The organism is Collinsella sp. CLA-AA-H167, from assembly GCF_040095305.1.
Lineage (GTDB): Bacteria > Actinomycetota > Coriobacteriia > Coriobacteriales > Coriobacteriaceae > Collinsella.
On sequence record NZ_JBBNGA010000001.1, the window covers coordinates 286419 to 469366 of the forward strand.

Here is a 182948-nt window from a genome sequence, read left to right on the forward strand (position 1 = left end):
TCCAGAAGATCTCGCAGGAGCCCGTGTCGCTCGAGACCCCCATCGGCGAGGAAGAGGATTCCCAGCTGGGCGACTTTATCGAGGACTCCCAGGCTATCGTTCCGCCCGATGCCGCCAGCTTCTCCATGCTGCAGGAGCAGCTCACTCAGGTGCTCGACTCGCTTGCCGATCGTGAGCGCAAGGTTATCGAGCTGCGCTTTGGCCTTGTCGACGGGCATCCCCGCACGCTCGAGGAAGTCGGCCGCGAGTTTGGCGTCACGCGCGAGCGTATCCGCCAGATCGAGTCCAAGACCTTGGCCAAGCTCCGCCACCCGAGCCGCAGCAGCAAGCTGAAGGACTACATCGAGTCATAACCTCGCAATCAAGAAGCGCCCTCAAGCACATCCGCTTGGGGGCGCTTTCATGTGGTCATTGGGGACGTCCCCAATGACTAGGTCGGAAAAATTCTTAAAAAAGTTCTTGCCCTGAGCTGATTCGTCCGTATAATAAACTTCGTTGCTTGAGAGCACGCACCTATTCCTCGGTAGCTCAATGGTAGAGCACGCGGCTGTTAACCGCGCTGTTGTAGGTTCGAGTCCTACCCGGGGAGCCAGAATTTCTCAGCCCATTCCGCTGGGCTTTTAAATTCCTCGGTAGCTCAATGGTAGAGCACGCGGCTGTTAACCGCGCTGTTGTAGGTTCGAGTCCTACCCGGGGAGCCAGGTTGTAAAACCCGTCGCTTATGCGGCGGGTTTTTTTATGCCGCGACCACTTGACTCGAACGTTGCCATATCAACATTTCGTGTCGAGGATGTAATCCCGCGACCCACCACCTCAACATGGCGCGGTCGTTGTAGAATATTGCAATGATTGCTCCCACGACATGGTGCCGCGAGCACCAGATAAGGAGATTCTTGTGTCTGAGACCATTAACGGCAGCCTGAGCGTCTCGAACGACGTTATTGCCGATATTGCCGGTTATGCCGCGATGACGTGCTATGGCGTCGTCGGTATGGCTGAGCAGCTCCAAGGCGCCGAGAGCGTGCGCCTGCTTGCCGGTCAGCGCCTCCGCAAGGGCGTGCTTGTCTCCGCCGACGAGAACGGCCTTACGGTCGATCTTCACGTCGTGCTCGAGAACGGCGTCAACATGAAGTCCGTCTGCCACAACCTTTCGAGCTCCGTTGCCTTTACCCTGCAGGAGATTGCCCAAATCGATCCCGCCAGCCTTAAGATCGGCATCCATATCGACGCGCTCAAGAGCCGTCTGAACTAGCATCCGAAAACGGAGATTCAAATACCCATGATTGCAAAGACCATTCGCACCTGTTTTCCGATCGCTGCGGCTGCCGTTTCTGACAAGGCCGAGGAGATCAATAAGCTCAACGTCTTCCCCGTACCCGACGGCGACACCGGCACCAACATGTCGCTCACGCTCGCCTCGGTGACCAAGGAGCTCTCCGCCCTTCCCGCCGATGCCGACATGGAGGCCATTGCCGGCGCCATCACCCACGGCTCCCTGATGGGCGCCCGCGGTAACTCCGGCGTCATTACCTCGCAGATCCTGCGCGGTGTGGCCGAGGGCCTTGTCTCCGCCGACGAGCCCATTACGTCCGCCAACATCGCCTTCGCCTTCCGCCGCGCCGTCAAGGTCGCCTTCCAGGCCGTCCGTAAGCCCATCGAGGGCACGATTCTCACGGTGCTGCGCGATGTCTCGACCAAGGCCGACGAGTGCGAAAAGAAGAAGTTCTCGGCCGAGGACGCGCTCGATGCCATCGTCGTCGAGGCCTACCAGTCCGTCGCTCGCACGCCCGACCTGCTGCCCGTCCTCAAAGAGAACGGCGTGGTCGACTCCGGCGCCTTCGGCTTTGCCATCTTCTTGGAGAACTTTGTGGCTGCAGCACTTGGTCGCAGCACCGTTGTCGAGGATTTCTCCGCTACGTTCGATTCCGCTGGCTCTGCACGCGATGCCGCTCTTGGCCGCGTTGAGATCGAGGCCAACGACGATTGGGAGGGCTCGGAGTTCCGCTACTGCAACGAGTTCCTCTTTAAGGCCGACGCCCCGTTTGACGAGGACGAGTGCCTTAAGTTCCTGGGTTCCATGGGCGACTGTGAGCTGCTCGTGGGCGCATATCCCGACTACAAGATCCACGTGCACTCCAACACCCCGAACCTGGTGCTCGAGCACATGCTGCAGCTTGGCCAGATCTACGAGGTCTTTATCCACAACATGGAGATGGAGGCCCACGACCGTACCGCCAAGATCCACGAGGACCAGGAGAAGGCCGCCGAGCCCGCGAAGGCCCTGGGCTTTGTCGCCGTTGCCGCCGGTTCCGGCGAGGCAGACATCCTCAAGTCCCTCGGCGTTGACGTGATCGTGTCCGGTGGCCAGACCATGAATCCCTCGACTGCAGACCTGCTGGGCGCCGTCGACCAGGTCAACGCGACCTCGGTCATCATTCTGCCCAACAACGGCAACATCCGCATGGCCGCCGAGGCCGCTGCCTCTGCCTGCACCGACAAGAAGGTCGCCGTCGTTCCCACCAAGACCGTTCCGCAGGCCTTCTCCGCGCTGTTCGCGGTCCTGCCCGATTCCGAGCTCGAGGATGCCGTCGCCGCTATGGTCGACGCCATCAGCGAGGTCCGCGATGGCGAGGTCACCCGCGCCGTGCGCGACTCCAGTGCCTCCGACGGTTCGCCAATTCACTCCGGTGACGTCATGGGCATCATTGCCGGCTCCATCGACGTGGTCGGCTCCGACGTGAAGCAGGTCACGCTCGATTGCATCAACCGTATGCAGGAGGAAGAGGAGGGCGACGCGCTGACGATTCTGGCCGGCGAGGAACTGTCCGATGAGGCCTTCCAGGAGATCGTCGACGCTATCGAGGAGGCTCAGCCCGATCTGGAGATCGACGCCCATCGTGGCGAGCAGCCGCTCTATCCCGTGATCTTCTCGATCGAGTAGGCAACTGCCCATGTCCGAACTGTGCTCCGTGCCGCGCGTCTCGGAGCGCTTTGCCCAGAGCAATGCGCTCGACGAGGATATCGCGCGACTCAAATATGTTTCGGGTAAACGTGAGGAGGCCCTTCGCCGTCTGGGAATTCGGACGGTGGGGGACCTCCTTCTCCATATCCCTCATCGATACCTGGACTTTACGCGCTCCTGGTCCATCGAGATGGCGCCCATCGGTACCGTGTGTACCATCATCGCCACGGTCGATCGTATCGTCCAAAAGCAGCCGCGTCCGCGCATGCAGGTGACCGAGGTCTCACTCGTTGACGAGACGGGCGTGCTGCAGGTCGCCTTTTTCCGCCAGCCCTGGATTGCCCAGCAGCTTAAGCAGGGCGACCGCCTAGCCGTAATGGGTAAGGTCGAGTTTGCCTACGGCTTTAAGCAGATGGCCTCGCCGCACTTTGAAAAGCTTGAGGAAGGGCGCGCCGCGGGCACTATCCTGCCGGTCCATTACGTGAGTGACGGCGTGAGTCAGGCATGGATGCGCCGTATCGTAAGTGGCGCGCTCGAGGCCGTCGGCAATCCCTTTGATCCCATTCCGGCACGCTTACGCGTTAAACGTCGCCTGATGAGCCATGCCCGTGCCCTTCGATCGATCCACTTTCCCTCGAGCATGGCTGAGCGCGAAATCGCGCGCGCACGGCTTGCCTACGAGGAGTGCCTCTACCTGCAGCTGGCGCTGCGCCTGCGCAACGACGGTGTCTTGGTCGAAGTCGCTCCCTACGCCCACGCCGCGGGCGAGCACCTGGCCGCGCTCAAGCAGGCCCTGCCGTTTTCGCTGAGCGACGAGCAGGAGGCCGCGTTCCAAGACATCCTGCGCGATATGTGCGATGGCGGGCGCGTGATGAACCGCCTGCTGCTGGGCGATGTCGGTACCGGTAAGACCGCCGTTGCCGCCTGCGCGCTGGCTGTGGCTGCCGATAGCGGCACACAGGCCTGCGTTATGGCGCCCACGGGCGTGCTGGCGCGTCAATATGCCGATAAGACCGGCCCTCTGCTCTCGCAGGCCGGCATGTCTTGGGCGCTTCTGACGGGTGCCACGCCGGCCGCAGAGCGCGAGCGCATCCATGCACAGCTGGAATCGGGAGAGCTCGACGTCCTCTTTGGAACCCACGCGGTCCTTTCGGATAACGTGGCGTTTAAGTATTTGTCGCTCGTAGTCATCGATGAGCAGCACCGGTTTGGCGTCGGCCAACGCAATGCCTTGCGCGCGAAGGGCCCCGGTGCCGATCTGCTCGTTATGACGGCAACGCCCATCCCGCGTACGCTGGCGCTTTCGGTCTACGGCGATCTGGACACGAGTATCATCCGCCATCGGCCCGTCCCTGGCGCTGGCGTGACGACACGCGTGCTTACCGAGTCGAGTCGCGACCTTGCCTATGGCGCCATCCGCGAGGCGCATGAAAAGGGTCAGCAGGCCTACGTGATTTGCCCGCTCGTGGAGCCGAGTGACTCGGCCGATGATCTGGAGGACGTGCCCGGTATCGCCCGCGACGACGAGGGCCGCGTGACGGTCCCCGTGCCGCTGCACGATACGGCGACCGAGCTCGATCGCCTGCGTCTGGCGTTGCCGGGTCTTGCCATCGAGCGCCTTCACGGCCGCATGCCAGCGGGGGAGAAGGACCAGGTTATCGATGCCTTTAAGCGTGGCGAGATTGACGTGCTCGTCTCGACTACGGTGGTCGAGGTGGGCGTCGACGTGCCTAACGCCACCGTCATGGTCATCGAGAACGGGGAGCGCTTTGGTTTGGCTGCTCTGCACCAGCTGCGCGGTCGCGTGGGCCGTGGCAGCGTGTCGGGCACGTGTCTGGTCATGACGCACTCCAAGGGCAACGGCGGCGCTTCGGCAGCACAAGATCGCCTGCAATCGCTCGAGAAGACCTCGGATGGCTTTACGCTCGCCCAGATGGACCTGCGTCTGCGCCACGAGGGCGAAATCCTGGGGTACCGCCAGCATGGCGGAGTGACCCTGCGCTTTGTCGACCTGGATGCCGACGAGGAGCTGATCGAGTGGGCCCATTTGGACGCGGTCGAGCTCTTGCGGTATGCTTGCAACCTTGACTCCGTGGCGACGCGCCCCCTGCGCGATGCGGTCGCCATGCGATATCGACACATTTTTAAGGAGGTCAGCGGAGGATGAGAATCATCGGCGGCGAATGGCGCGGTCGTAAGATCGAGGAGCCCCGTGGTCGCGATGTCACCCGCCCCACGACCGATCGCGTGCGCGAGGCATGCGCATCTATGGTCATGTCGGCATTCGACTTCGATCTGGATGAGGTCCGCGTGCTGGACGCCTTTGGCGGCTCCGGTGCCTTAGGGTTAGAGATGCTCTCACGTGGTGCCCGCTCACTCACGACGTTCGAGATCGATCGGAATGCCGCGCGGCTCATTACCAAGAATATCGAGTCGCTCTGCCGTGACCGTGCGCGTTGGCGCGTGGTAACGGGCGACATGCTGGCGAGCGCCTCGCGCGGTCGTGTGCCGGGCGGCCCGTTTGATCTGGTCCTGCTCGACCCGCCCTATGCTTTTGGTGCCGAGCCGGTCGAGGAACTGCTGCCGAACCTGGCTCAGCAGGGTCTGCTTGCATCTGGCGCTTATGCCCTGTTTGAGCATGCCGCCGCCGATGCGGGCGCGCATCCGGCAGGCTTTGAGATTGTGCGCGAGAAGCACTACGGCATTACCTCGGTCGACCTGCTTCGTTGGGTCGGCGATGACGATGGTGAGGGCGATAACGCCGGCACCGATGCTAACAACAACGATGCCACGACGTTTCAGGAGGACGCCCATGAATGACACCATCAACCGCGTGATCGTCCCGGGCACCTTCGATCCCATCACGTTTGGCCATATCGACGTCATCCGCCGCGCCCGCCGCATCTTTCCCAGCGTGATCGTCGCTGTTGCCGAGTCGCAGGGTAAAAACGGTGTGGGTACCACGTTTATGCTCGATGAGCGCGTGGCGCTGGCCCGCGAGGCGCTCGGTGATATCGACGGCGTCGAGGTCCTGCCCTTTACCGGCCTCTTGGTCGACTTCGCTCGCGAGCAGGGGGCGGGGGCCGTGGTCAAGGGCCTGCGCGCCATGACCGACTTTGAGTACGAGCTGCAGCAGGCAGATCTCAACTATCGCTTGGATAACGAGCTGGAGTCCATCTTTGTCATGAGTGCGCCGCAGTACGGCTATATCTCGAGCTCGGTCGTTCGTCAGATCGCCTCACTCGGCAGCGATGTATCGACGTTTGTCCCGCCCAACGTGGTCGAAGCGCTCAGACATCGCTTTTCGTGACGTTTTTTATTGCCTGGTGGCATGTGGTAAACTAGCACGATGATATGTTACCTATGAAAGGAGACCGGATGCCGGGCGAGAATTTTCCTGGCGATAGGATCGTCAGCTTGGTCGATGAGCTCGAAGGGCTGATCGAGGAAGCCAAGCCGCCTTTCGGCAAGAACGCTCAGTTCAAGGTCATCGACGCCGACGTGTTCTTCAACATCCTCGACGAGATCCGCATGAGCTATCCCGAGGAGTGGCAGAAGTCCCGCCGTATCCTTAAGGAGCGCGAGGAGCTTATGGCTTCCGCCGCCGCTCAGGCCGATTCCATCATCGCCGACGCTCAGCAGCAGGCCCTCACCATTGCCGGTGAGCAGGAGATCGTCCGCTTGGCACAGCAGCAGGCCGACGACATCCGCGATCGTGCCCAGCAGTACGAGCGCGAGACGCGTTATGCTGCCGAGGACTACGCAGAGCAGGTCTTTACGCACCTGGAGGAGAATCTCAAGAGCCTGACCGGCACCGTTACCCGTTGCCGTCAGCAGCTCAACGAGGGTGCCGCCCAACAGAATGGTCAGTGGTAATGGCTGAGTTCCCGAGCGTTACCGTCGATCTTTCCGAACAGCTCGAGTTTCCCGGAGATTCGTATCCGCTGACCGGCAAGGTCGATGTCGCCACCTATACGGTGGGCGAGAAGGAGTACCAGCTACAGGACGGCATCGACTACGACGTTGTCTTTACCAATGCCGGTACCGGTGTCTTGCTCACGGGCATGGTCCGCGCGCACGCCACCGGCGAGTGCGACCGTTGCCTGGAGCCCGCTTCGTTTGATATCGCCGGCGAGATCGAGGAGTTCTACCTCTTTGAGGAGCCCGAGGATCCCGAGGCCTACGAGGACGGCTACGAGCTCCTGGGTGAGGACCGCATCGTCGATCTGGGTGAGCCCATCAACGATGCCGTTGTCATGGACACGCCGTTTGTGGTGCTCTGCAAGCCCGATTGCCGCGGTCTGTGTCCCACTTGCGGTTGCAATCTCAACGTCGAGCAATGCGATTGCGCCACCCAGGCAGAGGCAGAATGGTCCGCTGCCACGGAAAATCCATTTGCAGCATTGAAGAATCTCAAGCTCGATGAGTAAAACTGTGGTAGTATCGCTACTTGCGCGTAATCGCCACACTGGATAGTTCATAAGGAAGGTCACTATGCCCGTACCTAAACAAAAGCAGGGTCGTATCCGCACTCACACCCGTCGTTCCGCCAACATGAAGATCTCGGCTGCGGCTCAGTCCACGTGCCCCCGTTGCGGCGCTGTCAAGCTTCCGCATCACGTGTGCCCCAGCTGCGGTTTCTACAAGGACCGCGAGGTTATCGTTACCGAGTAACGGTATACTTTGGATGCGATGCCGTTCCAAATGGAACCACAATGGCCGGCTCAATGAGTCGGCCATTTTTGTATAAGGAGCATGTATATGAGTAACGTTCGCGTTTGTGTAGACATTGTGGGCGGAGACGAGAAACCTCAGGTTGTTCTCGATGGTATCGAGGCTGCGCTTGCCGCCGATCCCGATATCGAGGTCTTGGCAGCTGGCCCCGCTGAAATCGTCAATCCCTTTGCTGCTTCCCATGCACGTGTTGAGGCTCTTGAGGCACCCGACGTTATCGCCATGGATGACGATCCCATTCGCGCCGTGATGACCAAGCGTAAATCGTCGATCGTGCTTGCCTGCCGCGCCATCAAAAAGGGCAACGCGGACGCGTTCTTCTCCGCCGGCTCGACCGGTGCCATGACCGCTGCCGCCACCGCCTATGTGACGCCGTTTAGATATATGGCCGAAGGCAAGAAGCAGCCGGTGCGTCCCTGTCTGACCAATGCGCTGCCCAATCGCGCCGGCGGTCTGACGGTGCTGTGCGATATGGGCGCCAACCCCGATGTCGAGGTCGATGACATGGTGCGTTTTGCCCAGATGGGTAGCGCCTATGCCCGCGTCGTCCTGGGCATCGAGCATCCCCGCGTGGGCCTGCTTGCCAATGGCACCGAGGACGAGAAGGGTTCCAACTTTACCAAGGCCTGCTTCCCGGCCATGAAAGCCGCCGTTCCCGGCTTTGTGGGCAACTGCGAAGGCACCGACCTCACCTCGGGCAATTTCGATGTCGTCGTTGCCGATGGCATGTCGGGCAATATTGCGCTCAAGGCCACCGAGGGCGCTGCCAAGTTTTTGCTGCAGGAACTCAAGGGTGCCTTTATGGCCTCGCTCGGCACCAAGATCGCCGCGCTGCTCATCAAAAAGCAGATGCGCGAGATTAAGGCCAAGCTCTCTGGTGATGCCAAGGGCGGTGCGATTCTTTTGGGCCTGCGTGGCGTGGTCCTAATCGGCCATGGCGCCACCTCGGTCGAGGCTGTTAAAAACGGTACGCTCGCGGCGGCCGAAGCCGTGCGCGCGGGGCTGGTCGAGAACGTCGCCAACTCCATGGACGGCATCGTTTTGTAAGAGCGAGTTAGAGCGCTGTTATGTGCCTCGCGGCCTGCTTCGTGGGGTAGAATCAGAACCGTGTCTTGGTACCGCCCGGGCGGTACCATTCTTTTGGTATTCATTCACTATGAGAGGAAGCGCTATGGACCGCTCCGAAATCTTCGACAAGATCGCCGAGGTCGCTGCTGACGTTCTGGGCGTCGATGTTGCCGAAATTAGCGATGAGACCACCTTTGACGATCTCGATGCCAACTCGCTCGAGCGCCTGCAGCTGGTTACGGCTATCGAGGACGAGTTCAACCTCGAGATCGATGACGAGACTCTGCTCTCGCTCAACTCTGTCGCCGACGCCGTCGACGCGATCGAAAACGCCAGGGAGGCCTAGGTCTTGGCTTTGTCTGAACGACTTACGCGTGCCCAGGAAATCCTGGGCCACGAGTTCAATAATAAGGTGCTGCTGCGCGCGGCGCTTACGCATCCCTCGGCAGTCGAGGGCCAGCCGGTTTCTGCCAGCTATGAGCGCCTTGAATTCTTGGGCGATTCCATTTTGGGCGCTGTGGTCGCACGCTCCCTGTTTGAGTCCTATCCGGAGTTTGACGAGGGCAAGCTCACGCGCCTGAAGGTGTCGCTTGTCTCGGGCGCTACGCTGTCCGAGGTGTCGCACGAGCTGGGTATCGACGACATCATCATCTTTGGTGCCTCCGAGACCGGTACCGGCGCGCGTGGCCTGCACTCGGCGCTCGAGAACGTCTATGAGTCGCTCGTGGGCGCGCTGTATCTGGATGCTGGCTGGGATGCGGCGGCGGAGTTTATCCACCGTACGCTTAAGCCCCATTTGGCCTCTGAGCGTGCCGAGCATCCTGCGAACCCCAAGTCGTTCTTGCAGGAGTGCGTGCAGGCAGACGGCCATGAGCCTCCCGCGTATAAGCTTGTTGGCTCCGAGGGCCCGGCGCATGCGCCCACCTTTACCGCCGTGGTGTTGATCGATGGTATTCGCCAGGGTCGCGGCTCCGGCTCCTCAAAGAAGGAAGCCGAGGGAGCCGCTGCACTCGAGGCACTTGACCGCATGGGCTACACCACCAACGGCGTGATTCTCAACAAGAAGCCTGTTTAAGCGAGGAACCGTGTATCTCAAGTCCCTCACGCTCAAAGGGTTCAAGTCGTTTGCCGACCGCGCCCATATGACGTTTGAGCCGGGCCTGACCGTCATCGTCGGTCCCAACGGCTCGGGAAAATCGAACATCTCTGACTCGATTCTGTGGGTCCTGGGCGAGCAGAGCGCCAAGCAGCTGCGCGGCCAGGCCATGGAGGATGTCATCTTCTCGGGCTCGTCAGCGCGCAAGCCGGTGGGTGTCGCCGAGGTCACGCTGGTGCTCGATAACTCGGACCATATGCTGCCCGTCGACTTTGACGAGGTCGCCATCACCCGTCGTATGTATCGCTCGGGCGAAAGCGAGTACCTCATCAACTCGAGTCCGTGCCGCCTGATGGACATTCAGGACATCCTGCACGATTCGGGCTTGGGCAAGGATACGCATTCCATCATCAGCCAGGGCAAGCTCGACGCCATTTTGCAGAGCCGCCCCGAGGAGCGCCGTGCCCTCATCGAGGAGGCCGCCGGCATCTCCAAGCACAAGCGCCGCAAGGAGCGTGCGCTCAAAAAGATTAATTCGATGGACGAGCACTTGACCCGTGCCCGCGACATCAATAAGGAGATCGCCCGTCAGCTGCGGCCGCTGGAGCGTCAGGTCGATCGCGCGCGCAAGTACAAAGAGCTGTCCTCGCGCGCGAACGAGCTTACGCAGATGCTGGCCGTCGACGAGCTTCGTTCGCTGCAGTCGCAGTGGAACGACTTGGAGAGCCGCTCCAAGGAGGGTGCTGCCGAGCTTGAGCTTGCGCAGTACCGCTTGGGCGAAAAGGAACGCGAGCTCGAGAAGTTCCAGGTCATGCTCGAGGAAAAGGGCCTGTTTGTGGGCGATCTGGGCGAGCAGCGCCGCCATATGCAAGACGTGGTCGGTCGCATTAACTCCGATATGCGCCTGCTCGAGGAAAAGGGCCACAATATGGTGTCGCGCCTGTCCGACATGCGCGGCCAGATCTCGAGCTCCGAGCATCAGCGTCGTCGCGTGGTCGAGGAGCTCGAGGATGCACGTGCGCAGCTTGAGGAAGTGACCGGCGCGCACATGCAGGCCCAGGAGGACGTTGACGCCGCTGGTCCTGCCGCCGCTGAGCTCCACGAGCGGCGCGTGGCGCTCGACAATCAGATTTCGCAGCTTACGCGTGAGCAACGCGATGTGCAGCGTGTGGCCGATAACGCGGCGCTCGAACTCGCCAAGGTGAAGGACTCGCTGAGCAACGCCGAGGTCGAGGACAACATGTACGCCTCGCGCCTGGAGCAGATTGATGAACAGCTCGAGGAGGTTACAGCATCGCTTGATAGCCGTCGCGACCGTGCTGAGGAGCTTGAGAGTGCCCTTGAGGCGGCTCGTCAGGCCCAGAACGATGCGCGCGAGGCCACCGAGGTCGCCCGTGCAGCCCTGAAGGACTTGCGTAATCGTGAGAGCGAGGCGCGCAACAAGCTGTCCGAGGTGCGCTCGGAGCTTGCCAGCCAAAAGAAGCTCGATGCCCGCATGGCAGACAGCTCGCCGCTGGTGAGCCGTCTGGTGGGCGCGCTGGGCGACGATGTCTCAGGCCGTCTGGGCGACGTGCTCGACGCCCCTCGTGAGCTTGAGGGCCTGGTTGAGCAACTACTTGCCGGCGATATCGATGCTCTTTTGTTTGATGATGCCGCTACGCTTGAGCGCGCCGGTCGTGCGGCTTTGGACCAAAAGAAGGCTTCGGGCGAGGCGCTGCTGATGGCGCGCGGCGTGAGTGGCTCTGCTGCCGCCGAGGGCGCTGCCGGTACGCGTCTGGTCGATCGTCTGTCCGTGCGCTCCGGTTATGGCCCGGTTGTCGAGGCCCTTCTCGGCGGCTATTACGTGGTCGATGACTTGGCTGCCGCGTTGGCTGCCCCTGTCGTTGACGGTGTGACCTACGTGACTCCCGATGGCGCCCGCGTGAGCTGTGGTGGTCTGGTGCGCGTGGGGCTCGATGCCGGCGAGGCTTCGGGTGCCTTGGAGCGCAAGCGCCGCATCCGTGAGCTCGAGGGCCTGGAACCCGATCTGGCTGCCATCTTTGAGCATGCTTCGGACCAAGTCGTTGAGGCCAACGCCGCCGTCGAGGAGGCACGTGCCGCCGAGGGCGATGCCGCCGGTGAGATCGCCCGTCTTGAGGGCGAGCGCCGCTCGCTGCTCTCCGAGATCGGCCGCTTGGAGCAAAGCGTCAACAATGCCGAGGTCGAGCGCGTGCGCATCTCCAAGCGCCGCGAGCAGGCCTCCGAGGCCGTTCGCGCTGCGCGCCCGCGCGTTGACGAGCTCACCCGTTCGCGTGACGAGGCGCGTGCACAGGCAAGCGACCTGGGTCTCCAGATTGCCGAGGCCAACGATGAGCTCGATCGCGTTCGCCGTGACGATTCCGAGGCCGCCGGTAAGCTCGCCGATGCCAAGGTGCGCCTGGCCCAGACGAGCGAGCGCCTGCGTTCGCTGAAGGGCCGCGTGCCCGACCTTGAGCATCGTCTTGAGGGCATCGACCGTCGTATCCGCGGAACACGCCAGGCTTCGCGCTCGCTCGAGCTGCTGCGCCTGCGCGTCGACCCCATGCACGAACGCTATTCTGCCCTGTTGGAACGCGCATCGGATTGGGCAGCGCGCCTGCGTGACCAGGCCTCTCTGGAAGAGGCGGACTCCGCTTCGCTCAAGAAGACCATCGAGGATGCCAAGGCCGGGGTCTCCCGTGCCAAGGAGCGGGTTGATGCCGCCACGGCGATGCAAAATGAGTTCAAGGTTGCGCGCGGCAAGCTCGAGGTGCAGGTAGAGGCGGCCATCAAGGCCATTACCGCCGACGGTACCACGGTGCTCGAGGAAGCGCTCATGCTGCCGGCGCCCACCGATCGCGATGCCGCCGAGCGCGAGCTCAACCAGCTTGTGCGCCAGATCAACAATCTGGGCCCCGTGAACCAGGTTGCCATGGAGGAGTACGAGCAGCTCAAGCGCCGCGCCGACTACATCGAGGAGCAGCTGGCTGATCTGGAGAGCGCGCGCAAGGCGCTCACCAAGATCACGGTGGCCATTGATCGCAAGATGCGCAAGGCGTTTCTGGTGACGTTTGAGAAGGTCGACGCGAACTTCCGCGAGATCTTCGCCATGCTGTTCCCGGGTGGCCAGGCTCATCTTGAGATGACCGATCCCGAGCATCCTGCCGAGACGGGCATTGAGGTTGTGGCGCAGCCGCGCGGCAAGCGCATTACCAAGATGATGCTCATGTCGGGTGGCGAGAAGAGTCTGACGGCGCTCGCCCTGCTCTTTGCCGTGTACCGCACGCGCACGGTGCCGTTCTATGTGCTGGACGAGGTCGAGGCGGCGCTTGATGACGCCAACCTGTCCAAGCTCATCGGAGCCCTCGATGTGCTGCGTTCCGATACACAGCTCTTGGTCATTTCGCATCAGCGCCGTACTATGGAGGACGCTGACGTTCTCTATGGCGTCTCGATGCAAGCCGACGGCGTCAGCCGCGTCGTCTCGCAAAAACTCGATCGCGAAACCGGAAAGGTCGTGAATGCATAATGGGATTCTTTGACGCTCTCTCGCGCGGACTTGAGCGCAGCCGCGAGGCCCTCAACGAGGTCTTCTACTTTGGCGGCGAGGTCGACGAGGACTTTTGGGAGGACCTTGAGGACACCCTCGTTATGGGTGACATGGGTGCCGAGGTCGCTATTCAGGTCTCCGATGACCTGCGCGATGCCGCAGCCAAGAAGAACCTCAAGACCGCACCGCAGCTTCGTCGCGCTCTGGCCGAGCAGCTTGAGCAGCACTTTGTGCCCATCGAGCGCGATCCGTTCTCCGATACGCCGAGCTGCGTGCTGTTTGTGGGCATCAACGGTGCCGGCAAGACCACGACGGTCGGCAAGATTGCGAGCGCCATGGCTTCCCGCGGCAAGAATGTCGTGATCGGTTCGGCCGATACCTTCCGCGCCGCCGCCATCGAGCAGCTCGATGTGTGGGGTCAGCGCGCCGGTGTTCCCGTCATCAAGCGCGACCGCGGCTCCGACCCGGCGAGCGTTTGTTACGACGTGCTCGACGAGGCCGACAGGCGCGGCAGCGACCTGGTGCTTATCGACACCGCCGGTCGTCTGCATACGAGCCCCGAGCTCATGCGCGAGCTCGCCAAGGTGGTCAACGTGACGCGTAAGCGCGCCGCCAATATGGCCGCCGGCCCCATGCCGGTTTCGGTCGTGCTTGTGATCGATGCCGCCACTGGTCAGAACGGTCTGAACCAGGCGCTCGAGTTTAACGAGGCGCTGGGCCTGGACGGTATTATCATGACCAAGCTCGACGGCACGGCTAAGGGCGGTATCGCCATGGCCGTGGCCGAGAAGCTCAAGCTCCCGATCCTGCGCATCGGCGTGGGCGAGCAGGTCGATGACCTGCAGGAGTTTAACGCCAAAGATTTCTGCCGCGCCCTGGTGGGCGAGTCCAACTAAGGAGTAACCAGTGTTTGATTCCCTGAGCGATCGCCTCAACGACACATTTGACCGCCTGCGCGGCAAGGGTAAGCTGACCGAGGCCGATATCACCTCGGCCATGCGCGACATTCGCATGGCGCTGCTCGAGGCCGACGTTAACTTTAAGGTCGTCAAGGAGTTCGTTGCTAAGACTAAGGAGCGCTGCATGACCGCCGAGGTCATGGAGTCGCTGTCGCCGGCGCAAAACGTCGTCAAGATCGTGCTCGACGAGCTCACCGAGATGCTCGGCTCCACCGAGAGCAAGCTCGTTTTTAGTAACCGCATTCCTAATGTCATCATGCTCGTGGGCCTGCAGGGCTCCGGTAAGACCACGGCTGCCGTAAAGCTTGCCCACCTGCTCAAGAAGCAGGGCCGCTCGCCGCTGCTCGCCGCGTGCGACGTCTACCGTCCCGCTGCTGCCGACCAGCTTGCCACGCTCGGCGGCGAGATCGGCGTGCCGGTCTTCCGCGGTGACGGCGAGCACCCGGTCGACATCGCCAAGGGCGCCATCCAGGAGGCCGTCGACCACCTGCGTGACGTGGTCATCGTCGATACCGCCGGACGTCTTCAGATCGACGAGCAGATGATGCAGGAGGCCGTCGACATCAAGAAGGCCGTCAAGCCCGACCAGGTGCTGATGGTCGTCGACGCCATGACCGGCCAGGATATCGTCAACGTGGTCTCGACGTTTGCCGAGCGCACCGACTTTGATGGTGTGATTATCTCCAAGCTCGACGGTGACGCCCGTGGCGGTGGCGCGCTTTCGGTGCGTCAGGTGACCGGCAAGCCCATCAAGTTTGTGAGCATGGGCGAGAAACCCGATTCGCTTGAGCCGTTCTATCCCGATCGCATGGCCAAGCGAATCTTGGGCATGGGCGACGTTGTCGGCATCATCGAGAAGGCCCAGGAGGCCGCCGATGCCGAACAGCTCGAGGCTGCCGAGCGCATGCTGCGCGAGGGCTTTACCATGAACGACATGCTCGACCAGATGAAAGCCGTCAAAAAGATGGGCGGCATGAAGGGTATCCTGGGCATGCTCCCCGGTGGCCAGCGCGCGCTCAACCAGATGGGCGGTAACCTGGACGAGGGCATCTTCGACAAGAACGAGGCCATCATCATGTCGATGACCAAGGAGGAGCGTCTGCGTCCCTCCATCATCAACGGCCAGCGTCGCGCGCGTATCGCCAAGGGCGCCGGTGTGACCCCCACCGAGGTCAATAGCCTTATGAAGCAGTGGGGCGAGATGAACAAGATGATGGGCCGCATGCGCACGATGGCCAATCAGGCACAGGCCGGCGGCAAGAAGGGCAAAAAGGGCAAGAAGGGCAAGAAGATGCGCATGCCCAATATTCCCGGTCTGGATGCCATGGGCTTGGGCGGCATGGGCGGCCTGGGAACGGGTGGTCCTAAGTCCGATATGGACCTGCTGCGCCAGATGGAAGCGCAGATGCGCAATAAGAAATAGGGCTGTAATTCCAGCTTGATATGGCAAAGGCCACTCGGAAGCTACCGGGTGGCCTCTGTTGTTGGCTTTGATAGTTGGGCTGCGTTCAGCGTCGCGCCCCGAGCTCGCGGTGCCGTGCCGTTAGTGGCAGCCGCAGCCCTCGTGGCCCTCGTGCTCGTGATGGCCGTGGCAGCTGCAGGACTCGCCATGTTCGTGGGCGTGGTCATGGCCGTGGCAGCCGCACGTGGCCTCGCCGTTCTGTGCGAGCGTTCCGGCGATAAGGGCCTCGACACAAGCGTCGCAGCTGCCCTGAGCTCCTGCGTACACCGTGATGCCGGCTTGGGCAAGCGCGTTGATGGCGCCACCGCCGATGCCGCCGCAGATGAGCGTGTCCACGCCACCGTTGGCGAGCAGGCCCGCAAGGGCACCGTGGCCGGTGCCGTCGGTGCCCACGACCTGCTCGTTGAGTACCTTGCCATCCTGAATGTCGTAGATCTTGAACTGCTCGCTGCGGCCAAAGTGCATAAAGATGTTGCCGTTGTCGTACGTGGTTGCCACCCTCATGGTGTAGACCTCCTTTGCTGGCCATGCGGCCGTCGTTGCGGTGATGGGGGAGTACGCGATATTGCCGCCCTCGATGACGAGCGCCCGCCCGTTGACCAGAGCGTTTGCCACCTTGCGATGTGCGCGGCTGCAGATGGCCGCCACGGTGGCGCGGGCGATGCCCATTTGCTGGGCGACGGCCTCCTGATTGAGGCCTTCCAGGTCGCACAGGCGCAGTACTTCGAGCTCATCGACCGTCATCTCGATGGCGTCTCCGCTGGCAAGGCCGTCGGGGGTAAAGCCGCGATATTCGGGGATGATCCCAACACGGCGTAATTTTTCGCGTCTTCCTGCCATACGTGCTCCAAATCTGACATATGTCAACAATAGAATAGCGAACGTGCGGATTTGTGCAAGGAATTTCTGGCATATGTCAGAAAATGAGGGCTTATGTTTGGGCTGTGGGGCCGCGTGCGCCTGGGCTACAATAAAAATTGCTTATAGGCGACTGACAGGAGGGTCAATGAGCAAGGCTGATCAACAGTTTGTAACCATGTGCCGCGATATTCTGGACCATGGCACCACCACCGAGGGCCAAAAGGTCCGTCCGGTGTGGGAGGATGGCACCCCTGCCTATACCATTAAAAACTTTGGCGTTACGGCGCGCTACGACCTGCGCGAGGAGTTTCCCGCGCTTACCTTGCGTCGTACGGCCCTCAAATCTGCCATGGATGAGATCCTATGGATCTATCAAAAGAAGTCCAATAACGTGCATGACCTCAACAGCCATATTTGGGACGAGTGGGCCGACGAGACCGGCTCCATCGGCAAGGCCTACGGGTATCAGATTGGCCAGAAGAGCCATTATACCGAGGGCGACTTTGACCAGATGGACCGTGTGTTGTACGACCTTGAGCATACGCCGTACAGTCGCCGCATCATGACCAACACGTACGTGTTTAGCGACCTTTCCGAGATGCACTTGTATCCGTGCGCCTACAGCGTGACGTATAACGTGACACAGCGACCGCAGGATGACAAACCGACGCTCAACTTGATTCTCAACCAGCGCAGCCAGGACATTTTGGCCGCGAATAACTGGAACGTGTGCCAGTACGCCATCTTGCTGATGATGGTCGCGCAGTCGGTCGATATGATTCCCGGCGAGCTGCTGCATGTGATTGCCGATGCCCACATTTACGACCGCCATGTCGACATCGTCCGCGAACTTATCGAGCGTCCGCAGTTTGCGGCGCCCAAGGTAACGCTTAACCCTGATGTGCACGATTTCTACGCGTTTACGACCGACGACCTGATCGTCGAGGGCTACGAGCACGGCCCGCAGGTCAAGAGCATCCCCATTGCGGTATAGGTGGCAGGTATGACGTGTAAGCTTTCTGCCATCGTCGCCGTGTGTGACGACTGGGGCATTGGCTGCGAGGGCGATATGGTCGTGTCCAATCGCGCCGACATGCGCCATTTTGTGGCGTGTACCAAGGGCTGTCCGGTCATCATGGGACGCAAGACGCTGCTGAGTTTTCCCGGTGGACGTCCGCTCAAGAATCGTCGCAATATCGTGCTCACGCGCGACGAGGATTTTACGCCCGAGGGAGTCGACGTGGTGCATAGTATCGGCGAGGCGCTCGCCGCGGTTGCCGATGAGCCCGTTGCCTGGGTGATCGGCGGCGGCGATGTCTATCGGCAGTTTTTGCCGTACTGCGTGGAGGCCGAGGTCACGCATGACCACTGCGTCCATCCCGTGGACACGTACTTTCCCGACTTGGACGCCGATCCCGCGTGGGAAGTTGCGCGGCGCGAAGGGGTTGCCACGATTGCCGCGGGCGAGGGTGACGAAGGCCTCGATTATGAGTTCGTGACGTATCGTCGCGTTAGTGCTTAAATCACCTTTTGCCACGGTATTATCGGGTTGGAATGATTGAGGGGCGACGCCTGGCGTCGCCTCGTTGTGTATAGATGCTGCTATTGGAAGGGTTCGGGCTGCTATGACTGATGCCGTTGAGGTGCTGCGAATCGATTCGCTCGAGGACGAGCGGCTCGATGCCTACGTGCGACTGACCGAGCGCGAGCTGCGCTGCGTGCTGGAGCCGCAAAAGGGCATCTTTATCGCCGAGAGCGCTAAGGTTATCGAGCGCGCGGTTCGCGCCGGATACGGGCCGGTGAGTTTTCTGTTGGGTGAGCGCTGGCTCGACCAGATGATGCCGCTGTTTGAGCGCCTGGTTGTGCGCGAGGGCGCGGGTCCGGTTCCTGTGTTCGTTGCCTCCATGGAGCTCATGGAGCAGCTGACGGGCTTCAATGTGACGCGCGGTGCGCTCGCGGCATTTCGTCGCCCGCGACAGATTCCGGTTGATGAGTTCTTGGGCGGCGTCGTCGAGGCGGCGGGGGAGCGCCCGGTGCGCGTGTGCGTGCTCGAGGGCATTGTCGACCATACCAATGTGGGCGCAATATTCCGCTCGGCGGCCGCGCTCAACGTCGACGGCATTTTGGTCAGTCCTACGTGTTGTGATCCGCTGTATCGTCGTTCGGCCCGCGTGAGCATGGGCACGGTGTTCCAGGTGCCCTGGACACGCATTGGCAGCGAAGCGCGCGTATGGCCGCATGATGGGCTGGCGGCGCTACACGATGCCGGCTTTTCGTGTGCCGCTATGGCGTTGACGGATGATTCGGTGTCGCTGGACGATCCCGCGCTCCAGGAGATTGACCGCCTGGCAATCTTTATGGGCACCGAGGGTGCTGGCTTGGGCGCCAAGACCATTGCAGGCTGCGACCGCGCCGTGCGTATTCCGATGGCGCATGGGGTCGATTCACTCAACGTGGCCGCGGCAAGCGCTGTTGCCTTTTGGCAGCTGTGCCCGCATGTGAGCAACGAGTACCACTACCAGCCGGGGCTGTATCACTAGGCAGATAGTTAGCACCGGGCTCTGGTTCGGGGCGTTTCGGCCGACGTCGGTCGGTGCTAAGCTGGTATTGGCTTTGGTCTTAAATTGCCGTTTTGTTGTTTGACGTACGCTGGTGGGGAGGGCGTGTGGCTAAGAAATCTACGGCTATCGATGTAACGCAGGGTGTCATTTGGCAACAGCTGCTGTCGCTGTGCGTCCCTATCTTCTTTAGCTCGTTTTTTCAGCAGGCTTACACGCTTATTGGTACGTATATCGTCGGCCAGTTTGGCGGCAAGCTCGCGCTGGGTGGCATTCAAGCCACGATGGTGCTCACCGAGCTCTGCATTGGCTTTTGCGTTGGCGTTGGCGCTGGCTGCGCGGTCATTACCGGTCAGTTTTTTGGTCAGCACGATGATGAGCGATTGAGTCGTTCGGTCCATACGGCCATGACGCTCGCGCTGGTGGGCGGTATCGTTTTCTCGATTCTTGGCATAGTGTTCGTTGAGCCCATGCTGGTACTTATGAACACGCCGCATGAACTATTGGCCGAGGGCGTGGCCTATGCTCGTTGCTATTTTGCCGCCATGGTTGCGGCGCTGCTGCTCAATATGGGAACGGCGCTGCTGCGCGCCGTGGGCGACACACGCGGTCCTGCTGTGATCATTGCTTCCGGCTGCCTTGTTAATGCGGTGCTGGATGTCATCTTCGTTGCCGTGCTTCATATGGAGGCTCTGGGCTGCGGCATCGCGGTGGCGCTGACCATTTGCTCCAACGCCACGATGATCGTGATTCGTATGATGCACGCTCCGGGTGCGTGGCGGCTTTCACTGTCCAAACTCTGCATTGATCCTGGCATTTGTAAGAGCATGATCTCGTGTGGTCTGCCGCTTGGCTTTCAGTCTGCTGCCTATTCGATTTCCAACGTTTTGATTCAGGTGTCGGTCAACTCGTTTGGTGCCGATGTCACCACGGCGTGGGGTCTTTCGGGCCGTTTGGATGGCATTGTCTGGATGGTTACCGAGGCGCTTGGCGTTTCGATCACCACGTTCTCGGCACAGAACTTTGGCGCGCGCAACTACGAGCGCATGCGCAAGGGCTACCATACGTCGCTTGTGCTGTCGTTTATGCTCATTGGTGGCCTGTCTGCCGTGCTACTGGTGTTCTCGGGTCCGTTGTCGCGTCTGTTTGTCGACGATGCTTCGATTTCGGCCTACACCACGACGATTCTTCATTTCATCGCGCCGTTCTACGCGATCTTCTCGATTATCGAAAACGCGTCCGGCTCCATCCGCGGCGCTGGCGTGAGCTTCCAGCCTATGATGCTCACGATTTTTGGCACCGTCGTGCTCAGGGTGATCTGGGTGTTTGCGATTATGCCGTTCGATCCGTCGCTTGAGCACCTGCTGCTGGTTTACCCCGTAACTTGGCTAATCACGGCCACGATGTTTACCATCTACCACCACAGCGGCAACTGGCTCGGCCGCGCCACCGCCTAATGATCCGAAGGGGACGGAGGAAAACGGATCATTGACCTGGCGATAAGGCAAAATGATCCGTTTTCCTCCGTCCCCTTCGGATCATTTAGTATTCGATGCCTTGGCGGGCTAGGAGGCCTTCGTCGAAGTAGTGTTTGACGGGGCGCATTTCGGTTACTAGGTCCGCGAGATCGGCCAGTGGCAGCAAGCCGCGGCCGGTGAGCACGAGCTCTGTGGTGGTCGGTTTCATTGCGATCAACGCTTCGACATCTTCGCGCGTCACAAAGCCTCGGCGCATGGCTTCTCCCAGCTCATCCAAGATCAGCACGTCGACCTGGCTAATCTGCTCGCGCGCCAGCTCCATGATCTGTGCGGCACAGGCTTCGGGCGTGTCGCGGTCGGCTTGTACGATGCGCAGACCTAAACGGGGCGCCGCATCATGCTCGGCGCAGTGCAGCTTCTTGGCAAACTGAAGCATGAGTACGTTAAGTCCATAGCCCGTGGCGCGCAGCGCAAGCCCCAGCGCAGCCGTCGTCTTGCCCTTGCCGTCGCCCGTATAGATTTGAACCTTGCCGACTCCCAGTGATGCCTTCTCTGTCCTTTCGTGCCCGGCGTCGGTTTATCGCCGTCCGGGTTGGGTATTCTAGAAAAAATTATCAACCCCAGTAGATGGAGTTCAAGCAGATGGAGATGGATGACAATAAACGTAGACGGAATATGATCCTCTACGTGCTCATCGCCTTCGTCGTCTACCTCGTGCTCTCGACCGTTCTGTTCCCCAACATCGGTCACACGCAGCAGATTACGAAGACCGATTACTCGACGTTTGTCAAAGCGCTCGATAAGAAGAGCGTCGACAAGGTCGAGTACAACACGGACGATTACACGATTTATTACACCAAGAAGGGCGAGGACGAGAATATCGCCTACAAGACGACCGGTGTGCCGAATGACGCGGGCTTTACCGATCGCGTGCTTGAGTCCGGTGCTTCGCTTGAGTCGGTCGTTCCCGATAAGAACTCGGGCCTGATGACCTACTACCTGCTCACCCTCATTCTTCCCATGGTGATTTTCTTCCTGATTGGCTGGTGGCTCAACCGCCGCATGAAGAAGGCCATGGGTGATGACGGTCCGTCGATGAACTTTGGCGGCGGTGGTTTTGGCGGCGGCGGACTGGGCAAGTCCGGCGCGCGCGTGATCGCCTCCAAGGACGTGGGCGTGACCTTTAAGGATGTCGCCGGCCAGGAAGAGGCTAAGGAGTCCCTCAAGGAGGTCGTCGACTTTCTGGAGAAGCCGCAGCGCTACGAGGAGATCGGCGCCAAACTGCCACGCGGCGCTCTCCTTGTCGGCCCTCCGGGTACCGGTAAAACCCTGCTCGCCAAGGCTGTGGCCGGCGAGGCGGGCGTGCCGTTCTTTAGTATTTCTGGTTCTGAGTTTGTTGAGATGTTTGTCGGCCGCGGCGCCGCTAAGGTTCGCGACCTGTTTAAGCAGGCCAAGGAAAAGGCCCCGTGCATCGTCTTTATCGACGAGATCGATACCATCGGCAAGAAGCGCGATGGCGGCGGCTTTAGTGGCAACGACGAGCGCGAGCAGACGCTCAATCAGCTGCTGACCGAGATGGATGGATTCGATAACCACAAGGGTATCGTCGTCCTCGCTGCGACCAACCGTCCCGACAGCCTTGATCCGGCCCTGCTGCGCCCCGGCCGCTTCGACCGCCGCATCCCCGTTGAGCTGCCCGACCTGACCGGTCGCAAGAATATCCTTGAACTGCACGCCAAGAGCGTGAAGACGCAGCCGCCGATCGACCTGACCGCGATCGCCCGCGCCACGCCTGGCGCCTCGGGTGCCGACCTGGCCAACATCATCAACGAGGGCGCCCTGCGCGCTGTCCGCGAGGGTCGCAAGCGCGCCACGCAGGATGACTTTGAGGAGTCGGTGGAGGTCGTCATCGCCGGCCAGCAGCGTAAGTCCACGGTGCTGTCCGATCACGAGAAACAGGTCGTGTCCTATCACGAGATCGGCCATGCCATCGTTGCCGCCCGCCAGAAGGGTTCTGCGCCGGTTACGAAGATCACCATCGTGCCGCGTACGAGCGGTGCTCTGGGCTACACCATGCAGGTCGAGGAGGACGAGCGCTTCTTGACCACGCGCCAGGAGGTGCTCGACAAGCTCGCTGTCTACTGCGGCGGACGTGCTGCCGAGGAGCTCATCTTTGGTGAGATGACGACTGGCGCGGCCAATGATATCGAGCAGGCCACCAAGCTCGCCCGCAACATGGTGACGCGCTTTGGTATGTCGGAAGAGTTTGGCATGATGGCGCTCGGTACCGTTCAGAATGCCTACCTCAACCAGGACACGTCGCTCACCTGTGCCCCCGGTACGGCCGAGCGCGTCGACGCGATCGTCGCCAAGCTGATCGAGGACGCACATGACCGCGCCCTGCAGATCCTCAAGGAGAACAAGTTTAAGCTCCATGAGCTGGCTCGTTATCTGTACAAGAAGGAGACGATCACGGGCGAGGAGTTCATGAATCTCCTCACGCGCGAGAATCCGCTGATGCCAAAGCAGCAGTAAGGCTGGTTGCACAACGTCGAACGCCCCATTTGAGTTTCTATCTCAAATGGGGCGTTTTGTTTGGGAGGGATATGTATGAAGATCGTGGTGAGTGCCTGCTTGATGGGAGAGAGCTGCAAATATAACGGGCTCGACAATTACCATCGCGCGTTGGTCGAGGCCTGCGAACGCACAGGGACCGAGGTCCTGTTGGTGTGCCCCGAGGTTTTTGGCGGCTTGCCCACACCGCGCAAGCCGTCCGAGATTGTGAATGGCGAGGTTTGTACCTGCGAGGGCATCTCGGTCGATCGCGAGTTTCGCCAGGGTGCTCAGCGCGCGCTCGATATGTGCGAGCAGGCGGGCGGCCCGTCCGAGATCGTTGCGTGCATTTTGCAGGACCGCAGCCCCTCGTGCGGTACGGGTCACGTCTACGATGGCACCTTTAGCGGTACGCTCACCGCGGGCAATGGTGTTTTTGTCGATCTGCTGCTGCGTCACGGGTACCGTGTGATTCCGGCTAGCGAGTTCGATCCCAGCATGCTGGAACATTGTCCACAGCACTCGAACCCAACACTTCCTCACGGGTGACCGTTTTGGCATCATCCGTGAAGTTGATATTGAGTACGACCCGGTCATCAAAGACGTAGACCGAGTTGACAGGCGCCGTACCCAGGCAGCCCCTCCCCACGGCCCTCGCGCAGGAACGCGCACACGGCCTTCCCGTCTCTTGCGCCTCTCCCGGAACTGTCCACATCAGCGTAGCCAATCCAGTCCGCCAAGGGCTGCAGCCCGGACAACGCGGCGATGGAGGGCTTCTTCGGCCTGCTCAAGAAGGAGTTCTGGCACGGCAGGGACTGGTCGGACTGGACCCCCGCCCGCTTCATCGAGGAACTCGGGGGGCTGGATCGGCCGATACAATACGGAGAGGCGCAGCGATGCGCTCGGCGGCCGCACGCCGGCCGAGTTCCGCTCCGCGCTGGGAAGGGCCGCGTAACGGTCCAAGAAATCGTCCGCAGTCCCCATTCTTGCCCCTTTGGGACGGCTTCTTGTTGGGGCGTGCCTGCCTCAAACCCTGCTAGGAACGAGTGCAGCAAACTGGAATTTTAAATTACTCTTTGCAAATAACCTTTGAACCTTCACCATCAATTACAATTCCCTGACGATTGTTAATTGGGCATAGATTCAAATCCGAAAACTCAGTTATTTTTTTCTCGGTAACTTTCTTAAATGGTGCTGTAAGAAAATGCGGAAGAACATAGAAATCAATCAAATTAAGCCCTGCATCATCTTCTTGTGAGTAGTCCTCCGGCTTTTCATCCATTTGCTCGATATATTGGATGCTTGGAGCGCATACAATCGCACCTGCCGATTCACCAATCATCAGTTTTCCTTTTGCCAATTCTTTCTTCAACAGCTCATCCGTTCCCGTTTTACGGAGCTGGTCTATAAGGAAAAAAGAATTTCCGCCGGTAAAATAGATCACATCCGCATCTTCAAAAAGAGACTGTATCGTTGAATAAGCCTCCGTTGAAATATCAATTTCAGTTACGATTGCTCCCAACTTTTTGAATAATTTTCGAGCCGAGCCGACATAACCGGTGTAGCCTTCACGCAGCGAAGCTGTTGGAATAAATGCGACTTTTTTACTTTCAACTTCTTCCTTAATCAGACTTCCTACACTTGAAAAGTGAGAACATAAAAACAGTTTCATCAGTATTCTCCTTTATATATAAATTCTTATTTGTTGAACTAAGCCGTGTATACCATACTCTCCAATGAAAGAACGCCCTGATATAGCGAAATTTTGCCGTTTTCCTGCGTACGTGCGTACACACTCCACAGGAATTCTAAGGGGCCTGCCCCCTTAGCGCACGGACTTTGGAACAAAGTCTAGTGTGCTACGCCTTGCCAGAGGTGTACAGGCTCCCGGTATGCACGTACGAAGCAATTGCCATCAATGCGCCATATAAGTGGCGATCAAGTTCGCATAAAGCGACCTTGATCCTGCAAAACAAAAGGCAGGATACCATCACCACGATGATACCCTGCCTCTGTTCGTTTCTGTTTACCGTTCCGAGTAGTCCTTCCGCAGAATTTCCGATAAACAAAAAACGTACCCGAACCCTTTCTCGTAAAGAATCGGGTTCGAGTACGAACTGAATGCTGGAGCAATAAAAAACCACCAGAAAGGTGCCCGTCCCCTTTGTGGTGGTTTTGGGTCAGTCCTAGAGCGTGTGGCCGTAAGCGTTGGCGGCCTTGATGGCGGCGGCGAATTTCTCGTCGGTGAAGGGCTCCGGGTTGCCTTGCTTCCATTCGTTGGTGGCGTGCGCGTACTCGCACAGGGCAGGGATATCAGCCTCGGAAAGCCCGACCTGCTCAAGCGTCACGGGCAGGCCCATCTGATTGTTAAAGGCGGCGTAGCGCTCAAGGTTCTCGGTATCGCCCGTATAGGCGAACAGTACCAGCACACCCAGGCTCACGACCTCGCCGTGCAGGTAGGAGCCCTCGCGCGGAATGCTGCAGGAAGCGTTGTAGAACGCGTGCGCCACGCTCGAGTTGTAGTAGTAATCGTTTTGGTTGGTCAGGTTGGAGACGTAGCCCGTGTTGACCACGATATCGAGCGCGATCTGCTTGACGGCTTCGGTCGACAGGTTCTGGCGAACGTCCTCAAGACCCTGCACGCCATAGGTAAACAGCGGCTCGGAGCAGGTGTGTGCGAGCGCCAGGCCAAGACCTGCGGTGTGCTCCAGGTTGCCGGCGCTCGTGGCGTACTCGACCTCGGGCTGCTTGGACAGGGCATCGCCCACGCCCGCCCAGAAGTACTCCGCCGGAGCCTCGGCGATGATCTTGGGGTTGATGAAGATGTGCGCGGGGCGGTTGGGGTACGAATAGCCCTCGAGCGAGCCGTCGTCGTTGTAGACGACGGCAATGGCGGTCGCGGCCGAGCAGTTGGAGCAGATCGTCGGCACCGTAAAGACGATCTTCTTGAGCTCGATGGCCGCCGTCTTCATGGTGTCGAGCGCCTTGCCGCCGCCGCATGCGATAAGCACGTCGGCTTCCTGGCAGGCGGGGGAGTTTACGACCTTGGCGATATTGGCGCGTGTACTGTTGGTACCGTAGACGCGCGTCTCTAGAATCTCGACGTCGGTACCTTCCAGCACAGCTTCGATACCGGGAAGTGCTGCGGCCAGTGCCCGCTTGCCACCGATGATTGCGACCTTGGTCGCTCCGTATTCGGCCAGCGCTCCGGGCAGCTCGTCAAAGCAGTCTTCGCCGACGGTATAATCGCTCATCCCAATCGTGCGCATAGCAACCTTCTTTCGTTCGATAAAGTGCTTACAGGCATTTTGCTCCAAGTGAGTGCTTGCGACCGTGAGAAATTACTAAAGTATGAAACCGATGTTGAGGGTTTTTCGCTGGCGCGGAACGTGCTAGCATACTCCGCATAAGCGTTGATGGGGACGAGTAGTCGGCCATCCGCATGCTACAGAGAGCGGGGAGTGCTGAGAACCCGCGCATGCGACCGATGAAAATCACCCCGGAGCTGCGGTCCCAACGGACGCGTCGTGCAGACACGTCTTAGTAGACATCGCCGAGATGGTCGTCGATACAGACCAGCCGAGTAACGGATGCGAGCGCGCGAATACGCGGGCGAGGGCATCTAAGCTGGGTGGTTAAGCGAAGAGCTTTTGCGGGCACACGGCCCGTTTTGTGGCGCTTCGTCCCAGCTTGTAGGGACGGGCGCTTTTTTGGTGCCCAGAGGGCGTGCGCGCCCACGACATGAAAGGGGTACCGTGGCAAACGAGTACAAGCAGACGATGAATCTGCCCAAGACCGGTTTTCCCATGCGTGCCGGTCTTTCCAAGTCCGAGCCCAAGCGACTCAAGGACTGGCAGGACAACAAGGTCTACGAGCAGGTTCTGAAGAAGAACGAGGGTCACAAGAAGTTCGTGCTGCACGACGGCCCTCCGTACGCCAACGGCCCGATCCACATCGGCCACGCCATGAACAAGATCTCCAAGGACATGATCAACCGTTACTGGATGATGCAGGGCTATGAGGTTCCCTATGTCCCCGGTTGGGACTGCCACGGTCAGCCGATTGAGCACAAGGTCGAGGAGAAGCTCGGCACCGAGAAGTTCAACCAGACTTCCACGGCCAAGATCCGTGAGCTCTGCAACAAGTTCGCTGTCGAGAACATCGAGCTGCAGAAGGCCGGCTTCCGTCGCCTGGGCGTGCTCGGCGACTGGGACAACCCATATCTGACGCTCTATCACCAGCATGACGCCGCCGACATCGAGGTCTTCAAGGCCATGTTCGATAAGGGCATGATCTATCGCGGCCACAAGCCGGTTCACTGGTGCAAGCACTGTCACACCGCGCTCGCCGAGGCCGAGATCGAGTACTCCGACGAGACGAGCCCTTCCATCTTCGTTCGCTTTGAGATGACCTCCAAGCCCGCCGGCCTCGAGAACTTCGACGGCCCGGTCGACTTTATCATCTGGACGACTACGCCGTGGACCATCCCGTCCGACCAGGCAGTTTCCCTCAAGCCCGGCGCCGCCTACGTCGCCGTTGAGCACGATGGCCGTGCCGAGGTCATGCTCGAGGACCTGGCTCCCAAGTGCTGCGATGAGTTTGGCTGGGAGTACACCCCGGTCATGGTCGACGGCAAGCCCTACGTGGTGCCCGCCGAGACCTTCCACCACATCCACTACAAGCAGCCGATCTTTGACGGCGTTGAGGGCGTGGCGCTGCTGGCCGATTACGTCGGTGTCGATGACGGTACCGGTATCGTCCACAATTCGCCCGGCCACGGCGTCGACGACTACTTCGCCTGCCTCAAGGAGGGCATCACCGACATTTGCATGCCGGTCGATGACGACGGCAAGTTCTACACCGGCGAGGAGTTTGGTACCGGTGGCCCCTTCAGCGGTATGGACACCGACGAGGCCAACCCACACATCATCGAGTTCCTGCGCGAGCGCGGTACCCTGGTCCTCGAGAAGAAGATCACGCACAGCTATCCGCACTGCTGGCGCTGCAAGCATCCGGTGCTCTTCCGTGCTACCGACCAGTGGTTTGTCTCGATGGACAAGACCGGTCTGCGCGAGCAGGCTGGCAAGGAGGTCCGCGAGAACGTCAAATGGTATCCGGCCCACGCGGCCAACCGCATTGGCGCCATGGTCGAGCAGCGTCCCGACTGGTGCATCAGCCGTCAGCGCAACTGGGGCGTGCCTATCCCCAGCTACACCTGCGCCGACTGCGGTGAGAAGGTCATGAACGACGCTACGCTCGACGCCGTCATCAAGCTCTTCCACGAGAAGGGCTCCGACGCCTGGTTCACCGACGCTCCCGAGAGCTACCTGGGCGAGGCCTGCGTCTGCCCCAAGTGCGGTGGCCATCACCTCAAGGCCGATAAGGACATTCTTGACGTGTGGTGGGACTCCGGCGTCTCCTGGAAGGCCGTCTGCGAGTACCGTCCCGAGCTGGAGTACCCGGCGGACGTCTACCTCGAGGGCTCCGACCAGCACCGTGGTTGGTTCCAGAGCTCGCTGCTCACCTCGGTGGGCGCCAACGGCCATGCTCCGTACAAGGCGGTCGTCTCGCAGGGCTTCACGCTCGACGGCCAGGGCCGTAAGATGTCGAAGTCGCTCGGCAACGTCATCGACCCCATCAAGGTCTGCGACGAGATGGGCGCCGACATCATCCGCCTGTGGGTTGCCTCCGTCGATACCAGCTCCGACGTGTCCATCGACCACGAGATCCTTGCTCGTACCTCCGATGCCTACCGTCGTTTCCGCAACACGCTGCGCTTCCTGCTCTCCGAGCTCGAGGGTCAGTTTGAGCCCGAGACCGACGGCGTCGCCTTTGCCGACCTGCTGCCGCTCGACAAGCTCATGGTTGCCCGCCTGACTCAGGTCCAGGCCGAGGTTGACGACGCCTACTCTTGCTACGAGTTCCCGCGCGCCTACCGTGCGCTCTACGACTTCGTGGTTACCGAGCTCTCTAACGTGTACCTCGACGCCCTGAAGGACCGTCTGTACTGCGATAAGCCCGGCTCGCTCGAGCGTCGCAGCGCCCAGACCGTGCTTGCCGAGCTCTTCTCGATGCTCATGCGCGACCTGCAGCCGATCCTGTCCTACACGGTCGACGAGGCCATGGCCTATGCGCCTGCCGGCTGCGTCGATCACCAGAAGTACGCTGCGCTGCTCGATTGGTATAAGTCGCCCATTACGGTCGACGAGGCCAATGAGTTCGAGGGCGTGCTCGAGGCTTCACTCGAGCTCCGTAGCGCCGTGACCAAGGCCCTTGAGGACGCCCGCTCCGCCGGTACCTTCACCAAGAGCCAGCAGGTCCGCGTCAAGGCGGTCGTTCCCGCCGAGATGTACGCGCTGCTGACCGGCGACAAGGCCGTCGACCTGGCCGAGTTCTACATCGTCTCCGATGTTGAGTTGACCCAGGGCGAGGAGCTCTCCGTTGCCATCGAGGCTGCTGAGGGCGAGTGCTGCGACCGTTGCTGGAACTACCGCACCACCGTCGGCGAGTACAACGGCCACGCTCACATCTGCGAGAGGTGTGCGAACGCTTTGTAGTTACGCGGTTTTACCAAACCGCGTAACAGGTTGACGCTGCAAACCCGCCAGAGCGGCAATCTGCCTTTCAGCTTCGGCGGCATGACCAGAAGGTCTATGCCGCCTTGCTTCAAGGCACCTTGCTCGCTCTGGCGGGTTTTCGCTGTTGGTAACGAATCATCGGCTATTTCGTTGCTGGTCAATATAAGATATTGATTTGCGTTAAACGTAATTCGATGTTCTTGAGGGTAGGGGATTGATTTGGGTCGTACTGGGGATATGACGCCGCCTTTGCGTTGGCGGTTGGGTGTTGCTGGTGGGATGGCGCTGGTTGTGCTGCTTCTTGACCAGCTGACCAAGTTTGCGGTTCGTGCCGTGGGCGACGCTTTGCATGTGACCGTCATCCCTGGTGTCATCGACTTTATGTTTGTCCGCAATATCGGTGCCGCCTTTAGCATGGGCGAGGGGCATGGCATCGCGTTTGCCGTGCTGGCGTTGGCGGTCATTATCGCTATTTTTGTGTACCTCGTTCGTGCACCCCAGCTTGCCCATCTTGAGGTTGTGGGCATGGCGATGGTTGCGGGCGGTGCTATCGGTAACGCAATCGATCGTTTGGCCTTTGGCTTCGTGACCGATTTTATTGCCACCACCTTCATCGACTTCCCCGTCTTCAATGTGGCCGATATCGGCATTACGGTCGGTGTAGTGCTCGCCCTCTTCGGTTACATGTTCTTGAGCCCCGCGGCCCGTGAGGTCGATGCGACCGCCGAGCTTAACGCCCGTGATGAGGCCCGCGCCAAGCGCAAGGCTAAACAACGTGGGGAGCGTGCCCGCAAGATTCGTGAAAGGAATGAGCGCTAATGGCCGACATCCATATCCTTGTTGCCGACGATGCCGCTGGTCAGCGTCTTGACGCCTATCTGGGCGCCAATGACGGCTGCCCTACGCGCTCTGCCTGCGCGCATCTGATTGAGGGTGGGGCCGTAGTGGTCAATGGCGAGACCTGCCTGTCCAAAAAGTACGCCGTGCGAGCCGGTGACCGTATTTCGGTTGATTTGCCCGAGCCGCACGATCCCACCGATGTGATTCCCGAGGCCATCCCGCTCGACATTCGCTACGAGGACGACTATCTCATCGTGCTCTCCAAGCAGCGCGGCCTGGTGTGCCATCCTGCGCATGGTCATGAGAGCGGTACGCTCGCGAATGCCCTGGTCTATCACTGTGGTATCGACCATCTGGGCACCGTGCAGGGCGAGGACCGCCCCGGTATCGTGCATCGTTTGGATCGCGATACCTCAGGTCTTATGCTTGCGGCAAAGGACGACGACACCCAGCGCGCGCTCCAAAATCTTATCCGTACGCGCACGCTCGACCGCCGCTACATTACGCTCGTTCACGGGCACATCGCCATGGACGAGGGCACCATCAACACCGGTATTGCCCGATCGACGCGCGACCGCGTGAAGATGGCGGTTTCGGACGATCCCTTTGCGCGCCAAGCCATCACGACCTTCAAGGTCCTTGAGCGTTTTGATTCCACGCGCTTTGATGACGGCTACACACTCGTTGAGTGTCACCTGTTTACCGGTCGCACGCATCAGATTCGCGTGCACATGCGCCATATCAACCACGCCTGCGTGGGCGATCCGCTCTACGGCAAGTGCGATGCACGCGCCGATCAGGGTCTGACCAGGCAATTCCTCCATTCCTGGCGCGTAGCGTTCGATCATCCCGTGACGGGGGAGCGCATTGAGCGCCGCGACGAGCTGCCGTGGGATCTCGCTGCGGTTCTTGACGACCTGGCCCCGCGTTCGCTTGGTCGCACTGCTGCCGGCGACGAAATCGTACCGCAGCTCGGCCTGCTCGAAGCCTAGCCAGTATTAGGTGGTTTCTTGAACGCCCCTAGCCTGCGGTAAGATATACGGTTGTTTACGTAACGCGTTCCTGGGAGCCTGCATGCTCGCCTTTTTACAAACCAACACACCCATCGTGATCTTCAACCAGATTGTCGTCACGCTGCTCACGGTCTGCTTCTTGTACCAGGTGGTCTTCTTTGTCATCGGTGCTCTCCGCGGCGAGGTCGCGCCTCCCAAGGCCAAAAAACTCCACCGGTATGCCTTCTTTATTGCAGCACACAACGAGGAGGCCGTTATCGCCAACCTCGTTCGCTCCATCAAAGACCAGGATTATCCGTCCGAGCTCATCGAGGTCTTTGTCGTCGCCGATGCCTGCACCGATAACACCGCGCAGCTCGCGCGCGAGGCGGGCGCTGTCGTGTACGAGCGAAACGACCTGGCCCGTAAAGGCAAGAGCTGGGTCATGGACTTTGGTTTTGACCGCATTCTTAACGAGTATCCCGATACCTTTGAGGGCTACTTTATCTTCGATGCCGACAACGTTATCTCCCGCGATTACGTCTCCAAGATGAATGACGCCTTTGACCAGGGATTCCATGTGGTCACAAGCTACCGCAACTCCAAGAACTTTGGCAGCTCGTGGATCTCGGCTGCCAACGCCACTTGGTACCTGCGCGAGGCGCGTTTCCTTAACAACGCGCGTAATATCTGCAAGACGTCCTGTGCCGTCTCGGGTTCGGGCTACCTCATCTCCGCCAGTGTTATCGAGGGTATGCACGGCTGGCAGTTCCACACGCTGACCGAGGATATTCAGTTCACCACGTTCTGCGCCATTCACGGCATTCGCATTGGCTATGCGCCGGCGGAGTTTTTTGACGAGCAACCCGTGACGTTTAAAGCGTCTTGGAAGCAGCGTATGCGCTGGACCAAGGGCTTCTACCAGGTGTTCTTTACCTACGGTAAGCATCTGGTCAAATCGACGTTTTGCTATCATCGCTTTGCCGCATATGACATGTTTATGACCATCGCTCCGGGCATGTTGCTGTCCCTGATCTCCATGCTCGCCAACGCTACCTTTCTCATCGTGGGCGGGCTTTCGCATGGCTTCTTGGCCACCGAGGTCGAGATGCAGGCTTGTGCCGCCTCGCTCATTATGACCTTCGCGATGATGTACCAGACCTTCTTTATCCTGGCGCTACTTACGACCATCTTTGAGTACAAGCACATTCATTGTGCGCAAAAGTGGCGCCTGGTGACCAACCTGTTTACCTTCCCGATCTTTATGTTCAGCTATATCCCCATCACGGTGGCAGCGCTGTTCCTAAAGGTCGACTGGGTCCCGACGCAGCACGCCGTCAACGTTACCCTCGACGAGGTCATGCAAGGCGCCAAATAACCACCATCAAAACCACCACAAAGGTGCCTGTACCTTTGTGGTGGTTTTTGCTTTTGAGCAGCTGTTCATGGAGGTGCACGATGGTCTATATCCCGTTTTGGATTTGTTTCTTTGCCGGCGCGGTGATTGATGCCCGTGAGCGGCGGTTTCCCAATCAGCTTGCCGGCGCGTGTGCGGTGGCGGCACTTGCAGGCGTTTGGCTCGACAAGGGTGTTAACACGGCGTTTGACCACGCCGGTCTTGCGGTCATCGTCTACCTTGCCCTTGTGCTTACTGAGTCACTCTGGCGTCGTGTTCGCCACGTCCCTGGCATTGGCATGGGGGACGCCAAGGCGCTCTTCGCGCTTTGCACGCTCGACCCTATGGGCGGCATCGTGGCATTTGCCGTTGCGCTCCTGGCCCTTGCCCTCTCCTGCCTCTTCACAAAATCGCGCTCCCTGCCTTTGCTGCCGTTTTTGGTGCCGATTTTTGCCATAATCGAGGTCGTGGGCTGCACATTGTAACCGATTGCGCATCCTTCTTAAGGAGCATGCCATGGCATCTAATCAAGAAACGGCCGTCATTAAGGCGCGCATGGACCGTATTCCCTCGGCGTTATCGCCCGAACTTGTCGAGCGCATTGCCGCAGATCGTGCTTCGGGCTATGTCAACCCGTACCGTTGCGACGATGACCAGGTCATCCGTCGCGTTGATCGAGCCGCAGACGAGGGCACGCTCATGCGTCCGGCCTTTATGCGCGATACCGAAAAGATTCTTCATCTGCCTGCGTATGCCCGATACGCCGGCAAAACTCAGGTCTTCAGTTTTCGCAGTAACGATGACCTGTCGCGCCGAGGCCTGCACGTGCAGCTTGTCTCGCGCATCGCGCGTGATATCGGACGTGCTCTGGGGCTCAACTGCGATCTGATCGAGGCGATTGGCTTAGGCCACGACTTGGGTCACACGCCCTTTGGCCATGCCGGCGAGCGATTCCTCAACGATATCTATCACGAGCGTACGGGTCGCTTCTTTTTCCATAACGTGCAGTCGGTCCGCGTCCTCGATGCGCTGTACGGTCGCAACGTGTCGCTTCAAACGCTCGATGGCGTGCTATGCCATAACGGCGAGTACGAGCAGCGTGTTTTTGAGCTTTCGGACATGGGTTCCTTTGACCAGTTCGACCGAACCGTCGAGGAATGCATTGCCACAGGCTATAGCGCGATTGAGCACCTGCGTCCCATGACGCTCGAGGGCTGCGTCGTTCGCATCTCGGATATCCTTGCCTACGTTGGGCGCGATCGCCAGGACGCCATTGCGGCTGGCCTGCTGTCGCCCGACGCTTTTGACGACGGTCGGGGCGGCGCCTATAACAGCTGGATTCTCACGCACGCATCCATCGATATCGTTGAGCATAGCTACGGCAAACCGCGTATCGAGATGAGCGGGGACCTGTTTGAGGAGATCCGCCGGGCTAAGCGCGAGAACTACGAGAAGATCTATAGCAAGGGCGGTATCGAAGGCGACTCTGAAGCGGAACTGCGCGAGGCCTTCGAAAAGCTCTACGACCGTTGCCTGCAGGATATAAACGAGGGTGACGAGTCCTCCTACATCTTTAAGCACCACATTTCGCGTATTGAGCAGCAGCTTTCCTATTATGGCCGCACCTATGCTTGGCAGGACGACAAGGATCAGGCCGTCGTCGATTACATCGCAAGCATGACGGATGGTTATTTCTGCGAGCTGACGAGCAAATTGTTCCCAGGTCTAAAGTTTCCGCACCGCACCTATATTAACGAACGGTAGTTCGTATCCTTTCGGTATACTGTTGGTCAACAACGATTTTGATTAATGCACGGGATGGCTATGGACGACCTTTTTTCTGCTTCGACGCGCGAGCGCTCCTTTAAAAATGCGCCGCTTGCGGTGCGTATGCGCCCCAATTCGCTCGACGAGTATGTGGGCCAGCAAAAGGCCGTCGGTAAGGGCTCGTGGCTGCGCGCCGCGATTGAGCATGACGTGCTGTCGAGCGTGATTCTGTACGGCCCGGCTGGCACGGGCAAGACGACGCTGGCCCACATTATCGCCAACCATACCAAGAGCGAGTTTGTCGAGGTCAGCGCCGTGACGGGCACTGTGAAGGACCTGCGCCGCGTAATCGATGAGGCTAAGACCCGTCTGAACACCTACGACCGCCGCACCATTCTGTTTATCGATGAGATCCATCGCTTTTCGAAATCGCAGCAAGATGCCCTGCTGCATGCGGTCGAGAACCGCACCGTCATTATGATTGGCGCCACGACGGAAAACCCGTACTTTGAGGTCAACTCGGCATTGCTCTCGCGTGGGCGTGTGGTAGAGCTTGAGCACCTGAAGGACGAGGATATCGCCACGCTCATTGAGCGTGCGCTCGAGGCGCCGCAGGGTTTAAACGGTAAGTTCTCGGCCGATGAGGATACAGTCAAGACCATTTGCACGCTGGCCGCGGGTGATGCGCGCTCGGCGCTCACGACGCTCGAGCTTGCGAGTGAGATTGCCGTTACGCGTCCCGATACCGAGGGAACGCCAGCGCCGGCGGCGGGGGAACGCTATCCCATTACCGTGGATGACGTGAAGATCGCCAATCCGCGTCGTGGGTTTTCGTATGACAAAAACGGTGATATGCACTACGACATTATTAGCGCGTTCATCAAGTCCATGCGAGGCAGCGATCCCGATGCCACCATTTATTGGCTTGCGCGCATGATCGATGCGGGGGAGGATCCCAAGTTTATCGCTCGCCGCATTATGATTCAGGCTTCCGAGGATGTTGGCAACGCCGACCCGCAGGCGCTTTTGGTGGCACATGCCGCATTTAAATCTGCCGAGGTCATTGGCTATCCCGAGTGTCGCATCAACCTGGCTCAGGCTGCGCTCTATGTGTGCCTGGCGCCTAAGTCCAACGCGTGTGAGGCCTCGATCGATGCGGCGCTGGCCGATATCCACAGCAGTGGTCTTCGCGAGGTGCCCAGCTACCTGCGCGATCGTCACCGTCCCGGCAGCGACGAGTACGGTGTATACAAGTACCCGCACGATTATCCCGAAGGCTGGGTCGATCAGCGCTATTTGCCCGAGGGGTTGGAGCGCGGTGCGTTCTGGCAGCCTGCCGGCCGCGGTTGGGAAGAGTGGCGTGTGGAGCAAAGCGAGCGCGACCGTAGCGGCAACGCTCCCAAGTAGGCCATTGGCGCCTCGCGCATTCCCTTTGGGTATCTTTGCACTTCTTTGGGGTACCATGAAAAACGTCTGTATTTCGATTCCTTCGGGAGGCTTGTATGAGTCCCATTCAAATCGCCCTGCTGGTGCTCGCCGTTGCCGGCGTGTGGGCTGTTGTCGAGCTCGCGCTCACGCTGCGCAAGACCCGCACCGTCGTCGACTCGCTCGACAAGACGGTGAGTGACCTTAACAATACGCTCGCCGAGGCACAGCCCGTGGTGGCAAAGCTCGATGGCGCCGTTGACGAGCTTACGCCGGCACTTGCCCAGGTTGAGCCGCTCCTCAAGTCGAGCAAGACTGCCGTTGATGCTCTGACGTCTAACCTCGTTGAGGTTGAGGCGGTCGTTCGCGACATCTCCGAGGTCACGGGCAGCGTGGCCGAGGCTAGCAATGCCGTATCGAGCGTGACTGATTCTGCTGCTGGCGCCGTGCAGAAGCTCTTCAATAAGGTGAAGGCTCCTGCAGCCGACGCCGATCGCAAGCTCGCCGCTGCCGCCGCCGAGGCCGAGCAGCCTACTGAGCGCGTTCTGATTGACGATGACGATGCCGCTGCTGACGACGATGATGTTCAGAAGCCCGCTGCTAAGCCTGCTCAGTATTACACCTATACGCCTGCCGAGACCTCCGAGGAGTCCTGCGATGAGTAGTGAAGCAACCTGCCCCATTACGCTGAGCGTTGCCGGTGATCCGCGTCTCGCGCGCTTGGTGCGCATGACGGCCGCCAACGTCGGCGCCCTGTGCTCTATGTCCGTCGATCGCATCGAGGATATCCGCATGGCTGCCGAGGAAGCCTTCATCTTTGGGTGCACCGCGGTCGACTGCGACGACATCACGATCAATTTCGATGTGGACGAATCTCACGTCGGCATGACCTTTACCTTTGGGGAACAGGCCACCGTCGACGAGGATGACCAGGCTGCTGTGTATGCCGAGCTCATTCTTGCAAGCGTGTGCGATTCCTACGAAAAGACTGCGGCGCCTCTAACGCTTTCCCTCGACCTCAAGGCGGATATCTAATATGACCGAACGTTCCCGGAGCGGCAAGACCGCTTGGGACAAGGAGAAAACCCGCGAGCTGTTTCGTCGTTATAAGGAGACCGGTGATCCGGATGCTCGCGAGCAGCTCGTCATGTCCCATATGAACCTGGTAAGGTTTCTTGCCAACAAATTTAAGAACCGCGGCGAGCCGCTCGATGACCTTTTGCAGGTCGGCTATTTGGGCCTGCTCAAGGCTATCGACCGCTTTGACCCTGAGCGCGGGCTCGAGTTCACGACGTTTGCCACACCTACTATTATGGGTGAGATTAAGCGTCATTTCCGCGACAAGGGCTGGAGCGTGCGCGTGCCCCGTCGTTTGCAGGAGCTCTCGGCCAAGGTCAACCAGGCTACCGATAAGCTCACCAACGAGCTGCAGCGTTCGCCCAAGGTTGAGGAAATCGCCGAATACCTGGACGTGACCGTCGACGAGGTGCTCGAAGCCATGGAATCTTCCTCGGCTTACACCTCGGTGCCCATCGAGGCCCCCGGTGCGTCCGATTCCGATGATGCGCCTTCGATTCTCGATCGCTATGCCGACGACGACAACGAGCTCGACTTTACCGATGACCGCCTGGTAATCGAGGAAGCCATCCGCGATTTCTCGCCGCGCGAGCGCGAGGTTATCGAGCTGCGCTTCGTTAAGGGCATGACCCAGATCGAGATTGCCAAGAAGCTTGGCATCTCGCAGGTGCAGGTCTCGCGCCTGCTGCGCCGTACCCTTAAGAAGATTCAAGATAAGATTGACCCCGACGGAGTGATGATTCGTTCATGAGTGAGCACCCCCAACAAATCGACCGCACGCTTCGCGATACCCGCATTCTGACGCTGCGCATTTGGGGCGTCGTCGGCTGCATTGTCATCGCTGCCGTCATCTTTAACCTTATGGGCATCCTGGCACCGGTCATCGAGTTTCTCGCTGTCGGTTCCATCATCGCTTTTGTGATGTCTCCGATCACCAACTGGCTCGAGCATCACGGTGTCGGACGTGGCCTCGGTTCGCTCATCGCACTCATTGTGGTTGTTGCCGTGCTCGTCGGCGTCGTCTGCATCCTATCGCCTATTTTGCTCGGTCAAATCATGGAAGTCCTGAGCCGCCTGCCCGAGCAGCTTCGTGTTGCGGGTGGCGATCTCAACGAGATGCTCTCGCACGCTAAGACGCTCAACAACACGCCGCTCAAGGAGTATCTGGACGACAATCTTTCTTCGTTGGTTACCGTAGCGTCCAAGTACGTCTCGCAAATCGCTGCTGAGCTCGGCCGCGGTGTGTTTCCGCTCATTACCAACACGGCCTCGCAGCTGTTCGTCATCTTCCTGGGTCTGGTGCTTGCCTACTGGCTTGCCTGCGATTATCCCCGCATGCACCACGAGGTCTGCACCATCATCGGGCAGGAAAAGGAGACCTCGTACCGCTTTATGGTGGCCATCCTTTCGCGTTCGGTCGGCGGCTACATGCGTGGCATGGTCATCACATCGATCTGTGGCGGTTTTCTTGCCTTTATTGGTTTTACGATCATCGGCCATCCGTATGCAGCACTCATGGCTATCTTTACCGGCATTATGCACCTGGTTCCGGTTGTCGGTCCCTGGGTGAGTGCGGCGATCGCCACGGTGCTCGGCTTTATGTTCAGCCCCATGCTGGCGTTGTGGACGCTTGTCGTGACCATGGTGGCTCAAAACGTCACCGATAATGTCATTTCGCCTAAGGTCATGCAGAGCTCGGTGCAGGTGCATCCCGTTATGAGCCTGACGGCTCTCGTTATCGGTTCGGCACTCATGGGTCCCATCGGCATGGTTATCGCCATTCCGCTGTGCGCGGCCCTCAAGGGCATTTTCGTCTACTACTTTGAGAACGAGACCGGGCGTCAGCTCGTGGCATACGATGGCGCCGTGTTTAAGGGCACTCCGTATCGCGATACCGAGGGTAACCCAGTTGCCGTCTACGACGCGCTTGGCGACGATACGTTCATCTATGAGTCCGAGCTCATCGGCAACGAGACCGCGCCCGAGGCCAAGGCCATGCCCAAGCCCGAGCTCGATAATCCCTGGATTAAGCTCTCAGGCCTGCAGCCCGACGCGACGGGTTTCTTTAAGAACCCCTTTGCCAAGGACGACGACACAAGCTCTGACGACGACACCAAAACCGGCATCGACGGCTCCATGGACGATTCGGATTCCAAATAGGCCCTGTTAGCGTTTCTTGATGTTGTAAATAACAATAAACGCGATCAAAGTGATTGATAAGGGGCCAGCCACATAGAAAAAGATGGCGTCAATTGCGCTTAGGGTGTAATACGCTTTATCGCCAGATGTTACTGCGTACAATGCGTAGCCAAATCTCGGCTGGTTCACATACCAGCTCGAGTAAGCGAAGATTGCTAAAAGGGCTACCGAGGTTAGTGCATTCACGACAAACCGTTTGCTATTCATCGATCGCTCCTTCCGGACGATTCTTATATGCAATTATACCGAAATCATTTTTTTTCAAAGTATTTGACAGACCTAAATAACGTGCACTTTCGCTGGAGGGTCGCTGTTTGGCGGCCCTCTTTTTTGCACAGGCGCGGTGGGATGGTAATATCGTTACGTTTGAACTGTTTCGATGTGAAACCGAGGAGATTCCCTCTATGAGTGCTGACTACCCGTCAATGACTACGGCCGAGATTCGCTCTAAGTTCCTCAACTTCTTTGAGGAGCGCGGTCTTAAGCTCTATCCTTCTTCGTCCCTCGTCCCCGACGATCCTTCGCTGTTGCTTGCCAACGCCGGCATGAATCAGTTTAAGGAGTACTACCAGGGCAAGAAGACCATGAAGGAGATCGGCGCGATCTCCTGCCAGAAGTGCGTCCGCACCAACGACATCGATTGCATCGGCGAGGACGGCCGTCACCTGTCCTTCTTTGAGATGCTCGGCGACTTCTCCTTTGGCGGCGTCTCCAAGCAGCAGGCCTGCGCTTGGGCCTTTGAGCTCATCACCAAGGAGTTCAAGCTGCCGCTCGATCGCCTGTACTTCACCGTCTTTACCGAGGACGACGAGACCCATGACGTATGGCGCTCCCTGGGCGTTGCCGAGGACCACATCTCCCGCTTGGGCGAGGACGACAACTTCTGGGCCGCTGGCCCCACCGGTCCCTGCGGTCCGTGCTCTGAGATCTACTTTGACATGGGCGAGGAGGTCGGTTGCGGCAGCCCCGACTGCAAGCCTGGCTGCGACTGCGATCGCTTCCTTGAGTTCTGGAACCTCGTGTTTACCCAGTACGACCGCCAGGAGGATGGCTCCATGCCGGAGCTGCCGCACCGCAACCTCGATACGGGCATGGGTCTGGAGCGCATGGCCGCCATCATGCAGCACAAGACCGCTAATTACGACGGCGATCTGATGCAGCACCTCATCAAGCTGGGCGAGAAGATCAGCGGCAAGACCTATGACGCCGACGATTACTCCGGTGCCAGCCGCTCCCTGCGCATCATCGCGGATCACTCTCGTGCCGTCGACTTTATGATCTCGGACGGCATTCTCCCCGGTAACGAGGGTCGCGAGTACGTCCTTCGCCGCCTGCTCCGCCGTGCCGTGTTCCACGGTCGCCTGCTGGGCATCGAGGGCGCCTTCCTGACCAAGTTCATTGATGAGGTCAACGCCCAGATGGGCGAGGCCTATCCCGAGCTGCTCAAGAACGTCGCGCTCGTCAAGGGTATCGTCGCTTCCGAGGAGGAGCGTTTCTCCACGACGCTCGACAACGGTCGCGTCTACCTGGACGAGGCCCTGGCCGCGCTTGCCGAGGGTGCTGTCCTTCCGGGCGACGTTGCCTTTAAGCTGCACGACACCTTTGGTTTCCCCATCGACCTGACCGTCGAGATCGCCGGCACCGCTGGCCACGACGTCGACATGGACGGCTTCACCGCCTGCATGGAGGACCAGAAGGCCCGCGCCCGCGCCAATGCCAAGGGCGACGCCTGGGGCAGCTTCAACGACGTGTGGGTCGAACTTTCCGACAAGGTCGCCGCGACTGAGTTCGACGGCTATGACAACGATGCGATCGTAGGCGCCAAGGTTGTTGCCATCGTGCGCAACGTCGAGTCCGTCGAGTCCGCTGCCGCCGGCGAGGACGTCGAGGTCGTGCTCGACCGCACCCCGTTCTACGCCGAGATGGGTGGCCAGCAGGGCGATGCCGGCGAGCTTTTCGCCGAGGGCGTTGCGCTGACCGTTTCCGATACCAAGAACCACAATGGCCTGTATGCTCACGTCGCCCACGTTGCCGAGGGCACATTGACCGTCGGTGCTACCGTGACCGCCGCGCTCGACGCCGAGCGCCGTGGTTTCCTGCGCCGCAACCACACCGCCACCCACCTGCTCGACGCTGCGCTTAAGCAGGTCCTGGGCGAGCATGTCTCCCAGGCTGGCTCGCTGGTGACGCCCGAGCACCTGCGCTTTGACTTCACGCACTTCGAGGCCCTGTCCTCCGAGCAGCTCAAGGCTGTCGAGGACCTGGTTAACCAGCAGATCTTCGCCTCCAAGCCGGTCGTGACCCGCGTCATGGGCATCGACGAGGCCAAGGCCGCCGGTGCTGTCGCCCTGTTTGGCGAGAAGTATGGCGACGTCGTCCGCGTTGTCTCCGTGGGCGCCGAGGACCAGCCGTTCTCCCGTGAGCTCTGCGGTGGCACCCATGCCGCCAACACCGCCGAGATCGGCCTGTTCAAGATCATTTCCGAGTCCTCTACGGGCTCCAACGTCCGCCGTATTGAGGCCGTGACCTCTAAGGGTGCTCTCGACTACATGGCCGACCGTCTGGCGCTCGTCGACGCCGCCGCTGCTGCGCTCAAGTGCCGCGTGGATGAGGTTCCCGCCCGCGTGGAGAACCTGCAGGCCGAGCTGCGCGAGACTTCCAACAAGCTCAAGAAGGCACTGACCGGTGGCTCCTCCGACGCTATCTCCAGCGCCATCGAGGGCGCCGTCGAGCTCGACGGCTACAAGCTCGTCGTCGCTGAGCTCCAGGGCCTTGAGGCTGCCGACCTGCGCAACGTCTGGGATACCGTGCACCAGAAGGTCGCCGGTCCTGTCGCCTGCGTCGTCGCCAGCGTGACCGAGAAGGGCACCCCGGCCCTGCTCGCCGCCGGCTCCGATGACGCCGTCAAGGCCGGTTTCCACGCCGGTAACGTGATCAAGCAGATCGCGGGCCTGGTCGACGGTCGCGGTGGCGGCCGTCCCAACATGGCCCAGGCCGGTGGCAAGAACGCCGCCGGCATCGCCGATGCCCTCGCGGCCGCTAAGACCGCGCTCGGCGCCTAAGAATCTAGGTAGTCGCTGTGGTCGCGCTTGCGCTGGACATAGGGGAGACCAGGATCGGCATCGCCGTCTCGAGCCGTGATGGCAAGATGGCGATGCCTGTCAAGGTGCTCCCGGCTGCAGAGGTCACCGGTATGGCCAAGACGTTCCGCTACCTGGTTGAGGACTATGAGCCCGATATCCTGGTAAGTGGGCGTCCCCTGACCATGGCCGGTGAGCCCGGTCCCCAGGCCGAGCGCGTTGCCGCTGTTGCGCAAAAGATTGCCGACGAGCTCGATCTTCCGTTGGAGTTTGAGGACGAGCGCCTGTCCTCGCAAGAGGCAAAGCGTATCCTGCGCGAGCAGGGCCTCAACGAAAAGCAGATGAGGGGCAAGATTGACATGATTGCCGCCAGCCTGTTTTTGCAGACGTGGCTTGATCGTAAAAACGAGGAGGTTTCGCATGCCTAGCGCTTCCGATCCGCGCCAGCCGAATTGTACACGTCAGTCGGCGTCGCGCCCTGCCCAGCCTGGCCAGCGTCCGGCACAGCCGACCCAGCGCGCAGCTCAGTCTGCCGCGCGCCCGGTGCAGTCCTCCTCTCGTTCGGCCCAACCTGTTCAACGGACGGGTCAGCAGCCTTCTGCTCGTTCGGTTCAGTATCCGGCTTCTCACGCGGCTCAGCAGCCCACTGCTCGTTCGGCTCAGCCTGCAGGGGGTACCCGCTTTAAGCATCAGGCACCTACCCAGCGAACGCAGGCTCCCCAATCGCATTCGCATCACGCTCGCGGCTCGCATGGCGTTGCTCCGGCGACTCGCTCGAGCTACAACACGCATGCTCGTCGCGGTGTCCAAAAGAAAAGCTCCCCGGTGCCCATGATTGTCGGCGTCGTGGTGGCCTTAATCGCGCTTGCTGCTATCGCTTTCTTTGTCGTGCCTGCCGTCAAGGGCTTCTTTACCGGTGAGGATGCGAAGGTCACGGCTGGTCAGCAGGTTACGGTGACCATTCCCGACGGTGCTTCGGGCGATACGATCGCCTCGATTCTCTCCGAGAACCATATCGTCGAAAATCCTAAGGATTACTACGCGGCGGTGAAAAAGCTCAACGCCGATATGTCGCTTAAGCCCGGCATCTACTCGTTCACCACACTCATGGATGCGACCAAGGTTGTTCAGCAGCTCATGGAAGGCCCCAACGCGGGCTCCAATGCGCTGACTATCCCTGAGGGTCTGACAGTCGATCAAGTCGCCGACCGCGTGGCCCAGGCCTACGACAGCATCTCTAAGGAAGACTTCCTCAACCAGGCTAAGGCCTCCAATTACGTGGATGACTATAGCTTCCTTAAGGGCGCCGCCAACGACTCGCTCGAGGGTTTCTTGTTCCCCAAGACCTATTCGTTGGGTGATTCGCCGACGGCCGATGACGTGATTCGCGCCATGCTCGATCAGTTTAAGACCGAGTACAAGTCGCTTGACTTTGCGAGCTGCGAAGCCAAGATCAAGGAGCGCTACGGTGTGGAGATGTCCGACTACGACATCGTCAACTTGGCCTCTATCGTTGAGCGCGAGGGCCTCAACGCCGATCAACGTGCGCACGTGGCCTCGGTCTTCTACAACCGCCTTGCCGGCAAGCTCGACGGTCTGCGTTATCTCAACAGCGATGCGACCATGATGTATGTCACCGGTGGCGAGGTTACCGCCGACGACCTGCAGAGTGATAGCCCCTATAACACCTATAAGCACGAGGGTCTGCCGCCCACGCCCATCTGCTCTCCGTCGCTCGAGGCACTCAAGGCCACGCTTGAGCCGACCGACTCCGATGACCTGTATTTCTACATTACGCAGGACGAGGAGTACTTCTCGCAAACCTACGAAGAGCATCAACAGTCTTGGAATTAGCATGAGGATATTTAGCCCCAAACGATACGTTGCCTCGGTCGATCGCATCGACCTTGATACCCTGTGGGCCGACGGCAAACGCGCCATTCTGCTCGATCGCGATAACACTCTGGTTCCGCGCGACACCGAGCAGGTTCCCGCCGCGGTTTCCGCTTGGCTCGATACCGCCCGCGCCAAAGGCTTTAAGCTGTGCATGGTGTCCAACAACTGGCATCGCGATCAGGTCATGAGCTCTGCACGCGAGCTGGGACTCGAGGCCATCAGCCACGCCATGAAGCCCGCCCCGTTTGCCTTGAAGGCGGGTCTTAAGCGCCTCGGCGCCACGGCAGACGAGGCGGTGCTGATCGGCGATCAGCTGTACACGGACGTGTGGAGCGGTAACTTTGCCGGCGTTGACACTATTCTGGTCAAGCCGCAGGCAACCCAGGACCTGTGGTACACGCAGATCTTCCGTATCTTTGAGCGCCGGGCCCTGCGCGACCTTCCCTGCGAGGAATAGGTTTCGCCATGTCCCAGCACATCAAACACGGCTGCGACCATATCTTCTTTATCGGCTTTTTGGGCGCGGGCAAGTCGACGCTTGCGCGCAATGTGGGCACTATGTTCAAGCGTCGATTCATCGATACCGATCGCTTGGTTGTGCGTCGATGCGGCAAGTCGGTGACCGAGATATTTGAGACCGAGGGCGAGGATCGTTTTCGCGAGCTCGAGACCTCGGCACTCCGTTCGCTTCAAAGCGAGCGCAGCCTGCTGGTATCGTGCGGGGGCGGCATCGTCGAGACGCCGGTGAACATTGAGCTGATGCACGAGATGGGTACATGCGTGTACCTCGAAGGCGACTTTGAGGACTCGTTGCGCCAGATTCGTCGCTCCGATACCCGGCCCGATTTCCGCTCGCCCGAGCACGCTGCGCGCTTGTTTGAGCATCGCCGTCCGCTGTATCGCCAGGCGGCCGATATTACCCTTGATATTCGCAACAAGTCCTTCGAGGACGTTTCCTACCTTTGTGCCGAGATGCTTTTGGAGCGTGGACTGCTATGATTCGCCGTCAACTTATCAATTTCCAAAACCGCAGTGTCGATGTCCGCGTCGGATTGGGGGCGTTCGAGGAGCTGTCGCGCATGTTTGCCTCGGCTGTGGGCAAGCCTAAGCGTGCGATGGTGGTTTGGAACGACGCCACATCCGAGCGTTTTGGCGAGGTTGTCGAGCATGCACTTGTTGACGCCGGTTTTGCCGTGTCGCCGCTCGTCCTCGAGGTTTCGCCTGCCGGTGCTACGCTGGTCGATGCCGATACCGTCTTTGGCGCGCTGTCGGCTAACGGCATTACCTGCGATGATCTCGTTGTCGCTGTCGGCGACACGGCGACCTGCTCGGTTGTTTGCTGGTGCGCCAATCAGTGGTGCGGTCGCACCGAGTGCGCCTTGCTGCCGACGACGTTCGACGCCATGCTCACGGTCGCGACGACCATGAAGCCGCTTGTCGCCTCGTCGGCGCATGCGCTTCCCGCTATCGCGTTCCGTCCCGAGCCGGGCTTGGTCGTGTGTGACCTCGACCTTGTACGCGAGGCGGACCCCGAGGACCTCAAGCTCGGCTATGCGGTACTTGTTGGCACCATGCTTTCGAGCAGCAAGTCCCGCTGGAATCAGTTTACCGAGACCATTCCCGAGATTCTCGCGGGCGAGGAGGTCGCGCTCGTCAATGCCGTTCAGTGGTCTCAGACTGCCCGTAAGGACGTACTGATGGCCACGAACCCGAGTGCCCGCCATGCGCTCGATTTTGGCAAGACAGGGGAGCGTACTCTGCACGTCTGCCTGGGCAAAGCCGCGGCGCAGGTTCCTGCCTACCAGCTGCTGTCCGAGGGCATGCGCTTTGAGGCGCGCCTAGCACATGATGCCTGCGACTTTGATATCGATTACGTCTTTGAGGTCGATGACTGCCTGGAGGACTTTGGTATCGAGGAGCTTGCCTTCGATCTGGAGCCTGCCGCATATATCGAGGAGTTCCGCAGGCAGCAGTTTGTCCGCTCGAACCGCAGCATGTTGCCGCTGCCCGCGGCGCTCGGCGCCATTCGTCTAACGAGCGTTGAGGACGAGGTTCTCGACCGCCATGCTCACGCATACTTGGCTTCTCGCAAAGAACTTCTCTAGGATTTATTGACATACATCGTCTTTCGTATCATGTTGAGGGGCGGGTTTCCAATCGGTTGCGAATCGCGCGCGATTCCGTACGCTGATTGAGCCCGTCCCGTCTTTATGAAGACAACAAGAAAGGAATCTGCATGTCTGAGTTTGCTGCCGGTCCTGCCGGTCGTATCGAGCGTGTCCGTGCCCTGATGGCTGAGCGCGGCTACGACGCTATCGTGGTGCGCGACGAGGCCAACCTTCGTTGGCTTACGGGCGTGAAGGGCGTCTTCGATTACACCTTCGAGTTCCCGCACGCTGCATTTATTACGGCCGGCCAGTGCCTGTTCCATACCGACTCGCGCTATCTCAACAGTTTTGAGGAGAACACGCCCGCCGGCAGCCCCTGGGTTTACGACATGGACGAGGGCACCATCCCCGGTTGGGTCGCCGGCAAGATCGCGGCCAACAAGTGCCGCGTCTGCGCTGTCGAGGACGATATGCAGATCAATTTCTACCAAGGTATCCAGCGTGGTTTGGAGGATCGTTCCGTCGCCTGCATGTTGCCGCTGATGCATGACGACATTCGCAAGATGCGCGCCATCAAGGACGCCGAGGAGATCGAGCTCATGCGCCATGCGCAGTCGATTACCGACGCCGCCTTCCAGCACATGCTCGGCTATATTAAGCCCGGTATGACCGAGAAGCAGGTCCGCAACGAGCTCGAGAACTTTATGTTCGCCAACGGTGCCGACAGCCTGGCCTTTGGCTCCATCGTCGCGAGCGGTCCCAACACCGCCAATCCGCATGCCGTCCCGAGCGACCGTGTGGTCGAGAAGGGCGACTTCGTTCTCATGGATTATGGCGCGGGCTACTGCGACTATCGCTCTGATATGACGCGTACCGTCGTGATGGGCGAGCCCACGCAAGAACAGCTCGACCTGTACGCGCTCGTGCGCCGTACGCACGAGGAGTGCGTCGCCGCCATCCATCCGGGCGTCGAGGGCAATGACATTTTCAAGCTTTCCAAGAAGATCATTGACGATGCCGGCTATGGCGATTACTACAACCATGGTCTGGGCCACGGCGTGGGCATTGACATCCACGAGCTGCCCAACTTCAACCGCAGCAAGAATATCATCGAGGTCGGCTCGGTTATCACCATGGAGCCCGGCGTCTACCTGCCCGGCGTGGGCGGCGTGCGTCTGGAGGACTACGGCGTGGTCACCGAGAACGGCTACGAGCCCTTCACCAAGACGCCGCATGACCTTCACGTCATCGATTGCTAGCTCATTTCGATAGATTTTTGGGGCGGGACGTCCGGATCGATTCGGACGCCCCGCGTTCTCTTTTTATGCGCTCGCTGCAGGCGCCGCCTGCAAGTGTATAATTTCGGTTGTATGTAATTTGGACGCCTGTGCGTTCTGCCCATAAGAAGAAAGGTCGCTATGCCTACCATTTCTACCGCCGACTTCAAGAACGGCCTCGGTCTCCGTATTAAGGACAAGGTTTATACCATCGTCGAGTTCCAGCACGTCAAGCCGGGCAAGGGTGGTGCTTTTGTGCGCTACAAGACTCGCGATATCAAGAGCGGCCGCGTCGTCGAGAACACCTGCAACGCCGGCACCAAGTTCGAGAGCGTCATGCTCACCACCCGTGAGTTCCAGTACCTCTACAACGACGGCACCGACTACATCTTCATGGACAACGAGTCCTACGAGCAGGTTCCCGTTCCCGAGGACATGGTGGGCGAGAACTCCAAGTGGCTGCGTGAGAACGACATCTGCCAGCTGCTCTTCGCCGACGACGAGCTCATGGGCGTGACCCCGCCGATGTTCATCGAGACCACCATCGTCCAGACCGACCCTGGCTTTAAGGGCGACACCGTCCAGGGTTCCACCAAGCCGGCCACGATCGACACCGGCGCTGTCATCCAGGTCCCCATGTACCTCAACGAGGGCGAGGTCATTAAGGTTGACACCCGCGACGGCAAGTTCGTCTCCCGCGTCTAGCAACCAACTCTTCTAGGAGGACTCATGCCCCAGGAAATCAAGATTGGCGGCATCGGCATTTCGCCCGATGTTCTGACCGCCATCGTCTCGCGCGCCGTGTCCGATGTCGAGGGCATCGCCTCCGTTGGCGTCAAGGACCTTGCCACCAACCTTGTCTCCATGATGCTCTCGTCCAAGGCCCCGGCTTCCGAACCGGCGGTCGAGGCCGAGGTCGTCGGCGACAAGCTCGCGCTCACCGTGCGCGTCGTGGTGTTCTTTGGCTATCCGTTCAAGAAACTCGCCGAGGCCGTTCGCGCTGCCGTGGTCGCTGCCATCGATGCCCAGGTGGGCGTTGAGGTCGAGCGCGTTGACGTTTGCATCGACGGCCTCGTTTTCCCCAAGGAGTAACCTTTGAGCCTTAAGGTTTATCGCGGGCGTACGCTTGCCCGCAGTCAGGCGCTGCAGCTGCTGTTTCAGGCCGAGGCCACGGACAGCCCGCTCGAGCGCGTCCTCGAGGGCGATTTCCTGATCTCGAAGGGCCCCCTCGACCCCTATGCGCTGGAGCTGTGCCGCGGTGCCTACGAGCATATCGATCGCATCGACTGTGCCCTGCGCGCCGTCGCCAAGAACTGGGATCTTATGCGCATGCCCGGCGCCGACCGTAATCTGCTGCGTATCGCCGTCTACGAGATGCGCTTCCTTACCGACGAAGAGGTCTCGGACGCTATCGTGATCAACGAGGCCGTCGAACTTGCCAAGGCCTATGGCACCGACCAGTCCGCGTCGTTTGTCAACGGCGTGCTGGGCAAGATCGCGCGCAGCGAGGAGTTGCCGGGCGAGGACCTGTACCAGGAACTGCTGGCCGAGGATCGCGCTCGCGAGGAGGCCCAGGCTGCCGAGGCTGCCGCTAAGGTTGCGGTTGCTCAGGCTGAGGCTGGCGTGCTGGCCGAGGATGCGGACGCCGCCGAGGCTGTCGTCGACTCCTTCGAGGAGTAGTCATGCCAGAGGGTTCTGTCCGCAACTTTGACGAGATCTCGGACCGTCTGGATCAGATCATCGCTACCGTTCGCTCCAAGGATACGTCCCTGGAGCGTTCGCTCGATCTGTTTGACGAAGCGATTGAACTGGGTTCCCGCGCGGTCGATATGGTCGACAAGTTTGAGCTGACGCCGCGTGAGGTCGACAAGCTCGAGCAGGAATACGATGAGGATGCGGCAAACGAATCCTAGGATAGCTAGGCCGCATCTCCGGATACGAATGGTTGATGGCATTCATGAAACGCGTGCGTCTTGATGACGAACTGATTTCACAGGGCATCTGCGCCGATCGCGCGGATGCCCTTCGCACTCTTATGGCCGGCTTGGTCTCGAGTGGCGGTGAGCGTTTGATTTCGCCGGGCCTTAAGGTGACCCCGGGCTTGCCTCTGCACGTGAAGGGGCGCATTCCGTACGTTGGGCGCGGCGGCCTTAAGCTCGAGGGTGCGCTCGATGCGTTTTGTATCGACCCGACGGGCCTTGTCTGCCTGGACGTAGGCTGCTCTACCGGCGGCTTTACCGATTGTCTGCTCAAGCGCGGAGCTGCGACCGTTGTTTCGGTGGACGTGGGTCGCGCCCAGTTTGATTGGTCGTTGCGTCAGGACGATCGCGTGACGCTGCATGAGCGCACAAACGTGACGCAGCTGCCTGAGCTTGGCTATGCCGGTGCCATCGACCTGGCTGTATGTGATGTCTCGTTTACCAGCATCGCGAATATCATCGACGCCGTGCTGGCGTGCCTGAAGCCTTCGGGTTCGTTCTGCACGCTCGTAAAGCCCCAGTTTGAGGCGCCGGCTGCGCTGGTGGGCGACGGCGGTATCGTGACCGACTCCGCCGTCCGCCGCGATACGCTCGTGGCGGCGATTGAGCTTTTTGACGCCAAGGGCCTGTTCCCGGTCGATGTGTGCGTGTCACCCATTCATGGTGCCAAGGGCAACGTTGAGTTTTTCCTGTACGGCACAAGGTTTGTCCCCGGGGAGCGCGCCGACGATGAGCTTCAATCCCAGGTATCGGCTTTGAGCGAGAAAGCTGCAACGCTATGAAGGTCTTTCTGGTCCCCAATTACTACAAGCAAGAGGCGGTCGAGAGCGGCCTGATGCTCGAGCTTTGGCTTTCGCGCCAGGGTTATGAGGTGGCATGGGCTGCCGATCAGCGCTCCAAGATCCAAAGCGCGCCCGATGTTGACGATGCCGACCTGGTCATTACGCTCGGCGGCGACGGAACGCTGCTGCGCGCTGCCCGCATCCTCAACTATCGCGAGATTCCCATTTTGGGTCTTTCCTATGGTCATTTGGGCTTTTTGACGGCCGCGAGTCCCGAGGAGCGCGACATTTTGCAGGTTGTGAGCGATGCCCTGTCCGGCGAGCTCCACGTGAGCCGCCGCGCCACCATCGCCGCGGATATCGTGTCCGTGCGCGACGATGGCACGAAGGATGTCGTGCGCACGTTTGCCCTCAACGATATGGCACTTACGCGCGGCCCCCTGTCCGATATGGTTGAGTTTGACATCACGGTGTCCGGCCATCATATCGATCGCCTGCGCGGCGACGGTGTCGTCGTTTCGACGGCGACCGGCTCCACCGGCTATGCGCTTTCCGCCGGCGGTCCCATTGTCAGCCCCGATTACACGGGTATGGTCTGTGTGCCCATCGCCCCGCATACCATTCAGGCTCGCGCTTTTTTGACCTCGCCGAGTGATGTCGTCGAGATCTTTATGTCCGATGATCGCCCGAGCGTGCCGGCGATTGCCATCGACGGACAGTTTATTACCTGCGATGGCACGGTCGAGAGCGTGGCCGTGCGCCGTGGTCCCGGCGACGTGCTGCTGCTCGATTACGGTCCCGAGAGCTTCTATAACTCGGTGAGCCGCGTGTTCTATGGAGTGCGCCATGATCGATGAGCTGCAGGTTTCCAACATCGCGCTCATTCGCGAGGCGACGTTGGTTCCGAGTGCGGGCCTAACGGTTTTGACTGGCGAGACCGGCGCCGGCAAGACCGCGCTGCTCTCGGCCCTCAAGCTTATTTTGGGCGAGCGCGCTGATTCGTCGACGGTGCGCGAGGGCGAGGCGCTGGCGAGCGTCGAGGCGCGCCTGTTCGACGGTCCACACGACACGGAGGGGTTCACCGTACAGCGTAGCCTTTCTGCCGAGGGCCGCAGCCGCGTAAAAATTGACGGTCGCATCGCCAGCGTGCGTGAGCTTTCGGAGCGCGTCGGCGTGATGATGGATCTTTGCGGTCAGCACGAGCACCAGCGCCTCCTCGATCCGGCGCATCACGTTGCCATGGTCGATGCCTGGGCTGGTCGCTCTGCGCTCGAGGCGCTCGACCGTTACCGTGCCTGCTTCAAGGCGTCGCGTGCGGCTGCCAAGGAGGTCCGTCGCGTAGAGGAGGCGTCGCGTGCGCAGGGGAGTCGCGTCGAGGAGGCGCGCTTTGCCCTCGAGCGCATTGGCGAGGTCGACCCCAAGCCGGGCGAGTATGAGGAACTCGAGGAACTGCTGCCGCGCTCCGAACATGCCGAGGTACTGGTTGCCACGGCTAACGATGCCCATGCATCACTTGCCGCCGAAGGGGGAGCGCTCGATGCCGTGAACAGCGCCGTGGCAGAGCTTTCCCGTATGGCTACCGTCGATCGCAAACTGGGCGACATTGCCGATGCGCTTTCGGATGCCTGTATCTCCCTTGAGGATAGCGCGAACGAGCTTCGTGCCTATCGCGATGGCGTCGCCTTCGACCCGCGCGAGCTCGCTCGCATGCGTGAGCGGTATTCCGACCTCAAGGGCCTGTTGCGTCAGTGGGGTCCCACCATGGACGATGTTTTTGCCATGCGCGATCGCTCGCAAGAGCTGCTGTCCCTGGTCGATGATGGCGATGAACAGATCAAAAAGGCGCGTGAGGCACTCGGGAGCGCCGAGCGCGAGCTGTTCGCTGCCGCCAAGGCACTCAAGCGTGCGCGTAATACCGCTGCTCCGCGTTTTTGTCACGAGGTTGGCCGCCAAATGGCGCGCCTGGAGATGGGCGGCGCCGAGCTCGTTTGGGAGTCGCGTGATCTTCCGCGCGCCGAGTGGACGCCGGCGGGTCCTTCAAGCTACGAGCTTTTGTATCGCAGCGGTGTCGGCTTGACGCCGCGTCCCCTGCGCCGCATTGCCTCGGGCGGCGAGCTCAGCCGCGTCATGCTGGCGAGCAAGGTGGTCTTGGGTAATGCTGACGGCGTCGACACACTGGTATTTGACGAGGTCGATGCCGGTGTCGGCGGCTCCACGGCTCGTGCTCTTGCTGGTGTGCTGGCCGATCTTGCCGCTACGCATCAAGTGATTGTCGTAACCCACTTGGCGCAAGTCGCCGTCATGGCCGACAAGCATTATGTTGTCAGCAAGGAGCCGGGCGATGTTCCCCAGACGCATTTGGACGAGGTAACCGGCGAAGCGCGTACCGCCGAGATCGCCCGCATGCTCAGCGGCGATCAGTCCGAGGCAAGCTTGGCCCACGCAAAGCAGATGCTCGAAGAAGTTCGAGGCTAGGTCGTATCAGCGGTGTTGGTGGGACAAAATAGACTGAAATTTTTGTCCCACTACGCGTTTTACTCAACGACCTTGTCCGGCTGGATGAGCTCCTCGTAGTAGCTGATATGTTCGCGAGCGTCTTCAATCTCGGGCAGCAGGAAGTTGTAGATAACTTCGATGATCATCGTGGCGCTGATCTTGGAGAACGCAAAGTCACCCGTCGTCAGCAGAGCTTCGTGGTTGACGGTATTAAAAGTGTAGTCTGCCAGGCGCGCGAGTGGAGACTTGCTGTCGCTGCTGATGACGACTACGGTGGCACCGCAGTCGCGAGCCGCTTTTGCCATGCGATTCAGTCGGCGCGACTTGCCGGAGTTTGAGATGAGCACGATGACGTCACCCGGGCGCAACGTGAGCGCAAAGCCGATTGATGTCTCGCTAATGGTGCTCGCCATGCAGCGCAGGCCCAGCTGCGAAAACTTAAACGTCGCATCGAGCGCGACCGCGTTCGTATTGCCCACAGCCGCAAACTCAATAACGCCCGCATTCTTTAACGCGTGCACAACGGCCGTTAGCGTTTCGTGGTCAATCCCGTCGATGGTCGCGTTAAGCTCGCTAACCTTGGCAGCCAAGATATTCTTAAGGCTCTGCTCCATGTTGTCGAGCGAGACCTCGTCGGTCAGGCCCTCGTTGCGCTGACTCTCTAAGTCGCGTGCCAGCGAAAACTGAAAGCTGCGGAAGCTGCCAAAGCCCAGCTTGCGGCAAAAGCGCGAAACCGTCGCCTCGGACGTGGCGGCGGCTCGCGAGAGCTGTGCGGCCGTCAGACGCGGCGCCTCGGACTGGTGCTCTAGAATATAGTCGACAATGCGCTGCTCGGACTCGCTGTATCCCTTGTGCGTGCTTATAAGGGAGAGTGCGCTCTTGCTGCTATCGGACATGGATGACTCCTGGTTGGCATGAACAACTGGCTTGTTGTGCATCGATATAGTATACGGACATTTTCAATTAGAAGATACACCTTGCCGTTTCAATAGGTGATGGTAAACTTTCATCTACCGTTTACGGTAATGAAAGAATCTTTCACCGGAGAAATGGGCTGTATTGCTTCTCATTTAAGTGGTGGCTTGGTATCTTTCAGGTGTGGAAAAGCGCGCAAGGACGCGCGTGTAGGGGAGCGCCTGCGGGCGCAGTACTCAAGAAGGAGGGACACATGGCTAAGTTTGACATCATCGCCGCTACCGGTTGCCCGACCGGCATCGCGCACACCTTCATGGCGAAGGAGGCGCTGGAGAAGGCAGCTGCCGAGCGAGGTCTGACCATTAAGGTTGAGACCCATGGCCAGGTCGGTGTCGAGAACGAGCTCACCAAGAGCGAGATCGCCGGTGCCAAGGCCGTCGTCGTTGCAGCCGATAAGGATGTCCAGGCTGAGCGTTTCGCCGGCAAGCCCATGGTTTCCGTTGGTGTTTCCAAGGCCCTGTCCGTTGAGGCCGCCGGTACGTTGATTGACCGCGCGCTTGCCGCCAAGGGCGACAGCACGGTTGCAGCCGCTGCCGATGTCGAGGACGAGGTCGAGGAGAAGGAGTCCATCGGCCACGTCATCTACAAGCACCTTATGAACGGCGTCAGCCATATGCTGGTCTTTGTCGTTGCCGGTGGTGTCCTGACCGCTGTTTCGTTCCTGTGGGGCATCACGTCCTTCGATTCGACGGCGTCTGACTACAACAGCTTTGCTGCGATGCTCAAGATCATCGGCGGTATCGCCATGAACCTCATGGTTCCGGTGCTTTCCGCCTACATCGCCGAATCCATCGGCAAGCGCCCGGCGCTCGTCCCCGGTTTTGTTGCCGGTATGATCGCCATCCAGGGCCTGCCTGTTAACGCCGAGACCGGCATGATCGACGCCGGTGGCGCCGGCGTGGGCTTCGGCTTCCTGGGCGGCATCGTCGGCGGCTTCCTCGCCGGCTATGTCATCCTGCTGCTCGAGAAGGTCTTTGCCGGTCTGCCCAAGAACCTAGACGGCCTCAAGGCCATCTTCCTGTACCCGCTGTTCTCGACGGCTATCGTCGGCCTGGTCATGCTCGGCATTTCGGGCCCCATGGCTGCCATCAACACCGCCATGATGGACTTCCTCAAGGGCCTGTCCGCCTCTGGCGCCGTTGTCCTGGGTCTTGCCATCGGCTGCATGTGTGCCTTTGACATGGGTGGCCCGGTCAACAAGGCTGCTTACGTCACCGGTACCGCTATGCTCACCGAGGCACTGGCTGCTGGCGTTGGCACCGATACCTACAACTTCGGCACCAACTTCATGGCTGCCGTCTCCGCCGCCTGCATCGTTCCGCCGCTGATCACCACCTTTGCCGTCGTTGTCGGCAAGAAGTACTTCAGCCAGGAGGATCACGACGCCGGTGTCGTCAACCTCATCCTTGGTTGCACCCACATCACCGAGGGCGCCATTCCGTTCATGACCAAGAACATCTGGCCCGTCATGCCCATCATGATGCTCGGTTCCTCTATCGCTTCGATCCTGACCATTATGTTCAACGTTCACGATCCGGCGCCTCACGGTGGCTTCCTGGTCCTGCCCGTTGTCGAGAACGGTCCGCTTTGGGTCCTCGCTATCCTCATCGGCGCTGTTGTCGGTGGCATCCTGTTCGTGGCCTTCAAGAAGTACGACTTCGAGAAGAACCAGAAGGCCGCTCCTGCAGCCAAGCCCGTTGAGGCCCCCAAGGCCGCTGCCGTCGAGGCCCCCAAGGCCGAGGCTGCCGACTTCGTGAAGGTTGAGAATGTCTTTGTCGCCGAGGACTTCGCTTCTCGTGACGAGGCTCTGAGCTTCGTTTCCAACCAGGCTGTCAAGGCCGGTATCGCCAGCGACGCCGACGCCGTGATGAACGCCTTCCTGGCCCGCGAGGCCGAGGGCACCACGGGCATGATGGAGGGCTTCGCCATTCCGCATGCCAAGTCCGACGCCATTACCGAGGCTGCCGTCATCGTCGTCAAGGACGAATCCGGCGTGACCGGTTGGGACACCATGGACGGCGCTCCCGTCAACGTGGCTATCGCCCTGCTCATCCCTGGTGCCCAGGCCGGCACTACGCACCTCAAGATCCTGTCCAAGGTCGCCGAGGCGCTCATGGACGAGGACTTCCGTGCCACCGTCAAGGGTTCCACCGACGCCGCCGAGATCGCCAAGACGATCAACGCCCGCCTGGTCTAATTCCGCAGTACGCGAATAACATCGCCCCCTGTAACAAAGGCGAGGACTCCCTACGGGTCCTCGTCTTTTTTCATACCACCCGGCACTCAGGGACGTTCCTTTTCTGCCGGCACCCCGGGACACTCCTTAGTTCCCAACAGGGCATAAATAGCCCTCATCGACTGAATCACCCACGCGAACAATAATTCAGCCAGAATTCCTTTTGCACGATATTTCTTGGACGGAAGCATGTTCCCGCAGCTCGCCTGCCGGGCGGGGCGGTTAAGTTTGTCGCGAGTTCCGCACGCAAAGGAAAGCACTTAATGTGCTTTCCGTCTTGCGCAGGACTGTAGAGCAGCAAACTTAACCGCCCCGCCCGGCAGGCGAGCGGACAGCGAACGACATCTGTCCAACAATTCGTGCGAAACACAATGAAAAACCGTTTGATGTGAGTTAATATAAACAACGTCGTGAATCTGACTCCTGCCACATGCATGACAGGGGTTAAACACAAAAAAGGAGTCAACTATGGTTTCTGAGAAGGCTACCCTCGTTAATCCTCAGGGTCTGCACATGCGTCCGGCTGGTCTGTTCGCCTCCACTATGGGCAAGTACGCCTGTGACGTGACGGTCGTCACCCCCGAGAAGGAGGTCAACGGCAAGTCCCCGATGGCCCTCATGGCTGCTGGTATCCCTTGCGGTACCGAGGTCGAGGTCAAGTGCGACGGTGCCGACGAGGCCGAGGCTCTGGCTGCTGCCATCGAGCTCATTAAGAGCGGTCTTGGCGAGTAGAACTCAAACGGGTCGCATGTTGAACAATTAAGTTCATACTTGGGGGCGCAGTGACCTGTATCAAGGTAGCTGCGCTCTTTTGTCATGGATATGGCAAAACGCTTTATCACATGGCACGGAGAGAGGAATGGGAATGTATCAGGGAGTCAACGCATCCGAGGGCATCGGAATCGGCACCGTTATGGTCGCCGTCGATCCCGACTTGACGTTTGAGCCGCACGAGGTTGCTGATTCGGCAGCAGAGAAGGAGCGCTATCAGACCGCTCTTTCGGTCTTCTGCGAGAAGACCCAGGCTCAGGCCGACCACATGAAGGAGACGGTGGGCGAGGCCGAGGCCGAGATCATGAGCGGACACATTGTCCTAGCTCAGGATCCGGGCATGACCGACGCCATCAACGCCGCCATTGACGGCGGCACCTGCGCCGAGCAGGCGCTCATGGACACCTCGACCATGTTTGAGAACATGTTCCTGTCCATGGACGACGAGATGTTCCGTCTGCGCGCGGCCGACATCGCCGACATCCGCACCGGTATTCTGGCCGAGCTGCTGGGCAAGGAGGTCGTCGACCTCTCCGTCCTGCCCGAGAACACCGTCGTTGTCGTGCACGACCTCACGCCGTCCATGACCGCCACGATCGATAAGGCCCACGTTGCCGGTATCGTCACCGAGACTGGTGGCCGCACGTCGCACTCCGCAATCATTGCGCGCGCCCTCGAGATCCCGGCTGTCCTTTCGGTTTCCAACAGCTGCACCGCACTGCGCAACGGCATGACCGTTGTCGTCGACGGTGGCAAGGGTATCGTCGAGGCCGATCCCGATGAGGAGACGCTCGCCGCTTACACTGCCAAGGCCGAGGCTTTCGCTGCCGAGAAGGCGGCTCTCGAGGCCTTCCGCGGCAAGCCGTCCGTGACTGCCGACGGCATCAAGAAGATCATTGCCTGCAACATCGGCAACCCCGATGACGTGCCCAACGCGCTCGATCACGATGCCGAGGCTATCGGCCTGTTCCGTTCCGAGTTCCTGTTCATGGACTCTGCTGAGCTTCCTTCCGAGGAGGAGCAGTTCAACGCCTACCGTAAGGTCGCCAGCGCGCTCAAGGGCGCTCCGGTCATCATCCGCACGCTCGATGTGGGTGGCGACAAGGAGATTCCGTACCTGCACATGGTCAAGGAAGAGAACCCCTTCATGGGCTTCCGCGCCGTGCGTTACTGTCTGGCCAACCCCGACCAGTACAAGGTCCAGCTCCGCGCCCTGCTGCGCGCCAGCGCCTTCGGTGACGTCAAGATTATGATCCCGCTCGTCACCTGCGTCGAGGAAGTCTTGGCTGTCAAGGAGCTCGTCGAGCAGTGCAAGACCGAGCTGACCGAAGAGGGCCGCAAGTTCAACGAGAACATCGAGGTCGGCATCATGGTCGAGACGCCTGCAGCCTCGCTGCTCGCTGACCGCCTGGCCGAGGTCGCCGACTTCTTCTCCATCGGCACCAACGACCTGATCGGCTACACCATGTGCGCCGACCGTGGCAACGACACCATCTCCAACCTGTACCAGGTTTACTATCCCGCCGTGCTCCGCTCGCTCAAGAACATCATCGAGAGCGGCGTGAAGGCCGGCATCATGGTCGGTATGTGCGGCGAGGCCGCTGCCGATCCGTTGCTCGAGCCGCTGCTGATCAGCTGGGGCCTGGAGGAGTTCTCGATGAGCGCTCCGTCCATCCTGCGCGCCCGCAAGACCATCAGCCAGTGGACCAAGGCCGAGTGCGACGAGCTCGCCGAGAAGGCGCTCGCCTGCAACACCGCTGCCGAGGTCAAGGCACTGCTCGAGTCCGCAGCTCGCTAATTTGGTATCAGAGGTAACCGCGTGGTTGGAATGGGCCGGCCACGCGGCCCTCACATATACAGGGGGTACTGTAAATGTTCTACACGCTAACCGCTAACCCGGCTGTCGACATGACGGTTTCGAGCTCTCCGCTCGAGCCCGACGAGAACGTCCGCACCGGCTCGGCCAGCTACACGGCTAACGGCAAGGGCCTCGACGTGTCCTTCGCCTTTAAGAAGATGGGCGTCGACACCGTCGCGCTCGGTTTCTTCGCCGGCTTCACGGGCAAGTTCATCGTCGAGGAGGTCATGAACCTGGGTTGCCTCTGCCGCCCGGTCTGGACCGACGGTATCACGCGCATCAACACCTACGTCAACGATGGCCAGCACGAGTACGGCATCCTGAACCCCGGTGCTCCGATCACGCCGCAGCACCAGGAGGAGCTCTACAACATCCTGGACACCGCGGGCGACCTTGAGTGCCTGATCGTCTCCGGCTCCGTACCTCCCAAAGCTACGCCCGACTTCCTGGCTCAGGTCATGGAGCACGCTCAGGCCCGTGGCGCCGACGTCGTCCTGGACCTGTCCTCCGACAAGCTCAAGGAGCTCGCTCACAAGAAGCCGCTGCTCATTAAGCCGAACCATCACGAGATGAAGGCTATCTTCGGCGTGCCGGTCGACACCGACGACGAGGTCCGCGTTGCCATGAAGCTGGCTCACGAGGCCGGCGTCCAGAACGTGCTGCTCACCCGTGGTAGCCGCGGTGACGCTTACTTCTCCAACGGCGAGGACATCTGGTATGCCAAGCGTGAGTTCAACATCAAGCTTGTCTCTTCCGTCTGCGCCGGCGACTGCACCCTCGCTGCGTTCCTGCACAAGTGGTACAGGGATCGCGACAACGTCGAGGAGGCCATGAAGCTCGCTATGGCCACCGGCGCCAACGTTGCTGAGTCCGTCGGCATCGGCGACTTTGGTCACGTCGACGAGTACAGCAAGCGCGTTGCTGTCCGCAAGCTCGATCGCAAGTAAGCGAAACGCGACATATTCGTGCGCATGCGGCGCTCCGGTTTCGGCCGGGGCGCCTTTTTTGTTCCGCCATGGTGGAGAGGTGCCCTGCCGTACTTCATCGCTTCCACACCGTTCACCGAGTTGTTGTAGCCTTTTACCGAAGCGTGGAATATACTTTCATTAACACGTTGCTTCGTGAAAGGAACATTCATGATTTACACGCTTACTGCAAATCCCGCCATTGACTACAACATCTCCTGCGACGGTCTTGCTGCCAACACCGTCACGCGTACCTGCAACGCCGTCTACACGCCCAACGGTAAGGGCCTCAACGTCTCGTTTACGCTCGACCACTACGGCGTCGACACCACGATCCTGGGCTTCTTCGCCGGCTTCTCGGGAGAGTTTATCGTTAAGGGCGCCGAGGCCCTTGGCGTGCCCGTCAAGCCCGTGTGGACTGACGGCATCACGCGTGTCAACGTGTTCCTCAACGCCGGTCCCGACACTGAGTACAACATGGTCAATGCCGGTGCCGCCATCAACGCTGCCAACGAGCAGGAGATGTTTGAGCTCATCGATTCACTTGACGACATGACCTGCCTGGTCATTAGCGGCTCGCTGCCCCCCAACACCTCTGAGGGCTTCCTGGCCGAGGTGCTTCGCCGCGTTAAGGCAAAGGGCGCCGAGTTCGTGCTCGATATTTCGAGCCATCAGTTGGCCGACCTCATTGCTATGGAGCCGCTCCTCATTAAGCCTAACGACGACGAGCTGCTCGACATCTTTGGCATTAAGGTGAGCGGTGGCGACGACGAGTCTGTCAAGGGCGCGATGGCCGAACTGCATGCCAAGGGCGCCAAGAACGTGCTGTTGACCCTGGGTGGCGCCGGCGCGTACTTCTCCAACGGCGAGCACATCTGGTTTGCCAACCGTACCTTTGAGGTCAAGCTGCTGTCGACCGTTTGCGCCGGTGACTCTTCGCTGGCCGCCTTCCTGTCCGTGTGGCACGACGCTCCCGAGCGCTTCGAGGACGCCCTGCGCCTCTCGATGGCCACCGGCGCCAACGTGGTCGAGTGCCCGGGTCTGGGCGATTTTGCTAAGGTCGATGAGTATCAGAAGGGCATCGCCATCCGTCAGGTCTGCTAACGCAGCGCACGGACCTTGCATCTTTGCTTTGTAGAGCACCCGTCTCGGATTGCCGAGGCGGGTGCTTTTTCATGTTTGTAGTCGATGCCTTGGGATCCAATCGTGCTTGAAGCGCGTTCGCGTGTGCGCCCGCTCTCATTTCTTGCTAGACTTCATGGAAACCATCAATCGATATGCCCGCAATTGCAGGAGGCCACAGGAATGTGCAATGTTTCGCTCAACGCTACGCAGCCGTCAGCCGCCTCTCTGTGCGTGTTGCGAGCCCTCGAGGATGCCGGTCTTGAGGCCTGGTACGTGGGCGGTTGGGTACGTGACGCCCTGATGGGACGTCCCAGCCACGATGTCGACATGTGCTGTAGCGGCCTGTGGCAGGAGTCCAAGGCGGCACTCGAGGCCGCCGGTATTGCCGTAGTTGAGTCGGGCATTAAATTTGGCGGCATTACGGCTATTTGCGATGGCGAGCGCATTGAGGTCACCACCTATCGCCTGGACGGCTTCTATACCGACGGTCGTCATCCTCAGAGTGTGGAGCGCGCCGCTTCGCTTGAGGACGATCTGGCGCGCCGCGACTTTACCGTCAATGCCATGGCGTGGCATCCCGAGCGCGGCCTTGTCGACCGCTACGATGGCCAGGGCGACCTAGACCGCAAGCTGATTCGCGCCGTCGGTGATCCTAAGCGCCGCTTTAACGAGGATGCCCTGCGCATGTTGCGCGCGGTGCGCTTTGCCTGCCGCCTAGACTTTGTGATTGAGCCCGAGACCAAGTGTGCCCTTGCCGAGTGCGCGCCGCTGCTCGATGCCGTGGCGCGCGAGCGCGTGGGCATTGAGCTCGAGGGTATCCTTTCGACCGGCCATGGGGGAGACGCGATGCTGCGCTACCCCGAGCTTGTTTGCGCCGCCGTGCCCGAGCTCGCGTCCGCTCGCGGGTTTGATCAACGCAGCGTCTATCATGCGTTTAACGTCTACGAGCATATCGCCCGCGTGCTGACGGTGGCAGGGGAGCTGGCGCTGTGCGACGGCGTCGCGCCCTCGTCGAGCCTTATGTGGGCGGCGTTTTTGCACGACGTTTCCAAACCCGAGTGCTTTACGGTCGATCACGACGGCAGCGGCCACTTCTACGGTCATCCCGAGCTCGGCGTCAAGAAGGCGCGTGTCATCATGGATCGCCTGGCGCTCTCGCACGATTTGGTGCGCGATGTGTGCCTGCTGATCAAATACCATGACAAGCCGCTGCGCCCCGAGCGCTCCTGCCTGCTCAATATGATGCGCGCGCTTTCGGGCGAGGGTGTCGATACGCCGCGTCTGATGGACGAGCTCATGGACCTTAAGCGTGCCGACACGCTCGGCAAGGCGCCCTCGTGCTTCTATTACGTCGAGACGATCGAGGAGATGCGTACGCTCGCCCACGATCTGCTGCAGGCGGGGGAGCCCTATACACTCAAGATGCTTGCCATCAATGGTGGCGACCTGATCCGCGCCGGCGTCAAGCCGGGGCCGGAGCTGGGACAGCTTCTCAACGCCGCCCTCGACGCCGTGATCGAGGACAACATCCCCAACAACCGCGAAGCCCTCCTGACTCATCTCCACCTAGGGTAGCTAAAATAGCCCCGTCCCAAATTAGCTACCTTGTTGACCTGCGCGTTCCATAACCTCGCGACAAAATTTCGGCAATTTGGAATTTCTTCTTGCGCTTGCGTTTTTTGTCCCGTAATATATTTCCTTGCAGCACGGCAGTGCAGATGTCATGTGGCCCGTTCGTCTAGCGGTTTAGGACGCCGCCCTCTCAAGGCGGAGATCACCAGTTCGAATCTGGTACGGGCTACCACTTCTTTTCTGCTGAGGCTTATGGCCCGTTCGTCTAGCGGTTTAGGACGCCGCCCTCTCAAGGCGGAGATCACCAGTTCGAATCTGGTACGGGCTACCACGCATCTGATACCCGGTCTTTCCACGGAAGACCGGGTTTTTTATTATCAAACAACTGTCTGTCATTCCCGTTTGAACAAGAGCTTTGCGTTCTGCTTATGGCCCTTACGGGTACAATAACCAAGATATTTTGACTGTTAGAAGGAGTCTCATGACGGAGTCCTCTCAGCATACGTCCAAGCCCCAGGTCGAGGTTGAGGCCTCGGGCGGCGATGACAATAAGAGCGCACGCCGCGGCGCAATCTTTATCGGCGTTGTGCTGGTGGGTTATATCGTCTATCTGGTGGTAACCGGGCAGATGGGGCAGTTCTGGGCTGCTATGTCGAGCGTCCAGGCGCCCTGGCTCGTTGTCGCGTGTCTTTGCATGTTCATGTATCTGTTCTTTGGCATTGTGGCCTATGCGATCGCCGTCTGGCTCGACCCCAATTCACCCGTCGGCATTCGCGACCTGATCTCGGTCGAGGCGAGTGGCATCTTCTTTGGCAACCTGACGCCCATGATGATGGGCTCTACGCCTGCCCAGATCTACCGCCTGACCAAAGCGGGCCAAAACGTGGGCGAAGCGGGTGCCACGCAGTTCACCCGATTTATTGTGTATCAGTTTGGCCTAGTTGCCTGGGGCGCTATCCTATTGCTTGCTCGCATGCCGTTTTTTGCCGAGCGCTATGGCGACATGACGCTGCTGTGCGTCTTTAGTTTTGGCGGTCACTGCTGCATCCTGCTCGGCATCTTCGCCGTCGCGCTCATGCCTAAGACCGTCACGCGCGTCGCCCATTGCATCATCAATTGGCTCGAGCGCATAGGTGTCTCGGCCACTAAGATCGATGGATGGCGCTCGTTTGTCGATGGCGAGATCTACTCCTTCTCCGAGAAGTTCAAGCTTTCGGCCGGACATTTTTCTTCCATGCTGCTCACCGTGTTTATCACCATGCTGCAGCTCGCGTTTTTCTATCTGGTGCCGTATTTTCTGATGCTCGCCTTTGGCCACCACGAGGTCGACTTTTTCTCGGTCATGGCCGCGAGCGCCTTTGTCCAGCTGCTGAGCTCTGCGGTTCCCTTGCCCGGTGGAACTGGTGGCGCTGAGGGCGGCTTTGCTTTGTTCTTGGGTCATTTCTTTGGGTCGGCTTCGACCGCCGGCTATCTGCTGTGGCGTCTCATTACGTTTATCGCGCCGACCATTTTGGCTGCGCCCCTGCTGGGCCTTAAGAGCGCCCACAACGAGAGTATCCATGCGCGCTGGGATCGCGTGATGCGCAAGCTCGGCCGCGCGCCTCAGACGCCCTCTGCGCCCACTAAGCCGCACCCCACGAATGCTGACCGTTGATCCCAGGAAGCACGCTCAGAAGGCTTCTGGGACCGCTAAGCCGGCTCATAAAGCCTATGTGCGACAGACGGGCGACGGTATCCGCGTATCTCCGTCGGCACTCAATAAGAAGAAGCACCCTAAGTCGCAGTAGGACAGTCGTGCGTTCTTCATGATGCGGGGCATATTTGTGCTGTATGGGGGATAATCCTCTTACGTAGATTATCTCTCATCTGTTGATGAATGCCCGCATATCGAAGGGACACGTCTATGGACACCAGCAAACCGCGTCTTGATCGCCGCATCGTTCGCAGCCGCAATGCCATCCTTTCCGCTTTCGAGCGCCTGCTCATGGAAAAGCCGCTGGCAGACATTACGGTGAGTGCCATCGCGCGCGAGGCCAATGTCGACCGCAAGACCTTTTACGTTCACTTTGGTACGGTTGATGGCTTGCTCGATGCCATTGCCGTCGATGTGGTGGAGATGATTGTCGACTCGGTTGAGAAAACGCTTGCCTCCATGGACGGCGACACCAACGAGCGCGCCCTGGGCGCGGCGGCGACCTTCTTTAAAACCGTTAACGAGGCACTATGCAACAACTTGGTGCTCAATCGTCAGCTGATCGAGAACATTCCGCTCGATGATTTTATGGCTCGTCTTCGTGCGCCGCTCGAACACGAGATTGCCGAGCGCGATCTGCTGCCCCAAGGTCTCAAGGACGAGATGTTCGACTACTATCTGGCGTTCTTGCTGTCGGGTATTATCGGTATCTATCGCACGTGGGCCCTGTCTGATGGCTCGGTTCCTATCGAGCGCGTCTCGGAGGTCGCCAACGACCTGACTCTCAATGGCCTATCGAGTCTGGAATCTCGCTTGGATTAGGCGCAGGCTCGAGTTCGTGAGGCGCTTGTCGGGGTGCAGCCCGATCGACCAGGCGACGAGCATCCCGCCGAAGCAGTCGATGACCGGGCTCAGGTAGACCTTCTCGCCGCCCGGGAGTCTGAACTCGGTGATGTCGGTGAGCCACAGCAGGTTGGGCTCGTCGGCGTGGAAATTCCTGTTTACGAGGTTCTCCGGCGCCTTGTAGACCTCGCCGGCGTAGGAGCTGTAGCCTGAGGATCATTAAAAGAAAGTCCAGTTTATCCTTCCCACTCCAATTGGGAATCCTCCGATGCGCCTTCGCACGCTCACATGACCTCGATACCATGCGAGCGTGCGAACTCGACGAGCTCTGCGTTGCGGGCGTTTATGGTGCCGAAGGCGGCGGGGCACACAATAAGGCGCGCGCAGTGGACGAGGAGCTCTTTGGCGCGGGCTATGGTTTTATCCCCGATCGGCTCGAAGGCGCGCTCGGCCACGCATTCCGCTGCCAGGTCGCGCGCGAGCTCGCAGTCGATGTCCCCTTCGTGCAGAACGCCCGCGTAGAACGCCTTGCCCTGCCGGACGAGCTGGCGAAACACAGCCGACCCCGTACCTGCGCCGGCGATGACGAACGTGTTCGCATCGCCGTGCGGGCGCCCAATTTCCACGCTGCCGAAGCGCTCGTTGAAGGTGCCATGCTGAAGGCCGTAGAGCTCGCCAATCGTCTCGCGCGTGAATATGTCCTCGGGTGCGCCGGCGCGGAAGACCCGGCCGTCCTTCACGCAAATCACCTTGTCGGCGCTTTTCTGCGCGAGCTCGAGTTCGTGGATGGACATGATGACAGCCACATTCCGCGATTTCGCAAGGTGGCGAAGTATTCGCAGCAGGTCGATCTGGTAGCGGATATCGAGATACGACGTGGGCTCGTCGAGCACGAGCACACGCGGATCCTGCGCGATGGCGCGTGCGAGCATGACGCGCTGGCGTTGCCCGTCGCTTATCTGCATAAAGTCGCGCTCGGCGAGCTCTTCCACATGTGCGGTTTTCATGGCCTCGTCGACCCGACTATGGTCGTCGGGCGAGAGTGTGCCCATTCGCCCGGTGTAGGGGTGCCTTCCTGCCTCTACGACATCGCGGCAGGTGAGGAGCTCGGTCCGGGGGCGATCTGTCAGCATAACGGCAAGGTTCCTTGCAAACTCCGCCGTCTTCCATCGGGAAATCTCCCGCCCGTCGAGCTCGACCGCGCCGGCAAGCGGTGCCAGATGGCGTGTGATGGTTTTCAAGATGGTCGACTTGCCCGAGCCGTTCGGCCCGATGAGCGCCACGACGTCGCCCGCGCGAACCTCCAGATCGACGCCTTCGACTACGACCTTCTTGTCGTAGCCCGCCGACAGGTCGCTTATGTGGAAAAGCGGCGCTCCGTCAGCCTGCGTTTCGACCGTAGTTTCGAGGTTCGGCTCCGCTCGGAGGAGGCGTTCCGCGCGCAGTTCCGCACGAGCCGAAAGTGCCTTCTGGCGCTTTCGTGCGAGCTCAGGACTGTCTAAGCATGGAATGTCCCCTCCGAGCGTTTTGGGCCGCGGCACGAATTCCCCCATCTACCTCACCCGCTTCTTCAACATGAGCGCGATAACCACCGGAGCGCCGAAGATGGCGGTGACGGCGCTGATGGAAAGCTCGACGGGAGAGAACAGCGTGCGCGCGATCAAATCGCAGCCCGCGCAGAAGATGGCGCCTCCCAAGAAGCACGCAGGAATCACGCGGATGGGCTTCGACGACTTTAGCGCCGACTTCACGAGATGCGGAACCGCGATGCCTACGAACGACACCGGACCAGCGAACGCGGTCACGCAGGCGGAGAGCATGCTCGCTAGAAGGACGAGCACCACGCGGAAGCGTGCGACGTTCACGCCGACGCTTTTCGCGTAGGCTTCTCCCAGCTGGAAGGCGGAAAGGGGCTTCGATATCGCGAATACGCATGCGCTCACGGTGATCACCACGACCGCGATGATCGCGATGTCGTCCCAGCTCGAACCCGAGAAGCTACCCAAAGACCAGTTGTGCAGGTTCACGATGGACTGGTCGTCGGCGAAGGCGATGAGGAAGTTCGTCGCCGCCGAGCAGATGTATCCCACCATGACGCCCGCCACGATGAGCATGGCCATGGAACTTATGCGCCGTGCGATGAGGAGCACGAAGCCGATGGTGATAAGCGAGCCCAGAAACGCTGCGGCCACCATGGCCGGCGAGGACATGGCCTGGTTCGCGCCTAGAAGTACGATCATCGTAAGCGCGACGACGAACTTTGCGCCCGAGGAGACGCCCAAGATGAACGGGTCGGCGATGGGGTTGTTGAAAAACGTCTGCAGCAGGAACCCGGAAAGCGAAAGTGCCCCGCCGAGAAGCACGGCTGAAAGCACGCGCGGCAGGCGAATCTCCCAGATGACCTGGCTTTCCATGGAATTGGCCGCGCCGCCCGAAAGGATGCCGGGGATGTGGTCTGCGGGCACGAGCGCGCTCCCGATGCACAGGTTGGCCCCGACGAGCACGATGAGGGCAACAGCGAGCAGCGCCGTCACGACGCGACACCGCGCGGCGCGCCCCGATTCGTCGTATGCCATGGAAAGCCGGCTTCTCATGGCGCTAACCGAGCTTCCTCAGATAATGGAAGTCGCTCGCGTCATCGCCGGTGAACGCCCCGTGCAGCTCGTCGATAATGTCGGCGGTAGAAGTCATCTGCTGGTACATGTCGGCGCTTGTGACCCAGACGTTGCCGTTCTTCACGGCTTTGAACTGCGACAATAGCGCGTTTTTGCCTACGAAGTCGTTCAAGGTGGCAACCGATTCGTCGATGGTGCCGTTGTAGACGATGATGTCGGCATCCTTCGCCGTCGCGTAGAAGCGCTCCATTTCGAGCGTTACTGACGAACCTGACGTCGACGCCGTCTGCGCGTCATCGAGCGCATAGCTGCCGCCTGCAAGCTCGATCATCTGCGCCACGTAGTCGCCCGCCCGCCGCGTGACGGCGGCCCCGTTCGAGTTAATGTAGAAATACGCCACGGTTTTACCTGACGACGCGAGCCCCGACGTTTGCTCGACGCGGGCCTTCTGCTCGTTGAACAGGTGCGCGGCCTCGTCTTCCTTGTCGAACAGAACGCCGAAAAGCTTAATCCACTCGACGCGCCCGAGTGCTTCGGGCTCGCTCGACGACTGTTCGGTGAGCACGACGAGCCCGAGCTTCTGCAGCTTTTCCTTCACATCGGGCGTGTGGTTGATCATGGTGTTCTCGATGGCGAGTGTGCAGCCCGAGGCCGATATTCGCTCGTAGTCGGGCGCGCTGTACTTGCCGCCGTAGGCGATCGCCCCACTTTCGAACGCGCTTTTGAAGCCCACGACCGAGCAATCGTCGGCCTTCGTGCCCGACATGATGATATTGTCGTTCGCATCGAGCGCGTCGACCAGGCACATCGTCGCCGACGACACGAGGTACACCTTGTCGGCGGGGCGCCTTATGACCGCGATGTCGGAGCTCAACCCATCAGGTACCTTCGCATCTTGCGGCACCACGAGGAAACGTTCCCCATTCGAAACGCAGATAAGCCGCAGACCGCCTTTGAACTCGTCGACAGTGAAGTGCTCGGCGTATTCAAGCTGAAGCGCCCCCGTCGGCTCCCAGCCACAGCCCAAATCGGCGTTGTGGAAGTCGGCCGCGGCGCTTGAAGCCGTTCCCACAGGGGAGCCGCCGCTTGCTTCGTCGCCCGATTTCTCCTTCATGGTGGATGAGTCGAAGTGGATCGTGTAGTCGATGGTGTGCGGCGTCGACATGGCGACGGTCTCGGCCGACACGGCGATGTCCTCGTCGAGCGTGACGGGTATCTCGAACGTGGAGTTGCCGCCGTCGTTTACGGGCGCGTAGTCCACGCCGTCGACGGTCATCTTGTCGTAGTTCGAACTCGACCAGGTGATGGTCGCGGTGTAGGTGTCGCCATCCTTCACAATTGTGGTGGGTGAGGCGATGCTTGCGCGCCCTGACCCGCCGGAAAGCGAGACATTCACAGTGTATTCCTGAGAGCCCGCCGTGCCACCGGTCGCGTTCGGGCTCGCACTGCACCCCGCGAAGGGAAGCGCGAGCAGGGCGACGAGAACGCAGGCGATCGCGCGCGCCGCGATGCTTCGGCGCTTCCTGTTTTCCCCCTTGGGAAGAATCGATCGCATGGCGTTACTTCAGTGCGTCGGCGCGTAGATCGACGCCGGCGGATTCGAACACGAGCGTGCGGTCGTACCACTGCTCTTTTCTAATACTCCACGCGGCACAGGCGGTGTCCTCGTCGAGCGCATCAACGGGCACGTCGTAGGTGTACTTGCCTTCCGCGTTTTCCACATAGGTGATGAAGTCGGCCTCGCTCGCGGCGGCAGCCTCGTCGCCCGTGCCCATGAAGAGCTTGCCGTAGCCCGTGCCGGAAAGCGTCATCACGCAGTGCATGGAGCCGTTTTCCACGATGAGCTGGGCGTCCACAATCCTGAACATGTTCGAGCTGGAATCTACGGTGATCGGATAGGTGCCGTCGGCCACCTTGTCGGCGGTGATGGGGGCAGCGCTTGCGCCCTCGGTCGCATCGGCCGCCTGCTCGGTCTTTTCCTGGGAATCGGTATTGCTTGCCTTTGCGCTGTCGCTTGAATTTCCGGCGCAGCCGGCGAGCGAGAACGCGAGAAGCGCCGCCGACAGGGCGAAGACGAGGGTTTTCTTCAACATGGAGGGGTTCCTTTCAATCGCTTCTACCGCCCGCGCCGTGCGGTGGGCGGGCGGGATGCGAATGCAACGGGCATGCGCCGTCGGTCGGGGAAGGCGCATGCCCGTTGCACGGGGACGCGACCGGCGCCCCCGTGCGCGGCGAGTTTACAGCTTGGCGATGGCGTCGTCCACGTGCGAGACGTAGATGTCGTCGACCGCGGCGTTCTGTCCCAGACCCTGGAGCAGGCACGTCACTTCGAAGCCGGCGGCCACGAACTTCGCAGCCCAGCTGTCGGGGTCGGTCTCGTCTGCCATGTCGTTGTTCGCGTGGTCGCCCGCGACCACCATGAACGGCGCGAGCACGGCCTTCTTGTACCCTGCGGCGCTCGCAGCGGCGATAACATCCTCGCAGGTCGGTTCAGCCTCGACGGTGCCGACGAAGAACTGCGTCAAGCCCTCGTTCTTGAACACTTCCTGCATCTTGGCATAGTCGGCGTTGGAATCGGCTTCGGTGCCGTGGCCCATGAGGCACAGCGCCGTCTTGCCGTCGTCGAAGGACGCCATGTTCTCCTTAATGGCTGCGGCCACCTTCTTGTAGTCGTCGTCGGAGGTGAGCAGCGGGTCGCCGAGCGAGATCTTGTCGAACTTGTCGGCGTACTTGTCAAGCTCGTCTTTCACGTCGGCGTATTCCAGGCCAGCCATGAGATGCGTCGGCTGCACGACGATTTCCTTCACGCCGTCTTCCACGCAACGGTCGAGCGCCTCGGTCATGTTGTCGATCGTGATGCCGTCGCGCTTCTTCAGCTTGTCGATGATGATCTGCGCGGTGAAGGCGCGGCGGATGTCGTAGTCCTGCCAGTACTTCTCGCGGATAGCGTCTTCGATGGCGCCGATGGTGATGTGGCGCGAGTCGTTGTAGCTCGTGCCGAAGCTCGTGACGAGAATGACCGGCTTCACGGCCTTCTCCTTTTCGCTCGATTTCTCGGAACTCGCGGAGGTGCTGGAGCAGCCCGCGAGCGCGACTCCGGCGAGCGCGACGGCTCCGGTTGCTGCGGCGCCCATGAAGCCGCGGCGTGACATCTGGTCGGACATGGTTTTCCCTTTCCTCGGTTTGCCGGTCCCCCGGCGACAGTTGCTTATCGGCACAAGCGAAAGAAAAGCGCGCTCGTCCGCAAAGGGATAGCGCGCCTGTTTCTTGCATTCGAAAGGGAAGCGCACTCCTCGGGGTTCACAAGGAGCTAACGCCACGGCGATGCCGTGAGGAAAAGGCGAAGCAGTCTGGCTTGGGGCGCGAGGCGGTTCGCCCGCGCGTCCTACACAGTAATGTCCCTTGCCCAGGATTCCCACCTGGTTCCCTCCGCAAGCCAGCGCGGACTGTGTGGGCGCCGCGCCGGTCGTTTCCTTTTATTCGATTGTCATATGCTCGTTGCCGAAACTACCACTATGATAGTGGGCGTTTGTGGGCGTGTCAAAGCCAGGGCGGGCGGCATTGCGCCTCCTGCCTACGTATTTGCGCCGATTGCCGCTGCGGGCGCCGTGTCTTGCCCGCTGTGCGAAGGGCGGCGTAAACGGTTGCGATGAGAAACGGGAAGGGAAGGCTCGGATGATTCATATCGTTGGCGCAGGTTCGGGCGCCGCCGACCTTGTCACGCTGCGCGGGGCGCGTCTTCTGCGCGCGGCCGACGTGGTCGTTTGGGCGGGGAGCCTTGTGAACCCCGAGCTGCTCGCCGAGTGCAAGGAATCCTGCGTCGTCTACGACAGCGCGCACATGACCTTGGAGGAAGTGCTCGACGTGATGTGCGCGGCGGATGCGCGGGGCGAGGAAGTGGTGCGCCTGCACACGGGCGACCCGTGCCTGTACGGCGCCATCCAGGAGCAGATGGACGCGCTCGACGCGCGCGGCGTGGACTACGAGGTGGTGCCCGGCGTGTCGAGCTTTTGCGGTGCCGCGGCGGCGCTTCGCCAGGAATACACGCTGCCGGGAATCAGCCAGTCGGTCGTGATCACGCGGCTTTCCGGGCGCACCACCATGCCCGCGGGCGAGGGCATGCGCACCATGGCGGAAAGCGGCTCGACTATGGTCATCTTCCTGAGCTCGGGTATGCTCGCCGAGCTTTCCGCCGAGCTTTTGGCCGCGGGCCGCAGCTCCGACGAGCCGGCGGCGCTCGTGTACAAGGCGACCTGGCCTGAGGAGCGCGTGGTGCGATGCACAGTGGGCACGCTCGCCGATGCGGGCGCGCGAGAGGGCATCGACCGCACGGCGCTCGTGGTGGTGGGCCGCGTGCTCGGAGCTCGCGGCGGGCTTGCGCACAACGGCGGGCAAGCGGAGTCGTACGAGCGCAGCAAGCTTTACGACCCTTCGTTTGCCACAGGGTATCGGAAGGCGAGCAGCTAGCGTGGCCTTCGAGCACTACATATATACCGGGACGACCCGCCTGCGCTGCGGCTACACCACGGGGAGCTGCGCCGCGCTCGCGGCGAAGGCGGCCTGCGAGATGCTCTTGTCACGAAAGCCCGTCGGCCGCGTGTCGATCGTCACCCCCGGCGGGCTGCCCGTCGAGGCGAACGTGGTCGACGCATGTATCGGCGAGGGGTGCGCCCAGTGCGCCGTGCGAAAGGACGCAGGCGACGATGCCGATGTGACCGACGGCGTGCTCGTGTACGCGCGCGTGGAACATGCGGGGTCGGGCACGGGCGCTGCGGGCAGCAAGGGCGTGCCCGCGCGCGAATCGGAAGTTTCCGTCGATGGCGGCGTGGGCGTGGGGCGCGTGACGTTGCCCGGGCTCGAGCAGCCGGTGGGGGCGGCCGCCATCAACGCGACGCCGCGCGCGATGATCACTTCGGCGGTGCGCGAGGTGTGCGCCGCGCACGGCTTTTCTGGAAATATCGCTGTGACGATTTCGGTACCCGAGGGTGTTGCCCTTGCCGAAAAGACCTTCAACCCGCACCTGGGGATAGGGGACGGCATTTCCATCCTGGGCACGACGGGCATCGTCGAGCCGCGCAGCCTTGCTGCCTTGCGCGACAGCATCGAGCTCGAGATCCGGCAGCATGCGGCTATGGGGTGGCGCGGAGTCGTGCTCACGCCCGGCAACTACGGCGGGCAGTTCATCTCGGGGCATTTCCACCTTAACGGTGCACCGGTGGTCTTCATCTCCAACTTCGTGGGCGATGCGATTGATTGCTGCGTTCGCGAGGGATTTACCAATGTTCTTCTTGTGGGACACATCGGCAAGCTGGTGAAGGTTGCGGGCGGCATCATGGACACCCATTCGCGTACCGCCGACTGCCGCGCGGAGATTCTGGCCGCCCACGCGGCCTTGGCCGGCGCTGGCGCGAAGACCGTGCGCGAGATCATGTCGTCGGTCACGACCACGGCGGCGCTCGAGGTAATCGAGGCCGCCGGCGTGGGGGACGCTGCGCGCGCCTCGCTCGCTGCGGCAATCGATGACAGGTTGCGCCGCCGCGCGGCGGGCGCATGCGACATCGCCGCGGTCGTGTTCGACGCCGAGCGCCGAGAGCTTTTCCGCACGTCGGGCGCCGATGCAGTTATCGGGGAATTGGGGGCTACGTATGAGTAAAGGCGTGCTGTACGGGGTGGGCACGGGGCCTGGCGACCCCGAGCTGCTCACGATCAAGGCCGTCCGCACAATCGAATCGTGTCCGGTCATCGCCGCACCGCAGACGGCGGACGGGGCCATGGTCGCGCTCGACATCGTGCGCGGCGCCGTCGACCTTACAAGCAAGACGGTGATCCCCGTGCGATTCTCGATGACGCGCGACGCCGAGCGCCGCACGGCCGAGCATGCCTCGCTTGTTCGCGAGCTTGTCGCGCACCTGGATGCGGTCCGCGACGTCGCGCTGCTGAACCTGGGGGACCCGAGCATCTACGCCACCTTCCAGCGCATAGCGCCCGACGTGCGCGCCTGCGGGTTCGAGGCGCGCGCCATTCCCGGCGTGCCGAGCTTCTGCGCGGTCGCCGCAGCGCTCGAGCGCGACCTCACGCCCGAGATGTCGTCGCCTCTGCACATCGTGCCCGGCGGCTACGACGACGTGCGCCGCGCAATCGGCTGGCCGGGGACGAAGGTGGTCATGAAGGCGCGTCGCTCGCTTGCGGACACGAAGCGCATCCTTCGCGAGGAGGGCGCCTTCGACGGTGCCGAGCTCGTAGAGGACTGTGGGCTTCCGGGCGAGCGCGTGTATCGCTCGCTCGACGATGTGCCCGATCGGGGCAGCTACTTCTCGACGATGGTGGTGCGCTAGATGAGGGTTTCCTGCATAGCGTTCACTGAGAGGGGGTATGCGTTGGCGGAGCGCACCGCACACGCGCTTTCCGATTGCGCGCAGACAGGTGAAGATGACCCTGGCTGGGACGTTTCCGTTTCGCGCGGGTTCGGCGAGGGGAAGGCCGACCTGCGCGCATGGACGGCGCTCGCGTGGGAAGCGTCGGACGCGCTTCTGTTCGTGGGCGCGGCGGGCATCGCCGTGCGGGCGATCGCGCCGCATGTCGCCTCGAAGGCAAGCGATTCCGCGGTTGTGGCGATCGACGAGGCGGGGCGCTTTGCCGTCCCGCTTTTGTCGGGGCATTTGGGCGGTGCGAACGAGCTTGCGCAAACTGTGGCACGCGCGGCAGGGGCCATCCCCGTCATCACCACGGCGACCGACGTCCGCGGCGTGTGGGCGGTGGATACGTGGGCGCGCTGTGCGGGGCTCGCCGTTTCGAATCCCGAGGCCATCAAGCGAGTGTCGGCGCGGCTGCTTTCGGGCGGGCGCGTGGCGCTCTATTCCGACATGCCGATTTCGGGACAGCCGCCTGAGGGGGTTGACATTGCGTCCGACCGCGCTCGGGCCGATATCGTCGTGTCGCCGTTCGCTGGCGCGAATGCGGGTGCGTCCGTTCGCGCGGCGGAGACAACGGGCGAGGTCGTACCCGCCGGTGTGACGGGGAAGCCGGCGGGCGTGCGGGCGCAGGCGCCTGCGCCCGAGTCGCTTCGCCTTGTCGTGCCCTGCATCGTTGCGGGCATAGGGTGCCGTCGCGGTGCGTGCGCCGAAGCGATCGGGGAGGCGTTTCTTCTCGCGTGCGGGCAGGCGGGCATCTCGCCTTCGGCCGTGCGCGAGGCGGCGACGATCGACGTGAAGGCGCACGAGGAGGGTCTGCTCGCCTTCTGCCGCGCGCGCAATATCCCGCTTGCGACGTATTCCGCAGAGGAGTTGTCGCAGGTCGAAGGCAGCGTTTCGCCATCTGATTTCGTGCGTGCGACGGTGGGGGTCGACAATGTGTGCGAGCGCGCGGCGCTCGCGGGCGGGGGCAAACTTATCTTCCCGAAGCTCGCTCACGGCGGCGTGACCGTCGCGTTTTCCAAGGTAACTATCGAACTTTCGTTTAAGGAGCGGTGATGGGAAAGCTCTTCGTGGTGGGGATCGGCCCGGGCGGCCCCGACGGCATGACGATTGCGGCTCGGCGCGCGCTCGAGGCGGCCGACATCGTTGTGGGGTACACGAAATACGTGGAGCTCGCGCTCGCCGCCGTGCCCGACGCGGCGCATCTCGCGACGCCGATGATGCACGAGGTCGAACGGTGCCGCCTGGCGCTTTCGCGCGCGCAGAGCGGAGAAGCCGTGGCGCTTGTGTGCAGCGGTGACGCGGGCGTGTACGGCATGGCGAGCCCCGTGCTGGAGCTTGCGGAGGACTACCCCGATGTAGACGTGGAAGTTATCGCCGGGGCCACCGCGGCTCAGAGCGGGTCGGCGGTGCTCGGCGCCCCGCTTGCCCACGACTTCGCGGTCGTGTCGCTCTCCGACCTGCTCACGCCGTGGGAGGTCATCGAGCGCAGGCTCGCTGCCGTTGCGAGCGCCGACTTCTGCATCTGTTTGTACAACCCGCGCAGCAGAAAGCGCGCCGACAGGCTCTCGCGCGCGGCGAAGATTATGCTCGAATGGAAGGCCCCCGACACGCTCTGCGGTTGGGTACGCAACATCGGGCGCGAGGGGCAGCAGTCGGGCATGTGCAGGCTCTCCGAGCTGGGGGAGTTCGACGCCGACATGTTCACCACCGTGTTCGTCGGCAACGCGGACACGAAGCGCGTAGGCGGCCGTATGGTCACGCCGCGCGGGTATCGGGAGATTCCATGCGAAAGGTAACGATCATCGGGGCGGGGCCCGGAAACCCCGACTTGCTCTCGCGTGCGGCGCTCGACGCGATCGACATCGCCGACGTGGTCATCGGCGCTCATCGCGCGCTTGTCGGCATCGACGTGCCGCCCGACGTGGTGAGATGCGAGCTCGTGAAGACGGCGGACATCGTCGCCGCGCTCACCGATGCGGCGTCGTGGCAGCACGCCGTGGTCGTGATGACGGGCGATGTGGGGCTGTTCAGCGGCGCGCGCCGCCTGGTGGAGGCGCTCTCCGGCGACGCGCGGGTGGACGTGCGCGTCATTCCCGGCATAAGCTCAGCGTCGTATCTCGCCGCGCGCCTCGCGCGTCCATGGCAGGATTGGCGCTTCGCGAGCGCTCACGGCTTGGCGTGCGACATCGTGGCCGAGGCCGAGCGCGCAGGTGAGCTCTTCCTCGCCACGTCGGGCGGGGAAGACCCCTCGCGGCTTTCGGGCGAGCTTGTGCAGGCGGGCTTCGCGGACGCGCGCGTGACGGTGGCCGAGCGCCTGTCGTACCCCGACGAGCGCATCACCTGCGCGACCGCAAGTGAAATCGCAGGTCAGACGTTCGACGACTTGAACGTGATGCTTATCGAGTTCGCAGGCTGCGCCGGGTCGCCTGCGGGCTCTAGCGCAGCCTCCGAGGCGCCGGCCGGCGCGTCTGCGCCCGCGGCGGCTTCTTTCGCGGCGGACTCTGCGGGCGCATCCCGCGCCGCGAGCTCCCGCTGGCCGTACGCTTCCTCGGGCATTCCCGACGAGCTCTTCATCCGCGGCGACGTTCCCATGACCAAGCAGGAGGTGCGCGCCGTCGCGCTCGCGAAGCTGCGCCTTACCGCGACCGACACCGTGTGGGATGTCGGCGCCGGCACGGGGAGCGTGTCGATCGAGGCGGCGCTCGTCGCGCGAGCGGGGTCGGTATGGGCGGTCGAGCGCAACGCGGCCGGCGTGCGGCTCATCCGAGAGAACGCGGATGCATTCGGGTGCGGCAACGTGCATGCGGTCCCCGGTGTCGCCCCCGAAGCGCTCGCGAAACTGCCTGTCCCCGACGCCGTGTTCGTCGGCGGGAGCGCGGGCGAGCTTCCCTCCATCGTGGAGGCGGCGCTCGAGAAGAACTCGCAGGTTCGCCTGTGCGTGCCATGCGTCACCGTTGAGACGCTCACCGAGGCGTGCGCGCTCCTCTCGGGTTCGCGCTTTAAGGGGTTCGAGGCGTGCCAGGTGTCGGCCGCCCGTGCCGAGGCTGTAGGCTCGCACCATCTTATGAAGGCGCAAAACCCCGTGTTCCTCGTCAGCGCGCGTGGTGCGGGCGCGGATGCCGAGGAGCTTGCCGAAGTCGGCGCGCTTGCTGAGTCGCCTGTCGGGGAGGACCTCTCTGTCGAGGGGAACCCATCCGTCGAGGTAGTCTCGCTTGCTAACTGCGGCGCCGCAGGTGGGGAAGGCGGCGCCCGGTGAGCACGTCCATCCCGCGCTTCATGGTCGCTGCGCCCTCGAGCGGGAGCGGCAAGACGGTCGTCACGTGCGCGCTCCTGCGCGCGCTCGCGCGTCGCGGCCTTGCATGCGCGGCTTTCAAATGCGGCCCCGACTACATTGACCCGCTCTTTCACCGCCGCGTCGTGGGTGCGCGCTCGGGCAACTTAGACGGCTTCTTCACCGACGCCCCGACGTTGCGCGCCCTGCTCGCACGCGGCGCCGCGGGCGCGGATGTCGCGGTGCTCGAGGGGGTTATGGGCTTCTACGACGGCATGGCGCCCGGCGTGGCCGACGCGAGCAGCTACCAGGTTGCGCGCGACACGGAAACGCCGGTCGTTTTAGTGGTGAACGGGCGCGGGGCGTCTTTATCGCTCGCCGCCGTAATCCGCGGCATCGCCGAGTTCCTGCCTTGTGCGAACGTGCGCGGCGTCGTGCTGAACAAGACGAGCGCCGCTGCCTGCGCCTACGCGGCGCCTGCGATCGAGAAGCACACGGGCGTCGCGGTTTTGGGGAATATCCCCGCCGACGAGGCGTTCTCGCTCGAAAGCCGGCATCTGGGGCTTGTGACCGCCGACGAGGTCGAGCAGCTCTCCGCGCGCATCGACAAGATGGCCGAGCTGGTGGAAAAGAGCGTCGACGTCGACCGCTTGCTCGAAATGGCGGCGACGGCACCCGATATCCGCGAGGAACCTTACCGGTTGGAGCCGATCGCGGGAGCGCGGCCCATCGTCGCCGTTGCGCGTGACGAGGCGTTCTCGTTCTACTACGAGGAGAACCTGCGCGCGCTCGAGGATCTGGGTTGCGAGCTGGCCTTTTTCAGCCCCCTGTGTGATAGCGAGTTGCCCCGGGGGACAAGCGCCCTCTATCTGGGGGGCGGCTACCCGGAGCTCCATGCGCGGCAGCTCTCCGAGAACGCGCCGATGCGCGAGGCGGTGCGGCGCGCGGTGGAATCCGGCATGCCGACGGTCGCCGAATGCGGTGGGTTTCTGTACCTGCAGCGCGAAATCGCCGATAGCGAGGGGCGGCGCTGGCCTGTTGCGGGCGCCCTTGAGGGCGCAAGCGAGAACGGGGGAAGGCTGTCCCATTTCGGGTACGTGGAGCTTACTTCCCAACGCGACGGGCTCTACGGGCCGCGCGGCACACGCATCCGCGCGCACGAGTTCCACTACTGGCAGTCCACCTGCCCGGGCGGCGACTTTTGGGCGCAGAAGCCCCGGCGCGACAAGGGCTGGCCCTGCATGACGACCACCCCGTCCCTGGTGGCGGGCTTCCCGCATGTGTACTATCCTGCGAACCCCGACGTTGCGCGCGCGTTCGCGTCTGCCGCAGCGTCGTTCGCAGAGAGGAGGCGGCATGGCTGAAGCAACCGAAACCGCGCTTGCCTGCATCCGCGAGGAAGTCGAGCGCGCGTTCTCGTCGGCGCCGGGCGCCGTGCTCGAAGCCGCGCTTTCCCGGATCGCGCCCGCAGACGAGTGCGCCCGTGCCGCCGCGTACGCCGCGTGGGACTCCATCGCGCACCCCTTGGGGGGATTGGGCGACTTTGAAGACGCCGTCGCGTGTATCGCCGCAGCTCAGGGGAGCGCCGAGGTGGCCGAGTTTCCCCGTGCGCTCGCGGTATTCTTCTCCGACAACGGGGTCGTTGCCGAAGGCGTGTCGCAAAGCGGGCAAGATGTGACGCGAGCCGTCGCGCGCAACATGTGCGAGGGGGCCGCGAGCGCCTGCCGCATGGCGGCGTTCGCGGGTGCCGAGGTCGTGCCCGTCGACGTGGGTATGGCCCGGGGCATAGAAGACGCGCGCATGGTGCGCGCGAACGTGCGGCGGGGGAGCGGCAACATCGCTCACGGCTCTGCTATGTCTCGCGATGGGGCCGTGCGCGCGATCGAGGTCGGAATCGCCGTCGCGTGCGGGCTTGCCCGCGCCGGCGTGCGCCTTCTCGCCGCGGGCGAGATGGGCATCGGCAACACGACCACCTCGGCGGCGGTGGCCGCAGTGCTCATCCGGGCGGACGCGCGGAGCCTCGTCGGGCGCGGCGCGGGGCTCTCGGACGCCTCGCTCGCGCGCAAGCGCGACGTGGTCGAGCGCGCTATCGACGCGAACTCGCCCGATCCCGCCGACCCGATCGACGTGCTCTCGAAGGTGGGCGGCTTCGACATCGCTGCGATGTGCGGCTTCTACCTGGGGGCCGCGGTCTCGAAGGCGCCGGCGCTCCTCGACGGGGTCATATCCTGCACGGCGGCCCTGTGCGCGGCGCGCCTGTGCCCCAACGCCTTGGGCTACCTCGTGGGCACCCACGCATCAAGCGAACCCGCAAGCCGGGAGCTCCTTCGCGAGCTCGGCATAAAGGCGCCCCTCGACGCAGGCATGCACTTGGGCGAGGGCGCGGGCGCCATGGCGTATCTCCCCCTTCTGGATTCGGCGCTGCGCGTGTACCGGGATGGGAAGACGTTCACGGCGACTGGCATGGCTGCTTACGAGCATTTCGAGGCCGGGAAATGACGGTGACGCTCGTCATCGGCGCCGCCGCGAGCGGCAAGAGCGCCTACGCCGAGTCCCTGTGCCTCGGGCACGACGGCCCTCGCGTGTACCTGGCAACGATGGAGCCCTTCGGGGAAGAGGGCGCCCGCCGCATCGCGCGCCATCGGGCGCTGCGCGAGGGCAAGGGGTTTTCCACCCTCGAGCGAACGCGTGACGTGGGCGCCGCAGTGTCCGGGCTTCCGCGCGGCTGCACGCTTCTTTTGGAGGACGTGGGCAACCTGGTTGCGAACGAGCTTTTCGCGGAAGGCGGCTTGTCCCCACGTGACCCCGACGCTGCGGCGCGCGAGGTGCTCGGAGGCATCGAACGGCTCGCTCAGGCCGCTGCGTATACGGTGGTGGTCACCGTCGACGTGTTCGCCGATGAGATGCGCTACGATGAGGGGACCGAGGCATGGAGGCGCGCGCTCGCGCGCGTGAACGCGGGCGTGGCGGCGCTGGCCGACCGCGCAGTCGAAGTGGTATGCGGGATTCCCGTGTGGATGAAAGGCGAAGGACCTACAAGGTGAAGATAGCAAAGGCAATCGGCGCGGCGTTCGGAACGTTCTCGCACATCCCCGTCCCGAAATCGGCCTGGACCGATTTCGGGTCAACCCATGCGCTTGCCGCGTTTCCCCTGGTGGGCCTTGCGGAAGGGTTCCTCATGACGGTGTGGGGGCACGTGGCGAACCTGCTCGGCGTGCCCGCGACCATCGTCGCGGCCGTGCTCGTGGCGCTGCCTGTGGCGGTGACGGGAGGCATCCACCTAGACGGGCTCTGCGACACCTCCGATGCGCTTGCAAGTTGGGCCCCGCGCGAGCGAAAGCTCGAGATCATGCACGATCCGCGGGCGGGCGCCTTCGGGGTCATCGGTGTTGTTGTGTACCTTATTCTGCAGTTTTCCCTGTTCACCGCGCTGCCGCTTACGGCGGGGGCGTTCCTCGCGCTTCTGTGCTCGCTCGTGTTCTCCCGCGCGCTTTCGGGACTCGCCGTTGAATGCTGGCCTGCCGCGCGGGCGGACGGCATGGCCGCGGGGCTCTCGCCTGCGAAGAAGCGCGCGGCGATCGTCGTGCCGCTTTGCGCTTTCGCTGCGGCTTCGGGTGCAGGGATGGTCGCGTGCGCTCAGGCCGTCGGCGCCTTTATGGCGGTGGCGGGGCTTTTGGTGCTCGCGTGGTACCGCCATGTTGCCCTGTCCCGCTTCGGCGGGGTGACGGGGGATTTGGCCGGATGGTTTCTGCAATGGGCCGAGCTCGCGATGCTTGCCATGCTGGTGGTGGGGGGCATGCTCCTATGATGCTCGTGGTAGGTGGCGCGCATTCGGGGAAGAGGACCTTCGTGCGCGAAAAACTCGGGTTCGCGGCGGACGATTTCGTCGATGCGGCGCAGCTTGCGGAGGGCGGCGTGCCCGCGGCTTTTGCCGGCCGCGTCGCATACCGTGCTGAGGAACTCGTACGCGCGCTCGACGCTGACCGGGCGCTCGAGCGGCTGATCGGCTTCGACGCAGTGATTCTGCCCTTGGTCGGCTCGGGGGTCGTCCCCATGAGTGCGGAAGACGCCCAATGGCGCGAGCGCGCGGGGCGCCTGGGATGCGCGCTCGCTGCGCGCGCCGACGTCGTCGTGCGCATGACGTGCGGGATTCCCCAGGTCATCAAAGGAAACCTTGCCGATGCACCTCGAGGGACGCAGGGCGCGGGTGCGCCTTTGGAAGTCGTCTTCGTGCGCCATGGTGCCACGGCGGGCACGGAAGACCATCGCTACAGCGGGGCGGGCACCGACGAGCCCCTGTCGAGTGCGGGCGAGCGCGCTTTGCGCGACCTCGCGTGCGATCGTGACGTGTTCCGTGTTATCACGAGCGGCATGGCCCGCACCGACCAGACGGCGCGCATCCTCTTCCCGAACGCGGAGCTTATGGCGTGCCCCGGTCTGCGCGAGATGGATTTCGGCGACTTCGAGGGGCGAAGCGCCGCCGAGCTTAAAGAGGATGCGCGCTATCGCGCCTGGGTAGACTCCTGGTGCGAGACGCGCTGCCCGCATGGCGAGGGCAAGAGCGATTTCACCCGCCGCGTCATCGCGGCGTTTCGGGAGGCGTGCGAATCGGAGCGCGCCCAGGGGAGTGGGCGCGCCGTCTTCGTCGTTCACGCGGGTACCGTGAAAGCGCTGCTCTCCGAGCAAGCTGTCCCGAAAATGGGATACTTCGACGTGCATACCGAGCCGGGCGGCGCATGGGCCGCCACTTGGGATGGGCGCTGCCTTCGCGACGTTCGCCCCGCTTCGGGGGGCGATGCCCGGTGATGACGATTCTTGCCGTCGCCGCCGGGTTCGCGGCCGACCTTGCCTTCGGCGACCCGCGCTGGCTTCCCCATCCCGTCGTCGCCATGGGGCGCGCGATCACGTGGGCCGAAGGCCGCCTGCGGGGCGCATTCCCGCAAACGTCCGCGGGCACGCGCGCCGCAGGGCTTGTGCTTACCGTGGCGCTTCCGCTTGCGTGTGGGCTTTTGACCTGGGGAATCCTGCATCTTTGCGGCATGGTTCACTCCGGCTTGCGCTTCGTGGCCGAGGCATGGGCGAGCTATCAGATTCTCGCGGCATGCGAGCTGCGCCGCCAGAGCCTGGCCGTGGCCCGCGCGTTCTCGAAGGGCGGACTTGTCGAGGCGCGCGAAGCCGTCGGGCTCATCGTGGGACGCGACACGTCTGTTCTCGACGAGCAGGGCGTCGCGCGCGCCGCTGTGGAAACGGTGGCGGAGAACGCGAGCGACGGCGTCATCGCGCCGCTTTTCTACCTTATGATCGGGGGTGCGCCCTTGGGCATGGCGTACAAGGCGGTGAACACGCTCGACAGCATGGTGGGCTACAAAAACGAGTGCTACATCGACTTCGGCTGCGCTTCGGCGCGCCTCGACGATGCGCTGAACTGGATTCCCTCGCGCTTATCGGCTCTGCTCATGATCGTCGTGTGCCCGATCGTCGGGCTCGACGCGCGCGGGGCGGCGCGCATCTGGCGCCGCGACAGGCGTCGCCATGCGAGCCCGAACGCGGCGCAGACCGAGTCAGCGTGCGCGGGCGCGCTCGGGCTGCGCCTGGCGGGACCCGCGGTGTATTTCGGCAAGCTCGTTGAGAAACCGACGATAGGAGACGCGTCCCGCGAAATCGAGTGGGGCGACATCGCCCGGGCGACAAGGCTCATGCTCGCTGCGTCCGTATGCGCGCTCGTCGTCTTCGGCGCCGCGCGCGCGGCGGTCGTGCTCGCCGTGGGGGCGATGGCATGAGGGAAGACCACGCCGCGCCCCGGGCTGCCGGGGGAATCCTGCGCGCCCGTACGCATGGGGGCAGCGCGCAATCGCTCGGCATCGCTTGCGATAGGGGCGCCTCCGACCTCATTGACTTCTCGGTGAACGTGAATCCGGCAGGCCCCTCGCCGCGCGCCGTCGCCGCAGCTTGCAAGGCGCTTTCTCGAATCGACGCCTACCCCGATAGGGAAAGCCTCGCCCTCGTTCGCGCCCTAGCGCGCGCCCAGGGCATTCCCGAAGATACTATCGTCTGCGGCGCGGGCGCGTCCGACATCATCTGGCGGCTCGCCGCGGCGGTGCGCCCGAAACGCATCGTCGTGTGCGCGCCGACGTTCTCTGAATATTCGGAGGCGGCATCGTACTACGGCGCATGCGTGCAGGAGTTCCCGCTCTCCGAAGCGGACGACTTCGACGTGCCCGCCTCCTTCGCCCGCGCGATTGAGGGGCCGGGAGACGTGGCGTACCTCTGCAATCCGAACAACCCTACGGGGCGCCTCGTCGACCCCAGCGTGATCGATGCCGCGGCTTGCCGCTGCGAGCAGGTGGGCGCACTGCTCGTCGTGGACGAGTGCTTCCTCGGATTTGCGCCCGACGCCCGCGAAAGGAGCGTGGCCGCACGCGCCGCGTGTTCGCGCCATGTGGCCGTGCTCTCCGCGTTCACCAAGCTCTACGGAATGGCGGGGTTGCGGTTGGGATATCTGATCAGCGGAAACGCCCAACTCATCGAGGGGATTCGCCGGGCGGGGCAGGCGTGGCCCGTCTCCTCGGTCGCCGAGGCCGCGGGCATCGCCGCCCTGGAAGACGTCGAATACGTCTCACGCACGCGCGATGTATTGGCGGGAGAGCGAGCGTGGCTTTCCCACGAGCTCTCCTCGCTCGGGCTTTCCGTCGTGCCGTCGGATGCGAACTTCCTTTTAGTCCGCACGCCGGCGAAAGACATCCCCGAGCGCCTGTATAAACAGGGGGTTTTGGTCCGCACGTGCGACTCGTTTTCGGTGCTGTCCCGTTTCTGGTGCCGCGTCGCGGTGCGCACGCGCAAGGAGAATGCCCGGCTTGCGATGGCGTTCAGCCGCGTGCTTCGGGCGGAAGGCGCATCGGGCGAAGGCGAACCCGACGAACGGGGCGGCGCTTCTTGCAGCGGCGCTATGGCGGGCGCGGATGGCCGAGGCTCGGCGAAGGAGGTCGATACCCGTGGGTAGGGCCAAGCCCATCATGATCCAGGGCACCATGTCGAACGCGGGGAAGAGCCTGCTTGCGGCGGGGCTGTGCCGCGTACTTTCGCAGGACGGCCTGCGCGTGACTCCCTTCAAGAGCCAGAACATGGCACTCAACAGCGGTGTTACGGCCGACGGGCTCGAGATGGGGCGCGCCCAGATCATGCAGGCCGAGGCGTGCGGCATCGCGCCCGACGTGCGCATGAACCCCATCCTGCTCAAGCCCGAAAGCGGCCACCGAAGCCAGCTCATCGTGGCCGGCAAGGCGCAGGGAGCCTTCGCTGCGAGGGACTACTTCGCGCGAAAGAAGGCGCTCATGCCGCAGATTTTGGAGGCGTTCGATTCGCTCGCGGAGGATAACGACGTCATCGTCATCGAGGGCGCCGGCAGCCCCGCCGAAATCAACCTTGCCGAAAACGACATCGTCAACATGGGGCTCGCGCGCGCCGTGTCCTCCCCCGTGCTGCTCGTGGGCGACATCGACCCAGGCGGGGTGTTTGCCCAGCTCTACGGCACGGTCGCGCTCCTTGCGCCCGAGGACCGCGCGCTTTTGCGGGGGCTTGTGGTGAACAAGTTCCGCGGCGATGTGGAAATCCTGCGCCCGGGTTTGGCCCCGCTCGAGAAAATGTGCGGGGTTCCCGTCGTGGGGGTCGTGCCGTATCTTACGCTCGACCTGGACGACGAGGACTCGCTCGCGCCGCGCCTATCTGCCCGCGAGGCGCGCGGCGTCATCGACGTCGCCGTCGTGCGTCTTCCGCATCTGTCGAACTTCACCGACTTCGACCCGCTTTCGCGCGTGCCCGGCGTGGGCGTGCGCTACGTTTCCTCGACGACCGATCTGGGCCGACCCGACCTGGTGGTGCTTCCCGGCTCGAAGACTACGCTCGACGACGCGCGCTGGCTTGCGGCTAGCGGCATCGGGGCCTGTGTACGCGCGCTTTCGGGCACGGGCACGCCGGTGCTCGGCATATGCGGAGGATACCAGCTTTTGGGAGACGAGCTTTCCGACCCGCACGGCAGGGAAGGCGCTGGCACCGCGCGCGGGCTCGGGCTCATCCCTGCAAGTACGGTGTTCAAGGAGGAAAAGCGCCTCGCCCAGTCGGAGCTGCGCATCACGGGCGCCCAAGGCGCGTTCTCGGCGTGGAACGGCATGACGGCGCGCGGGTACGAGATTCACGACGGCGAAACGACCGTCTCCTGCGCTCCTGCGGGCACGATTGGCGGCAAACCAGAAGGCGCGGCCTGCGGAAACGTGTTCGGAACCTATCTCCACGGCCTGTTCGACGAACCGGGGGTGGCGCTCGCCCTCGCGCGCTCGCTCGCGCGCATGCGCGGCCTGCCCGAGAACGTCGTGGGTGCTGCGGGCGCGGCGTCCGCGGCCGATCACCGTGCGCGCGAGTTCGACCGCCTGGCCGACGTCGTGCGCGGGGCGCTCGACATGGAGTATGTCTACCGCAGTATCGAGGAGGGCGTATGATCCACGTGTATCATGGCGACGGCAAAGGCAAGACCACGGCGGCGATGGGCCTCGCCCTTCGCATGCTCGCTGCAGGCCGCCGCGTCGTCGTCGTGCAGTTCCTGAAAGACGGCGAAAGCGGGGAGGTGCGCCTGCTCGCCGAGCATTTCGGCGTGCCCGTGTTCGCGGGGAAGGTGTCGGACAAGTTTACCTGGTCGATGACGTCGGAAGAACTTGCCGCGACGTGCGAGCTGCACGATGGGAACCTCGCTTCCGCGCTTGCCGAGCTCGAGGGCGCGCAAGAGGGACTGCTCGTGCTCGATGAGGCGCTCGACGCGCTTTCGAAGGGGCTTGTCGACGAGGCGCTCGTGGACCGCGCGCTCGATATGTCCGCGCGCGGCGTCGAAGTAGCGCTCACCGGGCGCGCGCCTTCCCGCAAGATCGTGGAGAAGGCCGACTACATAACCGAGATGCGGTGCAAGAAACATCCCTACGAGCAGGGGATATGTGCAAGGGAAGGAGTGGAGTACTAGATGGATTCCAAGGAGATGGCGCCCGGCGACATCGAGCGGCGCAGCTTCGAGATCATCACCGAAGAGCTCGGCGGCCGCACGTTCCCGCCGCTCGAAGAGCCCGTCGTGAAGCGCGTCATCCACACCACTGCCGACTTCTCGTACGCCGATTCCCTCGTGTTTACCCATGACGCCGCGCACTGTGCGCTCGACGCACTGCGCGCAGGGGCCACGGTGCTCACCGACACGAACATGGCGCTCGCAGGCATAAGCAAGCCCGCGCTCGCGAAGCTCGGCTGCAAGGCCGTGTGCTTCATGGCCGACCCTGATGTCGCCGCGGCTGCGCGCGCCGCGGGCACGACTCGCGCCGTTGCGAGCATGGACAAAGCTTGCGGCATCGAGGGTCCGCTCATCGTGGCCGTCGGCAACGCTCCCACAGCACTTCTGCGCCTCGCCGAGCTCATGGACGCGGGGAAGATCGCGCCCGCGCTCGTCGTTGGGGTGCCGGTCGGGTTTGTGAACGTGGTCGAGGCGAAAGAGGAGCTACTCGCACGACGCGTGCCAGCCATCGTCGCGAGGGGTCGCAAGGGCGGCTCGACCGTGGCGGCTGCCATTATGAACGCGCTGCTCTACCAGATCACGCGCCCAGGCGGCCCGAAGTGACGGCGCCCGCATCCGCGCCGGCGCTGCGCATCTTCGCCGGCACCACCGAGGGCCGCCTTCTGTGCGAATGGGCGAGCAGGGCGGGCATCCCCGCCCGTGCCTACGCGGCAACCGAGTACGGAGGCGAGCTTTTGGGCGAGCTTCCGGGCATCGAGGTGCATGCGGGCAGGCTCGACGATGCCGACATGGAGCGCGAGCTTTCCGGCGCGTGCATCGTTGTCGACGCCACGCACCCCTTCGCTACGCTCGCAAGCGGCAACATCCGGGCCGCTTCGCTCGCCGTGGGTGCACGATGCCTGCGCCTTGCGCGCCCGGTCGAGGCGCTGCCCAAAGGCGTCGTGCCGGTCGCGTCGATCGCCTGCGCGGCGCGCTTTCTCTCCGAGAACCCGGGTCGCGCGCTTCTCACGACGGGGAGCAAGGAGCTTGCTCCCTACACGAGCGTCGCCGATTTCGCGGAGCGCTTCTTCGTGCGCGTGCTCCCGCTGCCCAGTGCTATAACGAAGTGCATCGACGCGGGGTTTTCGCCGTCGCACGTCATCGGCATGCAGGGGCCCTTCACCCGCGAGCTCAACGAGGCGATGCTTCGGCAGGTGGGCGCCCAGTGGCTTGTGACTAAGGACTCGGGAACCTTAGGCGGCACGGCCGAGAAGCTCGCCGCCGCGCGCGACGTGGGAGCGCGCTGCATCGTGGTCACCCGTCCCGCCGAGGGAAGCGGGGCCCTTTCGCTTCGGGAAGTGGAAGACGCGCTCTTACGGGAGTTTGCGCGCTAGGCGCTTGCCGCGCCTAGCGCGCCCTCCCGCCCGCGAGGAGGAGCGTCCCGAGCAAGCTCGACCCGTACAAGCCCGTCATCCATCAATAGCTCGAGGACGACGCCCAGAACTGGCGCAAACAGCCCTTCAATAAGTTGCGGTGAAATAGTGTCTGTTTTTGCTGCTAGATAGCATATTCAGTCCCTAATTCACCGCAACTTGTTGGTGGTGGCTTACTGGTAGCTGGTGGTGGCTTACTGGTAGCGTAGGCACTCCACCGGGTTGAGCTTTGCCGCGCGGCGAGCGGGGTAGAAGCCAAAGATTACGCCGATGCCGACGGAGACGCCGAAGGCCAGCAGCACCGTGGCGATTGAAAAGCTCGGTGTGATCTCCCCACTGGCACCGAGCTCGTTGAGAACCCCTGATCCTGCGGCAAACATCGCGAGGCCCCAGGCCAGCAGATAGCCAATCAGGACACCCAGCAGGCCACCGGTGACGCACAGCGCCGAGGACTCGGCCAAAAACTGCGCGGTGATATCGCGGCGACTGGCGCCCAAGGCACGGCGAATACCGATCTCGCGGATGCGCTCAGTCACGTTGGTAAGCATCATATTCATAATGCCGATTCCGCCGACAAGCAGTGAGATACTGGCGACAGCGCCCATGATGAGCGAGAAGGCGCCCATAAACGAGTTGAGTGCATCGATGGCGCTTTTCATGGAGGTCGCCGATACGCTGTCGTACTCATCATCCTCCGAGATGCCCTTCATCGCGCGCACCTTAGACTCGATGGTCTTGCAGAGCTCGTCCATGTCTGTGCCCTCGGCGGCAAGTGCCGTCACGCTGGGAAATGAAGGATTCTCGTCGCCAAACAGGCCGGAGATGGTTTCGCGTGGCATATACAGCGTGAGCGAGCCCATGGAGTCGCTGCCGCCATCAATCACGCCTACAATCTGCACCTCGCCGTTGGACACCTTGATGGTTTTCCCCAGTGCGTCCTGTTCGTTGCCGTAAAGCTGATCGGCGCCGCCACGGCTGATGAGCGCCACGCGCGAGCCTGATTGAGACTCTGCCTGTGAATAGACACGTCCCGCAACGAGCTTGCTGGCGCCCACGGCATCAAGCATGTCGCTATCGACGCCGTGGGCCATGACGGTATAGCTTTTATCCCCGACCTTGTACTCGGAATAGGCGCTATCGACGATGCCGATCTGCTCAATCTGCGGCACCAGTTTGCGAAGCTTTTCCACATCCGAATCGGTGAGTTCTTGGGACGAATAGATCTCTACCATGCGGGCTGCATTGAGGCCCAGGCTGTTGACCAGGCTGTTTTGGATACCGCCGATGAGCGAAGTCATGGCGATGACCGAGGCGATGCCAATGACGATGCCAAGGATGGTGAGCAGGCTGCGTCCCTTGTTGGCCTCGAGCGAGTGAAGGGCTTCTTGGACAAGATCGCGGGTGCTCATGCCTTCGCTCCTTTCGGCTGATTGGTGGTTGCAGAAATCGCGGGCAGGTTTTTGACGGCCCCGCGTAACGTATTCGGTGTATGCGCGACATATGCGCCGTCATGGATTCGCCCGTCACGGATGGTTACGGCTCGATCGGCCTCGGCGGCGATGCCGGGGTCATGCGTAATGAGTACGATGGTCTTGCCGCGTTTCTGGAGCTTGTGGAAGGTTTCCATGACGAGCGCCCCGGTTGTCGAGTCTAGATTTCCCGTTGGCTCGTCGGCCAAAATGATGGGCGGGTCGTTGACGAGGGCGCGCGCGATGGCGACGCGCTGCATCTGTCCGCCCGAGAGTTCCGATATGCGGTGGTCCCAATGGTCGACCGGCAGTGTGACGGCTTGCAGCGCGTGCACGGCGCGCATCTCGCGCTGGCTACGCGGCACATTGGTGTAGGACAGCGGCAGCATGACGTTTTCGATCACCGTCAGACGCGGCAGCAAGTTAAAACTCTGAAAGACAAAGCCGATGCTCAGCGCGCGCACCTCGGTGAGCTCATCATCGTCGAGCTCGGCGACGTTGAGCCCTTGCAGGAAATAATCACCCGCCGTCGGCTTGTCCAGGCAGCCCAGGATGTTCATGAGCGTCGACTTGCCCGAGCCCGAGGGGCCGGTGATGGCGACGAACTCACCGGGGTTCACCGCCAGGCTCACGTTGTGCAGGATGTGGGCGCAACCGGCCTCGCTCTCAAAGATGCGGTGCACGTTGCGGATGTCGATGACGGGACGCATTACTTGCCCTCGTCGGCAGACATATTGTCGCCGCCGTCTGCCGTCATGCCTGCGCCGGTATCCGTCACGATGGTGTCGCCGTCGCGTAACTTGGTAACCGGGACGTCTGGGTTGATCTCGTTGCCCTGGTCGTCGCGCTTGACCTGCGTCTTACCGACTACAGCCTCGTTGTCGTTTTGCGTCACGACGGTCACCTTCACGCGGCGCGTCTTCTTGCCTTCCGAATCGGTGGCCAGATTGACGTAATAGTGCTCGCCATCTTCGGTCATCAGCGCCATGGTCGGCACCATAACCACGTCGTCGAGCTTCTCGGTCACTACCGAGACCTCGGCAGTCATACCCGGCTTAAGGCGACTGTCGGGTGCTTCGATGAGGATGTCGACGTTAAAGGTCACGCTGCCGCCGCTACCGGAGCCGGAGTCAGAGTTTGCCACCGAGGCGATAGCCGTGACGGTGCCCTGGCTCACGATATCGGGAAACGCGGGATAGGTCACGTTGGCGCTTTGGCCCACGGCAATTTTGGCGATATCCTTTTCGCCCACCTGAACCGTCACCTTCATCTTGGACAGGTCGGCGATTTGCATGCACTGCTTGCCGCCGCTCGTGTCGCCTTCGCCCATGATCGTGCCTCCGGTCACCGTGGCACCGACTTTGGCGTTGAGCTCGACGATGTTGCCCGAACTGGGGGCCTTTACGGTGCGCTCGGCCGCCTTTGCAGTTGCCTGCTCCAGCGTTGCCTGGGCCGAGGCGAGGTTGCGCTGGGCGGTCGAGACGGCATTTGCGTTGGCGTTTGCGTCCGATGGGCCGGTCGATCCGTCACTGTCCGTTGTCGGTGCGGCCTGTGCGGCCGCGAGTGCCACCTTTGCATTGTTCAGGTCTTCCTGGGCGGCCGCGACCGCGCGCTGCGCCTCGGAAACAGCGCTATCGAGCGCGTCGTTCTTAATGGTCATGAGCACGTCGCCCTCGTTGACGCTCTGTCCGGCCTGCACGTTGATCTTTTCAACCGTACCGTCGACAGAAGGGGAGACGACCGATGCCGAGATGGGCTTAAGCTGCCCCTTGGCTTCGACTGTGGTGGTAAACGTGCCTTCGGTGACCATGTCGGTCACCGGTCCGTTGGTGCCTGCGGGTTGCGCGTTGATGACCAGCGTTGCGATGATGACAATGAGCGCGATGGCAACAACGACGCCGGCGGCAATACCGCGTCGAATCAGCTTTTTGCGTCGACGTTCGGCACGTTTTGCCTTGAGCTTGGCATATGCCTCTTCATCGGAAATCTCGGCCGTATCGTTCGTGCGTCCGTTCTGCTTGTCGGCATGTACGTTTGTAATCAGAGGAAGCGTTTCGGCGGCATCTTCGGGCGTGTGCTCGGTATCATTCGGGCCCGGGGTGATCGTGGGGACATTCGGCATAGCGTCTCCTTTATAGAAAGTTCCTCAATAAGTATATGCGCCCGTCGCGTAAGGCGGGCGCATATGGCGGATTCTTTCGGAACTGTTAGATTGGTCGCAGCGGCTCCACGTTGTGGGAATGCGCGCGTTGCACTACGAGTGGACAACCACGCACAGGCCGACTTTGATGCAGTCGTGAAGTGCCTTTGCATCGGCCAGGCGCAGGTTGATGCAACCGTGGCTGCCGCACCACTTGTAGGAGTTGGGGTCGTCGAAACTCTTGTCGTTTTGCCACGTTGCATCGTGGAAGCCGACCATGTTTCCCTCAAACGGCATCCAATAGCTTGCCGGGCTCTCGTATTTGGGCTTACCGGTCTCGGGGTCCTTGGTACCGATAAGCTTGCTGGCGCCATCGTTGCTGTTGATCTGCCATACTCCCTCGGGGGTGGCGTCCTCGCCCGGCTTTCCAGAGATAAAGTTGGCCTCCCACACGATATTGCCGCTCTCGTCGTAGTAGCGCGCGTGCTGCTCGGACAGATCGACGTCGATATACGCCTTCCAGTCGGGCTCTCCCTTTGCGGTAAAGGTGTCGGCCTTCTGGGAGTACTTGATCTCGATTTCGCCGGTCTGCTTGTTGTTAATGGCGTCCTCGACCTGCTTGGCGAGCGAGCTGCTGTCGATGGACCAACCAAAGTCGCCGCCTTCGACGGCGCACTGCTTGCCATCGGCGCGCGTCCACCAGCGAGTGGAGCCCACGGTGTTAAAGCCGTTGGCGAGCTCGGCTGCCCAGCTGCTGATCTGCGTCGTATCGAGCGTAGGTTTGGCCGGATCGGCAAAGCTGATCCACTGCAACACGGAGCTGCCATCAACTTTGCCGGCATCCTCGCCGTTGAGCTTGAGGGTCACGTTGACGCCCAGGAAGTTGTTGGCGGCATCGCATGCGGCCTGAATCTGATCATCGGTCAGCGTTCCGTTGAGCGGCTCATAGGCATCGTTGCCGAGCTTGGAAAGATCTACGGTCTCGGCCAGCGAGGCAAGCTCGAGCTCGGCATACTTAATGACATGCTCGCGGTTGAGTTTTTCGTTGGAGCGCGCCTTCTCGACGGTAAACTTGCCGGCCTGCTCGTCATAGGAGCTATTGGCCTCGAACGCGCCCGAACGCCTCTCGTTAAACTCATCGATGGCGGTGCCCAGATCCTTCTCAAACTGCTTTTGGTCAAAGGTATCGGAGAGCATGGACAGGTCGACGTCTTGATCAAGATCTACTTCGTTGGAGGTAGCGGTTGTTTTGGTCTTGCCGCTTAAGGATTCTACAAGGCGGACCGGCCATACAAAGGCTTCGTTGTGGTTGATGATCTCTTTTGCGGCAGCTTCGCCGTCGACGATGGGCTCATCGGACTCGGGCTGATAGGTCCAGCTAAAGTCATCGCCCGCCACGGTGAGCTTATAGTGCTTCCACGCCGAGTTGACCTTGGTGGCGGCAGACGAAGCGTTGGAGAACGAGACGTCGACGCCGGCGATGGTGGTGTTGGGGTAGGCTACCTGCGAAAACGCTACGACGCCTACGATATAGACAATGACGATAAGACCCAGGAGGACAAAGAGCGTCGTCTTTTTGCCCGACTTATTGTTCCCGGTGGGTTTGCGCGCGGGGCCGCGATCGCCTCGACCGTGCGTGGGGGGCTGCTTGGGCGTATTGCCGTTTGCCTGGCGCTGCTGGTTCGGGCGTTGCGAAGCGTTTGCCGCACCACGCTGCTGACCGTGGCTCGGCGCGATAGGACGCGGCGACTGAACGCCGCCGGTGTGCCTGCTCGGCTGCTGCGGATCGGGAATCAGTTGAGTTCGATCGTTTTGCGACATCGTGTGCATATCCTTCGAATTTCGCCTTGCGGCTCATCGTGTTTTTACTGGGCTTGCATTATAGCGATTACCTAGTTGATTGTGGTATGGAAACGGTGGCATTCAAAAGAGGTGGGACATTTGTCCCACCTTCGAGTCGTTCTTTGTCGCTATCCGCACACACCGCATTTTGCACAGGCCGAAAGTGCGGCCGGAGCCTGCGCGATGCCGCCCTTTGCCGTCTCGCGCAGCGTGGCCGGCAACGCGTGGCCCACCGAGAGCATGACGTGTGCCATCTGGTCAAACGGCACCAGGCTCTTAATGCCGGCGAGGGCGAGTTGTGCGGAGCTAAAGGCGGCTGCCACGCCGATGGCGTTGCGGTTTTGGCAGGGCACCTCCACGAGGCCACCGACGGGGTCACAAACGAGGCCCAGCAGATTACTCAGCGCGATGGAACTGGCGTCGAGCGCCTGCTCGGGTGTGCCGCCGAGCATCTGCACTAGCGCGGCGGCGGCCATGGCGGCCGCACTTCCGACCTCGGCCTGACAGCCGCCCTCGGCGCCGGCGACGCAGGCGCTCGTGGTGAGGTTGAGGCCGATGGCGGCTGCGCAGTAGAGCGCGTCCATGACCTGCTCGTCGTCGAGCTGAAGGTGATCGGCGAGCGCCAGCACGCAGCCGGGCACGACACCCGCGGAGCCTGCCGTGGGAGCGGCGACGATCACTCCCATCGTGGCGGAGCGTTCGAGCACGGCCATCGCGCGGGCCACGGCGTCGGTTTGAACGGTGCCCATCAGGCTCGTGCTCAAATCGACGCGGCCGGTGGCATCGACGAGTTTAGCCTCGCCGCCGATAAGCCCGCCGAGCGATTGCTGCGGATTGACGATGGGGGTCGTGGTCTCCTCGCGCATGACGTCGAGCACGCGGCGCATGGCGGCGACGGCGTGGGCCTCGCCGGTCAGACGTGCCTCGCGCACGGCCATGACGGCGCCGATGTTGAGCCCCAGTTCCTCGCACGCATCGAGCAGCTGCTCGCCGTCGTCGAAGATTTCCTTTGCCGAGACGCCGGGGGAGAGCGACGAGGCAGAACCGGGGAGTTCGATAAAGGTCGCGTAATCGACATTGTCGAGCTTGCGGAGCATGGGGACGACGGTGTCGTCGGGGGCGCCGTCGGTCTCAAAGACGGAGTAGGCCTGGCCGCCCACTTCGGTGCGGTAGGTGCGGCAGAAGGCGATGTTCACATGGGCGTAGGCGAGCAGGTTGGTGAGCGCTGCGAGCACGCCGGGGACGTCCTGGTGCGCCACGAAGAGCGTGGAATACATGCCCGAGATGTCGACGCCGACGCCGTTAATGCGGCTGATGCGCATCTTGCCGCCGCCTAAGCTCTCGCCGCGGACCTGCGCCGTGGCGCCCGTGGCGTCGACCATATCGATGTCGACGGTGTTGGGGTGGATGGAGGCGTCGTCGCCCTTGATGTCAAAGTGATATTCGAGGCCCTGCCCACGTGCGAGGTCAAAGGCCTGCTTGATGTTCTCGTCATCGGTGTCGAGGCCCAGAATGCCCGCGACGAGAGCGCGGTCGGTGCCGTGGCCGCGGTAGGTGTGGGCGAAGGAATTCCACAGGCCAAAGGTGACTTTGGTGATGCGGCCTTCCAGCAGGCTGGCGGCAACTTGTGCGCAGCGCAGGGCGCCAGCGGTGTGCGATGAGCTGGGGCCGACCATGACGGGGCCCAAGATCTCGAATGCCGAGGTCGTAGCTAGTGTTTGCGGCTTGCCTGCCATATGCGCTCCTGTTCTATCCCGTCGTTCCGAGGACTTTGGTATTTGATCGCCTGCTCTACAGTCCTGGCTCACACGGAGGCCACATTAAGTGGCCTCCGGCTCGTGCGGAACTCGCGATCGACCAAATACCAAAGCCCTCGGAACTTAGGATACATGGTAGGGGCACGCTTGCTGCAAAATTCATCAGCTGGGAACCTATTCTGTGTCCCATGTCGACTCATCTTCGCCACCGGTTAATATAAAAGAGGTACCGGTTGTTCCGGTACCTCTTTTTGGCGTGTTTCTATTTGGCTGTGGCTTTTCTCGTTAGCTTACAGGCCGCAGGCTGCTTTGAGTTCTTCGACTCGGTCGGTCTTTTCCCAGGTGAAGTCGGCGTCTTCGCGGCCGAAGTGACCGTAGGCTGCCGTCTTTTCGTAGATGGGGCGACGCAGGTCTAGGTCGCGGATGATTGCGCCCGGGCGCAGGTCGAAGGTTTTCTCAACGGCCTCAACGATCTTGTCCTCGGCAACATGCGCGGTACCGAAGGTGTCGACCATGATTGAGAGGGGCTTGGAAACGCCGATGGCGTAGGCAAGCTCGACTTCACAGCGGTCGGCCAGACCGGCGGCGACCACGTTCTTAGCGACCCAGCGCGCGGCATACGCGGCGGAACGGTCGACCTTGGTGCAGTCCTTGCCGCTAAAGGCGCCACCGCCGTGACGGCCGTAGCCGCCGTAGGTGTCGACGATGATCTTGCGGCCGGTGAGGCCCGTGTCGCCCATGGGGCCGCCCACGACAAAGCGACCGGTGGGGTTCACGTAGATCTCCGCGTTGTCCCACGGCATGTTCTCGGCGGCCATGACCGGGGTGATGACGTGCTCGATGAGGTCGGCCTTGATCTTGCCCATGTCCTCGATCTCGGCGGCGTGCTGCGTGGAGATGACGATGGTCGTGACCTCGACGGGCTTGCCTTCCTCGTAGCGCACGGTGACCTGGGTCTTGCCGTCGGGACGCAGATAGGCGAGGGTGCCGTCGTGACGCACGGCGGCCAGGCGCTCGGCCAGGCGGCTCGCCAGGTAGTGCGGCATGGGCATGAGGGTCTTGGTTTCGTTGGAGGCATAACCGAACATCATGCCCTGGTCGCCGGCGCCGATCAGGTCGATCGGGTCGGTGGTAGCGCCGGTCTGGGTCTCGAAGGACTCGTCAACGCCCTGGGCGATATCGGGCGACTGCTCGTGGATGAGGCTCATAACGCCGCAAGTGTCGCAGTCAAAACCGAACTTGGCACGGTTGTAGCCGATGCGGCGGATAACACCGCGGGCGATTTCCTGTACGTCGACGTAGGCCTGGGTGCGAATCTCGCCGGCGACGATGACAGTGCCGGTGGTCACGAGGGTCTCACAGGCGCAACGGACGTTCTCAACGTTGGCAGGCACGCCGTTGGGGGCGATGTAGCCCTGCTCCTGGAGCTCTATTTCTTTGGCGAGGATTGCGTCGAGGACGGCGTCGCTGATCTGATCAGCGATCTTATCGGGATGACCTTCGGTCACCGACTCTGACGTAAAAACAAAGGACCCGTGTTGGGGTGGAATGGAACGAAGTTCTTCTGACATGATTGTCCTTTCAAAAACGTGTCCCAGCGACCGTTACCATTCCGCCGGGCTCTCTATGCAAGGGCACATCATAGCGCGTAAATCAAACATTCACACCCTTTCCGCACCTACTCATTGGGGACAGACTTAATTACTCATTGGGGACAGACTTAAATGACCAGTCTTAAACCAAGAATGTCCCCAATGACTACAACGACTGGTCATTTAAGTCTGTCCCCAATGAGTAGTCCCCAATGACTGGGTCGGTGCCCTTTGTGCGGAGGTTGCTTTGATGCTTTATAATGGTGCGGTTAGACATCCATCCTGCAATCGAGGAGATTTCCATGGCATCAGACGTTCGCGTCCGCTTTGCACCCTCACCGACGGGCAAGCTGCACATCGGCGGCGCCCGCACCGCTATCTATAACTGGGCTTTCGCCCGTGCAAACGGCGGCACGTTCATCCTGCGCATTGACGACACCGACCCCACCCGCTCTACCGACGAGAACACGCAGATTATCCTGCGCGCCATGCGTTGGCTGGGCCTGGACTGGGACGAGGGTCCCGAGGTGGGCGGCGATTTTGGCCCCTACGCCCAGACCGAGCGCCTGGACCTGTACAAGCAGGCCGCCCAGAAGCTTTGGGACGAGGGCAAGGCCTATCCCTGCTTCTGCACCAAGGAGCAGCTCGACGCCGATCGCAAGGCCGCGCAGGAGCGCAAGGACCCCTTCCAGGGCTATCAGCGCCGTTGCCGCGACCTTGATCCCGAGGAGGCCCGCCGTCGCATCGAGGCCGGCGAGTCCTACGTCCTGCGCATCAAGGTGCCCGAGGACCGCGGCGACGTCGTCATCCACGACGCCGTTCACGGCGAGGTGACCTTCGACGCCAAGGAGCTCGACGACTTTGTCATCTTCCGCTCCGATGGCACGCCCACGTACAACTTTGCGACCGTCGTCGACGACGCCATGATGAAGATCACCCATGTCATCCGCGGCGACGACCACCTCTCCAACACCCCGCGTCAGGTCATGGTCTACGAGGCCCTCGGCGCGCCCGTGCCCACGTTCGCCCACATCTCCATGATTCTGGGCGCCGACGGCAAGAAGCTCTCCAAGCGCCACGGCGCCACCTCAGTGGAGGAGTACCGCGACGCCGGCTACCTGTCCGACGCTTTCGTCAACTATCTGGCGCTGCTCGGCTGGTCGCTTGACGGCGAGACCACGATCATTCCGCGCGATGTCCTGGCCAGCAAGTTCTCACTCGACCGCATCTCCAAGAACCCGGCGACCTTCGACCCCAAGAAGCTCGACTGGGTCAATGCCGAATACATCAACGGCATGTCCGATGCCCAGTTTGCCGACGAGATCATGGTCCCCGAGCTGCACGAGGCGGGTCTCATCGAGGGCAACGTCGAGTACGGCGAGGACTGGATTGACGCACTCGCTGCCATCGTCAAGCCGCGCACCAAGATGCCGGCCGACGCCGTGACCGTCGCCGCTCCCATCTTTGCTACGGCCGAGACGCTCGAGTATGACGAGAAATCCGTTAACAAGGGCCTGGCCAAGGAGGGTATGGGTTCAATTCTGGACGCCGCCAAGGCCGCGCTCGAGGGCGTGGACGAGTGGACAGCCGCGAACATCGACGCCGCGCTTGAGCCGCTTCCCGAGCAGATGGACCTCAAGAAGCGCGTGGTGTTCCAGGCCGTGCGCGTCGCCGTTTGTGGCAACATGGTGAGCCCTCCGCTGGGCGAGACCATGGCGCTCGTCGGCCGTGACGACTGTCTGGCGCGTATCGACCGCGCCCGCACGATGGCGCTGTAGTCGCTGCACAAACGTTTGTATCCGAGCCCCGTTCACCCCGAGCGGGGCTCTTGTTTCTGTACCGATGAGTGGGTTGCTGGGACATAATAATCAGTAGTGTTTGTCCCAGCTCTTTCAGGTCTGTTCGTTAGAGGTGGTGTATGGCTCAACAACTGTCGCTGTTTGGTTCACCGGAACCGGAGGAGTCTCCGGCGGCACCGGCATCCGCTGCTGCCTCGGCCAAGCCCGAGCCTGCACCTGAGCCCATTGCCGCCTACGCGAGCGTGGTTCTCGACATTCCTACCCGAGCGCTGTCCGAGCCATTCGCCTACTGCATTCCCCAGTCCCTTGCCAACGAGGCGCAGATCGGATCCACGGTCCTGGTTCACTTTGGTAACCGTGCCGCCGCGGGCTATGTCGTCGACATTGCGCCTGAGCTGGGCGACCTGCAGGGTAACAACGCCCTCGACCCCGCGCGCATTAAAGCCGTCGAGGCTATCCTCAGCAAACCGCTCTTTACCGCCGAGGCTGCACGCATTGCGCGCTGGATGAGCCGCGAGTATGTCGCGACGCTTTCCGAGTGCCTGCGCCTGTTTTTGCCACCGGGCGGCAGCCCGCGTGTGGTCAAGGGCGACGACGGCGTGTGGACGGTTGAACGTCCAGCCGTCAAACCCATCCAAAACCGCTGGGTGATGCTTACGCCCGAAGGCTTTGACTACACGCCACCCAAGACCGCGGTCCGCCAGCGCCAACTCATCGAGGCGCTCCAGTGTGGTCCTGTCACGACGCGCGACCTCAACCTTCTCTATAACAGTATGTCGGCGACCATCAAGTCGCTCGAAAAACGCGGCGTCGTGGTGGTGGAAGAGCGCCGCGCCTGGCGTGGCTGCAGCGAGCAGACCACGCTGTCCTCGGCAAGCGGCAAGGCGCCGGTCTCCCTTACCAACGGCCAGCAACAGGCACTCGCGCAGATTGAGCGCGCCCGTCTGGACGCTCATGGCGACGTGGTGCTGGTCGACGGCGTCACCGGCTCCGGCAAAACCGAGGTTTACCTCTCCGCCATCGAGCGCGTGCTCGCAGCCGGTCGCTCTGCCTGCGTGCTGGTGCCCGAGATCTCACTGACGGCCCAGACCGTCGGCCGCTTCCGCTCGCGCTTTGGTGAGACGGTCGCGGTTTTCCACTCGCGTCTTTCGGCTGGCGAGCGCCTGGACCAGTGGGACATGGTTGCCAGTGGCGCCGCGCGTGTGGTCGTGGGAGCTCGTTCGGCGCTTTTTTGCCCGCTCAGCGACCTTGGTCTCATCATCATCGACGAGGAGCACGAGACTAGTTACAAGCAGGGCTCCAGTCCGCGCTACCATGCGCGCGAGGTGGCAGCCGAGATGGCGCGCCGCTATCGCTGCCCGCTCGTGCTGGGGTCGGCCACGCCTTCTGCCGAGGCCCTCGACCGCTGCCGCCGCGGCATGTATAACGGTGCCACCTGGACGCGTGTCGAGATGCCCGAGCGCCCCGGACACGCCGTGCTGCCTACGGTCCGCATTGCCGACCTGCGTCGCGAGTTCGCACACGGCAGCCGCTCCATGTTCTCAAAACCGCTGATGGAAGGCCTGGAGCGTGTGGTCGAGCGCCGCGAAAAGGCCGTGCTGCTGCACAACCGCCGCGGTTTTGCGCCGTTTTTGATGTGCCGCGAGTGCGGCTGCGTTCCCACCTGCAACCACTGCTCCACCGCGCTTACGTATCACGAGCGCACGCACACGCTGCAGTGTCACACATGCGGTTCGTCTTGGCGCGTGCAGCCGTATCCCGCGCCCACGAGCCGTTGCCCCAAATGTGGCAGTCGCTACCTGGCAAAAATGGGGCTGGGCACTCAGCAGATCGAGGACGCGCTGCACCAGATGCTGCCCGAGGACGTCGCCATTATTCGCATGGATGCCGATTCCACGCGCGGCAAGGATGCGCACAAAAAGTTGCTCGAGCAGTTCGATGCCGCCGATTGCGCGGTGCTGCTGGGCACCCAGATGATTGCCAAGGGCCTCGACTTTCCCGAGGTCACGCTTGTGGGCGTGGTCAATGCAGACTTTGCGTTAAAGCTGCCCGATTTTAGAGCAGGGGAGCGCGCCTACGATTTACTGGAGCAGGTCGCCGGCCGTGCCGGTCGCGGCGATCGTCCCGGTGAGGTGATCATCCAGACCTACCTGCCCGAGGATCCGGTCATTCGCGCCGTCGCTAAGCACGACCGTTCGATCTTTACCGACTACGACCTGGACCAGCGCCGCGACGCCCTGTATCCACCGTTCGTGCGTCTGGTCAACATTTTGGTGTGGTCGGCGAACCGAGACGACGCGCAAGACTACATCGGCCGCATCGCCAAGCTCCTCAAGCGTCGCTGGCATGCCGCCGCGCCCGATTTTTTGCGGGCAGGGAGTGCCGCGCCGCAGGTGCTGGGCCCGGCTTCGTGTGTAATCGAGAGAGCCAAGGACCGTTACCGCTTCCATCTGCTTGTGAAGTCGCCCGTGGGGTACCATGTCTCTGATGATATCGACGCCTGCCTCAAAGAGGTGGGCTCCGTGCGCCGCGTGAGCGTGAGCGTTGACGTCGACGCCTATGATTTGATGTAACAACCTGAAAGGATGGCCATGGAAGCCAACGGAATCGTACTGTCGCCCGACCCTCGTTTGCGCCAGGAGTGCGCCGTCATCGAGGAGATCAACCCGGCGATCGAGGCGCTTGCCGAGAAGATGAAGAAGATGATGTTCGAGAACGGCGGCTGCGGCCTGGCTGCTCCGCAGATCGGCGAGCTCATCCAGCTCGTCACCATCGACTGCGACTACACCGACAAGAACGACTATGACCCGTACGTGCTCATCAACCCCGTGATCGTGGAGCAGAGCGACCATCTGGTGCCGTTTAGCGAGGGCTGCCTGTCCATCCCTGGCATTAGCTGCGAGATCGAGCGTCCCGACCATGTCGTCGTCGAGGCGTATGACCTGGATGCCAACCTGATTCGCTACGAGGCCTCGGGCGACCTGTTCTGCGTGTGCCTGCAGCACGAGATCGATCACCTGCATGGCAACACCATGTTTGAGCGACTCAAGCCGATGCAGCGCATCAAGGCAGTCAAGGAGTACCAGGACGCCCTGGCCCGCGGCGCTCGACCGGGCGAGACGGAGTAGGTCCCACCGTCCCCTTCCGCCGCAGGGCTTAGGTTATTGCTCCATGCTCAAACAGTCCTGCTCGCACGAAGAGCACATTAAGTGCTCTTCGGCTCGTGCGGAACTGCGCGTGGAGCAATAACCTAAGCCCTGCGGCGGAAGGGGACTGCGTTTTCGTGCTCCTTTTCGCCCGGGTGCCGTCGGGCCAGGGAGGGGCGTCTTCGCTGATAGTCTTTGTTGAGAGAGAGCTGCTTTTATTGCGGCTCTTTCTTTGGTTTTGGGTATATTTGTTCTTGTTGAATTGTTATTGCGGATGGGCTGGGTACTTGGCTTTCCGCTGTTGTTTGTAGCCGTCTCGGCTTTGGTTGAGGGGAGACGTTCTTTATGCGTATTGTGTTTATGGGTACGCCTGATTTTGCTGTGCCTTCGCTGACTTCGCTTGTCGAGGCTGGGAACGAGATTGCGCTCGTAATTACTCGTCCTGATGCTGTTCGTGGGCGTGGTAAGAAGCTTGAGCCTTCTCCTGTTAAGGCCAAGGCGCTTGAGCTTGGTCTGCCCGTTGTTGAGGCCAATCGTATGACGCCTGAAGTTGTTGAGGCGCTCCAGGCTGCGCAGGCTGCTATTTTCTGTGTGGCTGCCTATGGCTGCATTTTGCCTGATGAGGTGCTGCATATGGCGCCGCTTGGTATTGTGAATGTTCATGCTTCGCTGCTGCCTCGTTGGCGTGGCGCTGCTCCCATTCAGCGTGCCATTCTTGCTGGTGACGAGGTTGCCGGCGTTTCCATTATGCGCATTGGGCATGGCGTGGATACCGGCGCTTATTGCGCCCAGGTGTCTACGTCTGTTGCCGGTAAACATGCCGAGGCGCTCACGATGGAGCTTGGTGAGCTTGGCGGTAAGTTGCTTGCCGATACGCTTCCCTCGCTTGCCGATGGCTCGGCTGTTTGGACTGAGCAGGATGAGTCGCTCGTCACGCATGCTGCAAAGATTTCCAAGCAGGAGATGCGTCTTGATCCGCAGATGGCGGCGCTCGATTGCGTGCGTCATGTGCTCGCTTCGTCCGATACCGCGCCTGCTCGTTGCGTGATTGCCGGCAAGACGGTTCGCGTGCTCGATGCTGCGCCGGCCGATGTGTCGCTTGGCGAGGGCGCTGTTGCTGTCAAGAGCAAGCGTGTTTACCTGGGCCTTTCCGATGGCGCGGTTGAACTGCTTGAGGTTAAGCCCGACGGCAAGCGTGCCATGGCTGCTTCTGCCTGGGCTGCCGGCCTGCAGGGTGCCGAACTTAGGTGGGGTGTACTGTCATGAGCAAGTTGTCTCCCGCGCGCAAGCTTGCGCTCGATGTGTTGATGGAGGCCGATCGCCGTGGTATGTACGCACGCGACGTGTTGTCCTCCCGCGCTTCCGCCAAGGCCATTGACCAGCGCGATTCTGCTTTTGCCGCTCGTTTGGCGCTCGGTGTCGCCGCCACGCAGGGCATTTTGGATGAATTGCTCGATCAGTTTCTCGATAAGCCCAAAAAGGTCGCGCCGCGCGTTCGCATGGCGCTTCGTATTTCTGCCTTCGAGATGCTCTACCTGCATACGCCTGGCCGCGTTGCCGTAAGTCAGGGAGTTGAGCTGGTTCGCTGCGGTGCTAAGTCTGCCGCTGGCTTGGCCAATGCTGTACTGCATAAGGTTGCGGACAATGTTGAGGACTTTGCCACGGCATCCGACGTGGATGAGTCCGAGCGACGCTTGGTTCGTCTGTCGCGCCTGATGGGCTTGCCGCGATGGCTGTGCGCTCGCATTATGGCATCGTTTGACACGCCAGACGGTGCGCTTAACTTTGCCGGCAATCTGGCCCCCGCACCGCTGGCCCTGCATGAGAACGCCTTTGCGACTAAGCCCGATCCGTATATCTCGCAGCTCCTCGCGCCTGTCTTCCCGGGCTGCCATGCCCCGGTTGATGCCCAGGTTACTGTTGCTTCGGGTGTGTTTGAGCGTGCTGCCGCGGTGGCATCTGACCTCAACGCGCAACTTATCGCCACAGCTGCCACGCGCCCTGGAAGCTGCCTTGAGATTGGTGCCGGTCGTGGCACCAAGACCTATGTGATGATGTGCCAGGCCAAGCGTGCGGGCTATGAGCGTCAGCATACGGCGCTCGATTTGCATGATCGCAAGTGCGATCTGAATCTCGCTCGCCTGCATAAAGCCGGTATTCAGGGCGTTCGTACGGTTTCGGGTGATGCCTGCGAGCTTGATGAAGTACTGACGTCGTTTGATGCCATGCTTGGCAAGCCGGTTAAGTTCGACACGGTCTTTATCGATGCGCCGTGCTCTGGCACCGGCACCATGCGTCGTCATCCCGAGATCCCTTGGCGCCTGACCGAAAAAGATGTGACGGTTGAGCTGCCCAAACTGCAGCTTACGATGCTCAAGGAGGCTGCTGCCCGCGTGGCTGCCGGCGGCGAGCTTATCTATGCCACCTGCTCGGTCTTTGATGAAGAGAACACGCAAGTCGTGGATGCGTTTTTGGCTTCTCCCGAGGGCGCAGGTTTTAGCTTGGCACCCCTCTCCGAGGCGCAGATTCTGCAGCTACCCGAGTTCGAACAAGCCAAGAAGCTCGTCTCCGTACGTCAAAACGACCGCGGACTTTTCCAAAGCGTCCCCGTAAACGCCGACTCCTACGACGGCCACTTCTGCGCCCGCCTGGCTCACATGTAACAACTAAGCTGCGTTGAAATAGGGATTGAAAAACGCTTCTACCCGCTAAACAGTCCTTATTTCACCGCAACTCAGGATTTTTCTGGGACGGGGATTAATAAATCGGGCATTAAAGTGGGCGGTTGGATTCGGTAAGTTTCTGGTTACATGAACTGCTCTCAGATTTAATATTGAGGGGTTAAAATGATCGATCTTAACAATGACAAGATTGACAATCCTGAAGATAAAACTCAGGAAAATGAAGAGGTTGAGAATTCTTCGAATAAAAAGCGAGTAATTATTGGTGCCGGTATTGTTGCTCTGCTTATTGCTTGTTGTGTCGGTGGTTATGCTGGTTACAATTACAAACAAGCATGTAGTGAACATAATCAGCAGGTTGAAGTTTTGTATTCAAAGGCTAGCGATAGTGTTGCTGCCTTTAAAGCTGATCCTAGGCTGCTAACTTTTGAGCAACGTCTTGATGCCATTAAAAATGCTCAAAATAATAAAGAGATATTGAATAAAGAAATCTCTGATGACAGTTATAAGTATGCTGATGGCACTTCCCCTGATTGGACGAAGTTGCTTAATGAATACGATTCCATAATTAAAGACTGCCGTAATGCTCAAAATAATGAGTGGAATACTTCTCTAGCTGACCATGTTGACTTTGATGTAAATTCTACTGAAGATACTGACTCTCTCCAACAGCATATTAATAGCCTCAATGGCCTTCTTAATGATATTTCTAACAAAGATAATCAGAAGCTTATTTTTGAAGATGCCAAAAAGGATTCTAAAAAGTTCATTGATCAAATCAATGAACAGATCAGTCGTTATCAAACTCGTATTGATGATGTGAACAAGGCAAAAGCTGAAGCTGAAACGAAGGCTCTAGAGGAAGTAACAGCACAAGCTCAACAGCAGAGTTCTCAACAGAACAATTATTCTAGCGGTAGTAACTACTCTGATAATTATTCTGGTGGATCTTCTAGCAGTATTTCTTCTTCCAATAATAGTGGTGGTAAGTATGTCATTCGTCAATTAGATCAATATGATGCAGCTGGTAACTATATCGGATCTACTCATTGGTATAGCGATGGTACTTGTGATGATCCTTATGCTGCCGGTATGGGCGGATTTTAAAATATACTAATTTTTAAAAATAATTGTCGACCCATAGCGCAAAGAAATAGCCCCGCGATCGGTGTTGATCGCGGGGCCGCGTTGTTTCTAGTGGCTATGCGGACAGTTGGCGCAGCAGCCGCTGGTGGCGCTGGTGCTGGAGCCGCCGCTGCGCTGGTCGGTGTTGTAGAAACCGCTGCCGTCGAACTTGATGCCGCTGGCCGAGAACGTCTTGGATGCCGGAGCGCCGCAGCTGGGGCACACGACCTCGGGACTCTCGGACATGGGATGCTCAACCTCAAACACGTTGCCGCAGCTCGAGCACTTGTAATCGTAGCGCGCCATAATACTTCCTTTTCAGCACAAAGCGGGCAGATCACTCTGCCCGCATAAATTCAAACGTCTGTAACTGTACCCTATATCGGGCGTTTTATCACGCTTCGCCCCAGAATCTATGCGTGTTGCGCAGGAGCTGTGCGGTTTTGCCCTCAGCGGCCGCAACGTCGGCCTCATCAGCCTGCCAGGTCCAGTTGCCCGTGGCCACGCCCGGTACGTTCATGCGCGTGTCGTCGCCAAGCCCCAGCACGTCCTGCAGCGGCATCATCACCAGGGGAGCGTCGCTTGTCAGCGCGTCGCTCATCAGCTTGGCTGCCACCTCAACACCGCTCGGCTCGTCGCCGCCCGCAAAGGAGCGCGTGCACCAACCCGCGAGCGTCGACGTGTCATGCGTCGATGTGTACAGGATCTTGCCGGGCGTAGGGTGCACGCCGCAACGAACGTCGTAATCGCTAAACTCCAGTACGTCCATACCGGGGAAGCCGCAAGTCGAAGCCATGGCGCGAACGCCGGGCGTCAGGTAGCCCAGGTCCTCGGCGATAAAGTTGAGCGGACCCAGCTCGTCATAGGCGGTCTGGAACAGGTCCTTGCCCGGTCCCGCCAGCCAACGCCCGTCGGCGCAGGCCTTACCCGCGGGAATGCTAAAGTAGCTGTGGAAGCCCAGGAAGTGATCCAAGCGCACGCGGTCGTAGAGCGAAAACGCACGACGTAGGCGATCCATCCACCAGCTATAGCCGTTCTGCTTCATGTGGTCCCAGCGGAACGTCGGGTTGCCCCACACCTGGCCCTCGGGCGCAAAGTTGTCGGGCGGCGCGCCAGAAATCTCAATCGCCTTACCGGTATCGGACAGCCAGAAGTTCTCGGGCTCGCTCCATGCATCGGCCGAATCGTCCGAGACATACATCGGGATATCGCCGATGACCTCGATGCCCTTCTTGTGCGCGTAGTTCATGAGCTCGCACCAGGCTAGGTCAAAGCGGTACTGCATGTACGCCTGCAGCTCTGCCTCGTCGTGGAAACGCTTGTCGTCAATCAAGTGCTCGTTGTAGCGCGCAACATCTGCCGGCCAATCGTGGCGCGATTCGCCCTCAAAGTACTTTTTGACGGCCATATAGACGCAGTACTTCTCGAGCCAATCGGCATTGCGATGTTTAAACGCGGTGTACAGCGGATCGGCATCCTCGCCGCCGTGGGCCTTCCAGGTCTCAAAGTCGGCGGCTAGCTCCTTGTGGCTTTCGGGCAGCAGGTCGATATTGCCTGCAAAGGCCGAAGGACCGGCGTAAGGGGAGCGAAAGAAGTCCGTCGGGTTGACAGGCAGGACCTGCCAGTAGCGCATGCCCATAGCGGCCATATGGTCGATAAAACGACGCGTGGGCGCGCCGATCGTGCCGGGCTTACCGTCGTCGGTCGGCACCGATGTGATATGGCACACAACGCCCGCACCGTAATCGAGCGGCTCCTGCAGACGCTGCTCGGCGTGGTGATAGATGATCGACGATCCCAGCGGATACAGGTCGAGCGTGACGGTGCCATTGTGAATCTCGCACTCGTGACCGCTAATCACATCGCTCGCACATTCGTCGAGCGCCGGAATCGTCACGCGGTGTGAATTGCGCAGGCTGCGGTTGATGATAACCGTAGCGGCCTCGCCATCCTTGCCCGTGCGGTTGTATGCCAGCACCTCGTCGTTGAGCGCGAAGGCCTTGATCTCGCCGTCGATCATAAACGGCAGTGCGCGGCGTACGGCGGAGGCGTTTTTGACAATAGCCAGCGTGTCGAAGTCGTGCAGTTGGTCCTTGGTCGGCAGGGTGCGGCGGTTACCCGGATCGGTAAGGCCCTCAAGGCCGTACTCGTCGCCATAGTAAATCGATGGCACACCGGGGAACGTCATCTGCATGAGCGTTGCGAGCCAAAAACGGCTCTTGGCCAGGCCCATCGAGTTCTCGTCCAGACGCCATTTGCTGCGCTCGCACTCGGGCAGCTGCGACTCATCGGGGCCGCCGCCGAGCACCGAGATAATGCGCGGACGGTCGTGGCTCGAAAGCAGATTAAGTGCGCAGGACAGGGCCTCACGGGGATAGTTCTCGCGCAGCGTTTCGATATCCTCGGCTGCCTGGTAGGCGTTCTTGTAGCCCATCAAAAAGCCGATGACCATGTCGCGGAAGGGATAATCCATGGCCGAGTCCAGCTCGGAGCCTTGCAGATAGCGGCGCAGATGGCCGTAGCTGATCTTGTTGGAGGCGTCTTCCCAGACTTCGCCGAGCAACAGTGCATCAGGCTTCTCGGCGAGCACGGCCTTTTTGATCTCGGCCAGGAAGTCATCGGAAAGCTCGTCGGCCACGTCTAGGCGCCAGCCATGAGCGCCGGCACGTAGCCATTTACGGATCACGCCGTCCTTGCCCAGGAGCCGCTCGCGTACCAGCTCAGAGCTCTCATTGATGGCGGGCATATTGCCCACGCCCCACCAGCAGTCGTATGAGCCGTCCTCGTGGAAATAAAACGCATCGCGCCATGGAGAATCCTCGCTCTGCCACGCGCCCACGCCGGGGTAGTTGCCGTAGCGGTTGAAATAGATCGAGTCATCGCCCGTGTGGTTGAAGACGCCATCCAGAATGATGGAGATGCCCAGCTTCTCGGCCGCCTGGCACAGCTCGGTAAAGTCCTGCTCGGCGCCCAGGATCGGGTCGATCTTGGTGTAGTCGGCCGTGTCGTAGCGGTGGTTGCTCGCGGCTTCAAAAATGGGGTTGAGGTAGATGGCTGTAAAGCCCAGCTCGGCGATGCGAGGCAGGTCTTCCTGGATGCCCTTGAGCGACCCGCCGTAGAAGTCCCAGGTTTTGATGGAGCCGTCTTCGGCGCGCTCGTACACGGGCGGCTCGTTCCAGTCCTCGATCATGCGGCGCTGGATTCCGTTGCGCGGTTTTTCGACTTCGGCCAGCGTGCGCTCGCGCCAGTTTTCGTCGCGGGCATAGCGGTCGGGGAAGATCTGGTACACCATGCCGCGCTCGTACCAGGCGGGGCGGTTCTCGCGGTGCTTATAGACGGTAATCTGGAAGGACGGCACCTCGGCGTAGTCGTAGGTTACGCCCTCGCCGCCGGTGCGGCCCTGCGGTGCGCCCAGACGAACCTCGGGCTGGCCCTCGATATTGCAGATAAAGCTGTACCAGATAAGACAGGGCTCGGTGCACTCCAGCTCGGCGGTAAAGATGCCGTCGCCCTCGTGCGTCATGGGATACAGAGTTTCCCCGATCTCATCGACCCAGGTTCGCAGCGTAAGCGTTGCCTGGTTGGGGTCGGCATCCTCCAAAATTACCGACAGCGAAACGGAAGTTCCTGTGGTCACAGCGCCAAACGGAGTGCGAAACTGCGGCAGACGGCTGTTGTGTATCAATCTCATAATACGGTCCAGTTCAATAGAATCACGGCCTGCGGGCCATGGCTTTACGCACAGGATGTAAGTATATCTGTTGTACATAGGCTGTATAAACAACATCCGTTTACCATCGGCGAACGGTTGTCCTAGAAAATCGTTTTACCAACTATCTATAGAGAAGGGGCGCCCGGTTGGAGCGCCCCTTGCTTAGGGTTTGATGAGGTTTTGGATCGTCTGGATTAGCGGCGCTTGCGGGTGGCCGTTGCCTTGCGGACGGAAGTCTTCTTGGTCGGAGCCTTATTCTCGGTCGGAGCGGCAGGGGAGACCGGGGTCTCCTTGGCAGGCTCGGGCTTAGCCTCCGCCTTCGGGGCAGCCTTGGTCTTAGCCTTGACCTCGGCGGCCCTCGGTGCCGGCTCGGGCTTGGTCTCCTCTTTGACGGCGGCGGGCATAGCCTCTGCCTTAGGAGCGGCAGCCTTTGCCGTGGTCTTCTTGGCCGTCGTCGTGCGCTTGCGCGTGGTGGTCTTGGCGGTCGGCTTGGCCTCGACAGCTGCTTCGGCCTTGGGCTCGGCAGGCGTCTCCTCGACCTTGGCTGCCGGCTTTGCGGCTGCCTTGGTCGCGGCGGCCTTGGTAGCCGTCGCCTTCGTAGCTGTAGTCTTCTTGGCTGCCGTTGCCTTCTTGGCGGTCGCGGTTGTCTTCTTGGCAGCGGTCTTTGCCGGAGCCTTGGCGGCTGGTTTGGCCTCAGCGACCTCGGCCTTTACCTCGGGAGCAGCCTCGGCCTCGGCGGCCTTCTTGGCAGCGGCGGTCGTGCGCTTGCGCGTGGTCGTTGTCTTGGCAGCCGTTGTTTTAGTCGCGGCAGCTTTGGTCGTCGTAGCCTTCTTAGCGGTCGTCTTGCGGGTCGCGGTCTTCTTAGCTGCGGGCTTTACAGCAGGCTTGACCTCGACCTCTGCCTTGGGAGCAACCTCAGCCTTTACCTCAGGCTCGGCCTTTGCGGGCTCAGCCTCAACAGGCTTCTCCTCGGCCTTGGGCTCCTCGGCGGCCACCGGCTCAGCAACAGCCTCAGGCTCGTCGACAACAGCCGCTGGCCTCTCAATCTCCGGATGCATAAAGAAGTACAGATCAAGATATTTATCGGCCGAGCGCGTCCAGCTAAAGTCCTGGCTCATGGCCTGCGTTACCAGCTGGTTCCAGGCGTCGCGGTTATCCCAGAACAGACGCGCCGCGCGGAACACCGCGTCGCCCATCTCGTCGCCGTTAAAGTTGCTAAACGAGAAGCCCGTGCCCTCGCCGGTAAACTCGTTGTACGGGATCACAGTGTCCTTCAGGCCACCGGTCTCGCGCACGATGGGCAGGGTGCCGTAGCGCATGGCGATGATCTGCGACAGGCCGCAGGGCTCAAACTTCGAAGGCATCAGGAACATGTCGGCGGCGGCATACATGCGCTGCGACAGCGCGGGGTCGAACTCGATGCGCGCGGCCATGGTGCCGGGGTACTTGTCCTGGAAGTAGCGCAGGCCGTCCTCGTAGTCGCGGTCGCCGGTGCCCAGCACCGCCACCTGCACGCCGCCGGCCAGGATGCGGTCGAGCGCGTACATGACCAGGTCCATGCCCTTCTGGCGCGTCAGACGCGTGACCATCACCATAAGCGGGCGGTCGTCGCGCACCTCGAGCCCCAGCTCTTCCTGCAGCTTGGCCTTGCACACGGCCTTACCAGAACGGTCCTCCACGGTGTAGTTGGCGGCAATGCGCTTGTCGGTCGCCGGGTCAAAGCCTGCGACGTCGATGCCATTCAAAATGCCCTGCAGCGCATACGAACGCTCACGCAGAACGCCGTCCAGGCCCTCGCCAAATTCGGGCGTCTGGATCTCGTTGGCATAGGTAGGGCTCACCGTGGTGATGGCATCGGCATAGCGCAGCGCGCCCAGCATGTAGTTGATGCTGCAGGCATCGCAACGCAGCTGCGAGGCGGCCGCCGGAATATGCGCCACACCCAGGATGTCCTCCATCACGGTGTCGCTAAACTGGCCCTGGAACGCCACGTTGTGGATAGAGAACACGGTCTTGACGCGGTCGTACAGCGGCAGGCCCTGGTAGAACTCGCGCAAGAACACGGGCGCCAGTGCCGTCTGCCAGTCGTTGCAGTGCAGGATGTCGCACTCAAAACCGGCCGGCAGGTGCTGCAGACTCTCGGTGATGGCCTTGGAGAAGAACGCAAAGCGCTCGCCGTCGTCAAAGAAGCCGTACGGATAGTCGCGCGCAAAGTAGCGCTCGTTGTCGATGAACATATAGGTGACGCCGTCGTGCTCGAGCTTCTCGAGTCCGCAGTACTCATTGCGCCAGCCCAGGCTCACGTAAAAATCGGAGAAGTGCTCCATCTGCGCCTTGTACTCATCCTTGATGGTGGCGTACTTAGGCACCATTACGATAACTTCGGCGCCGGCGCGCACAAGCGCCGCGGGCAGCGAGCCCGCCACGTCGCCCAGGCCACCGGTCTTAACAAACGGTGCACACTCGGCCGAGGCAAACACGATCTGCATCTTTTTGCTGGAATCTGCCATATTGTCTCCCATGTTGCAATTCGAGAATAGCCGCCTGGCGCTAACCGGGCGGCTATTCTACATGTTACGAGCGATGTTGCGGTGCCAACGTTAACGTACGATGGTGGTGTCGGAAGTTAACGGAGCCTTGCCCAGCACCAGGATGTTCTCGGGCGTGCCGCGAAGCTCGGTGTTGGTGGGGACCACGTTGTTCTTGTCCAGAATGGCGTTCTCGACGCGTGCGCCGCTCTTGATGATGCAGCTCTGGTTGATGATCGAGTTGGTCACCGATGCGCCTTCCTCAACCACAACGCCGCGCGACAGGATCGAGTTGCGCACGGTGCCCTTGATGATGCAGCCGGCCGAGATGATCGAGTTGCAGGCGTGGCTGCCGGTCGCATAGCGCGAAGGCGGCACGTCGTGAGCCTTGGTCAGGATCGGGCGTTCAGGATCAAAGAGCTGGTCGGCCACGGTCTGGTCGAGCAGGTCCATGCTGCGGCGATACAGCGACTTCTCGCTAAACACGCCCACGACCTCGCCCTTGTACTCGTAGCTGCACACGTCGATGTTGCCAAAGTCGCCCTGGAGTGCCTCGAGCAGGTCCAGATAGTCGGCGGCCTGGTAGTGGTCGATGATCTCGAGCAGCGTCTCGCGGTTGACGATGCAGCAGTCCATGGACGCGTTGTCGCCGTACACGACGCCGGCGCTCACGCCCGTCAGGCGGCCGTTCTCGTTAATCTCGAGCTTGGTCTCGTCATCAACATTGCGCGTGGCCTTGCAGTACACCACGGTCATCTGGGCGCCAGAATTCTCGTGCGCCTCGATGATGGTGTTGAGGTCCATGTTAAAGATGATGTTGGTGCCCATCATCACAACATAGGGCTTCTGCGAGCGCTGGAACAGTGTCTTGTTGGAGATGATGTCGCGCAGCAGGAAGCGCATGCCGCCCTTGGTGGTGCCATACGCGTTGCCGGGGACCATGAACAGGCCGCCCTTCTTGCGGTCCAGGCCCCAGTCCTTGCCCGAGCCCACGTGGTCGATCAGCGAGCGGTAGTTACCCGGCATGACGACTCCAACGGTCTTGATGCCGGCATTCATCATGTTGGACAGCGGAAAGTCGATCAGGCGGTAGCGGCCCAAAAACGGAACGGACGCGATGGGGCGGTCCTTGAGCAGGACACTGCCGTAGGACGAAGAGTAGTTAGCGGTGATATAACCGATGGCCTTGCGATTGATCATCGGATCATTCCCCCTTCCCGATAACGACGTCATTTCCAACGACGGCCGTATCCTTGGTGGTATCGACAGAGCCGAGCTTCACGCCCTCTTCGACCGTGGAGTTCTCGCCCAAAATAGCGCGGCAGATGTGCGCGCCGCTCTTAACGTGCGCACCCGGCAGCAGCACGGAGTCCTCGACCACGGCGCGCTCCTCGATGATGACATCGGTCGAAAGGATCGAGTGGCGAGCGGTGCCGTAGATCTTGCAGCCATTGGAGACCAGGCAGTCGTCTAGGCGGCCGTCCGGGCCAATGTAGTGCGGCGGACGCGTGGTGATGTTGGACATGATGGGGAAGTTCTTGTCGAACAGATCGAACTCGGGGTTGTTACCCAGCAGGTCCATCGAGGTCTCGTGGAAGCTGGCGATGGTGCCAACATCCTTCCAAAAGCCGTGGAACTCGTAGCTGTACAGGCGCTTGTTCTCGCCGAGCAGCTTGGGGATGATGTCCTTGCCAAAGTCGTGGCTCGAGCGCTGGTCCAGAGCGTCCTCCCCGAGCGCCTCGATCAGCACGTCGGCCGAGAAGATGTAGATGCCCATGGACGCGAGGTTCGAATCGGGCTTCTCGGGCTTCTCGGTGAATTTGGTGATGCGGCCATCCTCGGGATCGGTGGTAAGGATGCCAAAGCGGCTGGCCTCCTCCCACGGCACGGGCATAACACTCACCGTGAGGTCGGCATTGTTATCAATGTGCGTCTTGAGCATCTTGCGGTAGTCCATGCGATACAGGTGATCGCCCGAAAGAATAAGGACGTACTTGGGGTCGTTGGCCTTGATGTAGTCCAGGTTCTGCGTAATGGCGTCGGCCGTGCCCGCATACCAGGCGCCACCGGTCTGCGTCTCATACGGCGGCAGGATCGACACGCCGCCGTCGCGGCTGTCCAGATCCCACGCCTCGCCGGAGCCCACGTAGGCATGCAGCAGGTAGGGACGATACTGCGTCAGAACGCCCACCGTGTCGATGCCCGAGTTGGAGCAGTTGGAGAGCGAAAAGTCGATAATGCGGAACTTGCCACCAAAGCTAACCGCCGGCTTTGCGATCTTTTGGGTGAGTGCCCCCAATCGGCTGCCCTGTCCTCCTGCGAGGAGCATCGCGATGCATTCTTTCTTACTCATCGATTTCTCCTTCTGTCATCGATGTTCCTAAACCCATTAGCGACGGGCGCAGCGCAACGTCGCGCCCGTCGAATAATGCCGTGCGGCAAAGGGAGCTCGCATGCCTTTATGCGTGCCAGATCTCGTCGCGATACTCGCGAATGGTACGGTCGCTCGAGAACCAACCCGAGGAGGCGGTGTTGAGCAGGGCCTTGCGGTTCCAGGTCTCCTGGTCGCCGTAGCTGCCCGTGAGCTTCTCCCATGCATCCACGTAGCTGCGGAAGTCGGCCATGACCAGGTCGGGGTCGTTGTTGTTCATAAGCTCGTTGTAGATGCTCTCGAAGTTGCCCGAAAGACCCGCAAAGGTGTTGTCCTTGAGCTCGTCCATCACGCGGCCCAGGCGCTCGCGGTCGCCGTTGAGGGTATCCCATGCAAAGTAGCTGTTGGATGCCCAGAGCTTCTCGACCTCGGGGGCGGTCAGGCCAAAGATGGCCTCGTTCTCGCGGCCGGCCAGGTCGGCGATCTCGATGTTGGCGCCGTCGAGGGTACCCAGCGTAATGGCGCCGTTCATCATGAGCTTCATGTTGGACGTGCCCGAGGCCTCCTTGCCGGCCGTGGAGATCTGCTCCGAGATCTCGGCAGCGGGGTAGATGAGCTGGGCGTTGCTCACGCGGAAGTTGGGGATAAAGCAGACCTTCATGACCTCGTTCACACGGGCGTCGTTGTTGATGACGTCGGCCACGGAGTTAATGAGGCGGATGGTCTCCTTGGCAAAGGTGTAGCTCGAGGCAGCCTTGCCGCTAAAGATGAAGGTCGTCGGCGTCACGTGGAAGTTGGGATCGGCGATGCGACGGTTGTAGATGTCCATCACCTTCATGATGTTCATGAGCTGGCGCTTGTAGGCATGGAAGCGCTTAACCTGAACATCGAAGACGGTGTTGGGGTCAATGACCAGACCGGTCTCGGCCTTGACGTAGGCGGCCAGGCGCTCCTTGTTAGCGCGCTTGGAGGCACCCACGGCCTTGAGGAACTCGGCGTCGTTCTGGAACTCCTTGAGTTTCTCCAGCTCAAAGGCGTCCTTGAGCCAGCCATCGCCAATGGCCTCGGTCACGAGCTTGGCGTAGGTGGGGTTGGCCTCGGCAAAGAAGCGACGGTGCGAGATGCCGTTGGTCTTGTTGTTGAACTTCTCGGGCGTTAAGGCATAGAAGTCCTTGAGCACGATGTTCTTGATGATGTCGGAATGGATCTTGGCCACGCCGTTGACGCTGTGGCTGCAGATCACAGACAGGTTGGCCATGCGAATCTCGCCGTCCCACAGGATGGCGGTCTGGCGCAGGCGCTCCTGCCAGCCCTCCTGCGTGGTGTCGAACGACTCGTGCCAACGACGGCTGATCTCGTCGATGATCTGGTACACGCGGGGGAGGAGCTTGGAGAACGTGCCGATGGGCCACTTCTCCAGAGCCTCGGGCAGGATGGTGTGGTTGGTATAGCTCACGACCTGCGTCACGATGTTCCAGGCGTCGTCCCACTCGAGCTTCTTCTCGTCGATGAGGATGCGCATGAGCTCGGGGCCGCACATGGCGGGGTGCGTGTCGTTGGTGTGGATGGCCACAAACTGCGGCAGCAGCTCCCAGTTCTCGCCGTGCTCCTTCTCAAAGGTGTCGAGCAGGCTGTAGATGCCGGCCGAGACAAACAGGTACTCCTGCTTCAGGCGCAGCAGACGGCCGTGCTCGCCGGCGTCATTGGGGTAGAGGATGGCGCTGATGGCCTCGGCCTCGGCGCGCTCGGCATCGGCCAGGGCGTAGTCGCCGCGGTTGAAGGCCTCCAGGTCAAAGTGCTCCTCGACCGGCTCGGCGGCCCAGACGCGCAGCTTGTTGACGGTCTCGCCGGCATAGCCCACAACGGGGATGTCATAAGGGACGGCCAGGATGTCCTGCGTGTCCACCGTGCGGTAGAACGTGCGGCCGTTCTCCTCAAAGCCCTCAACATGGCCACCAAACTTGATGGTCACGGCCTTGTCCTGACGACGGACCTCCCAGGGATAGGCGTGGGTGAGCCACTCGTCGGTTGCCTCGACCTGGCTGCCGTTGACGATCTCCTGCTTAAACAGGCCGTAGCGGTAGCGCATACCGTTGCCGTAGCCGGCAATGCCCTCGGCTGCCATGGAATCCAGAAAGCATGCGGCCAGACGGCCCAGGCCACCGTTGCCCAGCGCTGGATCGGGCTCCTGGTTCTCGATGACGGATAGGTCGAAGCCTATGTCGTCGAGCGCCTCGGCGACCATGTCGCGCACGCCAAAGTTGAGCAGGTAGTTGTCGAGCAGGCGGCCGATCAAAAACTCGATCGAGAAGTAGTACACGCGCTTTTTGCCCTCGGCGGTGACGCGGGCGTCACTCTTGGTGGCAACGGTGCGCGCCTTCTCGGCCACGAGCTTTGCCAGGGCGTTAAACCGGTCCAGGTCGCTGGCGGCCTCGACGCTCTTGCCGCTGATGCTCATGACGGCATCGCGATAGAGCTCGGTAAACTCCTGCTTGTTGTCGAAGATCTTATTCATACGTTCCTTTCCCCCGGGGATGTTTCTCCCGGAACGGTTATGACTAGTATCCTACGCCCCGGCGGGGCGGGTAATTACAGCTGTAACGGTTTTGTTACGCATCCTTGGCAGACGGCTTAACAGAAGCAGACTTGGTCTTGGTAGCGGCCTTTTTGGCAGCCGGTTTCTTGGCTGCGGCCTTAGCAGCGGGCTTTGCGGCAGCCTTGGCCTTGGTCGTCGTAGCCTTGGCCTTAGCCGGAGCCTTCTTAGCAGCCGCAGGCTTGGGCTTCACCGAGGACGTGCGCTTACGCGTAGCCTTCTTCGGCTCCTCAACCACCGGCGGCTTATAGCTGCTGGGACCGCGGCGTTTAAGCACCACGCCTGCCAGGCCGGGCACCTTAATCTCAATAGAGTCCATCTGGCCGTTCCAGGGGTAGGACTCGCTCGAGCAGGTGTAGGGCTCCTCGCCGGCGTATCCGCTGCCACCGAACTCGGGACGGTCGGAATCGAAGATGACCTCCCAGTCACCCTCGCGCGGCACGCCCACGCGGAAGCTCTCGTAGCTCGCCGGGTCAAAGTTGATCAGGATCACCAGGTCGTCGTCGACGTCCTCGCCCTGGCGCACAAAGCTCACGATGGACTGCTTGGAGTTGTCCGCATCGATCCAGGTAAAGCCGTCGTCGGTGTAGCCGCGCTCGTACAGGGCGGGCTCGGCGGTGTACAGGTGGTTGAGCGCCTTGATAAACGCCTGATGATGCTTGTGGGTCTCGTACTCCTCGGTTAGGAACCACTGGATGGACTCGTAGTAGCGCCACTCAATAAACTGGCCGATCTCGTTGCCCATAAAGTTGAGCTTGGCACCGGGGTGCGTCATCTGGTAGAAGGCCAGCGTGCGCAGGCCGGCAAACTGACGCCACCAGTCGCCCGGCATACGGCCGATCAGCGAGCATTTACCGTGCACGACTTCGTCGTGGCTCAGCGGGCAAATAAAGTTTTCGGTAAAGGCGTACATGATGGAGAACGTGAGCAGCCCGTGGTTGCCGGGGCGCCACGGAAAATCGGTTTGCATGTAGTGCAGGGTGTCGTTCATCCAGCCCATGTCCCACTTGTAGTGGAAGCCCAGGCCGCCGTCCTGCGGCGGATAGGTCACGAGCGGCCACGCGGTGGACTCCTCGGCCATCATCATCACGTCAGGGAAGTGGGCCTCCACGGAGCAGTTGACCTGGCGGATAAACGCGCTGGCGTCCAGGTCCTCCTCGGTACCGTACTTGTTGAACTTCTTTTGGCCCGGATCGTCAATTCCAAAGTTGAGGTACAGCATACTGGACACGCCATCCATGCGAATGCCGTCGACGTGGAAGTTCTCGAGCCAATACAGCACGTTGGAGACCAAGAAGGAGCGGACCTCGCCACGGGCGAAGTCAAACTTGTGCGTGCCCCAGTTGGGGTGAATCTCGTGCTCAAACAGCATGTGGCCGTTAAAGGTGGCAAGGCCGTGGGAGTCGGCGCAAAAACCGCCGGGCACCCAGTCCATGATTACGCCAATGCCCGCCTTGTGACACGCATCGATAAAGTGCATGAGCTGCTGCGGGTCGCCATAGCGCGACGTGGCGGCATAGTAGCCGGTCGTCTGGTAGCCCCAGGAGCCATCGAAGGGATGCTCCATAAGCGGCATGACCTCGATATGCGTGTAGCCCATGTCGTGCACGTAGTCCACGAGCTCGACCGACAGGTCGTCGTAGGTGTAGAACTCGCCGCGCTGCGCGGGGAAGGGGTCCATGGGACCGGGGTAGTTGCCGTACTCGTCCGGCTCGCCCTGTGGCGCGTCGCCGTGGCGCTTCCACGAGCCAATATGCACCTCGTAGATGTTAAGGGGCTGCGACATGTGGTTATGACTGGCGCGGCGCTTGAGCCATGCGGCGTCGTTCCACTTGTAGCCATCGAGGGTCCACAGCACGCTCGCCGTTCCCGGAGGGCACTCGGCCTTAAAGGCATACGGATCAGCTTTGTAGAGCTTCTCGCCCTCGTTGGTTTCGATGAGATATTTATAGAGTTGGCCCTGCTCGGCGCCAGGAATAAAGCCTTCCCAAATAGCGCTCGTATGCACGGGCACCAGCGGGTTGGCTTCCTCATTCCAATCGTTAAATTCGCCAATGACATGGACGCTCTTTACGTCGGGCGCCCAAACGCAAAAGCGCCAGCCGCGTGTACGGTTCTGCGTGTCGGGGTGCGCGCCCATCTTTTCCCAGCTGCGCTCCCACGTGCCGATGCCAAACAGGTAGACATCGTCCTTGGTGAGCTCCGGCGCGTGCGGGGCGGCTTTACGGGTAGCGGGCTTTTTGGTTGCTGGCTTTAGCTTTGTATCGCTCACGTTTGATCCCATCATGACGCGGCAGCGTGTTGCCTTGGTGACTAGATGCGAAAGGTCCAAGGCTGCACGAATCGAAGGGACGGCGATAGTTCTATGATTCGTTCCACCTCGCGTGCTCGGTGGAACTTTCGGCAGAAACTACGATAACACCTGTACGTTACTTTTATGAAGGAAAGTGGTTTTAGGGCGGCGTTTAATCGGTAAGCGCCATGTTTAGACCACTGGCAGAATTGCCGTGGTAAAACTCTTGACAGTTTTACCAATTAGGGTTTCAAGATTGTTAGTCTGACGTTTGGTAAAACGTTTTTAGCAGGATGTTTACCATTTGACATCGAAAGGTTCGTTTATGTCCCAGACCGCTGCTCCCAATGTCGCTTTTATTTTCGATTGCGACGGAACACTGGTTAATAGCACCCCCGTTTGGGCCTATGCTCAGCCCAAGTTATTACACCGCCACGGAGTTGACGTAACGTTCGACGATTTTGCCCAATTTGAGCATTTGTCGCTCGAGGACGAGTGCCAGGCCTACCACGACACCTGGGGCATTGGAGCGAATGGCGAGGAGCTGTATCGCGAGCTGAGCGACATTCTGATCGATGGCTACTCCAAGGTGCCGCCGAGCGAGGGGCTCCTGGCATTTTTGGAGCAGGCAAAGGCGGCGGGCGTTGCCATGTGCGTTGCTACGTCCACGCCGGCCGAGCTGGTTAAGTCTGCACTTGCGGGAGCCGGGCTCGATGCCTACATGGAGTTTGTGACCACCACCGGCGAGGCAGGACGCTCCAAGCAGTTCTCCAATGTGTACGAGCTGGCTCTGCGCCGTCTGGAGGAGCGCCATGGGCATAACTTTGAGCGCGTCTGGGTGTTTGAGGACGCGGTCTTTGGCCTAAAGAGCTCTGGGGTCGCTGGCTTTAAGCGTGTGGGCATTTATGACCCGCACGGCCGTATGAAGCGCGACGACGTGCGTGCCAACTGCGAGATCTTTATCGACAGCTATGAGGACCTGGATCTGGCCCGCGTGCTTTCGTTTGAGGGCTAGGCGAGTGCTGTGGCTTGCAAGGTATTAGTGGCCTGCGGCTCGCCCGTGGTGGCGAGCGCGGATCTGCTGCGTAGACTAGCGGGGGAGTGCGACCACGTTGTCGCCGTGGACCGCGGACTTGACGCGCTGCTGGGCGCGGGACTGGGCTGCGACGTGTATGTGGGGGATGCCGACACGGTGAGCGACGCTGGTCGCGCGTTGGTCGATGCCACCGAAGCATTTGAGGTGGAGCGTCATGACCCCTACAAAGACTATACCGATCTGGCGCTGGCGCTCGATTCCGTCCGACGCCGCTGGCCGGGTGCCGAAGTGGTTGCGACCTGCGCCACGGGCGGCCGTCCGGATATGGCGCTTTCCGTGCTGGGGCTGCTTGCAGGCTACGATGACGGCCCAGTCTGGATTGCCGAAGACGAGACCACGGCCCGCATCCTTCGCGCAGGCGAATCGTGGACCATCGAAGGCGCCGAAGGCAAGACGTTCTCCATCATCGCTATTGCCCCCAACACCGAGGTAAGTGAACACGGCCTAGAATGGGAACTAGATCGCGCTCCGCTAGGCTTGTTAGCCGACACGGGCATCAGCAACGTCGTCAGGTCAACAGCCACGATCCAAGTCCACACTGGCACCGCCATCGCTTACCTATATCATTAGGCATTTAAAGTCTGACCCAAAAAAGTCCTTGCACGTCGCGCCAACTTCCCCTATAGTATCTCTTCGTCACGGGGGCGTAGCTCAGCTGGGAGAGCGCTTGACTGGCAGTCAAGAGGTCAGGGGTTCGATCCCCCTCGTCTCCACCATCGTGAATGCAAAGGCTTTCGGAATCCCGAAGGCCTTTTTCATGCAAAAATACCTCGCGCCACAAACCCCATCTACGCCAACAAAAAGTTGCACAATTTATTTCCCATGTCTGTACATAGTTTGTTATCCAAACGCAATTACCAGTGTAGCTCGCTGCTCCAGTTGGGCTTCAGGAACGCTCCCAATTATTGCCAACGCCCCAATAACCTGCATCAACGTGAACAACATCCCAAAACAACCCCCTTAAGCACGCTAAATGAACGATATGTTGTCCACCACAAGCCAAATCAGTTTCGCTACAAGCTTGTGCTAGGATACCTAACGTTACATGAGTTCAACTGTGCTCGCGGTTCCAGCTAGTCGCAAAGCGCAGGGTCGATCAGCATCCGGCCGTAACGGCGGTGTTAGAGAAACCACGAGCTCCAATATCGATTGCCATGCGCGATTTTGCACTTGCTTTTGTGGCTACTTATAAGTTTGCATTAGACAGTGCAATGAATTGTTACGGCAAACCACAGCAGTCCTTCAGCTGTTTGCGTGCGGTCCAGTTTTGTACCCGCTTGACTGGTTCGCACGCAGTCAGCTGGGGACGCGGTCATTTTGCGATACACGTCCGCGTCTCTAGCAACTGCACTTATACATACCGTTCACGGTGGGGCAGAGCCACGTGCTTGTCTAACTGGGCTCAGGGTTTGAATATGGGTCGCCTTTGCGCACAAGCGCCCTGGCGAAGCCATACCCAAACCCCGTGAGCCACACGTAAGACAGCAAGGGGGTGGTGCTCGTGTGGTATGTGATCCAGGTCATTAACGGTCGCGAAGACGTTATGCGCGAGCGCATCGAGCGCGTGGTGCCAGTGGGCGCCATGCAAGAGATCTTTTATCCCCAATTTCAAACCGAGATCAAGGTACACGGCGAATGGGTCAATACGACCAAGTCGCTCTTTCCCGGTTATCTTATCTGCGACACGGCAGATCCCCGTACCGTGCAACAGTATCTGCTTCGCATGGACGACTTTGCCCGGGTGCTTTCCCAGGACGGTCAGTTTGTGCCGCTAGCAAAAGAAGAGGTCCAGCTTATTGGCGGCTTTACGCATAGGGGAGACCGCGTGGTGCCCATGAGCGAGGCCCTAAAAGACGGTGACCAAGTCGTAGTAACGGCAGGTCTGCTGCTGGGACACGAGGGCCTTATTAAAACCATTAACAGACGCAAGAGCACTGCTTATTTGGAGCTCGATCTGTGTGGTCGACGCGTGACTACCCGCGTTGGCCTTGCTGTGCTTTCATCCGAGCAGCGCGTAATGCGAAATGTTAAAAAGGCGATCGCCTAGCTGCGGGCTGTCGCTATGCAGAACAGGGAGGATCCCCGATCTGGGGACGAAGTGTTGGAAGAGAACGTGTCGGATAAACCTCAATATGCAACGGATGCTCCAGCAGGTGCGGCGCTGATTGCTCAGGCCATGGACCGGCGTGAGGGAGCAGGCCGATACAGGGCCATGCAATCCATCATGGACTGGGATCGCTCGCGCATGGCGTACCGTGCAGTCAAGCGCACCTTCGACATCGTGTTCAGCGGTGCCGTGCTCGTCGTCATCGCGATTCCCAGTCTAATTCTCGCCGCGGCCATCCGGCTGGAGAGCGAGGGCAACCCCTTCTACAGCCAGATCCGCGTTGGCCAGACCCGCCCCGACGGCAGCCTGTCCACCTTCCGCATGTGGAAGTTCCGCTCCATGTACAGGGACGCCGACGAGCGCCTCGCCGAGCTCAAGGAGCAGAACGAGATCGCCGGCGCCATGTTCAAGATGAGGGATGACCCGCGCGTAACGAAAATCGGCAAGTTCATCCGCAAGCACTCCATCGACGAGTTCCCGCAGTTCCTGAACGTGTTCCTGGGCCAGATGTCCGTCGTGGGCCCGCGCCCACCGCTGCCCAACGAGGTCGCGGAGTACACCGAGTACGACCTGCAGCGTCTGGCCGTCAAGCCGGGCATTACCGGCTGGTGGCAGGTTACCGATCGAAACTCAACTGGTTTCGACGGTATGGTCCAGCGAGATCTTGAGTACATTGCGAGGCGTGGCATTCTCACCGACTTAAGGATTATCGCCCTCACCGTTATTGAAGTAATCACGGGAAAGGGTGCGTTTTAGTGCTTAAGTCCTATCATCATTATCCCGAATTAAACCGTGTGCCCGTGATCGATGTCCCGATCACGGGCACCAATATGTCTGAATGCGTCGATTTCATTACTCATAATATCGACAATCTGCATGGCGAGTATATCTGCGTCTCTAACGCCCATACGTCGGTCATGGCCCATGACGATCCCAGCTACTGGTCCTGTCAGGCTGAGTCCGTTATGTCCGTTCCCGATGGGAAGCCCCTATCGGTTGTCGGCCGAGAGACGGTCACGTCGATGGGGCGCGTGACCGGTCCGGATCTGATGCGCGAGATTTTCAGTATTTCCGCTCAGCACGGATGGAGCCATTACTTCTACGGCACCGAACAGAAAAACCTCGAGGCGCTCAAGGAATCGCTTCAGGAAGAGTATCCAGGCTTGGAAATTGCTGGCATGGAGCCTTCCGTCTTTCGTCCGCTTTCCGATGGCGAGAAACGAGACCTTTCACGACGCATTGCCGATTCTGGCGCCGACTTTGCATGGATTGCACTTGGCGCTCCGCGCCAGGAAGTCCTCATGCATGAGCTTAAAGGCGGCCCTCAGCCACTGATGATCGGCGTAGGGGGAGCCTTCAAGGTCCTCGCCGGCGTGGTGCCGGAGGCACCGATTTGGATGCAGAACCTAAGTCTCGAGTGGCTATACCGCCTGATGCAGGAGCCGAAGCGACTATTCAAACGATATCTCGTTACTAATACCAAATTTCTCTTTTACCAGTTCACGGGTGCTAAACGCAAGGAAGGCAAGTAGATGAAACCCACCACCGCATTCAAAGACAAGACCCTCATGATCACGGGCGGCACCGGCTCGTTCGGCAACACCGTGCTCAAGCACTTCATGGACACCGACCTGGCCGAGATCCGCATCTTCTCCCGCGACGAGAAGAAGCAGGACGACATGCGCCACCGCCTGCAGGAGAGGTCCCCCGAGCTCGCCTCCAAGGTGCGCTTCTTCATCGGCGACGTCCGCAACGCCCAGAGCGTGCGCGACGCCATGCACGGCGTGGACTACATCTTCCACGCCGCCGCCTTGAAGCAGGTGCCCTCCTGCGAGTTCTTCCCCATGGAGGCCGTGCGCACCAACGTCATCGGCACGGACAACGTCCTGCACGCCGCCATCGACGAGGGCGTGGACCGCGTCGTGTGCCTCTCCACCGACAAGGCGGCCTACCCCATCAACGCAATGGGCAAGTCCAAGGCCATGATGGAGTCCATCATCTACGCCAACGCCCGCAACGGCGCCGGCCGAACCACCATCTGCTGCACCCGCTACGGCAACGTCATGTGCTCGCGCGGCAGCGTCATCCCGCTGTTCATCGACCGCATCCGCAAGGGCGAGCCGCTTACCGTGACCGACCCCAACATGACCCGCTTCCTGATGAACCTTGACGAGGCCGTCGACCTGGTGCAGTTCGCCTTCGAGCACGCCAACCCCGGCGACCTGTTCATCCAGAAGGCCCCTGCCTCCACCATCGGCGACCTCGCCGAGGCCGTCCAGGAGGTCTTCGGCCGCGTGGGCACCCAGGTGATCGGCACCCGCCACGGCGAGAAGCTCTTCGAGACCCTCATGACCCGTGAGGAGCGCCTGCGCGCCGAGGACATGGGCGGCTACTACCGCGTCGCCTGCGACTCGCGCGACCTGAACTACGACAAGTTCGTCGTTGACGGCGAGGTGGAGACCCAGGCCGACGAGTCCTACACCTCCCATAACACCGAGAGGCTCGACGTGGCGGGCACCATCGCCAAGATCAAGACCGCCGAGTACGTGCAGCTTGCCCTGGAGGGCCGCGAGCACGAGGCGGTGCAGTAGGGTGCGCGTCCTCGTCACCGGCGCCGGGGGCTTCGTGGGGAGGAACCTCTGCTGCGCGCTGAAGAACATAAGGGACGGCAAGGACCGCCGTGAGAGATACGCGAGCCTGCTCCCGCTCGAGGTCATGGAGTACGACATCGAGTCGACGCCCGGGGAGCTGGAGGACTACTGCTCCCGCGCGGACTTCGTCTTCAACCTCGCCGGCGTCAACCGCCCCGAGGACCAGGCGGAGTTCATGGAGGGCAACTTCGGGTTCGCCTCCACGCTGTTGGACACCCTCGAGCGCCACGGCAACACGTGTCCCGTCATGCTCTCCAGCTCCGCGCAGGCGAGCCTCTCGGGGCGCTTCGAGGGATCGGTCTACGGCGAGTCGAAGCTGGCGGGGGAGGGCCTGTTCCGCGAGTACTCGGAGAGGACCGGCGCCCCGGTGCTCATCTACCGCTTCCCCAACCTCTACGGCAAGTGGTGCCGCCCGCGCTACAACTCCGCCGTGGCCACCTTCTGCGACGCCATCGCCAACGGCCGCCCCTACACCGTCAACGACCCCTCGGTGGAGCTCGAGCTCCTCTACATCGACGACCTCGTCGACGAGATGCTGGGGGCGCTACTGGGGCAGGAGCACCGCTGCGGCTACGAAGGGCTGGTACGCGTCGACGGTGACGGGTTCTGCTATGTCCCGGAAACTGACGTCAAGTCGCTCGGCGAGATCGTCTACCTGCTGGGCAGCTTCCGCGACAGCCGCGAGACGCTTTCGGTGCCGGACCTTTCCGAGGGCTCCTTCTCCAAGAAGCTCTGGAGCACGTTCCTGTCCTACTACGAGCCCGGGCATTTCGCCTACAGCCTGAAGCCCAACACGGACGCGCGCGGATCGTTCACCGAGTTCCTGCGCACGCCCGAGCGCGGCCAGATCTCCATCAACGTCTCGAGGCCCGGCATCACCAAGGGCAACCACTGGCACATGAGCAAGTGGGAGAGGTTCCTGGTGGTCTCCGGCACCGCGTCCATCAGACTGAGGAAGGTGGGGGAGGACGCCGAGGGCAGGCCGTACCCCGTCGACGAGTACGTCGTCTCCGGCACGGACATGCGCGCCGTGGAGATGATCCCCGGCTACACGCACTCCATCACCAACCTGTCCGACACGGAGGACCTCGTGACGGTCATGTGGGCCAACGAGCCCTTCGACCCCGAGAACCCAGATACCTACTACGAGGAGGTCTAGCCGCATGCGCAAGGACTGTTCCGAAATTGCATTCAAGGACGACGGCCGCCTGAAGCTGCTGATCATCGTGGGCACGCGTCCCGAGGTCATCCGCCTGTCCGAGGTCATCAAGAAGTGCCGCCGCCACTTCGACTGCCTGCTGGCGCACACCGGGCAGAACTACGACTACACGCTCAACGGCATCTTCTTCCGCGACCTGGAGCTTGCCGACCCCGACGTCTACCTGGACGCCGTGGGAGCCGACCTGGGTGAGACCGTGGGCAACATCATCGCCGCGAGCTACAAGCTGATGGTTGAGGTGAAGCCCGATGCGCTCCTCATCCTAGGCGACACCAACAGCTGCCTGTCAGCCATCGCGGCCATGCGCCTGCACATCCCCATCTTCCACATGGAGGCGGGCAACCGCTGCAAGGACGAGTGCCTGCCCGAGGAGACCAACCGCCGCATCGTCGACGTGATCTCCGACGTCAACCTGGCCTACTCCGAGCACGCACGCCGCTACCTCAAGGACACCGGCTGCGCCCCCGAGCGCACCTATGTCACGGGCTCGCCCATGGCGGAGGTCCTGCGCGCAAATCTTGATAAGATCGAGGCCTCCGACATCCTCACCGAGCTCGGCCTTGAGTCCAAGCACTACATGCTGCTGTCCGCCCACCGCGAGGAGAACATCGACACCGAGGCGAACTTCACGAGCCTGTTCACCGCCATCAACGCGCTCGCGGAGAAATACGACATGCCGATCCTGTACTCCTGCCACCCGCGTTCCCGCAAGCGCCTGGAGGCCACCGGCTTCAAGCTGGACCCGCGCGTGCGTATGCACGAGCCCATGGGCTTCCATGACTACAATTGCCTGCAGATGAACGCCTTCGCGGTGGTGTCGGACTCCGGGACCCTGCCCGAGGAGTCCAGCTTCTTCGCGTCTATCGGGCGCCCGTTCCCGGCGGTGTGCATCCGCACCTCCACCGAGCGCCCCGAGGCCTTGGACAAGGCCTGCTTCACGCTCGCCGGCATCAGCGAGCGCGGCCTACTGCAGGCCGTCCATACCGCCGTCGAGCTCGACGCCGAGGGGTCGCTTCCCGAGGCGCCCGTTCCCGACTACGCCGACGAGACCGTGTCCACCAAGGTGGTCAAGATCATCCAGAGCTACACCGGCGTCGTGGACAAGATGGTGTGGAGGAAAGCTTAATAATGGATTTCGCCTATAGGATCCTCGACGGAGTCTCCCGCGCTTATAACAAGCTACTTCTTATGCCCTCGCTACGACGCTCCTTTGCTTCATGCGGCGAGAACGTGACACTCGGCCGCCGCAGCGAGATCTCCGGAGCGGGAAATATCTACATGGGTCACGACGTGTACCTGGGTCCCGGAACAACACTGCTCACGACCCGAGCGAAAATTCGCATCGGCGACTATGTCATGAGCGGACCTAACTTAACCGTGGTTACAGGTGACCACCGCACGGATATTCTCGATCGTCCCATGATGGAACTTACAGATGAGGAGAAGACTCCCGATAACGACCAAGATGTCGTTATCGGTAACGACGTGTGGATGGGCTGTGGCGTAACGATCCTCAAGGGTGTCCACATCTCTGATCACTGCGTAATTGCCGCTGGCGCCGTCTTGACCAAAGATGTGGAGCCTGAGTTTTCAATTTGGGGAGGGGTTCCCGCTCGCTGCCTAGGTTCGCGGCTTAAGGATGACGATGGTTTCAGTTGATAATAGAGTGAACGCGAAAGTTCTGATGGTCGGCCCCGACCTTTCTCTGCATGGCGGGATTGTCTCCGTCGTACGGGGCTATCTTGATGGAGGTCTCCCTGAGGCATGCGACGCCTTCGAGTACCTGGGGACGGGGGTCGGTTCCTCAAAATTCGGTAAGTCTCTCGCATTTACGCGGGCGCTAGCGCGCTATGTGAGGGTTATGTCTTCCTATGACATCATTCACCTACACATTAGTGCCCGTGGGTCCTACAAACGTAAGTCAATTATGGCCCGTATGGCACATAAAGCAGGCAAGTACGTAATACTGCACGATCACGACGGGGAGTTTAAGAAGGCTTTTGAAGAGGGTGGAGACGCCTACCGTCGTGACGTAAGGGAGACCTTTGGCATCGCCGACCGAGTTGTGGTTTTGTCGGAAGAGTGGCGTGACTACTTTGCAGAAAACGTTTGTGACTCTGAAAAGATTGACGTTGTCCATAACGGTGTTAAAGTGCCTGCGCAGCCGTGCTCACCTTGTTCGCGTCAAGACGTCCTGTTTTTAGGACGTCTTGACGCGAACAAGAGCCCGGATGTTCTCTTGCGCGCGTCAAGAGAAGTCCTGTCGCGTTTCTCGGAGACTAAAATTGTCTTTGGCGGAGACGGTGAAATCGAGAAGAACAAAGCGCTCGCTGAGGAGCTAGGCATTGCTGACCGCTGCGAGTTTTGCGGCTGGGTCACCGGTGGCGAACGCGAAGCCCTGTTCGAGCGGGCCGCGGTGTACTGCCTTCCCTCTAAGAATGAAGGTATGCCCATGAGCGTTCTCGAGGCAATGTCTCACGGTATACCCACCATTGCCACAGCCGTCGGCGGAGTACCACGGCTCATTGAAAGCGGCACTAATGGATTCCTTATCAAAGTCGACGATGTCAATAACCTCGCTCTTTTAATTAATAAGTTGTTGTTCGATTCTGAGCTTCGTAAAGAAATAGGCGATGCTGGAAGAAAAGTTGTTGCCGACCGATTCAATTCCAAACATTCAATTGAACAAATACTAAATCTGTACAAAGAAACAGATTCATGCATTCAATATGGCAGCAGGGATGATGAATGACCTCGATTGAAAAGGCCAAGAAGCCACAAAATTACGGAAATTTATATCAATACCTATTATGGCTTAGTATTTTTCTGTTGGTGTTTGAAGATCCAATCCAACAGTGCTTTCCGATATTTGGATATTATGACGAAGTTTTTGCACTGTTTGGGGGATTGTATTATTTATTATCTCGACGCAGCAAAGTGTTTTTAGGAATATGGTGGCTCATTGTTCTATATGTAACTGCTGGTTTGATGAGTTCATGTCTATATTCAACCCAGCCAATACTAGCATGCATAGGAGATACATTCCTAAATTTAAAATTCTATCTGGCCATGGCATTTGGGCTTGCAGCAAGTAACGACTTTGTTTCCGTTCATCGAGAAAAGATGATCCTCATTGTTCGTTTTTTGACATACTGCCTGACGGGATTATTGCTTCTAAATTTATTTTTTAACTGGTTTCCTGGTCAAGAGATCAGATTTGGTATAGCGATACCAAAATTGTTTTTTTCTCATTCTGAATACCTTGCCGGAGCGCAAATTATTCTTCTCGCAATCGGATTATATTTGACGAGAAACCTTGGCGTAGGAACTTACGCATGGGTTTTTTTGCTGCATTAAATGTATTTTGCACATTTCGATATAAAGCAATGGCAGCTGCCATCTTTGCCATTGCTCTGTTTTATGTTGTGCTAGTCCGGCGTAAATCTATTTCAAAATGGAATTTGATTTGCTTATGCGTCATTGCTGTGTTCATTGCTTGGGGTCAAATAGTTGAGTATTACTTCGCTGGAAATGAAACTGCACGTGACTTGCTTGGGACCACATCCTTGCAGATAGCTTTTGATTATTTTCCGCTTGGCACTGGTTTTGGGTCGTTCGCTTCTTACATGTCTAAAGTTTATTACTCTCAAGTGTATTTTTCTTACCATCTATCATCTGTTTACGGTCTTATGAATATTCCTGATGGCGGCTCCTTTATTTCGGATGTGTACTGGCCTATGGTTCTTGGGCAAACCGGGTTTTTAGGACTCCTTTGCATTCTTTCAATTTATATAAAACTTTTTAAAATGATTCAGAGTGGATCCAGTAAGGACCCTAATAGGTACATTTGCTTACTTCTTCTATTTCTATATTTGTTGATACAGTCGACAGCTTCAGCAGCTTTTGTTGGGCCCCTTTCAGTTCCAATTGGCTTTTTACTAGGGGCGTTAGCTTTTGATAGAAGTTTTAAAGTCGGTTCAATTAAATGATGATCTCCTTGAACGGGGAGAAACAATCACTACTGATAACTAGGAATTCTTTCGAGGTCACAGAACGTTATGAAGATTGATTTTGTAATTCCATGGGTTGATTGCACGGACCCAAATTGGCTTTTTGATCGATATAAATATAGCAATGAGTCAAGCGAGATAATCACTCCCAATCAGGATAAACGTTATAGAGATTGGGGTTTGCTACGTTATTTTTTTCGAAGTGTTTCTTCCAACGCGCCATGGGTTGGCACAATTCATTTTCTGACATATGGTCATTTACCCGAATGGCTTGATTGTTCAAATCCAAAAATCAATGTTGTAAAGCATAGTGATTTTATCCCCAATAAGAATCTCCCAACTTTCAATTCAAATGTTATCGAATTGAATGCCTACAAAATTGAGGGCCTTTCTGAGCACTTTGTCCTATTCAATGATGATTTGTTGATTCTTGATAAGACCACAGAAGACGATTTCTTTCATAAAGGACTACCAAGAATTACGGCAGTTCTAAATGCAGCAAGTCTTGCTCGAGGTGACAATTTCTACGTCCCCTTTAACTGCGCTAGCGTTTTAAGCTCACATTTTAAACCACTTGCGTGTGTAGGCAGGCATCCACTTAAGTGGTTCAGCCCAGGCTATGGCATCATGTGCTTGAGAACGCTCGTTTTATTGATATATCCTACATTCAAAGGTTTTTATGAACCCCATCTCTGCAATTCATTTTTAAAGTCTACCTTCGAAGAAATTTGGGAGGTAGAAAAGCAAGAGCTTGAGGCGACTTCTTCTCATCGTTTTAGAGAGGCAACCGACGTATCTAACTGGCTCATGAAAGATTGGCAGTGCGCAAAAGGAGATTTTTATCCGCGTCCAGTTTCTTTCGGACGGTCCTTTTCATTTGATGCTAATTTCGATTCAACCCTGGAAGAGGCTGAATCGTATCTTCGCGGGCGCAAGGGTAAGGTCGTCTGTCTCAATGACGGCGACCTTACGCCGGAGCAGTACGAGACTGCGCGGACGAGGATTCTCACCTGCCTTGACGAACTTTTTCCCGAAAAATGTGAATTCGAGCTTTAGGGGCAGACGATGCACGTAATCAAAGAGGCTGCTAAGACCCTTGTCGCAAAGCTTGGTTTCCAAACGAATAGGCGTATCGTCGTCTTCGAGTCCGACGATTGGGGTGCCGTGAGGGTCCCGGATGCCGATGCACTTGCGGCATTTGAGAATCGCTTCCCCTCTTTCAGGCTCGATCACTACCAATCTTTTGACGGCTTGGAAAAGAAGGCCGACGTAAGCGTCCTCTCTTCTTTGCTGCGCGAGAATGCGGTGCGATTTCAGGCTTCCGCCCCAGTATTCACGTTGAACTTCGCAACCGCCAACCCAGATTTCAATCGATGCGTTCCCGGCAACGCTGATGTAGCGCACTTTGGATTCGAGCCCATCGATAAAACCTACCGAACCTATGACGGAGACGAGGGAGTACTCGATTTCGTTCGGCTGGGTCGCGGTGAAACGGCACTGCATCCTCAGCTCCACGGGCGAGAGCACCTTAACGCTACGGCGTGGCTTGCCGATGCGGTCGCCGACTCAGCTGTGGAATATGCCCGCTGTTTGAGAATGGTGGGTCTGGACGATGCCTTCTACAATGGGATTGACGCGCTCAACAGCGGAAACACTCTGATCGATGTGCGCGGATACCTTGAAGACGCGGTCACGATTTTCAAACGCCTTTTTGGCTTAGCCCCCAGGAGCTTCATCCCACCATGCTATGTCGCCAATAAGGAATGTGAGCTCATCGCCGCTGAGCTGGGCATTGAGACTATCCAATCGTCGCCGAAGAGGAATGTCCCGAAAGGGAACAACTCCTATTTGAAGAAGATTAACGTTTTCGGACACTCCAACGTGCCTGGGCAGTGCCGCTTAATCCGAAACGTGCAGTTCGAGCCCTCGCGCTCTATGTTTCAAGGCAAAAACGTCGATGAGTGTGTCGACGATGCTTTCGCAGAAATCGAGACGGCTTTCAGGCGTAGGCAGCCGGCGGTGGTATGCACCCATCGCGTCAACTATACGACCCGAGTGAATGAGAGGCATCGCGAGTTTTCACTCGAAGCGCTTGATAGACTGCTTCGACGGCTTGCGGAACGGTATCCGGATTGTGAGTTCATGACTTCCGATGACCTGGGTTCTTTAATCCTGGATTCGCTGGCGAGAAACGAAATGGAGCAATGATGCACTTTAGTCTCAAGCTTTTGCGTGACAAAATTAGGGGCAATGAATTCTGGGCGAAGCTTGCGAAAAATGTCTTCACTATCGTTGTAGGTCAGGGCGGCGCCTCTGCTTTGAATATGCTGACGTCATTTGTATCTGCTGGATTTCTTGGCGTTGCTGGCTACGGTTCGCTGATGATCGGTCAGACTTACATGCAGGCGAATGATTCTCTTTTAAATTTCCAATCATGGCAAAGTGTGATTCGCTATGGATCAATCAGTCTGGAAAAACGAGATGAGCGCGGACTGGCTGCCAGTATTAAGGCCGCTTTTCTTGTCGATGTGACATCGGCAGTTGCCGGATGTGTCATCTCCTTCGCCATTGTCGGCTTCGTGGCGGGCGTTCTCGGATGGGATTCTGCCGCGACTGCTGCGGCAGTGGTGTTTTGTTTCGAGATACTTGTGCATATAGAAGGTGCCCCTACGGGTTTGCTCCGTCTTTTCGATAGATTCAACTATGTTGCCATTCATGCGGTTGTTATGGCGGCCGTCAAGCTGCTCTTTGTGGCTGTGTCAATGGTGCTTTTCGGGAATAGTGTAGTCGTTATTGCTTGTGCGTATTGTGCTGCTGATATCATTAAGAGCATGACGCTATTTTTTATTGCCGTGCATGTTGCTCGCAGGCGCGTTGGATTTTTTAAGATCGTTAAAGCACGACTCGCCGATTTGCCGGCTGGCTACATCTCCTTCACAATTTGGTCAAACCTGGATACCTCGGCGGACGCTCCAATTCAGTATTTCGATGTGTTCTTCCTCTCTCTCTTGTCGAGTGAGGTTGTCGGTGTCTTTAAATTCTTTAGGCAGCTGCTTTCCGCTCTCTCTCTTCTTTCTCGACCTGTACAGCAGGCGATTATGCCGCAGCTTGCTGAGTTGATCGCCAAGGGGCTTAACAGTCGCGCGTATGAGGTTGTTAGAAAAATCGAGAAGGTCGTGGCTAAAGTTGTGACACCTTGCGCAGCTATTGCCTGCTTGGTCGTTCCGCCTGCACTTGCTGTCTTTATGGATCCGCTCTACGGTGCGTACTGGTATCTCTTTGCCACATTAGCCGCTCTTGTCGCTGCGAGCATTGTCTTTTCCGCCATTCATCCCTGCTTCAACGCTTATGGCCTAACGAAGCAATCGACAGTCATCACGCTTATTTCGAACGTTGTATATCTTGTTGCTTGTTATTTGCTGCTCGGAAAGTTAGGCGTTATGGCAATTCCGTTTGCAATGGCTTTGCAATATTTGATTGTTATAGGGCTGAAGGACATATACATTCGGAAGGTCATTCTTGACTAGAGTGAATCGACTCCTTTAATCAGAGCGCTGGCATTTATATCATGGAATGAGGGTTGCCCGCGTTAGGCGTGTAAATAGAGAGACTCGTGACGATATAGAGTATCCAATTATTACTAAGCCGAGAGAGTCGTATGAAGACTGGAAATCTGACTACTATATTAGCAACGAGGAGAGCAACTTATCTGCTGCGTATGACCACATAACTAGCGATTCCTATCTCCTTCTCCAACGTTTTGTGAATAAGCTGGCGGAACGTACATATGAGGGCTGCCCTATCGCTTATGGTAAAGATGTTTTATTCTTCATAGAAGCTCGCTATACCTACGCTCTGGACGATTCTTGCAGCATGGATATGACGGTTCCCAATCCTACTGACGACTAAGTTGAGGTCGCGCTCAGGGCAATATTCTCTGAGATCCGATATGAGGGCATATTCTAAGTTGAGTTTATGGTGGATGCCGACGGCAAGCTTTGGTTCCTGGATATTAACTTTAGAAACTCGACTTGGAGCTTGACTTCCATGAAAGCCGGTATGCCTCTTCCCATTAATTTGGATGAACGGGATACGAGATGGCAGGATTCCAGATGGGGTTGAACAGGTTGTAACCGATGGTTACAGAGCCCTTACCGAACAGCCTGACTTTCATTTCAGAGTGAGAAGTTATAAGTGAGAAGCAAATTAGACTTTTCGATTGGCGGAAGGCTGTAAAGACGGCAGATTGCCTCTATTTCTACGATCGACATGATTGACGACCTTGCTTTGCTGCATGGTGGTGCGCAACAGGCAATTGTTGAAGCGAAAGCTAAGCTTGCTATTCTAAACGCACCGATACGGGTTTAGATACTAATAGGGGAGTAAGTTGGGCTTCAAGGAAATAGATTCCTTCTTCGAATGGTTCGCAGCGCTTTTCTGCTACATGAGCTTCATTGTGCCGTATGGCGACGCTAACTCCGCCGCTATGCGGCAGCAGGGGCTTCCTAATGGTGTCGGAGCGATCTTGCTTGTCGCGGTGGCCGTGGTTCCCGGCGCCTGTGAGCTCAAAGGTATTGTTAAGACTCTGAGCTTCTTGGACCCCCATCGTCGTCTTTCTGCCTATTGTGGTCGGCTACTCGGCCGCTACGGAATCGCACGGCATCGAGGCCGGGGCGACCGCCATTGACTTGGGCGCCCGTGACATAGCTCAGATAGGCGGGGCAGTCCGCTTGCGCTAGGCGCGTCGTACGGTGGATTAGTCTGCGTAGCGCTTATCTCCAACATTGATCTGGTGTGGGATGCGCCCATATCCACGCGGGTGCTGGTCAACAGGATGAGTCCGGCTCTCGGCCTGGTGTTCTCAGTGGCTATCTTCGTGGGTATATATACGAGCGCGGCGCCGCAGTTGTGGACGAGTGTAAAGCTTAGCAGCGGAGGGCCCACGTCGTAACAGGCTTGTGTATGCGGCAGGTGCGAGCTCGGCTGTGTAATTGCCTGCCTGGTACCTTATGCGCCTTTGCTCAACGTGCTGCACGGCTTGAACGGGTGTCTCGTATTCGCGCTAAAAGCGTTCATGATGGTGCACGACGCGAAGGGGTTTGCGAAAGCTCGCAAGGGCAAGCGGTAAGCCTGTTTCATTAGATTTTCTTGAGCACCCATCTTTGGGCTTCGGTCCCGTTGGTGGCATAGACCTGTATGTTGGTTCCGGGCGTCGAGCGGCCGCCCGACGCGTCGAGCGCGAGCTCGGGGTGACCTGCCGGCGATAGGGTAAACGTGCCGTCTTCGTTCGGCACGACTGACCAGCGCTGGGCCTCCGTGGAGTTCGGCACGTACTGCTGGACGTTGACGCCACTTGACATCAACCCGCCCTGCACGTCGAGTGCCATTTCCGATTTGGCATTGGTAATTTCGTAGGCGCCTGCCGCTTCATCGTACCTGAAGAGGAACGCCTGCGCCATTGTTCCGTTGGATTTCCAGAGCTGTATGTTCGCCCTCGAATCCCACGAGCCTCCCTGGACGTCGATTACGGATTCGGGCGAGAACGAGCATTGGATGACGTAGATTCCGTTAATACCGCTTTCGTTACCTGGCTTCTTTAACGTCCATCTTTGGGCTTCGGTCCCGTTGGTGGCATAGACCTGTATGTTGGTTCCGGGCGTCGAGCGGCCGCCCGACGCGTCGAGCGCGAGCTCGGGGTGACCTGCCGGCGATAGGGTAAACGTGCCGTCTTCGTTCGGCACGACTGACCAGCGCTGGGCCTCCGTGGAGTTCGGCACGTACTGCTGGACGTTGACGCCACTTGACATCAACCCGCCCTGCACGTCGAGTGCCATTTCCGATTTGGCATTGGTAATTTCGTAGGCGCCTGCCGCTTCATCGTACCTGAAGAGGAACGCCTGCGCCATTGTTCCGTTGGATTTCCAGAGCTGTATGTTCGCCCTCGAATCCCACGAGCCTCCCTGGACGTCGATTACGGATTCGGGCGAGAACGAGCATTGGATGACGTAGATTCCGTCTCCGACCGTACGCTCCGAGATGTCGGGCGTGGCTGGCATATTTGAGTACTCGACCTCAAAATCAAACCTTGCAGTCCACTCATAGTTCGATGCCATGGTGATGTTGGAGGCAGCAGTGAGATCGACTTTGGCGCTGTTCGTTTTCCATTCTCTCTGTTCCATCGTAAAGGCGATGATTCCGTTCTGGATGCCACTGATGCTGGGCGGGAAGGACTGGTTGTCGGCGTCGATAGAGAACTTGTTCTCCTTTGCGTCGAGGTGCTGCTGGATGCGATCGGCATACTTGGCAGCCCATTCGTCGGCCTTGCCGTTGTGAACGAAGTAGTTATCTTTGAGGCTCGTCGAACGGGTGGCGTACTCGTCGGCAGTGTAGATTTTGGCGTGCCCCTTGTGCGCGATTGCCATGAGTTCATCAGTGATACAAAAGTACAGGTGGCGCTGGTCAAGGTCGCCATAAAAGTTGTCGGATGTATCGTCCCAGGTGCAGTCGACCTGGTACCATTTTCCATCGAGCTTGACGGCATTCCAGGTGTGGCCGTCATAGGTATCGCGGGTCTCTGAATTGGTGATGCCGGCAGCGGTGAGCAGCTTGGAATAGGCGCTTTCATACGCCTGACAGGTGCCCAGGCCGCGCGTGAGGGCACTCTCGGCAGATGACCACTTGAGCGAGTTGTCGTACTCAAGCTGATCGAGAAGCCAGTCGTGAAGATAGAGGGCCATTTCGTATTCAGAACCATCTGTCTCTTGCTTGGCTTGTGACACTGCTTTATTGACAATGCTCGCAACGCTGGGATACGCATCATCTGCAACCTGGATATACGAGTTGGTGCGCAAGTAATAAACGCCCGACGCCTTGTCCATGAGGTAAAAGCGGAAGTTATATGATCCGGTAGCCGTCATTGTGAACGTAAAGTCGTGGCTATCGCACGCATCGGTGTACTTTGTCCACTCTCCGCGGCTTGGATCGGCGACCGACTCGTAAGCGTACTCGTTGGGGTTAGAGTACGAGGGCGCATCCATGCGGAAGAGATAGCTGCCACTGCCACCAGTTGCACTTACATGGAAGGTCGTTGGCTGTCCAAGTACTGGTTCGTTCCATTCGGCGGTGAGGGTGACACTGCCGGTGGTGGCGCTATCGCTGTGCTGATATCCACTTACTGTGGCCTTTGTGGCTTGTTCCGTATCAGGCGACATATCGGAAGCTAGGGAAACCTGAGGTTCCTCCTGATGTGAAATTGGATTCGCGATATCGGAATCATTTTTGATGGACTCATTGCCGATCTCGCCTGTATCGATGTCGCCTGTCATGCTGCCGCCCGAATTGTCCGCTGCGCCAGTATCAACCTGCTCCAAGGTGTTTTCTTGCCGCCATCCTTCTTCCGCTATAGCCCTCACAGGTATTGTTGCGTTAAGCATAGATACGCAAAGAACTGCGCAGAGCGAGCGGTAAAAGACTCGTTTCATAGCGGTGCCTCTCGATAAGGTGGGCGCCAAGGCCCGGAGGCGGCGCCAGGCCAGCACTCCGTGTATATGTATGTGAGGTTATTTTAGGGTAACGTCATTCAGCAACAGCGGACTTTTTGGACAAAGTTGGGGAGGGGGGTGCTTGGAACCGTTTGGCACTAATTGATTTTTCGTGATCATGTCTATAAATTTTGATGAACAGTGATATGGACTCATTGTTATAGCTAGGAGCCAAACATGGAAGCACCCGCCGTTCTCTATCATTATGCAAGCCTAGATACGCTGGCCTTGATTCTGCATAAACGAACTATCAGGTTCAGCCGGTTAGATAAGGTTGATGACCCACAAGAACAGCGTTCAGCAGACTCTCAAAATCTTGGAAAAATGAAGCTCGTCAGTTGTTGGACCTCTTCTGATGAGGAGAGCATCCCCATGTGGCGCGAGTATGCCGGAGCTGAATGTGGAGTAAGAATTCAGATGAAAAGCTATCCATTTAAGCAGTACTCTATTTCAAATGAAAGCCTCAATATGTTATCAAGTGAAGCGGTTTTGAACGCCCTTGGTGGTTCATTTGATGGGCTTCATCTGCCCCTCGAGGACTTTTGGGATAAGAATTACCATTTTTTTGAAACGGCTCGTGATCGTGAGATTCTTCACGAGGTTGAATACACAAATGATGAGTCTCTTTTGTTTCCAAAGGTAATTAACGCATTTGAAAACGGCGGACTCGTGGCTGATTTAATGGCACTTGGAGTTCACAAAACAACTGCATGGTCGTATCAGAAAGAATGGCGCTATATCTTGACAGCTGTTCCCATAGGTATCGATTCCGTAATAAACGTTCGGCTAGATCAGATTGTCAGAGCAAATGATGTCATGCTCGATAAATGCGATCCCGGAATCCCGCCCTATTACGATCTTGCTATCTCCGATGAAGCCTTTTCATCAATGAAGATCGTTTCTTCTCCAAAAATGACGCCTGGCAACCGCGTGATTCTGGACGCGTTGATAGAGAAATACGCACCCGGTATTGAGGTTGCAGAGAGCTCGATTGAACTTTCTTGAGTCGACAACCACGCGCAACCCAAAGATATCTCCGCGTTTGTCTATGGCAAGAGGCGTCGGCTTTCATTACCGATTGTTAGTAACCGTGGCAATTAGAATTGGACCAATACTGAAATTAGACTCGAAAGCTGTTCCAGATGAACTTCAAGGAAAAGGTGTAAGTGGACGACTGCTTAACTGGAGACGTCATCCACTGCGGTACGTGTCAAGGGAGGGGGAGACAATGGACCTAACGATTCTACCTGAGTACATCTCAGCGATTGTGGCAATCATCGCATTGTTCATTTCTTGTTACCAAGCTCGTCTCAGCAATAAACAGTCTCTATTCAATCGACGTTTAAATATTTGGATAACCGTCGATAAACTCATGAGCGTTTACGCAAAAAACGCGAAGAACTTGGAGCATGATGACGAACCGCAAATGGCTATCGACCTACTATTTGTTTGGCTGACTAACACCACGTACCTGCAATCAATTTCAGCCTCGATTAGTAAGGTGTTAGATGCCGACCTTCAACTCAAATTGCATTTAAAACTTGATGAAATGAGATCGCTCGCCATGGAGGCAAGATTTTGCTTCAAGGGAAAGAGCGGAGAGGCAATTGCCGAATTCATAGAAGCTTATCAATCCCTTTTGTTTTCAATGTATCAGTATCAGATTCTATTTAATAAGATGCTCCAGAATGCAAGGGAATATCAATGGACGCTTGAACAGGCTTCTGAAAGGTTAGATGAGCCCGATCAACGGCAAGATCTCTTTGAAAGAGAAAACACTCTTGCCGCATCATACAAAACTCTATGCCAGCTAAACAAGAGAGGTGCAATTCAGCGCCAAATACAACTAGCAGGTCCTATATGGCGCTGAGAGAATGGATAGATTACATGTCGATTAGTGGCAGCACTCCGTATCTACCGATTGTCCAAGCAAGCTATCTCGTGACGCAGTTTGGCCGTTTCTAGTGGCTCATATGATGGCCTTCGCCTGCCGTTGGAGGACTTTTAGGATAGAAGTAATTACATTAAGGATATGCGTCACGGGAGCACGATAAAGCCCACTTAAACGGACAAGCTCGTAGCAGAGACAGGGCGTACGCGAAGGACTTGTTTGGCGACATCTGGGGAGTGCGATGGCCCCGCTTCTCTCGGACCTCAATATAATAGGAGCAATATAACTGGCTCGTATTAGTTACGTAGACCCGAGCACGCATTTAGTATAAGCAATCGGATCGGTATTAATAGGTTGACTGCAGGCACATAGAAATCCTTTTAATTAATTACAGCAATTTCAATGTGATTCACACTTCTAAATTGAAGTATTTCATAAATATCTATGCAGCTATTTGATTAAACTATTGTTCATTAAGTAGCCTATCTTAAGGTCGGCAATGGAATCTCAATTATGTGACAAGCTCTTTGCTCCTTCCAAGCCTTACTGGGCATATTGGCAAGAGTTATCCGAAGATGCTGTTTATAACGGACTAATGCTTGCCGGATGGTTTGCCGACAAACTACCGCCGATTTTTTCGGCAGAACAATTTGTTACGTATTGCAATAATCGCAAAATGGCAAGCAACGATTCACGCTCAGAGTGGATTAGATTTAATTACATTCGGTGCAATGGACAATATCGAAAATTCGGCATACCAACCCCCTTCACCTACGAGCGACTCGTCCGCGGTTTAGCCGACAATTGGGGCGATATAGTCCGTCACGTTCAAAAATACACATTACCGCAGCCTTATGCAGTTAGCAGGATTCATCCTCGTGTGATTCCCGATTCGCAAGCAATATTCCAAATGAACTATTCAAACTGGATGACTGATCCTAACCCTGAACCAACTATTCTTATTGGTAAAAAATATCTCGTGAAATGCGACATCTCCACTTGTTTTCCGAGTATATACACGCATTCTTTGCCTTGGGCGATTATGGGAAGGGATAACGCAAAGCAAAATAGAAGTTCCCGTCGGGGCGGTTGGGCGAACGAAATTGACGGACTACTTCAAAAGGCGTGCGACGGCGAAACCCACGGATTACTTATCGGTCCACACGCTTCCAATGTTGTCTCAGAATTAATTCTCACAGTTATCGATGCTAGTTTATTTAACAAAGGCTATAGATTTATTCGAAATATCGATGACTACAATTGTTATGTCGCATCGCGATACGAGGCCGAGCAGTTCATCATCTCGTTGCAGGAAGAGCTGTCCAAGTTTCGTCTAACACTGAATCAGAAGAAAACTGAAATACTAGAATTACCCATAGCGCTTTCTAATGGCTGGGTAAATTCATTAAGGCGCAATGAACCTAATAAATCAGACCCGCTTGATTACAAAGATGTGTCATCTTTTTTGGAATACGCGACCAGTCTTCTTCCTTCTTACCAGAATAATGCCTCAATACTGCTATACGCGTTCAAAATGCTCGCATCGCGCTCACTAAAGCCTTCGGCAAAAGCCTATTTTCGGGACTATGCCATGCACCTTGCAATCGTATTTCCTTATTTGCTGCCGTCATTCGAGAAAGCAATAATTGAGCCTTTGAGTATGGACAAAGATTATATTGAGTGTCTCTCAAAGGTTATTATCTCTGATTGTCTTAATCACGGTGATCACCTTTCGGTTTGCTACGGCCTTTACTACGCAATTAAGTTCGATTTTAAGGTTGATATGCCCGATTTTGAAGATATCAAAAGGGCTAATGACTGTCTTTTATACTTATTCGTCTATCTTTACGCCAAGCATTTTGGCGATGGAAATTTGCTTGATCGTCTTACAAAGCATGCTAAGGAATTCCCAATAGAAGGGCGTGAATTTGAAGAGATGTGGCTTTTTCTCTATCATATTCGATCAAAAGAGTGGTTACCGTCTGATGAGTGGAGGGCCATTAAAAAGAGGGGAATCAAGTTCATTAAACCCGAATATTTAAATTAGTGATTGGATTTTTTTATTTAGCTTCTATTGAGGTGCAGCGATGACTGGACGTATCCCTTGGACTCGATATTCAGGTGAGGATATCGAGTCAGTTCTTGCGACGTTTATTTCTCTTGAAGAGCGAGACGCCATTAAAATTCGACCTTCTAGGGGCGATGGAGGAATTGACCTTATCGTTTACCTTGATGCTGAAACGGTCGACATATATCAAATTAAGAAATTTGCTGAAAATCTAAAAAACGGCCAGAAAGCTCAGATTGAAAATTCGTGGCAGGAATTATCGGCAACCACAGTCGATTTGCATGTAAAAATAAATAGCTGGCATCTTGTTATGCCATTAGATCCCACAAATGAGAATCTAAGATGGGCTAAGGAGCTGGTTGAAACTTCTGGTACAAAATTCGTCTGGGATGGCCTTTCAAGAGTTGATGGCTGGGCGTCCAAACACCCAGAAGTAATTGATTATTACTTTTCAAATGGAAAAGAAGAGGTCTCTGAGTATGCTGCGAAACTGCTCTCCATGGCCAATCTTCCAGACTGCAGCGATCCAGCCATTCTCGAGAATAGGCTGCGCGATCTATGTTCCCATCTTGATAAACTGGACCCTTACTATGCATATTCAGTTCACGTGCTCTCAGAATACGACAAACGCGATGATTTTTGCGCATGTGCCCCTGGCGTTGTTATGTCCCAAATTCTAGTAACCCCGCGAGCAGGTCGAATCGCAATCGACGTAATTGAAAAGACGCCAATTGCTTCAATGCTGCATCCATTAAGGTTTTCACTGAAAATCACTGCAGGGACTGACGATGAGAAGGAACAGGCCAAAAATTTTATTGAGTATGGCATGCCCTTCACTTCGTTGCCGGCGGAAGTGATTGATCAGGCCTACCAATTGCCCGTTGGACGTTCCTGCGATGGTATTCGAAAGGGAATCATTAAGACCCTTGATCTGCCCACATCAACTTGCATAAGGTCGGCTTCGTTGTTCTGGGAAGGCTGTGGTGAACTACATCTAATAGTTGATAAGGCCACTCATGGAACGAAGGGAGCTTTCTTTTCTGCCCATGACGCGACGGAAACCTTTCGATTGAGCTTTAAATGGATCGGCAGCCAGTCCGGCGGAACGATTAACTATGAGTTTTCATTTAACAAATTACTCAATAAGCGTTCTCGAGATGTAGTAAGAACTTATCGATTCTTAAGCGAAGCCGAAGATGAAAAAGTGGAGCTTCGAATCGATGGCACGAGTGCTCTCTATTTTTATCTCGGCCTCAGGGATGATGTGGTTGCCGAAGTAAATGCCATATACAGTCTTGCGGTTGCGTTAGAAACTATTAACAGGGCTGCGGACAGCGAAATGCCTTTCCCTGATTATTTTAAAATCACTAAAGGAGAAGTCGCAAATATTAAAGATGCAGCAAGACTGCTCGATGGCGAAACGATTGTATATAGTTGGGAATCACATGGGTTTAATCTAGAAGGGGATGAAGTCCCAAACTTTGAATACCCCTCTTTAGCGCGCTGGATTAAGCCTATAGCTGTTAAGCTTGGAAGCAAAGAGGCATTCTGCGGTTTTGCACAGACTACTCTAGTAATTGGTTCTTCAGAATGCTCAGCAGACCAAATAAAAGATTCTGAACGTAAGCTAGTCTTAAGCCCAGATGATCAGTACGGAAACAAAGCTATATGTGCAATGGTTCCACCAAATGAAGATGTACTGAAGGGCCGAGATACTTTATGGACCGTTCGTCCTCCAAAAGTAGACGATTGGTTAACAATGGTTGAGGCTGCGGAATCATCAGCTCAGGATTTTAAGCAATTGTCAAAGTAGGCTATTCTTACGATTTCAACCTGTAAGGGTCCTTTGTTACAGACTTAGGAATTTATGAACGCCAATCGACTCGAGGCGATTCTTCCTTTCACCGACTGGCAAAACGATTTACACCTTATTAATGGTACTGTTCACGGGCATTTTCTTTGCTTGCGGCTTGATTTCGCTAAAGTAATAACTGCTGCTACCAGGGCATTTTCTGGTGCACATTCTATTGGCTCCTACGAAGATCGGAGCGGGTATGTTTGCTGCCAAGTCCTACACCAGCCGTCATCACATTGCGATTGTTGCCATGGCCTGCCTATGCGTTTTGCTGGGCGGGCCTTCTTATGCCGCGGGCGCAGACAGCCTCATCATTGCGGGCACGACGTACTACGAGCCGGGCGTGTCGGGCCCCGGCTGGGCCTGGACCGATGCCGACCACCTGGAGCTCAACGGCTACGCGGGCGAGGCCATCGGCGCCGACGGCGACCTGGTGCTAACGCTTGCCGGGCAAAACTCCGTGACGGAGTCGCATGCGCCCGATGCGGACATCACGCTGTGCGGCATGGAGGTGTGGGGCAACATGACGCTTCGCGGTACCGGGACCTTGACGGCGACGGGCTCGCAGAGCGGGATCCACGTCTCGCAGGCATTTGTGGTGGACAGCTGCGCCGTCGATGCCCGGGCGGACGGGGCCGATATCACGGATGAGGCGGTCGCCGGCGTGATCGCCAGCGACATGGCCGTGCGCGGCGGTGGGCGCGTCTTTGCCGCGGGCGCCGGGTCCGGAGCGGGCGTGCGCGCCTACGGCGTGTTTGTGCAGGATGCGGGCCTTGGCGATGGTGCGGCCGGCTGTCGGCTTTCCGTCGACGTCTCGTGGCTTGATGCAGCCGGTGCCGACGGCGGTGTTGCGTGCTTGGGCGGGTCGCTTGTGTCCGCGCGGTTTGTGACGCCTGTTGGTGGGGCTTTTGGTGCTAGCGGCGTGGTTGATGCCGGCGGTGCGGTGGAACCGCATGTGGTGGTTGAGCCCGATGTGGCCACGCCTCCGGCGGGGGAGACCGACGGGCGCGACGTGCCGGGCGGTGGGACGAGTGATCCTGCCGCCGATGTAACCCCGCTGCCGGAAAGCCCACCGCGGGGCCCACGGCAAATCCCTTGCTGAAACCCGCGGCCGCGACAACCAAGACAAAAACGACAGCAACCAAGACCACGGTCGCCAAGACCACTAAGCCCAAGACGGCTACCACGACAACCGCCACGCTCCCCAAGACCGGCGAGAACTGCTGGATCGCCGCGTCCGTGGCGCTTTTGCTGCTGGGGACAGTGCTGCTCGTCGCCGTACGCCGCTGCTGAAACACTAATTTTTCGGAAGTGCGGGGAAAGCAGAACCTGTCGACCGTAACCCGCTATTTATCAACAAAACCACAGGTCGCGAAAGCGTAAAACCGTGGGCTGGTCAGCAGATCTCGGTTTTATCCCGCACTTCCGGAATTGTCTCCATTAGAGGCCAACCAACAGTCGGCGATTGTATCTCATGCAGTCAGTTAGTTAAAATTGGCCATGATTGCGCTTGCCGACATATCATTCACCATCTCACGCGTGCTACCTCGCTACGATATTCACGAGGCTCATGATGATATAATTTCTACCAAAGCATCGTTTGGCTTGGGATGGATTTAGTTCAGTTCCCGAATGAGGGCAGGCTCTTGGGACCGAGAAATTTTTACTCCTGGGTTCAAGCCTTGCAACTGCCGGCGCATCGATACCTTTTGTTATGCCAAAGTGATACACACATAACGAAGAAAGCCCCTGCGGGAAACGCTTCCGCTACATTTTCGAATATCTGTCCCAGCGAGCATCTATCATAGGATGAGATTACTGGGCAATAGCCATTAGGATTGGAACTGCTGTGAATATCTTCAGCTGGAACGACTTGAATCCAACTGCTCGCGAATACATCTTGATGGCCAAAGATGTGCGTGATATGCAATATCGCAAACAATGGCCTACGCCTGGAGGTAAAACGCTAATCGAACTCGTTGCTAACGAGAATAAAGCCCTTAAGTTTTATCTTGATCTTACAGAGAATAAAAGAAGTTCTTCCTTAATCCTTGGACTTTCCGCTGACAGAAAAAGCACCATGCAGACACGCGTATCGGATCGTCCATTAATTCGTCTTGATTATAGTGATAATCCCGAGGTCCTTCGTCACAGAAATCCAGACGGATCGCTGGTCCTTGGTACTCATGTCCATTTTGATATAGACGGATACGGCGCCAAATGGGCTTGTGGCATCCCAGGTCAAAGTATTCTGAAACCTCTGAACGACGATTTTGCATCACTCTTTTGGTCATTTCAGGAAACTTGTAATATTACAGACAAGCTTAAAGTAGAGCTATCTCTGGGGGTGTGAGATGAACGTAGATCAGGCTCGAGGCTTTATCAGCGCATACGCCAAGTTCGTAGAGGCAAATATGGTCCCGGTCCAGCAAGGTAATGGCGTCTGCATCTCCACCCCCATGCTCAATCGAAACAACGATTGCATGCGGGTTTATCTGGGTGATGACCCAGCAGGCGGCTATGTCATTTCTGATCTTGGTGAAACCATCAATGATCTTGAATTGTCTGGATTCACCATGAAAGGACAGCGAATCGATAAGCTCAATTCGATTCTTTCTGGCTTTTCGGTAAAGGAAGAAAAAGGCGAACTGTGTATAACGGCTTCCGGATCTGACCTTCCTATGAAGATGAATATGCTTCTTCAGGCTATGGCCTCTGTTGATGATATGTTCTTGTTATCTCAAAGCAGTGTGAGAAACCTCTTCACTGAAGATGTCGGCAATTGGCTGCTTGATAATGAAATCCCTTATGTTCCTGGCCCGTCTTTCCAGGGCCGATCCGGACTTTCGTTTAAATTTGACTATGCAATTGGTAAAAACAAGAGAAGACCCATGCGCCTTATTAAAACGGTAAATAATCCTGGTAAGCAAGGCATTCAAAATGCATTATTTGGATGGGAAGACATTAAGTCGGCACGCAACGATTGCGAAGGAGTCGTTTTTCTCAACTCCACCAACACTAAAGATGGTGTTGTCTCCCCCGAGTCTATCGAAGCTTGCAAAAACTACGGACTTACTCCAATCATTTGGGGCGTCGATCAAGACTCCTATGTTCCCATGCTCGCTGCATAGGCGGTTTAATTTTGAAATGCTCATGCAAGCTGATGAATGGCAATTAGGCATGCCTTGCTACTCATTCCATTCGTCTGTATGCTTTACTCAGTTTTTGTTCGTAAGGCGCGACCAATGAAATCAAAAGAACGACTACCGCGAAGATCTTGGTTGCAGAGCACGACCAATGCAATATAAATAATGCTCGCGAAGATGACGCCTTCAACTGCTTAGGTTGAAGGCGTCTTGATTTACAAGCGGTATCGACTTAACCTGTGCAGCTGAGGGTAATTCGCGTTTTTCCTGCCGGAAGCATACTACGTGCCGAGCGTGTCGGGCCCCGGATGGGCCTGGACCGATGCTGACCACCTGGAGTTTAACGGCTACGTGGCTGAGGCCATCGGCGCAGATGGCGACATGGTGCTGACGTTTACCGGGCAAAACTCCGTGATATAGTCGCATGCGACCGATGCGGTCATCACGCTATGCGACATGGAAGTGTGGGGCAACCAGGCACTTCGCGGTACCGGGACCCTGACGGCGACGAGGCCCCAGTGCATGATAACGTTTCACAGGCGTTCGCGTTGGACGTTGCACCGTCGATGCCTCGTGGCTGGATACGACCGGTGCCGATGGCAGCGTTGCGCGCACGGGCGGCTCGCTTGTGTCTGCGCGGTTTGTGGTGCCTTCCGGCGGGGTCTTTGGTGCTGAGGTGGGTAGATGCTGCCGGGGGCCGTGGCCGCGTATGTGGTGATTGGACCCGTTGTGGCCACGCCACCGGCTGTGTGGAGACCGATGGATGCGGCGCGTGGGTGGCAGGGCGGGCTAGCCTGCTGGCGGTGCCGGTCATGTTGCAGGGCAGCCCGGTGCTTGGTAGTTGACGGACCTCGTAGCGAAGCCCACGAACGCAGCGCCCAAGACAATCACAACGACCAGGCCACGGTGGCCACGTCGTCCAAGCCCAAGACTGCCACCGCGACAACTTTAGCTCTTCTCAAAACCGGCGACAACAACTGGATTACTGCTACCTTTACACTGCTTTTTCCGGGAATAGTGTTTCTAGGTGCAGCATATTATTGCTGAAACACTTTTTGAATTTTCTAGCTTAGGCACCACCAAGTACCGTGAAATGGTACCGCCAATATTGAGCTTAGTCCCCGGTGAATTATTTTTACCTGCGATCCGCCCCAGGGAGCCGCTGTATGTCGACCTTGCATATGTCGACTTTGACCGCGTTGAGCGCGATCCCGCCCATGATTGCATGCGTATTGATTCCGCCGCCGGGTCTTGAGTTCCACTCCCTCTTCTTGAACTATCTGTAGAAGACCGGTGAAGAGGTGCCTCGCCTCGCTTCATTAGCTCAAAATGCATCGACCGTCTATTAGTTGCGAACGATGTTCAATTATCAATGCAGAAGGCACCTTCGGCCTTAGGGGTCATTCCTGTATTCAGGGTTCCTGATTTGACACAGTTACCTAATTTTGAATTTGCATCAAATGGATGACTGGTAAAATACACTTCATAGCCGGTTCGAATTAGCGTTTGCGCATCGCAATCGGATATGTGTTGTTTGCACATTATATTCTGCTACGTGTCTATTAAGTACGACTCTACGGAGGAACCGGCTATCAACTTTAAGGAAAATCTGATGCTCAACGAGCTGCAGTCGAAGACAGATCTGGCAGGGTTTCTTGGCCTGTCTATAGAAAAGCTTGATTTCTTTGTCAATTCATCCTCCATGTATGACCTATACAGAAATAAATTGATTCCTAAAAGAAATGGCGGCTATCGAGAGCTATTAATCCCAAGATCTGATTTAAAAAAGGTTCAACGAATTATCGCTAAAGAGCTAGAAAAAAGCTACAACCCTTTGCCTTGTGTGCACGGTTTTGTAAAGGGTCGATCAATACAAACAAATGCTGAGACCCATATTGGCTCACAAGTAATTGCTGGCATTGATATTAAGGATTTCTTTCCTTCAATCTCATCTAAACGGGTATATGGCCTTCTTGTTTCGAAGAAGTTAGGTCTCACCCCTGAAGTTGCATTCTGCATTTCTAGACTTGTCGCCACACCAAAAGGGCTCCCTCAGGGAGCTCCCTCATCCCCTTTAATTTCGAACATGGTTTGCCTTGGCATGGACAAACAGCTTATGCATCTATCGCATGAGTATCATTATCAATACACGCGATATGCCGATGACCTAACGTTCTCTTTTAAAAGCTCTTTTTATTTTTATCGACACTTTTGCTCAGAGGAAAAGCTCAGGTTGCCCAACAAAATACGAAACGCGATCACTGACTTCCATGGAACCGAGTCATTTGAGATCAACGAAGATAAATCGTTTTACAGTTGCAGTTTCTCAAGACAGCTAGTCACGGGCGTTGTCTGTAACCAAAAGACAAATATAAAGCGCGAGCAATATCGGCGACTCCGCTCAACGCTCCACCGACTAAGCAATAGCGACATTGAAGGCGCGATGGGCTGCTATTACGGTAAATCCATCGCTAAACTCACCGACGCAGAGAGAGGGATATTTCAAGCGGCTCTTCGAGGAAGTCTAAATTTTTATAAGTCTCTTATTAAGAATCCCTGGACATCGGGACCGCTCCTGCGTTTAGGCAGCCTCTACAATAAAACGAAACCAGAAGATACGCCTGTTTTCCCAGTCGCACTTCAGCAAGACTCGCTTCTGTATCTAGAAGGAGAGGATGACAAAGAAACCCCGTTTGAGGGTTTAGGGTTTTACTTAACCGGCTACGGCCTTGTGACGGCGTGGCACGTGATATGCGATGCCGTTTCTCATGACATGGAAAGAAGGGAAATAAAAGTATCCAGCTCAGATAAGACCCCGCTTGCTAAATTTAAATTTAGCAAATCGATCGTTCAAGACAACAAGCGCGATGCTGTAATACTACGAGAAGTTCCTCAAGAAATCTTAAAGAAGATCCCCAAGCTTCCAGCAGTCATGGATTTGCCCGTAAAGGGGGATAAGATCTCCGCTTATCAACAGCATTTTTCCGAATCTAGATTCAGCCTTGAATTGCACAGTGGGGATTTGCTCAGGGTCGGAGATCCAAGCGAAGAGGGCACACTTTGTTATACGAATTGCTCATTTCAGCATGAAATGAGTGGTGGGCCAGTGTTTAATGACTTGGGTCAGGTCATTGGCATAGTACATACTGCAACTGAGCAGGGAAAACTTGGCTCTTTCCTTCCTTTAAGGGATTGTATCCGCTCATCCGATGTTTATGGAGAGTGGCAGGTCTTCTAACTAGATTGTCATACATTCTGGCCCAAAACGCTCATCGCGTCAGACTTGAAACAAGGTGTCTGCTGCTTCTACTTAAACGGTGACAATCGGAAAAGCCATAAGGGGGTGCTGAGTTAGATGCTGGAAAACGGGCCAGTCAGGAAGATATAGAGCGGCGGACTGTATAACATTTCGTTCTAGTACGACTCTGAGACCTATGCGGGAAAGCATGAGGGGAGCGGCTTCTCCGGAAAGATAAAGCTCGCGGATTTCGTCGGTCTGGAGACGGGTGCTTTTTATTTAAGGCAGCGTGCGGACCGATGGGCTCTACTCATGTTCATAGATCAGGCAACCATACTTGGGGGTTACGTTCAACTTGATTATGGCATTCAGTTTGCCTACTCAGAGACACGAGAGGACGGAGCCGTTCGCGTAGCTGTCGAACGCCCGGTTGATTTTGGTGTTTACCACGTTGAACCATCTGCCTGCGGTTAGAAGGTTCAACGTCGAAGGATTTACTACTGATGACCTCAATTTCTTGACAGAATTTATTGATAAAACGCCCCGTTTATCTTTGAGCTCGCCGAACAGCAAAAAGTCGGACCAAAGCCTTCGGCGATGATTTCCTGACGTTCTATTGTTAAATGCCCAGTAAGTTGATTACCAAAATTACTGTCGACACCACTCACCCATGCCGACGACATCGTCTGAATTGTCACGCTGTTGGCGCTTCCCTCGTTAATAGCATCGCTTCTTAGGCCACAACTGGCTGTCGAAACTCCCGTTTTCCGAAATTCGGGGAAAATAGGGGCGGCTGAGCACAACCCGATTTTTGGCAACAATACCGTCGGTCGCAGAAGCGTAAATCCGGGGTTTAGTCGGCTGATCTCTGTTTTCCCGCACTTCCGTATACGACCCCTCGATTAAGGTTATATTAACGCGCGGCGATTACTTCCCATGCAATCGGCGGTAAAATCTCGCCATGGTTACGCTCGCCGATATAGCCTCTACATTCTCTCGCGTGGACCACACCTGCAACGTCGCCGACCTGATCGACGCAGCTCTAAGAACAGAAGAATTATGAAAGGATTCAAACACCGAAGAGCCTGCAGCATCAAAAGTGTCAGACCGGCGAGATCTGTATCGTAGACATCGTTCGAGAGGGGATGACCGAAAATGACCCGCGCCTACAGTGAAGTTTATCTCGAGGACGCTATGAGAACGCTGGGCGAGGCAGTCGATTTTGCCCTTTGCGACCAGGGACTGACTCCGACCGAACTGACGGCGATCTTGTCAAACGCTTTTGAGATGAAACAGTTTGAGCGCGGTATCCCACGCGTTGTCTGCGGCATGTCGGGCGATGAGCTTGTGCGCGAGATCATTGTCCACGCGGGTCTGAAGCCCGTCGAATTCAGGGAGGCCTATCCGTTCGACCGTTCCCCGCAATACTGAGCAGGTTGGGTTTTGGCATACACGCAATGGACGTGCGGCCTAGGTTTTAGCGACCTTTTTGAAGTGGCGCCACTCGATTGGGTTATCGGCTCGTACCATCCGCTTCACGAGGCCTCCGCAGTTAAATTCGCCCAGATAGTCATTGATAAATGGAACAAAGCCCAGGCAGGCAAAAAGGGCCTCAAGGCAGCACGAAAGGCAGCCGGCCTGACCCAAAAGCAGCTGGCCGCCCAATCGGGAGTCAAAATCTGTGCCATACAGCTCTACGAGCAAAACCAACTGGACCTGCGCCGTGCCTCGGTATCCTCGGCATTGGCGCTCGCAAAAACCTTACACTGCAGCATCGAAGACCTCGTCTGGCAACCGATCGTTCTTGAGTACGACTCCTGTTGCCACTGTGATGTGCTCCCCGGCATTGCGTCGCGCGTATAGAATCTAAGCATCCGCACGCCAGCTATGAAATGGAATGGACGCCACATGGAAATCCCCAGCGCCCTGTGCAGCAATGTGTACGACTTCGCGTTTTGCCCCGAGCCCTGCTACGAACGCCTGGCCGACCTCGCCGACCCCGAGGACTGGGGTCCCGGCAACCGCATCCTCAAAAACTACCTGTCGTTTTCGTTTAGCCGTGCGGTGTTCCTGACCGAGCGCGACGTGGACCAGACCGCGCCGTCCAACCTGCCTTTGGTGTTCGACAACGACCAATGCCTGTTCAACACCGGCCTGTACACGCGTCGCTACGAGACCATCTACGGCCTGTTTGAGCCCAACACCAAGCCCGACGCGCGCCAGCGCTGGTTTTTGAAGGGCTTCTTTAAGGAGAGCGACCCCATGCTGGTCTCGTTTGAGTACCTGCCGTGCCGCGTGCGCTTTGCCGAGGACCCCTCCGAGCTGGTCTTTGACTACCGCTTGCCCATCCGCTCCAACATCGACCACATTCTGGGCGATGAGGAGAACCTTACGCGTATTCCCGCTAGCCTGATGGGGGAGGGCAACTCGCTGCTGCTGCGCCGTGCCTTTGAGGGCGCCGTCGTCGAGGCCGCCCGCCGCGCCGCCGCCAACTACACGCTCGCCGTGCCGCAGTTCTACGGCGGTCGGATCCAACTGCTGCTGCCGCTGTGCCTAACCGGCGACAAGCCCGAACTGGCGCTGACCATCCAGCGCGAGGACGGTTTCTACGCCGCGCGCACCTGCCTCACGCTCGACATGGCATACAACAATGCGCGACTAATCTGTCGCCCCGAGACCTCGTGGATAAAGCGGTAAATGGTGGTTAAGCTGCTGTTTTACCTATTGCTTTGGTTGCTTTGGCTTAGCTAGCATCCACGAATTTAAAATCGGGGGCAAAAAGTTCTTGGTAAACCAGGCGCGGCTATGATAGTATCTCTTTTGCCGAAAGGCGACGGGCGATTGGCTCAGGGGTAGAGCATATCCTTCACACGGATGGGGTCACAAGTTCGAATCTTGTATCGCCCACCATCAAAAGCGCAGGTCAGAGGTGTTAAGCCTCTGGCCTTTTTCTATTTGATACCAAGGGTGACACCAAAAGTGACACCAAATTTTCGATTTTTATTAGCATGGGGTCCTATTTTTTATTGATCGCAAACCCTTCATAGTTCCTACATATTGAATATTATTTTCGTTCGTTGACCAACTATAGAGTGACGTCGTCGAACATTTTGAAAATAGTTCACGCGATCTTTCAATGAACTCTTTGCATGATTCATACGCAATTGTGGAGAAAAAGACCACTGGCTCACAGCTCGTACCAGCACATTCACGCCTCGTGACAACCTTTCAACACATCCCATCCATTTTTTGGTCAGCGTTTGGTCAGCTTCCGGTACTTACCCGCATGATGCCCCAGTAGATAATCGTCCACGACCACAACCGCATGGCCTACGGCCGATACCAAGGGAGGCGCAAATGGACGAAATCGTCTGCGCAAACACCGCATTCCGCTATTGGCGCTGCCCACCGCAGGTGCGCGACCTCTACCCGCGCCTACCCAACTCCGAAGAAGGCTGGCGAGCTCTATCCCAAGCCCCATTCGTAACCGACGTCCTCAAGACCCCGATTATCGCTGTTGCTTCGCCAGGTTATTGCAATCACCACTCGGGATTGCGCTCCACTATTCGCTGGGAAGGGACATCGGATGTCAGCACAACAATCGACACTAATTTAGGCTTTAGTGTTACCAATCCGCTTAACACATTATTTACTATGACACGCTTTGTGTCCCAAATAGATCTCGTACTGGCTATGTACGAACTTTGCGGTTGGTTTTCCGTTTTCGAGCTTGCTCCCGCTGCCGAAATGCAGTTAAAAATGGCGGTAGAGGAGAATCGCAATTCCAGCACGCAGGATCTGTTCGAACTTGGAGAAGGCGAAGACGAGGTTCCTTGGAAACGAGTTTACGCCCGCGCAACCGTAAAGGCCACAGATAAAGAAGGCCAAACGAACAAGCGTGAGGATGGAAGAGAGGTTACGAAACTCAAAGGCACTTCTCTTTGGATGAGAAAGCCGCTCATCGAGCTAAGCGATCTACATCGATTCGCCGACAAGGTCAAAAGTCAAATGTGGGGAAAGCAGTTTTATGATGCCGCTCAGCAGGTTATCGGCATTGCTGCGTCTCCGCTCGAGGTCGCGGGGGTACTGCTTCTAAGTCGTTCTCGACGTCTAGGTGGTTCAGGATTCAGATACGTGTACCTCAACGATTTAACCCCTCTATCCGTGGCAGCCCAAAGCATCGCAGGCCAAAAGGTCTGCTACGGCGACATCGTGATCGTAAACCCAATCCTAATGAAGGCAGTTATTATCGAGATCCAAGGTGAGGTCATTCATGGCTCAGGTGCAATACTTGACCACGATGCGGAGCGCATGACTGCGTTGCAGAGCATGGGATTCGATGTATTCCTGGTGACTCACGATATGCTCAACGATTCAAAGCTGCTAGACACCATAGTCAGAAGTGTCTGCGACCGTTTAGGGATTCGCTATAAAGCCAAAACTGAGGCAATGAAGTGCGCCGAGACGAGACTGCGAGCAAATGTTTTGTGCAACTGGTTGGAAATCGGAAATTAGTCGGCGACAAGGCGCTAGAACTACCTAGTTTGCCTGTTAGTGAAATAATGTCATTTCAAAACTATGCCGGATTACGGGGCTGGACCCGGACTGGCCGTCCATACCCTGCATTTCACGGAATACGCAAGCCGTCTACCTGCGGTTTTGATTTTACCGATTACGGCATGCTCGGGGGTTCCCGGCCTGGCCCCGTAAACCGGCATAGTTTTGAAATCGCCGGGTCGGCGGGAGCGCGATTGGCCCCGGTAATGGGCCTGGCGCCGGCAAGACGGCCGTTGGGCGGATGGCGGCCCGCGCCGCGACTGCGAAATTTTCCAAAAATGTCCTTGCATCGCCGTCCGAGTTCCCGTATAGTACTTTTTCGCACGGGGGCGTAGCTCAGCTGGGAGAGCGCTTGACTGGCAGTCAAGAGGTCAGGGGTTCGATCCCCCTCGTCTCCACCCGAGCATTGAATGAGGCTCCAACGCAAGTTGGGGCCTTTTTTCTTATCTAACGATTGAAGCCATGTGTTGGTTGGGTAGCATCTTGGCGACATTCCCATTGTTAATTACGAATATGAATGTTAATAACTTTACGTCTCTGGATGGCAAAGCTAGTTTGCAGCGCTAACAACAAAGAGGCCGGGCGTAATGCCCGGCCTAAAATACTCTGGTGGGCCCTCCGGGATTCGAACCCAGAACCCAGGGATTATGAGTCCCCTGCGCTAACCGTTGCGCCAAGAGCCCTTATGAACGGTGAATGCAATTCTAATAAAGGCATCTAAGGCCTAATTTCTTCGCTTCACGTCGTGAAATACTACCATGCACGAGCAAGTCGCACAACGCAAGATCAAGTCCAATGCTAAACAACAACCAATCTAGGCGCGTCGCAGAAAAGACGTGTTTTAGAAAAGGCTCTGTTAGACCAGAATTGACATCATGCCCAGTCATCTTTACTAATTGCAAAATATTCGCCCCTTTGCTGGATTAAAACCGGCAAAGGGGCGATACGCTCAGACTCGAACAAGTTAATCGTTAGGACTCTGTCGTCTCATCCCACTCGTCATCCGCATGCAAGATGGCATCAAGTTCGTTTTCGATATCGGAAACGCCAATATAGGCCTTTGCGATATTCTCCCGTGCATTTCGCACCTTTAAGGCAATCTCCTTCTGCTTCTCTATGGGAGGGTAATAGACGAGCACCTTCCCAAAGTCAGAAGACTGCGTTCTCCTTCGATTGCTGTGGCCGGTGTTGATGGCGCGGAATGCCTTTTGGAAGCGGCGGCTTCTCAAGAGTATCGACAGGAACTCCGGATCGATCACGTTTGGGTCTTTGACCCGCAAGATCGGATATTCTTGCGTTACGAGGGCATGATCGAATTCCTCGGTGACGAAGCATACGACACCCTTCCATAGGTCGATTCCAGAGTAGACGATGTCGGAGGTTCTTACTTCAAACCAGTCGCTGCTTGAGTCGTAGAAATACATCCCTCGCCATTCGGGAGGGTTGTTTCCGACACCTGGTTCCCTAAGCCTTGCAACACCAGTTTGGGAAAGAGTTAAGACCTTGTACTCCTTCATCGGCTCTTCCCCGAAGTCCACGTTCCTTCTCATCCGCTTCACAAGGTTCATCATGGGAGCAGATGACCAGCCCTGCGGCACGTAATCGCCCTTATGGGCCACGTAGACATGGTATTTCGGATCCACCCTATGACTCGAATGGCTTCTCCATACTGACGAAGCCCTCTCGACGACGCATCTCGGATCGGAAACCGCCCCGTTTTCTTCCCAGACATTCCACTCTCCCAATATCGAGCCAGTCTGATCGTTTGAAAGATAACCGTTCTCGTCGGCGACATAGAGGTCGTTTCGAGGATCAGGGCGACCAGATGGTGTGTATCCGATATGGGATGCCTCTCCAAAAAAGATGTTATAGTCCAGCCCGCTGTCCATGAGGGCGGCCGCAATATCTCCTTCACATGCTTCCAGTCGATTGTTCAATCTAGCCGATTCCAGGTCGGAAAACTTTTCAAAAATCAATATCGAAGTCTTGTTCGTAGCTCCTGACCTGCGAAAAGCGAAGTCTGGAAGGGAGATCACGGACAGTATCCTCCCCGATTTAAAGAGCCATTCACGAAGGGCCGGACAATTTGATTGAGACCCGCTGTTGTTGAGAACACCATCGGGCAGGACCATACCGAGCCTGCCGCCCGGCTTGAGCCAGGAAACGCTTTTCTCCAGGATGATTTGCTCTGACTGTATTGAGTGCTTTCCGCGGCCCAGGACGTAGTCATCCAGGCTTGCGCCGTCAAGCTGATCTTCATCTCCATCTGCGACCTTGGTTCCGAAGGGCGGATTACCCACGATCAGGTCGAACTGACGATCCTTCTGGAGTTTCGGCTTGCTCAGGTTCGGGCTGAGGCAGCTCTTGTCGGCCTCGATATTCGTGTGTCCATCGTGGTGCAGAAGCAAGCTGATTTTGCAGATTCTAGCCAGAGTCGGGTGAATTTCGATTCCGTAAACGTTCTGCGCGGCAAAATCTGATTTGATTCTCGCGAGGTTCCCCTGTCCGGCAAAGCCCGCATCGGTATCGTTCCATACCTGAAGGAGAGTTTCGAGCAAAAAGCCTCCCGAGCCACAAGTCGGATCTAGAACGTAATCTTCGCTCGTGGGATTGAGCATCCCGACTGTGAACCTCGCTATCTGTCTCATGGTGAAATACTGCCCGAGGCTTCCGCGGAAGACCGATCCGAAGAAATCCTCGAAGGCCGTTCCGATGACGTCAGAATCTGTATCGATGAACGAAATCTCCTGAATGACGCGAACGACCTGAGCGACCTTGCTGTCTGGAAGCTCGATTTTTTCATCACGCGGGAAAATGGCCTGATCTTGCTCTTTGGCGTCGCTGAATAGCTTGTGGACCCTCGTGGCGATAGCCGAGTCGGGCTCGTTGATGCCCGCTTGGAACGAGCGGGGGTGGCCGTTTCGCGTGTAGCGCTCGTCGCGGACTTTGGCGAACATCAGCTTGCTCCACTCATCGAAAGCCGATAGCGGATCGCGTTTTCCTCCAGCCCAAATGATGGAGTGCGCGCGCCTGATGGCGATGCTGATATCAAAGGCGCTCGCCGGCTTAATATCCATTTCCGTGCCCGCGTGAAACGGATACACCATATCCTGAGAGTAGTTCCTCGGAAGAAGTTCTCTATCGCCCAGCTTATTTCTCCTGCGCTCCCTAGCGCCGAAGCCCTCGAGCTGCCAGACGCACGACTCGTCGCCGTAGTCCTTCATGGAGTATTTTGCACCCAGCGCGATACCGTTGGCGAAGGCCTGCGCTTCCCCTTCCGCCTTTTCAGCCGGAGTCGCACCCTCTTTTTTGTTCTCGACGACTAACCAGGGCTTCGTGCATCTGTCGTCTTCGTAGAGCACGATATCCGCGAAATCGTTGTGCGAGCCCTCCACCTCGGTATCGATCTTTCGCGAATCATAGCCTTTCGACAGGACCAGAAACGCAATGGTGTCGGCCCTGACTTTTTCTTCGGGATCGCCGATCTGATAGCTTTTCGTCCTGCGGAAGGAATACTTTATCTGAGTGCCGTCCAGCGAGAAGAGCCCGCGCATGATTGCAGTTTTCGATAGCTCCGACAATCCGAGCGAAGAGGCCAGTGTCAGCTGCGTTTCAAGTTGATTTGCCAACTATCTCACCGTTTTTCCGTCAGATGCCGGTGTCTTGACCTTCATCTCGAACGGCATCCCGCCCTCGCGGACGAGCGCCTTGAGGAACGCATTGACGGCGGTGGACATGGACAGGCCGAGCTCGTCAAGGATGACTGTGGCCTCTTTTTTGACCTCCGGTTCGATACGAATCGTCGTGGCCGGTATGTTCGACGGCATGGTTGTACCTTTCCTCGTATATCACGGTGCAACCATTTTATCGTCTCTATGCGGCGGATGCGACCCAGTAGTCCATATAGGGCGGCAATACGTTGAACATGTCGCGGATGCGGGTCGCGCAGGTGCCGTTGGCGAGCTGACGGGCGACCGTGGACTCCGCGGTGCGGGAGTCGGTCGCCATGAAGGTGCGGCACCAGCGGAACCAGTCGAGGTAGGCGGCGAGGTGCTTGGTGGACACGCCCTTGAAGCGTGCCATGAACGATTCGAGGAGCGAATGGACGGTATTGATGCGGTTGATGGTGCCCTCCGAGCGGTCCTTGGAGTCATAGGACTCATGCGAGGCGACCTTCAGGTCGTGCAACACGCCGATGTATGCGGTCGCCTTGTCCGTGGCGACGACCGCGCCCGCGCCGATGCGGTCGCGAAGGGCCTCAGCCGCACGCTTGCGCGAGACCACGCCGCGCCCCGAGACCTCGAAGAAGGTGGCGTTCGTGTCGCTGATGCCCGTCATGACGCAGATCTGCTCGCGGGAGAGGCCGCGCTTGTGGACCTGCTTGCCGCGGTGGCGAGCCTTTCTCGGCAGAGTGAAGGAGCCCTTTGAATGGTTGCCCTTGAAGGACTCGGGGAAGTATGTTTCGTCGAGTTCGCAGGCCTGCCCCTGCCCCACATGGAACGTGGGCGAATATTCCTTCAGGCACTCGATGAGCCTGTGGCGCATGGTGTAGGCGGTCTTGAGGCAGACACCGCAGCGGCCGGCGCACTCGCGGAGAGGGAGCATGAGGACGAAGCACTCGGCATAGGCCATCCAGGTCTCGCGGGGCAGCTTGCTCGTGCCGAGGATCCGGTCGGTGGAGCCTGAAAACGTCCTGCCGCAGTCGCGGCAGAGGTAGCGCTGCTCACCGTTCCTGGACTTGCCCTTTTTAACGATAGCGACCGAACCGCAACGTGGGCAACGCTGGATTTCGTAGCTAGTTCCCGCTGCATCGTCGAACATGGCGGCACGGATGACGTCGCGTACCGACTCGATTGCGCGGCGGCGCTCGGACTTGCTGAGCTTCGCCATGTTCTTCTTGAGGGTGATGACCAGATCCTCGGCGTTCATACCTGCTCCAATGCCGTGGTTAACAATTATATTATACCACGGTGGCATCACCTATATGTCAATTCTGGTCTAACAGAGCCTTAGAAAAAGTTAAGGCCATTAATTCAGGGCTCAAACACATTTAACCGCGAAATCAAGCTGATGCCATTTCAAAACACCGCCAGTTTACTACGACTGATCGGCGACTCCCGAGCACCGCGTGTTCCCCGTTTGCAAAACCGCAGGTAGGGAGCCCGACGGTTGCGTGAAAAGGCGTGCGTGGTCGAACATTCCTGATTCATCGTAGTAAACCGGCATAGTTCTGAGGCGCAGAGGAGGGGCGGTTCGCAATCGGGTCCGATAATGGGACTGGCGGAGCACGGGAAACCCGGTTGAGCGGGCGGGTCGTGTTTCGCCCGTGCCGGCACGGGCGAAAGTTTTTCCAAAATTGCCCTTGCATCGCCGTCGGAGTTCCCGTATAGTACTTCTTCGCACGGGGGCGTAGCTCAGCTGGGAGAGCGCTTGACTGGCAGTCAAGAGGTCAGGGGTTCGATTCCCCTCGTCTCCACCCGAGCATTGAATGAGGCTCCAACGCAAGTTGGGGCCTTTTTTCATATTGGCACACAAGGTCAAAGGCGGCACCATGATCCTCCTGGTCGACAAGATCGAAAAAAGCTTCGGCGCACGCGTCCTCTTTAGCGGCGCGTCCTTCCAGATCAACCCCGGCGAGCGCTTCGCGCTCGTGGGCCCCAACGGCGCTGGCAAAACCACCATGCTCAAAATCATCATGGGCATCGACAGTCCCGACTCCGGCCAGGTCCAGTACGCAAAGGACTGCCAGGTGGGCTACCTAGAGCAGGAAACTAATCTGGAACAAAAGGACACCACCATCCTCGCCGAGGTCATGGCCGCCGCCAAGGAAATCCGCCGCATGGGCGAGCGCGCTAACGAGCTGCAGGCCCAAATCACCGAGCTCTCCGAGCAGGGCAAGGACGTCGACGCACTCCTCAACGAGTACGGCCAGGTCCAGGACCGCTTTGAGCACCTGGGCGGCTACGAGCTCGAGAGCAACGCCCGCAAGATCCTGTCCGGCCTGGGCTTTAAGGTCACCGACTTTGAGCGCCCGTGCTCCGAGTTCTCGGGCGGCTGGCAGATGCGCATCGCGCTCGCCAAGCTCTTCCTGCGCCATCCCGACCTGCTGCTTCTGGACGAGCCCACCAACCACCTGGACCTCGAAAGCGTCCAGTGGCTGCGTGGCTTTATCGCCAACTACGACGGCGCCGTCCTCATCGTCAGCCACGACCGCGCCTTTATGGACGCCTGCGTCGACCACGTCGCCGCGCTCGAAAACCGTCGCGTGACCACTTACACCGGCAACTACAGCAGCTACCTCAAGCAGCGCGAGGACAACCTTGAGCAGATGCGCGCCAAGCGCGCCGCCCAGGAGCGCGACATCGCCCACATGCAGGTCTTCGTCGACAAGTTCCGCTACAAGCCCACCAAGGCCGCCCAGGCCCAGGAGCGCATCCGCAAGATCGAGCAGATCAAAAAGGAGCTTGTCATCCTACCCGAGGGCCACAAGCACATCGACTTTAAGTTCCCCGACCCGCCGCGCTCCGGCGACATGGTCGTGGGCCTGGAGGGCGTCTCCAAGTCCTACGGCAACAAGCACATCTACAGCGACATCGACCTCAAGCTCTACCGCGGCGAGCACGTGGCGCTCGTCGGCCCCAACGGCGCCGGCAAGTCCACGCTCATGAAGATCATCGCCGGACTGGAGCCGCCCACCACCGGCACCCGCGACCTGGGCACCAACGTGGGCGTGGCCTATTACGCCCAGCACGCGCTCGAGGGCATGACCGAGTCCAACACCGTCCTGCAAGAGATCGACACCGTCACGCCCAAGTGGACCGTGCCGCAGCAGCGCAGCCTACTGGGCGCCTTCCTGTTTAGCGACAACGATTCCATCGAAAAGCAGGTGCGCGTCCTTTCCGGCGGTGAAAAGGCGCGCTTGGCCCTGGCCAAGATGCTCGTGGCCCCCGAGGCGCTCCTGTGCCTGGACGAGCCCACCAACCACCTAGACATCGACTCGGTGGACTTGCTCGAGAACGCCCTGCAAAATTTCCCCGGCACCATCGTGCTGATCAGCCACGACGAGCACCTGGTGCGCGCCGTGGCCAACCGCGTCATCGACATCCGCGACGGACAAGTCACAGTCTACGACGGCGACTACGACTACTACCTCTACAAGCGCGAGGACCTCGCAGCCCGCGCCGCCGCCGAGGCGTCCACGGAGAGCGCGCCGGCCACGACCAAGTCCGCCAAGGCCAGCGCCGCCCAGGCCGACACCCCCGTCGCCGCCCCCAAGCCTGCCGAGGGCAAAAAGACCAAGGAGCAAAAGCGCGCCGAGGCCCAAGCCCGCGCTGCGCTCAACAAAAAGCTCAAGGGCGTGCGTAACCAGCTCAAGAAGATCGAGACGGAGCTCGACAAAAAGCGCGCCCGCTATGACGAGCTTATGGAATTGATGGCAAGCGAAGAGCTTTATGCCGATCAAGACAAGTTCAACGCCGCGCTGGGGGAATATAACGGCCTTAAGCAAGAGCTGCCCAAGCTCGAGGACGAATGGCTGGAGCTTTCCACCCAGATCGAAGAGGAGACCGCGCGTGAACTCTCGTAAAGCCGCCGCCGTGGCGATGAGCATCATCGCCATCGCCTGTCGCATCTGCGGCATCTTTATGAGCGCGATGACCGTGCTGCTGTGCTTTAGCGGCCTCACCGCCAAGCTGCAGATCGTCGGCTTTGTCGTTGAGCTTTCGCGCGCGCTGCCGAGCGTCATCGCCGGCTACGGCGTCATCACATCGCCATTTGGCGGCGTGTTCCGCCTGGATTACGCCATCGTCGCCGTGATCCTGTTTGTGATCGACTACCTGCTCACGCGCGCCTCGCGTCGCGTCCGCTAGAGGAGCGCCATGTCCAGCAGCTACATCATGAACCTGCTCGCCAGCGCCGTCGCCGTCATCGTGGGCATCGTGATCCACGAGAGCGCACACGCCGCCGCGGCCTGGGCGCTCGGCGACAAGACGGCCCGTTCGCGCGGCCGCGTGTCGCTCAACCCGCTCAACCATATCGACCCGTTTGGCACCATCATCCTGCCGCTACTCATGCTTGCCGCCGGCGGCCCGGTGTTCGCCTTCGCCAAACCCGTGCCCGTCTACCTCAACAACCTCAAGCACCCCAAGCGTGACGAGGTCCTGGTGAGCGTAGCCGGCCCCGCGTCGAACATCGCACTCGCGTGCCTTGCCGCGGCACTCATGCACGTGGCGTACGGCAACCTCTACATCGGCATCTCCTTTGCCCTGGCGTCACAGATCATGAACTTCGGCGCCACGTTTATCGTGGTTAACCTGTCACTCGCATTCTTCAACCTCATCCCGATCCCGCCGCTCGATGGCTCGTCGATCATCGTGCCGTTCCTCAAAGGCAAGGCGCTCAACAACTACTACCACCTGCAGCAATACGCCATGCCCATCCTCATCCTGGTTCTGTACCTGCTGCCCATGTTGACCGGCATCGACGTTATCGGCCGCTTTTTCGACGTTACCGTGTATCCGCTGGCCGAGTGGCTGCTCAACTTCGCAATCGCCGGCATCTAAGGTAAACTTACAGGTCGACCGTGCAAAACGGTCGTAACATGCACCCAAACCGCGCCGCGAAGGCGCCGTCAAAGGAGGTCGAAGATGTCGTATCGCGTGTCGACGCAGGTCTACAGCGGACCGTTCGACCTGCTGCTGCAGCTGGTAACCCGCCAAAAAGTAGATATCGGCGCCATCTCCATTAGCGAGGTGGCCGAGCAGTACCTTGCCGAGGCCGAGCGCATCGAGGCGCTGGACCTGGACGTGGCGAGCGACTTTTTGCTGGTCGCGGCAACCCTTTTGGACATCAAGGCCGCCTCGTTGGTGCCGCAGGAGGCCCCGCGCAAAGTTGATGACGACGACGAGATTGACGAAGACCTCGAGGAGCTCAGCGCGCTCGACGGCGACGCCCTGCGCGAGGTCCTGATCCAGCGCCTGATCGCCTACAAGCAGTTTAAGGGCGCGGCGGCGGCCCTTGGCGCGCGGATGCAGGCCGAGAGCCGCATGCATCCGCGTGTTGCCGGACCCGACCCTGAGTTTTTGGGCCTCATGCCCGACTACCTGGCCGGCATCACCCTGCGCGGCCTGGCCGTTATCTGTGCCGACCTGGACGGCAAGCGCCAGACCTTCTTGCTGGAGGCCGAGCACGTGGCACCGCATCGCGTGCCGCTCGACCTGACCGTGGCCTCAGTCGACCGCTTTACCATGACGCACCAAACCTGCACCTTCCGCGAGCTGTTGGACGGCGACGCCACCACCGAACAGCTTGTCGTCACCTTCCTGGCCATGCTCGAGCTAGCCAAGCGTGGCTCGCTCACGCTGAGCCAGGACGAGATCTTTGGAACCATTCAAATCAACCGCGTCGAGGGCGCCGAGGCATACGTGCCCGGCGAGGGCCCCGATCTCACCGAATAGGAGCCGCAACCATGTCAACCCTTTCCACGCTGGAGGCAAACAGCCTCAAAGGCGCCCTCGAGGCGCTGCTGCTGGTGTCGAGCGACCCGGTGAGTGCGCCCGCGCTCGCCGGCGCACTGGATATCGCCCCCGGCGAGTGCGCATCGCTGCTCGCCGAGCTCAAGGTTGAGTACGAGGAAGCCAACCGCGGCTTTCAGCTGCGCGAGGTCGCCGGCGGCTGGCGCCTGTTTACGCATCCCGCCTACCACGATGTGGTCGAGGCCTATGTGTTGAGCTGGGACACGCAAAAGCTGTCGCAGGCGGCGCTTGAAACCCTGGCCGTCATCGCATACCACCAGCCCGTGACGCGCGAGGTGGTCAAAGGCATACGCGGCGTCAATTCCGACGGCGTCATCGCGTCGCTCGTGGACAAGGGTCTGGTGCGCGAGCTCGGCCGCGACCCCCAGCGCGGTCAGGCGATCATCTATGGCACGACCAACGCCTTCTTGGAAAAGTTTGGTCTACGCTCCACCCGCGACCTGCCCGATCTGGAGCAGTTTGCCCCCGACGAGCAATCGCGCCAGTTTATCCGCGAGCGCCTGAGCGGCCGCAGCATTCAGCCCACGCTCGAGGAGCAGGCCGAGGACCTGGACGAAGAGCGCGAACTGCTCGATACCGATGTTGAAGATGTTGAGGCAGTCGAGGACTTGGAATCCCTGGTCGTCGGCGAGACCTCGGAGGATTTACATGACGAGGACTAACGAAGTAGGGGAGACGCGTGCCATGGGCAGCGCAGTGCCCGCCACCGACGCCCAGCCCGTCTATCCGCACTCCATGCGCCTGCAGCGCTTTTTGGCGCGCGCGGGCGTGGCGAGCCGCCGCGGCTCGGAGGACCTGATGACCGCCGGCCGCGTGACCGTCAACGGCGAAGTCGCGACCGAGCTGGGCACCAAGGTCGACGTCGACCGCGACCATATCGAGGTCGACGGCATGCCCGTCAAGCTCAACCAGGGCGCCGTATACCTGATGCTCTACAAGCCAACTGGCTACCTCACCACCATGAGTGACCCGCAGGAGCGCCCTTGCGTGGCCGACCTGGTCCCCCGCGACCGCTTTCCGGGACTCTTTCCGGTGGGTCGTCTGGACCGCGACACCACAGGCCTTTTGCTCTTTACCACCGACGGCGACCTGTCGCAGGATCTGCTGCACCCCAGCAAGCACGTCTACAAGACCTACCAGGCACTCGTGGACGGGCAGCTGACCGACCGCGACTTGGAACCGCTCCGCCGTGGCATCGAGCTCGACGACGGCCTGTGCCAGCCGGCGATCTGCCGCGTCATCAACGCGCGCGAAGCCGAGGCTGTGGCACCGCAAGGTGTGAAGCCCGGCACCACAGCCGTGGAGGTCATTATCCGCGAGGGCCGCAAAAATCAGGTCAAGCGCATGCTAAGCAAGATCCACCACCCGGTGATTCGTCTGCACCGCTGCAACTTTGCCGGCCTGGAGCTCAAGGACGTGGCCAAGGGCTCGTGGCGCGAGCTCACCGACCGCGAGGTGCAGATCCTCAAGACCGGCGGCATCCCGCCCAAGCAGGCGAGCGCCAAGCGCAACGGCGGCAAGCCCCAAGACACGCCCGCCAGCCGCACGCGTCACCACGGCAGCCACGGCTCCGCACCCAAGCGCAACACCTACCGCGAGCGCTACACGGGCTAGGCAACCCGCCGTGCCCCAGCGCCCACGAACCATACCAGCACGTCAACCATCGAAAGGAAGCATTGCATGATCGTCGCCATCGACGGCCCCGCCGGTTCCGGCAAGTCCACCATCGCCAAGGAGATCGCCCGCCAGCTGGGCTTTAACAAGCTCGACACGGGCGCCATGTATCGCGCCGTCACCTTCGCCGCGCTCGATCGCGGCATCGATCTGGACGACGAGGCCGCCATCGATGCCCTCGCCGAGCAGATCGAAATCCGCTTTACCAACGGCACTGGCGAAGACACACGCCTGACCATTGATGGCCAGGATGCCTCGGCTGCCATTCGCACCCCGCAGGTCGACGCCAACGTGTCCAAGGTCTCGGCCTACCCGGGCGTGCGCGCCGCCATGCTCATCCATCAGCGCCGCGCCGCCGAGGATCGCGATATCGTGGCCGAGGGTCGCGACATCGGCACCGTCGTGTTCCCCAACGCACAGGTCAAGGTCTTTCTGACCGCCGACCCGCGCGAGCGTGCCCGCCGCCGCGTGCTGCAGCGTCACCAAAACGATGCCCAGCCGCTTACTGCCGAGCAGCTCGAGGCCGAGGTCGACGAGACCCTCGACGCCCTCAAACAGCGCGACAAGCTCGACAGCAGCCGCGAGGTCGCGCCGCTCGTGCCAGCCGAGGACGCCGTGCACGTCGACTCCACCGCCCACACCATCGATGAGGTCGTCCGCATTATCGAAGACCTCATCAACCAAAGGAGGTAGCCCATGCGCCTGTTTAAGCAGACGCCCGAGGATTACTGCAACGCCCCCTATGCCGAGTTCCCGGCGCTCATCCGCGGCATCGTCGCCGTGGTCATGGGCATCCTGTGGGCCTTCTCCAAGCTCATGTGGCGTTGGAAGGTCGAGGACGCTGACCTGCTGTTTGAGCGCCAGGAAGGCCGCGGCAGCGTGGTCATCTGCAACCACACCTCGATGGCCGAGGTGCTGGCCGTGGAGACGGCGCTGTACTTTGGCGGCCGCCGCGTGCGTCCCATCTTTAAATCCGAATTCGCCAAGAGCAAGATCGTACGCTGGGCCTTTAGCCGCGTGGGCGGCATCCCCGTGGAGCGTGGCACCGCCGACATGAAGTGCCTGCGCGCCGCCCAGCATGCGCTGCAGCGCGGCGAGGACGTCCTGATCTTCCCCGAGGGCACGCGCATCCGCTCGCGTGAGATCAAGCCCGAGGTCCACGGCGGTTTTGCGCTCATCGCTCAGATGGGCAAGGCGCCCGTCAACCCGCTCGCCATCTGCGGCTGGTCCGACATCACGCCTGCGGGCAAAAAGCTCATGCGTCCCAAGAAGTGCTGGATTCGTGCCGGCAAGGCCGTCTCGCTTTCCGATGCACCGGCCGAGCTCAAGCGCAAGGAGCGCCTGGCTTGGTTTGAGTCCGAGGCCATGAGCCGCGTATACGCCATGCGTGACGAGCTGTGCACCGAGCATCCGGGCAGGTTCTAGCCATGAGCGAGAACATGACGAACACCGCCGCGACTGCGTCTGATCAAGACGGCGCGCCCACCATCGAGATTGCAGCCCACGCCGGCACCTGCTACGGCGTGCAGCGCGCGCTCGACATGGCATTGGCCGCCGCGCCGCAGGCAGGGGAGAGCGCTCAGGTCCACACGCTGGGTCCGCTCATCCATAACCCCATCGTGGTACGCGAGCTCGCCGAGGCAGGCGTTGGTCTGGCCGATACCCTGGACGATGCCGCATCGGGCACCGTGATCATCCGCGCCCACGGCGTGGTGCCGCAGGTGATCGATGCTGCCCGCAAGCGCGACCTTACCGTGGTCGACGCCACCTGCCCCTACGTGAAGAAGGTCCATGTGGCGGCCGAGCGCCTGGTGCGCGAAGGCTACCGCGTGATCGTCGTGGGCGAGCCGGGCCACCCAGAGGTCGAGGGTATTCTAGGCCACGCCGGCAATGACGCGCAGGTCGTGAGCTGTGCCGCCGACGCCGATGCCCTATCGCTCAAGGGCAAGGTGGGCCTCGTTGTGCAGACCACCCAGACCGCGCAGAACCTCGCTGAGGTCGTGGCCGCTATCACCCCGCGCGTGCAGGAGCTACGTGTGATCAACACCATCTGCGCCGCCACGAGTGAGCGTCAACAGGCAGCAGCCACACTTGCCAACCGCTGCGACTGCATGGTCGTGGTGGGCGGCAAGAACTCGGGCAACACCCGCCGCCTGGCGCAGATTTGCGCAGACGCCTGCGAGCGCACGTATCACATCGAGGAAGCTTCCGAGCTCCAGGCCGCGTGGTTTACCGACGCTCACCACATCGGCATCACTGCCGGAGCCTCCACCCCACAAGAACACATCGAACGCGCCGTTGCGCGCATCAAGGAGCTTTGCCGCTAATCATGGACCAGACCGTACCCGCATACGCCGCCGAGGTGGCCGATTACGGGCGCAGCCGCGACCCCGAGCCGGGTGAGGGCGCGCTCGTAAAGAACGTGCGTCCCGAATCGCCCGCGTGGGATGTGGGTATCGAGCCGGGCATGCGCGTGCTCACGGTCAACGGCGAGGCGCTCACCGACATGATCGTGTGGCTCTGGGAGGCCGACGATGATACCGTCGACCTCGAGGTTTTCGACCCACGCGACAACACCGTCACCTCCGTCGAGCTCGACCGCTTCCCGGGAGAGGACTGGGGGTTGGAGTTCGACGGCCCCATCTTTGACGGCATGCGCACCTGCGTGAACGCCTGCGTGTTCTGCTTTATGACCATGCTGCCCAAGGGCGGCCGCTCCACGCTCTACATTCGCGACGACGACTATCGCCTGAGCTTTTTGCAGGGCAACTTTGTCACGCTCACGAACCTCACCGACGAGGACGTGCAAAACGTCATCCAGCGCAACATGAGTCCCATGAACGTGTCGGTCCACGCTGTGAGCCCCGACGTCCGCCGTCGTATGATGGGCCGTAACGCCCAGCGAGGCATGGACGTACTCGAGACCATCATGGCCGCCGGCATCGAGATTCACGCGCAGATCGTGTTGTGCCCCGGCATGAACGACGGCGAGGAGCTGGAAAAGACCCTGCGCTTTTGCGAGGAGCATGAGCAAATCACAAGCCTGGGCATTGTGCCGCTCGGTTTTACCAAACACCAAAACCGCTTTAGCTGGTCATACAGCGACAAGCCCGAGCTAGCGCGCGAGACCATTGCCATGATCCGTCCCTACCAGGATCGTGCCTATGAGCGCTTTGGCCGCCACACCTTCCAGATGAGCGACGAGTTCTATCTGGACGCCGGCATCGATCCTCCCGAGGCAGACTTTTACGACGGCTATCCGCAGTACTACGACGGCATCGGCATGATCCGCTCGTATCTGGACGAGACCGACGACGTGCTGGCTACCGATGCCGAGCGACTGGCCCGCGTCCGCGAGGCCATCGCCGCCCGTGGCCAGCACCTGCTGTGCCTCTCGGGCGCCAGCGCGCGCGACACCGTGGCGCGCTTTGTGGAGTCGCCGCATGGTCTCGGCGGCACCGTCACAGCCATCAAGAACCGCTACTTTGGCGGCAACGTTGACGTGACCGGCCTCATCGTCGCGTGTGACATTCTGGAGCAGCTGCCCCAAGACCTGTCGGGGGTTATGCTCTTTGTGCCTAAGCTCATGTTCAACGCTGACGGCATGACGCTTGACGAGTATCATCGTGACGATTTACTCGCAAGCCTTACCAGTCGCGGCGCCGAGGTTCATGTGGTGTCGACCATGCCGCATGAGCTGCTCGATACCCTGGAGCACATCCTTGGCATTATGCCTGCCGACTCTAACACTTCCACTGACCCTACCCATTAAAGGAGAGCAGATGAAACCTATCGTCGCCGTCGTCGGACGCCCCAACGTGGGCAAGTCCACGCTCGTTAACCGCCTGGCCCAGACCTCGGACGCCATCGTCCACGAGTCCCGCGGCGTCACGCGCGACCGCTCGTATCACACGGCCGATTGGAACGGCCGCGAGTTCACCATCGTCGACACGGGCGGTATCGAGCCGCTCAAGAGCGACGATGTCTTTGCAACGTCCATCCGTGACCAGGCCCTCGCCGCCGCCGAGGAAGCCGCCGTCATCCTGTTTGTGGTCGACGGCCGCACCGGTGTCACCGAGGAGGACGAGTCGGTTGCCCGCATGCTCAAGCGCTGCGACAAGCCGGTCTTTCTGCTGGTGAACAAGCTCGACAACCCCGATCGCGAGAACGACAGCATCTGGGAGTTCTATTCGCTTGGCATCGGTGAGCCCACGCCGCTCTCGGCCCTGCATGGTCATGGCACGGGCGACCTGCTCGATGATATCGTGGCCCTGCTTCCGGAGGAAGAGGACGAGGTCGCCGATGAGTTCCCTGATGCGCTGAACGTCGCTATCATCGGCCGCCCCAATGCCGGTAAGTCGTCGCTGTTCAACCGCATCCTGGGCGCCGACCGCTCCATCGTCTCGAACATCGCCGGCACCACGCGCGACGCCATCGACACGGTCGTCGAGCGCAACGGCAAGCACTACCGCATGGTTGACACCGCTGGTATTCGCAAGAAGAGCACCGTGTACGAGAATATCGAGTACTACTCCATGGTCCGCGGCCTGCGCACCATCGATCGCGCCGACGTGGCGCTGCTCGTCGTCGACGCCTCCGTGGGCGTTACCGAGCAGGACCAGAAGGTCATGGGCTTGGCCATCGAGCGCGGCTGCGCCATCGTCGTGCTGCTCAACAAGTGGGACCTGCTCGACGACGACCGCAAGCGCGAGGCCTGCATGGAGACCATCGACCGCCGTCTGGGCGTTATGGCTCCCTGGGCCCAGTACCTGCGCATCTCTGCCCTCACTGGCCGCAGCGTCGAGAAGATCTGGGCGATGGTCGACGCCGCCGAAAAGACGCGCTCGCAGAAGATCAGCACCTCGCGCCTCAACACGTTCCTCACCGACCTGCGCGAGTTCGGTCATACCGTGGTGGACGGCAAGCGCCGCCTGCGCATGCACTACGTGACCCAGACGGGCGTCAACCCGCCGACGTTCACGTTCTTCGTCAACCATAGCGACCTGGTCAACGACACCTACCAGCGCTACGTGGAGAACCGCATGCGCTCGACTTTCGATTTTGCCGGCACGCCCATTCGACTCTTCTTTAGGAAGAAGGAACAAAAGGATGCATAATCCGATTCTGCTGACCGCCATCTGCGCCGTGGTCTCGTTCTTTATCGGAGCGATTCCGTTTGGCCTGATCCTGGGCCGCATGTTCAACCACACGGACATTCGCAAGGCGGGCTCCGGCAACATCGGCACAACCAATGCGCTGCGCGTGGCCGGCCCTAAGGTGGCCGCGCTCACGTTGTTGCTCGACTGCCTTAAGGGCGCCATCTGCGTCCTTATCGCGCGTCCGCTCATTGCCGACTTGGGCTATGGCTTCCCCGTAAGCATCATGGCGCCCGGAGCCCCCGGCGATTGGATGCTCGGCGTCATTTGCCTAGCAGCGGTGTGGGGCCATATCTTCTCGCCCTACCTTAACTTCCACGGCGGCAAGGGTATCGCGGTTGGCCTGGGCGTCATCCTCGCCTGGTACTGGCCTATTGGCCTGTCGCTGCTCGGCATGTTTATCGTAGCCGTCGCCATCACCAAGTATGTGTCGGTGGGCTCGCTTGCCGCTGCCATCGGTCTTCCCATCGCTGCTTGCGCGGTCTTTCCGTACAGCAGCCTGGGACTTAAGTTTTGCATGGCGATGATCGGCATCACCGTGGTGTGGGCCCATCGCGCGAATATCCAAAAGCTCATGACTGGTAAGGAGTCCAAGCTCTCGTTTACCAAGCGCATCACCGAGCCCGACGATAAGTAGGAGAGAGTCATGAATGTTGCGCTGATTGGCTCCGGCTCCTGGGGAACCGCCGTCGCCGGCCTTGCCGCCGCGCGAGCCGAGCGCGTGACCATGTGGGCCCACAGCGAGCAGACGCCCGCCGGCATTAACGGCGAGCACCGCAACCCGCGCTATCTGGTGGGATACGAGCTGCCGGACAACGTGGTAGCAACGACCGAGCTCGCCCGGGCGCTCGACAGTGCCGATGCGATCATCTTTGCCGTGCCCTCCACGCATCTGCGCGACGTGTGTCACCAGGCCGCGCCCTTTATCGGCGCCGATGCCCCGGTGCTCTGCCTCACCAAGGGCATTGAGCCCGAGTCCGGCCTACTCATGAGCGAGGTCATCGCCAGCGAGATCGGCAACAAGTCGCGTGTGGCGGCGCTCTCGGGCCCCAACCATGCTGAGGAAATCTGCCGCGGCGGGCTATCTGCCGCCGTCATCGCCAGCGAAGATGCGCAGGTTGGGGAGACCTTTAAGGAGCTGCTGCTGTCCACGGCCTTCCGCATCTACCTGTCGCAGGATATGACCGGTGTCGAGGTTTGCGGCGCTATGAAAAACGTCATCGCCATCGTGTGCGGCATTTCCGCCGGTTCTGGTGCGGGCGACAACACGCTCGCCCTCATCATGACGCGCGGCCTGGCCGAGATCAGCCGTCTGGTGCACGCCCGCGGCGGCCAGGCCATGACCTGCATGGGACTTGCCGGCATGGGCGACCTCATTGCCACCTGTACCTCGGAGCATTCGCGCAACCGCACCTTTGGCTACGAGTTTGCCCACGGCGTGTCGCTCGACGAGTACCAGACGCGTACGCATATGGTGGTCGAGGGCGCCGTCGCGGCGCGCAGCGTGAGCGAGCTTGCCCGTTCACTGGGCGTAGACATTCCGCTCACCTTTGCCGTGGAGCAAACGCTCTACAACGGTGTTACTTTGGATAGGGCGCTCGAGATTCTTACCGATCGCGTACCCTCCCAAGAGTTCTACGGACTCACCGACTAGCGCAGAAAGGCTTCTACCATGGGTTCCATCAAAATTGCTCCGTCCGTCCTCTCGGCCGACATGGCCAACTTCAAGGGCGAACTCGATAAGATCGCCGGTGCCGACTACGTGCACTTCGACGTCATGGACGGTCACTTTACCGGCAACCTCACCTTTGGCGTTGATATCCTCAAGGCCGTCAAGCGCTCCACCGACGTGCCGGTCGATGCGCACCTCATGGTGTCGAACCCCGACGAGACCGTCGATTGGTATGCCGACGCTGGCGCCGATATGATCACCGTACACTACGAGGCCTCCACACACCTGCACCGCACGCTCACCCATCTGCAGCAGCGCGGCGTTAAGGCCGGCGTGGTGCTCAACCCCGCCACCCCCGTGTGCGTGCTCGAGAGCATCATCGACGTCGTCGATATGGTGCTGCTCATGAGCGTGAACCCGGGCTTTGGCGGTCAGAGCTTTATCCCAGGCACCATCGCTAAGCTCCACGAGCTCAGGGGCATGTGCGAGCGTCACGGCGTTTCGCCCCTCATCGAGGTCGACGGTGGCATTTCTTCCAAGAACATTGTCGAGGTCGTCAAGGCCGGCGCCAACGTGCTCGTGGCCGGTTCTGCCGTATTTAAGTCCGAAGATCCCGCTGCCGAGATTGCGCTGCTGCAGAAGCTGGGCAACGAGGCCGCACAGGAGGCATAAACCCTTATGACTGCAGGTCAAAACCGCATACCCGTGAATCTTGACTATGCCGCCTCGACGCCCATGCGCGCCGAGGCGCTCCTTGCGCAGCGCGAGTACGACGACAGCGAGCTTGCCGGCGTCAACCCCAACTCGCTGCATTCGCTCGGCCGCAAGGCTGCCGCGCGTCTGGGGGTTGCACGTCGCGAGATCGCCCGCAGCTTTGGCACGCGCGTCCGCCCGTCCGAGATTGTACTGACCAACGGCGGCACCGAAGCCAACCAGCTGGCGCTGCTCGGTCTTGCCGAGGGCGCTCGTCAGCGCGATCGCAAGCGCGATCGTGTAATCGTTTCGGCCATCGAGCACGATTCGATTCTGGACAACCTGCCGTTGCTGCGTGCCGCCGGCTTTACCGTCGACCTGGTGCAGCCCTGCCGCATGGGCTACATTGAGCCTGCCACGCTTGTCGAGCTGCTAGGCGACGACGTGGCGCTCGTGAGCATCATGGTTGCCAACAACGAGACCGGCGTGGTGCAACCCATCCGCGAGCTTGCCGCGGCCACGCATACCGTTGGCGCCCTGTTCCACACCGATGCAATCCAGGGGTATCTGCATATTCCGCTCGATGTCACCGAGCTGGGAGTTGACGCCATGACCGTTGCCGCGCACAAGATCGGTGGCCCCGTGGCATCCGGCGCGCTCTACCTCAAGAACCGCACGCCGCTGCGCCCGCGCATCTTTGGCGGCGGACAGGAAGCCGGACGTCGTGCCGGCACGCAAGACCTGCGCACGCAGCTCGCCTTTGCCGCTGCCGCCTCGTCTCTGACGCCCCATGTGGCTCAGGAGCGCGCGAAGCTGCAAGCCCTTTCCGACATGCTCTACGCCACGCTTACGGCCCACCAGCGCATTCACGCCACCATGGGTGACTACGCGCAAGCCGACCGTCTGCCCGGCATGGTATCGATCTACATTGACGGCATGGACTCCGAGGAACTCATCATCAAGCTCGACGCCGCCGGCTTTGAGGTGTCGGCAGGCTCGGCATGCTCGAGTGGCAGCATGGATCCGAGCCATGTTTTAAGCGCGATGGGCATCGGTCGCGAGCAGGCTCTCGGCGCCCTTCGCATCTCGTTCGATGACCGCGTGAACCCGGCTGACCTGGAGGACTTTGCCCAGGCGCTTCTGTCGATCGTGGGTGCCGCATGATTGTTGCCGATCTCGAGCGTGCCTTGGTGGCACGCTTTCCCAAGATGGACGCCGAACCCTGGGACCACGTAGGCTTATCCGTGGGCGACCCTGCCGCCGAGATTACCGGCGTGGCCTGCGCGCTCGACGCGACCGAAGCCAACGTGCACCGCGCCCAGGAGGCCGGTGCCAACGTGTTGTTGACGCATCATCCCATATACATCAAGGCACCCGAGGCCTTTTGTCCGGCGGATGCCACACGACCCCAGTGCAGTGCGGCCCTCTACGAGGCTGCCCGCTGCGGGGTGAGCATTATCTCGCTCCACACCAACCTGGACCGCTCGCACGAAGCCCGTGTCTGCCTGAGCAAGCTGCTGGGTGCCGCACCCGTGAGCTCACTGGAGCACGTGGACGACCCCGAGGCCACCGGCCTGGGCGCACTTGCAACGCTCAACGACCCGTGCACGCTGCGCGATCTCGCCACCCGCGCTGCCACGGCCTTCGAAAGCGACCCACGCGTATGGGGAGATGCCGAGCGCCCGTGCCGCACCGTCGCCATTCTGGGTGGCTCCCTCGGCGACTTTGGCGAGCTTGCCATCGCCGCCGGTGCGGATGTTGTCGTGACGGGCGAGGCGGGCTATCACGTGGCGCAGGACCTCGCTCTGCGCAGTCTGGGCGTCATCTTGCTCGGCCACGATCGCTCCGAGGAGCCGTTCGTGGATATCTTGATGAACTCTGCGGTTGACGCCGGGGTCGACCCCCGTCATGCGATTAAAATACTGAACCCTTGCCAATGGTGGACTGTGACAAAAGGAGAGAACTTATGAGCGCCGGCGCTACGCTACTCAAGCTGCAACAGATCGATTTGGAGCTCGCCCGCAACAAGAGCGAACTTGCCAATATGCCGGAGCTCAAGGAGCTCGCCTCAAAGCGCAAAACCTATGTAAAGCTTAAGTCCGAGATGACCAAACTCTATGCTCAGCGCAAGGACCTGGACATTGAGCTGGACGATCTCAACACCACCGAGATCCAGACCAACAACGCCATCGAGGCCGCCAAGAAGCGCCACGTCGACGGCTCTGACTACCGCGAGGTCCAGGATCTGGAAAATGAGCTCGCCACCCTGGCCAAGCGCCTGGACAAGATCGAGCACACCCGCAAGGACGTCGTCGTCGCTCATAAGGAAGCGCTTGACCGCGAGGCTCGCGCGCAGGCCATCATCGCCAAGTTCGAGGAGGGCGTGAAGGCCGATACCAAGGCTGCCCGCGCCAAGGCTGCCGATCTGCAGGCTCAGATTGATGCCTCCACCAAGGAGCGCACCGCGCTTGCCGCCACGCTACCGACCGACGTGCTCACCGATTACGAGCGTCTGCTCAAGCAGTTCCGCGGCCTGGCCGTCGAGACCATCAAGGGCAACATCCCCACGGTCTGCCACACCGCGCTGCAGGCGTCATCCATGAGCGACCTCAACCACGACGGTAGTGAGATTACGCACTGCCCGTACTGCCACCGCCTGCTCGTGCTCCTCAGCAAGGAAGCCTAACGATGGCGGCGGCACCCAACAATTCAATGCAACTTGAGGGAAAAACGATCCTGCTGGGAATTACCGGCGGGATCGCCGCCTATAAGTCGTGCAATATCGTGCGCCTGCTGCAAAAGCGCGGCGCCCACGTCAAGGTCGTCATGAGCGAGCACGCCACGGAGTTCGTGGGGCCGCTCACCTTCCGCGCACTCACCAATGAGCCCGTTGCCGTGGGCCTATTCGACGACCCCTCCGACCCCATCCACCATATCTCGCTGGCGCAGGAGCCCGACGTGGTGGTCGTGGCGCCCGCGACGGCCAACATCATCGCTAAGATGGCCAACGGCATCGCCGACGACCTCATCTCCACCACGCTGCTTGCCACGCCGCGCCCCATCGTGATCGCACCGGCCATGAACAATGGCATGTGGAAGGCACCGGCCACGCAGGCCAACATGGCCACGCTGCGCGAGCGCGGTGTCAATGTTGTGGGTCCGGGTAGCGGTTACCTTGCCTGCGGCGACGTGGACACGGGACGCATGAGCGAGCCCGAGGACGTCGTCGAGGCTGTCTGTGAGGTGCTCAACCCCGTGCCGCAAGACCTGACGGGCAAGCGCATCGTCATCACCGCCGGCCCCACGCACGAGCCGATCGACCCGGTGCGATTCATTGGCAACCGTTCTTCGGGCAAGATGGGTATCGCCCTGGCGGGGGAGGCCGCACGTCGCGGTGCCGCCGTCACGCTCGTGCTGGGACCGACATCGCTCGACGTTCCCCGCGGTGTGGAGTGCGTGCACGTACAGACCGCCTCAGAAATGCTCAAGGCAGCGCTGAGCGCCTTCCAGACGGCCGACGCGGCCATTTGCGCCGCCGCCGTCGCCGACTACACGCCGGCGGCCCCGGCGGACCATAAGCTCAAAAAGGCCAACGAGCGCCTGGATCGAATCGAGCTCGTCGAGACCGTTGACATCTTGGCCGAACTTTCACGCCAAAAGGGCGATCGCCTCGTAATCGGCTTTGCAGCCGAGACTGATAACGTCGTCGAGTACGCCGAGCGCAAATTGACCCGCAAAGGCTGCGATGCCATTATCGCCAACGATGTCTCACGCGCCGATTCGGGCTTTGGAACCGACACCAACAAGGCTTGGATCGTGAGCATAGCGGGTACGCAAGAACTACCCGTACTAACAAAACCCCAGCTCGCAGATACAATTTTGGACTTGCTTCAAAATTTGTAAAAAAGTTCTTGCACAAGGACAAAGTTTCGGGTTAATATACTCCCTGTTGCGAGCGAGAGCAGAGCAACAAACAAAAGCTTCGGGACGTGGCGCAGCTTGGTAGCGCACTTGACTGGGGGTCAAGGGGTCGCTGGTTCGAATCCAGTCGTCCCGACCAGAAGTTTGCAGGTCAGGCACTTAGTGCCTGACCTTTTTTGTTTTAAGCAATTGCTTAATTTTCAGTAAGCAACAGGGTGCCAAAAATCTACCTACGCGATAATCGCCTTTTGCGGCTACTTGCGCGTTTTGCACGCGCTTGAGCCGATTTATTAACGCGATATGAATCTACATACGCGTAGCTGGTATACAGCCGAGTACAGGCTGTATTTATCGCGGCGATTTACACGGATATAGCGACTGTGACGAACAAGCGTGTCGCTGTATTTATTCCAGTAGTTCACTTGATCGGTGGACAAGTGGGCTGTTACAGCGAAATGCCAAGCAGGATGAGCTCTACACGAGGACCCCGCAGAGGTAATGGCGGGGGAGTGTGGCAGACGCTCTGAGAGCCGCTGTATGACCCCATTTCCCCTCAACCCGACTAACTGTGCCACGAACATCAGACCGTTCGAGTAACCGCCAAAAGAAAAGCCCGCGCGAAGTTGCGCAGGCTTTTCGCTAGACAAGCTAGAAGACAGGCTAGAAGCACCAAGCGGGGCAGACGCAAAGCGAAGCGCTCGCGTCGTCGCCACGCGACGGCCTGCCAGTGCCGGTGACGTCGAGGAAGTACGCAGAAAGTTTCGGTAACACCGAACGCTCCCACCATAAGCTGCTAATGGCAATGGCAGAGTTGGGATTATCGTTATTCGTCACCTTGCCCTTGAAGGCCTCGTACTGGCTACCCTCGGAGGAACTCCAGGGGTAGTCAGAGGCCCAAAGGGAAGTGAAGTCGGAGGTCCAATGGGAGGTGCAGGGCGCGATCTCGGAGTAGCTGAGAAGGAACAGCCTGTCCGAGGTCGCGGTTACGGCGGCGTTCTTATCGATTCCGCCGACGTTGTTCGTGAGCTTCCTGACGGTCTTCACCTTGGACTGGAAATCGGGCGGCATGAGGCTCCAGATCTCGCCGGAGTTCATCTTCGCACGGAGCTCCGACTTCTCCCAGCCACCGGCGTTGGTGCCGTAAGTGACGTCGGCCAAATCGTCATGGTTGATGCCGATGATGCGGTATTCGAGCGTCTTCCCATCGGTGAGCTTCATCGTGAACTTGGTGCCGGCATCCATGGCGGCCTTCGCCTTGGCGTAGGCGGGAGACGCCTTGCCCTTCGTGGCGATTTCCTCTGCCACGGCCTTCTGCTCACCGAGCGTCCAGTCCTTCGCGTCCTTGACGATGGCCGCCTGGACGGTCGCGGAATCGGCCCCTGTGGAGCCGCCACCGGATGTTCCACCGTCCTCGACGCCACCGGTCGCCCCGCTGTTCACCGTGTTGCCGACCAGGTTGAACTGGTTTCGGATGGCCCCGGCCACGCTGGGTCCCGCGAACACGATCACCAGGCCGATGACCGCGATAATCAGGACGTACTCGATGATAGATTGTCCACGAAGGCGGATACCTCTAGGAGATACCCCCCCCCCCGAAGGTTAATTGCCGCTGCATGCATATGCGACTCCCTTCGCTCAGGGTGAATAGAAACGGCTTGAGCGTAGGACTATTCCAAAAGGTTGCGCTGGACTTGCCGCAGCGGCAAAGAGTAATTAGCCCAACGTCTGCGCAGATTAACCGACCGCTCACACAATCGAATTTGTTGCTCAACAAATCCGCAGGTGAGGACAGCAGAATTGGTGTTACCGGAAGTTACGGAGGACCGCCGGTGTCGAGGCGGGCGGTCGAGAAGAAGGGACCAAAAATGAGAAGCCTGGAGCTGATAATCTTCTTCCTGCCTCTCTTGGCGATCGCCGCCAACATCTGCGGCGTAGCGGAGCTCGTTAAGATTGCCAGGGCCAAGGGGCATTACACCAATGGCGCGGGAATCCTCTGGTTCATCGGCCTTTTCGGCACCGCGCTCATGGTCGGCCTGATCGTCTGCGCTCTGCCCGACCGAGCGGCACCGGCGCCCAGCGCACAAAGGGACGAAGACGCCCTGCCCGAGGTGTAGTAATGTCGAAATACAAAATAGCCTACCGCGACGCCAACCCCTCCTGGCAGGAGCTTTGCCCTGTCAGGATGTTAGCCATCCAAGTCTCCAGAGACACCGAGACGGGAGCCTGCTTCCTCCAAACAAAGATCGTCAACGTATCGACGAAACCCATCAGCCGCATAGAGTTCACTGTCGGGCTCGAGGGCGAGGGAGGGGAGACGGAGACCGTCGACTTCTCGCTCCTAGATGCCGACCTGCCCGCCGGCGAGGTGCTCAGGCCCAAGGCGGTGAGAATCAAGCTGTCTGTTATCACCGGCTCGCGTGCCGTTGTGACCCGAGCGGACGGCGAGACCTCCTTCGGCGACCCGATCGACATCGATAGCCCCGCGCCACTCGCACTCAACGGGGTCGAGGAGTCGGAACGCGATGTCCTGCTCTCCGAGATGGGGGCCGATACCTTCAAATGCGCGGGCGTCCATTCCGAACACGACGGGTGGTGGCAGTGCGGCTGCGGTGCGGTGAACCTCAAGCGCGGTACCTGCTGGAACTGCGGCGCCGTGCGCGAGAAAATGGCGGATCTGGAAGATGCCGCGTTCCTGGATGAATCCAGAAGGGACAGGGTCTACAAGACGAGCGTCGCGATACTCGAGAAGGGCAACAGGAAGGAAGCTGAAGCCGCCAAGGAGAGCCTCGAGAGGCTGGCCGAGCAGGGCTACGGGGATTCGGGCGAGAAGGCAAGAGAGGCCGGCATGAAGATTGCGAACCTCTCGAAAAGGAGGAAGAAGATAGCCGTCGCGGGCCTTGGAAAGGATTACGCCGGGGACGTTCTTGTTGGAGTCGCTATGCAGTGTATTCGGGCTGATGTTCCAGTCGGAACAATCCAGATGGAGACTCCGGCACTGCTCGGACATTCCCGTTAAGTCATATACAGCACTTAAATCGCACTTGGCACCGAGACCAGTTACGTCCACATCCGCGTCCGGAACGAATCGAAGCGGTATCCCGTTTCAAAACGTATGCGTTTCACCATGAGAGAGGGATCTGTCATGAGCTGGAAACCGAGAAAATGCGTTATCGCCTTACTGACTCTGGCGACTCTGACGTGTTTCGCCGCCTTAATCGCCGTCAATATCAAACCGCAACACGATGCTTATCCCTCATCTTTGTCCATTAAAATGGGCCAAAATTTCAGCCTCGGCCGAAACGTGAATTATTTTAACAAGCTAAAACCTAATGAGGAAAATATCTTGATGTTCTGGGCATCGTGGTGTCAGCACTGCGAATCTCTCATAGAAGATATGCAACAACTTGATAATTTCGCAGCCTTAAGGAAGAACCTTTTCACTGTTTCCGAGGACAGCACAATTGAAGAAGCCTCGGTCCATGAAGGAGACTTTCCCATATACATAGATTAAGATAAGACCGTGTATGACCAATATGAACTTGAGCATATTCCGTCCATATTCATACTGGATGATCAAGGAAACATCATCGGCTTATCCGAAGGAGAGGAAGAACCTCTTGCCTTATTAAAGAAATACGCCAAATACAACGGATATAAAGCGGAAGGAGGCGACATCAAGTAACTATCAAAGGCCAGATTAAGGAGCCAGCCATGAAGAAATGCCTGCTCTCCATCGTCTCAGCAGCTCTTTGCCTCTCCCTTGTCATGACACCATTTGTGCCCGTTGCGGCAGCCTATGCCGACGAGGGGTCTCCCGCCGAGAGCAGCGAGATCTACGTCGGAGACAACTACGACGAAAATTACGATATATCCCTTTTTGAGCGCGGACGCTGCACGGATTCATATTCCAAGGCGTGGTGCGATTCTCACGGATTTGCAAATAACCGCACCGTCCCTCACAAGGTCAAGCTGAACGCGAAGGAGGAGTCTTGCCTGCGCGATCCCTACCTTGCTGGCACCGCTGAAGTTATCGCCGGTCTCGTGACAACCGGTCCTGGCGGCGGCTTGTTTGCAACCGCAATGACATCGTGCCGACTTTTCACTTGCATGTTCTAAAAGGAGGTTGCCATGCTGTCGCAAAATCAATCGAGATACTTGACCACAATCGGCTTTGCCCTGCTTGCATTACTCTTTGCTAGCGACCTTTTGCTGAAACCGCCCAAGGAACTCGTTTTGCTTGCCATAGACTGCCTTTCCGCCCTTTACTTTACGGCAACCCTATTCGTCGGACTAAAGGAGAGGAAAAAAGGCGCAGTCGTTGCATCCGCCGTATGCTTGATCATAATCATTGCATCATTCTTTATCTGACACATTGGTGATTTAGGGGCGATATCGTAGGAATTCGACCGGGAGAGTCGGGACCAGATTGCCCGGGTTGCCCGGTCGGCTCGCGCGACGGTGCGGCGGTTCCACAGAAAGCTCTCTGGACTTCACGCCGTTTCTGATCGCATTGTAGACAGCCATCTCGTCTTCGCAGTCGGCGAGCACGCGGTGTGCGTCGTCGTTTTGGATGTCCAGTAAATCTCGAAGGTCCTCCATGCACCAGCGTCCGAGATTTGGCCATGCGCGTTGCGCGAGCTGATAAGTGTCGATTGCGATGTTGTAGTTAAAGTCCAAGCCAATGCCGTCCCAGGCAGAACGGCTTTGTTTCCTTGATTATCAACTTCATCCGGACACTTCCCGCATTCATCCGTGTGTGTACGGATGAATGCGGGGTTCAATACCCCGGCGGTCTGATCGGCAGGCCGCCGGGAACTCTCACTCCTCGATAAAAGCCGGCACCCGGTTAGTCCTGCGCATCTTGAAATTGCCATTTTCGTGGGAGACGTAGAGGATGCCGTCCATCCCGTCTCGCGATGCATATGAAAGGTGAACAGAACCGCAATCCGCTCCATCATTGTCGAGAAGATCGAACGAATTCGGGTCGCTCGTTGCGGCCAAACGACCACTCATACAAGAGCCATCGTCATTACAGATTTGCCATTCCATGTCTTCGCCTGCAAGAATCGCCATAGACGGCCTGGTCGCGCCATCGTTGACATACATCCCGTCTATGCCAAACCCATTTTCAGCGCCATCGATGAACGACTGCTCGGACCTATACCTCGCAAATGATGCACATAGCACCATTGCAAGACAAAGTACAAAGCCAACAATCGCTATCTTTGCATAGCTCTTGCCTATCATGTCATTCACCTCCCTCGTATGTATCGAGGTATTCCTGCTTGAGCGTCTGCGAGGACGACTCGATCTTTTCCACGAGCGTGCCGGCCTCGATGAAGTAGAACGAGTCGGTGAGGTCTGCCAGGTCGTCGAGCAGATGGCTTGAAATGAGCACGCTGCGTCCCCGCGCCACTTCGCTGCGCATCGCGTCGCAGGAGGTTTTCCGTTTTCCCGGATCGAGGCCGTTCAGCGGTTCATCGAGGATGAGGTACGGGCAATCGGTCGCTATCGCCATGGCAAGCTTTACCTGCTGCTTCATTCCTGTCGAGAGTTTACGGGTCGGCTTGTCGAGATATGGGGAGATTCCGAGGGAGTCGCAGAGCGAGTCGATGTCGGCGGCCGATTTCCACGCCTCCCTAACGAAAGCAAGGTGCTCGATGGCCGATAGCGTGGGATAGAGATCCGCGCTGCCCGAAGAGCTCAGGTAGACGAGTTCTGCAAATTCGGCTGATCGACGTTGGCAGATTCCGTCTGCCGCCAGGCTTCCCGAGCGGATGCGGGTGGGAAATTGGCCCGACAGCGCTTCAAGAAGGGTGGTTTTCCCCGAGCCGTTGGGAGCAACGAGGCCCGCCGCCGTTCCCGGGCTCAGGAAAAGCGACCCGATTGAAAGTATCGTCGTGCTTC

General features: G+C 59.3%; 161 protein-coding genes, 10 tRNA genes and 1 pseudogene (1 of these 172 only partly in view). 138 read left to right on the plus strand and 34 right to left on the minus strand.

The features are described 5' to 3' along the window. The 17 genes from rpoD to ffh form a co-directional block, all read left to right on the plus strand. Window positions 1-353 carry the 3' end of an RNA polymerase sigma factor RpoD gene (gene rpoD / locus AAAT03_RS01310; RefSeq protein WP_055286388.1) on the plus strand. It extends 997 nt beyond the left edge of the window, so 353 of the gene's 1350 nt are visible here — the last part of the coding sequence; its start codon lies beyond the left edge, outside the window; its stop codon occupies window positions 351-353. A gap of 164 nt (window positions 354-517) precedes the next feature. Beyond that, window positions 518-592, plus strand: a tRNA-Asn gene (locus AAAT03_RS01315). A gap of 34 nt (window positions 593-626) precedes the next feature. Continuing rightward, window positions 627-701 (plus strand) — tRNA-Asn (locus AAAT03_RS01320). A gap of 161 nt (window positions 702-862) precedes the next feature. Further along, on the plus strand, window positions 863-1252 hold the full coding sequence (locus tag AAAT03_RS01325) for an Asp23/Gls24 family envelope stress response protein (RefSeq protein WP_187361832.1): 390 nt from the start codon (window positions 863-865) through the stop codon (window positions 1250-1252). 27 nt (window positions 1253-1279) lie between these two features. After that, entirely contained in the window at window positions 1280-2941 is a 1662-nt protein-coding gene (locus AAAT03_RS01330; protein WP_006234030.1) for a DAK2 domain-containing protein, read from the plus strand. 10 nt (window positions 2942-2951) lie between these two features. Continuing rightward, window positions 2952-5129, plus strand: coding sequence for an ATP-dependent DNA helicase RecG (gene recG, locus AAAT03_RS01335; RefSeq protein WP_161194181.1), 2178 nt, complete (start codon window positions 2952-2954; stop codon window positions 5127-5129). Continuing rightward, window positions 5126-5782, plus strand: coding sequence for a 16S rRNA (guanine(966)-N(2))-methyltransferase RsmD (rsmD, locus tag AAAT03_RS01340; protein ID WP_117774239.1), 657 nt, complete (start codon window positions 5126-5128; stop codon window positions 5780-5782). The genes recG and rsmD overlap by 4 nt, the downstream gene beginning before the upstream one ends. After that, window positions 5775-6272 carry a pantetheine-phosphate adenylyltransferase gene (gene coaD, locus AAAT03_RS01345; protein WP_117564151.1) on the plus strand — a complete coding sequence of 166 codons (498 nt, stop codon included), beginning with the start codon at window positions 5775-5777 and terminating at the stop codon, window positions 6270-6272. The genes rsmD and coaD overlap by 8 nt, the downstream gene beginning before the upstream one ends. 68 nt (window positions 6273-6340) lie before the next feature. Further along, window positions 6341-6838 carry an ATPase gene (locus AAAT03_RS01350; RefSeq protein WP_040358176.1) on the plus strand — a complete coding sequence of 166 codons (498 nt, stop codon included), beginning with the start codon at window positions 6341-6343 and terminating at the stop codon, window positions 6836-6838. Next, the gene (locus AAAT03_RS01355) at window positions 6838-7392 is read left to right on the plus strand and encodes a DUF177 domain-containing protein (RefSeq protein WP_349102404.1); all 555 of its coding nucleotides are present in this window, start codon (window positions 6838-6840) and stop codon (window positions 7390-7392) included. Before AAAT03_RS01350 ends, AAAT03_RS01355 begins: the two co-directional genes overlap by 1 nt. Before the next feature lie 64 nt (window positions 7393-7456). Further along, the gene (gene rpmF / locus AAAT03_RS01360) at window positions 7457-7636 is read left to right on the plus strand and encodes a 50S ribosomal protein L32 (protein WP_022094017.1); all 180 of its coding nucleotides are present in this window, start codon (window positions 7457-7459) and stop codon (window positions 7634-7636) included. A gap of 87 nt (window positions 7637-7723) precedes the next feature. Beyond that, complete coding sequence (gene plsX, locus AAAT03_RS01365; RefSeq protein WP_117629287.1) at window positions 7724-8743, plus strand: phosphate acyltransferase PlsX; 1020 nt, start codon at window positions 7724-7726, stop codon at window positions 8741-8743. A gap of 124 nt (window positions 8744-8867) precedes the next feature. Then, window positions 8868-9110 carry an acyl carrier protein gene (locus AAAT03_RS01370; protein WP_055309519.1) on the plus strand — a complete coding sequence of 81 codons (243 nt, stop codon included), beginning with the start codon at window positions 8868-8870 and terminating at the stop codon, window positions 9108-9110. Window positions 9111-9113: 3 nt separating this feature from the next. Beyond that, a complete protein-coding gene (gene rnc, locus AAAT03_RS01375; RefSeq protein ID WP_117637759.1) occupies window positions 9114-9839 on the plus strand; it encodes a ribonuclease III in 726 nt (241 codons plus the stop codon). A 10-nt stretch (window positions 9840-9849) separates the two neighbouring features. After that, on the plus strand, window positions 9850-13386 hold the full coding sequence (gene smc, locus AAAT03_RS01380; protein ID WP_117646446.1) for a chromosome segregation protein SMC: 3537 nt from the start codon (window positions 9850-9852) through the stop codon (window positions 13384-13386). After that, window positions 13386-14303, plus strand: a complete 918-nt coding sequence (gene ftsY / locus AAAT03_RS01385) for a signal recognition particle-docking protein FtsY (protein WP_117629291.1) — start codon at window positions 13386-13388, stop codon at window positions 14301-14303. Before smc ends, ftsY begins: the two co-directional genes overlap by 1 nt. A 10-nt stretch (window positions 14304-14313) precedes the next feature. Further along, window positions 14314-15789, plus strand: a complete 1476-nt coding sequence (gene ffh, locus AAAT03_RS01390) for a signal recognition particle protein (RefSeq protein WP_117774241.1) — start codon at window positions 14314-14316, stop codon at window positions 15787-15789. Between the two features lie 120 nt (window positions 15790-15909). Here ffh and AAAT03_RS01395 read toward each other — a convergent pair whose 3' ends face one another. Then, window positions 15910-16668, minus strand: a complete 759-nt coding sequence (locus AAAT03_RS01395; RefSeq protein ID WP_117774242.1) for a DUF134 domain-containing protein — start codon at window positions 16666-16668, stop codon at window positions 15910-15912. Between the two features lie 166 nt (window positions 16669-16834). Here AAAT03_RS01395 and thyA point away from each other — a divergent pair, with 166 nt between their 5' ends. The 4 genes from thyA (at window position 16835) to AAAT03_RS01415 (ending at window position 20704) form a co-directional block, all read left to right on the plus strand. After that, entirely contained in the window at window positions 16835-17683 is an 849-nt protein-coding gene (gene thyA / locus AAAT03_RS01400; protein WP_349102405.1) for a thymidylate synthase, read from the plus strand. A 9-nt stretch (window positions 17684-17692) separates the two neighbouring features. Continuing rightward, on the plus strand, window positions 17693-18211 hold the full coding sequence (locus AAAT03_RS01405; RefSeq protein ID WP_349102406.1) for a dihydrofolate reductase: 519 nt from the start codon (window positions 17693-17695) through the stop codon (window positions 18209-18211). A gap of 103 nt (window positions 18212-18314) precedes the next feature. Next, window positions 18315-19229: an RNA methyltransferase gene (locus AAAT03_RS01410; RefSeq protein WP_117774245.1), complete on the plus strand. Its 915-nt coding sequence runs from the start codon at window positions 18315-18317 to the stop codon at window positions 19227-19229. Between the two features lie 125 nt (window positions 19230-19354). Next, window positions 19355-20704, plus strand: coding sequence for an MATE family efflux transporter (locus tag AAAT03_RS01415; RefSeq protein ID WP_117647336.1), 1350 nt, complete (start codon window positions 19355-19357; stop codon window positions 20702-20704). An 85-nt stretch (window positions 20705-20789) separates the two neighbouring features. Here the strand turns inward: AAAT03_RS01415 and AAAT03_RS01420 are convergent, their stop codons facing one another. Continuing rightward, on the minus strand, window positions 20790-21266 hold the full coding sequence (locus tag AAAT03_RS01420; protein ID WP_117774246.1) for a cob(I)yrinic acid a,c-diamide adenosyltransferase: 477 nt from the start codon (window positions 21264-21266) through the stop codon (window positions 20790-20792). A 101-nt stretch (window positions 21267-21367) separates the two neighbouring features. Here AAAT03_RS01420 and ftsH point away from each other — a divergent pair, with 101 nt between their 5' ends. Next, the gene (gene ftsH / locus AAAT03_RS01425) at window positions 21368-23260 is read left to right on the plus strand and encodes an ATP-dependent zinc metalloprotease FtsH (RefSeq protein WP_187364973.1); all 1893 of its coding nucleotides are present in this window, start codon (window positions 21368-21370) and stop codon (window positions 23258-23260) included. A 75-nt stretch (window positions 23261-23335) separates the two neighbouring features. Next, window positions 23336-23827, plus strand: coding sequence for a DUF523 domain-containing protein (locus AAAT03_RS01430; protein WP_117765687.1), 492 nt, complete (start codon window positions 23336-23338; stop codon window positions 23825-23827). Between the two features lie 520 nt (window positions 23828-24347). Here AAAT03_RS01430 and AAAT03_RS01435 read toward each other — a convergent pair. Beyond that, window positions 24348-24950, minus strand: coding sequence for a Type 1 glutamine amidotransferase-like domain-containing protein (locus tag AAAT03_RS01435; protein ID WP_349102407.1), 603 nt, complete (start codon window positions 24948-24950; stop codon window positions 24348-24350). A 514-nt stretch (window positions 24951-25464) separates the two neighbouring features. Next, window positions 25465-26547, minus strand: coding sequence for an iron-containing alcohol dehydrogenase family protein (locus AAAT03_RS01440; RefSeq protein ID WP_117773850.1), 1083 nt, complete (start codon window positions 26545-26547; stop codon window positions 25465-25467). 486 nt (window positions 26548-27033) lie between these two features. Here AAAT03_RS01440 and ileS point away from each other — a divergent pair, with 486 nt between their 5' ends. The 11 genes from ileS to AAAT03_RS01495 all read left to right on the plus strand — a co-directional run bounded on the left by ileS (window position 27034) and on the right by AAAT03_RS01495 (window position 39513). Beyond that, window positions 27034-29835, plus strand: a complete 2802-nt coding sequence (gene ileS, locus AAAT03_RS01445; RefSeq protein WP_349102408.1) for an isoleucine--tRNA ligase — start codon at window positions 27034-27036, stop codon at window positions 29833-29835. 312 nt (window positions 29836-30147) lie between these two features. Further along, on the plus strand, window positions 30148-30675 hold the full coding sequence (gene lspA, locus AAAT03_RS01450; protein ID WP_231501590.1) for a signal peptidase II: 528 nt from the start codon (window positions 30148-30150) through the stop codon (window positions 30673-30675). Beyond that, complete coding sequence (locus AAAT03_RS01455; protein ID WP_117773847.1) at window positions 30675-31688, plus strand: RluA family pseudouridine synthase; 1014 nt, start codon at window positions 30675-30677, stop codon at window positions 31686-31688. The genes lspA and AAAT03_RS01455 overlap by 1 nt, the downstream gene beginning before the upstream one ends. 82 nt (window positions 31689-31770) lie before the next feature. Continuing rightward, entirely contained in the window at window positions 31771-33066 is a 1296-nt protein-coding gene (locus tag AAAT03_RS01460) for a glycosyltransferase family 2 protein (protein ID WP_117773846.1), read from the plus strand. Between the two features lie 80 nt (window positions 33067-33146). Beyond that, window positions 33147-33569: a prepilin peptidase gene (locus AAAT03_RS01465; RefSeq protein WP_117773845.1), complete on the plus strand. Its 423-nt coding sequence runs from the start codon at window positions 33147-33149 to the stop codon at window positions 33567-33569. A gap of 31 nt (window positions 33570-33600) precedes the next feature. Further along, window positions 33601-34848, plus strand: coding sequence for an HD domain-containing protein (locus tag AAAT03_RS01470; RefSeq protein ID WP_117790368.1), 1248 nt, complete (start codon window positions 33601-33603; stop codon window positions 34846-34848). 60 nt (window positions 34849-34908) lie between these two features. Next, complete coding sequence (locus AAAT03_RS01475) at window positions 34909-36258, plus strand: replication-associated recombination protein A (RefSeq protein ID WP_164473304.1); 1350 nt, start codon at window positions 34909-34911, stop codon at window positions 36256-36258. 95 nt (window positions 36259-36353) lie between these two features. Beyond that, window positions 36354-36941 carry a hypothetical protein gene (locus tag AAAT03_RS01480; protein ID WP_124786221.1) on the plus strand — a complete coding sequence of 196 codons (588 nt, stop codon included), beginning with the start codon at window positions 36354-36356 and terminating at the stop codon, window positions 36939-36941. Next, window positions 36934-37311: an ATP-binding protein gene (locus tag AAAT03_RS01485; RefSeq protein ID WP_117629310.1), complete on the plus strand. Its 378-nt coding sequence runs from the start codon at window positions 36934-36936 to the stop codon at window positions 37309-37311. The genes AAAT03_RS01480 and AAAT03_RS01485 overlap by 8 nt, the downstream gene beginning before the upstream one ends. Before the next feature lies 1 nt (window position 37312). Then, window positions 37313-38104, plus strand: coding sequence for an RNA polymerase sigma factor SigF (locus AAAT03_RS01490; RefSeq protein WP_117790364.1), 792 nt, complete (start codon window positions 37313-37315; stop codon window positions 38102-38104). Beyond that, on the plus strand, window positions 38101-39513 hold the full coding sequence (locus AAAT03_RS01495; protein WP_349102409.1) for an AI-2E family transporter: 1413 nt from the start codon (window positions 38101-38103) through the stop codon (window positions 39511-39513). The genes AAAT03_RS01490 and AAAT03_RS01495 overlap by 4 nt, the downstream gene beginning before the upstream one ends. 6 nt (window positions 39514-39519) lie before the next feature. Here AAAT03_RS01495 and AAAT03_RS01500 read toward each other — a convergent pair whose 3' ends face one another. Continuing rightward, the gene (locus tag AAAT03_RS01500) at window positions 39520-39759 is read right to left on the minus strand and encodes a hypothetical protein (protein ID WP_124786219.1); all 240 of its coding nucleotides are present in this window, start codon (window positions 39757-39759) and stop codon (window positions 39520-39522) included. Between the two features lie 197 nt (window positions 39760-39956). Here AAAT03_RS01500 and alaS point away from each other — a divergent pair, with 197 nt between their 5' ends. The 14 genes from alaS (at window position 39957) to AAAT03_RS01570 (ending at window position 53149) form a co-directional block, all read left to right on the plus strand. Further along, window positions 39957-42614, plus strand: a complete 2658-nt coding sequence (gene alaS, locus AAAT03_RS01505) for an alanine--tRNA ligase (protein WP_118225837.1) — start codon at window positions 39957-39959, stop codon at window positions 42612-42614. Between the two features lie 17 nt (window positions 42615-42631). Next, the gene (gene ruvX / locus AAAT03_RS01510) at window positions 42632-43060 is read left to right on the plus strand and encodes a Holliday junction resolvase RuvX (protein ID WP_035138185.1); all 429 of its coding nucleotides are present in this window, start codon (window positions 42632-42634) and stop codon (window positions 43058-43060) included. Continuing rightward, on the plus strand, window positions 43053-44486 hold the full coding sequence (gene mltG / locus AAAT03_RS01515; protein ID WP_349102410.1) for an endolytic transglycosylase MltG: 1434 nt from the start codon (window positions 43053-43055) through the stop codon (window positions 44484-44486). Before ruvX ends, mltG begins: the two co-directional genes overlap by 8 nt. Before the next feature lies 1 nt (window position 44487). After that, window positions 44488-44985: a YqeG family HAD IIIA-type phosphatase gene (locus AAAT03_RS01520; protein WP_099431674.1), complete on the plus strand. Its 498-nt coding sequence runs from the start codon at window positions 44488-44490 to the stop codon at window positions 44983-44985. A gap of 8 nt (window positions 44986-44993) precedes the next feature. Further along, a complete protein-coding gene (locus AAAT03_RS01525; RefSeq protein WP_099431675.1) occupies window positions 44994-45527 on the plus strand; it encodes a shikimate kinase in 534 nt (177 codons plus the stop codon). Beyond that, window positions 45524-46633 (plus strand): hypothetical protein, encoded by a 1110-nt coding sequence (locus AAAT03_RS01530; RefSeq protein WP_349102411.1) that lies wholly within the window; start codon window positions 45524-45526, stop codon window positions 46631-46633. The genes AAAT03_RS01525 and AAAT03_RS01530 overlap by 4 nt, the downstream gene beginning before the upstream one ends. 131 nt (window positions 46634-46764) lie before the next feature. Continuing rightward, the gene (locus AAAT03_RS01535) at window positions 46765-47895 is read left to right on the plus strand and encodes a Xaa-Pro peptidase family protein (RefSeq protein ID WP_349102412.1); all 1131 of its coding nucleotides are present in this window, start codon (window positions 46765-46767) and stop codon (window positions 47893-47895) included. 159 nt (window positions 47896-48054) lie between these two features. Further along, window positions 48055-48618: an elongation factor P gene (efp, locus tag AAAT03_RS01540; protein ID WP_006233983.1), complete on the plus strand. Its 564-nt coding sequence runs from the start codon at window positions 48055-48057 to the stop codon at window positions 48616-48618. Between the two features lie 24 nt (window positions 48619-48642). Beyond that, window positions 48643-49005, plus strand: coding sequence for an Asp23/Gls24 family envelope stress response protein (locus AAAT03_RS01545; RefSeq protein WP_349102413.1), 363 nt, complete (start codon window positions 48643-48645; stop codon window positions 49003-49005). Between the two features lie 3 nt (window positions 49006-49008). Beyond that, window positions 49009-49593, plus strand: coding sequence for a transcription antitermination factor NusB (gene nusB, locus AAAT03_RS01550; RefSeq protein WP_117564118.1), 585 nt, complete (start codon window positions 49009-49011; stop codon window positions 49591-49593). A 2-nt stretch (window positions 49594-49595) separates the two neighbouring features. Further along, window positions 49596-49826, plus strand: a complete 231-nt coding sequence (locus AAAT03_RS01555; protein ID WP_349102414.1) for an exodeoxyribonuclease VII small subunit — start codon at window positions 49596-49598, stop codon at window positions 49824-49826. A 44-nt stretch (window positions 49827-49870) separates the two neighbouring features. Continuing rightward, a complete protein-coding gene (locus AAAT03_RS01560; RefSeq protein WP_349102493.1) occupies window positions 49871-50674 on the plus strand; it encodes a TlyA family RNA methyltransferase in 804 nt (267 codons plus the stop codon). Then, a complete protein-coding gene (locus AAAT03_RS01565) occupies window positions 50671-51531 on the plus strand; it encodes an NAD(+)/NADH kinase (RefSeq protein ID WP_349102415.1) in 861 nt (286 codons plus the stop codon). Before AAAT03_RS01560 ends, AAAT03_RS01565 begins: the two co-directional genes overlap by 4 nt. Beyond that, window positions 51521-53149: a DNA repair protein RecN gene (locus tag AAAT03_RS01570; protein ID WP_349102416.1), complete on the plus strand. Its 1629-nt coding sequence runs from the start codon at window positions 51521-51523 to the stop codon at window positions 53147-53149. The genes AAAT03_RS01565 and AAAT03_RS01570 overlap by 11 nt, the downstream gene beginning before the upstream one ends. Before the next feature lie 59 nt (window positions 53150-53208). Here AAAT03_RS01570 and AAAT03_RS01575 read toward each other — a convergent pair whose 3' ends face one another. Further along, complete coding sequence (locus tag AAAT03_RS01575) at window positions 53209-54066, minus strand: MurR/RpiR family transcriptional regulator (RefSeq protein WP_349102417.1); 858 nt, start codon at window positions 54064-54066, stop codon at window positions 53209-53211. Between the two features lie 272 nt (window positions 54067-54338). Here AAAT03_RS01575 and AAAT03_RS01580 point away from each other — a divergent pair, with 272 nt between their 5' ends. The 10 genes from AAAT03_RS01580 to AAAT03_RS01625 all read left to right on the plus strand — a co-directional run bounded on the left by AAAT03_RS01580 (window position 54339) and on the right by AAAT03_RS01625 (window position 65187). After that, on the plus strand, window positions 54339-56342 hold the full coding sequence (locus AAAT03_RS01580; RefSeq protein ID WP_349102418.1) for a fructose-specific PTS transporter subunit EIIC: 2004 nt from the start codon (window positions 54339-54341) through the stop codon (window positions 56340-56342). Window positions 56343-56849: 507 nt separating this feature from the next. Then, the gene (locus AAAT03_RS01585; RefSeq protein WP_022094575.1) at window positions 56850-57113 is read left to right on the plus strand and encodes an HPr family phosphocarrier protein; all 264 of its coding nucleotides are present in this window, start codon (window positions 56850-56852) and stop codon (window positions 57111-57113) included. 133 nt (window positions 57114-57246) lie between these two features. Then, window positions 57247-58950 (plus strand): phosphoenolpyruvate--protein phosphotransferase, encoded by a 1704-nt coding sequence (ptsP, locus tag AAAT03_RS01590; protein WP_055250441.1) that lies wholly within the window; start codon window positions 57247-57249, stop codon window positions 58948-58950. A gap of 74 nt (window positions 58951-59024) precedes the next feature. After that, window positions 59025-59957, plus strand: coding sequence for a 1-phosphofructokinase family hexose kinase (locus AAAT03_RS01595; RefSeq protein WP_055250439.1), 933 nt, complete (start codon window positions 59025-59027; stop codon window positions 59955-59957). A gap of 189 nt (window positions 59958-60146) precedes the next feature. Next, on the plus strand, window positions 60147-61079 hold the full coding sequence (locus tag AAAT03_RS01600) for a 1-phosphofructokinase family hexose kinase (RefSeq protein ID WP_349102419.1): 933 nt from the start codon (window positions 60147-60149) through the stop codon (window positions 61077-61079). 201 nt (window positions 61080-61280) lie between these two features. Then, window positions 61281-62675, plus strand: coding sequence for an HD domain-containing protein (locus AAAT03_RS01605; RefSeq protein ID WP_117583463.1), 1395 nt, complete (start codon window positions 61281-61283; stop codon window positions 62673-62675). Between the two features lie 152 nt (window positions 62676-62827). Continuing rightward, window positions 62828-62904, plus strand: a tRNA-Glu gene (locus tag AAAT03_RS01610). 22 nt (window positions 62905-62926) lie between these two features. Continuing rightward, window positions 62927-63003, plus strand: a tRNA-Glu gene (locus AAAT03_RS01615). A gap of 150 nt (window positions 63004-63153) precedes the next feature. Beyond that, window positions 63154-64326, plus strand: a complete 1173-nt coding sequence (locus tag AAAT03_RS01620) for a lysylphosphatidylglycerol synthase transmembrane domain-containing protein (RefSeq protein WP_349102420.1) — start codon at window positions 63154-63156, stop codon at window positions 64324-64326. Window positions 64327-64575: 249 nt separating this feature from the next. Then, the gene (locus AAAT03_RS01625; RefSeq protein WP_158556488.1) at window positions 64576-65187 is read left to right on the plus strand and encodes a TetR/AcrR family transcriptional regulator; all 612 of its coding nucleotides are present in this window, start codon (window positions 64576-64578) and stop codon (window positions 65185-65187) included. A 39-nt stretch (window positions 65188-65226) separates the two neighbouring features. Here the strand turns inward: AAAT03_RS01625 and AAAT03_RS01630 are convergent. The 6 genes and pseudogenes from AAAT03_RS01630 to AAAT03_RS01655 form a co-directional block, all read right to left on the minus strand. Next, window positions 65227-65415: pseudogene (locus AAAT03_RS01630) on the minus strand (DDE-type integrase/transposase/recombinase); the annotation flags it as partial. A gap of 77 nt (window positions 65416-65492) precedes the next feature. Then, window positions 65493-66761 carry an ABC transporter ATP-binding protein gene (locus AAAT03_RS01635; protein ID WP_117583466.1) on the minus strand — a complete coding sequence of 423 codons (1269 nt, stop codon included), beginning with the start codon at window positions 66759-66761 and terminating at the stop codon, window positions 65493-65495. Continuing rightward, window positions 66762-67784, minus strand: a complete 1023-nt coding sequence (locus tag AAAT03_RS01640) for an iron ABC transporter permease (protein ID WP_117583467.1) — start codon at window positions 67782-67784, stop codon at window positions 66762-66764. It lies immediately after the preceding gene. A 22-nt stretch (window positions 67785-67806) separates the two neighbouring features. Further along, window positions 67807-69378: an ABC transporter substrate-binding protein gene (locus tag AAAT03_RS01645; protein WP_349102421.1), complete on the minus strand. Its 1572-nt coding sequence runs from the start codon at window positions 69376-69378 to the stop codon at window positions 67807-67809. 4 nt (window positions 69379-69382) lie between these two features. Then, window positions 69383-69916 carry a hypothetical protein gene (locus AAAT03_RS01650; RefSeq protein WP_349102422.1) on the minus strand — a complete coding sequence of 178 codons (534 nt, stop codon included), beginning with the start codon at window positions 69914-69916 and terminating at the stop codon, window positions 69383-69385. 144 nt (window positions 69917-70060) lie between these two features. Beyond that, window positions 70061-70987 carry a sirohydrochlorin cobaltochelatase gene (locus AAAT03_RS01655; RefSeq protein ID WP_349102423.1) on the minus strand — a complete coding sequence of 309 codons (927 nt, stop codon included), beginning with the start codon at window positions 70985-70987 and terminating at the stop codon, window positions 70061-70063. Between the two features lie 511 nt (window positions 70988-71498). On the opposite strand from AAAT03_RS01655, the gene cobM reads away from it, so the two are divergent. From cobM to cobK, 17 genes are read left to right on the plus strand one after another with little or no spacing between them, the layout of a single operon-like run. Then, entirely contained in the window at window positions 71499-72290 is a 792-nt protein-coding gene (gene cobM / locus AAAT03_RS01660) for a precorrin-4 C(11)-methyltransferase (protein WP_349102424.1), read from the plus strand. A 1-nt stretch (window position 72291) separates the two neighbouring features. Further along, entirely contained in the window at window positions 72292-73476 is a 1185-nt protein-coding gene (gene cbiD, locus AAAT03_RS01665) for a cobalt-precorrin-5B (C(1))-methyltransferase CbiD (RefSeq protein ID WP_349102425.1), read from the plus strand. Next, on the plus strand, window positions 73469-74158 hold the full coding sequence (gene cobI / locus AAAT03_RS01670) for a precorrin-2 C(20)-methyltransferase (RefSeq protein WP_117583471.1): 690 nt from the start codon (window positions 73469-73471) through the stop codon (window positions 74156-74158). The genes cbiD and cobI overlap by 8 nt, the downstream gene beginning before the upstream one ends. After that, window positions 74159-75292: a cobalamin biosynthesis protein gene (locus AAAT03_RS01675; protein ID WP_118449327.1), complete on the plus strand. Its 1134-nt coding sequence runs from the start codon at window positions 74159-74161 to the stop codon at window positions 75290-75292. Then, the gene (gene cobJ, locus AAAT03_RS01680; RefSeq protein ID WP_042435525.1) at window positions 75292-76035 is read left to right on the plus strand and encodes a precorrin-3B C(17)-methyltransferase; all 744 of its coding nucleotides are present in this window, start codon (window positions 75292-75294) and stop codon (window positions 76033-76035) included. The genes AAAT03_RS01675 and cobJ overlap by 1 nt, the downstream gene beginning before the upstream one ends. Next, window positions 76023-77495, plus strand: a complete 1473-nt coding sequence (cbiE, locus tag AAAT03_RS01685; RefSeq protein WP_349102426.1) for a precorrin-6y C5,15-methyltransferase (decarboxylating) subunit CbiE — start codon at window positions 76023-76025, stop codon at window positions 77493-77495. Before cobJ ends, cbiE begins: the two co-directional genes overlap by 13 nt. Beyond that, window positions 77492-78874 (plus strand): cobyrinate a,c-diamide synthase, encoded by a 1383-nt coding sequence (locus tag AAAT03_RS01690; protein WP_349102427.1) that lies wholly within the window; start codon window positions 77492-77494, stop codon window positions 78872-78874. Before cbiE ends, AAAT03_RS01690 begins: the two co-directional genes overlap by 4 nt. Beyond that, window positions 78867-80009, plus strand: a complete 1143-nt coding sequence (cobT, locus tag AAAT03_RS01695) for a nicotinate-nucleotide--dimethylbenzimidazole phosphoribosyltransferase (protein ID WP_117564100.1) — start codon at window positions 78867-78869, stop codon at window positions 80007-80009. The genes AAAT03_RS01690 and cobT overlap by 8 nt, the downstream gene beginning before the upstream one ends. Further along, window positions 80006-80554 carry a bifunctional adenosylcobinamide kinase/adenosylcobinamide-phosphate guanylyltransferase gene (locus tag AAAT03_RS01700; RefSeq protein WP_117654697.1) on the plus strand — a complete coding sequence of 183 codons (549 nt, stop codon included), beginning with the start codon at window positions 80006-80008 and terminating at the stop codon, window positions 80552-80554. Before cobT ends, AAAT03_RS01700 begins: the two co-directional genes overlap by 4 nt. Next, window positions 80551-81318, plus strand: coding sequence for an adenosylcobinamide-GDP ribazoletransferase (locus AAAT03_RS01705; RefSeq protein WP_349102428.1), 768 nt, complete (start codon window positions 80551-80553; stop codon window positions 81316-81318). The genes AAAT03_RS01700 and AAAT03_RS01705 overlap by 4 nt, the downstream gene beginning before the upstream one ends. Further along, a complete protein-coding gene (locus tag AAAT03_RS01710; protein ID WP_349102429.1) occupies window positions 81315-82316 on the plus strand; it encodes a histidine phosphatase family protein in 1002 nt (333 codons plus the stop codon). Before AAAT03_RS01705 ends, AAAT03_RS01710 begins: the two co-directional genes overlap by 4 nt. Continuing rightward, window positions 82316-83290 carry an adenosylcobinamide-phosphate synthase CbiB gene (cbiB, locus tag AAAT03_RS01715; protein ID WP_349102430.1) on the plus strand — a complete coding sequence of 325 codons (975 nt, stop codon included), beginning with the start codon at window positions 82316-82318 and terminating at the stop codon, window positions 83288-83290. Before AAAT03_RS01710 ends, cbiB begins: the two co-directional genes overlap by 1 nt. Next, window positions 83287-84510, plus strand: coding sequence for a histidinol-phosphate transaminase (locus tag AAAT03_RS01720; RefSeq protein WP_349102431.1), 1224 nt, complete (start codon window positions 83287-83289; stop codon window positions 84508-84510). Before cbiB ends, AAAT03_RS01720 begins: the two co-directional genes overlap by 4 nt. Next, the gene (locus AAAT03_RS01725) at window positions 84503-86002 is read left to right on the plus strand and encodes a cobyric acid synthase (RefSeq protein WP_349102432.1); all 1500 of its coding nucleotides are present in this window, start codon (window positions 84503-84505) and stop codon (window positions 86000-86002) included. The genes AAAT03_RS01720 and AAAT03_RS01725 overlap by 8 nt, the downstream gene beginning before the upstream one ends. After that, on the plus strand, window positions 85999-86514 hold the full coding sequence (locus tag AAAT03_RS01730) for a cob(I)yrinic acid a,c-diamide adenosyltransferase (protein WP_089571806.1): 516 nt from the start codon (window positions 85999-86001) through the stop codon (window positions 86512-86514). The genes AAAT03_RS01725 and AAAT03_RS01730 overlap by 4 nt, the downstream gene beginning before the upstream one ends. Next, a complete protein-coding gene (locus AAAT03_RS01735; protein ID WP_117806204.1) occupies window positions 86515-87156 on the plus strand; it encodes a precorrin-8X methylmutase in 642 nt (213 codons plus the stop codon). It abuts the gene before it with no gap. Beyond that, complete coding sequence (cobK, locus tag AAAT03_RS01740) at window positions 87153-87926, plus strand: precorrin-6A reductase (RefSeq protein ID WP_349102433.1); 774 nt, start codon at window positions 87153-87155, stop codon at window positions 87924-87926. Before AAAT03_RS01735 ends, cobK begins: the two co-directional genes overlap by 4 nt. A 233-nt stretch (window positions 87927-88159) precedes the next feature. On the opposite strand, the gene AAAT03_RS01745 is transcribed toward cobK, so the two are convergent. The 6 genes from AAAT03_RS01745 to metK form a co-directional block, all read right to left on the minus strand. Then, window positions 88160-89374, minus strand: coding sequence for an ABC transporter permease (locus AAAT03_RS01745; RefSeq protein ID WP_117773810.1), 1215 nt, complete (start codon window positions 89372-89374; stop codon window positions 88160-88162). Further along, on the minus strand, window positions 89371-90144 hold the full coding sequence (locus AAAT03_RS01750) for an ABC transporter ATP-binding protein (protein ID WP_055250391.1): 774 nt from the start codon (window positions 90142-90144) through the stop codon (window positions 89371-89373). The genes AAAT03_RS01745 and AAAT03_RS01750 overlap by 4 nt, the downstream gene beginning before the upstream one ends. After that, window positions 90144-91556, minus strand: coding sequence for an efflux RND transporter periplasmic adaptor subunit (locus tag AAAT03_RS01755; protein ID WP_349102434.1), 1413 nt, complete (start codon window positions 91554-91556; stop codon window positions 90144-90146). The genes AAAT03_RS01750 and AAAT03_RS01755 overlap by 1 nt, the downstream gene beginning before the upstream one ends. A gap of 132 nt (window positions 91557-91688) precedes the next feature. After that, window positions 91689-93395 (minus strand): L,D-transpeptidase, encoded by a 1707-nt coding sequence (locus AAAT03_RS01760; protein WP_349102435.1) that lies wholly within the window; start codon window positions 93393-93395, stop codon window positions 91689-91691. Between the two features lie 149 nt (window positions 93396-93544). Then, on the minus strand, window positions 93545-95152 hold the full coding sequence (gene sdaAA / locus AAAT03_RS01765) for an L-serine ammonia-lyase, iron-sulfur-dependent, subunit alpha (protein ID WP_349102436.1): 1608 nt from the start codon (window positions 95150-95152) through the stop codon (window positions 93545-93547). Window positions 95153-95463: 311 nt separating this feature from the next. Beyond that, window positions 95464-96744: a methionine adenosyltransferase gene (metK, locus tag AAAT03_RS01770; protein WP_117797910.1), complete on the minus strand. Its 1281-nt coding sequence runs from the start codon at window positions 96742-96744 to the stop codon at window positions 95464-95466. A gap of 323 nt (window positions 96745-97067) precedes the next feature. On the opposite strand from metK, the gene gltX reads away from it, so the two are divergent. The 6 genes from gltX (at window position 97068) to AAAT03_RS01800 (ending at window position 105498) form a co-directional block, all read left to right on the plus strand. After that, a complete protein-coding gene (gene gltX / locus AAAT03_RS01775; protein ID WP_117773805.1) occupies window positions 97068-98543 on the plus strand; it encodes a glutamate--tRNA ligase in 1476 nt (491 codons plus the stop codon). Between the two features lie 140 nt (window positions 98544-98683). Continuing rightward, entirely contained in the window at window positions 98684-101137 is a 2454-nt protein-coding gene (gene priA / locus AAAT03_RS01780) for a primosomal protein N' (protein WP_349102437.1), read from the plus strand. 18 nt (window positions 101138-101155) lie between these two features. Further along, window positions 101156-101692 carry a peptide deformylase gene (gene def / locus AAAT03_RS01785; RefSeq protein WP_349102438.1) on the plus strand — a complete coding sequence of 179 codons (537 nt, stop codon included), beginning with the start codon at window positions 101156-101158 and terminating at the stop codon, window positions 101690-101692. 363 nt (window positions 101693-102055) lie between these two features. Next, a complete protein-coding gene (gene fmt, locus AAAT03_RS01790) occupies window positions 102056-102976 on the plus strand; it encodes a methionyl-tRNA formyltransferase (protein WP_349102439.1) in 921 nt (306 codons plus the stop codon). After that, window positions 102973-104373, plus strand: coding sequence for a transcription antitermination factor NusB (locus AAAT03_RS01795; RefSeq protein WP_349102440.1), 1401 nt, complete (start codon window positions 102973-102975; stop codon window positions 104371-104373). The genes fmt and AAAT03_RS01795 overlap by 4 nt, the downstream gene beginning before the upstream one ends. Window positions 104374-104556: 183 nt before the next feature. Further along, window positions 104557-105498, plus strand: a complete 942-nt coding sequence (locus AAAT03_RS01800; RefSeq protein WP_349102441.1) for a hypothetical protein — start codon at window positions 104557-104559, stop codon at window positions 105496-105498. An 87-nt stretch (window positions 105499-105585) separates the two neighbouring features. Here the strand turns inward: AAAT03_RS01800 and AAAT03_RS01805 are convergent, their stop codons facing one another. The 7 genes from AAAT03_RS01805 to glgB all read right to left on the minus strand — a co-directional run bounded on the left by AAAT03_RS01805 (window position 105586) and on the right by glgB (window position 119007). Next, window positions 105586-105822, minus strand: coding sequence for an FmdB family zinc ribbon protein (locus AAAT03_RS01805; RefSeq protein ID WP_117790331.1), 237 nt, complete (start codon window positions 105820-105822; stop codon window positions 105586-105588). 88 nt (window positions 105823-105910) lie between these two features. Beyond that, window positions 105911-109207, minus strand: a complete 3297-nt coding sequence (locus AAAT03_RS01810) for a 4-alpha-glucanotransferase (RefSeq protein ID WP_349102442.1) — start codon at window positions 109205-109207, stop codon at window positions 105911-105913. Window positions 109208-109422: 215 nt separating this feature from the next. Next, on the minus strand, window positions 109423-111738 hold the full coding sequence (glgA, locus tag AAAT03_RS01815) for a glycogen synthase GlgA (RefSeq protein ID WP_349102443.1): 2316 nt from the start codon (window positions 111736-111738) through the stop codon (window positions 109423-109425). A gap of 90 nt (window positions 111739-111828) precedes the next feature. After that, entirely contained in the window at window positions 111829-112956 is a 1128-nt protein-coding gene (gene glgD / locus AAAT03_RS01820) for a glucose-1-phosphate adenylyltransferase subunit GlgD (protein ID WP_117837171.1), read from the minus strand. Between the two features lie 4 nt (window positions 112957-112960). Further along, window positions 112961-114109 (minus strand): glucose-1-phosphate adenylyltransferase, encoded by a 1149-nt coding sequence (locus AAAT03_RS01825; RefSeq protein WP_349102444.1) that lies wholly within the window; start codon window positions 114107-114109, stop codon window positions 112961-112963. 106 nt (window positions 114110-114215) lie between these two features. Further along, entirely contained in the window at window positions 114216-116642 is a 2427-nt protein-coding gene (locus tag AAAT03_RS01830; protein WP_349102445.1) for a glycogen/starch/alpha-glucan phosphorylase, read from the minus strand. Window positions 116643-116736: 94 nt separating this feature from the next. Then, the gene (glgB, locus tag AAAT03_RS01835) at window positions 116737-119007 is read right to left on the minus strand and encodes a 1,4-alpha-glucan branching protein GlgB (RefSeq protein WP_349102494.1); all 2271 of its coding nucleotides are present in this window, start codon (window positions 119005-119007) and stop codon (window positions 116737-116739) included. A 331-nt stretch (window positions 119008-119338) separates the two neighbouring features. Here glgB and AAAT03_RS01840 point away from each other — a divergent pair, with 331 nt between their 5' ends. The 16 genes from AAAT03_RS01840 (at window position 119339) to AAAT03_RS01915 (ending at window position 133623) form a co-directional block, all read left to right on the plus strand. Further along, complete coding sequence (locus AAAT03_RS01840) at window positions 119339-120028, plus strand: HAD family phosphatase (protein ID WP_349102446.1); 690 nt, start codon at window positions 119339-119341, stop codon at window positions 120026-120028. A gap of 9 nt (window positions 120029-120037) precedes the next feature. Next, the gene (locus tag AAAT03_RS01845; RefSeq protein ID WP_349102447.1) at window positions 120038-120679 is read left to right on the plus strand and encodes a thiamine diphosphokinase; all 642 of its coding nucleotides are present in this window, start codon (window positions 120038-120040) and stop codon (window positions 120677-120679) included. A gap of 70 nt (window positions 120680-120749) precedes the next feature. Next, window positions 120750-120825 (plus strand) — tRNA-Ala (locus tag AAAT03_RS01850). Window positions 120826-121610: 785 nt separating this feature from the next. Continuing rightward, window positions 121611-122156, plus strand: coding sequence for a transcription termination/antitermination NusG family protein (locus AAAT03_RS01855; RefSeq protein WP_349102448.1), 546 nt, complete (start codon window positions 121611-121613; stop codon window positions 122154-122156). A 198-nt stretch (window positions 122157-122354) separates the two neighbouring features. Further along, window positions 122355-122972 (plus strand): sugar transferase, encoded by a 618-nt coding sequence (locus tag AAAT03_RS01860; RefSeq protein ID WP_349102449.1) that lies wholly within the window; start codon window positions 122355-122357, stop codon window positions 122970-122972. After that, the gene (locus AAAT03_RS01865) at window positions 122972-123748 is read left to right on the plus strand and encodes a WecB/TagA/CpsF family glycosyltransferase (RefSeq protein ID WP_199580021.1); all 777 of its coding nucleotides are present in this window, start codon (window positions 122972-122974) and stop codon (window positions 123746-123748) included. The genes AAAT03_RS01860 and AAAT03_RS01865 overlap by 1 nt, the downstream gene beginning before the upstream one ends. Then, the gene (locus AAAT03_RS01870; RefSeq protein ID WP_349102450.1) at window positions 123749-124807 is read left to right on the plus strand and encodes a polysaccharide biosynthesis protein; all 1059 of its coding nucleotides are present in this window, start codon (window positions 123749-123751) and stop codon (window positions 124805-124807) included. 1 nt (window position 124808) lies between these two features. Then, the gene (locus AAAT03_RS01875; protein WP_349102451.1) at window positions 124809-126026 is read left to right on the plus strand and encodes an NAD-dependent epimerase/dehydratase family protein; all 1218 of its coding nucleotides are present in this window, start codon (window positions 124809-124811) and stop codon (window positions 126024-126026) included. A gap of 4 nt (window positions 126027-126030) precedes the next feature. Beyond that, entirely contained in the window at window positions 126031-127212 is a 1182-nt protein-coding gene (wecB, locus tag AAAT03_RS01880) for a UDP-N-acetylglucosamine 2-epimerase (non-hydrolyzing) (RefSeq protein WP_349102452.1), read from the plus strand. 2 nt (window positions 127213-127214) lie between these two features. Continuing rightward, window positions 127215-127745: an acyltransferase gene (locus AAAT03_RS01885; RefSeq protein WP_118449387.1), complete on the plus strand. Its 531-nt coding sequence runs from the start codon at window positions 127215-127217 to the stop codon at window positions 127743-127745. Further along, on the plus strand, window positions 127732-128838 hold the full coding sequence (locus tag AAAT03_RS01890; RefSeq protein ID WP_349102453.1) for a glycosyltransferase family 4 protein: 1107 nt from the start codon (window positions 127732-127734) through the stop codon (window positions 128836-128838). Before AAAT03_RS01885 ends, AAAT03_RS01890 begins: the two co-directional genes overlap by 14 nt. Continuing rightward, entirely contained in the window at window positions 128835-129443 is a 609-nt protein-coding gene (locus AAAT03_RS01895) for a hypothetical protein (RefSeq protein WP_349102454.1), read from the plus strand. Before AAAT03_RS01890 ends, AAAT03_RS01895 begins: the two co-directional genes overlap by 4 nt. Beyond that, window positions 129422-130075, plus strand: coding sequence for a hypothetical protein (locus tag AAAT03_RS01900; protein WP_349102455.1), 654 nt, complete (start codon window positions 129422-129424; stop codon window positions 130073-130075). Before AAAT03_RS01895 ends, AAAT03_RS01900 begins: the two co-directional genes overlap by 22 nt. Before the next feature lie 69 nt (window positions 130076-130144). Beyond that, window positions 130145-131152, plus strand: coding sequence for a stealth conserved region 3 domain-containing protein (locus AAAT03_RS01905; RefSeq protein ID WP_349102456.1), 1008 nt, complete (start codon window positions 130145-130147; stop codon window positions 131150-131152). Window positions 131153-131161: 9 nt separating this feature from the next. Then, on the plus strand, window positions 131162-132304 hold the full coding sequence (locus AAAT03_RS01910) for a hypothetical protein (protein ID WP_349102457.1): 1143 nt from the start codon (window positions 131162-131164) through the stop codon (window positions 132302-132304). Beyond that, window positions 132304-133623: an oligosaccharide flippase family protein gene (locus AAAT03_RS01915; RefSeq protein WP_349102458.1), complete on the plus strand. Its 1320-nt coding sequence runs from the start codon at window positions 132304-132306 to the stop codon at window positions 133621-133623. Before AAAT03_RS01910 ends, AAAT03_RS01915 begins: the two co-directional genes overlap by 1 nt. A 1611-nt stretch (window positions 133624-135234) precedes the next feature. On the opposite strand, the gene AAAT03_RS01920 is transcribed toward AAAT03_RS01915, so the two are convergent. After that, window positions 135235-137466: an RICIN domain-containing protein gene (locus AAAT03_RS01920; protein WP_349102459.1), complete on the minus strand. Its 2232-nt coding sequence runs from the start codon at window positions 137464-137466 to the stop codon at window positions 135235-135237. Between the two features lie 348 nt (window positions 137467-137814). On the opposite strand from AAAT03_RS01920, the gene AAAT03_RS01925 reads away from it, so the two are divergent. The 16 genes from AAAT03_RS01925 to AAAT03_RS02000 all read left to right on the plus strand — a co-directional run bounded on the left by AAAT03_RS01925 (window position 137815) and on the right by AAAT03_RS02000 (window position 154790). Next, on the plus strand, window positions 137815-138642 hold the full coding sequence (locus AAAT03_RS01925; protein WP_349102460.1) for a DUF2971 domain-containing protein: 828 nt from the start codon (window positions 137815-137817) through the stop codon (window positions 138640-138642). A gap of 223 nt (window positions 138643-138865) precedes the next feature. Further along, window positions 138866-139507, plus strand: a complete 642-nt coding sequence (locus AAAT03_RS01930) for a hypothetical protein (RefSeq protein WP_349102461.1) — start codon at window positions 138866-138868, stop codon at window positions 139505-139507. A gap of 520 nt (window positions 139508-140027) precedes the next feature. Further along, window positions 140028-141575, plus strand: coding sequence for an RNA-directed DNA polymerase (locus AAAT03_RS01935; RefSeq protein WP_349102462.1), 1548 nt, complete (start codon window positions 140028-140030; stop codon window positions 141573-141575). Between the two features lie 40 nt (window positions 141576-141615). After that, entirely contained in the window at window positions 141616-143409 is a 1794-nt protein-coding gene (locus tag AAAT03_RS01940) for a hypothetical protein (RefSeq protein ID WP_349102463.1), read from the plus strand. Between the two features lie 241 nt (window positions 143410-143650). Continuing rightward, window positions 143651-144553, plus strand: coding sequence for a hypothetical protein (locus tag AAAT03_RS01945; RefSeq protein ID WP_349102464.1), 903 nt, complete (start codon window positions 143651-143653; stop codon window positions 144551-144553). Continuing rightward, window positions 144547-144744 carry a hypothetical protein gene (locus tag AAAT03_RS01950; RefSeq protein ID WP_349102465.1) on the plus strand — a complete coding sequence of 66 codons (198 nt, stop codon included), beginning with the start codon at window positions 144547-144549 and terminating at the stop codon, window positions 144742-144744. Before AAAT03_RS01945 ends, AAAT03_RS01950 begins: the two co-directional genes overlap by 7 nt. A 556-nt stretch (window positions 144745-145300) precedes the next feature. Beyond that, complete coding sequence (locus AAAT03_RS01955) at window positions 145301-145804, plus strand: hypothetical protein (RefSeq protein ID WP_349102466.1); 504 nt, start codon at window positions 145301-145303, stop codon at window positions 145802-145804. 1 nt (window position 145805) lies between these two features. Continuing rightward, window positions 145806-146582, plus strand: coding sequence for a DUF1828 domain-containing protein (locus tag AAAT03_RS01960; RefSeq protein ID WP_055250181.1), 777 nt, complete (start codon window positions 145806-145808; stop codon window positions 146580-146582). Window positions 146583-146882: 300 nt separating this feature from the next. Continuing rightward, window positions 146883-147017, plus strand: coding sequence for a hypothetical protein (locus AAAT03_RS01965; RefSeq protein WP_262348760.1), 135 nt, complete (start codon window positions 146883-146885; stop codon window positions 147015-147017). 1192 nt (window positions 147018-148209) lie between these two features. Then, window positions 148210-149835, plus strand: a complete 1626-nt coding sequence (locus AAAT03_RS01970) for a reverse transcriptase domain-containing protein (protein ID WP_349102467.1) — start codon at window positions 148210-148212, stop codon at window positions 149833-149835. 1155 nt (window positions 149836-150990) lie between these two features. Next, complete coding sequence (locus AAAT03_RS01975; RefSeq protein WP_055250177.1) at window positions 150991-151266, plus strand: hypothetical protein; 276 nt, start codon at window positions 150991-150993, stop codon at window positions 151264-151266. A 12-nt stretch (window positions 151267-151278) separates the two neighbouring features. Continuing rightward, the gene (locus tag AAAT03_RS01980) at window positions 151279-151698 is read left to right on the plus strand and encodes a helix-turn-helix transcriptional regulator (RefSeq protein ID WP_349102468.1); all 420 of its coding nucleotides are present in this window, start codon (window positions 151279-151281) and stop codon (window positions 151696-151698) included. Between the two features lie 45 nt (window positions 151699-151743). Then, on the plus strand, window positions 151744-152532 hold the full coding sequence (locus AAAT03_RS01985) for a DUF3825 domain-containing protein (protein WP_349102469.1): 789 nt from the start codon (window positions 151744-151746) through the stop codon (window positions 152530-152532). A 138-nt stretch (window positions 152533-152670) separates the two neighbouring features. Beyond that, a tRNA-Val gene (locus tag AAAT03_RS01990) sits at window positions 152671-152745 on the plus strand. A gap of 447 nt (window positions 152746-153192) precedes the next feature. Beyond that, on the plus strand, window positions 153193-154350 hold the full coding sequence (locus AAAT03_RS01995) for a hypothetical protein (protein ID WP_124786170.1): 1158 nt from the start codon (window positions 153193-153195) through the stop codon (window positions 154348-154350). 367 nt (window positions 154351-154717) lie between these two features. Beyond that, window positions 154718-154790 (plus strand) — tRNA-Ala (locus AAAT03_RS02000). A 209-nt stretch (window positions 154791-154999) separates the two neighbouring features. Here AAAT03_RS02000 and AAAT03_RS02005 read toward each other — a convergent pair. The 4 genes from AAAT03_RS02005 to AAAT03_RS02020 all read right to left on the minus strand — a co-directional run bounded on the left by AAAT03_RS02005 (window position 155000) and on the right by AAAT03_RS02020 (window position 159321). Then, window positions 155000-155075 (minus strand) — tRNA-Ile (locus tag AAAT03_RS02005). A gap of 288 nt (window positions 155076-155363) precedes the next feature. Beyond that, the gene (locus tag AAAT03_RS02010) at window positions 155364-158021 is read right to left on the minus strand and encodes an N-6 DNA methylase (RefSeq protein ID WP_349102470.1); all 2658 of its coding nucleotides are present in this window, start codon (window positions 158019-158021) and stop codon (window positions 155364-155366) included. Continuing rightward, the gene (locus AAAT03_RS02015; RefSeq protein ID WP_055251786.1) at window positions 158022-158219 is read right to left on the minus strand and encodes a type II toxin-antitoxin system RelB/DinJ family antitoxin; all 198 of its coding nucleotides are present in this window, start codon (window positions 158217-158219) and stop codon (window positions 158022-158024) included. It lies immediately after the preceding gene. 46 nt (window positions 158220-158265) lie between these two features. Next, window positions 158266-159321, minus strand: a complete 1056-nt coding sequence (locus AAAT03_RS02020) for an IS1595 family transposase (protein WP_349102471.1) — start codon at window positions 159319-159321, stop codon at window positions 158266-158268. Between the two features lie 474 nt (window positions 159322-159795). Between AAAT03_RS02020 and AAAT03_RS02025 the strand changes: the two genes are divergently transcribed. From AAAT03_RS02025 to AAAT03_RS02120, 20 genes are all read left to right on the plus strand, one after another. Next, window positions 159796-159868 (plus strand) — tRNA-Ala (locus AAAT03_RS02025). Between the two features lie 75 nt (window positions 159869-159943). After that, complete coding sequence (locus tag AAAT03_RS02030) at window positions 159944-161977, plus strand: ABC-F family ATP-binding cassette domain-containing protein (protein WP_349102472.1); 2034 nt, start codon at window positions 159944-159946, stop codon at window positions 161975-161977. After that, window positions 161964-162260, plus strand: a complete 297-nt coding sequence (locus AAAT03_RS02035) for a hypothetical protein (protein ID WP_233547409.1) — start codon at window positions 161964-161966, stop codon at window positions 162258-162260. The genes AAAT03_RS02030 and AAAT03_RS02035 overlap by 14 nt, the downstream gene beginning before the upstream one ends. A gap of 9 nt (window positions 162261-162269) precedes the next feature. Further along, window positions 162270-162953 (plus strand): site-2 protease family protein, encoded by a 684-nt coding sequence (locus AAAT03_RS02040; RefSeq protein WP_349102473.1) that lies wholly within the window; start codon window positions 162270-162272, stop codon window positions 162951-162953. Between the two features lie 84 nt (window positions 162954-163037). Then, the gene (locus tag AAAT03_RS02045) at window positions 163038-163847 is read left to right on the plus strand and encodes a segregation/condensation protein A (protein ID WP_117786831.1); all 810 of its coding nucleotides are present in this window, start codon (window positions 163038-163040) and stop codon (window positions 163845-163847) included. Window positions 163848-163858: 11 nt separating this feature from the next. Continuing rightward, complete coding sequence (gene scpB, locus AAAT03_RS02050; protein ID WP_349102474.1) at window positions 163859-164587, plus strand: SMC-Scp complex subunit ScpB; 729 nt, start codon at window positions 163859-163861, stop codon at window positions 164585-164587. Between the two features lie 22 nt (window positions 164588-164609). Continuing rightward, window positions 164610-165539, plus strand: a complete 930-nt coding sequence (locus AAAT03_RS02055) for a pseudouridine synthase (protein ID WP_349102495.1) — start codon at window positions 164610-164612, stop codon at window positions 165537-165539. Between the two features lie 66 nt (window positions 165540-165605). Continuing rightward, window positions 165606-166292 (plus strand): (d)CMP kinase, encoded by a 687-nt coding sequence (gene cmk / locus AAAT03_RS02060; protein ID WP_117636034.1) that lies wholly within the window; start codon window positions 165606-165608, stop codon window positions 166290-166292. Window positions 166293-166295: 3 nt separating this feature from the next. Then, window positions 166296-167024 (plus strand): lysophospholipid acyltransferase family protein, encoded by a 729-nt coding sequence (locus tag AAAT03_RS02065; protein WP_349102475.1) that lies wholly within the window; start codon window positions 166296-166298, stop codon window positions 167022-167024. Window positions 167025-167026: 2 nt separating this feature from the next. Then, window positions 167027-167926, plus strand: a complete 900-nt coding sequence (locus tag AAAT03_RS02070; RefSeq protein ID WP_349102476.1) for a 4-hydroxy-3-methylbut-2-enyl diphosphate reductase — start codon at window positions 167027-167029, stop codon at window positions 167924-167926. A 2-nt stretch (window positions 167927-167928) separates the two neighbouring features. Beyond that, window positions 167929-169371: a DUF512 domain-containing protein gene (locus AAAT03_RS02075; RefSeq protein ID WP_349102477.1), complete on the plus strand. Its 1443-nt coding sequence runs from the start codon at window positions 167929-167931 to the stop codon at window positions 169369-169371. 10 nt (window positions 169372-169381) lie between these two features. After that, the gene (der, locus tag AAAT03_RS02080; RefSeq protein WP_349102478.1) at window positions 169382-170716 is read left to right on the plus strand and encodes a ribosome biogenesis GTPase Der; all 1335 of its coding nucleotides are present in this window, start codon (window positions 169382-169384) and stop codon (window positions 170714-170716) included. Beyond that, window positions 170709-171392 carry a glycerol-3-phosphate 1-O-acyltransferase PlsY gene (plsY, locus tag AAAT03_RS02085; RefSeq protein WP_349102479.1) on the plus strand — a complete coding sequence of 228 codons (684 nt, stop codon included), beginning with the start codon at window positions 170709-170711 and terminating at the stop codon, window positions 171390-171392. Before der ends, plsY begins: the two co-directional genes overlap by 8 nt. A gap of 9 nt (window positions 171393-171401) precedes the next feature. Then, window positions 171402-172409: an NAD(P)H-dependent glycerol-3-phosphate dehydrogenase gene (locus tag AAAT03_RS02090; protein WP_349102480.1), complete on the plus strand. Its 1008-nt coding sequence runs from the start codon at window positions 171402-171404 to the stop codon at window positions 172407-172409. A gap of 18 nt (window positions 172410-172427) precedes the next feature. Then, on the plus strand, window positions 172428-173099 hold the full coding sequence (rpe, locus tag AAAT03_RS02095) for a ribulose-phosphate 3-epimerase (protein ID WP_349102481.1): 672 nt from the start codon (window positions 172428-172430) through the stop codon (window positions 173097-173099). Window positions 173100-173105: 6 nt separating this feature from the next. Then, window positions 173106-174284, plus strand: coding sequence for an aminotransferase class V-fold PLP-dependent enzyme (locus tag AAAT03_RS02100; protein WP_349102482.1), 1179 nt, complete (start codon window positions 173106-173108; stop codon window positions 174282-174284). Next, entirely contained in the window at window positions 174281-175090 is an 810-nt protein-coding gene (locus AAAT03_RS02105; RefSeq protein ID WP_349102483.1) for a Nif3-like dinuclear metal center hexameric protein, read from the plus strand. The genes AAAT03_RS02100 and AAAT03_RS02105 overlap by 4 nt, the downstream gene beginning before the upstream one ends. Beyond that, on the plus strand, window positions 175087-175806 hold the full coding sequence (locus AAAT03_RS02110; protein ID WP_349102484.1) for a hypothetical protein: 720 nt from the start codon (window positions 175087-175089) through the stop codon (window positions 175804-175806). The genes AAAT03_RS02105 and AAAT03_RS02110 overlap by 4 nt, the downstream gene beginning before the upstream one ends. A 2-nt stretch (window positions 175807-175808) precedes the next feature. Beyond that, window positions 175809-177023, plus strand: coding sequence for a bifunctional phosphopantothenoylcysteine decarboxylase/phosphopantothenate--cysteine ligase CoaBC (gene coaBC / locus AAAT03_RS02115; protein WP_233539721.1), 1215 nt, complete (start codon window positions 175809-175811; stop codon window positions 177021-177023). 80 nt (window positions 177024-177103) lie between these two features. After that, a tRNA-Pro gene (locus AAAT03_RS02120) sits at window positions 177104-177180 on the plus strand. A gap of 521 nt (window positions 177181-177701) precedes the next feature. Here the strand turns inward: AAAT03_RS02120 and AAAT03_RS02125 are convergent. Continuing rightward, window positions 177702-178526 (minus strand): DUF6273 domain-containing protein, encoded by an 825-nt coding sequence (locus tag AAAT03_RS02125; protein ID WP_349102485.1) that lies wholly within the window; start codon window positions 178524-178526, stop codon window positions 177702-177704. A 380-nt stretch (window positions 178527-178906) separates the two neighbouring features. On the opposite strand from AAAT03_RS02125, the gene AAAT03_RS02130 reads away from it, so the two are divergent. From AAAT03_RS02130 to AAAT03_RS02150, 5 genes are all read left to right on the plus strand, one after another. Continuing rightward, window positions 178907-179155: a hypothetical protein gene (locus AAAT03_RS02130; RefSeq protein ID WP_117638267.1), complete on the plus strand. Its 249-nt coding sequence runs from the start codon at window positions 178907-178909 to the stop codon at window positions 179153-179155. 2 nt (window positions 179156-179157) lie between these two features. Next, complete coding sequence (locus AAAT03_RS02135) at window positions 179158-180057, plus strand: hypothetical protein (RefSeq protein ID WP_349102486.1); 900 nt, start codon at window positions 179158-179160, stop codon at window positions 180055-180057. A gap of 126 nt (window positions 180058-180183) precedes the next feature. Beyond that, a complete protein-coding gene (locus AAAT03_RS02140) occupies window positions 180184-180552 on the plus strand; it encodes a hypothetical protein (protein WP_117640871.1) in 369 nt (122 codons plus the stop codon). Window positions 180553-180752: 200 nt separating this feature from the next. Then, a complete protein-coding gene (locus tag AAAT03_RS02145; RefSeq protein WP_349102487.1) occupies window positions 180753-181157 on the plus strand; it encodes a hypothetical protein in 405 nt (134 codons plus the stop codon). Window positions 181158-181169: 12 nt separating this feature from the next. Next, entirely contained in the window at window positions 181170-181409 is a 240-nt protein-coding gene (locus AAAT03_RS02150) for a hypothetical protein (protein WP_117629396.1), read from the plus strand. A 12-nt stretch (window positions 181410-181421) separates the two neighbouring features. On the opposite strand, the gene AAAT03_RS02155 is transcribed toward AAAT03_RS02150, so the two are convergent. The 3 genes from AAAT03_RS02155 to AAAT03_RS02165 form a co-directional block, all read right to left on the minus strand. Then, complete coding sequence (locus AAAT03_RS02155; RefSeq protein WP_349102488.1) at window positions 181422-181718, minus strand: hypothetical protein; 297 nt, start codon at window positions 181716-181718, stop codon at window positions 181422-181424. Window positions 181719-181859: 141 nt separating this feature from the next. Beyond that, window positions 181860-182288, minus strand: a complete 429-nt coding sequence (locus tag AAAT03_RS02160; protein WP_117629398.1) for a hypothetical protein — start codon at window positions 182286-182288, stop codon at window positions 181860-181862. 1 nt (window position 182289) lies between these two features. Continuing rightward, the coding region (locus AAAT03_RS02165) for an ATP-binding cassette domain-containing protein (RefSeq protein ID WP_349102489.1) at window positions 182290-182948 on the minus strand (659 nt) is incomplete at its 5' end.

What these genes read in the sequence shown, in the direction of transcription:
- fmt (WP_349102439.1), top strand. Translation starts at nt 102,056, where the DNA reads ATGCGTATTGTGTTTATGGGTACGCCTGATTTTGCTGTGCCTTCGCTG.
- AAAT03_RS02130 (WP_117638267.1), top strand. Translation starts at nt 178,907, where the DNA reads ATGAGAAGCCTGGAGCTGATAATCTTCTTCCTGCCTCTCTTGGCGATC.
- AAAT03_RS02100 (WP_349102482.1), top strand. Translation starts at nt 173,106, where the DNA reads ATGACTGCAGGTCAAAACCGCATACCCGTGAATCTTGACTATGCCGCC.
- AAAT03_RS02110 (WP_349102484.1), top strand. Translation starts at nt 175,087, where the DNA reads ATGAGCGCCGGCGCTACGCTACTCAAGCTGCAACAGATCGATTTGGAG.
- AAAT03_RS01475 (WP_164473304.1), top strand. Translation starts at nt 34,909, where the DNA reads ATGGACGACCTTTTTTCTGCTTCGACGCGCGAGCGCTCCTTTAAAAAT.
- ftsY (WP_117629291.1), top strand. Translation starts at nt 13,386, where the DNA reads ATGGGATTCTTTGACGCTCTCTCGCGCGGACTTGAGCGCAGCCGCGAG.
- rpe (WP_349102481.1), top strand. Translation starts at nt 172,428, where the DNA reads ATGGGTTCCATCAAAATTGCTCCGTCCGTCCTCTCGGCCGACATGGCC.
- AAAT03_RS01330 (WP_006234030.1), top strand. Translation starts at nt 1,280, where the DNA reads ATGATTGCAAAGACCATTCGCACCTGTTTTCCGATCGCTGCGGCTGCC.
- def (WP_349102438.1), top strand. Translation starts at nt 101,156, where the DNA reads ATGGAAGCCAACGGAATCGTACTGTCGCCCGACCCTCGTTTGCGCCAG.
- AAAT03_RS02140 (WP_117640871.1), top strand. Translation starts at nt 180,184, where the DNA reads ATGAGCTGGAAACCGAGAAAATGCGTTATCGCCTTACTGACTCTGGCG.
- mltG (WP_349102410.1), top strand. Translation starts at nt 43,053, where the DNA reads ATGCCTAGCGCTTCCGATCCGCGCCAGCCGAATTGTACACGTCAGTCG.
- AAAT03_RS01395 (WP_117774242.1), bottom strand. Translation starts at nt 16,668, where the DNA reads ATGGCAGGAAGACGCGAAAAATTACGCCGTGTTGGGATCATCCCCGAA.
- alaS (WP_118225837.1), top strand. Translation starts at nt 39,957, where the DNA reads ATGAGTGCTGACTACCCGTCAATGACTACGGCCGAGATTCGCTCTAAG.
- plsX (WP_117629287.1), top strand. Translation starts at nt 7,724, where the DNA reads ATGAGTAACGTTCGCGTTTGTGTAGACATTGTGGGCGGAGACGAGAAA.
- AAAT03_RS01650 (WP_349102422.1), bottom strand. Translation starts at nt 69,916, where the DNA reads ATGTTGAAGAAAACCCTCGTCTTCGCCCTGTCGGCGGCGCTTCTCGCG.
- AAAT03_RS01735 (WP_117806204.1), top strand. Translation starts at nt 86,515, where the DNA reads ATGGATTCCAAGGAGATGGCGCCCGGCGACATCGAGCGGCGCAGCTTC.
- AAAT03_RS01455 (WP_117773847.1), top strand. Translation starts at nt 30,675, where the DNA reads ATGGCCGACATCCATATCCTTGTTGCCGACGATGCCGCTGGTCAGCGT.
- AAAT03_RS01545 (WP_349102413.1), top strand. Translation starts at nt 48,643, where the DNA reads ATGCCCCAGGAAATCAAGATTGGCGGCATCGGCATTTCGCCCGATGTT.
- AAAT03_RS01645 (WP_349102421.1), bottom strand. Translation starts at nt 69,378, where the DNA reads ATGCGATCGATTCTTCCCAAGGGGGAAAACAGGAAGCGCCGAAGCATC.
- AAAT03_RS02020 (WP_349102471.1), bottom strand. Translation starts at nt 159,321, where the DNA reads ATGAACGCCGAGGATCTGGTCATCACCCTCAAGAAGAACATGGCGAAG.
- AAAT03_RS01810 (WP_349102442.1), bottom strand. Translation starts at nt 109,207, where the DNA reads ATGAGATTGATACACAACAGCCGTCTGCCGCAGTTTCGCACTCCGTTT.
- AAAT03_RS02045 (WP_117786831.1), top strand. Translation starts at nt 163,038, where the DNA reads ATGTCGTATCGCGTGTCGACGCAGGTCTACAGCGGACCGTTCGACCTG.
- AAAT03_RS01745 (WP_117773810.1), bottom strand. Translation starts at nt 89,374, where the DNA reads ATGAGCACCCGCGATCTTGTCCAAGAAGCCCTTCACTCGCTCGAGGCC.
- AAAT03_RS01530 (WP_349102411.1), top strand. Translation starts at nt 45,524, where the DNA reads ATGATTCGCCGTCAACTTATCAATTTCCAAAACCGCAGTGTCGATGTC.
- AAAT03_RS01720 (WP_349102431.1), top strand. Translation starts at nt 83,287, where the DNA reads ATGAGGGAAGACCACGCCGCGCCCCGGGCTGCCGGGGGAATCCTGCGC.
- der (WP_349102478.1), top strand. Translation starts at nt 169,382, where the DNA reads ATGAAACCTATCGTCGCCGTCGTCGGACGCCCCAACGTGGGCAAGTCC.
- AAAT03_RS01860 (WP_349102449.1), top strand. Translation starts at nt 122,355, where the DNA reads ATGGCGTACCGTGCAGTCAAGCGCACCTTCGACATCGTGTTCAGCGGT.
- AAAT03_RS02055 (WP_349102495.1), top strand. Translation starts at nt 164,610, where the DNA reads ATGGGCAGCGCAGTGCCCGCCACCGACGCCCAGCCCGTCTATCCGCAC.
- AAAT03_RS01840 (WP_349102446.1), top strand. Translation starts at nt 119,339, where the DNA reads ATGTCCCAGACCGCTGCTCCCAATGTCGCTTTTATTTTCGATTGCGAC.
- AAAT03_RS01675 (WP_118449327.1), top strand. Translation starts at nt 74,159, where the DNA reads ATGAGGGTTTCCTGCATAGCGTTCACTGAGAGGGGGTATGCGTTGGCG.
- AAAT03_RS01565 (WP_349102415.1), top strand. Translation starts at nt 50,671, where the DNA reads ATGAAGGTCTTTCTGGTCCCCAATTACTACAAGCAAGAGGCGGTCGAG.
- AAAT03_RS01945 (WP_349102464.1), top strand. Translation starts at nt 143,651, where the DNA reads ATGTTTGCTGCCAAGTCCTACACCAGCCGTCATCACATTGCGATTGTT.
- AAAT03_RS01405 (WP_349102406.1), top strand. Translation starts at nt 17,693, where the DNA reads ATGACGTGTAAGCTTTCTGCCATCGTCGCCGTGTGTGACGACTGGGGC.
- AAAT03_RS02030 (WP_349102472.1), top strand. Translation starts at nt 159,944, where the DNA reads ATGATCCTCCTGGTCGACAAGATCGAAAAAAGCTTCGGCGCACGCGTC.
- AAAT03_RS02040 (WP_349102473.1), top strand. Translation starts at nt 162,270, where the DNA reads ATGTCCAGCAGCTACATCATGAACCTGCTCGCCAGCGCCGTCGCCGTC.
- cmk (WP_117636034.1), top strand. Translation starts at nt 165,606, where the DNA reads ATGATCGTCGCCATCGACGGCCCCGCCGGTTCCGGCAAGTCCACCATC.
- AAAT03_RS01730 (WP_089571806.1), top strand. Translation starts at nt 85,999, where the DNA reads ATGATCCACGTGTATCATGGCGACGGCAAAGGCAAGACCACGGCGGCG.
- AAAT03_RS01995 (WP_124786170.1), top strand. Translation starts at nt 153,193, where the DNA reads ATGGACGAAATCGTCTGCGCAAACACCGCATTCCGCTATTGGCGCTGC.
- AAAT03_RS01800 (WP_349102441.1), top strand. Translation starts at nt 104,557, where the DNA reads ATGATCGATCTTAACAATGACAAGATTGACAATCCTGAAGATAAAACT.
- cobI (WP_117583471.1), top strand. Translation starts at nt 73,469, where the DNA reads ATGAGTAAAGGCGTGCTGTACGGGGTGGGCACGGGGCCTGGCGACCCC.
- AAAT03_RS02150 (WP_117629396.1), top strand. Translation starts at nt 181,170, where the DNA reads ATGCTGTCGCAAAATCAATCGAGATACTTGACCACAATCGGCTTTGCC.
- scpB (WP_349102474.1), top strand. Translation starts at nt 163,859, where the DNA reads ATGTCAACCCTTTCCACGCTGGAGGCAAACAGCCTCAAAGGCGCCCTC.
- AAAT03_RS01900 (WP_349102455.1), top strand. Translation starts at nt 129,422, where the DNA reads ATGGGTTTTTTTGCTGCATTAAATGTATTTTGCACATTTCGATATAAA.
- cobJ (WP_042435525.1), top strand. Translation starts at nt 75,292, where the DNA reads ATGGGAAAGCTCTTCGTGGTGGGGATCGGCCCGGGCGGCCCCGACGGC.
- AAAT03_RS01440 (WP_117773850.1), bottom strand. Translation starts at nt 26,547, where the DNA reads ATGCGCACGATTGGGATGAGCGATTATACCGTCGGCGAAGACTGCTTT.
- AAAT03_RS01520 (WP_099431674.1), top strand. Translation starts at nt 44,488, where the DNA reads ATGAGGATATTTAGCCCCAAACGATACGTTGCCTCGGTCGATCGCATC.
- AAAT03_RS01710 (WP_349102429.1), top strand. Translation starts at nt 81,315, where the DNA reads ATGATGCTCGTGGTAGGTGGCGCGCATTCGGGGAAGAGGACCTTCGTG.
- AAAT03_RS02090 (WP_349102480.1), top strand. Translation starts at nt 171,402, where the DNA reads ATGAATGTTGCGCTGATTGGCTCCGGCTCCTGGGGAACCGCCGTCGCC.
- glgB (WP_349102494.1), bottom strand. Translation starts at nt 119,007, where the DNA reads ATGATGGGATCAAACGTGAGCGATACAAAGCTAAAGCCAGCAACCAAA.
- AAAT03_RS01370 (WP_055309519.1), top strand. Translation starts at nt 8,868, where the DNA reads ATGGACCGCTCCGAAATCTTCGACAAGATCGCCGAGGTCGCTGCTGAC.
- glgA (WP_349102443.1), bottom strand. Translation starts at nt 111,738, where the DNA reads ATGGCAGATTCCAGCAAAAAGATGCAGATCGTGTTTGCCTCGGCCGAG.
- AAAT03_RS01830 (WP_349102445.1), bottom strand. Translation starts at nt 116,642, where the DNA reads ATGAATAAGATCTTCGACAACAAGCAGGAGTTTACCGAGCTCTATCGC.
- AAAT03_RS01910 (WP_349102457.1), top strand. Translation starts at nt 131,162, where the DNA reads ATGCACGTAATCAAAGAGGCTGCTAAGACCCTTGTCGCAAAGCTTGGT.
- wecB (WP_349102452.1), top strand. Translation starts at nt 126,031, where the DNA reads ATGCGCAAGGACTGTTCCGAAATTGCATTCAAGGACGACGGCCGCCTG.
- AAAT03_RS01890 (WP_349102453.1), top strand. Translation starts at nt 127,732, where the DNA reads ATGGTTTCAGTTGATAATAGAGTGAACGCGAAAGTTCTGATGGTCGGC.
- AAAT03_RS02105 (WP_349102483.1), top strand. Translation starts at nt 174,281, where the DNA reads ATGATTGTTGCCGATCTCGAGCGTGCCTTGGTGGCACGCTTTCCCAAG.
- AAAT03_RS01655 (WP_349102423.1), bottom strand. Translation starts at nt 70,987, where the DNA reads ATGTCCGACCAGATGTCACGCCGCGGCTTCATGGGCGCCGCAGCAACC.
- AAAT03_RS01895 (WP_349102454.1), top strand. Translation starts at nt 128,835, where the DNA reads ATGACCTCGATTGAAAAGGCCAAGAAGCCACAAAATTACGGAAATTTA.
- AAAT03_RS01985 (WP_349102469.1), top strand. Translation starts at nt 151,744, where the DNA reads ATGGAAATCCCCAGCGCCCTGTGCAGCAATGTGTACGACTTCGCGTTT.
- AAAT03_RS01825 (WP_349102444.1), bottom strand. Translation starts at nt 114,109, where the DNA reads ATGAGTAAGAAAGAATGCATCGCGATGCTCCTCGCAGGAGGACAGGGC.
- AAAT03_RS01805 (WP_117790331.1), bottom strand. Translation starts at nt 105,822, where the DNA reads ATGGCGCGCTACGATTACAAGTGCTCGAGCTGCGGCAACGTGTTTGAG.
- plsY (WP_349102479.1), top strand. Translation starts at nt 170,709, where the DNA reads ATGCATAATCCGATTCTGCTGACCGCCATCTGCGCCGTGGTCTCGTTC.
- AAAT03_RS01885 (WP_118449387.1), top strand. Translation starts at nt 127,215, where the DNA reads ATGGATTTCGCCTATAGGATCCTCGACGGAGTCTCCCGCGCTTATAAC.
- AAAT03_RS01620 (WP_349102420.1), top strand. Translation starts at nt 63,154, where the DNA reads ATGACGGAGTCCTCTCAGCATACGTCCAAGCCCCAGGTCGAGGTTGAG.
- AAAT03_RS01600 (WP_349102419.1), top strand. Translation starts at nt 60,147, where the DNA reads ATGATTTACACGCTTACTGCAAATCCCGCCATTGACTACAACATCTCC.
- AAAT03_RS02160 (WP_117629398.1), bottom strand. Translation starts at nt 182,288, where the DNA reads ATGATAGGCAAGAGCTATGCAAAGATAGCGATTGTTGGCTTTGTACTT.
- AAAT03_RS01605 (WP_117583463.1), top strand. Translation starts at nt 61,281, where the DNA reads ATGTGCAATGTTTCGCTCAACGCTACGCAGCCGTCAGCCGCCTCTCTG.
- AAAT03_RS01555 (WP_349102414.1), top strand. Translation starts at nt 49,596, where the DNA reads ATGCCAGAGGGTTCTGTCCGCAACTTTGACGAGATCTCGGACCGTCTG.
- AAAT03_RS01470 (WP_117790368.1), top strand. Translation starts at nt 33,601, where the DNA reads ATGGCATCTAATCAAGAAACGGCCGTCATTAAGGCGCGCATGGACCGT.
- AAAT03_RS02145 (WP_349102487.1), top strand. Translation starts at nt 180,753, where the DNA reads ATGAAGAAATGCCTGCTCTCCATCGTCTCAGCAGCTCTTTGCCTCTCC.
- ftsH (WP_187364973.1), top strand. Translation starts at nt 21,368, where the DNA reads ATGGAGATGGATGACAATAAACGTAGACGGAATATGATCCTCTACGTG.
- AAAT03_RS01700 (WP_117654697.1), top strand. Translation starts at nt 80,006, where the DNA reads ATGACGGTGACGCTCGTCATCGGCGCCGCCGCGAGCGGCAAGAGCGCC.
- AAAT03_RS01480 (WP_124786221.1), top strand. Translation starts at nt 36,354, where the DNA reads ATGAGTCCCATTCAAATCGCCCTGCTGGTGCTCGCCGTTGCCGGCGTG.
- AAAT03_RS01795 (WP_349102440.1), top strand. Translation starts at nt 102,973, where the DNA reads ATGAGCAAGTTGTCTCCCGCGCGCAAGCTTGCGCTCGATGTGTTGATG.
- cbiB (WP_349102430.1), top strand. Translation starts at nt 82,316, where the DNA reads ATGACGATTCTTGCCGTCGCCGCCGGGTTCGCGGCCGACCTTGCCTTC.
- AAAT03_RS01930 (WP_349102461.1), top strand. Translation starts at nt 138,866, where the DNA reads ATGGACCTAACGATTCTACCTGAGTACATCTCAGCGATTGTGGCAATC.
- glgD (WP_117837171.1), bottom strand. Translation starts at nt 112,956, where the DNA reads ATGATCAATCGCAAGGCCATCGGTTATATCACCGCTAACTACTCTTCG.
- AAAT03_RS01640 (WP_117583467.1), bottom strand. Translation starts at nt 67,784, where the DNA reads ATGGCATACGACGAATCGGGGCGCGCCGCGCGGTGTCGCGTCGTGACG.
- coaD (WP_117564151.1), top strand. Translation starts at nt 5,775, where the DNA reads ATGAATGACACCATCAACCGCGTGATCGTCCCGGGCACCTTCGATCCC.
- AAAT03_RS01485 (WP_117629310.1), top strand. Translation starts at nt 36,934, where the DNA reads ATGAGTAGTGAAGCAACCTGCCCCATTACGCTGAGCGTTGCCGGTGAT.
- AAAT03_RS01760 (WP_349102435.1), bottom strand. Translation starts at nt 93,395, where the DNA reads ATGTCGCAAAACGATCGAACTCAACTGATTCCCGATCCGCAGCAGCCG.
- AAAT03_RS01925 (WP_349102460.1), top strand. Translation starts at nt 137,815, where the DNA reads ATGGAAGCACCCGCCGTTCTCTATCATTATGCAAGCCTAGATACGCTG.
- AAAT03_RS01350 (WP_040358176.1), top strand. Translation starts at nt 6,341, where the DNA reads ATGCCGGGCGAGAATTTTCCTGGCGATAGGATCGTCAGCTTGGTCGAT.
- AAAT03_RS01465 (WP_117773845.1), top strand. Translation starts at nt 33,147, where the DNA reads ATGGTCTATATCCCGTTTTGGATTTGTTTCTTTGCCGGCGCGGTGATT.
- efp (WP_006233983.1), top strand. Translation starts at nt 48,055, where the DNA reads ATGCCTACCATTTCTACCGCCGACTTCAAGAACGGCCTCGGTCTCCGT.
- metK (WP_117797910.1), bottom strand. Translation starts at nt 96,744, where the DNA reads ATGTCAGAAGAACTTCGTTCCATTCCACCCCAACACGGGTCCTTTGTT.
- AAAT03_RS01435 (WP_349102407.1), bottom strand. Translation starts at nt 24,950, where the DNA reads ATGAAACTGTTTTTATGTTCTCACTTTTCAAGTGTAGGAAGTCTGATT.
- AAAT03_RS01635 (WP_117583466.1), bottom strand. Translation starts at nt 66,761, where the DNA reads ATGGGGGAATTCGTGCCGCGGCCCAAAACGCTCGGAGGGGACATTCCA.
- AAAT03_RS01975 (WP_055250177.1), top strand. Translation starts at nt 150,991, where the DNA reads ATGACCCGCGCCTACAGTGAAGTTTATCTCGAGGACGCTATGAGAACG.
- thyA (WP_349102405.1), top strand. Translation starts at nt 16,835, where the DNA reads ATGAGCAAGGCTGATCAACAGTTTGTAACCATGTGCCGCGATATTCTG.
- AAAT03_RS02135 (WP_349102486.1), top strand. Translation starts at nt 179,158, where the DNA reads ATGTCGAAATACAAAATAGCCTACCGCGACGCCAACCCCTCCTGGCAG.
- AAAT03_RS01960 (WP_055250181.1), top strand. Translation starts at nt 145,806, where the DNA reads ATGAACGTAGATCAGGCTCGAGGCTTTATCAGCGCATACGCCAAGTTC.
- AAAT03_RS01750 (WP_055250391.1), bottom strand. Translation starts at nt 90,144, where the DNA reads ATGCGTCCCGTCATCGACATCCGCAACGTGCACCGCATCTTTGAGAGC.
- rsmD (WP_117774239.1), top strand. Translation starts at nt 5,126, where the DNA reads ATGAGAATCATCGGCGGCGAATGGCGCGGTCGTAAGATCGAGGAGCCC.
- AAAT03_RS01325 (WP_187361832.1), top strand. Translation starts at nt 863, where the DNA reads ATGGTGCCGCGAGCACCAGATAAGGAGATTCTTGTGTCTGAGACCATT.
- AAAT03_RS01870 (WP_349102450.1), top strand. Translation starts at nt 123,749, where the DNA reads ATGAAACCCACCACCGCATTCAAAGACAAGACCCTCATGATCACGGGC.
- cobM (WP_349102424.1), top strand. Translation starts at nt 71,499, where the DNA reads ATGATTCATATCGTTGGCGCAGGTTCGGGCGCCGCCGACCTTGTCACG.
- AAAT03_RS01355 (WP_349102404.1), top strand. Translation starts at nt 6,838, where the DNA reads ATGGCTGAGTTCCCGAGCGTTACCGTCGATCTTTCCGAACAGCTCGAG.
- AAAT03_RS01970 (WP_349102467.1), top strand. Translation starts at nt 148,210, where the DNA reads ATGCTCAACGAGCTGCAGTCGAAGACAGATCTGGCAGGGTTTCTTGGC.
- AAAT03_RS01490 (WP_117790364.1), top strand. Translation starts at nt 37,313, where the DNA reads ATGACCGAACGTTCCCGGAGCGGCAAGACCGCTTGGGACAAGGAGAAA.
- recG (WP_161194181.1), top strand. Translation starts at nt 2,952, where the DNA reads ATGTCCGAACTGTGCTCCGTGCCGCGCGTCTCGGAGCGCTTTGCCCAG.
- cobT (WP_117564100.1), top strand. Translation starts at nt 78,867, where the DNA reads ATGGCTGAAGCAACCGAAACCGCGCTTGCCTGCATCCGCGAGGAAGTC.
- AAAT03_RS01430 (WP_117765687.1), top strand. Translation starts at nt 23,336, where the DNA reads ATGAAGATCGTGGTGAGTGCCTGCTTGATGGGAGAGAGCTGCAAATAT.
- AAAT03_RS02065 (WP_349102475.1), top strand. Translation starts at nt 166,296, where the DNA reads ATGCGCCTGTTTAAGCAGACGCCCGAGGATTACTGCAACGCCCCCTAT.
- AAAT03_RS01500 (WP_124786219.1), bottom strand. Translation starts at nt 39,759, where the DNA reads ATGAATAGCAAACGGTTTGTCGTGAATGCACTAACCTCGGTAGCCCTT.
- AAAT03_RS01580 (WP_349102418.1), top strand. Translation starts at nt 54,339, where the DNA reads ATGGCTAAGTTTGACATCATCGCCGCTACCGGTTGCCCGACCGGCATC.
- AAAT03_RS01625 (WP_158556488.1), top strand. Translation starts at nt 64,576, where the DNA reads ATGGACACCAGCAAACCGCGTCTTGATCGCCGCATCGTTCGCAGCCGC.
- AAAT03_RS01915 (WP_349102458.1), top strand. Translation starts at nt 132,304, where the DNA reads ATGCACTTTAGTCTCAAGCTTTTGCGTGACAAAATTAGGGGCAATGAA.
- AAAT03_RS02070 (WP_349102476.1), top strand. Translation starts at nt 167,027, where the DNA reads ATGAGCGAGAACATGACGAACACCGCCGCGACTGCGTCTGATCAAGAC.
- AAAT03_RS01905 (WP_349102456.1), top strand. Translation starts at nt 130,145, where the DNA reads ATGAAGATTGATTTTGTAATTCCATGGGTTGATTGCACGGACCCAAAT.
- AAAT03_RS01460 (WP_117773846.1), top strand. Translation starts at nt 31,771, where the DNA reads ATGCTCGCCTTTTTACAAACCAACACACCCATCGTGATCTTCAACCAG.
- AAAT03_RS01525 (WP_099431675.1), top strand. Translation starts at nt 44,994, where the DNA reads ATGTCCCAGCACATCAAACACGGCTGCGACCATATCTTCTTTATCGGC.
- coaBC (WP_233539721.1), top strand. Translation starts at nt 175,809, where the DNA reads ATGGCGGCGGCACCCAACAATTCAATGCAACTTGAGGGAAAAACGATC.
- AAAT03_RS01755 (WP_349102434.1), bottom strand. Translation starts at nt 91,556, where the DNA reads ATGCCGAATGTCCCCACGATCACCCCGGGCCCGAATGATACCGAGCAC.
- AAAT03_RS01935 (WP_349102462.1), top strand. Translation starts at nt 140,028, where the DNA reads ATGGAATCTCAATTATGTGACAAGCTCTTTGCTCCTTCCAAGCCTTAC.
- gltX (WP_117773805.1), top strand. Translation starts at nt 97,068, where the DNA reads ATGGCATCAGACGTTCGCGTCCGCTTTGCACCCTCACCGACGGGCAAG.
- priA (WP_349102437.1), top strand. Translation starts at nt 98,684, where the DNA reads ATGGCTCAACAACTGTCGCTGTTTGGTTCACCGGAACCGGAGGAGTCT.
- AAAT03_RS01495 (WP_349102409.1), top strand. Translation starts at nt 38,101, where the DNA reads ATGAGTGAGCACCCCCAACAAATCGACCGCACGCTTCGCGATACCCGC.
- sdaAA (WP_349102436.1), bottom strand. Translation starts at nt 95,152, where the DNA reads ATGGCAGGCAAGCCGCAAACACTAGCTACGACCTCGGCATTCGAGATC.
- AAAT03_RS01560 (WP_349102493.1), top strand. Translation starts at nt 49,871, where the DNA reads ATGAAACGCGTGCGTCTTGATGACGAACTGATTTCACAGGGCATCTGC.
- AAAT03_RS01595 (WP_055250439.1), top strand. Translation starts at nt 59,025, where the DNA reads ATGTTCTACACGCTAACCGCTAACCCGGCTGTCGACATGACGGTTTCG.
- AAAT03_RS01410 (WP_117774245.1), top strand. Translation starts at nt 18,315, where the DNA reads ATGACTGATGCCGTTGAGGTGCTGCGAATCGATTCGCTCGAGGACGAG.
- AAAT03_RS01940 (WP_349102463.1), top strand. Translation starts at nt 141,616, where the DNA reads ATGACTGGACGTATCCCTTGGACTCGATATTCAGGTGAGGATATCGAG.
- rpmF (WP_022094017.1), top strand. Translation starts at nt 7,457, where the DNA reads ATGCCCGTACCTAAACAAAAGCAGGGTCGTATCCGCACTCACACCCGT.
- ptsP (WP_055250441.1), top strand. Translation starts at nt 57,247, where the DNA reads ATGTATCAGGGAGTCAACGCATCCGAGGGCATCGGAATCGGCACCGTT.
- AAAT03_RS01535 (WP_349102412.1), top strand. Translation starts at nt 46,765, where the DNA reads ATGTCTGAGTTTGCTGCCGGTCCTGCCGGTCGTATCGAGCGTGTCCGT.
- AAAT03_RS02075 (WP_349102477.1), top strand. Translation starts at nt 167,929, where the DNA reads ATGGACCAGACCGTACCCGCATACGCCGCCGAGGTGGCCGATTACGGG.
- cbiE (WP_349102426.1), top strand. Translation starts at nt 76,023, where the DNA reads ATGCGAAAGGTAACGATCATCGGGGCGGGGCCCGGAAACCCCGACTTG.
- AAAT03_RS01575 (WP_349102417.1), bottom strand. Translation starts at nt 54,066, where the DNA reads ATGTCCGATAGCAGCAAGAGCGCACTCTCCCTTATAAGCACGCACAAG.
- AAAT03_RS01585 (WP_022094575.1), top strand. Translation starts at nt 56,850, where the DNA reads ATGGTTTCTGAGAAGGCTACCCTCGTTAATCCTCAGGGTCTGCACATG.
- AAAT03_RS01570 (WP_349102416.1), top strand. Translation starts at nt 51,521, where the DNA reads ATGATCGATGAGCTGCAGGTTTCCAACATCGCGCTCATTCGCGAGGCG.
- AAAT03_RS02015 (WP_055251786.1), bottom strand. Translation starts at nt 158,219, where the DNA reads ATGCCGTCGAACATACCGGCCACGACGATTCGTATCGAACCGGAGGTC.